145 protein-coding genes and 26 pseudogenes are annotated in these 196,102 nt (G+C 58.8%); 78 read left to right on the forward strand and 93 right to left on the reverse strand.

What is annotated here, in order from left to right; genetic code table 11:
* The 8 genes and pseudogenes from F758_RS43800 to F758_RS0113470 all read right to left on the reverse strand — a co-directional run.
* Window positions 1-582, reverse strand: a pseudogene (locus F758_RS43800) (glutamine--fructose-6-phosphate transaminase (isomerizing)); the annotation flags it as partial.
* Between the two features lie 1,320 nt (window positions 583-1,902).
* Window positions 1,903-2,757, reverse strand: a complete 855-nt coding sequence (locus tag F758_RS0113435) for an alpha/beta fold hydrolase (protein ID WP_245286488.1) — start codon at window positions 2,755-2,757, stop codon at window positions 1,903-1,905.
* Window positions 2,758-2,796: 39 nt separating this feature from the next.
* A complete protein-coding gene (locus tag F758_RS0113440; protein WP_024508356.1) occupies window positions 2,797-3,993 on the reverse strand; it encodes an MFS transporter in 1,197 nt (398 codons plus the stop codon).
* A gap of 99 nt (window positions 3,994-4,092) precedes the next feature.
* Window positions 4,093-5,349, reverse strand: a complete 1,257-nt coding sequence (locus F758_RS43805; protein WP_349542690.1) for a glycosyltransferase — start codon at window positions 5,347-5,349, stop codon at window positions 4,093-4,095.
* A 536-nt stretch (window positions 5,350-5,885) separates the two neighbouring features.
* On the reverse strand, window positions 5,886-11,438 hold the full coding sequence (locus F758_RS0113450; protein WP_024508357.1) for a trifunctional serine/threonine-protein kinase/ATP-binding protein/sensor histidine kinase: 5,553 nt from the start codon (window positions 11,436-11,438) through the stop codon (window positions 5,886-5,888).
* A gap of 761 nt (window positions 11,439-12,199) precedes the next feature.
* On the reverse strand, window positions 12,200-13,108 hold the full coding sequence (gene ku / locus F758_RS0113460) for a non-homologous end joining protein Ku (RefSeq protein ID WP_024508359.1): 909 nt from the start codon (window positions 13,106-13,108) through the stop codon (window positions 12,200-12,202).
* A gap of 672 nt (window positions 13,109-13,780) precedes the next feature.
* Window positions 13,781-14,287, reverse strand: coding sequence for a type II toxin-antitoxin system YhaV family toxin (locus F758_RS0113465; RefSeq protein WP_024508360.1), 507 nt, complete (start codon window positions 14,285-14,287; stop codon window positions 13,781-13,783).
* Window positions 14,284-14,625 carry a type II toxin-antitoxin system PrlF family antitoxin gene (locus F758_RS0113470; RefSeq protein ID WP_024508361.1) on the reverse strand — a complete coding sequence of 114 codons (342 nt, stop codon included), beginning with the start codon at window positions 14,623-14,625 and terminating at the stop codon, window positions 14,284-14,286. The genes F758_RS0113465 and F758_RS0113470 overlap by 4 nt, the downstream gene beginning before the upstream one ends.
* Before the next feature lie 220 nt (window positions 14,626-14,845).
* On the opposite strand from F758_RS0113470, the gene F758_RS0113475 reads away from it, so the two are divergent.
* Window positions 14,846-15,088: a hypothetical protein gene (locus tag F758_RS0113475; protein WP_024508362.1), complete on the forward strand. Its 243-nt coding sequence runs from the start codon at window positions 14,846-14,848 to the stop codon at window positions 15,086-15,088.
* 189 nt (window positions 15,089-15,277) lie between these two features.
* On the opposite strand, the pseudogene scpB (F758_RS43810) reads toward F758_RS0113475, so the two are convergent.
* The 6 genes and pseudogenes from scpB (F758_RS43810) to F758_RS0113510 form a co-directional block, all read right to left on the reverse strand.
* Window positions 15,278-15,648, reverse strand: a pseudogene (scpB, locus tag F758_RS43810) (SMC-Scp complex subunit ScpB); the annotation flags it as partial.
* Window positions 15,649-15,716: 68 nt separating this feature from the next.
* Window positions 15,717-17,330: an AAA family ATPase gene (locus F758_RS0113490; protein ID WP_084305327.1), complete on the reverse strand. Its 1,614-nt coding sequence runs from the start codon at window positions 17,328-17,330 to the stop codon at window positions 15,717-15,719.
* Between the two features lie 165 nt (window positions 17,331-17,495).
* Window positions 17,496-19,043: a site-specific integrase gene (locus F758_RS46455; protein WP_024508364.1), complete on the reverse strand. Its 1,548-nt coding sequence runs from the start codon at window positions 19,041-19,043 to the stop codon at window positions 17,496-17,498.
* Between the two features lie 393 nt (window positions 19,044-19,436).
* A pseudogene (gene scpB / locus F758_RS51800) lies at window positions 19,437-19,817 on the reverse strand (SMC-Scp complex subunit ScpB); the annotation flags it as partial.
* Window positions 19,818-20,487: 670 nt separating this feature from the next.
* The gene (locus F758_RS47625) at window positions 20,488-20,754 is read right to left on the reverse strand and encodes a DUF3551 domain-containing protein (protein WP_084305331.1); all 267 of its coding nucleotides are present in this window, start codon (window positions 20,752-20,754) and stop codon (window positions 20,488-20,490) included.
* 423 nt (window positions 20,755-21,177) lie between these two features.
* On the reverse strand, window positions 21,178-21,450 hold the full coding sequence (locus F758_RS0113510) for a hypothetical protein (protein ID WP_024508367.1): 273 nt from the start codon (window positions 21,448-21,450) through the stop codon (window positions 21,178-21,180).
* A gap of 730 nt (window positions 21,451-22,180) precedes the next feature.
* Here F758_RS0113510 and F758_RS0113520 point away from each other — a divergent pair.
* The 3 genes and pseudogenes from F758_RS0113520 (at window position 22,181) to F758_RS43830 (ending at window position 25,001) form a co-directional block, all read left to right on the forward strand.
* Window positions 22,181-22,924: a hypothetical protein gene (locus F758_RS0113520; RefSeq protein ID WP_157449993.1), complete on the forward strand. Its 744-nt coding sequence runs from the start codon at window positions 22,181-22,183 to the stop codon at window positions 22,922-22,924.
* A gap of 155 nt (window positions 22,925-23,079) precedes the next feature.
* A complete protein-coding gene (locus tag F758_RS47630; RefSeq protein WP_024508369.1) occupies window positions 23,080-23,439 on the forward strand; it encodes an integrase core domain-containing protein in 360 nt (119 codons plus the stop codon).
* Window positions 23,440-23,750: 311 nt separating this feature from the next.
* Window positions 23,751-25,001, forward strand: a pseudogene (locus F758_RS43830) (IS256 family transposase).
* Between the two features lie 301 nt (window positions 25,002-25,302).
* Here the strand turns inward: F758_RS43830 and F758_RS43835 are convergent.
* Window positions 25,303-26,052: pseudogene (locus tag F758_RS43835) on the reverse strand (IS256 family transposase); the annotation flags it as partial.
* Window positions 26,053-26,200: 148 nt separating this feature from the next.
* Window positions 26,201-26,354, reverse strand: a pseudogene (locus F758_RS47635) (cold-shock protein).
* A 645-nt stretch (window positions 26,355-26,999) separates the two neighbouring features.
* Between F758_RS47635 and F758_RS52775 the strand changes: the two are divergent.
* The 4 genes from F758_RS52775 to F758_RS0113570 are packed head-to-tail and all read left to right on the forward strand — an operon-like array spanning window position 27,000 to window position 30,046.
* Window positions 27,000-27,125 carry a hypothetical protein gene (locus F758_RS52775; protein WP_283805858.1) on the forward strand — a complete coding sequence of 42 codons (126 nt, stop codon included), beginning with the start codon at window positions 27,000-27,002 and terminating at the stop codon, window positions 27,123-27,125.
* Window positions 27,119-28,222, forward strand: coding sequence for a phosphoribosyltransferase domain-containing protein (locus F758_RS0113560; protein ID WP_024508373.1), 1,104 nt, complete (start codon window positions 27,119-27,121; stop codon window positions 28,220-28,222). Before F758_RS52775 ends, F758_RS0113560 begins: the two co-directional genes overlap by 7 nt.
* Window positions 28,219-28,968, forward strand: a complete 750-nt coding sequence (locus F758_RS0113565) for an HAD family hydrolase (protein WP_024508374.1) — start codon at window positions 28,219-28,221, stop codon at window positions 28,966-28,968. Before F758_RS0113560 ends, F758_RS0113565 begins: the two co-directional genes overlap by 4 nt.
* Window positions 28,958-30,046, forward strand: a complete 1,089-nt coding sequence (locus tag F758_RS0113570; RefSeq protein ID WP_024508375.1) for a cysteine protease StiP domain-containing protein — start codon at window positions 28,958-28,960, stop codon at window positions 30,044-30,046. Before F758_RS0113565 ends, F758_RS0113570 begins: the two co-directional genes overlap by 11 nt.
* Window positions 30,047-30,650: 604 nt before the next feature.
* On the opposite strand, the gene F758_RS0113580 is transcribed toward F758_RS0113570, so the two are convergent.
* The 6 genes from F758_RS0113580 to F758_RS43840 form a co-directional block, all read right to left on the reverse strand.
* Entirely contained in the window at window positions 30,651-30,929 is a 279-nt protein-coding gene (locus tag F758_RS0113580; protein WP_024508377.1) for a hypothetical protein, read from the reverse strand.
* Between the two features lie 464 nt (window positions 30,930-31,393).
* Window positions 31,394-32,086, reverse strand: coding sequence for an SMC-Scp complex subunit ScpB (gene scpB, locus F758_RS0113585; protein ID WP_024508378.1), 693 nt, complete (start codon window positions 32,084-32,086; stop codon window positions 31,394-31,396).
* Window position 32,087: 1 nt separating this feature from the next.
* Complete coding sequence (locus tag F758_RS0113590; RefSeq protein ID WP_245286489.1) at window positions 32,088-33,008, reverse strand: DUF1403 family protein; 921 nt, start codon at window positions 33,006-33,008, stop codon at window positions 32,088-32,090.
* Between the two features lie 458 nt (window positions 33,009-33,466).
* Window positions 33,467-33,994 carry a hypothetical protein gene (locus F758_RS0113595; protein ID WP_024508380.1) on the reverse strand — a complete coding sequence of 176 codons (528 nt, stop codon included), beginning with the start codon at window positions 33,992-33,994 and terminating at the stop codon, window positions 33,467-33,469.
* Window positions 33,991-34,269: a type II toxin-antitoxin system TacA family antitoxin gene (locus F758_RS0113600; RefSeq protein ID WP_024508381.1), complete on the reverse strand. Its 279-nt coding sequence runs from the start codon at window positions 34,267-34,269 to the stop codon at window positions 33,991-33,993. The genes F758_RS0113595 and F758_RS0113600 overlap by 4 nt, the downstream gene beginning before the upstream one ends.
* Window positions 34,270-34,565: 296 nt before the next feature.
* Complete coding sequence (locus F758_RS43840) at window positions 34,566-34,883, reverse strand: prevent-host-death protein (RefSeq protein WP_198026482.1); 318 nt, start codon at window positions 34,881-34,883, stop codon at window positions 34,566-34,568.
* Window positions 34,884-35,003: 120 nt separating this feature from the next.
* Here F758_RS43840 and F758_RS0113610 point away from each other — a divergent pair, with 120 nt between their 5' ends.
* The 10 genes and pseudogenes from F758_RS0113610 to F758_RS47645 form a co-directional block, all read left to right on the forward strand.
* Window positions 35,004-35,282 carry a type II toxin-antitoxin system Phd/YefM family antitoxin gene (locus tag F758_RS0113610; RefSeq protein ID WP_024508383.1) on the forward strand — a complete coding sequence of 93 codons (279 nt, stop codon included), beginning with the start codon at window positions 35,004-35,006 and terminating at the stop codon, window positions 35,280-35,282.
* Window positions 35,279-35,716 carry a type II toxin-antitoxin system VapC family toxin gene (locus F758_RS0113615; protein WP_024508384.1) on the forward strand — a complete coding sequence of 146 codons (438 nt, stop codon included), beginning with the start codon at window positions 35,279-35,281 and terminating at the stop codon, window positions 35,714-35,716. Before F758_RS0113610 ends, F758_RS0113615 begins: the two co-directional genes overlap by 4 nt.
* Before the next feature lie 143 nt (window positions 35,717-35,859).
* A complete protein-coding gene (locus F758_RS43845; protein ID WP_024508385.1) occupies window positions 35,860-36,162 on the forward strand; it encodes a DUF433 domain-containing protein in 303 nt (100 codons plus the stop codon).
* Window positions 36,163-36,182: 20 nt separating this feature from the next.
* Window positions 36,183-36,299 (forward strand): annotated as a pseudogene (locus F758_RS51805) (type II toxin-antitoxin system VapC family toxin); the annotation flags it as partial.
* Between the two features lie 120 nt (window positions 36,300-36,419).
* The gene (locus F758_RS0113630; protein WP_024508387.1) at window positions 36,420-36,674 is read left to right on the forward strand and encodes a type II toxin-antitoxin system VapB family antitoxin; all 255 of its coding nucleotides are present in this window, start codon (window positions 36,420-36,422) and stop codon (window positions 36,672-36,674) included.
* Window positions 36,674-37,060 carry a type II toxin-antitoxin system VapC family toxin gene (locus tag F758_RS0113635; RefSeq protein ID WP_024508388.1) on the forward strand — a complete coding sequence of 129 codons (387 nt, stop codon included), beginning with the start codon at window positions 36,674-36,676 and terminating at the stop codon, window positions 37,058-37,060. The genes F758_RS0113630 and F758_RS0113635 overlap by 1 nt, the downstream gene beginning before the upstream one ends.
* 9 nt (window positions 37,061-37,069) lie before the next feature.
* Window positions 37,070-38,131: a tyrosine-type recombinase/integrase gene (locus F758_RS0113640; RefSeq protein WP_084305335.1), complete on the forward strand. Its 1,062-nt coding sequence runs from the start codon at window positions 37,070-37,072 to the stop codon at window positions 38,129-38,131.
* Window positions 38,132-38,281: 150 nt separating this feature from the next.
* Window positions 38,282-38,548 (forward strand): type II toxin-antitoxin system VapB family antitoxin, encoded by a 267-nt coding sequence (locus F758_RS0113645; RefSeq protein WP_024508390.1) that lies wholly within the window; start codon window positions 38,282-38,284, stop codon window positions 38,546-38,548.
* Window positions 38,548-38,970 carry a type II toxin-antitoxin system VapC family toxin gene (locus F758_RS0113650; protein ID WP_024508391.1) on the forward strand — a complete coding sequence of 141 codons (423 nt, stop codon included), beginning with the start codon at window positions 38,548-38,550 and terminating at the stop codon, window positions 38,968-38,970. Before F758_RS0113645 ends, F758_RS0113650 begins: the two co-directional genes overlap by 1 nt.
* 97 nt (window positions 38,971-39,067) lie before the next feature.
* Window positions 39,068-39,637: pseudogene (locus tag F758_RS47645) on the forward strand (RHE_PE00001 family protein); the annotation flags it as partial.
* Between the two features lie 18 nt (window positions 39,638-39,655).
* On the opposite strand, the gene F758_RS0113660 reads toward F758_RS47645, so the two are convergent.
* Complete coding sequence (locus F758_RS0113660; protein ID WP_024508392.1) at window positions 39,656-40,273, reverse strand: hypothetical protein; 618 nt, start codon at window positions 40,271-40,273, stop codon at window positions 39,656-39,658.
* A gap of 79 nt (window positions 40,274-40,352) precedes the next feature.
* Window positions 40,353-41,222, reverse strand: a pseudogene (gene repC / locus F758_RS0113665) (plasmid replication protein RepC); the annotation flags it as partial.
* 260 nt (window positions 41,223-41,482) lie between these two features.
* Here repC and F758_RS0113670 point away from each other — a divergent pair.
* From F758_RS0113670 to F758_RS0113680, 3 genes are read left to right on the forward strand one after another with little or no spacing between them, the layout of a single operon-like run.
* Window positions 41,483-41,707, forward strand: a complete 225-nt coding sequence (locus tag F758_RS0113670; protein WP_024508394.1) for a hypothetical protein — start codon at window positions 41,483-41,485, stop codon at window positions 41,705-41,707.
* Entirely contained in the window at window positions 41,700-41,939 is a 240-nt protein-coding gene (locus F758_RS0113675; RefSeq protein ID WP_024508395.1) for a hypothetical protein, read from the forward strand. The genes F758_RS0113670 and F758_RS0113675 overlap by 8 nt, the downstream gene beginning before the upstream one ends.
* Window positions 41,936-42,139 carry a hypothetical protein gene (locus tag F758_RS0113680; RefSeq protein ID WP_024508396.1) on the forward strand — a complete coding sequence of 68 codons (204 nt, stop codon included), beginning with the start codon at window positions 41,936-41,938 and terminating at the stop codon, window positions 42,137-42,139. Before F758_RS0113675 ends, F758_RS0113680 begins: the two co-directional genes overlap by 4 nt.
* A gap of 105 nt (window positions 42,140-42,244) precedes the next feature.
* On the opposite strand, the pseudogene F758_RS53250 reads toward F758_RS0113680, so the two are convergent.
* Window positions 42,245-42,610 (reverse strand): annotated as a pseudogene (locus F758_RS53250) (pentapeptide repeat-containing protein); the annotation flags it as partial.
* A gap of 744 nt (window positions 42,611-43,354) precedes the next feature.
* Window positions 43,355-45,274: a C40 family peptidase gene (locus F758_RS50820; RefSeq protein ID WP_051386864.1), complete on the reverse strand. Its 1,920-nt coding sequence runs from the start codon at window positions 45,272-45,274 to the stop codon at window positions 43,355-43,357.
* A gap of 581 nt (window positions 45,275-45,855) precedes the next feature.
* Between F758_RS50820 and F758_RS0113690 the strand changes: the two genes are divergently transcribed.
* The gene (locus F758_RS0113690; RefSeq protein ID WP_157449994.1) at window positions 45,856-49,302 is read left to right on the forward strand and encodes a hypothetical protein; all 3,447 of its coding nucleotides are present in this window, start codon (window positions 45,856-45,858) and stop codon (window positions 49,300-49,302) included.
* 213 nt (window positions 49,303-49,515) lie between these two features.
* Here the strand turns inward: F758_RS0113690 and F758_RS47660 are convergent.
* Window positions 49,516-49,701 (reverse strand): annotated as a pseudogene (locus F758_RS47660) (transposase); the annotation flags it as partial.
* Window positions 49,702-49,935: 234 nt separating this feature from the next.
* Here F758_RS47660 and F758_RS46465 point away from each other — a divergent pair.
* On the forward strand, window positions 49,936-51,096 hold the full coding sequence (locus tag F758_RS46465) for a Fic family protein (RefSeq protein WP_502689150.1): 1,161 nt from the start codon (window positions 49,936-49,938) through the stop codon (window positions 51,094-51,096).
* 474 nt (window positions 51,097-51,570) lie between these two features.
* On the opposite strand, the gene F758_RS0113700 is transcribed toward F758_RS46465, so the two are convergent.
* The 8 genes from F758_RS0113700 to F758_RS43860 all read right to left on the reverse strand — a co-directional run bounded on the left by F758_RS0113700 (window position 51,571) and on the right by F758_RS43860 (window position 59,919).
* On the reverse strand, window positions 51,571-52,728 hold the full coding sequence (locus F758_RS0113700; RefSeq protein ID WP_349542720.1) for an acyl-CoA dehydrogenase family protein: 1,158 nt from the start codon (window positions 52,726-52,728) through the stop codon (window positions 51,571-51,573).
* A gap of 73 nt (window positions 52,729-52,801) precedes the next feature.
* Window positions 52,802-53,605: an ABC transporter ATP-binding protein gene (locus tag F758_RS0113705; RefSeq protein WP_035721922.1), complete on the reverse strand. Its 804-nt coding sequence runs from the start codon at window positions 53,603-53,605 to the stop codon at window positions 52,802-52,804.
* A 63-nt stretch (window positions 53,606-53,668) separates the two neighbouring features.
* Window positions 53,669-54,997, reverse strand: coding sequence for an ABC transporter substrate-binding protein (locus tag F758_RS0113710; RefSeq protein WP_024508401.1), 1,329 nt, complete (start codon window positions 54,995-54,997; stop codon window positions 53,669-53,671).
* A 28-nt stretch (window positions 54,998-55,025) separates the two neighbouring features.
* The gene (locus tag F758_RS0113715; RefSeq protein ID WP_502689151.1) at window positions 55,026-56,051 is read right to left on the reverse strand and encodes a branched-chain amino acid ABC transporter permease; all 1,026 of its coding nucleotides are present in this window, start codon (window positions 56,049-56,051) and stop codon (window positions 55,026-55,028) included.
* A 39-nt stretch (window positions 56,052-56,090) separates the two neighbouring features.
* Window positions 56,091-56,981 (reverse strand): branched-chain amino acid ABC transporter permease, encoded by an 891-nt coding sequence (locus F758_RS0113720; RefSeq protein ID WP_024508403.1) that lies wholly within the window; start codon window positions 56,979-56,981, stop codon window positions 56,091-56,093.
* Complete coding sequence (locus tag F758_RS0113725; protein ID WP_198026491.1) at window positions 56,981-57,886, reverse strand: ABC transporter ATP-binding protein; 906 nt, start codon at window positions 57,884-57,886, stop codon at window positions 56,981-56,983. The genes F758_RS0113720 and F758_RS0113725 overlap by 1 nt, the downstream gene beginning before the upstream one ends.
* Before the next feature lie 25 nt (window positions 57,887-57,911).
* Window positions 57,912-59,018 carry a dimethylsulfone monooxygenase SfnG gene (gene sfnG, locus F758_RS0113730; protein WP_024508405.1) on the reverse strand — a complete coding sequence of 369 codons (1,107 nt, stop codon included), beginning with the start codon at window positions 59,016-59,018 and terminating at the stop codon, window positions 57,912-57,914.
* 703 nt (window positions 59,019-59,721) lie between these two features.
* Entirely contained in the window at window positions 59,722-59,919 is a 198-nt protein-coding gene (locus tag F758_RS43860; RefSeq protein ID WP_245286496.1) for a conjugal transfer protein TraD, read from the reverse strand.
* Between the two features lie 657 nt (window positions 59,920-60,576).
* Here F758_RS43860 and F758_RS47670 point away from each other — a divergent pair.
* The gene (locus tag F758_RS47670) at window positions 60,577-60,744 is read left to right on the forward strand and encodes an Arm DNA-binding domain-containing protein (protein ID WP_198026483.1); all 168 of its coding nucleotides are present in this window, start codon (window positions 60,577-60,579) and stop codon (window positions 60,742-60,744) included.
* Window positions 60,745-61,100: 356 nt separating this feature from the next.
* On the opposite strand, the gene F758_RS0113755 is transcribed toward F758_RS47670, so the two are convergent.
* The 4 genes from F758_RS0113755 to F758_RS0113775 form a co-directional block, all read right to left on the reverse strand.
* The gene (locus F758_RS0113755; RefSeq protein ID WP_024508406.1) at window positions 61,101-61,979 is read right to left on the reverse strand and encodes a nucleotidyl transferase AbiEii/AbiGii toxin family protein; all 879 of its coding nucleotides are present in this window, start codon (window positions 61,977-61,979) and stop codon (window positions 61,101-61,103) included.
* Complete coding sequence (locus F758_RS0113760; RefSeq protein ID WP_024508407.1) at window positions 61,972-62,619, reverse strand: type IV toxin-antitoxin system AbiEi family antitoxin domain-containing protein; 648 nt, start codon at window positions 62,617-62,619, stop codon at window positions 61,972-61,974. Before F758_RS0113760 ends, F758_RS0113755 begins: the two co-directional genes overlap by 8 nt.
* 127 nt (window positions 62,620-62,746) lie before the next feature.
* On the reverse strand, window positions 62,747-63,487 hold the full coding sequence (locus F758_RS46470; RefSeq protein WP_024508408.1) for a hypothetical protein: 741 nt from the start codon (window positions 63,485-63,487) through the stop codon (window positions 62,747-62,749).
* 133 nt (window positions 63,488-63,620) lie between these two features.
* Window positions 63,621-63,914 (reverse strand): P-loop NTPase fold protein, encoded by a 294-nt coding sequence (locus F758_RS0113775; RefSeq protein ID WP_024508409.1) that lies wholly within the window; start codon window positions 63,912-63,914, stop codon window positions 63,621-63,623.
* Between the two features lie 800 nt (window positions 63,915-64,714).
* Here F758_RS0113775 and F758_RS0113780 point away from each other — a divergent pair.
* From F758_RS0113780 to F758_RS0113790, 4 genes are all read left to right on the forward strand, one after another.
* Window positions 64,715-65,311 carry a hypothetical protein gene (locus F758_RS0113780; RefSeq protein ID WP_024508410.1) on the forward strand — a complete coding sequence of 199 codons (597 nt, stop codon included), beginning with the start codon at window positions 64,715-64,717 and terminating at the stop codon, window positions 65,309-65,311.
* Window positions 65,312-65,373: 62 nt separating this feature from the next.
* Window positions 65,374-65,613 (forward strand): nucleotidyl transferase AbiEii/AbiGii toxin family protein, encoded by a 240-nt coding sequence (locus F758_RS51815; RefSeq protein ID WP_245286490.1) that lies wholly within the window; start codon window positions 65,374-65,376, stop codon window positions 65,611-65,613.
* The gene (locus F758_RS46475) at window positions 65,600-66,736 is read left to right on the forward strand and encodes a hypothetical protein (RefSeq protein WP_051386868.1); all 1,137 of its coding nucleotides are present in this window, start codon (window positions 65,600-65,602) and stop codon (window positions 66,734-66,736) included. Before F758_RS51815 ends, F758_RS46475 begins: the two co-directional genes overlap by 14 nt.
* 834 nt (window positions 66,737-67,570) lie before the next feature.
* Window positions 67,571-68,971: a sensor domain-containing diguanylate cyclase gene (locus tag F758_RS0113790; RefSeq protein WP_349542722.1), complete on the forward strand. Its 1,401-nt coding sequence runs from the start codon at window positions 67,571-67,573 to the stop codon at window positions 68,969-68,971.
* A gap of 183 nt (window positions 68,972-69,154) precedes the next feature.
* On the opposite strand, the gene F758_RS0113795 is transcribed toward F758_RS0113790, so the two are convergent.
* From F758_RS0113795 to F758_RS0113805, 3 genes are all read right to left on the reverse strand, one after another.
* A complete protein-coding gene (locus F758_RS0113795) occupies window positions 69,155-70,564 on the reverse strand; it encodes a DUF2130 domain-containing protein (protein WP_024508412.1) in 1,410 nt (469 codons plus the stop codon).
* Window positions 70,565-70,917: 353 nt separating this feature from the next.
* Window positions 70,918-71,352, reverse strand: coding sequence for a hypothetical protein (locus tag F758_RS0113800; protein ID WP_024508413.1), 435 nt, complete (start codon window positions 71,350-71,352; stop codon window positions 70,918-70,920).
* Between the two features lie 93 nt (window positions 71,353-71,445).
* Window positions 71,446-72,117, reverse strand: a complete 672-nt coding sequence (locus tag F758_RS0113805) for a helix-turn-helix domain-containing protein (RefSeq protein ID WP_024508414.1) — start codon at window positions 72,115-72,117, stop codon at window positions 71,446-71,448.
* 191 nt (window positions 72,118-72,308) lie between these two features.
* Between F758_RS0113805 and F758_RS0113810 the strand changes: the two genes are divergently transcribed.
* Both F758_RS0113810 and nolL read left to right on the forward strand, forming a co-directional pair.
* A complete protein-coding gene (locus F758_RS0113810) occupies window positions 72,309-73,463 on the forward strand; it encodes a Fic family protein (RefSeq protein WP_024508415.1) in 1,155 nt (384 codons plus the stop codon).
* Window positions 73,464-74,403: 940 nt separating this feature from the next.
* Window positions 74,404-75,507 carry a nodulation factor fucose acetyltransferase NolL gene (gene nolL / locus F758_RS0113815; RefSeq protein WP_024508416.1) on the forward strand — a complete coding sequence of 368 codons (1,104 nt, stop codon included), beginning with the start codon at window positions 74,404-74,406 and terminating at the stop codon, window positions 75,505-75,507.
* Here nolL and F758_RS43875 read toward each other — a convergent pair.
* A pseudogene (locus F758_RS43875) lies at window positions 75,484-76,140 on the reverse strand (transposase family protein); the annotation flags it as partial. The gene nolL and the pseudogene F758_RS43875 overlap by 24 nt on opposite strands.
* A 139-nt stretch (window positions 76,141-76,279) precedes the next feature.
* On the opposite strand from F758_RS43875, the gene F758_RS0113825 reads away from it, so the two are divergent.
* Entirely contained in the window at window positions 76,280-76,717 is a 438-nt protein-coding gene (locus F758_RS0113825) for a hypothetical protein (protein ID WP_024508418.1), read from the forward strand.
* On the opposite strand, the gene F758_RS51820 is transcribed toward F758_RS0113825, so the two are convergent.
* The 7 genes and pseudogenes from F758_RS51820 to F758_RS0113850 all read right to left on the reverse strand — a co-directional run bounded on the left by F758_RS51820 (window position 76,718) and on the right by F758_RS0113850 (window position 83,490).
* Entirely contained in the window at window positions 76,718-76,933 is a 216-nt protein-coding gene (locus F758_RS51820; protein WP_024508419.1) for a transposase domain-containing protein, read from the reverse strand.
* 20 nt (window positions 76,934-76,953) lie between these two features.
* Window positions 76,954-77,310: pseudogene (locus F758_RS51825) on the reverse strand (IS66 family transposase); the annotation flags it as partial.
* Window positions 77,289-77,378: pseudogene (locus tag F758_RS53255) on the reverse strand (hypothetical protein); the annotation flags it as partial. The pseudogenes F758_RS51825 and F758_RS53255, both read right to left, overlap by 22 nt.
* Window positions 77,379-77,524: 146 nt before the next feature.
* Window positions 77,525-78,262, reverse strand: a complete 738-nt coding sequence (locus tag F758_RS0113840) for a carbonic anhydrase (RefSeq protein WP_024508421.1) — start codon at window positions 78,260-78,262, stop codon at window positions 77,525-77,527.
* A 270-nt stretch (window positions 78,263-78,532) separates the two neighbouring features.
* On the reverse strand, window positions 78,533-79,195 hold the full coding sequence (locus tag F758_RS53260) for a sulfotransferase (protein WP_502689149.1): 663 nt from the start codon (window positions 79,193-79,195) through the stop codon (window positions 78,533-78,535).
* 353 nt (window positions 79,196-79,548) lie between these two features.
* Window positions 79,549-82,647: a multidrug efflux RND transporter permease subunit gene (locus tag F758_RS0113845; RefSeq protein ID WP_024508422.1), complete on the reverse strand. Its 3,099-nt coding sequence runs from the start codon at window positions 82,645-82,647 to the stop codon at window positions 79,549-79,551.
* A gap of 108 nt (window positions 82,648-82,755) precedes the next feature.
* Window positions 82,756-83,490, reverse strand: coding sequence for an FkbM family methyltransferase (locus tag F758_RS0113850; RefSeq protein ID WP_157449996.1), 735 nt, complete (start codon window positions 83,488-83,490; stop codon window positions 82,756-82,758).
* Between the two features lie 951 nt (window positions 83,491-84,441).
* Here F758_RS0113850 and F758_RS0113865 point away from each other — a divergent pair.
* The 5 genes from F758_RS0113865 (at window position 84,442) to F758_RS43885 (ending at window position 89,541) form a co-directional block, all read left to right on the forward strand.
* The gene (locus tag F758_RS0113865) at window positions 84,442-85,191 is read left to right on the forward strand and encodes a P-loop NTPase family protein (RefSeq protein ID WP_024508425.1); all 750 of its coding nucleotides are present in this window, start codon (window positions 84,442-84,444) and stop codon (window positions 85,189-85,191) included.
* Between the two features lie 63 nt (window positions 85,192-85,254).
* On the forward strand, window positions 85,255-85,926 hold the full coding sequence (locus F758_RS0113870; RefSeq protein WP_024508426.1) for a P-loop NTPase family protein: 672 nt from the start codon (window positions 85,255-85,257) through the stop codon (window positions 85,924-85,926).
* A 947-nt stretch (window positions 85,927-86,873) separates the two neighbouring features.
* Window positions 86,874-87,314, forward strand: coding sequence for a VirK family protein (locus F758_RS0113880; RefSeq protein ID WP_024508427.1), 441 nt, complete (start codon window positions 86,874-86,876; stop codon window positions 87,312-87,314).
* A 1,158-nt stretch (window positions 87,315-88,472) separates the two neighbouring features.
* Window positions 88,473-89,162, forward strand: a complete 690-nt coding sequence (locus F758_RS0113890; protein ID WP_024508428.1) for a response regulator — start codon at window positions 88,473-88,475, stop codon at window positions 89,160-89,162.
* 190 nt (window positions 89,163-89,352) lie between these two features.
* Entirely contained in the window at window positions 89,353-89,541 is a 189-nt protein-coding gene (locus F758_RS43885) for a hypothetical protein (RefSeq protein WP_035721927.1), read from the forward strand.
* A 915-nt stretch (window positions 89,542-90,456) separates the two neighbouring features.
* On the opposite strand, the gene F758_RS49540 is transcribed toward F758_RS43885, so the two are convergent.
* The 3 genes from F758_RS49540 to F758_RS0113910 all read right to left on the reverse strand — a co-directional run bounded on the left by F758_RS49540 (window position 90,457) and on the right by F758_RS0113910 (window position 92,163).
* Window positions 90,457-90,876, reverse strand: a complete 420-nt coding sequence (locus F758_RS49540; protein ID WP_157449997.1) for a DUF7694 domain-containing protein — start codon at window positions 90,874-90,876, stop codon at window positions 90,457-90,459.
* Window positions 90,873-91,049 (reverse strand): hypothetical protein, encoded by a 177-nt coding sequence (locus F758_RS49545; RefSeq protein ID WP_157449998.1) that lies wholly within the window; start codon window positions 91,047-91,049, stop codon window positions 90,873-90,875. The genes F758_RS49540 and F758_RS49545 overlap by 4 nt, the downstream gene beginning before the upstream one ends.
* 904 nt (window positions 91,050-91,953) lie before the next feature.
* On the reverse strand, window positions 91,954-92,163 hold the full coding sequence (locus tag F758_RS0113910) for a cold-shock protein (protein WP_024508430.1): 210 nt from the start codon (window positions 92,161-92,163) through the stop codon (window positions 91,954-91,956).
* Window positions 92,164-94,094: 1,931 nt separating this feature from the next.
* Between F758_RS0113910 and F758_RS0113920 the strand changes: the two genes are divergently transcribed.
* The 6 genes from F758_RS0113920 (at window position 94,095) to F758_RS0113950 (ending at window position 102,524) form a co-directional block, all read left to right on the forward strand.
* On the forward strand, window positions 94,095-95,363 hold the full coding sequence (locus F758_RS0113920) for a hypothetical protein (protein ID WP_157449999.1): 1,269 nt from the start codon (window positions 94,095-94,097) through the stop codon (window positions 95,361-95,363).
* Window positions 95,364-95,734: 371 nt separating this feature from the next.
* On the forward strand, window positions 95,735-96,007 hold the full coding sequence (locus F758_RS47695; RefSeq protein WP_502689152.1) for a transposase: 273 nt from the start codon (window positions 95,735-95,737) through the stop codon (window positions 96,005-96,007).
* Window positions 96,008-98,049: 2,042 nt separating this feature from the next.
* Window positions 98,050-98,733: a response regulator transcription factor gene (locus F758_RS0113935; RefSeq protein WP_024508434.1), complete on the forward strand. Its 684-nt coding sequence runs from the start codon at window positions 98,050-98,052 to the stop codon at window positions 98,731-98,733.
* A 90-nt stretch (window positions 98,734-98,823) separates the two neighbouring features.
* Window positions 98,824-99,210, forward strand: coding sequence for a response regulator transcription factor (locus F758_RS0113940; RefSeq protein ID WP_024508435.1), 387 nt, complete (start codon window positions 98,824-98,826; stop codon window positions 99,208-99,210).
* A gap of 807 nt (window positions 99,211-100,017) precedes the next feature.
* Window positions 100,018-101,043 (forward strand): cytochrome-c peroxidase, encoded by a 1,026-nt coding sequence (locus F758_RS0113945; protein ID WP_024508436.1) that lies wholly within the window; start codon window positions 100,018-100,020, stop codon window positions 101,041-101,043.
* A 416-nt stretch (window positions 101,044-101,459) separates the two neighbouring features.
* Window positions 101,460-102,524, forward strand: a complete 1,065-nt coding sequence (locus F758_RS0113950; RefSeq protein WP_024508437.1) for a hypothetical protein — start codon at window positions 101,460-101,462, stop codon at window positions 102,522-102,524.
* Window positions 102,525-102,529: 5 nt separating this feature from the next.
* On the opposite strand, the gene F758_RS43890 is transcribed toward F758_RS0113950, so the two are convergent.
* Window positions 102,530-102,898 carry a methylamine utilization protein gene (locus F758_RS43890; RefSeq protein ID WP_024508438.1) on the reverse strand — a complete coding sequence of 123 codons (369 nt, stop codon included), beginning with the start codon at window positions 102,896-102,898 and terminating at the stop codon, window positions 102,530-102,532.
* Window positions 102,899-103,122: 224 nt separating this feature from the next.
* On the opposite strand from F758_RS43890, the gene F758_RS0113960 reads away from it, so the two are divergent.
* Window positions 103,123-106,062, forward strand: a complete 2,940-nt coding sequence (locus tag F758_RS0113960) for an EAL domain-containing protein (protein ID WP_024508439.1) — start codon at window positions 103,123-103,125, stop codon at window positions 106,060-106,062.
* A gap of 34 nt (window positions 106,063-106,096) precedes the next feature.
* Here F758_RS0113960 and F758_RS51835 read toward each other — a convergent pair.
* From F758_RS51835 to F758_RS43895, 3 genes and pseudogenes are all read right to left on the reverse strand, one after another.
* A pseudogene (locus F758_RS51835) lies at window positions 106,097-106,225 on the reverse strand (8-amino-7-oxononanoate synthase); the annotation flags it as partial.
* Window positions 106,226-106,462: 237 nt separating this feature from the next.
* Window positions 106,463-106,705, reverse strand: a complete 243-nt coding sequence (locus F758_RS0113970) for a hypothetical protein (RefSeq protein ID WP_024508441.1) — start codon at window positions 106,703-106,705, stop codon at window positions 106,463-106,465.
* Between the two features lie 2 nt (window positions 106,706-106,707).
* Window positions 106,708-106,914: pseudogene (locus F758_RS43895) on the reverse strand (transposase domain-containing protein); the annotation flags it as partial.
* Here F758_RS43895 and F758_RS0113980 point away from each other — a divergent pair.
* A complete protein-coding gene (locus tag F758_RS0113980) occupies window positions 106,856-107,419 on the forward strand; it encodes a hypothetical protein (RefSeq protein WP_198026492.1) in 564 nt (187 codons plus the stop codon). The pseudogene F758_RS43895 and the gene F758_RS0113980 sit on opposite strands and share 59 nt — an antisense overlap.
* A gap of 329 nt (window positions 107,420-107,748) precedes the next feature.
* Here F758_RS0113980 and F758_RS0113985 read toward each other — a convergent pair whose 3' ends face one another.
* Window positions 107,749-109,722, reverse strand: coding sequence for an esterase/lipase family protein (locus tag F758_RS0113985; protein WP_084305355.1), 1,974 nt, complete (start codon window positions 109,720-109,722; stop codon window positions 107,749-107,751).
* Window positions 109,723-110,334: 612 nt separating this feature from the next.
* Between F758_RS0113985 and F758_RS0113990 the strand changes: the two genes are divergently transcribed.
* Window positions 110,335-111,531 carry a hypothetical protein gene (locus F758_RS0113990; RefSeq protein WP_157450001.1) on the forward strand — a complete coding sequence of 399 codons (1,197 nt, stop codon included), beginning with the start codon at window positions 110,335-110,337 and terminating at the stop codon, window positions 111,529-111,531.
* 647 nt (window positions 111,532-112,178) lie between these two features.
* Here the strand turns inward: F758_RS0113990 and F758_RS0113995 are convergent.
* Window positions 112,179-112,544, reverse strand: coding sequence for a hypothetical protein (locus F758_RS0113995; RefSeq protein WP_024508445.1), 366 nt, complete (start codon window positions 112,542-112,544; stop codon window positions 112,179-112,181).
* A 325-nt stretch (window positions 112,545-112,869) separates the two neighbouring features.
* Between F758_RS0113995 and F758_RS0114000 the strand changes: the two genes are divergently transcribed.
* Complete coding sequence (locus tag F758_RS0114000) at window positions 112,870-114,660, forward strand: alpha/beta fold hydrolase (RefSeq protein WP_024508446.1); 1,791 nt, start codon at window positions 112,870-112,872, stop codon at window positions 114,658-114,660.
* A gap of 79 nt (window positions 114,661-114,739) precedes the next feature.
* Here F758_RS0114000 and F758_RS0114005 read toward each other — a convergent pair whose 3' ends face one another.
* The 4 genes and pseudogenes from F758_RS0114005 to F758_RS43905 form a co-directional block, all read right to left on the reverse strand.
* Window positions 114,740-117,106: a KAP family P-loop NTPase fold protein gene (locus F758_RS0114005; RefSeq protein ID WP_024508447.1), complete on the reverse strand. Its 2,367-nt coding sequence runs from the start codon at window positions 117,104-117,106 to the stop codon at window positions 114,740-114,742.
* Window positions 117,107-117,124: 18 nt separating this feature from the next.
* Entirely contained in the window at window positions 117,125-117,955 is an 831-nt protein-coding gene (locus tag F758_RS0114010; protein ID WP_157450002.1) for a hypothetical protein, read from the reverse strand.
* A gap of 388 nt (window positions 117,956-118,343) precedes the next feature.
* Entirely contained in the window at window positions 118,344-118,658 is a 315-nt protein-coding gene (locus F758_RS50825; protein ID WP_024508450.1) for a site-specific integrase, read from the reverse strand.
* 1,335 nt (window positions 118,659-119,993) lie between these two features.
* Window positions 119,994-121,352: pseudogene (locus tag F758_RS43905) on the reverse strand (alpha,alpha-trehalose-phosphate synthase (UDP-forming)); the annotation flags it as partial.
* Window positions 121,353-121,911: 559 nt separating this feature from the next.
* Here F758_RS43905 and F758_RS0114040 point away from each other — a divergent pair.
* The 6 genes from F758_RS0114040 to F758_RS0114065 are packed head-to-tail and all read left to right on the forward strand — an operon-like array spanning window position 121,912 to window position 129,975.
* A complete protein-coding gene (locus tag F758_RS0114040; protein ID WP_084305357.1) occupies window positions 121,912-125,061 on the forward strand; it encodes a DUF2169 family type VI secretion system accessory protein in 3,150 nt (1,049 codons plus the stop codon).
* The gene (locus F758_RS46485) at window positions 125,051-126,127 is read left to right on the forward strand and encodes a pentapeptide repeat-containing protein (RefSeq protein WP_024508453.1); all 1,077 of its coding nucleotides are present in this window, start codon (window positions 125,051-125,053) and stop codon (window positions 126,125-126,127) included. The genes F758_RS0114040 and F758_RS46485 overlap by 11 nt, the downstream gene beginning before the upstream one ends.
* 4 nt (window positions 126,128-126,131) lie before the next feature.
* Entirely contained in the window at window positions 126,132-126,539 is a 408-nt protein-coding gene (locus tag F758_RS0114050; RefSeq protein WP_024508454.1) for a DUF4150 domain-containing protein, read from the forward strand.
* Window positions 126,540-126,572: 33 nt separating this feature from the next.
* Window positions 126,573-127,529 carry a hypothetical protein gene (locus F758_RS0114055; protein ID WP_157450004.1) on the forward strand — a complete coding sequence of 319 codons (957 nt, stop codon included), beginning with the start codon at window positions 126,573-126,575 and terminating at the stop codon, window positions 127,527-127,529.
* A gap of 17 nt (window positions 127,530-127,546) precedes the next feature.
* Window positions 127,547-128,203 carry a DUF3540 domain-containing protein gene (locus tag F758_RS0114060; protein ID WP_084305359.1) on the forward strand — a complete coding sequence of 219 codons (657 nt, stop codon included), beginning with the start codon at window positions 127,547-127,549 and terminating at the stop codon, window positions 128,201-128,203.
* Between the two features lie 5 nt (window positions 128,204-128,208).
* The gene (locus F758_RS0114065; protein WP_024508457.1) at window positions 128,209-129,975 is read left to right on the forward strand and encodes a tetratricopeptide repeat protein; all 1,767 of its coding nucleotides are present in this window, start codon (window positions 128,209-128,211) and stop codon (window positions 129,973-129,975) included.
* A 1,274-nt stretch (window positions 129,976-131,249) separates the two neighbouring features.
* Here F758_RS0114065 and F758_RS0114070 read toward each other — a convergent pair.
* From F758_RS0114070 to F758_RS0114080, 3 genes are all read right to left on the reverse strand, one after another.
* A complete protein-coding gene (locus tag F758_RS0114070) occupies window positions 131,250-131,762 on the reverse strand; it encodes an Hcp family type VI secretion system effector (RefSeq protein WP_063614909.1) in 513 nt (170 codons plus the stop codon).
* Between the two features lie 156 nt (window positions 131,763-131,918).
* On the reverse strand, window positions 131,919-132,161 hold the full coding sequence (locus tag F758_RS0114075) for a hypothetical protein (RefSeq protein WP_024508459.1): 243 nt from the start codon (window positions 132,159-132,161) through the stop codon (window positions 131,919-131,921).
* 152 nt (window positions 132,162-132,313) lie between these two features.
* Window positions 132,314-133,813 carry a type VI secretion system Vgr family protein gene (locus F758_RS0114080; RefSeq protein WP_024508460.1) on the reverse strand — a complete coding sequence of 500 codons (1,500 nt, stop codon included), beginning with the start codon at window positions 133,811-133,813 and terminating at the stop codon, window positions 132,314-132,316.
* 1,331 nt (window positions 133,814-135,144) lie between these two features.
* Here F758_RS0114080 and F758_RS0114090 point away from each other — a divergent pair.
* The gene (locus tag F758_RS0114090; RefSeq protein WP_024508461.1) at window positions 135,145-136,539 is read left to right on the forward strand and encodes a hypothetical protein; all 1,395 of its coding nucleotides are present in this window, start codon (window positions 135,145-135,147) and stop codon (window positions 136,537-136,539) included.
* Between the two features lie 895 nt (window positions 136,540-137,434).
* On the opposite strand, the gene F758_RS0114105 is transcribed toward F758_RS0114090, so the two are convergent.
* The 8 genes and pseudogenes from F758_RS0114105 to F758_RS53265 form a co-directional block, all read right to left on the reverse strand.
* Window positions 137,435-138,520 carry a hypothetical protein gene (locus F758_RS0114105; RefSeq protein WP_035721936.1) on the reverse strand — a complete coding sequence of 362 codons (1,086 nt, stop codon included), beginning with the start codon at window positions 138,518-138,520 and terminating at the stop codon, window positions 137,435-137,437.
* A 774-nt stretch (window positions 138,521-139,294) separates the two neighbouring features.
* The gene (locus F758_RS0114115) at window positions 139,295-140,164 is read right to left on the reverse strand and encodes a serine/threonine-protein kinase (protein WP_198026485.1); all 870 of its coding nucleotides are present in this window, start codon (window positions 140,162-140,164) and stop codon (window positions 139,295-139,297) included.
* Window positions 140,165-140,467: 303 nt separating this feature from the next.
* Window positions 140,468-143,986 (reverse strand): type VI secretion system membrane subunit TssM, encoded by a 3,519-nt coding sequence (gene tssM / locus F758_RS0114125; protein WP_024508466.1) that lies wholly within the window; start codon window positions 143,984-143,986, stop codon window positions 140,468-140,470.
* 55 nt (window positions 143,987-144,041) lie between these two features.
* Window positions 144,042-144,749 (reverse strand): type IVB secretion system protein IcmH/DotU, encoded by a 708-nt coding sequence (icmH, locus tag F758_RS0114130; protein WP_198026486.1) that lies wholly within the window; start codon window positions 144,747-144,749, stop codon window positions 144,042-144,044.
* Window positions 144,750-144,931: 182 nt separating this feature from the next.
* On the reverse strand, window positions 144,932-146,272 hold the full coding sequence (tssK, locus tag F758_RS0114135; RefSeq protein ID WP_024508468.1) for a type VI secretion system baseplate subunit TssK: 1,341 nt from the start codon (window positions 146,270-146,272) through the stop codon (window positions 144,932-144,934).
* 71 nt (window positions 146,273-146,343) lie between these two features.
* A complete protein-coding gene (tssJ, locus tag F758_RS43915; protein WP_084305367.1) occupies window positions 146,344-146,853 on the reverse strand; it encodes a type VI secretion system lipoprotein TssJ in 510 nt (169 codons plus the stop codon).
* A complete protein-coding gene (gene tagH / locus F758_RS51840) occupies window positions 146,853-147,794 on the reverse strand; it encodes a type VI secretion system-associated FHA domain protein TagH (RefSeq protein ID WP_245286493.1) in 942 nt (313 codons plus the stop codon). Before tagH ends, tssJ begins: the two co-directional genes overlap by 1 nt.
* Window positions 147,795-148,298: 504 nt before the next feature.
* A pseudogene (locus tag F758_RS53265) lies at window positions 148,299-148,574 on the reverse strand (FHA domain-containing protein); the annotation flags it as partial.
* 62 nt (window positions 148,575-148,636) lie between these two features.
* On the opposite strand from F758_RS53265, the gene F758_RS49555 reads away from it, so the two are divergent.
* Window positions 148,637-148,909 (forward strand): hypothetical protein, encoded by a 273-nt coding sequence (locus tag F758_RS49555; RefSeq protein WP_157450005.1) that lies wholly within the window; start codon window positions 148,637-148,639, stop codon window positions 148,907-148,909.
* Between the two features lie 1,745 nt (window positions 148,910-150,654).
* On the opposite strand, the gene F758_RS0114160 is transcribed toward F758_RS49555, so the two are convergent.
* The 7 genes from F758_RS0114160 to tssA form a co-directional block, all read right to left on the reverse strand.
* A complete protein-coding gene (locus tag F758_RS0114160) occupies window positions 150,655-151,161 on the reverse strand; it encodes a papain-like cysteine protease family protein (RefSeq protein ID WP_084305369.1) in 507 nt (168 codons plus the stop codon).
* A 439-nt stretch (window positions 151,162-151,600) separates the two neighbouring features.
* A complete protein-coding gene (tssG, locus tag F758_RS0114170) occupies window positions 151,601-152,587 on the reverse strand; it encodes a type VI secretion system baseplate subunit TssG (protein WP_024508473.1) in 987 nt (328 codons plus the stop codon).
* Window positions 152,551-154,299, reverse strand: coding sequence for a type VI secretion system baseplate subunit TssF (tssF, locus tag F758_RS0114175; RefSeq protein WP_024508474.1), 1,749 nt, complete (start codon window positions 154,297-154,299; stop codon window positions 152,551-152,553). The genes tssG and tssF overlap by 37 nt, the downstream gene beginning before the upstream one ends.
* Before the next feature lie 7 nt (window positions 154,300-154,306).
* On the reverse strand, window positions 154,307-154,702 hold the full coding sequence (gene tssE, locus F758_RS0114180) for a type VI secretion system baseplate subunit TssE (protein ID WP_024508475.1): 396 nt from the start codon (window positions 154,700-154,702) through the stop codon (window positions 154,307-154,309).
* Between the two features lie 13 nt (window positions 154,703-154,715).
* On the reverse strand, window positions 154,716-156,200 hold the full coding sequence (gene tssC / locus F758_RS0114185; protein WP_024508476.1) for a type VI secretion system contractile sheath large subunit: 1,485 nt from the start codon (window positions 156,198-156,200) through the stop codon (window positions 154,716-154,718).
* Window positions 156,201-156,236: 36 nt separating this feature from the next.
* The gene (gene tssB, locus F758_RS0114190; RefSeq protein WP_024508477.1) at window positions 156,237-156,728 is read right to left on the reverse strand and encodes a type VI secretion system contractile sheath small subunit; all 492 of its coding nucleotides are present in this window, start codon (window positions 156,726-156,728) and stop codon (window positions 156,237-156,239) included.
* A 37-nt stretch (window positions 156,729-156,765) separates the two neighbouring features.
* The gene (gene tssA / locus F758_RS0114195) at window positions 156,766-158,370 is read right to left on the reverse strand and encodes a type VI secretion system protein TssA (protein ID WP_024508478.1); all 1,605 of its coding nucleotides are present in this window, start codon (window positions 158,368-158,370) and stop codon (window positions 156,766-156,768) included.
* Between the two features lie 638 nt (window positions 158,371-159,008).
* On the opposite strand from tssA, the gene F758_RS47720 reads away from it, so the two are divergent.
* Together F758_RS47720 and F758_RS0114210 are read left to right on the forward strand one after the other, a co-directional pair.
* A protein-coding gene (locus F758_RS47720; RefSeq protein ID WP_157450006.1) for an IS630 family transposase occupies window positions 159,009-159,955 on the forward strand; the annotation gives its coding sequence in 2 pieces (ribosomal slippage) (window positions 159,009-159,345 and window positions 159,345-159,955; 948 coding nt in all).
* Between the two features lie 929 nt (window positions 159,956-160,884).
* Window positions 160,885-161,382 (forward strand): hypothetical protein, encoded by a 498-nt coding sequence (locus F758_RS0114210; RefSeq protein WP_157450007.1) that lies wholly within the window; start codon window positions 160,885-160,887, stop codon window positions 161,380-161,382.
* A 680-nt stretch (window positions 161,383-162,062) separates the two neighbouring features.
* Here F758_RS0114210 and F758_RS47725 read toward each other — a convergent pair.
* Window positions 162,063-163,136 (reverse strand): Ulp1 family isopeptidase, encoded by a 1,074-nt coding sequence (locus tag F758_RS47725; protein WP_198026488.1) that lies wholly within the window; start codon window positions 163,134-163,136, stop codon window positions 162,063-162,065.
* An 85-nt stretch (window positions 163,137-163,221) separates the two neighbouring features.
* Here F758_RS47725 and F758_RS50830 point away from each other — a divergent pair, with 85 nt between their 5' ends.
* Window positions 163,222-163,521, forward strand: a complete 300-nt coding sequence (locus F758_RS50830; RefSeq protein ID WP_198026489.1) for a hypothetical protein — start codon at window positions 163,222-163,224, stop codon at window positions 163,519-163,521.
* Window positions 163,522-163,670: 149 nt separating this feature from the next.
* Here F758_RS50830 and F758_RS53270 read toward each other — a convergent pair.
* A pseudogene (locus F758_RS53270) lies at window positions 163,671-163,901 on the reverse strand (SDR family NAD(P)-dependent oxidoreductase); the annotation flags it as partial.
* A 1,683-nt stretch (window positions 163,902-165,584) separates the two neighbouring features.
* On the opposite strand from F758_RS53270, the gene F758_RS0114240 reads away from it, so the two are divergent.
* Genes F758_RS0114240 through F758_RS0114255 form a run of 4 tightly spaced genes read left to right on the forward strand, consistent with a single transcriptional unit; the run spans window position 165,585 to window position 170,019 of the window.
* Window positions 165,585-166,385 (forward strand): hypothetical protein, encoded by an 801-nt coding sequence (locus F758_RS0114240; RefSeq protein ID WP_157450008.1) that lies wholly within the window; start codon window positions 165,585-165,587, stop codon window positions 166,383-166,385.
* Between the two features lie 49 nt (window positions 166,386-166,434).
* Window positions 166,435-167,904: an acetyl-CoA carboxylase biotin carboxylase subunit gene (locus tag F758_RS0114245; protein ID WP_024508486.1), complete on the forward strand. Its 1,470-nt coding sequence runs from the start codon at window positions 166,435-166,437 to the stop codon at window positions 167,902-167,904.
* Window positions 167,905-167,906: 2 nt separating this feature from the next.
* Window positions 167,907-168,410, forward strand: coding sequence for an acyl-CoA carboxylase biotin carboxyl carrier protein subunit (locus F758_RS46490; protein WP_024508487.1), 504 nt, complete (start codon window positions 167,907-167,909; stop codon window positions 168,408-168,410).
* Window position 168,411: 1 nt separating this feature from the next.
* Window positions 168,412-170,019 (forward strand): acyl-CoA carboxylase subunit beta, encoded by a 1,608-nt coding sequence (locus tag F758_RS0114255; RefSeq protein ID WP_024508488.1) that lies wholly within the window; start codon window positions 168,412-168,414, stop codon window positions 170,017-170,019.
* Window positions 170,020-171,765: 1,746 nt separating this feature from the next.
* Here the strand turns inward: F758_RS0114255 and F758_RS0114270 are convergent.
* Window positions 171,766-172,047 carry a hypothetical protein gene (locus tag F758_RS0114270; RefSeq protein ID WP_024508491.1) on the reverse strand — a complete coding sequence of 94 codons (282 nt, stop codon included), beginning with the start codon at window positions 172,045-172,047 and terminating at the stop codon, window positions 171,766-171,768.
* 668 nt (window positions 172,048-172,715) lie between these two features.
* On the opposite strand from F758_RS0114270, the gene trpD reads away from it, so the two are divergent.
* The 5 genes and pseudogenes from trpD to F758_RS53275 all read left to right on the forward strand — a co-directional run.
* The gene (trpD, locus tag F758_RS0114280) at window positions 172,716-173,741 is read left to right on the forward strand and encodes an anthranilate phosphoribosyltransferase (RefSeq protein ID WP_024508492.1); all 1,026 of its coding nucleotides are present in this window, start codon (window positions 172,716-172,718) and stop codon (window positions 173,739-173,741) included.
* A gap of 3 nt (window positions 173,742-173,744) precedes the next feature.
* Entirely contained in the window at window positions 173,745-174,590 is an 846-nt protein-coding gene (trpC, locus tag F758_RS0114285) for an indole-3-glycerol phosphate synthase TrpC (protein WP_024508493.1), read from the forward strand.
* 301 nt (window positions 174,591-174,891) lie between these two features.
* Window positions 174,892-175,134 carry a hypothetical protein gene (locus tag F758_RS43935; protein ID WP_024508494.1) on the forward strand — a complete coding sequence of 81 codons (243 nt, stop codon included), beginning with the start codon at window positions 174,892-174,894 and terminating at the stop codon, window positions 175,132-175,134.
* A 294-nt stretch (window positions 175,135-175,428) separates the two neighbouring features.
* On the forward strand, window positions 175,429-175,947 hold the full coding sequence (locus F758_RS0114295; protein ID WP_024508495.1) for a flavin reductase family protein: 519 nt from the start codon (window positions 175,429-175,431) through the stop codon (window positions 175,945-175,947).
* Between the two features lie 193 nt (window positions 175,948-176,140).
* Window positions 176,141-176,344, forward strand: a pseudogene (locus F758_RS53275) (IS91 family transposase); the annotation flags it as partial.
* A 343-nt stretch (window positions 176,345-176,687) separates the two neighbouring features.
* Here the strand turns inward: F758_RS53275 and F758_RS47745 are convergent.
* From F758_RS47745 to F758_RS47755, 3 genes and pseudogenes are all read right to left on the reverse strand, one after another.
* Window positions 176,688-176,971 (reverse strand): annotated as a pseudogene (locus tag F758_RS47745) (transposase); the annotation flags it as partial.
* Window positions 176,972-177,095: 124 nt separating this feature from the next.
* On the reverse strand, window positions 177,096-177,296 hold the full coding sequence (locus F758_RS47750) for a hypothetical protein (protein WP_084305377.1): 201 nt from the start codon (window positions 177,294-177,296) through the stop codon (window positions 177,096-177,098).
* Between the two features lie 532 nt (window positions 177,297-177,828).
* Window positions 177,829-177,930: pseudogene (locus F758_RS47755) on the reverse strand (SAM-dependent methyltransferase); the annotation flags it as partial.
* An 871-nt stretch (window positions 177,931-178,801) separates the two neighbouring features.
* Here F758_RS47755 and F758_RS49560 point away from each other — a divergent pair.
* The 4 genes and pseudogenes from F758_RS49560 to F758_RS47760 all read left to right on the forward strand — a co-directional run.
* Window positions 178,802-179,125 carry a hypothetical protein gene (locus F758_RS49560; protein WP_157450009.1) on the forward strand — a complete coding sequence of 108 codons (324 nt, stop codon included), beginning with the start codon at window positions 178,802-178,804 and terminating at the stop codon, window positions 179,123-179,125.
* The gene (locus F758_RS0114315; RefSeq protein ID WP_035721943.1) at window positions 179,118-180,656 is read left to right on the forward strand and encodes a class I adenylate-forming enzyme family protein; all 1,539 of its coding nucleotides are present in this window, start codon (window positions 179,118-179,120) and stop codon (window positions 180,654-180,656) included. Before F758_RS49560 ends, F758_RS0114315 begins: the two co-directional genes overlap by 8 nt.
* 150 nt (window positions 180,657-180,806) lie before the next feature.
* Complete coding sequence (locus F758_RS50835) at window positions 180,807-182,123, forward strand: preATP grasp domain-containing protein (protein ID WP_024508499.1); 1,317 nt, start codon at window positions 180,807-180,809, stop codon at window positions 182,121-182,123.
* 121 nt (window positions 182,124-182,244) lie between these two features.
* A pseudogene (locus F758_RS47760) lies at window positions 182,245-182,568 on the forward strand (transposase); the annotation flags it as partial.
* On the opposite strand, the pseudogene F758_RS47765 reads toward F758_RS47760, so the two are convergent.
* Window positions 182,565-182,990, reverse strand: a pseudogene (locus F758_RS47765) (transposase); the annotation flags it as partial. The pseudogenes F758_RS47760 and F758_RS47765 overlap by 4 nt on opposite strands.
* 351 nt (window positions 182,991-183,341) lie before the next feature.
* On the opposite strand from F758_RS47765, the gene F758_RS52780 reads away from it, so the two are divergent.
* From F758_RS52780 to F758_RS0114350, 4 genes are all read left to right on the forward strand, one after another.
* Window positions 183,342-183,473 (forward strand): hypothetical protein, encoded by a 132-nt coding sequence (locus tag F758_RS52780; RefSeq protein ID WP_283805859.1) that lies wholly within the window; start codon window positions 183,342-183,344, stop codon window positions 183,471-183,473.
* Between the two features lie 146 nt (window positions 183,474-183,619).
* Window positions 183,620-184,105 carry a lasso peptide biosynthesis B2 protein gene (locus F758_RS53280; RefSeq protein WP_502689153.1) on the forward strand — a complete coding sequence of 162 codons (486 nt, stop codon included), beginning with the start codon at window positions 183,620-183,622 and terminating at the stop codon, window positions 184,103-184,105.
* Window positions 184,102-185,760 (forward strand): asparagine synthase-related protein, encoded by a 1,659-nt coding sequence (locus tag F758_RS0114345; RefSeq protein WP_024508502.1) that lies wholly within the window; start codon window positions 184,102-184,104, stop codon window positions 185,758-185,760. The genes F758_RS53280 and F758_RS0114345 overlap by 4 nt, the downstream gene beginning before the upstream one ends.
* Window positions 185,747-187,444 (forward strand): ATP-binding cassette domain-containing protein, encoded by a 1,698-nt coding sequence (locus F758_RS0114350; protein WP_024508503.1) that lies wholly within the window; start codon window positions 185,747-185,749, stop codon window positions 187,442-187,444. The genes F758_RS0114345 and F758_RS0114350 overlap by 14 nt, the downstream gene beginning before the upstream one ends.
* On the opposite strand, the gene F758_RS47770 is transcribed toward F758_RS0114350, so the two are convergent.
* Complete coding sequence (locus F758_RS47770; protein WP_198026490.1) at window positions 187,353-188,048, reverse strand: GntR family transcriptional regulator; 696 nt, start codon at window positions 188,046-188,048, stop codon at window positions 187,353-187,355. The genes F758_RS0114350 and F758_RS47770 overlap by 92 nt on opposite strands.
* Before the next feature lie 1,083 nt (window positions 188,049-189,131).
* The gene (locus tag F758_RS46500; RefSeq protein WP_024508506.1) at window positions 189,132-189,494 is read right to left on the reverse strand and encodes an MATE family efflux transporter; all 363 of its coding nucleotides are present in this window, start codon (window positions 189,492-189,494) and stop codon (window positions 189,132-189,134) included.
* 498 nt (window positions 189,495-189,992) lie between these two features.
* Here F758_RS46500 and F758_RS0114370 point away from each other — a divergent pair, with 498 nt between their 5' ends.
* From F758_RS0114370 to F758_RS49570, 4 genes and pseudogenes are all read left to right on the forward strand, one after another.
* On the forward strand, window positions 189,993-190,199 hold the full coding sequence (locus tag F758_RS0114370; protein ID WP_157450010.1) for a hypothetical protein: 207 nt from the start codon (window positions 189,993-189,995) through the stop codon (window positions 190,197-190,199).
* A gap of 117 nt (window positions 190,200-190,316) precedes the next feature.
* Window positions 190,317-190,666, forward strand: a pseudogene (locus tag F758_RS47775) (transposase); the annotation flags it as partial.
* Between the two features lie 399 nt (window positions 190,667-191,065).
* Window positions 191,066-191,710: a hypothetical protein gene (locus tag F758_RS47100; RefSeq protein ID WP_063614907.1), complete on the forward strand. Its 645-nt coding sequence runs from the start codon at window positions 191,066-191,068 to the stop codon at window positions 191,708-191,710.
* 272 nt (window positions 191,711-191,982) lie between these two features.
* Window positions 191,983-192,540 carry a hypothetical protein gene (locus F758_RS49570; RefSeq protein ID WP_157450011.1) on the forward strand — a complete coding sequence of 186 codons (558 nt, stop codon included), beginning with the start codon at window positions 191,983-191,985 and terminating at the stop codon, window positions 192,538-192,540.
* 715 nt (window positions 192,541-193,255) lie between these two features.
* On the opposite strand, the gene F758_RS0114395 is transcribed toward F758_RS49570, so the two are convergent.
* The 3 genes and pseudogenes from F758_RS0114395 to nifH form a co-directional block, all read right to left on the reverse strand.
* Complete coding sequence (locus F758_RS0114395; RefSeq protein WP_245286495.1) at window positions 193,256-193,939, reverse strand: 2OG-Fe(II) oxygenase; 684 nt, start codon at window positions 193,937-193,939, stop codon at window positions 193,256-193,258.
* 10 nt (window positions 193,940-193,949) lie between these two features.
* Window positions 193,950-195,137: a GFA family protein gene (locus F758_RS47785; RefSeq protein ID WP_024508510.1), complete on the reverse strand. Its 1,188-nt coding sequence runs from the start codon at window positions 195,135-195,137 to the stop codon at window positions 193,950-193,952.
* Window positions 195,138-195,841: 704 nt separating this feature from the next.
* Window positions 195,842-196,102, reverse strand: a pseudogene (gene nifH, locus F758_RS43960) (nitrogenase reductase); the annotation flags it as partial.

A 196,102-nucleotide genomic window follows, 5' to 3' on the forward strand; every position in this document is an offset into this window, starting at 1 on the left:
GATCGCATCCGACCCCAGATACATCTCGCCCTCGCCATGTCCGATCGCGAGCGGCGACCCCTTGCGCGCGCCGATCATGAGATCGTTATGGCCTTTGAACAGGAACGCCAGCGCAAACGCGCCACGCAGACGCGGCAGCGATGCNTTNACCGCATCCTGGGGCGAATAGCCCTTGCTCAGATAGGATTCGACAAGATGCGCGACCACCTCGGTGTCGGTNTCGGAGGAGAACTCGGCGCCGTTCTGCTCCAGCTCGGTGCGCAGCTCGCGAAAATTCTCGATGATGCCGTTGTGCACGACCGCGACATTGTCGGTCGCATGTGGATGGGCGTTGCTCTCGGTCGGCTTGCCATGCGTGGCCCAGCGGGTATGGCCGATACCGGTATGGCCCGCCAGCGGCTCGGCGCGCAGCCGCTTCTCCAGATTCTTCAGCTTGCCCTCGGCGCGGCGGCGCTCGAGATGGTCACCTTCCAGCGTCGCGACGCCAGCGGAATCGTAGCCGCGATATTCAAGGTGCCTCAGTGAATCGATGAGCTGCTGCGCAACCGGACCACGCCCCAAAATACCCATAATCCCGCACATGCAGCTCAATGTCCTCCAGTTTCAAGAACAACCATTTTCAAAGTGCCAAGTCGTAGCGAACTTCACTCGTCGAATAGACGTCCAACAGCGCTCGCCGTTTCTGCAATCACCTCGCCCAGCCCCAGAGCAGCTCAGGCTAGCGCAAGCCAAACGACGCAGGAAGCAGCAGCAAGTCAGCTGACGGCTTGGCGGTGAGCCGAGCAGTTCGGGGCGCGCCCATAACAACTCCGTGTGAGCAGAAACAGGCTCAACCTGCAGTAAGGAAGATCGCAATCCTAGCTGCAATAGGGCTGCTGAGTGGGATATCTCTTGCGAATAGCCAGACCCCAGGGGTCGATCACATTCAATGCAGGTCGACGCATCACATCGTGTCCCGCGATTAACGACCCCGAACCTCATGATTGTCGGTCAGCTCGCCATTCCTCTCGCGCCGAGCGTCATTTTTCGTGCCCAGCTGTGTCTCAGAGATGGCTCACCACGGCGGCATCTCGCCTTGCAGTTTCGTCGCCAGCTAAGCCAAGATGAGCCGGTCGGATCATCGCCATTTCGTACCGCCACGTGTCACAATCTTCGACGTCGATCTCCCCTCTTCTCAGCCCGCGCGCTTGATGCCGTCTAACGATAGCTCCAAGAGCCGCTGGGCGCGAACCGAATTCATCCTGCCCATAAGTTTACAACCCGCCGCGTAGACAGCTCTACGCAATTCACTCTCCCACATCGAGAGACTTGGGAGAACTATACGAACGTTTGCAAAACTCGCCATTTCGCTCTCGATGGCCTTTCCAGCCTGTCTGTCAGCTCATCTACGCTCATACGAACCCTCCTCGTAACTCGCCCAAACTATCGGGCCCGCCTCCTGATCCGAACGAGGCGAGCGGACTGGTCGGACTGGCCCATGGGAGCCACCGTGTCCCGGACGCAAACACCATCTTTAGGGCGAAACGCGTCAGCACTCGACCGTCGAGTGGCATCTTGTCCTGGATGGGCCACCTGGTCCTCAGTGGTGGAATACGAGTTTGGAGCAGCCGGTCAAGCTCCGAGCGCATCCAGTCCCAAAGACCGGGGAGCGGACGGGGCAGCTGGTCGTTAACGACGCTAGCATATAGTCCGCCACATCTCTCTCCGGCTGATTCAACATCGACTTCCATTCTTCCGAGCATCGGCTGATGTCGCAGATCCTTCGCAAACGTTGTGGTCGCGGTGAACGAAGAAGGTAGAACGGCTGCTAGGCATCGGTGTACAACGACTGCTTCAGACGTTTAAAGACCAGCCATCGTCAGCAATGTTGATCTCGCACTTTGGGACACTCGCACTCGCACATCAGGATCTGTGGCGGTTGAGGCCGACGGCCAGGAACCGATCGAGCATGGCATTGACCTGATCAGCAACCTCAATCGTGTTGAAATGTCCCGCAAGCATTGTGTTCGCCACGACAAGCTGTGGGCAGATTTCCTGCAGCCGATCTAGACCGCGCGCCATCTTTACCAACGGCACGTCCGCGGAAATATAGGCCATCGGCAGTTTACAAGCTTCTGCAGCAGGAACGGGATCATAGTTCAGCGTCGCATTTCGTAGCATCGAATAGGCCACATGCTGTGGTGTTTTCTCGCACGGCGGAAGTACATAAGATTCAAAGATCCTTTTACGTCGATCAGGATCATCGAAATCGCAGCCGAGCTCCCATGCGCTGTTCCTTAGCACTGCCCGATAGGTCGGTCCGGCAACGCCCTCCAGCAGATTTTGAAGTTCGCGAGATTCTCGTAAACGTGGGGGTGGCATGATGATTGTATCGATCATCACCATTCCCGAAGCGAGGTTCGGATTGCGGCCGCAAAGTTCAAGTGCGATCCGCCCGCCCATGCTGTGGCCAATGACCACGGGCTTTTCCAGTTTCAGTTGAGCGCATTGCCACGCAACATCGTCCGCAAGTCCAGCCATCGTGTATTCCTGCTCTGGTGCATCGCTAGCGCCGTGACCGCGAAGGTTGACGGCCACGACACGGCGGCTTTGAGCGAAATAGGTAATCTGGGGCGCGAAGATGCCGTGGTCTCCCGTCCAGCCATTGATAAGCAGTAGCGGAGGAACATGCCCGCCAGCAGGCCCGGCCTCAACATGTGCCAAACGCACACCATCACGGCTCAACAGCACGGGCCGCAACTTGTCGTAAGAGATCACGGTTTGCCCTCCTGAGCTGGCTCTTGCTTTTGTCTGACTTCAAAGGTTCTTGGCTGACAGAACGATCCAGATGTAGGTGGCGTCCGCCAGCAGGCAAAAAGCGAGCATCACCACGGCCATTGAAAATGCCGAATGCCCGTCGAAAAGACCCGCGACCACCGCACTGGATAAAGCCGCGCTCATCATCTGCACAAAAGTTCTTGCGGCATTGATGGAGCCCATAATATCTGGCAGGGGCGCCAACGCTTCGTTGATAAGACATGGCGACATTAAGCCGAACGAGAATGCGACACCGATCATCACGAAGATCACAACGGCACCCGATTGACCTCCTGCGAGCGCCATAACGAGGAGACATGCCGCCAGCATGGTCGAGAGGATGAGGCCCAACGCAACCACCTTCGTTGGCGCCAGCTCTAAGCCGCCCAGGATTATGTTGACCCGAGTGCCAGCGATGACGGACAGGGCACTTGCTCCGAAGATCAGCCCATATTGATGCGGATGGAACCCCAAGCCGGTGATCAAGAGCAGAGATGAACCGGTGACGTAGGCAAATACAGCTCCGGCCGCTGCGGCATTGCAAAGGATGTTTCCAAGGCAGATGGGATGCCGCGAAAGACGGACATAGTTCCACAGGATCGCAGCAGGGCTTAGCCTTGCCTTTGGATCGATCCTCGCGCTCTCGGTAAAGCCGCACATCGCTGCGAGCAGCACCAATGCCCCTACGATTGGGAAGAGATGGATTGCCCGCCAGCTGCTGAATGCGAGAAGCGCCGCGCCGACCGTTGGTGCAAACATTGGAACAAGGTAGATCGCCAAGATCACGTTGGAGATCTTTGCTGCAGCGGCCGCCCCATCAAAGATGTCCCTGACAATTGCGACCGCAGCAACCGCGGTCGCGGAAGCACCGGCTCCCTGGAGTACGCGAAAGAACAGGAGCTGCCTTAGAGAAACAGAGAAGGCGCAACCGATGCTCGCAATGACCACAAGTACACAGCCAAAGACGACGATACACTTGCGGCCAAAGCGATCGGATATCGGCCCGTAAGCCAGAGGTGCTGCACCCAAGCTGACGAGATAGACGCTCATAATCAAACCCACTTCGGCTGAGGTCGCACCGAGATCCGCTCCTGTTGCCGACAGGCTTGGTAGGATCATGTCGGCTCCAAGCGTTGGCAACGAAGCCATCAGACCAAGTAGCAACGTGAAGGGGACCGAATTGGGCTCAATGCGCAAGGCAGTCTTCCCTTTTGTCGTCTAAGGCTTGCGCCATGTGCCAGATGCGACGTGTTTTGACCGCAACAGGACGGCGCATCTACCCAGCTAGCTGGGCCATCAGCGACTATCTCTTTGGCGTTTCGCGCCGGCGACAAGCTCCATCTCGTCCACAAGCCTGGAGCTGTCGATGTCGGCCTTGATAGCCTCGCCGAGGTTACGGGCTGCGGATTCGAATTGAGGTTCGACGATCAGCCTGTTTGCCGCTGCGGCGATCTCCTCTTCGGATGCGGTCGGAGGCAATCGAAGTCCGGCGCCCCTCGCCTCCACTCGCGCTGCGTTGGCAGACTGGTCTCGCCCCATTGGCAGAATGAGTTGCGGTAAATTATTTATCAGTGACCGCATGACAGTGCCGTGACCGCCTTGAGATATGACGAGCGAAACCTCCTTCATGACCAGGTCATGGGAAGCACCGCGCACCACGTGCACGTTGCCCGGAGCACGAAACTCGGCTGCGTGCAGGTTTGGACCTGTTGTAAACACGGCCTCGACATCAAGCGTCCCCACAGCGTCGATAACGCGCTGGAACAGAGCAAGCTGGCCCTGCGCACCTGTGCTGCAGGCGATCAGCACGCGGGGACGGTTGGCGGGTGCGGACCAGGGCCTTTGCCACGAATTGCAACAAGCCGGCGTATCGAGCAAAGGCCCGATATAGCGGAAATTGTCAGGCAGAGAGTCAGCTTCGAAGTCGAAAGCTTGAGTGGTCGCGAGCAGGACCCGATCGGCGCGGTCGAACAGATGCATAACATCCCCAAGGACCGCGAGCCCAAAATCGATGCGGGCCCGATTCAGGATCGGAAGAGAGGCATTCATCGCTCCGGCGAAAGCCGAACACGCGGCCTCGACTTCGGCGCGCTCCTCTTTCGTCTTTGGCAGGGCCAAGCCCGAAGTTGCCGGCGGCAGCCCAGGCAAAATCCGAAGGCTGACGTGAGGCGAAAGAAACGCGAAGGGCACGCCGGACGCTTCTGCCCCAACTGCCGCCCCAAAAAGAAGGTCGAGGCTAAGAACCGCGTCGGTTGGCCGGCGGCCAATCTCGTCCTGGATATCGGCAGCGTATGCAGAACAGGGCTCAAACACCACCCTGCGCATCCGCTCTTGCGGGTTCGAGATATCTGTCGGATCCGCGGCCATTTCTGTTGGTGCGCGGCGCCATGTCACGAACTCGAAGTCGGCGGCCTCGACCTCTGGACGCATCGCCGGATCAGCGATGACCCGCACCCGGTGACCGCGCCGGCGCAACCACCGCCCCGCCGTGAGCAAGGGGCTAAGATTTCCCAAGGTCCCCCAGGAGGCCAGAAGAAAAGAGTACGAGATCACAGCGATTCAGCTCCTTGGCAGCCGCACGTTAGAAACCTTCACAGGGCTCCGGCTGCTGTCATTATTGGGGAATGAAGATTGCCTGCGCGCCAGGATCAGCCAATCCAGCACGCCACATGCTCTACGAGGAGGCAATGCAGCGCGAAGGGTCCCACTGAATCGGTTTGAACTGCCGTAAGATGAGCTTGCCTTCATTCGGCAGATCTAGTCGACCTGGTCTGGCCAACCGCTTTCGTGTCGATCCTTGATGGCGCGCCGTGGCGCAGCCCCCTGGCAGGGCAAATCGATGAACCTCGCTCGACGAGCTTACTGGACACGAGTCTCTTGAAGCGAGCTCAATGCTCGTGTGGTGGCGCTCGAGTTCCAATGAATTATTGATCCCTGCAAGGCGACAAGGTTCTTCGAAGGCTACAACCTGACGCAACGTGAGATGCAAGGCGTTTTTGATGATCTCGCACGATCGCATTTCAGATTATCGCGAGCGCCACGCCTGAGGCACATGGTTGTGCGCGACGCCAGCCGAATCTTGGCCCGCCTCAATCGAAATCGTCTGACTCTATTGGCAACGTGAATGTAAAGACGGCGCCCCGCGGCTCATTTGCGCCCGCCCACATCTCACCTCCGTGCGCCTCGATGATCGAGCGGCAGATGGCTAGCCCCATGCCCATTCCATCGGGTTTGGTGGTGTAGAACGCCTCGAACAGGTGGTTCATATTTTTTCGATCAAGCCCGGGCCCCGTATCGCGCAAGCTGACTAGAACGCCGCTCTCTCCATTTGTATCCGTGCTGATCCGCAGCTCCCGCAAGCCGTCGTCCGTTCCGCGCATTGCCTCGACGGCATTGATGATCAGATTAAGGATCACTTGTTGGAGTTGCACTCGATCCGCTCGAATGAGCGGCAAGCGTTCGGCCAATTGGGTTTGTACCGAGACACTGCTCTTCACGACTTCCGCACGGGTCAGGGCTAGCACTTCAAGCACCAACTCGTTGATCGCCAGTTCCTGCTTTTGCGGATGGGCCTTCTTAATAAGCCCGCGGATCCGTCCGATGACGTCGCCCGCTCGTTCTCCATCGCTAATGATCCACTCGAACGTTTGTCGGATTTCCTCCAAATTCGGCGGTTGTGCATCAAGCCAGTTTAGCCCAGCCTCCGCGTTGCTGATAACTGCGGCGATCGGTTGGTTGACTTCATGTGCGATCGAAGCCGTCAGTTGCCCCATTGTGGTAACGCGATTGGCGTGTGCAAGCTCAATCAGAGTCTCGCGATAGCGCCGCTCGCTTTCACGGGCCTCAGCTTCCGCGCGCCTACGCTCGGTTAAGTCGAGCACGAAGCTAACACCTTGGTCCTGTCGCTCGTCGAACGCGGCCGAGCCGATTAGCACGGGCACTCGGCTGCCATCCTTGCGGACGTACTCCTTCTCAAAAGGTTGAACAGCTCCAGTCATTTGGATTTCCGCCTGCGCTTGCGCCGAGCGTTCACGCCATTCTGGCGGCGTAAGGTCCGTCCAGCGCAGTCGGCCGGCGACGAGATCGTCTCGGCTGTACCCGACCATCTTGAGGAAGGCATGATTTGCCTCAACAATCTCGCCCTTTGCACCGAAGATGAAGATTCCGACGATGTTAGCGTCTACGAGACGCCGTATCTTCGCCTCTCGTTCCTGGACTTCGCGGTATAAACGACCGTTCTCCAGGGCGATTGCCGCTTGCGAGGCAACCAGTTTCAGCACCGAAATCCGGCTTAGGGCGAATATGCCGGGAGCTAAATTGTTCTCGAGGTAGAGGATGCCGACGAGCTTTCCCTGGGTAATGAGAGGCAGGCACAAAATGGAACGTGCCCGATGGGCGCGTACATATGGATCATCCGCAAATGAAGACTGGGCAGAGGCATCTTCGAGAACAACGTTCTCGCGCGAGCGCATGACATAATGGAGCACTGCCTCCGGAAGCGCCGCCGCGGTTATGGGCTGCTTGTCCATCTGCACCAGGAGCGCTTTTCCCGAGATCCTAGCCTCCGCTTCTATAGCAGCCTGTCCGTTCCGCAGCACCATCAGCAGACCTCGCTCGGCACCAGCCTGTTCAATTGCGGTGCGCATCAGCGTGTCGATCAGCTTTCCAAGAACGATCTCGCCGGAGATCGCTTGCGACACTTTGATCACTGTCGCAAGGTCGAGATGCTCGACGGGCGCCCCGATCCTCGTTATGGTCAGGGCACGTGCCGCTCCTTCCTCACTGAGATCCGGATAGGTGTCATCGAGCTGCCGCACCTTGCCATCCGCCCCCCATCGCAGATAGCTAGAGCGCGCATCGCGCAGGTAGACGAAGGCGATCTTCTCGAAACCACTTGCAGCGTAAAAGCGCGCCGCCAGCTCGAAGGCGATCGCCTCGTGGTGAGGAAAATCGTTGACTGCCGCGGTCCGGATCGAGTGTTCGTAGAGGCGCATCGCCTCCGCGTCACGATGTTCGAGGCGCGCCATTTCGGCGCCGACCAAAGCGGCGCGGTGCTCAAAGTTCTGAGGACAATGCTCCGCCCACTGCTGCAGCTGCTTGTGATAGACTCTTACGACATGTTGATGTCGTTGCTGTTCCTCTGCCGTGACACTGTCGCAAAGGCAAGAGCGAGACAGCGCACCGTAAAAGTAGAGTTCTGCGGTCGCCTGTTCTGTCGGGATGGTCCATAGCCGCGGCTCCGCCTTCATGCAGGCCTCGATCGCGGCGGCATAATCACCGGCCAGAAAGCGCGCCTGGAGTTTGCGGATCCAATAGCTGACCTGACCGGACGCCAGTTCAGGCTGGCGCTCGAACGAACGCTCGGCCTCGAGCTCATTGAACTCCTCATCATCAAAAGACCCGAGTGAGCGCGTCAGGCCACGCATGCTGCGAACGAATCCCAGCTGAGCAGCTATCATCTGGGCCGCGAAGCGAAATTTCATACTCCGAACTGTCTTGAGATTTTTCTCCAGCTCGCTTTGCAGCTCTTTGAGAGGATCTCCCGCACTTATCATGTTTCCAGTTAGATGGATCAGGCTGTAGGCCTCAAAAATCGGATCGCCGATATGGACGGCAGCGTCGAAAGCTCGTCGTATCAGATCGCGACCAGCCCGCACGTGCTCGGTCCACAGTATGATGTTAGCTCCGACAGCCAGATAGACTGGAGCTTGAAAACGGGCTAGCCCACGACCGTCCACCAGATCGCAGGCGAGCCGGCCAAACCTGTACGCCGCCTGGTAGTCACCGAAGCGGCCGCCTAGGACTCTGCCAAGCCAAGCGTAATGCGCGCACGAGGCGTCGCAGTTGCCGTGCTCGAGGCTGATATTGACGGCTCGACATATGACGAGAGCTGATAGATGAGGATCTGTAAACACGGCTGGAGGCAGGATCCGTGTCAAAACCGCCAAGGTGGCAAGCCATCGTTGGTCCGTCATTAGGGGCAATCCAGCAAGATCTTCGATCTTCCGGGCGCCCAATTGGGACCAGATCCGCTGATATTCGGCCTGGGCATCCTCTTCCCTTGGATGGAGCGGCCAGTCAATTCCGACATCGCGGAGATAGTCGAGGCCAACCGCCACTGCACGCCCGGTCTGGCCGAGCGTTAGGTACAAATCGACGCGCAGGCATGCGATCGCTGCTTGTTCGACCGCGTTCAGAGCACGCCTGGACAGGACGGACAGGCGTTCCTCCGCAATGTTCAGCTCGCCCGTCAGGAATTCGCATTCGGCCCGGTTCAACTCCAGTGTCAAAGTGAGCTCGTTCTGGCTCTGCCAGGAGTCTTCCGGAAGCAGGATCGTGCCGGCAACCAGATATTTGAGCGCCGAGCTGTAGGCCGCCGACGCCTTCGCACGCTGGCCGGCGATCAGGTTGAGCTCAGCCAGCTGGACCCGCTCCTCACGGGAGGTGATTAACGCAAGACCCCGGTTGAGTTGATTGACGATATCGAAGATCGCCTGCTGACGGCTTTCCGCAGGGGTATGTGCGGCCAGTATCCGACCGATACGCAGATGCGTCGGAGCACGCAACTCTTCCGGAACCAACGAGTACGCGGCCTCTTGAATCCGGTCGTGAATGAAGCTGTAGGAGCCGCCGTGTCGCGCGATCAGCTCCTGTCGGACTGCCGGCCAGAGCATCGTGTGCATCTGCTCCTGCGAAGCCCCGAGCACAATTGAAAGAGCCGCTCCTTCCGCTATGTTCCCGAAACAGGCCAGCTGTTGCAGCGCGCTCTGAGTCCCGGTCGGGAGGCGAGTGAGTTTCCCGAGCATCAGGTCCACCACATTATCAGTGTACTCTTTTGCGACAATGCGATCGAGATCCCAGGACCACCTTCCCGCTTTGTGATCGAACGCCAGCAGTTTCTCCTCTGCCAATTCAGAAATGAATTGGAGGGCGAAGAACGGGTTGCCCGCCGTCTTCTGATGTACCAGCTCCGCGAGCGCCGCAACCGAGTCTGCCTTGCAGCGAAGCGCATCAGCGACCAGTTGGGTGACGTGCTCTGAGGTAAGCGGCGCCAGTGTGATCGCTTCTATTTCTCTGCCCGCTTTCCTGAGGGCGTCGAGTTTTCGTTGGAGCGGATGGCCTTCTTCTATCTCGCCGCTTCTGTACGCACCAATGAGCAGCAGGTGCAGATCCGACCGGCTCAGGAGGCTCTCAAGCAGGTCGAGCGTTGCCGCGTCACACCACTGCAAATCGTCGAGGAAGAGGACCAACGGATGCTGCGGCCGGGCGAATATGGCAACGAAGCGGGAAAACACCAGTTGGAAACGCATTTGCGCTTGCTGAGGCGGAAGCTCGGGAACGGCGGGTTGCTCGTCGATGATCAGCTTCAGCTCGGGGATCAAGTCCACCATAAGGCGCGCATTCGGGCCGAGCGCCTCCAGGAGTGTCCTGCGCCAAATTGCCAGCTCGTCGTCGCTCTTGCCGAGAAGAGGTCGGACAACGCTTTGAAACGCCTGGACTAGGGTTGAATACGGAACGTCGCGCTTTAACTGGTCAAATTTGCCCGCCCCGAACAGCCCGCGCGAGGGCGTGAGCACTTTGTGCAACTCTTGTACAAGTGAGGACTTGCCGATACCTGCGTAGCCAGCGACAAGCACCAGGCTCGGCGCGCCACTCTTCACGACGCGATCGAAAGAAGCGAGTAAGGCCTTGATCTCGCAGTCTCTGCCGTAGAGCTTCTCAGGGATCAGCAGTAGGTCCGGTGTGTCGTGTTCGCCCGGCTCAAACGGCTCGATACGCCCGTTGGTCTCCCATTCGATGAGACAGTGGCGCAGATCCTGTGCAGCGCCGGCCGCTGTCTGGTAGCGCTCCTCGGCGCTCTTGGCGAGCAACTTCATCACGATCTGAGAAACCGGCTTCGGGACGCTCTGCAACTTTTCGATAGGTGGTATTGGCTTTCTCGCGATATGGCAGTGTATCCACTCCACAGGATCTGAAGCGGTGAACGGCAGTGAGCCGGTGAGCATCTCGTAAAGCGTGACGCCAAGTGAGTAGAGGTCAGTGCGGCAATCGATTGACCGGTTCATACGTCCGGTCTGTTCGGGCGCCATGTAGGGAAGTGAACCAGCAACGAACTCGGGCGCCTCGGCGGTCTGCCTTTCCCGGGTAAGCCGCGAAGCAAGACCAAAACCGGTAAAGCGCACCTGCCCATCGGGGCAATCCACCAGGATATGAGTGGGCTTTAGGTCCTTGTGCACCAGCCCCCACCCGTGGACCTTAGCTAGGCTCGCGCTGATACCGACTGCAAGACGCAGGAACTCCTGGAGCTCAATCGGTGCGCCTATTAGCTCCACGAGCGGCTTACCGCCCGGGTCCTCCAAGATCAGATTGGTCCGGCCTGCGCGGCGGATTAGTTCCTTGGGGCGTGCCGCCCAGTTGGCGTCTAGCTCAACCCTGAGCTTATATTCATGGGCGAGGCGATCGAGCGTAGCGCGGGCCGGATGTTCCGAGGCCGGTCGGACGATGAGCACGCGCTGCGGGCTATCGTCAAGCTTGCGATGCCACGCGCGGCAGAAGACGCAATCACCGTCCTCCCACGAAAGGTCGAAGTCCTGATCTCCCTTTAGGGGCAAGACAGTTGGGTTGAGAGGATCCTGCGACATTCGACCGCCCGGTCGGTCAGACCAAATTTTGGCAGAAATCTGCGGCATATTGGGCGAAATAACAATTTCGACCCGGGTCACGTCAAGGCTACGGATGGTGGCCGAGGTTCGCAACACCCAATGAGCGCACGACCGAAAGGCCGGCGTGAGTTATGGCCGACCAGCGGTACCCACATGAGGCACCCACCTCGCGATCACGAAGCTTGCCTGCGATACAGAGTGGCATGAGCGGATCGGTGGAGGTGGAGCGATGGCAAATGCCATGCTTGATGCCAGGCATCAAGGTGATTGCTATCGTCGTGTCGAGGTGATTAACGATGCCGAGCTCATTGCAAGGGCTCGGGATGTGGTGGCGCGATCCAAGACGCTCCTTCAAGAGGACCCGCCGAAGACCTTCGCGGGGGAGCGCCATTATCCGGAGCCGTCCAAAGAAGGCCGCTTGTGTTCAAGGCAGTCCTTTCGCCTGCCGGCCCCTGAATGGTCCGCAGCTTTCCCGAGGAAAGCGGCCCCCGGGCAAGCGGGTTAACAAGAACCGATCGTAACGTAAGTCGGAGACGAGAGTTACGACGGCTGGGGCAACTCCGAGGAGCAGCACAACGAGCCCACACGTGCTCGAGGAGCTGAGGACCGCGATCGACTGGAGCATGGGCGGCGCAAAAGCGCCCTGACATCCCGATGAAGAGGATGACGACGAAGAGAAAGATCGTGAAAAAAATAGCCGCGACGACGAACCGCCGGTCATGCGCGAGCCGGACGAATGATTAGGCCGACTTCCGCTGCGGCTTCGCCGCCGCCTTCTTCGCTGCGGCTTCCTTCGGCTTCTTGCCTTCGATCGGCAGCAGCATCTCCTTCTGACCCGTCGCCTTCTTCGCTTTCTTCGGCGGCTTGGTCGCCCCCGCCTGGCCGAGGCTCGCACGCAGCGCGTCCATCAAGTTGACGACGTTACCGGCGACGGGCCGCTCCTTCTTCGCGATCGGCTGGCCGGCGCGCTTCTTGTTGATGAGGTCGATGAGCGCGGTCTCGTACTGGTCCTCGAACTTCTCGGGCTCGAAGTGGGCAGTCTTCTGGTTGACGATGTGCCTTGCGAGGTCGAGCATGTCCTTCGTCAGCTTCACATCCTGGATGTCGTCAAAATACTCCTGCTCGTCCCGGACCTCGTAGGGGTAGCGCAGCAGCGTGCCGACGAGACCCTTCTCCAGCGGCTCGAGCGCGATGATGTGCTCGCGGGTGGTCAGCACGACGCGGCCGATCGCGACCATGTTCATGCCGCGGATCGTTTCGCGGATGACGGCGAAGGCGTCGTGCCCGACCTTGCCGTCGGGGCGCAGGTAATATGGGCGGATCAGGTAGCGCGGGTCGATCTCGTCGCGCTTGACGAACTCGTCGATCTCGATGGTGCGGGTGGATTCGAGGGCGATGTTCTCGAGCTCGTCCTTGGTCATCTCCAGGTAGGTGTCCTTGTCGACCTCGAAGCCCTTGACGATGTCCTCGCTCTCGACCTCCTCGCCGGTCTCGGCATCGACGCGTTTGTAGCGGATGCGATGGCCCGTGTTCTTGTTGATCTGGTTGAAGGAGATCTTCTCGGCGTCGGAGGTGGCAGGATAGAGCGCCACCGGACAGGTGACCAGGGAGAGACGCAGAAAACCCTTCCAGTTGGCGCGTGGGGCCATACGCAAAATCCCGGACTGTGAATGGATTCAAGACAAAGATGTATTCATCGTTCCGACATTCCGCCCGCCCTGCCGTCGATTAACCCTTAACGAACCACCAAACGATACCGCAATCGGAGCTGGTCCAGGCTCGACGTTTGCAGCTCGTTCCGGATGAGATCGCGGTGGGCGATATGGGTCGCCAGCACAGTGGGGTAGGTCGCCAACAGCTCGATGGCCAGAGCGGTCGGATGTGAGTCACGTCAAGAACGGATTTATGGTGAGAGGTGCCATGACGTGGATCAGAAAGGAAGTTCTAGAGGGCATCCCGGAGTTGCCCAGACGCGTAGATTTTGATGATTGGAATAAAGAGCGAGGTCTAGTTAATCTTCTCTCAGACGAGAAGAATTCAAAGCCGTGGTTTCCCGCCGGACTTATAAAAGGACCAAGGGAGGCAGGCTGTGCGTTTTGGAGGTTGCTCCTTCCGGTAAAAGGCGTCAGCCAAGCAGTTTGGTTGGAGAAACCTAAGGTCCGCGTCAAGGTCTGCACGCAAGCGATTTAGATTCCGTTGTTGGTCGTGGGGGCGGTCGCGCGGTCTGCCCCGGGAGCTAGTTTTCTGCGGTACTCCTCCAGAAGCCACGACGCCGGTTAGTCCGCGGCTTGTCCAAATCCCCTCCCCCAATCCGAAGTTTGCTATTTTTTCGTTCCAGCAGCCTTCCGAAGACGGCGCTTCGCTTCGGTCGATCGAGCCGCTTCGGCAAGCTTCATCCAGTCGTCCGGAGGGTTGCCGCGCATCAACATCTTCCGAAACACAGCGTAGGCGTCGTTGGCACTCTCATAGGCGCGCAGCGTCGAGTCATCATTGACCCAGGCCAGGACGATGACCTTGGCGTCAGCTGATGGCTGATAGCGAAAAAACAGGCGAAACTGCTGCAGAAATTTCGCGCGGAACCAATGCTTGTATTCATTGCCGAGAGTGGCGCCCTGACGATAGACGTCGCGGGTCGGATCGCCGGGAATATCCTCGAACGCGACCTTCAGCACGGCCGCAAGGAGCTTTGCGGCGCGCTTCTTCTTGTATCCCTTCGGATCCTTTTTGCGCGCCCTCTCAACTGTCTCGATCATCGCTTCGAGCTGGTCGAGAAAGAGCGGATGCGCATAGATTGCCCAACCGTTGATTTCGATGGCGCCATCGCTCAAGTCTCGTCATCCGGAAGAGCTGCGTCGAGGTCGACCTTGACGCCCTTGACCAAGCCCTTGCCGCGCGCCACCAGCGACTTCGGCAGCGGCCGAATTCGTGCCGGCTCGTTAGCCATGTCACGTGCCAGGAATTCGAGGAACGTCCCGATCACAGGGTCGGCCTCGTCTTCACGCTCTGGCTTCTTCGCGATTACGACCGTTCCGTCAGCGAGGCCGCGGAACACGACCTGGTCACGCTTGCCGAGAGCCAGCATCTTTCGGATAGCGGCCGGCACAGTCGTCTGACCGCGCTCCGTGATCGTCGCGGGGATTTCGAGGATTTCAGCCGTCTTGGCCATGGCCGGCTCCTTGCATCGTCACACCATCCGATGTAATGCATTTGCATTGTAAGTCAAGTTCATGTCGGCTAGCACGGAGCTGGCCGAGAGCTGCGGAATTCTGCCCGTTTGGTGCGTTTTCCCCTGACGAACGAGCGGAGGGAACGCAGCATGGCGCTGGTCCGTGTGCTTGAAATTGAGAACTTTCGGGCGGCATATGCCGCCCGGTTCGCGAATTGAGATGTACGACTATCAAAGCCGCAAGCTCCAGGTCGCGACCAGGCGAACCATCAATGGCGACCAGACGACGGTCTACGAGGATCCGCCCGCAATCGTCTCAGGCGGCGGAACGACTACCGTCGTCATGCGCGGCCCTGGCCTTTATCGCGTGGAAGCCAGTTTTCGCCTCAACGCTTCGGTGACGGGCAACGCCAACGATACGAAACAGAAATCCGCAAGTTTGAGGGTTTCGACCACTCCCTAGACGAGTTTCACCGTTCATGCTCCGCCGCTTTTCGAAGCGCAGCGGTACGGCGGTTTGACTCACGCATACTGCGAATGCAAGCGGGTCGGCAGCAGATACCCTCCCCCTCTTTACCAACTCAAACGAATCAGGTCGTGCACAGAGCCACGAATCGTATGGCACCTTGGCGCCGCGAAACGACGTCCTGTTTCATTCGCTTCCGGTGCCGTCGTCATCCAGGCCGACGTCGGCGCCGTGTTCCGATTCGAGAACAGGAATGTCGCCGGCGAGCATCTTATTCTTGCTGAGGAGCCCCCCGTCCTCGAGCGCCTCCATATCCGTCAGGTCGCGCAACGTATTAAAACCGAAGTGCGACAGAAACTCGTTCGTCGTTACATAGGTATACGGCGCGCCGGGCTGGGGCGCGCGCGGCCCCTATGCAATGGATCCGAGACCCCAAGGTGGCCGATCAGGTCGCGACTGACCTCCTTGCCGAAGAACTGGGAGAGCTCGCCGTGGGTGATCGGCTGATAGTAGACGATGCACATCAGGAACAGGCTTTCCTGCTGCGAGAGCGGGCGTAGCTGCCGGAGAAGACCTCACCTGGAAGGCTCCGGCATCCGCCGACCTGGCAACTATGGGCGCCTGATCAAGCGGCCATAATGTCAGCGCCCAAGGTACCGAACAAACTTTGGACAAATGAAAGGCCTGCTGCATCATCCATTAACAATTGCCGAACCGCGCTTTCGTATTGCTTCCTACCTTGAAAGCCCAGAACTTCAGCGATGACCGTAAGCGCAGGTGTTTCACGAATGGGGTACCGTCTAATCAAAAAAGCAAGATCGTTCTTTTCGATTGCGGCTTCCAGTGTTACTCTTTCGGAAGCAACTATCGTAGGAATGTCGATCTCTACGGTGATTGGCTGCGCAGTTGCGATGTCCTTCCGACGCGGCAACTTCGTCATCAGCTCCGATCGTATCTTTGCCTCAACAATACGCTCACTCAGTCGTTGCGCGTGTGGACCGATTGATAGGAGCGCCCGTTTCTTAGCATCTTCGAGATTTGCGGCCGCATCTGCGCCGGTAATCTTAGACTGCCTTTCGCAAACCCGTTCTTGAAGATATGGGTGGTAGTAAATCGATTCAATTGAAACCGCCGGAACGGCGTAAATGCCCCTTTCTTTCAACTTCAGAATATCCATCGCGTCTCGATTGTCGCTGTCAACGATGCCGAAAGCTCGCAGCCAATGAAGCTCCGCAGCGTCCCGGATTCCTGCCACCGCATGTTCAACATCTCGACAGCTCTGCTTTGCGATGACCGAGGCACGGGGAAACAGCAAGCTGTAAATCGGCTTGTCCAAGCTATGCTCTTCCCCTTCGACAAATAGCAATGTACGGCGCGAACCCAAAATGTCCTTCTTCAGAGTGTCGTCAATTTCATCGGGGGTCACGACAAGATCGGCATCCCAAGCAGAGGCAGTTGACCCGGAGTAAACGCAAGATCGAAGCAACAACGTCCGAGAGCTTGGATTATCGATGGGCAGGAGAACGTCATGAGTGCAAATCACGAACGCGCAGTCTAGCCGCCTCTCGAACAGCAAGGTGAGTAACGGGGATATTATTGACCTGTGTAGATGTCGTTCCGGTTCATCGATCAGGAAGAGTGTGCCCGATTCGGCGTTAAGTACGTCAGCAGCAAGAAGCAGAGCATTGCGCTCGCCGTCTGACAATTCCGCAACGCTGTATCGCGGACCTCCATTTTTGCTCGCGAAAACCTGCTCGGATTTTTCGACCGATATTTCGATCGGCAGGGCCGAAAGTCTTAGAAGCTCGTTTATGATTTTGATCGGGGCATCTATCTTTGACAGCTTTTTTGCGAGATCTATGTTCCCTTCATCAACAGCGGACGCAATCTTCCTAGCTCGGACATTTTCTGCGTCCAACAGGTCATAAATTGCCAAATTAGGCCGCACGGCAGATAAGTGATCTCGCCACCGGGAGGACGGGTCCGTGTCCCAGCTCAAAACGTTGGTTTCGGTATCTCGTTTCTGCCGTGCAGAGATTTGTATGGCATTCGATTCGAACCAAGTCTGACGATGCGCAGAAATGCGTCGGCTCTTTTGCCGGTTGTTCGCATAAAACCGATGCATCAAGCTGGATTTGCCGGTCCCGTTTGCGCCCAAAACGAAGACAACCTCCCCAATCTGCATCTGAAATTCCAAAGGCGGGCCACCCACTCGCGTTACAGAAAAATTGAACGTCACTCCGAATCCCTTCCCTGCGCAATAGTTGCGATTGCAGCTAAAGCGAGTTTTATCCGTGAAGGCAACCGCTACTTGAGTATGGGGCCATTAATGTTCAACCAGTGCCGATCATCAGCCGAGTTGGTCACTATGCTATGAGTTGGTCACTATGCTATGAGTTGGTCACTATGCTATGCCCTCGAAGCGAACTCCATCAAAGCGTACCCTGCTGATTTCTTCTGCGAGCCGGAGAGTAGGATAACCACTGTCTCTGACCCCATCGGCGTCGCGTTTGCGACCGTAGCGAGCGCCCACGCTCTTGTTGGAGTGCCCTACCAAGTGATTGATGATTACCTCATCAAGGCCCGCAGCTCGGGCAAACCTCTTAAAGGTATGTCTAAATGAATGAAACTTCTTAATCGGATTATCAACGACATGCTGCACAAGATAGCCGTTGAACCACTCGCTCCACTTGTTGGCACGGCTTTTGAGCTTGCTTCGATCTTCAAAACCAGGCCAAAGACTTCCCGATGGTCCAACAAATTTACGGCGTCTCTGCACGAAGTCGATAAATCCCAGCTGGATCAGTTGAGGATGGACCGGAACGCGGCGAATAGAGGACACGGTCTTGATGCGCTTATCCCCTTCGCGGTCGAAGCGCAGAGTCCATAGACCCGTCTCGGCATCTTTGCCGATGTCATCCACGAGGAGCTGTATGACTTCGGTTCGCCGAGCGCCTTGAAACAGCGCCACCAACGGCGCCCATTTCGCAGTGTCGCCACGACCGCGCCGAGGCCGCTCACCGGCTGAGAAGATCCTGGTCGCGAGCAATCGGTTCAGCTCGTCCTTGCTGAACGGCTCATAGTAATCCTCATCTGCCGGATCAACGTCGAAGGCCACGTCAAACGGATTTCGCCATCCCGTGCCATCGAAATGACCATCCTGTTCTGCACGGGCTAGAACCGCCCCAAGCAGCGTCAGCGACTTGTTGATAGTCGTCGCAGATCGCGTCTCATAGGCGCTTAGATCGCGTTCTAGAAGTTGGTTAAGGGACAGCAGTCTCAGCTCTGCTGAAAGTCCTTTAGGTATCTTCGCTATGGCATCCCGGAACTCCCGTCCGTGCGCTTTGCCGATCTGGTGGACAGGCATGTCCCCATGCAACTCCACGAACCTACGAAGTGCAGCCTCCGCTTCAATCACGGTGTTCGGTGCAGGCTTCTTCGCACCTTTGACACCACCTCCTATGGACCAAGACTTGAACGCTTTCGAGATCGTCCAATCATCGTCGGATGCAACGCTCTGTGTTCCCGAACCCCTTTCAAGCGCATCCCGAAAAGCAGGGCGGCAGGGAAGAGATGAACGAGCGGCATCAGGCTTAATGGAACATTCAATCGTCAATTCGCCGAGCGACCGCAGCATCAGACCGTGGTCGAGCGGCAGCTCGGTTCGATCCGGGGCAGTGTCGCCATGGCGCAAGAAGGCTCTAGCTGCCTCGAAAAGTACTGCATGCCGCGCTGCTTGAATCCCGACGCGCTGCCTCGCCTCTCGCTCTACGGCGGTTCTTAGCGACAGCCAAATCGCCGTCTTGAGATGGCCGCGTCGGCTTGGGCTTTCGAGCTGCTTAACGATGTCGGGGACCGGTGATGGAAGAAACCGACCAGCAAGGTCGTCGGGTAGATCAATCTTGAACCAGTAGACACCGTTACGCCTGATCAGGTGAGAGACACGCGGCATTCCATCGCTTCCCGTAGCACGAAGACGTAGCAGACGAGGAAGCCGAACCGGAAAGTTCTTAGCGATATCGGGAGCTTAGGACAGCTTTGGCGCTCCCAAGGGGAATCGAACCCCTGTTTCAGCCTTGAGAGGCCATCTGCGTTTGGCACGATCAGCCCTGCGACCCGCTGAGGCGCTTCGCTTAGCTCCGCGCGGGTCATCTGCTGCAGCACGCCGGCGATAAGGCTATGAAGGTCATCGGCCATCAGGAGATCTAGGCGGCGAATCACTCCTCTTGGACACCCGGTGCTTTCTCGTTGCCAGCGAAAAGGGCTTCGGCGATGAAAGCAAGCCATTTGCTTGCCGACATCTGGCAAATGCGGCTAGCCTGTCTCTGTCCGATCTTGCTTCTTCGTCATCATCCTGGTCATCGTCATGTGCTGGCAAGGGATCCGGAAACTCCCCGGCCAGCATTTTGTCCTTGCTGAGTAGGCCCGCCTCCTCGAGCATTTCCATATCCGGAAGATCACGCAGCGTCTCCAGGCCGAAGTGCGACAGGAACGCCTTGGTCGTCACGTAGGTGTAGGGCGCACCGGGCTGGGGGCTGCGCGGCCCGGCAGCGATGAACTCGAGAGCGCGCAGCCGGGCGATGGTATCGCGGCTGACCTCCTTGCCGAAGAAGGATGACAATTCGCTGCGATTGATTGGCTGGTAGTAGGCGATGCAGGCGAGGATCAGAGCTTCGGTCTGCGACAACGTCGTGCCATGGTTACCTGCGCCGAGCGCAGCCCGGATCGGGATGCGCGCGTGCTGCTGCGTTGGGCCGAACGGTCGTATGGATTCTAGGAAGAGCGGCTGCGGCGGGAAGCCTCGGTGAACCTAACGCCACATTATCTGGGCTTGGAAAGAGCCTCGCGACCCATCTGTTTGAGGTAGTCAGGCCTCCTTTCACCTGCGCTGGCGACTTCCAGAATTTTCGAGGCGACAAGGGTGCGAGCACGGGTATCGTACCGCGGAAGGTTCTTGCAGACCTCGTCGAGAACCACCCGTAGGAGCGCAGTCGTGGGGCATCGAACATTTGGCGATCTCCCTCATTCTCTAGCAGGTAGCGAGATTTCGCGTCAGGAGTGTCACGCGACAAACTACCCAAAGTAGAACAGCCGATAGATCACCATGGAAGAAGAAGCTGACAGAGACGCGACAAGCAGATGTCTGTTTGACGCTCTCGCGTTGTTTTTCTTTTAATTGGAATTAAACGCCACGCCCAACGGCGCCTGACGCCGATGATCACTGCGTCCCAATCCTTGTTGCTTCGCGTCTCGATGCACCTGAGGAGATAGCGTCGCGATCGCACTCGCGGCGGTCCGATCAGGCAGAAGTCCAAAGTCTCTCAACCTTGCCCGGCAGGCCCATTGATGTGAGCAATACTCAGACAAATGTTTCAATCACGCTTGACGATCACACATCAGCGCAATTGTCCTCCCTGTCGTTGGAAGGCGTAGATCGGATTCATACCGCAATAGGCGTACGTGCCGGATGCAGTGGCCATGCACTGGTCATAGGTCGAGAACTGGCAATTGCCCGGATATCCCCAGGTACGTCCCTGCAGGCAATAAACGTCCTGCCGAGCCGGAGAGATGTACGGACGCCCCCGCGGTGCGGCGGTCGAAGGCGATCCAACCCCGACGAGGATGGGAAGTGCAAGCACACCGATAAACACAAGGTTGCGCATGAGACCTCTAGCCTCCGTTAAGTCATGCTGGAGGATAGAGGATCCGGATTTGATGTCTTGATCTTAATCAATGGCAAACAGGCGGTCGCCCTCCGTAGGCCGATCGTCTTCGAAAGAAGCTTGAGTGTGAGCCCTCCGGCTTCGGAACAGCATTCCTGCTCTCTGGAGGAAGAAACGCACCTTTCCAGCGTGATGAGCGCATCTGCGGCGGAAACACCGGCCGACGCAAGCAACAAATCGAGCTCCCGAACTCTCACGTCGCGGAAGGAGCCGGTTCGCGTCGGCCGTAAGTCTACGGTGAGCCTATCAATGACCGGAACGCGGAAAGTTCACAGCCCTCAGGTTTGCCATCGCGCGCGTAATGCTTCGGCTCCCCAACTTGAGGGCCCTGGCGGAGTTCATGAAAGGGTTCAACGAGCTGTTCTAGGATTTCGTGATCGGCCTGATCCGGCGCAGCAACGAATCGGCATATTCCTCGCGCTCGCGTATGAAGCGCTCTTGATGTGCTTTGAAGCTCTCGACTCGCTTCCTGATCTCATCGCGTTCGCTGCCGGCATGGTCGGGCACGCTGAGGCCACCCCGCTCGACCATTTCCTTCCGCTGAGGCCGCGGCAGCTCGATCTCGACCTCCAGAGATTTGGCGAACGCCATCGTTTCAGCGACGAGTGCATCGAGTTCGCTCTTCCAATCATGCATTGACGTGTCCCCCGCATAACTCTGACTCGTTAGACGAGCCAGTTCATCACAAGCCAGGCTGCGATCATGGCGCAGACGCCAATCGCGATATAGGGCAGCCCAACCCTCATTGCCGTCTCCTTGAAGGAGGCCCCCGACATTACCGCCGGCGGCCCTCCGGGTTCAAAATGTCCAGCGTGAATAAATGCAGTCCAGTCCCGGTGGCAGCAAGCCTAGACCCAAAACGCATCGTTTCCCAGTATTGCCGTCTAGAGAGCTTAACGCAGGTCGATACGGGCTTTCCCGGAATAAGGCACGCGGCGTCCGAGACGGCTCTTACAGCCACTCGGCGCCTCGTTCATCATTTGCTACAGCAGGTCACCGACCTGTTGACGTGTCATGCCGTTGAGTCAAGTCGCGTAAAGAGCCGGCTACCAGACCTTTTCATCGTTTTCGCTGCGCAAATCGCGCTTGGATGAATTTCCCGTTCAGATAGAATGGTTGGGGTTGAGCGTCATGGGGACCGCGCATGCCTGCGAGTTTGCGGGACAGGGTCGGCAGGTCTTTCCGAAGATTGAGACGACGGGCGGCTGGACGAACAGCGGCCATCGCAAACCGCTGTGCGCGCGGCACGTCACGTGCCCTAGGAGCAATCTCGACTGCATTTCAAGGATTTCTATCGTTCGCGGCTGACTTCGTAAGGTCAATCTACGATTGGCTGACAGCGGCCGCCTTATCGGTCGGCAGATTTGTGATGAAGCTTTTCCGGTATGCATTCGCCGGCCTCTTCCGGTATTGGCCCGGGATTATCGGCATCCTTTTTGCCGCAGGACTTTCCTATTTTTCCTGGCTGTATTGGCCGGCCGCTCACAAGCCGCATCACCACCATGTCCTGTTTCGACCGGTATCGCCCGACGTGGTGCATCGCGTATTTCCTCGCGACGCGACGAAAGACACGCGTAATGGGGACTACTATTACCTCGTGAATATCCTCTTTATTCCCCTTCAGACAGGGCTCCTCCTGCTCGCCGGTTTTGCGGGCTTTCGGACCCTGCGTCAGGGGCATCATTTCAAGCAGTATGATGTCGAGGCGGCCTGCATAAGGGACTATCTGGAGATCGAGCGGCAAATTAGTCAGGCCCGCACGGAGCAGGATTTCAACAGCGCGGTCCGATCCTACTGGGTGCTGATGCTTTATGAGTATTACTGGTGGCGGAAAAATCTGCTTTCACGCGAGCTATTCGCCAACTGGTGCCAATTTCGCGTTCAACGCTTCCGCACCAATGCGAACTACGCGTTACCGGGGACCGGCACCCCACCTTTCAGGACGTACCGCCAGGGATATGAGCATTTCCGGACGCAGAAGGTTTTTCCCAGTCCCTCCCGATTTGACGATTTGATGAAGGCACTGATGGATCGGGCGACCACCGGTGCCGAGGATCTCAACTGGAAGGACATCGAGCAATTCCGGCACGGGTTTGGGAAGGTGATTTGAGCAAACGGAGCTGCGTCGCACCACCGTCGAAAAGCTTGGTAATTGTTAAGCAGCGCGGTCAAAAGCGCAAAGCGCCTTGCCGTAATGAGAGGCAGGCCGTAGGCGGGCATCATTCGGTTTTGACGGCGAGTGCGCCTCGGTTACACGAAACGGCAATGATGAGAGATTGCTTCGGGCGGATGAGAGGCTGTCTGGGCACAACAGCGTCAAAAACAGCGACAGGCGCCCAAACCAATGCAGTCGCAGGATCGCTACAACAGCGCGCCGCAAGCAGCGAGCAATCAAGCCAATGGCGTCTGCGCTCAATCAAAGAGCTGCACGCGGGCCTCGCCGACTGGATCGCCTTTTATAACGAGGAGCGCCCGCACCAGGCACACGGCTATCGCACCCCGATGGCGGTCTGGCGCGCCGGCGCTACAGCAAAGGCTGTGGACATGGTGGACAACGCCGAAGAGGCGTTGCCCACATGCCCACAACCTCAACAACAGACGCAGACAGAGGCCCTGGCGGCCTGATATCAGAAAATCGGAGCGGCGAGACTTCCAACTAAGAAGGCGGCGTCAGTGGTCCTGCTCCCGGGGTCCACTTCACTGTTTCATTCATCGGTCTAATTGACGTTGTACTATCTTCGAAGCCACCAAGCGTATCGCCCACCCAAATGGTACAAGAAGTGCTCCTGGAATCTCTCGAACTACATGACGGGAGGTTCGAAATACTGAGCTATGGCGGAATCTGGGTGATGACGGTGTGAGGAAGGCGGCGTATCGAGGCGGGTGACGAGCCTGCCAGAACCTCTCGAGGAGAGCGATACGCCATGGCCTAGACTATCAATGTTCTTGCTTTCCGTCAGCCGTCCGCGGTTGATGATCCACTGACCGATATCGTTCGAGCCGGCGCGGGACCTCTTTGCCAAGGCGATCGAGATCGAGGTTGGCGCATTTCTGGCCAGCACGGCCAGTCTGACGCTGCCCGACGGTCGAGCGCGCCTGGTCCGACTTGGGCACGGTCCGGTGCGCGAGATTGCGACCGGCATCGGTCCGGTGGAGGTCGCTCGTCCCAAGGTCCGCGACCGCGGAGCGAGTGGGCCAGGCGACCGCCTCCGCTTCAGTTCGGCAATCTTGCCGCTATGGGCGCGGCGGACGAAGGGCCTGGATGCCTTGATCCCGGTCCTCTATTTGCGCGGCATCTCGACTGGCGACTTCTAGGAGGCGCTCGCGGCGCTGCTCGGCAAGGATGCGCCGAACCTGTCGCCTTCGGTGATCGCCGGCCTGGAGGCCGATTGGCAGGTCGAGTACGAACGCTGGCAGAGACGCGATCTGTCGGCGCGTCGCTATGTCTATATCTGGGCCGATGGCGTGTACCTGCAGGCCCGCATGGAAGATCACAGCGAATGCATGCTGGTGCTGATTGGTCCACGCCGGAAGGCAAGAAGGAGCTGATCGGCTTCCAGTCCGGCATGCGCGAGAGCGCGCAGAGCTGGCGCGAACTCCTGATCGACCTGCGGCAACGCGGGTTACGGATTGCCCCGCAACTCGCCATCGGCGACGGCGCCCTCGGTTCTGCAAGGCACTCGACGAGGCCTTTCCCGGCACGCGTCATCAACGATGCTGGTGCCATAAAGTGAGCAACGTACTCGACAAGGTCGCCAAATCCGTGCAGGGCCCCATGAAGAACGACCTGCGGAACATCTATCTGGCCCCACACCGGGCCGAAGCTGAAACCGCGATCGACGTCTTCGTCGAGAAATACCACGTCAAATACGAACGTGCGGTGGAGTGCCTGATCAAGGATCGCCACGCGCTGCTCGCCTTCTTCGACTTCCTGCTGAGCACTGGATCCACCTACGCAGCTCGAACCCGATCGAGAGCGCCTTCGCCACGGTGCGCCACCGAACGGTGCGGACCAAGGGATCGCTGTCGCAACAAACCGCGAAGCTGATGGTTTTCAAGCTCATCGACACCGCATCGAAGACCTGGCGGCAATTGAAGAGAAGAAACAGTTGCCGAAAGTCATCGCCGGTGTAAAGTTCACCGACGGAATCGAAGTCATTCCGAAAATTGAAAGCCACGCCGCCTGATCAGACCGAGCCACCCAAAATCAGCCATAGCTCCGAAATGAGCTATGCCGGAGTTTGGGTGACCGAGCTGGAGTTGCCCCCGTTAAAGCATGTGGTTTTTGACTCGAAAGCATCCGGCAAAGGCCGCGAGGTGCCTGTTTGAGCGCAACAGGTGCGCGAGCGCTCCGCTCCTGCTTGCAATGATGTGTGGACGCCGTGCTCTTGGTGATTGACGGCCGTTTGGCTTGGTGGCCTCGTTTCTTCCGAGGAGCGAGGGTATGTCGATCGAAGACCAGCTTCGGGAACGGCTGAAGAAGGTGGAGAACGCGAGCGCGCCGTCGGCGATGGCGAGCCGCGGCGGTACGTCGAGCCCGCGCCGCTTCAGGTCGAGCAGCAGATCGCGCCAGTCCTGCGCGCTCTCGCGGGCCCCCCATCGGTAAAGCCGACCAGTTCCTTGCGGCCTTCCGGCGTCGCGCCGATCAGCACCAGGATGCACTGCTTTTCGTCTTCGAGGCGTTCTTGGAGATGGATGGCATCGGCCCAGATGTAGACGTAGCGCTTGGCCGACAAATCGCGGCTGCCACGCTGTGTGTTCGTCGAGCCAACCGTCCTTCAGACGGCCGATGGCCGAGGCCGACAACCCGGCAGCATCCTTGCCGAGCAGCGCCGCCAGAGCCTCGGAGAAGTCGCCGGTGGAGATCCCCTTCAGGTAAAGGATCGGCAGCAGCATCTCGATCGATTTCGAGCGGCGCATGTAGGGCGGCAGGATCGACGGAGAGAACCGGATGCGGTCGGGGTCGGTAGCGCCCGCTTCGCGATCGCGTACACGCGGCTGGCGGACCGCGACCGGACCGATACCGGTCATCACCTCACGTTCCGGCAGGTGACTGTGGCGCACGACGCGCTGGTGGCCGTCCGCGGTCTTCAAATCGGCATGCTTGCCGAAAAAGTTCGCGACCTCGGCCTCGACCGCCTGGGCCAACAGAGCACGCGCCCCATTGCGCAAGATTTAGGTGAGTTTATCGTCGACGTTTCCTGGCTGAATCAGCTTGGTGATGTTATCTTTGGACACGGCATATCGCTCCTTCGGTGGAGAAGTGGAGGTGTCAAGCACCCCCATGATATGCCGCCTTTCCGATTTCCGCCGTCACCAACTTTCAGCGATAGCTCCCTGCTCGTCTTCGCAATTTTTGCCTGAGACCTATCACCGGCGGACGTGATCAGACCCGCAGGTTTTTAGCGCTACTCTTGCCACGCTTGGGGTCGACTTTGACTTCGTAAGAAATCTTTGGCGTTCTGCCAAACCAGAGAGTCCAGCGTGTTCTACGCGCTAATGTGGACAAAGATGTCGTTTCCGCCGTCATCTGGAGCGATAAATCCCTACCCCTTTTGGACATTGAACCACTTCACAGTACCTGTTGCCATACGATCACTTCCTTTGCCGCCGCACCCAGTCCATACGCTGGTGGGTAAGGGTGCCAGAAACATAGCAACCGGCGTGCCGGACCGAAATTGCTGATCCTACAGGGATGGCGAGCATCGGGTCGACGACAATGGACGCAAAGCTGACAACGCGTGCGACTGCCAACATTCTCGGGCTAGCTCAATCAGTTGGGATTACTCGAAGGCAGCACATGGCGGGTCGTAGGTTCTGGAACGGCATGATGCGAGCGCCGTGTGCTGCAGTTGAAAGTGCTCGACCCTATTGGCTCGCATATAGCCTCTTAGACTGGTCGCGCAGCAAGTTGATACCGGTGTCGTCGTATTCATCTGTGGCAGTGCCAGATCGATCACACAACGTCCGCAACTCGACGCCGAGCCTCTGGACCCGCACCGGCGAGGCACACCTTTCTATCTACTATTGAAGCATTCACTGCGCAAATTCTCGGGTGGCACACTCTTTGCTAGTTAGGTCCCAGATCCTTGCCGGGGAGAACGCGCATTAGTACCCGTTGCAAACCCTGCAATCGCCGTTGTGGGGATCGCGAGCTATCGATCAAGCACTGTGGAGCGTACTTGATGCTCAGCTTCCTCGATTCGTTTGGCATTGAGCCGCAGATGGCGCACAAAGCTCGGCTGCTTGGCCGCGCAGACGTGGTCCGCCAAGCCCGCGACATGATCGCTCGCGTCACCTGCGAATGTTGACCGCCGCCGACAAGACCCAGTCGATCCAGTTGGCTACGGGCCGGCTCGATATCGCCGTGGACAAGGCGGCCTGGCCGCTGGACAGCCTTTGCGCGTTTGCGGCGCGCGAAAATCCGCGGCGGGGGTTCCTGGTCGTATCCCGCGTCCTAGGGCGCTATTTGCCCGCCGCGCCGCAGCTGATGCGGCAGAGCGCCCGCGATCTCGCGGCGCGGCTTCCTGACGATCTGCCGGGGCCGGTGCTCGTCGTCGGCCTGGCCGAGACCGCCGTGTGCCTTGCCCAGACGGTGCACGAGGAATTTCGCCTCGCAACGGGCCGGGTCGACATCCACTTCCTGCATTCGACGCGACAGCAACTGGATCATCCGTTGCTGTGCCGCTTCGAAGAACCGCACAGCCATGCCTCCGCGCATCTGATCTACAGGCCGGCGCTTCCGGAGCCGCGATCACTGGTATTGGTCGACGACGAGATCTCGACAGGAACGACCCTTTGCAACCTCGCCCAGGCCCTCGCCACTGCTTGGCCGCGGATCGAAGCGATGTCGGTAGCGACGCTGACCGACTGGTCGGCCGGCAAGGCGTGGCAAGCACGCATGCCGCGTCCCACGCGCATCGCGGCGCTGCTGCGCGGACGCATGGAGTGGACGCAGGAGACGACGACGGTGCTCAACAGCGCGTTCGATACCGCTGCCGCTTCACTCGGGCGCATGGCGACGCATCGCAATTTCGGTCGGCTGGGACTCGACCGGCCCGTCGTGCCCGAACCCGATACCGCTGTGCCCGAGATCCTCGGCCCACTGCGGATCATCGGAACCGGCGAGTTCACCTATCCCCCCTTCCTGCTGGCGGAACGCCTCGCAGAAGAAGGGCATGATGTCGTCGTGCAGGCGACCAGCCGAAGCCCCGCACTCCCCGGTGCCGCGATGGTGACCAAGCTCCGCTTTGCCGACAATTATGGGACGGGCGTGCCCAATTACCTCTACAATGCCGACCGGGCCGATGGACGCGCGAACTGGATCGCGCATGAGACCGGCGCGGCGACAATCGACCCCGGGCTGATTGCCGCTCTCCGTGCCGAACTGATCGGCTGGACGGCATGACGCGTGCCATCACCCTGGTCGATCTGGACGACACACTGTTCCAGACGCTGCGCAAATGCCCGCCCGATTTGCCGGCCGACCGGTTGACGCCGCTGGGCTTCGCGCGCGACGGATCGCCACTGAGCTATGCGACCCCGCAGCAGATGCAGTTTCTGGAATGGCTGGCCGATACGACGCATCTCGTCCCCGTCACCGCCCGCAGCCTGGACGCATTGCGGCGGGCGCGCATTCCATTCCGCGCAGCGGTGTGCGCGCATGGCGGCGTCGTGCTGGATGACAGCGGTCAGGTCGACATGGACTGGGCTGCGACGATTGCCGACCGCGCCGCGCCCTTCGCGTCGCAGCTAGCTGGCCTGGCGGAGGCGATCAGGCGCAGGGCGCGCGACCGCGGCATCGCGGTCAACGCCCGTGTGCTGGTCGAGGACGCGCTGCCGCTCTACACCGTGGCCAAGCATGAAGATGCGGATGCCGCGGCACTTTTTGCGGTGGTCGACGCTGCCGTGCCGTCCTTGCCCAAGGGCTGGACGGACCACCGCAACGGCAACAACGTGGCGCTGACGCCACCCTATCTGGGCAAGGCCCATGCGGTGGCATATATCCTACCCGACCTCCGCGCACGCTTCCCTGATGCGCCGGTGATCGGCATCGGAGACAGCCGCACCGATGCGCCCTTCATGGGCCTTTGCGATTTCGCCATGATGCCCACCCGTTCGCAGCTGGCCGGCGGCATGTTCCATGCGGACTGAGGTCCCGTTCTCGGGCAGCTACGACCCGGCCGACGTCACCTTCCTGCTCAAGCCAGTGGTAATGGCCCCGACTTCCGTCGCCGAAAAGGAAGCGGCGATCCAGTCCGGCCGCCAGCACTATTCGGAGATAATCGCGCCGGAGAGGGTGCCGGACGACAGCTATCTATCCCTCTATCACGCCGCGCTTGCGCGGAACGGTGCCCGCCTGGCGCAGGATGTCGCCACCCTCGCTGCGCAGCTCGCCGCACGCAGGCCGGGGCGCGAGCTGGTAATCGTCTCGCTGGCGCGTGCTGGGACGCCGATCGGCGTCTTGCTCGCGCGGACCTTGCGGGCGCACGGACATCGCGCAGCCCATTATTCAATCAGCATTATCCGCGATCGGGGTGTCGACCGCGTCGCGCTCGCGCATATCGCCGGCCGGCACGATCCGCGAGACGCGGTGTTTGTCGATGGCTGGACCGGCAAGGGCGCGATTGCCGGCGAACTTCGCGCGGCCCTGGCCAATGCGCCATTAGGCTTCACACCGGACTTAGCCGTGATTGCTGACCCTGCAGGACAGGCAGACATCGCCGCGACGGCGGATGATTATCTGATCGCCTCGGGCTTGCTGAATGGCATCGTTTCGGGCCTGGTCAGTCGCTCGATCCTCAACGCCGCGTTGGTGGGGCCGGGCGATTTCCACGCCTGTGTCACCTACCCGCAATATGCCGGTGCTGATCTCTCACGTGCCTTCGTGGACACGATCGCGCCGTTGGCCGCTGCGGCGATACCGCAACCGGTAGATGGGCACGGCGCCCGCCGAGCGGCGCTGAAACAGGAATGCGAGGCGATGATGCGGCAGTTGCTGGCGGAAAGCGGAACGCATGACCGCAACCGGATCAAGCCCGGCATAGCCGAAGCGACGCGCGCCCTGCTGCGGCGGGCGCCGGAACGGCTGCTGGTTCGCGATTTCGAGGACGCCGATGTGGGGCACTTGCTCCATCTCGCCGCCGCGCATGCCATTCCGGTCGATACGCTGGGCGGGGAATCGCAGTATCGCGCGGTCGCAATTATCCGTAGCCTTGGCGACGATGCATGAGCCGGCTTTCCGCCCTCGCCCTTGGGGCCTCCTTGTATATGCCCTGCACCCGCGAGGATCTGGCCGATGCGTCGCTCGGGGGCTCACCTCTGAGCCCGCTGTTGGCGAATCTCTACTTTCGTCGGTTCCTGCTGGCTTGGCGCAAACACGGGCACCAAGACCAACTCGACGCGCATATCGTGAATTACGCGGGTGGGTGCGCCACGACGGCGCGAAGGAGGTGTGATGTAGAGCACCTTTGAGCAGCCTTGCTGCACAGAAGATGGGGGTTGGCCCCTCGAACTCGGGTTGCAGGACCAGGGTTCAAACCACCGGCTGCTGCTTCGGCCCAATGGTCGAGGTGGTGAGCGAGACCGGAAAAGGCAGAGCAAGACTCTGGCAGGTAAGGATCGAGGAGACGAGCGCAAGCGAACCACCGAAGAACTGTCGAAAGCGTAGGAAGGACGTCAAAACCAAGGGGTAGTCGTTATCTTGGGATTAGTCTGAGCGATACCTGTTTACGGCTCAGGCGTTAGGCGTGTTATTTGCTGTCGAACGGCGGTGCAGCCGCCACGAGCGGTTGGTCAATATCCTCTTCACTGCCGCCCACGCTCACACCGGGATTTCATCGCCTGCGCCTCGCAATCTCGTCAGAGACTGCGCTCGCAGCGCGTAAAAGCCGTTCATGCAGGGTCTCGAACATGTCGAGAATCTCGTGATTAGGTTCATTCCTGCCCTGTTCGATAGCCTCAGCGACGAGTTCGTCGAGGGCAGTTTTCTTCAACTGCTCTTCCCGGAAGAGGTGTTCATATAGTCCATCGATAGCAGGCTGCGGTTGGATGGAGCCGTCCCAGTCGCACCAGACCTCGAATGTCTGATGCCCCATAACGGCTTGCTCGACCATCTCCGCCTCCAGTTGGATCGTAGCCCACTCCTCGTCGTCCTTATCGACGAATCCGGGGCGGCTGATCGATCTCAGCCGTCACCTGGCCGCCGGTCAAGCCGTACGTTCTGGATGCTTTGCAAGGCGTACCCAGACCGTTCCCAGCTCCTATGCGCCTACGTCGTCACGCACTCGGTGAATGGACTGAAAGGTGATGCGCTCGACGTCGCGCATCTTGAGAGCACCGCAGCGGTCGAGGTCGAGGTCGGGTCATCGCCCCGGTCGTGAGCGTGGGCCGTCGCGAGCAGCGAGCAAGCGAACTCGTCCGCGCAACCAGCCAAGGACGCCTCCACGCCCGCGCAGGCGGCAGGGTCGTGGCGAACGCCTCCAGTGAACGTCGGATAGCCTTCCTTGGAGCGGCCGACCGAGCCGATGGAGCGCAATGAACGCAAGCTGGGCTGCGTCCCGGCATTTGGCAGATGCAGCTAGCCAGTCACTGTCCGATCTGCAGCTTCCTCGTCATCGTCGACATCATCGTCATCTGCGGGCAACGGGTCCGGAAACTCCCCGGCCAGCATTTTGTCCTTGCTGAGCAGGCCGGCATCCTCGAGCATCTCCATATCCGGAAGATCGCGCAGCGTCTCTAGGCCGAAGTGCGACAGGAATGCCTTGGTCGTCACGTAGGTGTAGGGCGCGCCCGGCTGCGGGCTACGCGGCCCGGCAGCGATGAACTTAAGTCCGCGCAGACGGGCGATGGTATCGCGGCTGACCTCCTTGCCGAAGAAGGATGACAATTCGCTGCGATTGATTGGCTGGTAATAGGCGATGCAGGCGAGGATCAGCGCTTCGGTCTGCGACAGCGCCTTGTCGTCGCCAGCAGCGCCGATCGCAGCCCGGATCGCCTCGGCGAAGTCTTTGCGGGTCCGGTGCTGCCAGCCGCCGGCGACGGAGACGAGCTCGTAAGGCCGACCGCTGAGCTCGTTGCGGATATCGTCGATGATCAGATCGAGGCTGCAGTCGCGGCCGACGACGCGCGCCAGCGTCTCGCGCGTCACCGGCTCGGGCGAGGCGAAGATCACCGCCTCCACGCGGCCCATCCATTCGCGCCAGCGCAGCTCCGGCGGCAGGTCGGCCAGCTCGGTGTCGAGATCGTGTTTCGGTCGCGCGCGCCGCCCCATGTCAGAGCCCGTAGAGCCGGAAGGTCGGCCGGCCGGTGAGCTCGCGCACTACGCCGAGCGAGACCAGCCGCTCGAACAGCCGTCGCGTGCTGCGGTCGCTCGCCGTCTTGCCGGCGCCGGCGGACTGGGCATCTTCCACCATCAGGATCGCCACCATCGTGTCGGCATCCTTGCCGCGCAACTTCGGCGCGACCGCCAGCAGGCGTGTCGCCCGCCGTGCGAGATCACTGTAGAGGTCGATCGCGGCCACGGCAGCCGTCGTGTAGGCCGCACAGAGTGCGCTCATGAAGATGGTCTCGCCCTCGAGGTGCTGCGGCGCTTTGCGCAGCGCGCCGCACGACAGATGGGCCGCGATCAGCGGCACCGGTGCCGGCCAACGGAGCTGGTGCGCGAGGACGGCGTCCGCCAGCCACAGCGGCACCGCCTCCTCATTCGGGAGCAGATGCCTACTCGCTGCGATGATCTCCGCGGCGGCGAGCACCGGCATGACGTGCTCCCGCTGCGTATGTCGGCCTGCAAGTTCGACGATCTGGTCCGGCAGCGAGTTGAGCGGATGGCCGAGTGTGGCAAGGGCAAAGATCCACTCCTCCACATCGCTGGAGGCCAGTTCGCCGAGCTTGCGCCAGGCGGCAAGAATGCGACCGCCCGGACCAGGGTCATCGCCGTCGCGGCGCAAGTACCAGTGGTCGCGCAGCACCGCTTCGTCGTCCGTCCGCCCGCCCTGGCGCGCGAGTGCGGCCGCGCAACTGAGGGCGAGACGCCGACGCCAAAGACTGCCGAGCGGGTGCTCGTCGCGGGCGATCGGATGCAGCGCCGCCAGCGCCGCGCCGGCATAAAACACCGCTTCGGCGACGATGTCGGGTGGTGCGCGACGACGCAGCCAGGCGGGCGCCGGGGCGAAGGTCGGCGGGGGTTCGGGCATGATTCGCGCGCGCGAGGGCATGGCGGAACCTAGCCATTCGCGGCGCTTATGACCACAAGATACGGCAGAAACCGCCGCGCTCGTCGGTGGATAACAACGACCGATAATGTTGCCTTATCGTTCGTTTTTGTCATTTATATAGAGAATGGCCATTTGCAGCGCCCAGAACCCGGAGAATCGCGCTCCGGAAGCCCTCGGCCAGCGCGGGTGTCGGATGAACGGAATTCGTGAGTGTCGGATGAACGGAATTCGTGAGATTCGGCGCGCCGGGCGGAAATCTCGCGCACAATTATGAGATTCCCCGCGCATAATTGTGAGACTGGCTGAATCGGAATTTATGAGACTGCCCGCGTTTCTGGCCCAGACGACCGAAAATCACGGCAATCGGGCTCCCGCCCGCCTCTCGGCATAGTTCGGGCAACGTTTCGTGGATGTCGGCACAGGGCGCCAGAGCCTGACTAGAGACGTCCGGCCGCCTGCAACGCATCGGCGAAGGTCGTAAGCGGCGCAACAAGTGTGAGCGGCTGATCGGTCAGCGGCTCGGCGCCAAAGCCGCGGTACCATTGTGCCGCCGGCTCGTTCTTGGCCTCGATGACCATCAGGACGCCGCCGATCTCCTCCGTCACCCGCAGGCAGCGCAAAGCGGCCGCCAGCAGGAGCTGGCCACCCAGCCCCTCGCCCGCAACCGTCTTGTCGACCGCGAGCCTCGCCAGCAGGAATCCGGGCACCTTGTGGCGCGCCAAGCCCTTGGTCATGACCGCCGGCACGACGTCGTGCGCGACAGACGCCGGCGCAAGGCTGTAGAAGCCCAGGACCCTGCTTGGCGTATCGTTGGCGATCGCGCAATATGTTTTGACCGCGTTCTGCTCATGCCCCTGGCGCGCATAGCGCAGCAGGAAGGTGTTCAGCGCGTCATCACCACAGTCGAAGGCTTTCCGATCATGGCTTTTGGCGATCGGCTCCTCGTGCCACGCGGGAAAGGTCACAGATCTTTGGGCAGACTGGCTGCAGCCGCGCGCAGCTTGGCATTCGCCTTGGGCGGATTGTCCAGGAGGTCGAGAACGCGCGCAAAATCGCGTTCCGACACCTTGATCACATCGGCTTCGGCAATGACGGCGTCCGCTTCACGCAGCGCCGACTGTGTCACGAAACTGGTCAGATCGGTATGGCGTAGCGCAGCCGCGCGCATCAGTCGGGCTTTCACCTCCGGCTTGATCCGCAGATTCATGCGGTTGGTGTCATCGACGGCAACGCGCGCCATGGCTCAAATCCGCTCCTTGTGCAGCCACAATATGTACACGATACAACAGAGCAGGTCAATGCCGTACACACACAATATGTACAGAGAGGACGCATGACTATGATCGGCGTCGAAAACGAGGATCTTCCCGGTCTCACCATTTCCGCTCCGATCGGCATGCCGTTTGACGCGTCAGAACGCAAATCTGGCGATCCATCAGAGCACGCGCGCCCCGTGGAAGGCCCCCTCCCCTCTCCGGACGCTCGCCTTGGCGGTCCGACCACGCCTGGGTGCTCAGGTTCAGGCCTCGGTCACCGTCAAGTGTCGTCGTAGAGTCCATCGCGAAATGCCTTACTGACCGGTCGTGCCCCAGCGTCGCGCCCGCGATGGCGCAGTTTGTTGACGAACCAAAGGCCGCGCTCGATCAGGGAAAGCCGAGGCCAGTCAAGTTCGGCATCGAGGTGCTCGTAGCCCGGCTCCATCTTGCTCGCCTCGATTGCAGCGCTGTCTTGATCGCTCAGCTCCGCAGTCCGAACGACCCGGCGATCGCGGCCGGCGGCTTGGTGGCCTTCGGTCGGCCCGGCCCCGCCATGCGGCGCCGGCTGCTCGCTGGTTTGCTTCGGGTCATCGTCCATCACATCGTCTCCCCTGCTCCCTTGATGATAGCGGGGCCGCGCTATTTCCGCATAAGCCCTCTTGAGAAACGGCGAAATCATGATTATAGTCATTATGGTCAAAATAGTCAAAAAGAGGCCATGACTGCCATCAAGAAATCATCCGGCCACGATACGGATAGTTGGACCATCGCCGACGCGAAGGCGCGCCTGTCCGAGGTGATCGAGCGAGCCCAAACTGATCCGCAAGTCATCACCCGGCACGGCAAGCCCAGCGCTGTCATCGTCTCGGCAGAAGAATGGGCGCGCAAGACCGAGCGGAAAGGTACCCTCGCCGAGTTCCTGCTCGCCTCACCGCTCCGGGGCGCCGAGCTCGAGCTCGATCGCGTCCGTGACCAGCCGCGCGACCTCGATCTGTGAATGTGCTGATCGATACCAATGTGCTGTCGGAGGTCCGGCGGCCGGCGCCGGACCCCAAGGTTCTGGCGTGGCTTGACGCGCTCGACGAGGATCGGGCCTACATAAGTGTCGCCTCGATCGCGGAGCTTCGGCGCGGCATTGCCCTGATGGACGACGGCCGCCGACGTGCGGCCCTCGCCGCCTGGCTTGCGGATGACCTGCCGGCCCGCTTCGCCGGCCGGATCCTGTCGATCGATCCCGCGATTGCAGAACGCTGGGGCGAGCTGATGGCGCAGGCCCGTAAACGCGGCGTTGCGCTTTCGGTGATGGACGGTTTTTTCGCGGCAACAGCCCTTGCCCACGAACTCGTGCTCGCCACCCGCAACACCAAGGATTTTGCGCCGCTCGGCATCCCGATGTTCAATCCTTGGGCTGATGCAAGCGAGCCAGAATGACCACCCCTGCTCGCCGGTCGCCGTGACGAATCGGTCGAAGCCGGATCGGCTCACCGGTCCAGTTTACCGCTTGCCGGACGGTAGCGAATGCCGATTTGGCGATGATTATGATAGGCTAGCGTTGCAATGCCGAGGTGAAAAGCATGAGCGACTTCAGGCGAATTACGCAAGATCGCGCCGTGATGGGCGGGAAACCCTGCATTCGTGGCCAGCGCGTCACCGTCGGCATGATCGTCGGCCAGATCGGCGCCGGCCGCAGCATTGATGCGCTGCTTGCCGACTATCCCGATCTGGCGCGCGAGGACGTGCTCGAGGCCTTGCGCTACGCCGCTTGGCGCGCCGAGGAGCGCGAGTTCGACTTGCTGGCCGGGCCAAGCTGGGATGACGAATTGGCCGAGGCAGTGACGCGACGCGCCAAGACCCCCAGCCGTGACGTGGCGTTCTGATGTTTCTCGTCGACACCAATCCCCGCGGAGACGTCAACGGGCTGATCGCCGCCACTGCCCTCGTCCACGATCACCTTCTTCTCGTGACCCGCAACGTCGCCAATCTCGAGGACACCAGCGCGTCGGTGATCGATCCATGTGGATCAGACCTGAAAAGTAGGAAACGGATATCCGGGTGCCCATTCGGAAGTCGTGCAATCGCACGGCAAAAGCGCTATATGGTAGAATATTGAAAAATAGGAACCAAGGAACTCCATATGGCGCTGAGCATCAAGGATCCCGAGACCGAACAGCTCGCGCGTACGCTGGCCGAGCGCACAGGCGAGTCCATTACCACCGCAACAAAGCGAGCACTGGAGGAGCGATTGCGGCGAACAAGTTCCAGCGCTCGCAAGGCCGCACTTTTGGAGGATTTGGAGGCGATCCAACGTCGCTGGAATGCCCTGCCCGTTCTCGATAGCCGCACCCCTGACGAGATCGTTGGCTACGACGAAAACGGCATCCCCCGCTGATGGTTATTGACGCATCTGCAATTGTCGCGATCGCCTTCAATGAACCGGAGGCCAAGAGCTTTCGGGAGCGCGTCGCGGATGATCCGGTTCGCCTCATCTCGGCCGCGACCGTCTTCGAAGCTTCAATGGTGATTGAGACGCGGCTAGGCGAAGCGGGGGGTGGGGATCTCGATCTCTGGCTGCACAAGGCGGACGTCGAGATCGTTCCCGTGACCGCAGAGCATGCCGATCACGCCCGCCGTGCCTGGCGGCGCTACGGGAAAGGTCGCCACCCGGCCGGACTGAATTTCGGCGACTGCTTTTCCTATGCCCTGGCCGCGCTCAGCGGTGAGCCCCTGCTGTTCAAGGGCAACGACTTCTCGCAGACCGACATCAAGGCAGCCTGACGATGAACAATTTCTCTCCCGGCAGCGAAAGCCTTCCCGTCACTTTGGAGGTCATGCGAGAGACGGGCCAAGCCCCCTCCCCTCCCCGCACACCTGGAACAGCTCGCCGATCGCGCGCGCAGCTATGTCGACGCGGCGAGCTCGGCCAACACGCGCCGCGCTTATGCCTCCGACTGGAAACACTTTTCCGGGTGGTGCCGGCGCCAGGGCCTCGAGGTGCTGCCGCCATCCCCGCAGACGGTCGGGCTTTACATCACCGCCTGCGCCTCGGGGGCCGCGACGGCCGATCACCAAGCGAATTCCGTCTCGACGATCGAGCGCCGACTCTCGGCCCTGACCTGGAATTATGCGCAGCGCGGGACGCCGCTCGACCGCACGGATCGGCATATCGCGACCGTGCTCGCCGGCATTCGCAACACCCATAGTGCCCCGCCCCGGCAGAAGGAAGCCGTCCTGCCGGAGGATGTCATTGCCATGCTCGAGACGCTTCATCGCGGCACGCTGCGGGGCTTAAGAGACCGCGCGATGCTGCTGCTCGGCTTTGCCGGTGGCTTGCGGCGCTCGGAGATCGTCGGCCTGGATTGTGGCCGCGACCAGACCGAAGACGGCCGTGGCTGGGTCGAGGTCCTCGACAAGGGCATGATTGTCACCCTGCGCGGCAAGACCGGCTGGCGCGAGATCGAGATCGGCCGCGGATCGTCCGATGCCACCTGCCCGATCGTCGCCCTGCAGACCTGGCTGAAGCTGGCCCGGATCGGCCATGGCCCGCTGTTTCGCCGCGTCACCGGCCAAGGAAAGGATGTCGGACCGGATCGTCTGGCCGACCAGCAGGTCGCTCGGCTGGTCAAACGCGCGGCGCTCGCTGCAGGGGTCCGTGGCGATCTGCCGGAAGGCGAACGGGAGGAGAAATTCGCCGGACATTCGCTGCGCGCCGGCCTCGCCTCCTCGGCCGAAGTCGATGAGCGCTACGTCCAGAAACAGCTCGGTCACGCCAGTGCGGAGCAAACCCGACGTTACCAGCGGCGGCGCGACCGCTTCCGGGTCAATCTCACCAAGGCCGCGGGCCTTTGACCGCCGAATACTGGCCGCGCTCGCACCACCGCGCACGTCCGCGCTCCTCCAGACGGATAGACCGGACCTGACTGGCGACATGCGTCGGGGCGGTCATCACCATGGATATTCCATAAGGGGATATGCTAGATATCCACAAGGAGATATCTCATGCCGCTTTTCATTCGTAACGATCAGGTCGACGACCTCGCCAGCCGGCTCCAGGCCATGACAGGCGCGCGGACCAAGACAGAAGCCGTGCGTCTCGCGCTCGAGCACGAGATCAAGCGCCAAACCGAAAGTATGCTGCCGAGCCAACGAATCGGCAATGCGCTGGCGATCGTCGCTGGCATTCGGGCCAACGCTGCCGAGCGCGGCCTCGCCGGCACGGACGATTTCGACATGAAGGCCTTCACCGACGAGATGTGGGGCGTCTGATGGTCCTCGATGCCTCGGCCATTGTCGCTATTCTCGGCGGCGAGCCGGATGGACCGGAGCTCGCCGGCCGCTTGAACGGCTCGAAAACGGGCTTCTTCGTCTCACCCCTGGTAGTGTTCGAGGCGTCCGCATTGCTTGCCGCGAAGCTCGCCCGCGAAACCGGCTTACCGCGCGACGCTGCCCTCCTCGCCAAGGCGGAAACCGCGGTGCGGGAATTCGTCACCTCGCTCGGCGCCCAGGAAATCTCCCTCTCACCGGATATTGGTCGCAAGGCCCTCGAAGCGGCGCAGATCTATAGCCGCCTGGTCGACCATTCCGCGCAGCTCAATTTCGGGGACTGCTTCGCGTATGCCTGCGCCAAGGCTTACCGAATCCCGCTCCTCTACAAGGGGAATGACTTCGCGCAGACCGATCTCCGATAGCTGTCAAGCGACGTCCGGATTTAACCCCGTAGCGACATGAAGAAGTGACCCCCTTGTGGTTTTGCTGAAGTGAAGCAAGGCGCTCGCGGAGCGCGACCCGCTGGTCTACGACGTCGACTGGGATGAGGCCTCGTGTCTCGATGAATGGCGTGCGATTATTGAGCAGGCTCGCACTCTCGCGCCGACGCTCGCTACAGCGATCGCGATCGAGGCGTGGGTTACCATCGAACCGTTGCAGCGCATGCCCTGGCTCGGCCGGTTGCTTGCGGCTTCGCTCTTACGCGAGCGCGGCAAGAGCCGTTCGCACCTGCCGTGCCTGCACGAGGGACTCAAGGCCATACCCCGAGAGCGCCGAAGGCCGCGCGACGCGTCTGGTCGTCTCGTTGTACAGCTCGAGGCGATCGCGGCAGCGGCCACAGCCGGTCTTAAAGATCATGACCGATGGTTGGCCGCCCGTTCCCTGCTCGCGCGAAAACTCGATGGTGTTCGTTCCACTTCCCGATTGCCGGCTCTGCTGGACTACGTCCTGAGTTGTCCCATCGTCTCGGCCAACATGATCGCGCGCGAGCTGAGCATCACGCCGCGGGCCGCCCAGGATCTTGTAGGTCGGCTTGGGCTACGTGAAGTGACCGGACGAGGGCGCTACCGGGCGTGGGGGATCCTTTGACGGCGCGCCCCTCTCCGCTCACGAATTCAGGTTCTGTCTCGGCGTAAACTCGGGCGAAGCGCGCACCTTGGTCATCACCTCGCCCATCGCCAATCGGAGCTCGTCCTGGGCGTCATTCAGTCCGACATTGCCGGTATAGGCCGCAAGTGCCGCCAATTTCAGCGCGGCTAACATAGCGGCTTCGCTGCCCAGCTCGCGCGAGACCTGCTTCGCCGGATGCTTCTCCAGCACGGAAAGAGTCGATTGGGTCATAGTTCGCCCAAGCTCGTCGATCAGATCCTCGAACGCAGCGAGCTCAAGATCATCTTCCGAGCGGCTCGGCCGCGGCATAGGCGGGGCGTTCCGGACGGCAAGCGTCACTTCGCCAACCACCTCGTCCACCAAGCCAACGATCTCGCCAGCGCGCGCGTCGAGCTCGTCCCATGGGATGCAGCGCGTCCCGAGGCCCTCCTGCGCGCGATGCTCCGCCAGGGTCCGTGCCGCGATCCGGGCATTGATCGTGAGACCTGAGCGATCATCGCCAAAGATCGTCATGATCCGCACCCGAGCCGGGCGGTCGCTGAGGCTGCGCAGCTCCTCGGCCCGATCGAGAGCCGCTGCGATCGCGCCGCCGACCGATGTCGTCTCTCCGGTCAAATCGCCCTCCCCGACCTCTGTCCGGAAACCGTAGCCGAGTCGTCTCCGGCGACGGAGTCATTCTTGGCGCCGTTTCGGGTCATTTCGGCCGCCGGGCCGCCGCCAGTGAGGCGCGCAATTCGGCGCTGGCTCCGTAGGAGCCGGTTTGCGGGGGCTTCCCCGGATCGAACCCGGCGGGACCACCCGCAGGCGCCGGGGTTGGCTTCGACCCGTCAAGCTTGGCACGCAGCAGGGCCATGATCATCGGCCAGGCGGAGAATTTCCCGTCCTTGGCGCGGTCGGTCAATCTGCGCAAATAGCCGCCGGCGCTGTTGATCTGATCCGCTTTCTGGTGGATCGCCGCCAGCGTGATCGCGGCTTGTTGGTCACCGAGCACCTCCCGGGCCTCACGCCAGGCGCTCGGGCTGATCCCGAGCATCGGCCGGGCAAGCTCCGCGGCGGCCAGCAAGTCCTTCCAGTGCCGGATTTCGCCGCCTTTGCTCAGCCAGCGCATGTTTGGGCAGGCATCCAGCACAATTCCCAAGGGGAGCTCACGCTTCGGCAAGCTCCGAAGGTTGTGGTTCGCCGCGGCGTTGCCGTCCGCTTCATCTTTCTTTGCTAGGCCACTTTCAGATTCAGATGAAAGGTCTGGGTTTGAATTCTGTATGTGGCAACCAGAATGGGACTCATTGGCGTCCGGATTCTGTGTTTTCGCAAACGTTTCCAACAGCTCACGGATCTCGCGCCAGAGCGTTTCCATCTCACCGCCAAGGCTTTCCAGGAGCTGCCGCGGCGCGGTCCGAGGAATCCGCCCGGCGATCTCCTGGTAGGCCAGCTGAAATCGCTTCCAATTTCCCGGCACGCCCTCATCAAGCCCGGCTTCGATCATCTTCACGATGTCCCGGCGCAGGATGGTGAGACGCTCTTTGGCAACGCGGTACGCCTCTTTCTCAGCCTGCACAGCTCCCGCTGCTACCTCTGTGTTTGTTGCGCTATCGTCCGGCTTCGGCCGAGGCCTCTGCCCTTCCGTCGTCAACCAAACCTTGTCAGATGACACGGTTTGGACCGCACGCCGAAATCCAGGGCGACATGCCGTTCGGCCTCGGCAAGCTGATGATGCACCACCTTGGGGTCCATGCGAGCGCATGGCTACGCCGAACTGGGCAGCTCACAAGTCGGTCCGCTCGGTCATGTCTTGACTCCCATGGAACGAAAAGAGAACATGCGACCATGTCCGCGCTGCCCGACAGCTCCCCTTCAACCGCCGCCGACCTAGAAGCTGCGGCCGACCGGGCCATTGCGGCCTGCGGCGGCGATGCCCGGGAGGCGGTCAAGGCACTGATCGTGGCCTGCCACTTTCTGGAGAAGCAGGTCGAGGAGCTTCGGGCTTCGGTATCGAGCGGCTACGCGCGCGGGCGGCTGGCGCCCGATCGAAAGGAAGACCGCAATGGCTGACGTCACCTACTACGTCGCCCTGCCCTTCGTGCCCAGCGATGACGGCATCGCTCCCGGCGAGGCTGTGGAATGCCCGAGCGCCAATGCCGCCGTCATGCGCGCGGAGGCGCTCTCCCGCCACGCCGGCGCGCTCGCCTTCAGCCGGACTGGCGATCCGTCGACGGGCGAGTTCGGCGATGCGAAGGTGATCCGGAAATTCGGCAACGTGCCGGACGATCTGAGCGAGCTGTGAAGCTGCACTGGGTTCAGAATGAAATCGCCCAGCTGCGCCGCGCCATTTGCGCGCAGGAGCGCGAGATCGCGACGCTGCAGCGCGCCGGGGTCTCGACGGCATCAGCCGAGTTGCTGCTCGCGCGCTTGCGAGCGAAGGTGGACGATCTCTGCCGGGAACGCGATGCGCTTCGCAGGTCTGCGCCCGCAGCATCGAAATAGCGGACCTGCATGTGCGCGTATGGCCCACTAAAATTCAGACCTCCATGTGCAGGAACGCGCGCTTCATTGGGGCGCTTCCGTTAATCCGGAACGCGGAAGTTGCTATCAATCGGCGGCAGTGGCCAAGTTCGCTGGAGCGACTTCTTCCCCACAGCCCCATCCGTTTTTTGACGATAGCAGATCACAGCGGTTCGGATTGGTCGGACAGAGCGGTACTCGGCTAGCAATCTGTCTAATGTCCGAATTGTTTCCCGCGTCGATATCTCGACGTGCGCCATGCTCGTCGAGCGTAACGCAGGCCTTAAGCAAATCTTTGGAATTGATCTTCGTCGTACTATCGAATTTCGCTCCCGACACGTCGGCTAAGAACAGGCAAGAATTCGAGAGATCCGCCCCTGAGAAGTTCACATCTGCGAGTTTTGTGGCCATGAGGCCGGCATGCTCAAAATGCGAGCGCGCGAGGTTAGCTGCGGAAAAATTTGAGCAGGCGAAATAGCCCTAGCTAAATGTTGCTCCCGGCGCGCTTAGTCCGCCCAAATCCATCGACATGAGTGGTAGGGATTTGAGGTTGGCACAATCACGGCCAAGGAGGTATTTAATTGGTGTGTTTAGCCACCAGACGTCGCAATCACGTGTAAGAGTTTCGATAGCTCCGATTTGGCCGACGTTGCCCCACTTCTTTTTTTCGGACCATTCAAGTGCTGAACGCAAAACACTGCTGGCGAGTATCGATGCGGTCTTGATAGGTGAAGTAATATCCTACGACTGCAACGACGACGGCTGCTATGCTGGTCTGCTTTAGGGTACGTTTGAGCGAACTTCTAAAATAGGTCCCCAAGGAATCAACGTGTTCTTGCCGGCGCCGTTCTCGCCGACGAGATCGTGGATCTGGCCGACAAAAAGCGCGAAATCGACGCGGCCAACGGTGGCGCATAACTGAACTCGTCATCGTTCCTCAGCCCTTCTTTGGTCGTGGGAGTTGCTCACCAATTTGGCTTTCTACGACCACGCCGCGGTTCAGCCGTGCAGCCAGGGCTAGAAACCTGCCAGTGAGACAGGAGCAGCCCTTTTGGGCGTCGCGGGCTTGGAAAGAAATGGCGTCCCCAAAACAGGTCAGCCGTGGCCCATGCGCTCGTCGCCCAGACGATGCCGGCCCAGGAATGCCATAGACATGGCTGGTTTAGGTTTACCCGATAGACGGGCACACTAAGCTCGTCATGGCTTTTTTCCGAATCCACTAATGATGCCGCCGAAGAGCTGAGCCGCCATGCCGGCTAGCGCGCCCCAACCGCCAGTTGCGCCGACTGCGCCAACGATCAAGGGGATCAGCGTGGAAAGCGTTCCAGCTGTAGTCGATAAGTCCGGTGGGAGATTGGCCGCGGCGCCCAAGTTGAAGGGCAAGCCGATTTTTCCGAGAGCTTGCAGAATGGTGACAATACCAAGCGCGCCTGCCGATAACTGGACACTAGGCCGCGACAGCACGGGGGTGTTGGGATCAGCTGGTGCATCGGCCTTCTTTTGTTCGGTGCCAGGCCATGGTTTGCCGGTCAGCTGCTGATAGAGCACCGGCACGAGCAACGAAATGAAATCGGCGGGCGCGTGGGAAGATTGCGGCTGGCCCTGCACTGCCGATGCCGGGACAGTATTTGATGTCGGCGCAACGAGCGGTTTACCGGTGGTCAGGAGTGCCAGGAGTTGGGTGAGGTCGAGCTGCTTGCCGCTGAGCGCCGATTGCAACAGCGCCGGCAGCAGCACTTCCAGGCCTTGGCCCGGTTTGGCGGGGTCGGCGGTCATCAGTTTCTCCTTCGAAAGCATGATGAGGATAAGAGTGAGCAATTGTTGCGCTTCGGGTGGCAGCGATGCGAGACTAGTTCCCCTTCCGGGCACTGGACCGACTGTTCCGGTGTTGCCGGCGACGAGCGAGACACTGAGCGCTTCCGCTGTTTCCGGACCTACAGCACCATCGACGACCAGGCCCTGGGCTTCCTGGAAGGCCAGCACCGCCGCCTGTGTGTTCGGCCCAAACTCCCCGTCCACCTGACCGGGATCAAATCCCTTCTCGGCCAATGATTCCTGGATCTGCGCAACCACGGTCTTGTCCATGTTCGGCGAATTGACCGCGTAGATCACAGCTGGCGGGCTGACCTTGATTGATGCCGCACCGGAATACGAGATGCCCGGGATCAGGATGCCGGCATCCCACACGCGACCGTGTACCGTATCGGCGACAACTCCATACCGCCGACCTTTCGCCTCCACGGTGCCGCCGTTGCCGTCACAAAGCGCGATGTGCCCCATCTTCCCGGCCGCCGGCGGATAGCGCAGCACAATCCCGCCAACCGTTCCCGCTGCCTCCTCAACCGAGACGCGCCTGCCAAACCGCTCGAGGTCTGTCTTCCACGCGCCGGTGTAAGCGTCGGCAGTTGCGGGCGGCGCGGTGTCATTGATGCATCCATAGAGCTTTTGGGCCTCTTGATAGACCAGCCACGAGACGAACTCAGCGCAATCCCACGGACCTTGCCAATTCGGATTGTCTTTAGGAACGAGTACGTTCGCATATGGCTCGCCGATGTGCTCGCGTGCGCGCTTTAGGAGGCCCGCGCCAGATGGACCTTTGTCGGCGGGCAGTACAATTTCGGGCTGGGGAGGCAGGGCATCAAGATATGCGTCGGCGCTTCCGGCCTTGAACATTTGATGCGCCTGCCGCCATTGCTCCTCTGTCAGATTGTTGCCCTTACCAGACTCCCGGTTGGCAATGGCCTTCAGCAGCGGAATCGCCTGTGCGGGATCATTGACCATGTCCTTCGTTAAGGTCGCGTTCGGGTCATAGCCGGGCACGCCGAAACCGTTCGCTCCGGTCCACTTAACTCCGGCCTCACCAATCCTCATGCCCACATAACCGCGCTGCAATAGGTCAAAGTTCGAAGCGGCTCCGTTCACCGGTGACGGAAAGCGCGCAATCTTGTGGCCGCCGCCGATAATGCCGTAACCGGTTTGCCCGAACCGCGCTGCGCGTGCGCTAGGATATTGGGCGCCCGGGTTGCAGTAGCGAAACGAAGCGACTTCGCTGCCGATCACATCGTCGCGGTGGTCCGCGGTTGAAGCGTCTGTGGATCTGCCGATTTGATTGACCATTGCCCCTTCCCTCCCACGGCAAATGTTCAATGGCTAATCCGCCGCGACACGATCTAAGCTCGCCTGCTCAAAGCCAGATGTTCCTCGCTCACGCGTCGAGACGGCGGTGGATGGCTTGCTATTTCTCCTGCAAAATCGGGCGCCGTAAGTTCGCAGTCGCCCGCAGAGCTTTCCGCGATCTCTCACTTTCTCACGCTTTGAGGAACAGAAGGACATGCGGAGTTCCCCGCGAGACAAAGCGCAACGGAATGCATGACAACAAACAATAGAAATGAGTCTTTTAAGTCTAGGATACGCCCTGCTCGCTTATAGGGATGTGAACTCGTTCACATGCCGAGATGAAGAGTCAAACGTTAGAAGACCGGCAATGCGTGTCAGGACGATCCGAGCGCCACCGTGCTCCCGTCTCTCGCGCAGCCGGATCGAGGAATTTGTGGGGTGGTTCATAGTCGATCAACCAACTTCGACCTAAAACCAAAGCGCAGTAGTGGGGTTCGAAAAAGGGCAGAGACCGTTGCTGCCTGATCAGAGAACATGACCTAGAGTTTAAGTTGTAAGACGTTTTGTTCAGGAGGTCCGACATGGATGATCCTGCAGTTTTTTCATTTTCAGATTGCCCCCGAATCTTGCTTGCTCTCACCAAAGACTGGCGCGCGGGGGACAATAGCCGGGAGACTTTGGCCCGGGTCCGAACGGCGCTGGCTAAATTGATATACGCCGTTAAGGGTCAGGGCTTTCCTGACCCCGCACCAGACCGTCTCGTACAGCAAAGCCACGAAATCTGGGAGGATTGCCTAGCCGCTTCCCGCGCGGCAAGAGACGAGCGCGAGAGGCCACTGCCGCCGGACGGCCGATATGCCGTGCTTTGGTGCCAAGACAAGGACGATGCGAGCAAACTCGCTCCCGACCCTCTCAATGGGCCTCATCAGGCCAAGCTGACATTTGGCCCCATCATTGACGCGGACAATCAGCCGAAGCTGCTTTTCATGTTCGAAGAGATCGGTGAAGGCACCAAGTTCACCGAGGGTCTTCGCCCGAGCCCCGAATTCTGGCCGAAGCCTCTAGCGCCTCGCGCTCCCGTTCCTCTGCTTGTCCGAATTTTGATCGGCTCTCCAGGTGGCGAGTGTAGAGGCAGCATAGCTGAGTTCCTCCAATACGCCCTGCACTACGACTCTCTGGCTTATCGTCTCGTCATCGCAGCGGCCATTTGGCTTGGTTTCAGCGTACCGAGTTGGTTCGGGTTTAGATGGTGGGTACTCTCACTCGTTGCGAATTTGGGCTTCGTCGCGATCGAGATCTACGCGTCGCTGATCGGCGTCAGATTTGTTGCCGACCGCGCTCGTGGCCAGTTCGGCCGAATCCTCGCGGCAATGTGGTTGCCGATCATAGTTATCGCGGTTGCCGCCTACTTGCTGTTCGCTAATGACCAGGGAAGCGAACTCGGTGTCGGCGTCATGGACGGAAACCTCAAGGCGGTCGTAAAGGCACTCTGTCTTTGGCCCATCCTTGTCTATTGGGCCCTTAACAACTGGTTATCCGCAAGGATTGGGCTCAGCAGGGCGTTTCCCGAACCTGAGAAGGATCAGGTGCTGCTCTTCTGGGGACCGCGAGTGGTCGGCGTCCTCGCACACTTTCTTGCAGCCTTGAGTCTTTCAGCTGCAGCTTTGAAGCAGCCTGATATAAAGGGACAGGTGGAAGTCGCGGTCGGCCCGCTGGCTATTCTGCTGACGACGGTTCTCGTCTGGTCTGCGGATTCCGGCTTTTGGTCTGAACGCAGCGATGAGGAGCAAAAGCGATTGGGCCGCGTACGGACCCGTTTTGTGGGAGCGGTAGAGCTGCTCGTCTTCGCCGTGCTCACCTATGCGTGGGCGACTGAAAAGGTGCCTTCGGGCTTTTTCTGGGGCACACTATCGATCGTCGCATCCGCCGTCTCGTTCCTCGTAGCGATGAGTCTGATGCGGAAAAAGGCTCCACTGGGCAAGGGAGCGGACCAGAAAGCTCGCCAAGACGACAATCAGGTAGAGGAGAACACGACCAGAAACTGGACCATCGCTCTCGGATTGATCATGCTCGCCGGCACGATCGCGATCTGGTTCCGCCCGATGAGCGTCGGACAGTTCTTCGGCTCTCTCAACGTCGCCTGTTTTGCGTTTGGATCCTTCCTCGCCCTCACCAGTTTGCTCGACCTGATGGCGACCCGTTTGGTGAGCTATGGTGGCAAACGCTTTGCATTTGGACCTCGCGCTGTCGGCGTTGTGTTTGTCTGCTTCCTAGTGATCCCCGCCTTCCTGGCATCGTGGAAGCAATCGTTTCACCGGGTGAGACTCTGTGAGACAAATGAATGCACCGCGGTACCATGGTTAGACAAAGACAAACGCTGGGTCGCCGTTGCAGCACCGGAGCAACGCCCCACCGTCTCGGAGGCCGCTCGTGCCTGGTACGCTCAGGCTGAGCGCGCTTACCATGAAATTCCTTCCGTAGGCCCCGACGAACCGGTTCCAATGCTGATTGTTGCAACGGCTGGAGGCGGCATCCGCGCTGCATACTGGACGGCGACAATCCTCGAGAGGCTTGAAAAGGACCTTTCTGCACTCCCTGGCCATGCCAACGAAAGCCTGATGCGTAACCTTCTCTTCGCCATCAGCGGCGTTTCCGGCGGCAGCGTGGGCGCTGCAGCATACGCTGCGGCCGTGCACGATCATGAGGTCTATGGCACGACGATAAAGCCCACCAATTATCTGAAGGAGGATTTCCTGGCACCGGGGCTCGCAAGCCTGATCTTCATCGACGGACCCTCCAATATGTTGCCTGACTTCGGCCAAATCGATCGTGGCAAGGCGCTTGAGCGCGGCTTCGAACTCGCAAGCCAAACCGAACACGACAATGAAGGTCTGGTTGCCCACAAATTCCTCAGCTTCTTTCCCGCTATCGGCGGTGGGGACAATGCGCTGTCGTCCTGGCGGCCTGCCCTGCTCCTCAATGCGACGCATCAGGAAACCGGCCGGCGTATGATCACCAGCCATATCAAGGTTGAACGCGACACCTTTATCGACAGCTATGACGCATTACAGGTTCTCAATTCCGACGTGCGGCTGAGCACCGCCGCTCACAACAGCGCCCGGTTCACCTATGTTTCGCCGGCTGGAAGTCTCATCAACGCGCAGAGCGCTACAGAATCGCAGCACAACAGGGGCTACGTCATTGATGGCGGCTATTTCGAGAATTATGGCGCCGAAACCGCACTCGAGCTCGCGCGCAAGGCAATCGAAGCGATCGATCCTGAATACGGGAAGCCGGGTCACAGGAACAAGATCAAGTTGATCGTCTTGCAAATTAGCAGCGATCCCACGCTGAAGGAAGATCGAACGCTTGTGCGGGCCCGGGTCAAGGAAGACGGATGCTTCGTCTCCACCGTCGGACCGTCCACGCCTGATTCCACTGCTGCCGAGCCGAATCGTTTTGGTCAGCTTAGGCATACTTTCGCAGGAATGTTCGCGAAGGATCCGACCTCAGGGGATGCGACTGCATCCAAGCCGACGGATCCAGCCAACTACCTTAAATTGATCGATCCCAAAGACGGGCACGCAAATGAGGGAGAAGGCTTCGTTTTTTCCTATGCAAACGAACTGAGCGCGCCTCTGGTCGGCATTATGTCAGTCCGGCAGGCCCACGGTACAATCGCGGCAGAGGAACTTGCCGCATCGATTTGCCAGGGAAAAAACAAGGTCGAACAGGCGATGCAAAATGCACTGAACCGGAGGACGGCCGGTGGCCCATCGGACGAGACCGGACCCACAGTAAGCAGCGGCAACTACGCTCCGCATTTCTCCCACATGGCAATGTGCGAGCAATCCCTGAATCCGCCGCTCGGCTGGGTTCTCTCCGATCGGACCCGCGCCAGATTTGAGGGCATTCTGGGAAATTGCGGCAACAAGGAAGAATTGTCTGATCTGGAGGAAGCACTCGGGCTGCCGGCTTCGACAGCATCCGGTCTGGCGGCCACTAGCGCGGAGAGCAAGGCGCGCTGACGCATTTCCGCTTATCGTTCGTACCGCTGCCCGGCGTGAACGCCGGGTACATCACCTGTGATCGTTTGCTAAGGGATCACCTGTGTCGACAACAGCAAAGAACATCGGAGTTGGCTGTCCATGGCCTCGAAATGAAGCATCTGGAGAATCGCTCTGGCGTGGCAATTTTAGTTTCTGTGAGGAACGATCAGCCGAAAGTCGTTCGCGTGAACGTCACTTTGCCGCCGCGCCCTTAATGGCAAGGTCTGCCCTTCCCGTCCTCGATGCCAAGCGCAGCGCGGTTGCTGTAACAGAAGTCAAATTCTGAGAGATAGCGGTGCAGGTGCTTCTCGCCGCAATGCCGGTAGACGCCTTTGATCCCGCGCTTGAAGACGAATAGTAGCCTTCGACCGTGTTGGTTTAGATCACGCGCTTGCCGTCATAGCGCACGTATTCGACGGAAACTCAGCGCGCATACGGAACCCTACCATGATCACTGCGAGATCGCGCCTTATTGTGGTATTCTTCAGAAAACCTAATTATAAATGGGATATCTCGCACCAGCTTTGGTTTTTCATGAGGCGCAGCGATCTCGGCCACACAATCCGGGAAACCCTGAAGCGGCTTCCGCCCCGATAAGATTCCCATTACGGGATCGTCCCCCCGCCTCCACCCGAAGACGGCGTATCGGTTGCCGGAGCGACGAAAGCCCTGGATGCAGCCCAAGCCGCGTTCGGAAAGGTCGATGCCATCGCCGCCCAGATGAAGGACCCCTACATCGCCAGCCGGATCCTGACCAGACGCGAGGCCGTCAGTTCGTCGTCAATCGAAGGGACCCAGAGCACTCTCGACGAACTGCTTTCCATCGAGGAAACGGGGAATGACGATGCCAGGGACATAGCGCGCCAAGTGCGCAACTATGCCCTCGCGCTGGACGGGTTCATTCCGGTGGCTGCCAAAGACGGGTACGGCGTCTTCACGATGGACCTGATCAAGGATCTCCACCGCGCGGTGATGAAAGACGATCCGGATTACCAAGACGTTCCCGGCGAACTGCGCAGGCGCGTCGTGTGGATCGGCGGAAAAGGAGACATCGCCTACTCCAGCCTGAACCCTCCGCCTCCTGTCGACGTCCCCGACTGTCTCGCCCAGACCGTCGATTATCTCCGGAATGAGGGGATGCAGCAGGTGACTCAAGGCTTCATCACGCGCATGGCAATCGCGCACACTCATTTCGAGGCAGTTCATCCTTTCCGTGATGGCAACGGCCGTGTCGGTCGTCTCCTTCTTCCCCTCATGATGGCGGCCGAGAAGCACGTTCCTTTGTACCTTTCGCCTTACATCGAGAGCAAAAAGGGCACGTACTATGATTCACTCAAGGATGCTCAGCAACGTCTCGATTGGCAGCCCATCATCACCTTTATGGCCGACGCTGTCAGCGGCACGGTCGACGAACTCATTCGGACGCGCGAGGCGCTAACCAAATTATCCGAACTCTGGCGCGAGCGCCGCAAGTTCCGCAAGGGATCGGCGGCCATGCGCGCTCTCGACGAACTTCACAATTATCCGGTCGTGACAGCTAAGCGGCTCGGCGAACTTCTCCAGATCAGCCCCCCACAAGTCCATCAGGCCATCGCCCAACTGGAAGAGGCCGGCATTCTGGAAGAGCGAACCGGGTACGCGCGCAACCGCGTGTACGCTGCTTCCGAAGCGCTCAGCATCATCAACCGCCCTTACGGCGAAGAGCCTCTTCTTCCCGAACAAGCCGACCCGACGAGATATCGGCTGGCTCCAAGGCGCCGTGACCGGAGCTAAATGCCGGGGCCGGATGGTTGCGCCTGAGAAACGTCGACGTATTTCGTAGGCGCGCTTGATCCAGTGTGGTCCCGTCCGCCGGTGTCGATTTTTAGCTTCTCTCCCCGAAGTCCGCCCTTGCGATGGACACGTCGGCCCTCGATCGCGTCGCCCCCTCATGACGTCGGGAGCGTAGGGACAGATCAGACCAGTTGGCAGCTCGAACAGTTAGAGCCGGCCGAGATACAGGGTCCGATCCACACATTACATTGGTGAGCTGCTTTTACGCTCGGAAGCTACTGCCGGCGGTCCCCACGCGCGGGTCATGATATTCCGCCTCGGACGTAGATCGGGATATCATCGATGCAACGCAAGCTCGACTCCGCTTTCCCGGCGAGAGCGACTCTGTGCAACTGTTCCCCCAAGGCTGCATTGCAAAGCGACGGTGTTCTCCTGCTCTGGAAGTGCGGGGATCGCACCGCCGCCGAGCTGCACCTATTCCCCGCCCTCGTAGAACAGCTCGAGCGGCAGCCCCACCAGCGACTTCCCGATCCAGTCCCGCGCGATCACGTTGGACGGGCCCATGGCGATGGCGGCGCGGGCGTCACGGAACGAGCGTTCGATCGGCCCGCGCCGATAGCCGTAACCGCCGGTCACGGTCAGCGCCGCTGCCGCCACCTTGTTGGCGACTTCGGCGGCATGCACCTTGAACTCCGTCAGCGGAATCAGGATCTCGCTCTGGGGCTTGCCGGCGCGCCACAGCTCATCCAACCTGGCGGCGAGCTCCTTGCGCCACGGACGCAAGGTTTCAACCAGCACCTTTGCAGCGCCGAGCTCCTGGCGAATCGCCTGATAATCCGACAGGCTCTTGTTCTTGTCCTTATGAACGAATCTCGACGTGTGCGCCACCGCCGCATTGAGCGCGCCACGTGCCACACCTTCCCACACCGCACCGAGACCGATCAGGTAAACCGGTGAGACGCCATCATAGATGATCTCCTTGCCCTGCCCTTCGGCGCCGAGCCGGTCGCGCCTTGGAACCTTGACATCCGTGTAGCGGATCGGCCCGGAGTGATTGCCGCGCACACCGAGCGCGTCCCAAGGTCCCGCTTCAATTCCGGCCGCCTTGCCGTCGACAATGAAGAAGGAGATGTCGGTCTGGTCCTTGGCGCCGGGAGAGCGCGTCTGCACCAGATAAAAGTCGGCCTGACCCGAACTCGTCGTGAAGGATTTCTCGGCGTTGACGACATAGTTCTCACCGTCACGCGACGCTTCCGAGAAGTTGTACCACCAATGTCCGCCCGAGGCCCGCTCGCTGGTCGAATAAGTCCCGAGCAGGGTGCGGCCCTTCGCCTTTAGCCAACGCTCCTTCTGATCGTCATTGCCGAACAGGTTGATGGTCTGCGCGGCACCGACATGCATGACGTAAATAAGGCCCATCGACGCATCATGCTGACCGATCCGGTAGGCCGCCTCCGCGAAGTCGCCATGGCCCAATCCGAGCCCGCCGAAACGCGGCTCGTTGAGAACGCCGGTCCATCCGGCCGCCGCCAGGGCCTGGAAATTGTCTCTCGGAAACCGCCCTTCGAGGTCGTTACGCTCGGCATTTAGCTTGACCGTCGATTCAATTGCGTGGTCGAGACTGGAATAGATGTCGTCCTGTGCGGCACGTGCGAGATTGGTTTTGCTCACGGTATCCTCCTCTGAGTCCTTCGAAAAATATTGTTCAAGTGTCGCCATTGGCCGGTGACGGACCGCGCAACGCGGCCAAGTGTGCCGCGCTCTCCCCGGGACTGCCGAGATAGAGCGCCCTGATCTCTGCACGCCCGCGCAGATCCGCCGCGTCGCCTGACAGCGCCGTCACCCCAGCTTCGAGCACGGCAGCCCGATTGGCGTAGCGCAGCGCCACCGTCGAGTTCTGCTCGGCGACCAGGATCGACAATCCTTCCTCGACATTGAGCCGCTTTAGGGTGCGGAAGATCTTCTCGACCACGAGCGGCGCAAGTCCCATCGACGGTTCGTCCAGCACCAGGAGCCGTGGGCGCGACATCAATGCGCGACCGATCGCGGTCATCTGCTGTTCGCCGCCCGATGTGAGGCCCGAGGCAGACCGCCGGCGCTCCTTCAGGCGCGGAAATAAAGTGTAGACCCGTTCAAGTCCTCTGGTGATCGCGCGGCGCGACAAGCCGCCTCCGATGCCGCCGGCGACGAGGTTCTCCTCCACGCTAAGCGCGCGAAAGCAGTGGCGGCCCTCCAGCACCGGGACGAGACCCAGACGCACCAGCTCAGCCGGCGCAAGCGCGGCGGTATCGCGCCCATCGAACACGATACGTCCGCGGCTGAGCTGCGCACGCTCAGCATGCAGCAGATTTGAGATCGCCTTGAGCGTGGTCGATTTGCCGGCGCCATTGGCGCCGAGCAGGGCCACGACCTCGCCGCGGCCGACCGTGAGCGAGATGTCGGACAGTGCGCGAACGGCGTGGTTGTAGGTCGCAGCCAGGCCTTCGAGAATGAGAAGATGATCGCCCATGACGATGCTCCGGATGTAGTGGACCGGGAGCCGGCGCGCCGGCTCCCGGTCGCGTCGGGTCCGCTACTGGCTGAGTGCAGTGTCGTCGGAGGTGCGGACCTTGATGTTGTGCTCGGCCGCGTATGCCGCGGCCGACTTCTCGATGATCGGACGCAGGAAGGCCCAGTCCGGCGCGATCCAGTCCGACACCGCCTTCCACTTGGTGCCATCCCACTGCTGGAAGGTCACGCGACCATCGCCCTCGTGATTGTCCCAGGTCACGTTGATGGAATGGAACAGCCCCTTGGCGCCGAGGGCCTGGACCCGTGTCGGATCGAGCTGCAGATGCTCGAAGCCCCAACGCACCTCGTCGCCCGTCAGCGTGCGCTTACCGAACTTCTGCTGTGCGATCCGGATGGCCTCGACATTAAGAATGCCGTTGACGATGCCGAGGTTGTGATAGACGCTGCCGATCCGCTTCTTGTCATCGAGATTGCCCTTGCCCGCGCCGTAGACGGTCTTGATGATCTCCTGCAGCACAGGAAATTCGGCGCCCGAGGCCTGGGTCGTGATCGCGACATAGCCCTTGGCAGCCTCGCCCGCGGGAATGACGTCCTCTTCCGAATTCGACCACACATTGCCGATGATGTGATCGATCGGGAAACCGACCTTCTGCGCGGTCTTCAGCGCCACCGGATTCATCACGCCCCAGCCGCGCAAGACGACGTAGTCGGGCTTGGCACGGCGGATCGACAGCCACTGCGACTGCTGCTCATTGCCTGGATGCGGCACCTCGATCTGCTCGAGGGAAAAGCCGTATTTGTCGGCGAGCAGCTTGTAAATCGGAATGGTCTCCTTGCCGTAGGGCGAACCGTGATAGAGCACGACGATCTTCTTGCCCTTGAGCTTGTCGGCACCGCCCTCGCGCGAGGCGATGTAGTTCACGATGCCGGACGTCTCGCTGTAGGGGTTGAGCAGCAGCGGAAACACGTAGGGAAACACGCGGCCGTCGGTCGAATCGGTCCGCCCGTGATTGATGGTGATCAGCGGCACCTTGTCCTTGGTGATGCGATCGATCATCGCGTAAGCAATTCCGACCGAAAGCGGATTCCAGGCCGCGACGCCCGGATGGTTTTTCAGCCGCTCATAGACCTCGAGGCCGCGCTCGACCTCGTACTGCGTCTCACCTTCCTCCCAAGTCAGCTTGACGCCATTGACGCCGCCGTCGCGGATATTGATCAGGTTGAGATAGTCGATGAAGCCGCCGAAGAAGCCAGTGCCGCCAGCCGCGTACGGACCGACCCGATAGCTCTGCAGCGGAAAGAACTGCTCGTCGGCATGAACCGGCAGCGCAGCGCCGAAGGCGATGGCCGCTGCGAGTGCAGCAGTTCGAAGGGATTTAGATATAAGCATAGGGCATTTCCTTTCATTCAGGAGACATTTAGGGCTGGGTCGGATTGCGCAGTGGACGGGACAATCGATGACGGATCCTGTCTGCGAGGCGATCGACGAGCGAAATCAAGCCGCGTGGCTCAGCGATCAAAATGCCGGCGATCAGGGCGCCGATGACGATGCGCTGACTCATCTCCAGCACGCCGGAATCGAACACGTCGCCGAGCAGCGCGGCGCCGAGCCGCGAAAGCAGAAGCGGCAACACGACCATGAATGCAGCGCCGAGAAATGCGCCGCGGATCGAGGCCGGGCCGCCGATGATGATTATGAACAGAATCTCGAAGGAGCGGTCGAGGTTGAAGCCTGCGGGCTCCACGGTGCGCAGATAGGCGAAGGCCCACAGGACGCCGGCGATACCGATCAGAAACGACGAGACGCCGAACGCCAGCAGCTTCGTGCGCAACAGCGGCACGCCGATCACCTTGGCCGCGATCTCATGGTCACGCAGTGCGATGAAGTTCCGCCCGACCTGCGAGCGGAGCAAGCGGGCCGCGAGCAGCGTCGCCACAACGACGACCGTCAAGGAGACCACGTAGCGCCCGACGGCGCTTGAGAACGTCAGGCCAGAGAGAGTGAGCGCCGGCGCGTCGATCACACCGGATGGATTGTTGTTCGAGAACCAGCCGAACTTGGTCAGCGCCCATTGCACAAAGAACTGCGCCGCCAGCGTCGAGACCGCGAGATAGAAGCCGCGCAGCCGCAGGCTGGGCAGACCGAAGACGATCCCCACCGCGGCGGCGACCAGGCCCGCGGCTACGATGCTGGCGAGCAGCGGCAGTTCCTGCAATCTCACATTGCAATTGAAAGCAGCGTAAGCGCCAACCGCGAGAAAAGCGGACGACCCAAGCGAAACCAGCCCGGCATAGCCGGTGAGCAGATTGAGCCCCAACGCAGCGAGCGCAAGGGCGAGAAATGGCGTCAGCAGCGCGTCGAGCACGTAATCGCTGCCGACGAATGGAACGAGTCCGTAGGCGGCGATCAGCATGGCCACGAGGCCGACACGGCCTGGCGTGATCCCGCGCGAAACAGCGGAACGAGCGAGTGTCGTCACTGGTCAGACTCTTTCCACCAGTTTGTGGCCAAACAGCCCCGAGGGACGCAGCAGGAGGAAAGTCAGCGCCACCACATACGCGGCCCACGCCTCGATGCCGCCACCGAACAATGGGCCGACATAAATCTCGGCCAGCTTCTCGATCGCCCCAATCAAGAGGCCCCCGACGATGGCGCCTGCCACCGAGTCGAAGCCGCCGAGCATCAGCACCGGCAGCGCCTTGAGCACGACCAGCGAAAGCGAGTACTGCACGCCGAGACGCGCGCCCCACAGCAGGCCCGCGACCAGCGCGACGGTGCCCGCCGCAGTCCACACTGCGGCCCACACGCGCGACAGCCGCAGCCCCACCGCCAGCGCGGCGAACTGATCATCGGCGACCGCGCGGAACGCAAGCCCAGTTCGGGTGTGGCGAAAGAACAGCGCAAAGCCCGCGACCAGCGCGCCCGCGGTTGCGGCGGCGAACAGGTCGAACTGGCTGATCAAGACGCCGCCGACCTCGAACGGAACATCATCGATGCCGAGATCGAGGCCATGGACCTGGGTGCCCCACAAAAGTTGGGCCACACCCTCGATCACATAGGAGAGGCCGAGGGTCGCCATGAACAGCGTCATCGGCGACTGGTTGACCAGCGGCCGCAGCACCACGCGCTCGACTGCAACACCAAGCGCCACCATGACCACCAGCGTGGCCCCGATGGCGAACCAGAACGGCACGCCGCGCTCGACCAAGCTCACGAAGGTGAGCGCCGCAAACAACAGCATCGCGCCCTGCGCGAAGTTCAGGACGCCGGAGGTCTTGTAGATCAGCACGAAGCCGATCGCGACCAGCGAGTACATCACGCCGGACAACAATCCGCCGACGAGAACCTCGACGAAGAACTGGAACTCGAACATCAGATCACGAGCTCCGTCTCGCCCTCATGGGCCACGCCGAGATAGGCATCGATCACGGCCTGGTCGGACCGCACCTCGGCAGGCACGCCGTCGGCAATCTTGCGGCCGTAGTCGAGAACCGCGACGCGATCGGATAGGCCCATCACGATGCCGATGTCGTGCTCGATAAGGACGATGGTGGTGCCATAGGCATCGCGCGCATTGCGCACATGCGTTGCCAATTCCTGCTTCTCGCCGACCGTCACGCCGGCGAACGGCTCGTCTAGCAGCAACAACTGCGGCCGCGCGACCAGGGCTCTTGCGAGCTCGACACGTTTCTGGATTCCGTAGGGCAGCCCGCCCGCGAGCTGATGCTTTACCGCATCGAGGTGAAGGAACGCGATCGCCTCCTCAGCGGCGGCGCACGCTTCGATCTCCTCGCGACGTGCCAGCGGCGTCGACAGGATTTGTCGCACGAAGCCGCTCCGCCGGCGAGCGACGAGGCCCATCACCACGTTGTCAAGCACCCGCAGGCCCTTGAAAAGCGCGAGGTTCTGGAATGTACGCGCCACGCCGAGTGCTGCGAGGCGCACGGCCGGCACATGCGTGAAGCGTTCGCTGCCGAGCCGCACCATGCCCTGATCAGGACGGTAAAGCCCGCTCACCACGTTGAGCAGCGAGCTCTTTCCCGCACCGTTGGGACCGATGATGGCGCGGATTTCCCCTTTCGCGACACTGAGATCGATGCGCTCGAGCGCCGTCACCCCGCCAAAGCTCAGCGAGATACCCTGCAGTGCCAGCACCGGCACGCCAGTGTCGGCGACGCGCGCCGAGTCCGCAGCAGCAGGCGCGCCTCCCGCCTGCCGCGCCGCCTCGGTGGCACGCGCACGCGTCGCGATGAGGGCTTCATTGCCCGCAGTCGCCATCACCCTCATCGGCTGCCCCTCCCGCCTATTCCGCCGCCTGAGCACGTGGCGCGCTGCGGGCTTCGAGCTCGCGGACCAACGGGATCACGTGCTTTCCGAAATAGTCGACCTCTTCCTGGAAATGCAGGAAGCCGAGCAGGATCAGGTCGGCGCCGGCGTGCTTGAGCTCAATGATGCGCTCGGCGACCTGCTGCGGCGTGCCGATCAGGTTCGAGCGGAAGCCGTCATTGTATTGGACGAGGTCCTGGAAGGTGGACTTGGCCCAGTTGCCCTCGCGCTCGGGGCTGGCATTGCCGGCGTTTTGGACCTCGTGATGGAAGCCGCCCACCGCTTCCGGGATGGCCTTGTCCAGGATCTCCTGCAGCACATCCTTGGCTTCATTTTCGGTTTGCCTGACGATGCCGAATGCATTGATGCCGATCTTGGTTCGCCAGCTCTTGCCGAAGGTCTTTTCCTTGACTCTGATGTCTTCGACCTGCGCCCTCAAACCGTCCGGCGTGTTGCCGTTGGTGAAGTACCAGTCGGACACCCGCGCCGCCATGTCGCGCGCGGCGCGCGAGGAGCCGCCCTGAAAAATCTCCGGCTGAGGATCGAGCGGCTTGGGCTTGAGCGAATAGCCGCGAAATCGATAGAAGTCGCCATTTAGGGTGAAGCTCTCCTGACTCCATATCCCTCTGAGCGCATTGATGAACTCTTCCGAGCGGCGATAGCGCTCGTCATGATCGAGCCACGGCTCGCCGATGGCGTGGAATTCGCCGCGGAACCAGCCCGAGACGATATTGACGGCCACGCGGCCATTGGTCAGTTGGCTGATCGTGGCAATCTGCTTGGCAGCCAGAGCCGGATTCCACGGCCCCGGAAGGATCGCAGCGATCACATTGAGCCTTTCGGTCGCCGCAAGAAGCGCATGCGAGAAGCTGACAGATTCGTGCTGCTTGTCGGCGCCGTAACCCGCGGTGAAACGGATCTGGCTCAGGGCGTATTCGAACCCTGCGTTCTCCGCGATCTGGGCGAGCTTGCGGTTGTAGTCGATGTCCCAGCCCGTGCGCTGCTCGATCGAGGAAATAACCAAGCCGCCGGATACATTCGGGACCCAGTACGCGAATTTAATGGGATCATTGGTCGTGGTCATGCTATCTCCTCACGTGAATCAGGTTGCGATAAAACCCGCGGACGGATTGAAGCAGGCAGCACAGTGAGTTCGCCCTGCTTGAGGCGAGCGAGCGCGCTCCTGCAACGGTCCGGACGCTAGGCTATGAGTTGTAGATTTCTATGAGTTGCAGAGGTCTTGGCGATCTCTAGTGCCAGTGCAATGACGTAGGATCGATGTCGTCAACAGAGTGCCGCATGGCCCCCCCGACGCAAGGTTCTGTGCGTGCCGGCGCTTCCGGCCTCGTCGACGAGATCATCGCAAATCATCAGCGCTCCCCTCTCTCAAGCACTATTGATCGATGGCCAATAGTCTCAGAGAAACAGCGCACGCGCGAGTCAAAGACAAACTCTTTTTCGTCGCGTCGAGAAAACTCGTTTTTCTTGATTCACGGCTGATGGCTTGTTTGTTGCCGCGCAGCTAAAACGTCTCATTCGCGACAGCCTTTGCGAAAGCCGTCGAGCTCCGTTAGTCATCTCTTCTACGGAATCGCTCCTGCAAGACGTTACCTTCTTGCGCCGTCAAGAATCTTTCCTTCGTCCATCACTGCGCTGGACCTGTATGACGCAAAGGGCTTCCCCTTACATCAATTTGCCTCGCCAACTACGGGCTGGTTGGCGTGTTGAAACCAAGCTGACATCCGACTCGCTTTTGTCGTGCATCAACGGCGAACTGCTGAAACAGTTCAATCTGTCCCCTTATGTGTTACCGGGTCCGCCTCGAGCGCCTGCTTTTCCCTTGCGGCCCATAGCACTCGCGCGCGTTCGTCTTGATGGCTTTTGAGCTTGTCGGCCATCCAGAGCAACGCGCCGAGAATGGTGGCCCGGTCGTCGCTGGTCAGGTTCACGATACCGGCTTTAACGACGAGGCCGCCGATTTCGATGAGGTGCCGCGTGCGCTCGCGACGCTCGACCTGTCATGTGCGCATCTCATGTCGCGCCCTTGCGGCCTGATGCCGGTTGCGCTCCGCTCGGTTACGCAGGAGGACCGTCGTGTTGCGATCAGTTGGCGGTGCATTTCGCCCTGCCCGGCTTTGAAAGAACGCGGCCCTACGCCTGGCCCATGCCTCCATCTTTCCGGTCTCTTTTGTCTCGCCAGTACGATCAGCGCGCCGGCCAGTTCATTGGCATTATGCCTAAGTGCTTGATCGCAAAGTCATGTGGTCCCCGCGACGGGTGGATTGCGGTCAATCCGATCCAGACGCGGTGGTAAGTCGACAACCGCGAGACGTTCGCGCGTCCATAAGCAGGCTGCATCTGACTTCACCGCTACTAAAGCGGTACTGGGCAGCGGGAGCTCCCAGCCTTAAAGGCCGCTCATAACGGTCTGGTTGCAGGTTCGAGTCCTGCCGGGCCCACCACATCGTTAGTCCGTCAGTGTTCGCAACGATGCGTCCTCATCCGCTGAAACGATCCTTTTCCCAATTTTTCCAATGGTCTGCGGCGTTCAACGTTCGTCGACGTTCGTATGCAATTTGCGAACATCCCGCCGTTTTGTTGGCATAGTTGGTATCTTATCGAGGCCGAAGCGAGATACCAACATGCAGCTCACGGATACGAAGTGCCGGAATGCCAAGGGCCAAATCAAGCCACGCAAGCTGTCCGACGGCGGTGGCTTGCACCTCTTAATCAATCCTGACGGAGCCAAATACTGGCGCTTGGCCTATCGGTGGCATGGCAAACAACCCACCCTTGCCATCGGCGTCTAGCCTTGACCCGCGCTTCTTGAATCTCAAAGTCATCGTCTTTCGACATAAATATTACCTACGCAAAGATATCCTTGGCGATGGCATCCATTGATTCACGATGGTCGTCCGACTTGAAGAGGTGCCCGTAGCGATCCATCGTGACTTGGAGGCTGCTGTGACCGGCGAAGGTCGGCCTTCGGCTTGAGGCCGCCTCGATCCAGCACGAAATTGCGAAGTGACGAAGCGCATGCGGAGATGAGTCCAAATTTTATCGTTGCCTCACGCTCATAGTTGATGAGTGTGAGAATATCCTGATTGCGCATGCATTCAGCCAACAGCGCCTTTTCCTCGGCGGTGAGGTCGTGGGCTTCGCCATGTTATCGCCTCTTCGCCGCGGCCGCGTGCGGCATCAAGAACACTTCAAGCGCCTTGACAACGTCAGCCAGTGATCCCGGATCAACGGCGACATCCTGGACGAAGGCCTTCCATTGTTGTTGCTTGGTTGGATCGTCCGCAAACGCCGCCGTTAGCCCATCAGGTGTCGCCGCCGGTATCTCAGTTTTCCGACGGGCGAAGGTCGTTGCGATGGCCCTTGCCAGCGCATCTTTGTTGAATTCGTGAGACCGCGCCAAGGTCCAGATGTCATAGAAATCCTTCATGCGGCCGTTGGCGCGACCCAGATCGACCATGGCCTGGAATTTTTCTGCAATCACCGTCTCGTAAGGATAGGCACGCAGGTTCGGCGAGGGCTGATCCAGCAGAACGGGCATCTCGATATCGACGGGTTCCGGCTCGACCGCATCGCCAAAAGCGATATCGATGATGATCCTCGGCTTCGCGCCGGCAATCTCAGCCGTCGTCTTGAGACGCATGCCGCCATATTCAGTTTGCTCACGGATCGCCTCGATGGCGAGCCCATCGACATCAAAGACAACGCCATCGTCAATCTTTACGCCGCAAATTTCACGAAACGTCGCGAGCATGGCCGCCGGCGACGGATCACCATGTCCGAGCAGATCAAGGTCACGGGTGGGACGGTGAGGATCTTCCATCCAGCTGGTAATCAACATCGCGCCCTTGAGGATAAAGCGATCGCGATATTTGCTCGTGCTGAGGCGATAAAGCAGGCGTTCGAGCGCGTAGCGGGTCAGAAGCAAATCGAGCGGCTGCCTGCGTTGCTTCGACAGGTTGAGCAGCCGGGCGCGTACAGATGCTGCGACGTTGACGATGGGTTTACGCTTGACCGGTTTAGGCATCCACTGTCAGCGCCTCCAGGCGGGGCTGGACAACTTTCTCCCAGATTCCGGCCTCAACCGCGAACTGGGCGATTTCAGCCGGCGTCGCCTTGCGTTTGCGAAGCGCTTCCTTCATGCCAAGCATGGCTTCGTTTAGGCTGATTTGCGAGCCGTACCAGATCTTGTGGCGCTGGGCATGCCTGAACATATCAACGATGGTCTTGGCCGGTGTGTAGATACGAACCTCGACCCGCTCAATGATATGGGTCTTGATTCCGGTATCGAAGACTTTCGGCCCGAAGCGAACGATCTCGATCTTTGGTTGCTCGATCTTTGGCCGCCACTCGCGCGGTCGAATGGCCATCCAGACAGCAGGAGGGATACGGTCCGTCAGTTCATGAAACGCGAGGGCGGAGCTGAGGCAGACGATACCGTTCGGAACAAGCTTGGCGGCCTCGGCCAGCGTGTGATTGGCATCAAGCGGCGCGTCAGCCAGTTGATAGAGGCCGCGAGCAAGCTGAACAACAGTACCCTTCTGCTCCATGCGGGAGATGGTCGCGGCCGTGATGTCATGGTTGAGGAATTCGGAAAGCCGAACCATGCCGCGATCCTTAAGCAGATCGAGCGCGCGGTCTTCCTGACGTGTTGAGGTGGCTGCCATGGCTCACAATATGATACAAAACATCACCGATGTCAACAAGCTAGCAAGGTTTTATATCATCATAAGGCATTGATTTTACTTTAGAATATGAAGGAATGCTTGGCCGAGCGCTTCTGAGGCGGCCTCGTCAATCAGGTAGTTGGTCGCGGAGTTGCTCCAAAGTCGCAAACCGAACGCCGAATTCTGTCGCAAGCCAAGTTCTATTCGCCGTATCGAAAATGGAGAGTCCGGCTGAGCGAGCTCGATCGTCAGTACATAAAATATCATTCCGATAAGCAATGTGGGCTGCGACCAGCTCTCCGTCCGCCCACTCAGCACAGGCTTTCAAAAACACCTTTTCAGTGGAAGTCGTTCCGCGCGCGGCGTTCCAGCCGCCTGCTGCATCAAATGCAGCCTTGCCAACGCCCCGAGACTCAATACGGGCCGCCAGATCGATTTGGCGCTGCTCGCGCTCGTTGTCCTTGGTTTCTGCGAACAGCGTGGGGTCGCGGATTTCCGCAGGACTTGGCAATCCCAGCCAGGCCGCACCTCTCAAAAGCCGAATGCCCGCAGCAAGCGCGCTTTTGAGTTTCTTGGATTGGACCTCAGGCAGGCCAGGGTGGCGCTTATCGTCAGGGCCGATCGACATGAAATGAACGTGGGGCTGGCCATGCCGCATGACGATGGAAAACGGAAACTGCACGTCCATCGCCGGCCCTGCGAAATAGGACGCCCGCTCGCTCTTGCGGATCGCTTCAATTCGGAAGCCAGACTCGCAAATGAACCCGGCTATTCGCCCATTCGCAATGGCCGATCGAACAGACGCCCAATCCCGATCGTCCGGATCAAAAATCTTTTCCCATGCATTACTATCAAAGGTTACTCGCACAATCCAAAATCTCCGACAGACCTGCGCGAAAAATGGACATTCCAGGGCCGTGTCGCAGACTCGAATGCCAATTGCATCAGGAAATCAGCCGCCATGAAATGGAGAAAATTCGACCCCTTGCCCCCACGCATGATCATCCCAGCGAAACCAACGAAATAGCTGCCTCGCCGCGAAACCACCAGCAGGCGAAGTTCACGACCGCGATTTCGTCAGCGGCAACGGCATCCTTCAAGTGATGCTGGGTGAGATTGACAGCACTGCTCTTTCCCGAGCCCCAAGGGCCATTGAGCGCGATCACCGTCCCTTCGGGTGCTTTGATCTTGTGAATGGAGGCGGCGAGCGCTTGCGCGAACGGATCGATGCCGAACCGGTCTTCGGCAGGTTCCTTGATAGGCGCGTCGTTCGGCGACTGATTGAAGTCGGACATGTTTGCTACCAGCCAATAAATAAGCGCCCGCAAGGGCGCTCGATGGGCGCTCAGTCGGGATCTACCTCATGCGACTCAAGCTGCATTATAGGCCGCCCGGGGCAGCACATTTCCAGCCTCATCGAGCCGACAAACCGGCCATTTCACATCCTCAGCTCCTCGGTCTTTTGTGCCGTTTTGTGCCATTTTTGTGCCGTGGATTTTTTGAGAACGGTTTGGGATCCGCACCGGAATGGCGTTAACCGGTTGTAATAACGGCTTCCCTTCGTACCCAGTGAGAACGAGTCGTAACGTATGAAAAAGCCCGCCAATGGCGGGGCTCGTCAAAATTTGGTTGCGGAGAGACGCAACCACCGATACGGACATTCGGTTCAAGTGGCGATTTGACAGCTGGCGCCCTCCGTTCCGAACGCAGTGTGTATTTTCTAAGCTATCGGTTTTTCTGCAATCGAGAGTCGTTCCATCTCGTTCTGTTCACGGCCGTTTGGGCCATTTCGTTGCGATATCGTTGCGGCGTTCTCGATTGATTCAATGGAGAGGTAGCCGATATCAACGCCCGGCGATCAGACCGCATCGAGCAGGATTTCCTCGAATTAGCGCCCAAAACAGGTCCTCTTACCGAGCCCGTTCGGAGACGCCGTTCCGCCGAGGCGAGATTGTTTCTCAGCCCAGCCGAACCATAGTCATCTACCCATACAGACCAATAAACGTCAGCTTGCTCAATAAGATACAGTGTAAATTGCATGATTTTTCAATGGACTATCCTACAAACGGGCCGTTTCGAGCCTATACTGCAAGGCATGAGCAAACTCGACGAACTCAAAAAGCACCTAAAGCCCGGCCAGGCCTATCGACGCGCCGATCTGGCGCGCTGGTCGACGTCTGTCGATCGCCACATCAAGCAGTTGGTTGAGCAGGGTGTCCTGAAGAAACTCTCAGGTGGACTTTACGCCTTTCCGAAGGAGACGGCATTCGGCCTGGCTCCCGCGGCTGACAAGGATGTCGTGAGCGCGTTTCTGAAGGATGACCGGTTTCTCCTGGCCTCGCCGAATGCCTACAACAGTCTCGGAGTCGGCACGACACAGCTCTATGACAAGACCGTTGTCTACAATCACAAGCGCCACGGCGAGTTTTATCTGGGCGGCCGCAGGTTTGCCTTTCGCGTGAAGCCGCATTTTCCCAAATCGCTGATGAAGGAATTTTTGCTTGTCGATCTCGTCAATAACCTCGATCAGCTCGCCGAGGCGAAGGATGAAGTTCTGAAGCGGGTCATGGAACGCGCGGTCGTGTCCGACAGTCCCCGTTTGCGCCGCCTCGTGCGCACCTATGGAAATGAGCGGACCAAAAAGTTCTTTGAGCGCGCGCTGAGACCGGGTGAACTGCAGCATGCCGCATAACTTCCTGCACAATCATCCGGACTTCCCGGATCTGATCCGGATTATGGCGGAAGAGAAGGGCATTGATCCCGCCCTGGTCGAAAAGGACTATTGGATCATGCATTGCCTCTACGGGGTTTCAGCAGCTCGGCTACACATTCCAACTGAAGGGCGGCACGTCGCTTTCGAAAGGCCACAAGATCATCCATCGATTTTCGGAGGACATCGATATCCTGATCGAACCTCCACCCGACCGCGACGTGAGGACCGGCAAAGAACCAGAACAGTCCGGCGCAAATCAAAACGCGAATGGATTTCTATGACTGGCTCGCCAAGTCGATCAAAATCGACGGCATTTCGAGCGTCGAGCGCGATACGGCGTTCGACGATATGCCGAACTATCGTGGTGCCGGCATCAGGCTCAGCTACGACAGCGTGACCGAGAAAGGCCTCAGAGAGGGCGTGCTGCTTGAGGTCGGCTTCGACACCGTCGCTTCCAACACGCCGAAAGACATCAGCTCCTGGGTCTACGATTACGCCGCTGGCAACGTTTATGTATTCAACCACGGAAACGCGATACTTGGCAGCAGCCTTGAACCCGGCGATCTCCTCAGGCTGATATGTGGTCGTCTTATGAATGACGACCCGGTCCGGCATCACACCCGCGCGTTCTCCATATTGGGCGAGAACATCGCTCAAGAGACTCTCGGCCTGTGCCGTGTTCAGATAAGGCTGCCTTTCCCGACGCTGGTCGTGCTCGATGTTTGCGCCTTTGAAGACGAATGGTTGAACGTCGGTCGAATATGCTTGGGCGACACTTGCATAGACCAGATGACCACTTCTTTTCTTCATGTGATGGAAAGAAATGCCGACGAAACAGACGTTCCGCGGAAGATCGGTCGGGCGCCAAGGTATTCCGCGCATTTTGTAATAAATCGAAGTCGCTATGTTTCAGGCACGTGTCGCGAAACTTTGACCTTTGTCATCCGGGCGATCGATCGTGTCTCGCCGAAGAAACTGTATGGGGACGGCTTCGTCATGCATCATGGTGCGCGCCTTGATCGCGCGATAGAAGGTGCGGAAAAGCAAGTCGTCGGCCATCGTGTAGAGCGCTTCAGCCGCCTTCAGTTCATCCGGCGAAGGCTGAAAGAGCGCGAGTTGGTCGCCTTCCTCTTCTGTTCGCAGGATTTCAAGCGCGTGGCGCTCTTCAGGCGTAAGCCCCGGGTTAGATACCCGCAAATCACCAAGCTCTGGCTTCACGCAAACTATGATGCAGTCTGGGCTGTCATCTCCGAACAGGCTGCTTATTCGACCGTCGAATATTTCAACGAGCTCGTCGAAGGATTTGCCCGTCAGCGCATCCTTCAAGGTACTATGAATATTCGTATCTACCGCGCGGACAAAGCGCTCCCCCACGGCAAACTCGCAGTTCAGGGCGCCTTCTAGTCCAGGCCAATCACGAAATCTATTCGAATTGCCTTCAAACGCCGGCATGAATTGATTGAGCCGACTTAACCACGCCTTTGAAGCTTCGATGTCTTCGGCGAGTCCAACCGAGCCGAATGCTGCGCAACCCGCGGTCATCTACTGGACCATGGGCTCCAAAGCCGCGCCGCGGATCGACGTCGCGAGCGGCGTTCGCAAATTCCAGTTCCGGTTCAGGCAGTACGTCGATCTTCAATGGAAGAGCCATCGACTAAACCTCCTTCCTGAACGTCAATTGTTACAAAACCTCCGTCGAGGAGTAGGTCATCGACATGTCGATGGCCAATATTTATTGTCTGCGATCCCTGCGAAAGAAAGCGAGCCCAGAACGTGAGATCGCTTTCAACATTCGCGTTGCGGTCAAACTTGATCCTGCGGGTTACCTTGCTCGTGCGCATATATCCGGGCCGGCCGAAGGCTGGCTGCCACAACCCGATCGCACCGACGAGGGTTATTGCGCTGAAGCTCCGGGCTGCTCCGGCTTCCGCACTCGGTGTCGGCGTGCGGGTTCGAACAATTGGCTTCGCGGACTGAGTTGCGCCAATTGTAGGCGCGTTTCCACACTCTGGTTAACGAACTCTTGTTGCAAAGCTCGGCATTGCAGGCCCCTCGCCTCGCCTTTCTCAAGAGATTGATCATACAACGAAACGACGCGGGGCGTCTGGGAATATTGGGGCTAAGCTAATGAACGGGCTTTTTTTGAAGCCTAGAACCGTACCAACCAAGCGGCTGCTGGCGCTTGGCATCGGTCTCATTTTGAGTTTTTCCGCCATCTACGCTTCCATTCTCTGGGAGATGGCCAATAAGGATTACCTGACGGCCGAGCAGGCCGCCACCAATCTCGTCGCCACCATCACGAGCGAGATCGAACGCAACATCGAGCTCTACAACCTCTCCCTGCAGGCGGTCGTTGACGGGGTCAAGCTGCCGGAGATCGATACGATCCGGCCCGAGTTACGCCAAGTTGTCCTGTTCGACCGCGCGGCAACCGCCAAGGATCTGGGCTCGATCCTGGTGCTGGATGCGGCGGGCAACCTCACCCTAGATTCAAGGACGCTCACGCCGCGAAAAGCGAATTTCGCCGACCATGATTTCTTCCGGGTACACCAGGCGCGGCGAGATGTCGGCCTTTTCATCAGCGCACCATGGGTCACCGGTGAGGGCGAATATTTGATCAGCCTGAGCCGGCGCATCGAGAATGCGGACGGCTCCTTTGGCGGGGTCGTCGCTGGTAGCATGCGCCTCAGCTACTTTCATGACCTGTTCCGAAAACTGAAGTTCGGTCCGGAAGATTCGATGACGTTGTTTAATACCGAAGGCATGATTCTGATGCGGGCGCCGTTCGACGTCGATCAGATCGGGCAGAGCATCAGCCGGTCCCAGGTGTTCAGATACTTCCCGCAGCAGCAGTCAGGCTCATATACAACGACGTCGATTCTCGACCATGTCAAGCGGCTGTTCGTTTTTCGGCAGATCGGCAGTCATCCGCTGCTCCTCGCCGAAGGGCTTTCGCTAGACGGTATATACGCGGACTGGTGGCGGGAAGTGTGGTCGATCAGCCTTGTAGTCGCGGCACTCTTCGTTTTCATGATCGTGCTGACGATCTACCTCATCGCCGCGCTGAAGCGGCGTGCGGCCGTGGAAAATCAACTCGCCGTGCTTGCAAATACGGACGGATTGACCGGCCTCTGCAATCGACGACGTTTTGACGAGGCGCTCGAGGCCGAATGGCGACGGTCGCAACGATCGGGAACGCCAATCGCGTTGTTGATGATCGACGCCGATCATTTCAAAGCCTACAACGACCAACATGGTCATCAGGCCGGCGATGCCGCCTTGACGGCGATCGCAGGCTGCATCGCAGGAGCAACGAACCGGGCCTCAGACCTTGCCGCTCGCTATGGCGGAGAGGAATTCGCCGTGTTGGTGCCTGGCGTGAATGCCGAGGGGGCGTTTGAACTCGCTGAGAAGATTCGCGGCCGTCTTGCGGCCCTGCGTAGGACGCAGCGCGAGCGTCAGGAGGTCTGTCCGACCATCAGCATCGGCCTCGCATGTCTAATTCCGCGATCCGGAGATGGTCCAGGCGACTTGGTGCGCGAAGCGGACGAGGCGCTATACTCCGCGAAACGCGACGGACGCGACCGGGCAGTTATGGCGTCCTCATCGAGCAAACAACGGAGGAAAGTCGCGGCATAGTGAAGGGAACGATTGCATCGATTGCGGCCTGCTCGCGCCAGTTAGGTCCCTCGAAACCGAGATTATCTCAAGCCAAGGGACAGCCGCATCTAGGTCCTAAAGGCAATTTAGGTAGCGCAACGCAGGAAGGACGAGAAATCCGGCGGTTTATGTCCGGCAACAGGAGGGAGTGGCGAGGCCGGCTCACTCCGCCGCTTCAGCGGGCGGGCTCTTAAGCTCCGAAAATTTCGCTGCCATCGTCGGATTGCCCCGGGTCAGCTTCTTGATGGTCACGTCCTGCGCCTTGTCGTTCGCGAGGCGCAGGTTGCGATCCGCACCGATCAACGCATCCTTGGTCTTCTGCAGATGATCGATGGACTTGTCGATCTCGGCAATCGCCGTCTGGTAGTGCCTGGAGGCCAGATCATAGTTCTTCGAGAACGCCGTCTTGAAAGTCTCAAGCTGATTCTCAAACTGGGTGATGTCGATATTCTGCGCCTTCACGAGCGCCAGCTCGGTCTTGTACTTAAGCGAATTGGTCGCCGCATTCCGCAGAAGCGTAATCATCGGTAGGAAGAACTGCGGCCGGATGACATACATTTTCGGGTAGCGGTGGAAGACGTCGACAATGCCGGCGTTATAGAGTTCGTTGTCCGGCTCAAGCAATGAGACCAGGATGGCGTACTCGCAGCCCTTCTCGGTCCGGTCCCGGTCAAGCTCCTTGAGGAAGTCCTCGTTTTTGCTCTTCGTTGCGGTTTTGTCGCTTTCGTTCTTCATCTCGAACATGATAGAGATAATCTCGGTACCGGCCTCGTCCGAGTCGCGGAAGATGTAATCGCCCTTGCTGCCGGTCCGCGCGTCGTTGTCTTTCTCGAAATACGCCCGCGGAAAGGCCATCGACCGCACCCGGTTGAACTCGGTCTCACAGTGCTGTTCGAGGGTCTCGCCGACCATCTTGGTCGACAGGCGAGCCTTCATGTCCTTCAGGCGCTCGATCGCGTCGTCGCGATCCTTGATCTGCGTTTCGTACTTGTCCTTCAGCGACTGCTCGGAGAGCTGCTTTTCAAGCTGCACCTGCTTGATACCGTTCTTCAGCTCATCGCGCTCCTTCTCGATGATGCCGACCGCTTCGGTGACCGCGAGCTTCTTCTGAAGCTCAGCAGCCTCAAGCTTGGCCTTCAAGTCTTGAATTTCCTTTTCCTTGGCAGCAGTGATTTTGTGCTGCTCGGTGACCAGGAGCGCTTCAGCAAGCTCCGAGGCTGCTTGCTTTTCGCGCTCCGACTCGGCCAGCGCGTTCGCGAGCCTGTCACGCTCCTTCTCCACGGTACTGAGCGCTTCACTGACGGCAAGCTTCTGAGCGACCTCACTCCCCTCAAGCTTGGACTTCAACTCCAGGATCTCGGCGTCCTTGGCGGCCGCAGCCTTCTGCAGATCGTTGCTCACCTGGGCCTTGGCCAATTCAACAGCGCTCTGCTTATCACGCTCGGCTAGTTCCAGCCGTTCGTGGAGTTGCTGTGCGAAATCGGCGTCACGGACCTGCTTCAGGATATCCGCGTAACCGGACTCGTCGACTTTGAAGGCCTTGTCACAGTGGGGACAGATGATCTCGTGCATGGTTCCTGTCCGGATCGGGGCGGCTGCTGTTGTCATTCAAAAAGGGGCTGGCTCCCTTAGAATCGGGCCAGCCGCAGCGAGAACAAAGAACAAGCAACTTTGAAGGGTCAAGCCGGAAGCCGCGGTTTTGCGCATTTTGCTTTGGCAATCCCCCGCTTTCCGAGGCGCCGGCCACGTCGCTCGGACGGCTTGTTGAGTTGAGGGAAAGCTGCCGAGCAGCGAGTCAGAGCTGGGCATCGCTCGCACGACGGGACGTTCGACGATTCGACCGGCGAAGGCTTGATCAGAGAAAGCCCGCGCTGCGGACCTATTCACCCGACACGACCGGCCGAGATCAATGCGCAACCAGGCGACTATCGCCAGCTCATTTGTTCTGCGAGACGGCCTAGGCTCTTGATCGCCAGCTCGTAATAGTGGGCCGATTTATCCGCAAATCCTGCCTTGAGGATCGCGGCATTGGTTTCGGGAGCGGCCCACCCCTCGAATATCTGTCGCCTGGTTTGTCCGTCCCAACCTGCGCGCCCCCTTGGACTCCAGACGAAGTCGCGACCGCCTGTTTTGCTGAGCCTGGTCTGCAACTCTTCGAGCGAAGTTGTCAGCGTTAGGCGCGCCAGCGCCGCCAACATCTCGAATCCTTCAAACAGCTTGGTGAACTCGGTACCCACGAAAATGAAATCCGTGCACCATCCAGGCAGTATGTCATGAAGGTGGTCGCTCAGAGGCGTTTTTCGCTTCTCAAGGCCCTCCAGGACCTTCCAGGCATCGTTGTCCCCGCCCTCCAGGAGCACAACGATCGTTCTGGATCACGGAGTGCTGCCTGCGCGTCACCTGTATGTTGCGCTAACAAGAGCATCCAACAGCCTCCTTGTAATGTCGTCACGCTAAGTAGCGTTGCGGCGACGTCGGACAAAGTAGGTGTCCACCACCTTCCCAGCACTTAGACTTAGCCTCTGAGAAGCGCCTACCCGCCGGCGCACCACCTTCCGCTTTTCGAGAATGAACTCAGTAAGCGGGCCTTCATCGTCGGCAATTTCAAGCCCTTCGTCGAAGTCCTCATGCCTGGTAAAATAGGCCAACGCGGCCTCGGGGCTCAGTTCGCCGGGCAACGACCATTCGTCCTTTAGTGCCGGATCGAAGAGTGGTGTCGTGCGCCGCAGGCTGTACCAATGCACCCGGTCCGAGCCATCATTGGCGGGCTGCCGGGTCAGTATCTCCAAGGCCTCGGTAAGGCTCTTCCGGGACGCGGCGAGAGGCTCAATGTCGGTGTCATTCTGATCGGTCTCCCCGGTGCAGGTGGTTTCGCCGCTGGTCATTTTCCCCGAATGCAGCATGGCCAACTGTTGGTCGATTTGCTTGATGCTATCGAGATAGCCCATCGCGGTTTCTAGGATAACGATCACAGGGCCTGGGATTTCGCGTTCACCGGCTTCCCATCTGCGCACGGTACGCCCATCTTCAACCCGAACGGTTCTGGCTAAGGCGTCTGCGCTCAGCCCAAGTGCGGCACGCGCGTCCTTCAAAGCTTCCGGCGTTCTAACGAGGGTCACCACCATACTCCTCCTAGGGCCATTGGTCCTAGCGTATATAGGGCCAATGGCCCCAGGAGCCAAGGGTTCCAAGTATGTTTTTGCCACTTAAAAGCGGCAATAAAAGCGGCAAAGAAAGGGGCGTCGACCCTATATAGCTGTTGATATTGTTGTATATTTTAGCGGCAAAGAAAGCGGCAAAAATGGACGTATCAGCTATGGAACCCCTCCTGCCAGAGGACCGGCAGGAACTCGAAGATCTGGCAACCGATCTGGTCGCGAAGGCCAACACGTTGGCCGGACGGATACACCCAGTCATGCGGGCTTCGGTGGGCGACCTCGTGCGTTCGATGAACTGCTATTACTCCAACCTTATCGAAGGCCACAACACGCTGCCTATCGACATTGATCGGGCGCTTAAGGACGACTTGGCTAAGGAGCCTGAGCGCCGCAATCTGCAATTAGAAGCGCGCGCCCACATTGAAGTGCAGCGTATGATTGACCGCTGTGAAGCTCCTTCACCTGCGTTGTCCGTCGATTTCATTGTCTGGACGCACAAAAACTTCTGCGAACGCTTGCCGGAAGAGCTGCTGGTCGTTGACCACCCGACGACCAAAGAGAAGATCAAAATCGTCCCCGGTGAACTTCGTAACGATCACGTCAAGGTAGGACTCCATATTCCGCCCCCACCGGAGGATCTTCCCGCGTTCTTGAAGCGGTTTGCTGATGGCTACTCCTCGAAACACCTTTCGAGATTGCGCAAGATTATTGGCATAGCCGCATCCCACCATCGCCTCGCCTGGATTCACCCCTTTCTGGACGGCAACGGTCGCGTAACGCGGTTGTTCTCTCATGCGCTCTTACGGGAATTGGATGTCGGCTCCGAGCTTTGGGCCGTTTCGCGGGGACTTGCGCGACGCGTCGCCGATTACAAAGCCAACTTGCAAGCGGCAGACGAACCGCGTCGCGGCGACCTTGATGGTCGGGGTAACCTCACGATGGCGGGCCTTATCGATTTCTGCAAATTCTTCCTGGCAACATGTGTCGACCAAGTCGACTTCATGGCGGGGCTCCTGGAGCCAGAAGAACTGCTCAGGCGCATGGAGATTTGGACCGAAGAGGAAACCCGCGCAAAACGGCTTCCAAAGGGTTCTTGGCCTTTATTGCGTGAAGCGGTGATGGCCGGTGAGTACGCGAGAGGGAGCGCTCCTGCCCTCACGGGATACGAAGAACGCCAGGCGCGAACGGTCCTCAACACCCTCATTGAAAAGGGCTACTTGGTTTCACCTACAACGCGCTCGCCGGTGAAGCTGGGTTTCCCGGCAACCGTAGTCGAACGGTGGTTTCCTAGACTGTATCAGCCGGCCGGCTGATTTCGCGGCGAATCGTGTCGGCTCGCAAGCGCGTGATCCCTCTTGGCGGAAGAACCACTTGCACAACCAGCCGGCCGCGATCACCAGTTGGCGCGGTCCCCTGTGGATCGCGCCGGCGCGGGCTCGTAACTCCGGTCGGGCTACGCCCTCCCCGCGTCACGAGCCCGGCGAAGCTATCTCATCCTGATTGACGCTCCACTGTCACCCTGATTGCCGCGCGGCAGACGCCGCCGCTCCGTGGGCGGAGCCGTGCCTTTGCAAACTGAACGTTCAGGCCTTCATACCGGATTTGCCGCCAGAGGAAGTCATCGTAGTGCGATACAAACACATCTTCCGCTCGCTACATCCTGCAGATGGTGCGCTAGATCTGATAAATGGGGTGCGGCTAAATCGGTAAACCCTCGTATAGTACACGGACTGCTCACCTCCATATAATTGAAGACCTCCGCTCTCCAGCTATTGGAAGCATAGAGTTTGTATGGCGATTGGCTTCGTGATGATCGAACCGACGGATTGCCATTGATCAAAAGCCGCAGCAGCGAAGTTCTGTTCCGTAACAGGTGGTTGGTAGCTACATACGGGTCTGCAAATGGGCTATCCTGGATCGGACCTTGCCTGAGCTGCTCCGGCATGACGCGGCATCTAATGAAGCTGGCCTCTGAACCAAATTGTCATGGCATGTGGTGTCTTCCTGGTCGCCAGCACGGTCGACGGTATCCTGGTTGCCCCAGCGAACCGATATTGCCGACCCGAAGCGCCAGTTTCAACGCCGTGCTCACACGAAGTCCGTTAGCGATGTCTTTGGCGCTGGCTCCGGGCTCTGAATTGGCCAGCATTTTCAAAATGCTGCACTCGATGAATGCCGGTCCCGGACAGTACCGGCAGAAACAGCCCGCCAGCGTAAGACGCATACCGAAGTCGTAGTAATGGTGCTGCCGAGATGCTCGACACATTCGTAACTGGCAAGACAATGCCAGCGGTGAACGATCGCGATCTAGCCTTGGACTTCGCCAAAGGAGTTCTGATCATTTTGGTGATTGTCGGTCACCTGATCCAGTATATCATTTATGGGGGAGATGGCTTCTGGGATTCGGCATCCTTCAAATGGATCTACATGTTTCACATGCCTCTTTTTATGGCGATAAGCGGATATCTTTCCAGCCGAGCGCTGTTGGGAAAGTCGTTCACGCAAGCCCTCCGTGATCGCGCGATGCAGCTCCTGGCGCCGATGCTGTTCTGGTGCTCTCTCCTTCAGGCAGCAAAGTTGGCCATGTTTCCTCGCCCGCCGGACGCACCAGACACCGTTTTGCTGGTTTTGAACGATTTCTCCGGCACATACTGGTTCATCTGGGCTGCGTTCGCTTCCTTTCTTTTCGTCAAGCTCGTTTGGGCCTTCAATCCATCTTCGCCATGGCCCCTGTTCGTCTCAGTGTTGCTTGTCGCATTTGCACCTGTGACTATCTCCGTATTCCCTCTCATAAAGTACACTTACCCCTTCTTCTGTCTGGGCTTCTCATTTGCGCAATCGAGAGAACGGTGGACGAGCATCGTGCGGTCCCATAGGCCGCTCTTGATGATGTCAACGTCCATAGCGGCTGCCCTGTGCTTTATGGCGTGGCGCAAAGACACTTATATCTACAACAATCTCGCCTTGATCCATGATCTGCAATCGGCAAAAAACGTACTTTTGATGTTTATTGGGTCGGCCGCGGCCTCAGGCATGATGATCGCGATCCTGCTTCGCACCTCGAGAATCGGCAGCTCGAACAGGGTAGTCCGCTTTATCGCCACCGAAGTGGGGCAGAGCACGCTCGTGCTGTACCTGGTGCAGAGTACGGTTTTCCGTCTGATGGATTCCCTGCCGTACGGAGAACTTTCGGATCTCACAACGAGGTTAGCTGCGGCTGGAAGTCTCGGGACAGCGATTATTGTAGTCGCGCTAATGATTCGTTGGACCGTACGCGACATTCCCTACCTGTCTCAGCTCATGCTTGGAATGCCCCCCCTCTCGCGTCCTTTGTCAGCCCAGCCTACTCATAAGTAGTCCTCCGTGAAGAACGCGAACCAGCGCTGATTCAAGCGATCTTTTGAGCCGGGACAGTTTCGGCGAAGGCCCGGATGATGGCATCAGGAGTTCTGGGAACCATCGCAGGAGCAGGCCGAAGTTGGAGCCGGCCACGGCGAGGACCGGAGTTGACGCGGTCGCCGCCGCGGCCTTGGAGATAGTTGCGGTCCATGCGGTGCTCGGCCTTGACGGGTTCGACGGCCGCACGAGGCTTCATCTCGCGCCGGATAGAAGCCGTGACGCGACGGACCTGGGCCGAGATCCAGACCCTGAACCGGTGCGCGTCGTTATGGCCGCGGTACCCCTTTGTCGAGATGGATGCGGCGAGCCTCAACGCCGGTGAGCTTCTCCATGTCGGCGACCACGGGGCCGAGCGTGTGCCCGTCGAAGGGATTGCCGTGCAGCGCCTTGGCATGGAGCACGAACTGTCCGCCCTTCGGGACGTCGCGGGGGTTGCGATACTGACCTTGCAGCCGAACTCGTAAGGCGCGCGGGTTTCCCCTTGCCGATGCACTCGACCTCCGGCGCATGTAACGCATAGACAGCGGGGCCGCGTTGATGCTGATCCTGGGTGCGTACCCGCTGCGCCAGATCAAGCAGCGGGCCGAAGCGAGCGTGAGCGTCAAGAGAGGCTCACCGGTGCCGGGCCTGACTCGCGCGGAATGCTCTGGATAGCGCGGTCGGGATGATTGACGCCGCCGGCGCGCGGTGATGGGGTGATCCCGGTTCGGAGCGGGCAACGGGGATCAGGATGACCAGCGAATCGCAGCTGCGCGAGAAGCTTCGGAAGATCGAAGCGTTGTTCGTGGGCGCCGGAACTGCTGGTGAGCGCCTGGCGGCGGAAGCCGCGCTGCGGCGGGTGCGTGCCCGGGTCGAGGAACTCGCTCGCCACGATCCAGCGATCGAGCAGCAATTCTCACTTCCCGACCAGTGGTCTCGGCACCTTTTTCTGGCGCTTTGCCGTCGATACGGCCTGCGGCCGTTTCGTTATCACCGCCAGCGACGCAATACGGTGATGGTCCGCGCGTCGCGGGGCTTCGTCGACAAGATCCTGTTGCCGGAGTTCACCGAACTGGAAAGGGCGCTGCAAGTCTATCTGCACGAGGTGACGCTGCGCGTGATCCGCGAGGAGATCTATGAGGACACCAGCGATGCGCAGGAAGTTCCAGATGCTCTGCCGTCGAACTGATCAGGCGGCGAGCTTTGCCTCCGAACCATCGCGCTCGGCCTTCCAATTCCACGGTAGCAGCATGTGCAGCTGATTGATCTTGGTGCGTCCAGAGACGATGTGCTCGAGAACGTCGGTCAGATAGTGCCGTGGGTCGATATCTTGCAGCTTTGCCGAGTTGATGAGCGACGCGAGAATGGCCCATGTCTCGGCGCCGCCTTCGCTGCCCGCGAACAAATCGTTCTTCTTTCCAAGCCCTATCGGCTTGATGCTGCGCTCGACCGAATGCGTCCATCATCGATGAAGCGCGTCAGGCCATCCCAATGGTTAAGGGTGTAGCGGATGGCTTTACCCAGACCGAACTTCTTCGAGACTTCCAGCAGCCGCGCCTCGAGCCAGGGTTTGAAGTCCTCGATCAGCCGTCTGGTGTCGGATTGCCGCACCGCAGCTCGCTGCGTCGCCGGCAAACCGCGAATGCGATCCTCAATGGCGTAGAACATCGCGATCCGCTGCAGCGTTTCCGCGGCGATCGGCGATTTTCGTCGCGACCTGAATTGTCCCAGAACTTCCGCCGCGCATGCGCGAGGCAGAACGCCAGTTGTACCGGACGGCCGCCGTTCTTGATCAGCCCCTTGTAGGCGGCGTAAGCCGTCGACCTGCAGGATGCCGTCGACCAGCGCACTGATCGTATGGCTGCCCATACGTACAGTTCTCAACCATCAAACCAGCCGGTCGCAAGGCGTCTTTCCTCGGAAGCTTACAGCAATATTTGAGCCCCACGTCCGCGAAGGAACGGATCTTTGCGCTGGTAGCCCTCTGTCGTTGGGGTCAGCTCAGCAGATCGACCTCACCGGTGTCGAGCCGATACAACCCCCCAACGACCTTCAGTTTCTTTTGCTCAGCTGCCGCGTTCAAAAACGGGCTCGCTGATCTGAGCTTTCTGACATTATCGGCCACATTTTGCTTGATCGCGTTGGCGAGCGCGTCCCCGGTTTCCTGGGAAGACGCCTTTACCGCCGGAGCAAGTGCGGCGACGAGGGATGGAATATGCCCCGGCGGAGGCTTGTCGTCTTTCAACGAATTGATCGTGGCCTCGACAGCGCCGCAACGGTCGTGGCCGAGTACCAGGATCAGCGGAGTGTTTAGCGCCTCCACCGCATATTCCATGCTGGCGATCATTTCATCATCGGCGAAATTCCCTGCGACCCGGCAGACGAACAGGTCGCCGAGTCCGCTGTCGAAGATATATTCGGGCGCAACACGCGAATCGGCGCAACTCAGGATCGCGGCGTATGGATTTTGCGCACCGACCAAAGCTTTGCGCTCTGGCCTGAGATCGTCGCATCGCGATATACCACGGACATACCGCGCATTACCTTCCACTAGTCGCTTCAGCGAAGCGTCCGGCGAGAGCACGTTATCCGGCTTAGGCAACGCTTTTGCCTCCCTCGCGTCAGCAATCCTGTCGCCAAGCAGCGTGCCCACTGCCGAAGCAGCGAAGAGCATCAGGGAACGGCGGGACAGCGCGATCGAGTTAAGGCAGATTGGGAGGCAATCTTCGCACATGGTTTTCCTTTTGGCGCGCGCCTTTGCGCCTTGTACAAGTGATAGATGCGCTCGCCCTTGTGGTTCACTCCGCGCTTATCATGCGCTCGGGCTGGCGGCGGGTCTGATACGGAGACAGCTCCGCGCAATAGCCTTGGAGCGGTGATGATTTGCAGCAAAGTAGCGGCACGCCTACACCCTGACGCTGCGTGAGATTCAAGCGATTTCTTGCGGCGTGCCGAAATGCGCGCGAGGCGGGTTGGGTGCCCCGGGGAAAGCCCTCGGGAACGGCTAATGAAGCATCGAAAGTCTCGCCGAGTGGCGACGTCTCCTCAGCCCTGTCGGATGCCAGCGCGGCTTGCTCCAAGTCCGGACTGAGCGGTCATCGAGCGCTTTTCGTTCTAAGATTTCTCGATCCCAGAAGCCACTGGACCGCAGATAATCCGCATGCTCCATGGTTGCCGACGCTAATTGCTCGGGATCGTAGCCCAGTGCGCGATCAAGCGCCGAACTTCCTGCTCGGTGTGCGCGACCAGATGCTCGTAATGTACCACTAGCGTATCGTGGCGACCGCGCTGAGCGGCAAGCGTAGGCAGGCCAAGAACGAGATCGGCAAGCGAAGGAGGCGATGGCCGGCGATGGCAGACCGAGTGCAACATCTGCGAGACAAGATACGATGGCTGATGGGCAGCTCGCCGAGCTGAGTGGGATGCCCCATTTAGCCTTCACCGAAGCGGCTATGGCATACGGATTGCGAAATAAAGCGATTCGTTGCGCTTCGGGATATAGACACTCCAGAAAATCCAGCACCATCCAATAGCGTGGCGTCTTATCTATGAAGGTACGTTTTCCGGTTGCCGCCAGATACTGCCCGTAGGCAGCATCGGTCAAGGCTCGGGCTACGATGCGGCGATCTATTCGACCAAGGAATTCCGACGTCGCGGCCCGAATCAACGATGCCCCGCAGGGTGGCGGTCATCTACCCTGCCGAACGCCTCAAGTGCCAACATTAGCCAGGGTTCGGGCGGGGCCAAAAATATCTCGGTGGTGCTGTAGCAAATGGGCCAGCACGGTCGTGCCTGATCGGGGAAGGTCTAGAAGAAAGCAGCCCCGTGGCGAATGGCTACGATCCAATGTCATGAGCCCATGCCCTTATTTCGGACGGCTGTCGGAAGCTTCTCATCCTGTTTGAGCATGCGGCCGTTGCTGGGGGCCGAGACCGCCTCATTATGGTCGCATGGCACGCGGCGAGCAGCGCCTTTTGCCAAACGTGCAGCGATGTAATGAAGCTGGATTCGTCATCGTGCTTACCGGTCGGCCAAGTGGGCTTCCCCGACGAGCTCGAACTCGGCAATTTTGTTGGACGGTTCGCAGGTGAGCTCGGCGCGGTGGTCGGAGGCGATCGCCACATAGACTGCCGGCAGCACGAAAAGCGTGAACAGCGTGCCGATCGATAGGCCCGCGACCACGACGACCCCGATCGAGAAGCGGCTGGCCGCACCTGCGCCCGTTGCGGTGAGAAGCGGCAATAGGCCCGTCACCATCGCTGCCGTTGTCATCAGGATCGGGCGTAGCCGGACGCGCGCTGCGATCTCGACCGCGGAGCGGCGGTCGAGCCCCTCCTTGAGCTGGAGCTCATTAGCGAACTCGACCATGAGGATTCCGTGCTTGCTGATCAGGCCGACCAGGGTGAGCAGCCCCACCTGGGTGTAGATATTCATGGTCGCCACGCCGAAGAACAGCGGGACCAAAGCGCCAACGATCGCCATCGGTACGCTGATCATGATGACCAGCGGATCGCGCAGGCTTTCAAACTGAGCTGCCAGCACGAGGAAGATGATGATCAATGCGAACGCAAACGTAACGACGAGTTGGTTGCCCTCCTGAACGTATTGCCGTGCGTCGGCAAGATAATCGTGGCTGAACCCTGCGGGTAGCTTCTTCGCCTCCCCCTCGAGGAAGTCGACCGCCTGCCCGATCGTTACCCCGGGCATCGGTACGGCCGAGAAGATCGCCGAGTTGAGCTGGTTGTAGTGGGTGAGCGCGTTTGGGTCAGTCCCCGTCTGTATCGAAACCACGGTCGATAACGGCAGCCGCGCGCCGCTTGCGGCTGTCACGTAATAGCCGCCCAGCGATTCTGGTGTGAGGCGCTTATCCCGAGGGACCTGCGGGATTACCTCGTACGAGCGGCCTTCGAGGTTGAAGCGATTGATGTAGTTGCCGCCGAGCAGCGTTGCGAGCGCAGCACCGATGTTCTGCATGGTGATGCCAAGGTCGTTGGCCTTAGAGCGATCCACCTTCATGCGCACCACCGGTTGGTTGAATTCGAGATCAGAGTCGCTGACTATGAAGAGGCCGCTATTGCGGGCGGCGTCCTTCAATTCGGCCATTTGCTCATAGACCGTCTTGTAATCCAGAGTCGAGTTGATCGCCATCTGGACCGGCAAGCCATCCGAGCCGCCCGGCAGCGGCGGGAGGCTAAAGGCAAATGCGTTGATGCCCTCGATCTTGGAAAGCTCGGCCTGCACCAACGGCTTAAGCGCGATGGAGGAGCGCTTGCGCTCATCCCAGGGCTTGAGCAGCATGCCGGCGATCCCGCTCTGCGAACCGCTGATGCCGTTCAGCACAAAGCGAAGGTCAGCCTCGGGGAACTTCTGGAACGACCTGTCGAGCTTGTCGCCATAGAAATCGAGGTAGTCGATATTGGCGTATTTCGGCGCCTTGGTCATCGCGAATATGATGCCCTGGTCTTCCTCGGGAGCGAGCTCTCTGGAGGTGTGCATATAGAGGAAGCCGACGAGACCTAGCATAGTCAGCGCGAACAGGCCGGTTATCGGGCGATAGTCGAGCGAGCGATCGAGCTTGCGGCCGTACCAGCTCGTCATGGCGCCGAACACCCGATTCACGAGTTTTGCAAACCGCCCCTCCTCGGCGCTCTTGAGGAACACCGCGCACATCATCGGCGACAACGTCAACGCGACCACACCCGACACAATCACCGAACCTGCGAGGGTGAAGGCGAACTCCCGGAACAGCGAGCCGGTCAGGCCGCCGAGGAAACCGATTGGCGCGTAGACGGCAGCCAGTGTGATGGTCATGGAGATGACCGGGCCGACGATCTCACGCGCTCCTTTGAGCGCGGCCTGTACGGAAGGCGCGCCCTCTTCGAGGTGACGGTGGATATTCTCCACCACGACGATGGCGTCGTCGACCACAAGTCCGATCGCAAGCACCATCGCGAGCAACGTGAGCAGGTTGAACGAGAAGCCCAGCACCAGCATCATGCTGCAGACGCCGACCAGTGACAGGGGGATGGTGACGATGGGGATAACAACCGATCGCAGGGAAGCTAGAAACAGGAAGATCACCATCACGACGATGACCACAGCTTCACCGAGCGTCTTCTCGACCTCGTCGATGGAGGACTGGATGAACTTGGTGGAATCGTAGGCCACCTTCATCTTCAGCGAGGGCGGCAGGTTCCGCTCGATCTCGGGGAGCAGTGCGCGCACGCCCCTGACGATGTTGAGCGGGTTGCCCTGGGGCGTTGGCTGCACGCCGATGAAAATCGCGTGCTCGCCGTTTAGAGCGACGCTGGCCTCGTTCGTTTGCGCGGCGAGCTCGACGGTTGCGATGTCCTCCATGCGCACGAACCCGCCGTCCTTAGCTTTGACGATCATGCGCTTGAAATCATCAACGCTTTTCAGATCAGTGTTAACTGTGACATTAGAGAGGATAAGATAGCCTTTAGCCTGACCGGCCGCGGCCTGGAAATTGTTGGCTGCTACTGCAGCTGAAACATCGGCCGGAGATACGCCCTGCCCTGCCATCTTCATCGGATCGAGCCACAGCCGCATCGCAAAGGTCTGTCCGCCCAGGATGTCGGCCGAGGCGACGCCGTCCACCGTCGAGAGAACAGGCTGCACGACTCGCGAGAGGTAGTCTGAGATGGCACTTCCGCTCAGTTCCTCGCTGGAGAAACCGAGATACATGACAGCTGTCGCCTGCCCTGTGGATTTGGTGATGACCGGATCGTTGGACTCTTTCGGGATCAGGTATTTGACCGAGTTGACCTTGGCGAGCACTTCTGTGAGCGCCTCGTTGGGGTCAAAATTGAGCTTGATATGGACCTGGATCGTCGACGTCCCGAGCACCGATGAAGACGTGATGTAATCTACACCTTCAGCCGAGGCAACCGCCTGCTCAATGGGGGTCGTGATGAAACCCTGGATCATGTCCGCGGAGGCGCCAGGATATGAGGTGGTGATGTTGACCAGCGTATTCGACAGTTTGGGATACTGCCGGATCGGCAGGACGCTGGCCGCGCGAAGGCCGATCAGCAGGATGAGCAGGCTGACCACCACCGACAAGACCGGACGCTTTATAAATAGATCGGTAAACGCCATGGACAGGATCGCATTCAAGACACTTGCGCTAGCAACTCAGGCCAGTGCCCGACTCATCAATGCACGAGCATTGCGCCAAATAGCCCGAGGGACGCAGAAACGGTGGTTTTAAAGCTTCGTATTTCTCAGCAAGACATCGCCTTCTATCTCTCGAGGATACTGGGCGACCAGTTCGAATGAAGGCAGAAGCTTAAGGATGGCTCGAAGCGATAGCTGCCCTTCGTAGAGCTCTTTATCGCTGTATTCCGTGTAGACGAAGCGCGTCTTGTTCAGGGTCTCGCTGGCGCCCGCGATGACATCTGCCTCAGCTCCCTGCACATCCATCCAGATCAAATCGATCTTGTCCAACTTGGCTTTGTTGTACCAGTCATCCAGTCTTTGGGTTTCCACTGAGATCGGCTGATCGAATCGAACCCAAGCATATTCGGAAAGGTGGTTCTTTGGCCGCCGTATTGACCCAGAGAGAGCCCAACCCTCTGCTTCTCCATCAGCATCGCTTGGATGAAAATCGATTCGACCATTTCGGTCACTGATTGCAATCTCGAAAAGAGTCACCTTCTCAAGGGATGGATCGATATTCTTCTTGAACCGAGCAATCGCACGGGGGTCTGGCTCAAAGCAGTACACCTCAGCTCTTGGGCAAAGCCGAAGAAAACGGAGCGTATCAACTCCGTCGTAGCAGCCGATGTCTAGGATCACGGGATCTGGTTTGTCCAGGAAGGACGCGATCTGCCGATGGACTTCTAACGGAGACGTTGGATTGAAATCACGCTCCAAAGCTTCCGAAGAAGGCGGCTGTACACCGTCCGGCGGGCTTTCAGTGGGAGACTGCGGCATTTTCATTGAACTCCGTCCTCAACATCTCAATTACAAGGACTCCCCCAAACCAGTCTCCGGAGAGCTCAGAGTCCGCACCGGCCCACCGGTCGCCTCGTTGGTCCAGCTTCGGGCCACTTAAGACGAGCTCAAAGGTCGGCTCAACTCTACGCAGGTAAGCGGCCGACATAGAAAGGGTTAAAAGAGCTATACAAACGTTTGTCGGCAGCTGAGGCCTGGCTGATCTGCGGCGCCAAGCCGGCCTGATGCAGCTTGCGCGGGGCTAGTGAACGTTGTCGCCCGGACAATGATAAGCCTCGGCTGATACTCCGTCTGTACACCTTTCTCCGAAACGGGACTCAAATCATCTGCTGTGCCCTGCGATTTGACGTCGGCCTTTGTATCCGCCGTCGCAGCATCGGTACAATCGATAGTTTCGATGCACAACATCCACACGATGGATAGATCCAGGACGGCAGTTGAACGCTTTGGAACTCCTCACCTCTTCCCCTTGCCTCCATCGAATGCTCAGCCACGATTTGGAACATTTAGGCGGTGGCGGGTGATGCCGCGTTCAGGACCACTGCTCAGCAAAAAGGAGTGACATCGCAGTTCAGGGCCAAGCGTCCCGGGCGTCTTCTCTGGTCGACGGCGTCAAAGCGGCACCGTTGCCAAGGCGAAAGCTGACGCACTGTTAGCTTCGTGGATTGGCCCTTCCGCTGCGCCTTGAGCCGCCAGCGATCGCAATGATGAGCGCTGCGCTTCGGACTTTCACCGTGCGGAAGATCGAGAGAATCTATCGTAAAGGCGCGATTGCGTCATTTCGTAATGCGCGCTGATCTAGATCGCACACAAATTGGGTTGGTAACTCCTCAACTATTTCATCACCTCTTTTTTCCGCCATGTTCGCGACCAAAGCAGAGACTTGCCGCTCGCGTGCTCCGCGATCGGCGCTAACGCGTTCTCAAGGGAATTCTAATGGCAAAGCCGGTTGTGATTGTGGTGGGTGCGGATAAGGGTGGGGTCGGTAAAACGACCGTATGTCGGACGCTTCTCGACTACTTCAGTATCCATAGCGTGCAGACGCGCGCATTCGACACGGAATCGCCCCGGGGTACGCTCAAGCGCTTCCACCCCGATATCACTGAGATCGTCGACATGACGACGACGGCGGACCAGATGAAGATCTTTGACACTTTAAACTCGGGCCTATCGGTCACCGTGATCGATGTTCGCGCGGGCTTGCTTTCTCCGGCCCTGACATCGCTGCGCGACATCGGCTTCTTGGACGCGGTGAGGACCGGACAGATCACCTTCGCCCTGTTCCATATCCTCGGCTCGTCTATCGCCTCGCTGGATGAGATCGCCGAGACGGAAAACTTCATGAATGGCGGAAAATACTTCCTGGTGAAGAACTTTATCAATGACACCCAGTTCTTCCAATGGGACCACTCGACCTACAACTCCTATTTCCATCGCATCAAGGACGCGACCGATCTGACCATTCCGAAGCTCGACGAGATGGCCTATGAGCAGGTTGAGGTCGCTTCCGTTCCGTTCCTCAGGTTCATCGCCAATAAGGATCCGCGTGACGATGCCGCAAACTATTCCTTCGTGCTGCGCGGCTATGTGCGGCATTGGCTCGCAAACGTCTGGAGCGAGTATGACCGTATCAACCTCAAGGACCTGGCGGGGGCTACATCCGTGAGCCGCAGCGGCGAGAAATGACTCTCGTTTCCGATTTTGCGCGGCTGGATTACGCACGAGAACTGCTCTGATGCACCGCCGGTAATGTTAGCGACGCCCGTCTATATCATCTGCTCTCCAAGCCCGCAGGTCGGCAAGACCCTGGTGGCAAGGCTTTTGAGCGAATTCTTGCTGCTGAAGAACGGCACGGTGCTCTCCTTCGATATCAATTTGAAGGAGCCGTCACTGCTCGATTATCTCCCAGACATCACCGAGACTGCGGACGTGACGGACACCTACGGGAAGATGCAGTTGATGGACCGCCTTATCCTCAATGATCGGGTAACCAAGGTCATTGATCTCGGCTTCCATGCCTTCGATGAATTCTTCAAGATGTGCGAGGAGATCGGCTTCATCAAAGAGGCGGCGCGCCGCCGTATTGCACCGGCGATGCTATTTTTCGCCGGCACCGACCGTTTCTCATTGCGTAGCTATGAGATGCTGCGGCGGCAGGTTCCGCCCGCGGCGCTGATCACCATCCATAACGAATTCGTGGTGCGCGGCGAATTACCTGATTGCATTCACCGCGCGGCACTATTCCGCTTGCCCGTGCTCCCGGTCTTTCTAAAAACCTATATCGATAGGCTCACTTTTTCCTTCACAAGCTATCTGCGCGGCGAGAAGGATCCATCCAGTGAGTTGTATCAATGGATCGGACGAAACTACGGCATCTTGCGTGATCTCGATTCGAAGCTAACGCTGGGACGCTCGGGTTGAACAACTCTAGCTTTGGGAACGTTGAGTTCGACCGCGACCTATAATCAATCGACAGTGACACAGGGCCCTGTCGGTCAGGTGAGCTAGTCCCTTCTTTTGCCAACCGCAAAGGTATTGGAGCGGATTGGTGCGCGACCACAGCCCGCGGTTCTTGCTGCCCTTGGCCCTGGTCGCGTCCTACGCCTCGGATGGCGAGCCATATCGCGCGCTGTTGAACAGATCATCTCGCAGAGCGGACTGCGCCTGTTCTTGTGTCTAACTTTGAGGGAGAGCCTCGGGGATGTCTACGTTATGGCGCGTGCGGCTGAACGTATTGTCCTCCCGCGACGGCATCCGCATCGAACCCGATGTCGGCGCGCCGGATCGGGGCACCCGCCTGTCCAGGACGCGCATCACGTGAAGTCGCTTCTGCAGAGCTTTCGCTGGATGGACTGAGTTGCAACTCGCCCAAACGCCCTCAAAGATCGGCCGTTGCTGATAATACGCCCGCGCGAATCCTTCCACATCGAATCGAACAGGTTGAAATTGCTGTTGGCCCGTTCCATCGATCCTCGCAGATCTACACAGTAGCAAACTTCGAATCCGACGCAAGATAGAGTGAACGCGTGCAAAAGCCGTAGGCTGAAAGTCCGCCTATGGACCTCGACAAAGCTGTCGCGAGCACGTCTCCAATCATCACCAGTCCCGTCACCCTGCCCGTGCGTTAAGCGGCATCGACATCCAGCACTCTCTGATAAAGAAGTTAGCTGTTCAGAACCAGACGAGCGCTCGAAAAAGCCGATGAGCAGATCGCGGCCACTTTAATTTCAGTTGAACCGCTCGCAGCGTCAGATTGTAATTATCCTAAAGCTAACGCCCCCTGATGTACTAAAGCGGCCGAGCTCTTTGGCAATACGACAGCGGTCACGTTGGCGGATGTGCAGCCTTTGTTTCTAGGAGAAGAGAATATGCAGATTAGGGGCAGACACCTGCCGATCGTGTTGTCCTTGCTTTTGGCTCTGGGCATAACCGCGATCGCGAAAGCCGATGAGCCCTCGCCGAAATACCTGGAGGTGCTCAGTGCTCTGCAGGCCGGAAAGAATGTGAAGCTGATACTCGACTTGAGCCGCTGCACGACGATCGATGGCGCCAAGCCAGGGCCGGCAACGCAAGGCGGCCTCGTTATCAGTGCCTTCAGGGTGACCGCCCAAAACGGCATCAGCTTCGCTAATGCGCATCAAACGATCGACAGCTCGGGACACGCCGTCACGGAATACATTCGCCACAGTCTCAGCCGCGAGGGCAAGCTCACGGTGCGCGCCTCGAAGCTCGCGGTCGGGGCGGCTGACGTTGTGAACCAGGGTGAATTCGTCTGCGAACTGCCGGAGGGGGCAAAGTTCGTCTGGTGATCCAAAACACGAACACGCACCGCTCCGCTGCCGTTCAGCAACGACGTCCGATCCTAGAGATCATCTCGCCGTCTCTGGGGAGCTAGAACACGGTATGCGCAATCGTAAGGGCGGCCAGCTTGTTTCTGGCCGTCTTTCCTAGGCTGATACGCCAGAGCGAAGACGCTTTCGAGCGGCTGGAACAGTTCGGACGAGCCCGCACCCGTTCAAGTGCTTGAGCCAAGTATTATTGTTTTGATGTTCACATAGCCGACAGTTTAACCGACGGCACTAGGTCGATAGACTGGATAGATTTTGACGGTCAAGCAAAGCCACGCCTGCTCCGAGCTTGAGCGAGGCATCGGCCTTTCGATTGCCGGGACAGTCGATCTGGCGCGTGCGCATCGAATCGCGCGTACGATTTCCTGATATAGATCCTACTCAAGAGCAAATGTCTTAGATCGCTCTGTCCCTGTTCTGATACGATCGCAGATGGCCTCTTGGGTGGGAACTTCTGCACGAGAGTAGATTTCTGATCTCCGGAGCAAGTGAATAGTGCTTTCCAGATAAGCTACCGAGTGTTTAGTAGCATTACAACGCTCGCCGGAGCGGCCGCCCAGTATTCGTTAATATTTTCACGGAACGAGCTACGAAAGCGGTTGAATCGCACGTAGCGTTAGATTGTAGGGTTCCAGACAAAGGTCGCGATATAATTCAGCAGACGACCTCATCCCGACAATTAGCAAGAACTGCGAATGTCTCAAACCCGCCAGGTGGGGCCGTATAGCTCCGCTGCACAGCTCAAGCTGTCCCTTCAAACGCCCGCTCTCAACCTCGGCGATGCGCTGGACAAGATACCAACCTCGTCCAATCGTATTGGCAAGTTCCCAAGCACTTCGAGAGGCGTGTGCGCTATCCTTGCATCATTGCCACCTGACGGAACAGAGCGCTCGATCGAAGTTCGAGACCAGGGTTTGGCCAACCGCCGCTCCCATATTAAGTGGGTCCACATGGCTGCGGGCGTGCTGCACGGCACGGGCAGCTCTGGATGTAGGCATCGCCGGTGCCCACTCTCTGCTCCCTGGCCGCTCGGTGCATTGTATGCAGCACCCTACTCCGCCGCGCGAAGAGCGTGATTTGCGCAGTCATTCCGACATGACTTGAAAAGAGGCGACCACAATGCGAGCGCTACTCGTCGACCACGAAGCCGACCTTGCCCGTGCTCTGCAGGCCGCGCTTTCGAATCGCGGTTTCGCGGTTGATGTCACACGCACGCTGGACGAGGCGACGGCGGCTCTTGATTGCGCGAGCTACGATATCCTTCTTCTCGAATTGGCCTTACCGGACGGAGACGGTTTAGACTGGCTGAAGCGCTTAAGGCGCGATGGCCGTTCCATCCCCGCTATGATGATGAGCCGTCTCAACGACCTCAGTCGGCGGATCGCCATCTTCAATGGCGGAGCCGACGATTTCCTGCCCAAGCCCATATCAATTGATGAAATCATTGCCAGGATGCGAGCCATCCTACGGCGGTCAACACACATGACCGCACCGATTGTCACATTTGGGAATTTAAAATTCGATCCGATCGCCCGGCAAGTGTCGGTGGATGGCCGGCCCCTGAGGATTGCGCGTCGTGAAGTGTGCATTCTTGAGCGTCTGCTGAGCCGCGCAGGCCGCACCGTACCACGCGCGTGTCTTGAAGACAGCCTTTACGCCTTTGACAACGAAGTTTCGAGGAATGCGCTTGAAGTCGGAATTTACCGATTGCGCGGTCACTTAACCCAATCGGGCGCGACATTGCGGATCAAAACCGCGCGCGGCATTGGCTACGTACTGGAATTAGCCAGTGCGGCGTCCGCCGCCTAACGAACTAACCCGAAAGTAAAGACGAAGTTGAAAATCCCTCTTAGCAGTAGAAGCAACCGCGACCGTCGCTCTGCAGGCGACGGTGCCAGTCTGAATGCTCATTTTACTTCAGTTTTCCACCTGCTGTGCATCGTTCTTTTGGCAACACGGGAGGTTAGAGCTGGCGCACGTGCCACACCGGAGAGCATCAATGGGACAAACCGAGTTGGTCAGTATCGTGACGCCCTACATTGTGCGGCCAGCATTCAGCGCAAGCCAGATCTTCTTCGATGATCCAAACAGGCTGCTGGAAGCCGTGAGCCGTCTGACCAACCTCCACGAACCCGGGCGCACCCCGCCAATTGCTTGGCCGGATGGAGCATTCCACTTCGGAATTTAGGATAGACGTGGAGGGCGTCCCAGTTGACGACGGCATTGGACAGGGCGCACCTTGATAGTCGCGACGGCAGCCAAATTCAAACGATCGGCTTCTCAACAAGTTTCAAGAAGGCGCTCGTGCAGCCGCACGTAAAGAAAATAGCCCCGCGGGCGGGGGCCTTCCCGCGGGGCTTTGCGTCAACGCAAGAGAGGATACTCTAACGTCGGCGCGGCCGGCCGAAACTCGAGTAAACGGCCGGAAGGTTAATCGTGGCCTCACGAGGTCCAGATCGTCTCGGAAATAAGCAGCATCGGCGCAACTCAAACAGCCTGGCTCATGTTTCGGCTCGCTCTCTTTGGAAACTGCCAGCGCTCGTTCAGCAGAATTGCCACCCGGGGTCTTGCTAGTGCTCTAGATGCGCCTGCTGCGCTATGGCTTAGCTGATCTTATCGGGTGACCGGGCTTGTTCGTGCGCCGGTTTGTCCCAACAATTTCCAGGCATGACGACGTTGTTTAATTTTGACTTGAAAGGTCTTGTGCCAGCGCAACTGCTGACGTGCACTGACACGATCCGGTTGGTTACGTAAAGCACAAGCAATACGCCGACTGTGAGGCTCACGACTATAAGCGCGGTCATCAGTAGGCAGGCCACACAGCACAACGCGGCTACATCAAGCGGCGATCGCAACCAGAACGGTGCCCAATCCAGATGCAGCCTATCCTCCATATGGCCAGACATATTCGTTTGAAGTGTGATCATTGGCTACTAAATACCGACGGCTGGACGCCTTAATGAACAAAGCTGACGGCAATCTGACGAACTCTCTCCGAGAGCCTCTCCTCTGGAGAAAAATGAGCGCGTTACGAAGAGCTCCGGTGGCTGCCGCAACATAATTTGGGTGCATGCTCCGAGGGGCACTTTCACGAACATGGCTTTCACCACAACAATTTCATCCGTGCTGATAACGATGCAGCTTCAGATGGCTCAAGTCCGACAACCCCTACGAAGCGCGTTGGCGGCATTGGAATAACTTGACGTGTCGGCTTCCAGAGATGCAGGCAGTATCGGCTGTTATTCACGTATTGCGAATGCGGCGGATGCAGTTGCATCACGCACTCCTCTTCATCCCAAAAAAGGTCTTTGACGAAGCACATCTCTTCCCAGTTCGGACAACGTCGCTGGGTCGAGACCGAGACATGCTCCCACCCTGGCCGGACAATTCCGACGATCTTGAGTTTGCAGCCACAAGGACCATCAACGAAGAAGAGGCCGCAAGGACCTGATCCCGGCTGGCTGGCGAACTGGCCATATCGTACCCGGCTGACTTCCAGCCTTTCTGGAATCTGCGCTCTCACGTGTCCTCCTTTGTCTCGCGGCTCGCTTTGAAATCGACGTAGATCACATTGTCCTGCGCCTCCTTCATTGATTCCAGCCAGCGCTGCTGCGCAACGTCCCAGTGCCATGCTCGACTCTCCGTCAGCCGCTGAACTTCGAATAAGCCGCCGAGTAAGCCGTAAATGTAGATCATCTCTCTTCTCCGCTGCCAAAGAGGCCAAGCACGTCCAATGGGGCGCTTCTGCTCTACTTAACGGATACGGCACAACCGCCAGCAGCCCGGATTCTGCTCGCCATCTTTTCGCGCTCGGTTGAATAGCCCGACTGCAAGGCGAGATCTCCTAAGCAGCCCGTCGCATGCTCCTCATCGGCCGCAAGCTGCGGATCATGCACAGGCTTCGAGTTGCCTGTGTTTCGACCGAACCCCACCCATCGCCAGAAAGACAAGTCGACCCTTAGGGGCCATTCCGCCACCGCCGCGGCAAATGGCTGCTCATCGCCATTGTCTAGCAAATATGTCAAGCAGCACTTATCCAGCCGGGCTCTGCCTGGTATCCATTTCCTCAATGCATGCAATCGCAGCCATCGATAGCAGTCGCATCCAACATCTCTGTCTCGCGCCCCACGTTACGCGAAGCAGCTTGCAGAATGGGCCCGCGAGCGTTGCCCAAAGGCGCGATTGGGCCGCCCTATTTCTGCACGTCAATGTAGCACTTGTTTAGCCCTCAAACCTGCCGCTCCTCGGCGAGGCTGAAACAGCGTGAATGGGACATCTGTATGGCCACGCGGACCCGGTCGTGTATTGAGGCTGTGAATAGAAATGCATTTACCGCAGCATTGCTCAGGGAGCATGTTGGAGATGGCTTGGACGTGCAAATCGCACTTTCCATCCGCCATCATTGCGGTGCCTAGGTCTTCAATGCCGCCTACTCAGCTAGCCAGCTGGGACCTTGCTGAGTGGCGGCCTATCACAATTTGCCATTGAGCTCCGTCGAGAGCGCACTCGGAGATCCTTCGCCAGGCGTCGAGCGCTCCCTCAAATGCTCAAAGGCGACTCTCACGAACGTGGCGGCAGCCGCTGGCTACTGCAACGCGCCTTAGACATCGATGCGCAAGTTTTCAGCTGAGACTCTGCCACTGCGACCAGTGAACAGTTCGTAGCTAACCCTGGCTCCATCTGGCAGGCCAGTTAGACCCGCCTTCTCCACGGCAGAGATGTGCACGAACACATCCTCGCCGCCCTCATCGGGCCTAATGAACCCGTAGCCTTTCGTTCTGTTAAACCATTTCACAGTTCCGACCGCCAATTCAGTAGCTCCTCTAAAAAAACGAATGACGCGGCGATTACGATTCTTCAGGAGCCCGGGCTCTAACCCGGCAGCAAGGGTCCGCACTGAAATCTCATCGCGACATCGATCTGCGACCACTACTAACGTCTAGTCGCCGGCTTGGCTAGAGGAGAGGCCACCTGACTCTTTTCTCCTCTGTGCTCGTACATGTCGTGTTAAGTTGAAGACGGTGATGTGGGGAAGCCGACACCGACAGCTCGCCACTTCAAGCAGGGGCGCACCAAACAGTTCTTTTCTCCGTTAGACCGGCGTCCGCAGGACGATCGCCCTGCGGCACGCAGATTGCTGAGATGATAATGTTCCAGCCAAGGAGCGGAAATGTTGTCAGCGCCGACATCACGCAAGGTGCGCCATTATTGTTCTGTTTCGTCGCTGACGCACGGCTCTGCGCCCCGACGTTGCTATCATCACGCGCACCGATCAATGCAAGTGGGTATTTGCAGGTACCCGTCAACGCAATGATGCGGCATCTCGATGCTGGTCCCCAGGAATCCAAGACTGATGGCCAAGCCGCCGAGCCTTAGGCGCCGTGGACAAGCAGCCCGGTCAATGTTGGACGGATTTTGTAAAGAAACTGGAGGCGCCCTCTCTCGTCGAGCAGCACAAGGTAAGATGCTGCAGACCGTGAGGCTGGCAGTGCGGAGATCAGCTGGCGATCAGGTCCGGCCGGCTCCGCGAGAGTGTTCTCCGGCAGGGTGGTGGCCGTTCGCCCGGCTTGGCGACGTTCAACAAGCGAATTCTTGGCCCTGACCAAACTATCGAAGCGAGATACCGATGACGCACTGGCGCGAACGAGAGCCAACCGTGATTGACGGCCATAGAGCTGCTCGCTTGTCCCATCCCGGTCCGTCGCAAGCGCGGCCAAGCCGGACTTTCTGCCTAATTGGGATCATCGTTGTTAACGGGCTGCTCTGGGCCGCCATCTGCTGGCTCATTGCGGCCTTCTCATGAGGAGCACGACGGCCATTCCCAGCTGAATGTGCAGGATCAGCAGTTCCACTCACTCCACGCAACCATACTTCGCATTAAGATGACCATGGAAATGCTAACGCTATCCGGCCTCGGGATCATTTTTTTTGAAGACCGCGCCCCGCCGGCTCAGCTTCGGTGACGCGATGCTAAACGTCCCCCGCTGGTGAATGGGCCGGGGGCCGAACGCATGATCCGCAAAAAATAGAGGCGGCCGTCAAAGCCGGTACAAGGTTGATGTCTGGAGCTTCGGGAGATGAGCTAGTTCGTCGGTATCGACGGCAATGCGAAGCGGCAAACCAGGTCGAGTTTCCGTCCCATAAAGCGAACAGGGGCCGACGAAAGTAAACCGCAGCCTGTGCTTAAACGTCGCACGAAGAAGCAGACTGCGCCCGAGTGCCGTTGCAAGGGCGGCGGCACGAACGGTGCCACAGTCACAAGCGGGTGGAAAGCGGCTCGCGCGAGTGATCTAGATCAAGACGACGCTGAACTGGCCGACTATGTCGCTAGCGTGCCGAGCGGCCTTCCCGCTACTGAGGTCCGGTCTCCTAGGACCCAGGCGGGCAGAAGCTGCCCGCTTGTTTCGTGCTTTTCTGATGTGCGACCTCTTCATTCCGCTTGTCCCCGATCGGCCGAGAGAGAGAGCACCGCCCCGGAGTGCGGATGGTCGCGCCGGGGCACACAAGCTGGGCTCACGCACTGACCGGAGTACGATTCGAAATAATTCAGCGTATTACCGCGCCAAAGCGGAGGATCGTCGCGCCGGGCAGCAGCGATTAAGCGGCACGTGAGGAACGAGTTTTGGCGAGCGCTCGCTCGTACGACGAACCGGGCGCGCCGAGTTACGTCGCCTTCTCTGCGGATAGACGATCGGCTAATGTCTCACCGTGTCAGGCGATCTGTGAACGCACGAGGCTAACATGGACCCGAACAAGTTGTCCGATGCATTGTGGTTATTCGGTTTATACGATCCAAATGATCAATCGACCTACCAGTTCCATTTATACCATCCAGATACGATGGACGCGGTTGCGGAGGTTTTAAGACGTCAGCAAGTAGTGCAACCGGAGCCAGCGGTGCAACCGGAGCCAACGGTTCAGCCGGAGCCAGCGGTGCAAGCGCTGCAACCGGTGCAAGCGGAGGGGGAGGCGCAGCGCCGGCATATCAATATGCTACAGGCACGCCATCGTAACGCCTCTCGCGCGGACCTGGTCCTCATCGAGAACATGCTTGACGCAGCCCGTGTAAACAGGCGCCTGAGCTTAGTTACCCTCGAAGGTCACGCTCAGGGTCTTCGCAGATTGGCGGATCATCTCGGGTCTCTGGGAATGACGTTGGAAAGACTCGATGACGCGGCCTTACTCGAACACGTCCCGAACCGCTCGGATGAGAAAATGATGAAGGGGTTGAATACCCTTCGTCAGTATCGCCAGGGCCGCTGGGACCCTCCCCCGCGTCGACATCATCATCCCTCTGAAGCAGATTACCGTCTCATCGACGATGCGTGTCGTGCCAGCGGGCTAGGTGCAGTAAATTATAACTGCGCGCTTCGCAGGTTTTCGGAAAAGCTCACACGCCGCGGCGAGGCACTTGCCATGCTTGGCCACGAGCAGCTGATGGAGCGTGCCGAATCGTTAGGCCTTCTACCTAACCGTCAGCTCATGGGCGCGTTGAGGATGCTTGAGCGGTACCGCAGCAACATTGCAACGGGCGCTTCCGGAGCGGACAGCTCTCGGCAGGCCGGAGATCAGGCTAGCGCGTCGGATGAACCCGTGCCGTTGCCTCGTTCGACGGAGTTTCGGCGGGGCATGGACCTCGTCGGCCAATTACCAGCGAGCAGTTGGAACACACCGAGCGCTCCGCAGGGGCCGCCGGCCTATTTGCCAGAGCAAAGTGTCAGTCAGTCGAGCGGGCTATCTTGGGATCAAAACTTCGGGGCATCGAGCCTCGGCCCGGCATCCCACCCGGCGTTCACGCCTACGGTGCCAAACCTAGCAATGTACGTCCCCGGCTGGCAGCACGGCGACCAGGCGGCGCCGCCGAGCCTCATCAATGGAATGTCTTTGTATCACGTGCTGCCGACCGCGTTTCAGCCGGAGACACATTTCATGATCGACCACGTGAATTACACGGCCATGTTCGGGCCAACAGGCAAGCCAAACGACATCTTTGTCCGCCGAAGAACCTGAACAGGCTGTTCGCGAACGTGTTTACGAAAAAAGGCCCATGGGTAATGCAGGTGGTACAACAGTCTTCTTGGCGTGTGTTCCCGTCTGCGCTGGCCACCGATCCTTCCTCGGTGGCCAGGATTTTGGAGATCTATTGGACCACGAGCGGATCGTCCGGTCCCCGGCGTCTTACGGGTCTTCGCGGTTAAATTTGTATATCTCAAGCGGGCGTTTGAGCGGCAAACTAATGAACTCACAGATGGCCATCCACGACCTCGCAGCGATGCTGCGCCCAATGCTTGTGGCGCGAGCCGTGCTGCGTGAACAGTATGGCGTCCTACACAACATGGTACTTGAAAGAGTACGCCGCAAGCCGACATACCGGCGGGCTCATGACGATACCCGGCTCAGGTCCACTGACGGCAATCACTTTTCTATCAACCCTTAATGACGGGGACCGCTTTCAATGCTCCCGCGACGTTGGCGCGCATCTCGGCCTCACGTCACGCAAATACGCATCTGGGGAGACCGACCGGAACGGCGCTATTTCGAGGCGCGGCGATGTGATGCTCAGGACCATCCTTTATCAGGCCGCGCTTGCACTTCTAACCCGCACCCAGCGTTGGTCTGCATTGAAAGGCTGGGGTGTAAAGGTGGCCAAGTGACGCGGTCCTCTGCGCAGGCGTCCAGAGTCATCTATCCATCTCTCAGGCTGCGAAGCAACAGAAAGGCCCGACGCTTCTCCAGAACGGAGTTGCGTCGGGCCACAACCTGACAAGGTTGGAGCATCGACCAGGCGCAGGGATGAGGGGGGAGGAGGCCCTCGTCAATGCTCAACATGAGCCGTGCAAGTCGTGTGCCGCTTTGAGCGAGGGCGGTTCAAGTACCGCCGCACCGAGAGCACGCCTCCATATGGTAGCGGCGCGCTGAGCGCGTTTTTGTTCTCAGAGCTCACGCACCTCTCCGCCCTCGACAAAAATATTCCAGGTCTATGCTTTTTCATTCGGCTACTGAGAAGCGCATATGCAAGCAAACGAACGCGTCTGCCCACATCGCGATGCCACTCAAGCCGCTATTGCGCTCCTCAGCTTACAGGCACGGCGGTGTCGCACTTCTCACAGAGTGAATGAGACTGTACACTTGCGTTGGCGATCGGACAAACCGGGGCGCCGAGTTGGCGTTATGGGCGGGGCGGAGCTTCGACTGTTTTTACGCTCAAACCGCACAAAGAAGCCCGACGCACCCGGCCGGGTGCAAGGTGCGTCGGGCCGGTGGGCCTTGTCGAGGCTCAGACGTCAAGGACCCAGTCGCCCTTCTGCAAAAGATGTGCCGTAAGAAGTTCGGTCATAGTGTCCGGCCTGTCTTCTGCGCCCGCACCGTCTGTTTCCGGCGCGCGGACGCCATCCGCCCTGCGACGTGGCGGGGCTGGAATGAGAACGGATTCACCGACAACGAAGCAAAGCTGCGGACAGGTGCTGAGGCCCTTGTGGAGAAACGGCGGAGCCTCAAGATCTGTAATCGGCGTGTGCGTCCCCCTCACTTTGCAGCCTCTGCCACTCCTCTGCACGCCGGGCTAGGCTCTCATACTCACGAGCGACCTTGAGGAGCCTGTCTCTGTTTTTTCCATCGGCGAGAGCATTGGCTTTATCTCTCGTTGCATCCGCACGCGCTCGCCAGTGCTTGGGATCGTAGAATAGAATTTTCGGGTTCATGCAAACGAGCATGCAATCTGAAGATCAAGGAAATGCGACGCCCGACCTACGTAGCATTACGTAGGTCGCCGTCCCCCAACTTGATTGGCCTGCAATCGCCAATATGTCGCCCTCTCGACTGTAGGGCTGATAACGGAGTTAATTGCAGCCGATGGCGAAAGCGCTCACCAGCGGGCAAGCCTCTGCCACATTCCAACCAGCGATCGCGAGGATCGCTCTTCACCGCCCGAGAGCCATGGGCCGCCAAAATCATTTGTCTGACATCGAGCATTAAGAGGCGCTCGTGGTCCGCTCTCTGGCTTATTCAGCAAAGAGCAGACGGAGGACGCGCACCTAGGAGAGCTGTAGGCCCTGCGGGTCAACAGATAAAGCTCGCCTGTGCGATGCAATTAAGGGAGCAGGCTCACTTCTCCCCCAGCGTATGGAACAGGATTGATCGCTCCCGAGAGGAGCCTACCCGACCGCCTGCCCGCAGATTAGCATAATTGAATTGCCTAGTCGACAATTGCACGATATTTGAACACGTGTATGCAGTGATTCTGAAGTGCCCGCGAAAGCCAGCAGATCCGATGGATTTGAAGCGTTGCGTGGATTTGGAAAACCTGGGTCCCGTAGGGCTGATTCAGACGCCTTGGGAGTGGGTCGAGCTCGGGCTTTCTTCCTACTGTTGTCATCTGCGCATGGAGGACGAGCTTCGCTCGTCTGGACGATTGCGTTCATGTCAGACGAAGACGAGTCAGGTGTAAGCGAGGCCACCAATTTCGTTGTCAAGCGAACCAGATGCGTGCACGGAATACTAAACTTGGTCTTCCAGACCCGCGTGAAACTGAGCCGGGCCGTCGCGGCTACGCCGGAAACGGTTTTCAATTTGACCGAACATGGGCATCTCCCGTTTGGCGAAGCACCAGCGCCCGCACACTTATTTCCACCTGCCGCTCGCAAGAGGCTCCGCAGCGCGGCGCAGCAAGTCCGGTCCCTTTTTATAAAGAATCCAAATGGTGAAACGACGCTCTGACTCGCCTCAACTCGGAAAGGCCGACGAGCCGGATGGGAAGCCGACGGTTTTCGTTGTGGAGGACGACATCTCTATGCGTCGCTCGCTCACGAACCTTTTTCGGTCGATCGGCCTCAACGTACTTGCGTTTGAGTCCGCTCAGGAGATGCTCCAGAACAAACTCCCGCAGGTTACCAGCTGTCTTGTCCTTGACATCAGGCTGCCTGGGCAGAGTGGCCTGGAGCTTCAGAATGAGCTGTCCAAGCAGAACATCCATATTCCGATCATTTTCATCACGGCACATGGCGACATTCCGATGACCGTCAAGGCCATGAAGCGTGGCGCGGTTGATTTCCTGACCAAACCGTTTCGCGAGCAGGACCTGCTTGATGCGGTAGTCGCCGCGATCGAACGGGACCGCAAGAGACGAGAGGCCGAGAAAACCGCTGCGAGCTTGCAGTCCTTGTTCGACAGGCTGACCGTACGCGAGCAGGAGGTTTTGAAACTCGTTGCTGCAGGGCTCATGAACAAACAAATAGCCGCGGAGCTGAAACTCGCCGAAATTACCGTCAAGATCTATCGCGGACAGATGATGAAGAAAATGGGCGCCCGGTCAGTGGCTGATTTGATCAGAATGGCTGAAAGGCTTGGCATTAGCGCCAACCGCGACGGTCAGCAAACCTAAGTATGATTTTACAATCTGCACGCCAAGGCTCACCTTAGGTCCAGGTGGCTATGCTACGGCAGGCGCCTTCCCCTGAGTTATGAGGTCGTCTTGTCCGCCTCGTTTAGCATATCTATCGTCGATGACGATGAGTTGGTCCGTACAGCAACGAACAATCTTCTGAAGTCGCGTGGGTACATCGTAAAGACATTCGCATCCGCTGACGAGTTCTTACGATCGCCCCAGCTCGAGGAAACCTCGTGCGTGATCGCGGACGTGCAGATGCCGGTCATGAATGGCCTGGAGCTGTTGACACATACACGCGCACGGGGTTGCGACGCGCCATTCATTTTTATCACTTCTTTTCCAGACGAGCGGGTTCGCGCCCGCGCGCTGAGCGCGGGAGCCACTTGCCTTCTGCCCAAACCCTTCTCCGGCCGCAAATTGATCAAGTGTGTCGACCTCGCGCTGCGGACGGATCGTCGGCCGGGCGCGTGAGACGAATTCTGCGCGCAACTCGGCCCGCATTTTCTTCAGGGCAGGACCGCCATGGAGCCAGCCTTAAAGTGAGGACAATGGGCCGCCTAGAAGAGGACAACAAGATAACGCGGCAACAACGGTCGGCCAATGCTCGACCAATTAGATAGGCGCTGGCGCGCGGACTGTGTCCTGAAGCTGTTCGAAAATTGGCTAACTCGCTTCCATGGCTCAGCCAGAAAACAGTGCTTTCAGCCTGCGCAAACATCTGCAGCATTGATATATCGCGAATCGCGGCCGACCGATCACTCGTTGGATCGGATATGCCTATAGCGACGCGGAGATCGATGCGTTGCTGACGGCGGCGCCGGCTCTGCCGCCAGAGGACGGGCTGCGTCGTTGGACCTATCATACCCTGTTCGGGCTGATGCGGTGACGGGTATACGTATATCGCGCTGTGCCTCAGCACGTGCGGTGACACGCTCTTGGCCTTCAAAGACGGGCAACTCTTGTGAGCGGCCCGAACATGCTTTTCCAGCAGCGACTGGACGCTGTCGGCACTGAGCCGGCCCGTCTCCGTGATCGTTTCTACACTTTCGTTCGTAACGTACGAATCCGTTTCATCTGCTTCCATTGACAAGGCGAACGAATGGCTGGTTTCTGCCTCAAGCTCGAGGCATTCCCGACCACCTGCGAACGACGAAACGATGAGACGCGCAACGCCATGCCGAACAGACTTCGAGCGCCACTCCAGGAGCCGGCTCATTAAGCCTTCATTCTGAATTGTGGTATGTATCTAGTGAATCAGCATCTCCTCCGAGAGCTCCTATGAGATATCGGGTCAACCTGACACTGCTCGCGGTCTTCCTACCGCTGGGGGTGGCGTTCACCTTGGCCAAGGAGGATAGCGCGAGCGATCGCACGCTCATCCAAGCCAGCTATCGACGGCCAGCCGCTATTCCCTTTCCGGGCAGCAATCCCTACTCCAAGGCCAAATCAGCGCTCGGAAAAATGCTCTTCTTCGATCCGCTGCTGTCGGGATCAAAAACGCGATCATGCGCGACATGCCACAATCCATCGCTCTCATGGGGGGACGGCCTTTCGCACGCAATCGGCGAGAACCCTAAAGGTCTGCCGCTTCGCGCACCGACGCTCCTCGATGTGGCGTTCACCGAGCCGCTCGGGTGGGATGGAAAGTTCAGGACTCTCGAGTCCGTCGCCTTTGGCCCCCTGACGAATCCGGCCAATATGAATATAAGTGAGCTGGAATTGACGGCACGTCTCTCGGCCATTCCCGCTTATGTAGATGCATTCGCTCATGCTTTTGGGGACGGCGGAATAACACGAGTCAGGATCGAAGCAGCGCTCGCGACCTTTGAACGGACCATCGTCGCGGGCGAGTCACCATTCGACCGGTGGATTATGGGAGACGAAACCGCCATCAGCGCGGCGGCACAGCGCGGCTTCGACATTTTCAACGGCAAGGCACATTGCTCTGCCTGTCACAGCGGACCATCCTTCACGGACGGATCATTTCAGGATATCGGCATTGGGAAGGACGACGATATCGGACGCGGACGATTGTTTCCGAAATCAGAAAAACTGCGGTACGCGTTCAAGACGCCCACGTTACGCGATGTCGCGCGCCGCGCGCCTTATATGCACAATGGATCGGTCGCGACCCTGGAAGACGTCATAGAACTGTACGACAAAGGCGGGATCGATCGTCCAAGCCGGTCGCCGTTGATAAAACCGCTTTTGCTGACCGCGGGCGAGAAGAGCGACCTTATCTCCTTTCTTCAAACGCTCACCGCGTCCACAGCAGCTACGGATGTGCCGATATTGCCGCGGTGAGGGTCTGACCCGATTGCAGCCTGCAACCTGATCAGCACAGGTGCGGCAAAGCTGATCCCAGCAAGCCGAAACCGAGGATAAGAAGTGCGCCGGCGCAGGTCTCCAAGGCATCAGTACGTAACGTACGCAACTTTGGTCCGCGCGTAAGTGCCGAGCCCAATGCGACAGTTACAGCACCTAGAACTCCGAGCATCGCCTTCGTCCCCATCCGATTTGTCTGTCCTTCATTACGACAGACGGAATTGAGACCCCGTTGCGCAATTCGCTAAAATTGAGAGGACTGCAACAACTGCCGCATGAACCACGTTGCGGCCACGCGCCGTTAACTACAAAACAACCGGCAGTTGGTGGCACCTCGAGGAAGCTTAAAATTTAAGATAAGTTTAACAACTCGTTAATGGGTGGGTATTGTTGGAATGTTTAATCATTGGGGGCGGGATGTCATTTCATCATCCGCTAGACCGTGCTTTGTTGCCTTCAAATACGTCGCGGCGCTTGCCTTTAGCGTCCTGGGGACGCAGGCGGCCAGCGCCCATGTGAAGTGGTTTTGTGCTTACGATATCGCGGGCCAGCCTCGAGGACTCGAGAATGTCCTATGTTCGGATTTCGAGTTGCTTCTCGGCACTGCCTTGCTTTGGTTCTTTGCGGCTTGCATAGCAGAGCGCACCGTCGTGGGCGAAGCAATGATCCGTGCCCTCGACCGCGTAACCAACGGACTGCGGTTGCGCACCGAGGAAATGATCCGCGCCGTCTGCGGCTTTTTCATCATCTCGATTTGGGCTGCGGGCGGAATCCTGCTCACGCCTGAATTGAAAACGACGTCACCTCTTGTGGGACTTGTGCAGCTTGCGATCGCGGCGGGCCTGTTGTCGCGACCTACGCTGCCTCTCTCCGCGGCGGGCATCGTGATTTTGTTCGGGATTGGCGCGCAGCAGTACGGCGCCTTCCATCTTGCCGACTATCCAATCTTTCTGGGCTTAGCCGCCTACCTCACTCTCGTCGGGCTGCAGAAGGATTTATTCGGCCTTTCACCGCTCGACATTGCGCGATACGCGACCGCGGTGACGTTGATGTGGGCCTCGGTCGAAAAGTGGGCCTATCCGCAATGGAGCTTCCCGCTCCTTATCGAGCATCCCGGCCTCGCCCTTGGGTTTGACAGCGAGTTCTATATGCGCGCCGCAGGCATGGTCGAATTCACCCTCGCCTTTGCCTTGATCTGGACGCCGCTTGTCCGGCGCTGCGCGGCGGCGGTGCTCATGGGGATGTTCATCAGCGCCTGTTTCGAATTCGGGAAGCTCGACACGATCGGACACTCGATGATCATCGCGCTCTTGTTGGCGATCATCTGCGATAATCCACCCGCTGAGCGCGACCATCGTCTGCCTTGGCTCGCGCCAGTGGGCCTGTCTGCGGCGCTGACAGCCACGCTCCTTGCTTATTATGTCGGCCACGCCGCACTTTTCGACACATCGATTCTCTAAGCCCGCTACCTGGTCACGTGCACGCGTAGCTTCATCTTCGGATGAATGCCGCACAAGACCGTGAACTCGCCAACAACGGGAAAGACGACGTCGAAGTTGCTGCCGGGCTGTTGATCGCCGGAGTCAAAACTGAACGCGTCGGAGCTCAAATACGCATGATGCAAGAGCTCACCGTCATCGTTGGAAAACCGCACCGTCTCACCCCGCCTGATCGCAATCTCACCCGGCTTGAATTCGCGATCCCTTTGCGAAATCAGATATGGGCCCGCGCCTAACGCTGCTCCCGTGAGCACGCCCGCCAAAATCGCTGCTGCCACTGGGGCAGCAGCTGCTTTGCCAACGCGCAAAGAACGCAACAGCAGCAATGATTGCATTTATGACCTCGTTGGAAATTCCAAATCGCAGACTGGGCATCACGCCTCGACAAGTGGTGCGCGAAGGCATGACGGCTTGAATTACGTGGCCCGAGCATTATCGCAAGTTCCATCTTAACGATTTCAGTATCGGTTTTGGGCATTATGCAGGCGATTGAGCTAACCCATCCTTGGGCGGGTGCCAGGCATCGTTTGCAAGACATATTCAAGCGGAAAACGTGGACATGCGCCTTCTCGTCAATTGCCTTGTCAGTCTGAACAGGACGGCCCTTGCGACGTTTCGAGGCGTGAGCGGCCGCTTTTCACGCTATGTCCTGACTCAACGTACGATACGTACACAAATTCTGATCTTCTGTCTTGCGATGAGCGCGATTGCGGCGGCTCTCGGAGCCTATGCGACGCTCGGAATTCGCCACGCGGGGCTATTGGTTGCCAGAACTTTCGATGAATCGCTGATGTCGATCAACTATGCACGCGCGGCCGGCGCGGATTTTGCCGCCATGCGCGTGGCGTCATCGCGACGGCTCATGACAAGAGACCCGGTCGCGCGCGCTAGTCTCGACAACGAAATCGAGAGGTGGGCGAAAACGCTCTCGGAAGATCTGGCGATAGCGGCCGAGCGATCCCAATCCGTACGATCTGCAAAAGCAGCGGCCAACGTTCAACAAGCAGCGAACGCCTGGATGGCGCTTCAGCGTCGTGCGCCCGAAGCGCTCGCGGAAGCAACTTCGTACGAAACGAACACTTCGAATTCATCGACCGGCAACGTTGGTCGGTATTCCGAAATCGTGAACCAGCAGATCGAGTTGCTGGTCAACTATACGGCGGGCGATGGCTTTCTATTCCGCCAGCAGGCGCTCGCCACGATCAAGCGGGACGTGCAGCTCAACCTGACAGGCCTGACAGTCGCCCTTCTGCTGTCTGGCCTTTTCTCGTGGTTATTGGCGCGGCGTATTATTGGTCCTGTCGCGATCGCATCGGAAGCGGCAAGGAGTATCGCTAATGGTGATTTGAACACAAACATTCCGGAGGGCGGCAGCGATGAACTCGGCACTCTCCTCGCCGCGATGGGAACAATGCGTGACAACATCAAGACGATGGTTGAGCGCGAGATCGCGCAACGGCAGTCCGCGCAGGCGCGGCTTTCCGATGCGTTCGAACACTCCCGTGAAGGCGTCGTTCTGCTGGATGCCGACGGTCAAATCGCCCTGGCTAACTCGCGCGCCAGTGAGTTCATCCGCGCTTACCCGCAGCTCTTGCATTCGCCTTCCTCGTCCGAGGCCGCGCGCGCGAGCTCATTGGCCGGAATAACGAACCGGATCTCCGGTGGTGACAGCGAGGGATGCGCAAGCGAAGCCCGGCTTCCAGACGGGCGCTGGTTGCGTGTCAGCCGAAGCCCGACGCAGGAAGGTGGCGGGGTCGTCGTCTGCAGCGACATTAGCGCGTCAAAGCGGCAGGAAGCTGAATTGCATGCGACGAATCTGAAGCTCGATGCGGCGCTCACACATATGTCGCAGGGACTTTGCCTTTTCGACAGCGAGGCGCGGCTGCAGGTGGTGAACCGCCGCTTCTGCGAGATCTTCAATATTTCGCCCGAACTTGTTCAACCTGGCATGTCTTTCGATGCCGTTCTCAGTCTCAGCGTTGCCGCCGGGAACCACGGCAATCAGGCCGTAGCCGATTTACTGGCGGAGCGCGCAAGGCTTTTGGGCGACAAGGGCACCGGCAACTATTTGCAGCACCTCAGCGACGGACGCATTATCGCCGTTGCTCAACGTCCGACATCCGACGGCGGCTGGCTTATCACCAGCGAAGATGTGACCGAACAACAGAAAGCTCAATCTCAAATCGCGTTCATGGCTCGGCATGATGCTCTCACCAGGCTACCAAATCGATTACTGTTGGCTGAGCGGATTGAACAGGCAATCGCGCAGGCTGGCCGGGGCGCTGGTTTTGCGCTCTTCTGCCTCGATCTCGACGGCTTCAAGCAGGTCAACGACACCTTAGGCCACCCGATCGGCGATGAGCTCCTCTGCGCGGTCGCCGACCGATTAACTGCCTGCGTCCGAGAGGTCGATATGGTTGCTCGCCTGGGTGGCGACGAATTTTCGATCATACAATCTGACGTCGACAACGCGGAAGGAGCCGAGCAACTCGCTCGCCGCATCGTGGAATGTGTGGGGGCACCCTATGAATTAAGCGGGCATCGCGTGGTCGTTGGGTGCAGCATTGGAATTTCGATTGCGCCGGGCGACGGCACGAGCGGTGAGAAGCTTCTGAAGAACGCGGACGTCGCGTTGTACCGGGCGAAGACGGATGGCAAGGGAACCTGGCGGCTTTTTGAGCCCGCGATGGACGAGTACTTGCAAAAGCGCCGCACCCTCGAGCTCGACCTTCGGCAGGCTATGAACAACGGCGAATTCGCGCTGTACTATCAGCCGCTCTATGATTTGCGTCTAGACCGCATCTGCGGCTTCGAGGCTTTGTTGCGCTGGCACCACCCGAACAGAGGCTTCGTGCCGCCCGACCAGTTCATCCCGATCGCCGAGGAAATCGGTCTCATCAATCCCCTCGGAAAATGGGTTCTTGCTCGCGCGTGCGAGCAGGCCGCAACCTGGCCGGACGAGATCAAGCTTGCGGTCAATGTGTCCGGGGCTCAGTTTCGTGAGCCGGACTTTGTCAACACCATCGAACATGCCATTGCTGCATCACAACTGCCCGCGCATCGGCTCGAACTCGAGATTACCGAATCTGTCCTCCTGTCGAACAGCGCGGAGACGCTTGCTATTCTGCATAAGCTGAAGCAGCAGGGGCTGCGTATAGCGTTGGACGATTTTGGCACCGGCTATTCCTCGCTAAGCTATCTACGCAGCTTTCCATTTGACAAGCTCAAGATCGATCGGTCGTTCGTCCGCGACGCGACGGCAAGCAGTGGATCGAAGTTGATCATCCGGAGCGTGATCAGCCTCGGCAAGAACCTTGGCATGACGACGACAGCGGAGGGCGTCGAGACCATTGAACAGTTCAACCAACTGGGCGCGGAGGGCTGCAATGAGGCGCAAGGCTTCTTGATCAGCCGCCCAGTCCCCGCCACTGAGGTGCCAGGAGTGCTCTTGGCGTTGAGAAATGGGCTCAAGAGAGATGACTTGGCAATTGCCGAGTAGCAAGGAACCTGAAAACCGGTATTGCTGCCAACCAAATCGCATTTTCGACTGACTGGTCGTTATGGGCGCTTATCCGAAATTCGGACCGGCTCGCGCGTGCGCCTTCATGAATACTCGCGTGCACGAGGAAGTCGAGGCGAAGCAAATCACCCCGTTGCGGCAGACCATGATCGCCGCCCTGCCCGTCGGCACTGACGACCACACGGTCATCAATCTTTGTCCGAATTCCTCGAAGAGGGTATCACTGCAGCAACCATCTCGCGCATGCGAGGTTTCGCCGAGGTTCCGCAAGTATTCTACCGCGGCCGCGATCGCTCGGATGACGAAATCGCCGAAAACGAAGTGTCTCACCGATCTCTCCTTTTGTTGTATCCATCCGAGCTAATCCGCGGACAATGGATTACGGATTCCACCGCTTGAGGAGTTCGGGGTCTTCCTTGTGTATCCTGATGAGCTCCATCAGGTTTTCGATGCCGAAGTCGGTGAACGCCATGACGCCGTCTTCACCTATGCCGTAAACCCAGATGATGCCGTCCTCGGTTTCCATTCCGTTTGCAACATCCCAGAGCCAGTCTTCGTCCTCTCCGAGGTCCTTGGCGACGCGATCGATGGTGAAGACGGCATGAACTTTGTTGACGTGCATGGCTACGCCGCCTGGGTGGAGGGTGGCGACGCAGGAGGCGTCCAGTTCCAGGGCAACAACTCGTCCAGGCGGCTCTGTGGGATGTCGGCGATGCGCGCAAGAACGTCGGCAAGCCAGGCTTTCGGGTCGATGTCGTTGAGACGCGCCGTCATGATGAGCGTGTCCATCACGGCAGCCCGCTCCGCGCCACGATCAGAACCGGCGAACATCTACGTCAATGGACTGCATGGCGCTGCAGAGGGATTTATCTGCGGTGTGCGTATCTCCGATTTGACGGACAGACTTGGGATGATACTTCAGTCGACTGACGATCTGTATAATGCGATTGCTCAAGAATTGCTCGACGAGAGCCGCGACTTCAACGCGACAAAAGCCGTTAATGCGCGCCATGTCCGTTCTGCCGAGGAACAAGCCAAGGTGGAAGAAAGTATGTCGCGCCAAGATGAGCTGGACGATCTACGCTCGGAGCTTCGACGACTTCAATCCGAAGGCCGACTTACAGGCCTGATCACGATCCAGGACTGTCAGCACTGCGATAACAAAAGCCACCAACTCCGCGACCGCTTGTGTTATCGCGATGTTCAATACTTCAATGTCGACAATGAGCTTCTGATCGCTTTGCTCAAGTTTCGCCGGCGATACTTTGAGAACGACAGCTTCCTGCCGGCCCCCTTTAGGCAAAAGAACTTGAAAGAGGCGACAAAAAACATCTAAGAGTTGGCCGGCTACAAACTTGTACTACGAGGAGGTTGGCCTGTTGCGAACTAGCTGACATCAATCGTGGCGAAGCGGCGTGCGCTATGTGCTTAAATTGAACGCGTCGGCGTTGATCGCGCGATTAGTCGTAGGGGCCAATACGGCTCGTCAGAAACCTGAGACCCCAGATTGAGCGCCGCGAGACCGTAGGGCTCAGCGTCTCAAGATCTTGCAGACGTCCAAATCTCGTTGATACCGCGACTGCCCCATCTTCCGAAAAACGCCACTAACGCATTTGTTGCAGCGCGCCGCGCCCCGCGAGCAAGCACGGAACAACAAACAAGGGCTTAGCGTGCACCCGACATACCCGGAAGATTCGTTATCTCCAGCTCCGAAGGAATATCCAAGTTGAGCGCTTTCTTGCTGCCGTTTTCAATCGCCACCTCTTTAAGTTGATTGGCTGCCGCCTCCTTTCCGAGCCGCGCCGAGGCGATGGCAGCCGTGAGTGCCGCCTTTGACTTCAGGTCTTTCATTTCATTCCCAAGCTTCGGGTTCGAAGCGACTACCGCGTCCGCATCATCGAGCGCTCGCTTCGATAACTCGAACGACTGGGAGAAGGATTGGCTGCCAAGATTGATATGCGCGGCGTTGTTGAGAGCCCAGGCCCGTTGCCTGTCGGTTACATCAGAAAGATTGGCGTAAACCAGCATCAGGTTGGCGCGCTTGCTAGGATCCTGGTTCCTGTCGGCGGCGAAACGCAAGATGTCGTCTTTCGGCGATAGCCCCAACTGACTGACAACGAGGTCGGCGACCTTGCGGATTGCCGTGGTATCCTGCGCCGACAGTTGAGGCAATGAAGGCGGTAGGTAGCGAAGCTGACCGAACAGATTGGCTACTGCCTCGATACCCCCCTCATGTTCGCCAGCTTTCTCGGCGATGTCCGCGTATATTTCGTTATGGAGCTGATCCAGGAAGAGTGAAAACTCCTTGGCTCCCATCTGGCCCGCGTGAGGCGCGCTATCGGTAAGTTGTCCAGCTTGCAGATGATAGATGTCAGCGGCAATCCATCTGGGAACCGTTCCGTCTCCAGGGCAAGGAGGATCATCGACGTCTTTGCCTTTGTAATCTGGCGGCTTGAACAGGATCTTGCAGACGGTGCTCTGATCAAACCCGTAGAAGTGCACCACGCGGCCCTCGAAGGCCTTGTCCACGTCATAGTTTGCTACATCGCAGAGGAATTTCTTTGCTTGGCCGAGCAGGGATGGCAACTCGTTTGCGATGAAGTCGTCGCGCTGCTGGTCGGTTAGCTGCACCGGCCAACCCAGCAATTTCCACTGCTTCGCATCGAAGAGATCGATGTTCCATTTGAGATCCTGCTCCGTGCGGAAGTCGAGATCAGTCTCCCACCCGGGTCTCTCGAGACAATCTTTCGTCGTATTGACGATGGGAAGCAACTGATAGGCGCTCGGATATCGAATGCCATAGATATTGAGATTGTACGAAACCGTATTCATGTCGATCTTCTTCATCAACGCCTGCCAAATCGAACTGTCGTTGGCCGGATCGACATAGAGGGTTTGTCCCTGCGAGAAGGACAACACGGCCTTGGGGGCGCCGTAGTTCGGCGTAGCCGCAAACACGATCTTTCGGATCGGCATCCAGCTCGAAAATTTGGTCGTATCCCCGGCGCAATGATCGCTGTCGTAGCTATGCTCAAGCCAATATTTCAGGATCAGGCCACCCATGCTGTGGGCAAGGAATATGATGGGCCGGTTCTTCACGACGTTGCGGACATCTTCCCTGCAGAGCCAGCGCGAAAAATCCCGCGCGCTGAGTACATTTGACTGCCGCCAGTCATAGGGAAACCGCAGCACGCTCTCGGGTGACCAAATTTTCTGCAGCTCCACATAGGCCTTCCCGTAGACATCCATATTTATCCCGAGGGGCCCGTAGAATTTGTCCAAAACCTGCGCCGTGACGGTCTCTCCCTCAGTGTACTTGAAGGCGGGATTATCCGCGCGAAGGTCCCCGATTGTAAGCGTCCCCCAGAAAGGAACGTCCTGGCCGCCTATATTCCTGGATAGCCGGGAGCCTAGAATGCCCGGGATAAAGATGAATCTAGGGGCGGTCTTATCGAGGGCTGAGTTCAAGATGGCCTGTTGTGCTGGCGGCAGCGAGCTAATCGCACGCTGACGTTTGGACGCCAATGGAGCGTTGACCTGGAGCACTGGCGTCCGGGCTGATGCACAAGTCGCGGCAAGGAAGATCAATAGGAACGACAGCACCCCGAGTACACGTCCGAACTGGGTGTAATCACTCATCGCTCTGCCCCATGAACTAGCTGCGCGGCAATCACGGATGGGCCGAAAAACGATCGACTAGGGATACCGCTCTCGTCTAGGCTGCGGCTCCCTGTTCCTACACCAGAAACGAACCTGCCGTAAGTCTCGGGCGGAAAGAAAGATGATAGCTTCGGAGGCTTCCGTTCCCAATGCATCGGGAGATTCTCGAAAGTGCTTTCCGGGCGCTGGAAACCTAGTCTGGTACGCATAGGACAGGCCAGTATTCCGGTAGTTGCCCACGCCCCTTGATGGCGCCTGCGATGCCCGCCGGCGAAACCAAATGCCCCGGGCGAAGCATTCCTTATGCCTTGCGCGAAGGATCGTCGCCCGTATGGGCCTAGGCGCAGACTTGGTGAGCGCAGCTCATAGAGCCAGGGCGGCTTTCGGCGAGCGCGGTCGAAATCGCTACGAAGCCATTCCAGCGCTTTACATCGAGCGTCTACAATTCGTCTTCCAGCGTCTACACGCAACGGTAGCGGATGCTTCCTGCGCGACACCATCGAACATCACGACGGGTTGATGCAATTGAACCTCGTGCAATGGATTTATACCACCTCTCGAGTGCCGGGAACTTGCATGCAGGAGAGTGTGATGCCCGAAACTGATATTACGGCTTTGCCGTCGCGCCCGCTGCCCCATTTCGATTTTGATTATTTCAGGTGGGTGCAATCGGCGTTGGACCCGCAAAAGTGGAGTCTTTCAGAGGCAGCTTCACCATCCGGACTTACCGAATTTGACGTGCCCCGAGCCGTGATTCAGCCGGTGCTGGGGGCGTTGCGCCAGACCAATACCCTCGCTGACGCGCTGTTCTACGATGTAGGGCTATTGGGACTGCGTCTTTTAACCCGCGGCATTACGGTCACGACAACAGACGACCCGCTTTCAGCGTCCGCGCATGATAGTCTGGCTGCCGCACAAGCCGCGGCCAAATTCATCAACCTGGGTGCGCTCACCAATCCGGAAGGTGCAATTCTGGTGATTGACGCTCACCACGCTCCCTTCGTGCAGGCATACGACAGTGTCGCCAGGTTTTTGGAAAGCGGCTTGTCGTTCGAGCCGAGCCGGGGCGGAAAGTCGAGAGAGGTCAGGATCATCGGCGTGACCGGCGTCGGCAGTTCGGCGCTCGGCTCTGCCGCCTTCGCCTGGAATATCTCGGAGTCGCTTCACCAGCCGGTGGCGGCGATTGTGCCGGGCTACGGACTTGCGGATATCATCCCGCAGGCGCTCGGCGGCTGGTTTGGTTTTGGCGTGCATGACTTCGTACGGCGCGTATCCGGACAATTTCTTGCAACTACGTTGCCGCAATTGGCCAAAATCGGGCGACATTTGTCTTCCACCGCAGTTGGCGATGAGGCCTTCCGCAGCGGCAGCCCCGAAAGCGATATCCTCCATGATATCCTGCAACACGCGGACCGGATTGAGCGTCTCTATGGCCATAGCAAGGGCGCCCTCTGCATTCAGAATGCCGTCCGCAGCCTACCGCCGGAGCGCACGCAAGAACTGCACATCACCACCTTCGGCTGCGTGATCCAGGAGGAGACGGACGCTGACTACAACCAGATCATGGGCAATATTGACGGCCTTGGCCAGCTCAATTCATGGGGCAACTGGCCGGAGCAATGGATCAGGAGCTGGCACAGCACCAATTCGATGTTGCCATTGACCATGCCGGTCGCGGAATTGGTGAAGAAGGACGTACGAGCGGAGGACCCCGTCAGGATAAGCTCCACCCAACTTCAGAACGCACTGATGGCTGCGCTTGCAGAGCTTCAGCCCAAACGACCGTAAGCACGTTATGCGTGAGAGTTGATCTCCAGCTTGTCTTATTCCCGGTTACGACCATCGGCCTGGCGCCTTTCAATCAGATAAGCGATAGCGCCTGTTAGTTAGAGCCGGCGTCGGGTCCAGCCCGGGAATCGCCTGCGGACAGAGCAGTGTGAACCGCGCGGTAGCAGTGGCGCTGTTGCAGGACCGGGGCCCCCGCATTCGAGCTTGCCGGTCGCAAGATCGGTCCAGTTGGGAGCCGGCCCGCCATAGTCAGTACCCATTATGGAAAACCTGTATTCACCGCCACTGCTCGGGCGACCCGATCAGATTGAAGCCGCAAGGCCGAGACGGACTCCGGCTCGGTTTACGAAAGCCCAGTCCGCACTGGTGGACGCGCAAAGGTACGACAGTTTTATTGAAGCCTGACTTCGAGTGTCGTCGGCAACGAGCCAATTGTCGTGCTCAATGCGACCAGTTGAGACAGCATTGAAAAGACCTGCTTGGTCGTGTCGCCCGCGTCGGAGGGGACGCATTAGAGGTCAGCGTTCAAGTGCGTGCTGGCAAAACACGATACCGTCGGCGCCCGCGTGACGGCGAGTATCTCGAAGTCCCGGGCATCGCCAGACCCTATGCTGCGATCAGGCCAATAAAGGCTTGCGGGGCTCGTTTCATAGGCACGAAGGATATGTCCGAAATAGGAAAACGCGGAAAATGGCGTGCATGATGATGGTGAAGGTCTGGCCGACAGACTGGCGGTTGCGATTCTTGAAAATCACGGTCAGGTTTTGCTCGTTTACGGTCGTCCCCTTCTTCTGCAGCGCAGCCGCGCCACAGCGATCGGGAAGATTCTGAACAATGCCGACCAGATCTCGCCGTGCAAACGCCGGATCGAAACAGAACTGCGCCTGTGAGATCGTCTTGGCCGGCGGGTCTTTCCCGGCCGCTTTCGCCTGCTTTACGGCTTCGGCCGTGTAGGCTGGATTCGGGACCGACTTCAGCTGAATATTCAGACCCCAATCCATGGCGCCTTGCATGTAGAACTGAAAGATGTGGCATTCACATGCCTCGTGCTCTCGGGCCAGATTTCCGGCGCGTAGGGGCTGCAGTTCAAGAATCCCGCGGGTCCGTAAAATTGTCCAGCGTCAGGACATGCCGCCGCGTTCGGCTCGCCGCCCAGGGAGCTGCGGCCAGTCCCCCGAGCCTGCCGGTACTGGAGCCATACGTAGCCTAGGCAGGCCGAAGCAACGGTCCCCCGTATCTTTAAGCAACCCTGTGCCATGGGGCCTAGCCACGAGCGACGGATCGGAATTATTGTGGTTAGCGCCAACAAATTCTCAGTTCGAAGTTTGGAAGGACACTATGCGTTCTGATACCTCGCAACTGGCCGGGCGTCGAATTCTCGTGGCCGGTGACCATTTCACTCGCTTCACCATAGAATCCATGCTTGAAGATCTTGAATGCACAGTAATCGGCTCTAACGATGATCCAAATGATATGTCGAGCGCTATCAAGGATGCCACACTGGATTTAGCAGTGCTTGTTCTTAGCGATCGAAACCCAGAGAAAGAAGTTCTTACTACCGCAGAGCAAATGGTTCGTCGCGGCATCCCGACGCTGGTGTATCACACATGTAGCCCCTACTCTCGGCCATCCGTTCCTGAGTTGGCGAGCCTTCCGATCATAGAGTCTCATTTCACTATTCAAGAGCTCCATGACGTGATCTTGCGAGCGATATCAAAGAAGACAACTCCGCGAAAGGCAGATTTGCCTCGAACTGGTTTCGTCACGACAGAGGGGGACCGAAGGTTCGATCTTTCGATCTACAAACTCCAATTTGACCAAGACGGCGAAGACCGCATTTTTCGTCTCGGCTTATCGTCCAATTCGTCAATACATGAGGTGCTTAGATGGGCAAAAGAAAATGAACTTCAGGTGCTCGTTTTCCCGCTGACGCTACCCAACTTTATTGCGCTCCAGATAGGTGAGCATGCGAGACGGCCTGATGCCTCCCTCAAAACGGTTCTCGTTTCGGGATCATCATTGCTGAAAGAGCTCAACGGCTTTGCATTGTTTCATTCAACAGCGTCACCCGCTGAGTTTGAGCGAGATACGATTGATGGGGCTATGTCAAACAACTCTTTTTTGACAGCAAACGCTGTCCTGGATTGCGTGGAGGATATCCTCAAGAACGACCCCTCGTTCGCGAAGCTCACGAATTCACACCACAGAACAAAAACCATCGAAAAATGGAGCATAAGCGATTACGTCGATGCGGTGCGCAATCCCGGTCGAGTGTACAAGGAACTCAACATATCTCATACGAAAAGCGATGAGCTCATTAACGCCCTTCTCGGCCACATAAAGTACGATATAGAGGTCTTGCGACCGTATTTTTCGCCAGAGGATTTCCTGAAGCTTACAGAGGAGACCAAGCGCCGACGTCTCGCAAACAAGCCGCCCGCCGCCGAGAGCAATTTGAAAGATCTGATTTTCTTCATTCATGGATTGGGAGGAAAATCAAAAACGACGTGGGAGCGTTTCCCCGAACTCCTCCTAAACGATCCAGCGATTGCGAAGCGCTTCGAGATAGATTTCTATTCTTATCCTACATCACTCGTCAGATTGCCTTTCGGTTCTCGGATGCCAAAACTCCAAGAGCTCGCGAGCGGCTTAGATACAGAAATTCGGCATTCAAAGAAATCGCCCTACCGTAAGGTCTATCTCGTTGGCCACAGTCTAGGCGGTCTCATTGCACGACAGTATTTGGTAAATGAGATTAAGGACAATAAGCCGCTTCGAGTGGCCGGTCTGGCGTTATTCTCTGTCCCGAACAACGGTGCGGCGCTGGCATCGTTAGGAGAGCAATTGTCCTGGAATCACAACCATCTGAAACAGCTTTGCAAGGAGGCCGATGTACTTGAGATCTTGAACGAGGACTGGGTGCGGTTCAGGGTACAAAAACGGGTCCGAACCAAATATGTGGTGGGAACGCAGGACGCGATCGTTGACCGATTGAGCGCAATTGCCTTTTGGGGCAATCCGGACATTGAAACTATCACCGGTAAGGGGCACATCGACATCGTAAAGCCAGCACCTGGCGATGATCTGGCCGTTAGGATACTAAGCAGCTTCCTTCTAAGTGCCGAATAATGTCAGAAATGATTTCGCCGGCCGGCTTTTCGGAGCTTCTCGAAAACAGGAATTTTCGGAGAGACGAGGAAGGGCGTGTCTACGAATCTGTCTCATCGACAAATCTGACCTCGGTGCTGTCCTCTCCAGTTTCCTGCACATCGGCCTCGTCTGACGCTGCTGTTTTCGCCCTCGCAGCCTCAGAAGCGGCGGCCGCCTTTAAGAAGCGCTCCCGCGCCTCAAATTCAGGGGTTCCAGGCATGGGTGCGAACTTCTTAACCGCCTCCGTGAAGACAGGAAGATCGATCAGGGGCTCGATTGCGTTCCATTGGAAGGTGAGAACCTTGCTCGTCACGTAATCGCCAAGGGCGTGCGACTGCCCCTCGAAGAGAAAGGCAATCAGCAGTTTCCCGAGCGATTCCGGATTCGTCGCGACGCAAGCCACCCAAGCCCGAGGGCCCTCAGCTCCCTCGAACTCACGCCATCGATAGAGAAAGTTGACCAAGTGCTTATTGCTGAGCATGTCCTCGGGATCTCGCGCCAAAGCCGCTCGAAATTTCTCGACCCAGACTTTTTTCGCCTCGGCTAGGTCGGCGGCGAACATCAAATCGGTCTCACCTTTCTCCTTCCGATCCATATCCAGGCCGATCAGCGTCGCCGGCACCGCCAACGAATCGGAGCTTCTCAGAGCCTTGAGGAAGGCCGCGCCGCGTTTTGCGGCATCGTCCTCGCTTCTCAAATACCAAGAAGCGGTGCGCCATGCGTTGATGAACGGCATTTTTCCGAACCCCATTTGATCGGGAAGGGTCTCGGAGATGTCGAAAAGTGCCGGCAGAAAAGTCTCAGCGGAATCTGGCGGCAATTTTCGAGCAACGGCGGCCTCATCGAGCCGCTCCAATAACTCCGGAAGGAGGTTTCTTTTCTCAAAATCTGCAAAGGATTGACTAAGACGCTCACGGTCAGCGGATTGTTCGAGAAAATCCATAAATTCCGAGTCCGATATTTGTCCGTCCGGCAGCCGGAGCGAAAAATACCGATCGAAATATCGCGGTGAGCATATGCGACGCTCGGACGACCAACCCTCCTCCCAATCGCTCCCATACCAAGAGCCTCCAAAAGCCCAACCCACGATCGGAAAGAGCTGTGAAACGACATACTGGACTGCTTCCTTGTATTCCGGTCTGGCTGCCGCGATGGTTGCCTTGATCCGCTCCTTATCGGCCTCTCTTCTTTCGCGCGTCGTACTCGTAATGAGGGCCCGGCTTCGGCTGATGGCAGCGTAGACGTCTGGCTCGAACAGGCGAAGCACTTCAAGCGCCGCCGTGTCGATGATATTCGTCTCAAGTACGCGCTTGCCGCTGTGGAGCAAAAACTGCACTTCAACTCCACCGATGAAACGTTTCGCATCGCGCAGATTTTTGAAAAAGTGCCGGAGTCCACCGACCCAGATATTGCCCCAACGCTTTTGATCGAACTTTCCATCGCTGGGTAGCGGCTGAGTAATTTTCTCCAACTCAGCAAGCACGATCCTGCCGATGCGCTCACCCTCAACTACTGGAACATCGAAGGCCGCCTGCACGATCTTTTCGAGATACTGCCTGCCGTCCTCGCCCCCGCCGAACGCACTCTCCAGAACATTACGTTGGTAGAGAAGTAAATAGGTCAATCCCGGGAAGTTAGCGTTTGCCTTGACGTGCCTGATGACAGTCCGGATCTGCTCGTCTTCCAACCGATCCATATCGTCGATAACCACGAGAATATTTCGTGGCATTTCTTTCAGTCGCTGCTCCAGGTCAAAGCGAGCAACGTCCAGTGGTCGATCGTCCTCCCGATCTCTCCCCAAAAATCCAATGATCCTGCTGAGGATCAGAACAGCACCGGCGATGACAAGTATAGCCGTTGCGAGCATTTTTGCCGACGGTTCGAGCCAAACGACACTACCGGCAATGAAAAACCCGATGCCGCTAAGCCATGCCGCGGCGCTCGAGGCTCGCGCACCTGCGTTCTTCAACCCACCCGAGAGAGTTTCCAGGGTCTTGGCGTACCGACGAAACTCATGCGCTCGTCGGCGAGCAAAAGCAGATTGTTCAGCGTCGCCGAGCGCCACCGCAATTTCGCGGAAGAATGCACGAGTGATGGCGTCGTCGGTCCCCCATTGCCAGGGATTGAACGTTACGACTTGCATCTTGGTCGAACCTGGGGGCGTAAGCGCCTCGACGACAAGATTCTTGATAGACGTCTTCCCCGAACCCCACTCCCCGCGGAGTGCGACCACCAGGCTTTCGCTACCGCGGTGACGATACAGAACGCGCGCGAGAGCCCGTGCGAAGTCACCCCTACCGAGAAGGTCCTCTGATGCGCTGGTGATCGGAGCATCCGCGGAGAAAGCGCCCTCTCGAAGCGACTGAACCTCAGTGCACCACCAGTTTCGCCAAGCCGTCTTGAGACCTTCGATTAGCCGCATCATTTCTCAAGAGATTCCATATCAGAGGCGGACATTCTTGCGAACCGCAGGGACAAGTGCCTGGTCAATTCTGTCCCACCCTTGGCATGCAATGTTGGTGTCGTCGATCTGCCATGACGCAATTCCGCAAAGCACGGTCGCGACGATTCGAGACTCCTTCTCATCTCCAGCGAAATAGACGCGCCATAGCCCGCCACCACTCATGCCTCCAAAAGACCTAGGTAGCTCGTGAAGATTATAGGGCATGGCTTTCACCGTGAGGAGACCGTTCTCCTGAGCACAAATATGCCCGGTGTGAAGGGCACCGCGCATGGGACTGATGAACTCCCGTCCCTCAATAAACGGCTTATCCGAGAACTCCGCGATCAGCCCGAGCATAGCATCAACATGCTTTCCCTCAGCCAGTGTCATGGCTTCCATCTTGGCCCGATTCTTCTCGATGTTGAGAAAGACACCTTGGGCTTCGATCGAGGACGCAACCTCGGCCGAAAGGGCCGTGAAGGCGAGGTCCAGAACCTCCTTGCTCTCCGAGAACGCGTCGCTGCTTTGCACGATTATGGTTTGTGCGTCAGCGAGCCTAAGCACTCGTTTTTGTTGCCCTACAGCAACAAACCGGATCAACCCAATTTCGGTGAGTTTCTCATAAGCCTCGGCAACATGACCGCAGGTCAAGATTCCGCGGCGGCCTTCTATTGACACCAAGACCCCAGATCCCAGAACTTTGCTACCCCTCCCTGGTTCTCGAATAACCAGACCTACCGCAAAATTCGAGATGTGGGAGAGGATTGCATCGGAAATATCGTGTGGCATGCTTGAAGTCGTGCTCAGATTGATTTCGCGAATAACCTTCATCGAGGCCCCCATCCCACGGTCCAAAGCTTAGCGGCCCGCTAGGTAACGCGAATGAGAATGATCGTCGAGTCGAGTTCATGGCCTGAAGCAACACTAGAACAGAATGGGAAAGACTGGTAGTCGAGGGCGTTTCCCAATGATTGCAGGAACATCATCGACTGCCTCGTTGTACGCTGGTTTCCACAACCAGACCGCAACGCATGCAAACCGAGCGACCAGACCAACTTACAATGATCGAGCGCATAGAACGCGCACTGGTGCTGCTCGCCTACTTCATCGAGCGGGATGGTGATTTCTGGCTCCCCATGTACGAGAGGTTCGAAATCGAGCTTCGGGAATTGAAGGCCAGGGAAGATACCAAGGCACGCGCTCGGCGTCGGCTGTTGGCCTACAGCGAAGCAGGCGCCTTGAAGGCAATCCGCTGAAGATACTTGAGCTTCAATTCAAGCGACGGGCCCTTCCCGTACTTCGGCTTGTAGGTCTTATGGCCCATGAGACTGTCGATGGGACTATCGGGAGCTTCAGCCGCAATCAGCCGGTCCTTGAAGCCATGCCGCAGCGAGTAAACCGTGTGTTGCTTAGTCGGCCGCGGTCCATTCTCTTGAAGATACTTGTTCAACGCCGCGGAAAGGTTGGAAGACTTGTGACGATAGCGCGGGAAACCCTGCGGCCGCTTTTTCATCGCGGCGAGCGCGGCACCCACCAGCGGTATCTCTCGCTGCGAGTCGACCGTCTTGGCGGCGCCCCTCCGGCAAGATCTTCACGTGAGGTATTGGTCCCTTCAGAACGATCGCATCTTCCTGCAGCTTCACGACCTCTGAAGGCCGCAGCCCGTGTCGGCCACCACGTACAAGACCAGTCGAGCATCCTCGTTCAAGCCATCCAGGGCGCCTCTTCGCAAGCAGGCGCTTCTGGATGAAATCTGGGGACCCGTGGCCGTTCGACCTCGCCCTTCAGCCGGAGTCGCTTGAAAATGTCAGGCAGATTGAGCCGCCGCCGAACGCTGACCTCCTTCAGCATCCGGTTGAGCTGACCAATATCCTTATTGGCCGTCTTGGGCCCCATTGTCGGCGATATCGGCCGCGTCGACGTGGATGACAAGCTCTTTCTGACCGACCGCAAGGCCTCATGATCCTCTCTGGCGACGTCAACATCTATACTCAAGAGATCGAGAACGTTCTGGTGGTTCACCCTTCCGTCGCAGACGTGGCCATCATCGGCATTCCCGATCGGAGGACACGGATAGAATGGGGCAACCGGACGCCATTCTGGTTTAGAGTTGCACGTGCATGGTTGCAGATGCTTCAAAAAGGCAGCATCATCGCCCTTGGCAACGGTGCCGGCCCAACTCGTGCAGCGGCACTAGAAGGTTCGGCGCCTGTCCTGCTAACATCGAACGACGTGTCGCTACTCCTGTTTGAACGTGCCGTCATGGGCGGGATCTCTGTTCTGGATACCCCAAGTCTCATATTGCATCGGGGCCTTCGAGAAGCTGATAGGTCACAACAATTCTGCGCGCCAAAGCCATTGCTATGGCGCCTAACCAGGCGGCCACGCCAAGGGCTGCGCCTTTCATGCGAGAGAGCAAAGTAAGACTCGGCCAGGCACAGCTACGGGCAGCTATTGCGGAGCGGCTGGGCCTAGCGACGCGCGTTCAGCCGCCCTTGAGCCGAGGTATAAGCATAACGTTGACGCCCTGCGGATTATTGGGGGTCACCTCCCCTCTCCCTGCAACCAACTGCGCCATGTAGGGATGACCGTGGATGTAAAAACTAGCCGTGGGCAGGAACGGTCTCGGAAAGGCGTCTACTCTGTTCAGCACGCCGAGCAGGATGTCCGGGGCCGGCTGCGGACCGTGGTTCCAGCCCGAGCCTAGGATATGCGTGAAATCATCATCTAATCTCCGAGCCGGCCCATCGAGCGCTGGACATGACAATTGGTGCGGCGGGTCCAAATGGCTCGCACCTCCGGCTAGTTTCCTCTCACCCCTTCCTTTCGAACCGCTAGGCTCCCCCATATCTCGCGGACTGAACCGCCCTGCGACTTTTTCAGTCCGAATTTTCTCCAACTCCCCAATGAAGTGCGCCGACCATTTCTGGATAGGATACGCTCGAAGCTTTGTTATCATGGTTCGCCAGCACGAGCGGCGTTCTTTGCGCGACATCGACAAAGCGGTTGAAATCTTGCCTGCTATGTCATTGATGTCGTAGGGATCAACGAGCAGCGCCGTGTCGAGCTCCTTGGCCGCGCCGGCAAATTTCGACAAAACCAACACGCCGGGATTGCAACCATCTTGCGCGGCGACATATTCTTTCGCAACGAGATTCATCCCGTCACGCAACGGTGTTACCACGCCGACACGTGCGGCGCGGTAGAGACCCGCGAGGACGGCCTGACTCTGAGGCTTCGTTTCGTGACGAATCGGTCTCCAGCCTTCTGTACCATGGCGAGCGTTGACATCGTCGACAAGAGCCGCGACATGCTTCTCGTATTCGCTGTAGCTCTTGATGCTGGATCGCGAGGAGGTGGCGATTTGCAAGAGCGAGATGCTGCGCGGGTCATCGTTCAAAACCTGATTGATGGCCCGAACGCGATTGTCGAGACCCTTGGTGTAGTCGAGCCGGTCGACGCCGACGGCAAGCTTCTCACGATCGAGACCTTCCAATAGCGAGGAGACATCGGCATTCGAACCCGCCTCTGCAGCATATTGTTCAAATTTGTTTGTATCTATGCCGATCGGAAACACTTGGCATCTTGTTACGCTACCACGGCGTGAACTCACGATACCATCTTCGCTCGGCGTGAGCTCGAGATCAGCGCGAACACAGGCAAGGAAGTTCTGCCGGTCCTCGTCTGTCTGAAAGCCTAGCAAATCATACGCAAGCATCAATTCGGTCAGTTCGCGATGATACGGCACCAGCTGCATGTCGGGCGCTGGCCATGGCGTGTGCAGGAAGAAGCCGATCGGCAAGTCGACACCCCGATCACGCAGCTCAGCGCCGAGCGTGAGGAAATGATAATCATGCACCCAGAACGCGTCCCGGTCCCTATACTCGAGCAGCGCGTTCGCCATGAGGGCGTTGATTTCACGGTAGCTGTTATAATCGCCTTCCGAGGAGGAGATCCGCCCTGTCAGCGAATGTAATGCCGGCCATAGTCCCGAATTGGAAAAGCCCTCATAATAGCGCCGATAATGGTCAGGAGGCAGATCCACCCTCACGAGCTTGCCTCCGCCGAGCGCAGTGACAGGCGGCTCATTTTCCAAGGGGCGCGACGGCCCCACCCAAATTGCTCCGGATTGTTGCACCACGGGAACCAGCGCCGCTTCAAGCCCGCCCGTCTTGGGTTCATTGACGTCGCTGCCGGCAACACGGTTCGACACGATGACGAGATTCACAAGTCATCCCTTCCCGTCTAATCCGCCGTTTACCCGGCATTCGATCAATTTGGTAAACCTGATCCGCCCAAGATTTGCGGCCTCGACACCTGATCGGCCCCGACAACTTCACGCGCGCTTCGTCGGCTGTTACCAACACGGCGTGCCGGCCCGAATGACCCTTGCCCGGCAGGCGCTCGCTGACCCGCAAGACAAATGTCGTCATTCCGGCGCCCAGTGTGCCAACAGCTTGGTCTCGTTGGGGAAGCTTTCCCAAAGACCAACGCACTGATTTTCTGCAGACAAACGGCTTGTACTTTTCGGCGACAGCCGCACCGCCGACGCGGTGTATCCGCCGCTCGACCGGCCTCCTGGCCCATGAAGATGCCGCAGGACCAAGTCGCGACCGTCTCGACGATCAAACCGTTGCCGTGCGGAGCGGCCTTTTACGCAGCGCTGAAGCGAATTGCTGCCCACCTAACTTGGTATGTGACACAAAGACGCGTTCGGATGGTGGGACCGAAAGTCCGTCATGCTCGAGAAATATTGGTAAAACACCACAATCGTCTCGGCAGGTTTCATGCCCGTTCTTGTAAAGCCCCGCACACTGGGTCTGTTGACCAAATGCGAGCGTCGTCCTCCAGGGGCCAGCCTCATCATTTCGGTTTTCGCGATGTTCGATCTCGCTAACCCGGGCGCCGACCGTCTGCACGGCGAGCAGGAGCTTTGGACTATGGCCGCGAAGGAGCTTCCGCCGGGCACCCCTCTCGACATCGGCATGCCCAAGCCGCAAGCCGAGGTGCTCATCGGCGGACATGCGGCGGCGCCTCAGGGACGGCCGACCGAGCGCATGGTGCTGGGCTTGGCGCTCGGACCGATCCGGAAGCACCTTCTGGTGACCGGCGACCGTTATTGGCAGATGACCGCCTCCGGCTGGCGACCGACGGCCGCGCAATCGTTCCAGCAAATGCCGCTAACGCGGCACCGCGCGTTTGGCGGACCTGGCTACGCTGCGAACCGGGTCGGCTCGGGGCACGAGGCTCTCCGCCGCAGCATGGCCGGCGAACTGGTGGCCCTGCCCAACATCGAAAGCCCCGAGCATGCGATTGAGTTTATCGACACAAGCGCACCGCCTGCAGCCTTCGGACCAATGGCGCTCGATGCTAAGGAGCGCCTACAATACGCCGGGACCTATGACGCCGGGTGGCTGCAATCGGTTGCCCCAGCTCTGGCGACCGATGCCGATCCGCGGCTTTTTCTGTTCGCTCCGCCAGACCAGCGCATGAGCGACTTCATCTGCGGCGGAGAGCCCTACGCGCTGCAGAACTTCTCCGCCGCGCATCCATTGATCGAAGGCCGCCTGCCGAGCTTTCGCGTGCGCTGTTTCGTCGGCTGGAGCGATGCGACGCGTGGCGTCACGGAACTGCAGACGCGCATCGATACTTTGTGGCTGTTCGCGGGAGCCCGCCGCGGCGTCATGATCTACCGCACCGCGATCGCGGTGCGGGAATTGGACGGCGGCGACGTTAGCGACATTATGGTCGCTTACGAGCAACAAGGCGAGCCCGCGCGGCCGTTCGATCATTATCTGAATGTCCGGCAGCTGCGGCTCGACCCGGCGAGCGCCGCACGCTATGCCTTTTCGGAACATCAACTCACCCCTGAGCTTTCGGCCGCCGAACGCGAACGCCGCGCAACGCAGCGGCGCCAACTGGCCGAACAGCGGGCAGCGCGGCGGCTGGCCGCCATGCGCCGGGCGTTCGATCAGCAACTCACGCAAATTGACCTTCCGCCTTCGCTGCGCCCCGCGATCGAGATACCATCCATCGAACCCTCGGGTATTCCGGAACTATTGCCTGAAGAACTTGAGAGTGGCGAAATCGATTTGGCCGAGATTCTCGAGGCCTTGGAGAAGGTACAGGAGAAGGCCGAATCTGACGTGGACAAGCTCACAGCTCAATGCGAACCGGTCCGCGTAGCCTATGAAACGATTGCCGACGGAAACGCCGCATCGAACGATATCGACGCCTTGCTCGCCGCGATCGGCAACATGGACGCAGCGCAATCGATAGACGCGAGCCTAGCGGAAGATCTGCCGCTGCCGGTGGATCTTGATCCCGCGCTCATAGGCGATATCGAAGACAAGCTCGCGCGCGCTAGGAACTGGCGCGACAACCTCATCGGGGCGGTGCAGCAGCCGCTCGAGGAGCAAAAGCAGCTCGAGCTTGCACACGCTCGTTTCTTTAACCTGGCGGCTGGACGGCCGCTCGAGCCGATACGCAACGCCATATCGGACGAAGCCTTTTCCCTTCCCGATATCCCGAGGCCGGTACTGCTGCGGGAAGAAGCGCGCAGCGCCGCGCCCGAGGCGCAACCGCGCCTGACGATTGACGAGATACTGGCGCAGATCGAGAGCGCCGGTACACCGCGTGACACCGCAGCACGTGCGCGGACCGGCTTCGCCGATGCTGAAGCGGCGCTTAGAAAGGCTCTTCCTGCGTTAACCGCCGGTGAGCGTTCGCCATTCGAGGCCCTGAGTGCAAGCCATGAAACGCCAATCGCGAATGGGCCAGAAACAGCGATCGCGGCGGCGAAAACGGAGTCTACGAAAGCATTGACTGTCCTGCGGGCCGAGATCGACGAAGCGGAAGGTCAGTTGGCAGCTGGCATGGCCGCCGCACGGCTTGCCTCACCCAAGCCGCTCAGGCCTGAAATGATGCTGGCACCAGCTGTCGCACGCGCGCTGGGGGATCTCGTAGAAGAGGAGTTCCGGCGCGGCGGCACGGTTGCTGGTCGGGATCTCGCCGGCGCCGACCTCTCCGGGCGACGGTTCGCGAACGCGGACTTCTCCGGGGCCTTCCTTGAACGCGCGAAGCTAAACGGGACCAACCTGGCCGGTGCGAAACTGCTGAAAGCCACGCTGACCGGCGCAACGCTCATCAACGCTGATTTAAGCGCGACCGATCTCACCGAAGCCAATCTCGGTGAAGCCGACTGCCGCGGAACGCGTTTCGCATGCAGCCAACTTGTGCGGATCAATCTTCTCGGCGCGCGCATGGTGGGCGCATGCTTCGACCAAGCGAGGCTTGGCGAGCTCCAGGTTTTGCGGGTACCGATGATCGGGGCAACCCTCCGCTCTGCGCAAGTAAGTCAATGCTCCTTCATTAAATCCGCCCTCGATAACACGGATTGGGGGGACGCCGTCCTCGAGCGCGGACAATTCATGGATTTATCGCTGTCTGGTGCAAGCTTTGCTGGCGCGCGACTTGAGCAAACCTGCTTTCTTAAGGTGACAGCGCCCCAGCTCGATCTGTCGAGCTCGCAATTTGACGAAGTCAGCTTCATCGGCGACATCGATCTGCGCGACGCCCGGTTCGGCCGCAGCAGCGCCGAGGCGCTCTCATTTCAGACGGCCGACCTCAGCGGCGCCGACTTCAGCATGGCTCGACTGAACGGTGTCTATTTCGGCAAGTCGACGCTGGCGCGCGCCACCTTCCGAATGACCTCTCTAAAACGCTCGGTCTTCAGTGGCAACGATCTGCGCGGCAGCGATTTCTATGCCGCCAACCTCCTCGAGGCGCATCTTAACAAGGCCGACCTGGCCGGCGCCAGCCTGCGCCATGCAAATCTCTACGGTGCCGACCTGATGGATGCTTCCTTGGTCGCGACCGATTTGAGCAACGCCAATATCGACCGCTCCGCCCTAATGATCACGCGCCATGTCAATTGATCTCTTATTGCAGTCGATCGACCATCAGTACCCCGTACGCGACGCTAACCTCGATGGCGAGGTGCTATCTGGACTGCGCCTGAACGACGGCGTTGTGTTGAGTTCTTCTTTCCGCGGCTCCCAGTTCACGCGTGCCCGCCTCACCGGCATGACGTTTCAGGACTGCGATTTGAGCGGCGCTTCCTTCGCCGATGCTTACCTTCAAAAATGCATATTTGTCCATTGCCGCGCTGGCCGATCCGACTGGCGGCGGGCGCGCTTCACCCAGTCGACTTTCATGACCTCAGATTTCAGCCATGGCGACTTCAGCGAGACGCAGCTCAGCCAGACGACAGCGATGCGCTGCGTGCTGGCCCAGACGATCCTGAGTAGGGCCACCCTATCTCAAAGCGCTCTGATGGATTGTGACCTCACCAATGTCGTGCTCGACTACGCCACGCTGACGAACGCCAGTATAACGCAGGCCGATTTGCGTAGTGCACAGGTCACGGGACTGCGTTGCGACACGATACATTTTTCGGAATGCGATCTGTCGGAGCGGGACCTCTCCGGACTTTTCCTTGCACGAGCAAACTTGAGCGGCGCCAAGCTGAACCGCACAAACCTGTCCGGAGCGGACCTCTCCGGTACGGTGTTGACTGGCGCGAGCCTCGTAGGCGCCGACCTCTCCAGCGCGACGGCTCCGAACGCACTGTTTGCCAGGGCTAACCTGCAAGCCGCCACGCTGCGCAATGCCAATTTGAGGCAATGCATCTTCGTAGAGGCGTGCCTCGATGGCTGCGATCTTTCTGGCACAACATTGGCGAACGCCGTTTTCACACGTGCATCGGCCAAGTCCAGCTTGTTTGCCGGCGCCGACATGTCCTATGCGCTGATGCACCACGTCAAGGTTGATGGCAGCGATTTTTCCGGCTCGCGATTTCTGCGCACTGACTTTCACTGCGCGTCGACCGCAGGCAGTTTGTTCGTGGCCCAGCGTGGGAGTGCCCTGCATACGATTCCGGAACGCGCCGTCGCTGAACTTTACGATGCAAGTCGCGTGATCCCTCTCAATGGAGTGAGCTAAAGAAATGAGTTTTGTCAATTCAAGTGGCCCGATGTCGGCGGAGGATCAAGCGTTTCCCGACGTCTGCAACACGCCATCCGGCCCCGCCATTGTGCCTTGCCCCTATCCAAATATCGCTATGAACACGACGGCCATTCCCACGCAGTCCCGCTGCCTGATCATGTGTATGCCTGCACACAACATGACGACCGAGCGCGCGACATCGATGGGCGATAGCGCAGGTGTTGCCCTCGGCGTCATCTCTGGCCTTGTCATGGGTCCGGGCCGCGCCAAAGCGGGATCGGACAATTTGTCAATCGGCGGGTCACCGGCAACTAAAATGGGGATGCCGACTAAGCAAAATGGTGCCAACCCGAACGCGTTCGGACTTTCGATATCGCCCTCTCAAACCCGCTTGATGGCGCAACGCTAATGTGCCGACAGTCCTAGGATTAGGGAGTCTACTATGCCAAATGCCTACACGCGACTGGTCGTTCCAGAAACACCGGTTTCGCCCATGACGAAATCAACCTATCTGCGCCTCGGTTCTTATTCGGACGAAGAAGCAAAGATTGTAACCGGACTAACGACGACTGTCGACGATGGCCCGGCTGGAACCAGTCCGTATGAAAGCGACAACGCCGGCATGCTTGCCTTCACGAATAAGGACTTCCAGGCTAACGTCGAAGGCGCCGCATTGATGAAAATCGGTGGCGGTCAGACCACCGAGGTCACGAACGGCAACTCCCAACATAAGGTCTTGAAAGGTACTTGTGAGATCTCTGCCGAGAAGGGCATATCAATCACTGCTGGCGCTAACGGGACGCCCGCTGACATCACGCTCACGGCCTCGAATCGCGTCAAGTTGATCAACAAAGGCAACAAGTCGGAAACCACCACTGGTCACGTCGAAAAGAAGACGATAGGCAACACCAAGGAGTTCTTCCAAGGCACCAAATTCACCTGCATGAGGGGCGCAGCTACCACGCTGACGATGGCCCGGAACGTAAGCATGTTCCTTGGAGACGCATTCACTTTCAAGATCTCAAGGGAATGTTCATTCAATCTGAGCGACATGAATTCTATCACGATCGGCAATAAGCTCGACATTGTCCAAGGAATCGACATTAAGCAAGTCATCGGCCAATCTGCCAAGTGTGTTTTTGGACCCGACTTCAAGTCGGCCGATAGCAATACCAAAATTCTCAGGACGAGCGATTTCAAGCTCGCACCCGTTGACGATTTGAAGGTGGTCGGCCGCGACGGCAAGGTCTGCAAGACCAGCGTATCCGTCTCAGACAACGAATTGAGAACGGGAACGTTGAACACCGAACAGTACGCCCTTGTCAAACGAATAGCGGAGCTCATGTCCAGTACCGGCAAGGACGAAGTCATACAAAAGAAGTCGATAAATTTCATGTAGCCGGCTGGAGAGATAGAATGACAATGCCGTTCCGCGCCACAAACAGTGATTTCATGGCGCTGGCCGAGCGATTGCTTGAACCTGGACACCACCGCGCCCGTGTCGTGTCAGTCAGCGAACATGGCACGGCGGTGGAGGTCGAAGTCGCTGGCGCTCGCCAAACGGCGACTGTGGCTGTGGGCTGCCTGGTTCGTCCTATTCCACAGGACGTGGTGCTGCTGTTCAGTGAGGCGGAACGAGCGTTCGTCGTGACCGTGCTGGAGCGGATGGCTTCCAGTTCGGGCATGGTCGGCCTGCCCGGCGGTCGCAACATGTCTATCGAGGGCGAGGCCATCACAATCGCCGCGCACCACCGCATATCGTTGCGCGCCGATAGCATCGATCTACAGGCTAAGCTGTTTGCCGTGCTCGCGAACACAAGCACCTGGATCGGCAAGCTCTACACTTTGATCGCGGATCGGGTCCGATGCTCGGCGCGTAGCCAGGAAACGAGCGCCGATTCGCTTACGGTAAAGGCGACGGAGCGCATCGCGGTCATCGAGCGGATTGACTCATTGCAGACCGAAACCCAGGCCATTAGGGTCACCGGTATCGCGTCCGAGATGGCCCACAGCAAAGTCATCGCGGTGAGCGAGGACCTCCGCCTCGACGGCAAACGCGTCACGATTGCATAACGCGCATGCCGATCACCCGCATGCCCGGCCCGACCCGACAAGATCGGCTTAGAACGGCGCAGGAGTTTATTGCAGCCGGCCGCCTCGAGGAAGCGGAGGCGCTGTTGGAGCAGGTCGTCGCCACAGGCGATCCCGATACGCTCAATGCAAAGGCCACATTAGCGCTCGCACGGGAACGCACTGAGTTGGCGTTCGAGCTGCTGGCGGAGGCGGCGACCGGCCATCCCGCTCACGCCGGGCTTGCTACTAACCTCGGGATCGCCCATGAGATGCTTGGCAGGTTTGACGAAGCGGTTATTTGCCTCAAACGCGCAGCGGCGCTCGCCCCGCGCAATCAGGAGATAAAGCTCGCGCTGGCTCATGCCCTGGACAGCCGCGGCGACGTTGCCGAAGCCCGCGCGATTACAGAGGCAGTTGTCCAGGACGAGCCAGGCAATGCGCGCGCCCTCCTTCAGCTCGGCACCATCGACCTCGGTTTGCGCGATTACTTGTCGGCCGAGATCGCCCTGCTTCGTGCCTTGGAACTTGTTCCGAACGATCCCGATACGCTGCGCAATTTGTCGGTGCTCTTGCTTGAACGCGGCTGCTTCGAGGAGGCGCTCCAGGTTGCGGAACACGCGCATCTGCGCGCGCCGCTCGACATGGCCGGGCTCTCGCATTTGGCTTATTGCCGTGCCGCGATGGGACTTTGGGCGGAAGCGGAAGCAACCTGCAGGAGATTGCTCGCCTATGCACCGATCCATCTTGGTGCGCGCGAAATCCTGGCCCGCGTCATGATTGCCAACGGCCAGGAAGAACGGGGAATTGCGGAGCTCACAAAGTTCGTACGCGCGCGCAACTCGCACCCTTCCGCTGCGCTTCTTCTGGCCAGCATTTTGCAGTTCGTCGGCCGGTTTGATGAAGCGCTAAGGCTTGCCAGCCACGTCGCGCACACACGACCTGACGACGAAGCGCCAAAGTCTCTTGTCACCGCACTTGAACTGACCCTCGGTCGCTTCCCGAGGTCCGAGCCGGCCGCCTTGGCTGCTGTGACGCGAGTAGTCGTGCCACCGACGACGGGCGCCCTCGAATTCGTTGCACTCGTTCGTCTCTTGCGGCGGCTGGCGAGCCAGCAAGATGTGTATGTAGTCGCGGAGCCACGCTATCAGGCTCTTCTTGCGAATCTAGCCGAGCAGGTCATTCTCGACGAGCCGAGGCCCGGGCTATCAGCTGCGCCGCTGCAATCGCTATTGCGCGTTCTGTCGACCGACTCTACGATCATCGCCGATGGCATTCCCTATCTGCGTCCCGAGCCCGAGCTGTTCGCCAAATGGCGCGATGCCCTAGCCGCCTTCCCAAGGCCTTTGGTGGGCATCGTGTGGGAGGGCGGCGCTCTCGGCCTGTCGATGGAGCAGATCTCCACCGTGGTTCCTCACCCGCTGACGCCGGTGAGTTTGATGACCGACGCGCGACGGCATGACATGAAGCGATGGAGCCGCCCGATCGATGCTGGTGTGCACATAGAGTGCCTGGCGGAATTGATCGCAGCAATCGCCAATCTCGATGCGGTGGTGGGGCCCGACAGCTTGGCCATCCATGTCGCCGGAGCCCTTGGCGTTCCCGGCGTCGTCTTCGTGCCGCGCGGTTATCCCTGGTATTGGGCCCAGGCCGACGGCAAGCCACTGTGGTATCCTTCATTCGGGGTCATCGTGCAGGAACGGTTCGGCCAATGGTCCGGCGCGATCGACGAAGGTCGGCGCCGCCTCGAGACCCTGCTGCGCACAAACGATTGACTGAGCGGCGTTCACACAGCATCACGGCAAGCCCAAGTCGCTGATTGTTGTCTTTGACAAGATGGCCCTTCATGTAGCTCAGGTTCAGAAGTAGAGAAGCGTGCGCCGGCATGGAATCGACCAGGCGCGCAACGTGCACGTAAGTCGCCGCCCGGTAGTCAATCATCGTTACGAACAGGTTGATACCGCAGGTACGGATTGGATTGAGGGACCCTTCATTGAGACGCCGGGTGTCAGGGTCGGCGGCGTGATACCACGTGTAATACTCCCCGCCTTGGCCTGAGCCAACCCGAGCCGTTTGTTACCGGTGAAGCCTTTCTTCCCCTCGTGCGTGACGCGGGCGAAAGGAAGAAGTCGTTTGCGACCTCATCATAGGCGTAGCCCGCGTCCGCAAGACACGATCCGTATTTCACTGTGCGCGCAAAGTTTGGCCAGCCTCCCCTCCCGCCTCCAATATTCGTTCCCTTCCCGACCTACCGCGATGCACGGCTCCCCTAGCTGGCGTTAGCGCGGCTGGGCGCAGAGCCCGAGGAAGCGAATGCCCTCTCCATGGAGCGCGGTCATCGCACTCGCAGCCTCAACCTGTCCCCTGACGATTTGCCAAACCTGGGAGCGAAGCGCAGCAAGTGAATGGGCTACTTGGTGAATGAGCGCACTTAGGGGGCCGCCAACGATCGGCCAAACCCGGGAACGTAGAGGAGCAAGGAAATTTGTTGGAGCGCGGTCATCGCAATTAAGGCCTCAGGGCGTCCATGAACGATCGGCCGGTTGAGTCTCAAACGGCGCGAAGGATGGTTGTTCCATCTCTTTTTCCCAGTACCCCTGTTTGGCTACATGCGCTCGATATTTCGACCGAACACGACCGACTTGGTGTACCGCGAGATCGTCCAGCCACCAAATGAATCGGTGTATCTTTGCCGCGTGTCTACGTTGTGAGTCGGACAATTCGTCCGAGACGCAAGCATATGAGCACGGCTTGCTGAAACCACCCAGTCTCGCCGCACCCATCAGCAAGGTAGCGAATGCTCCAGGTTTGTTCCAACATTCTGTTGAGCAAAGCTGGACCAGCTACCTACACTTTCCCAGTGTCTACCCACTGCCATGAAGCAGATCCGGCACGGCTATCTTCGAGTCCAGCGGGTGCGTTCGAATCTGCGCATTATATCCGCCAGTGCCCGTTCGGTGCCTGCGACCAAGTCCGTCCTTGGCTTGGCAATGGAGCATAGCGCTTCGTTGGCGCCGTAAAACGGCGATGGCGCGAACGGGCGGCGTTGTCACCATTTATCCTCGCCGCTGGTGCTTCCGGGAACATGCTCCCATTTCACTTCCTTGTAGGTGAACGACCAGTCTTCCATGTTTTGAAAGAAGTTGTTCTGCGGATTGATTGTCAGCGGCACATAAGCCTTGCCCTCGATTAGCGTCGCGTTCTTCCAGCTTATCTTGAAGAAATTCTGCGGCTGCGGCATGCCCCCAGGGTCGGTGCGATAGAACTCGCAGACCACCTCTTCGAGCACCTCGTTAGTCGCCAGCGCCTGCCATAGCAGCGGCGACGCACGATCGAAGAACTTGGTGAAGAGTACCGGCTGGTGGTTGCGAGCGCCCGTGGCTACACCGCTCGTCACATCGCGTGGAACGATGATGCCGCTGGTGAAGGCAACAACAGTGATCTTCCCTTGCTTATCCGAATCACCCTTGGCGACCTGCCCGATGCTGAGCGGCTTTGAGGCATCCTTGGAGATGTCGCCCTGCTTCTTCCCCTTGATTGTGACGTAGGCTTCAAGTGACACTTTCGTCTCCCAGACCCTGAGATACGCCGGCACACACCGGCACGATGGATATCGCAACATCCATGCCAAGAGCCGCGGGCGTGTGATACCTAATTTTGCGAGCCTTCCCCATCTGACGGCAACAGCACTGCGCCGTTTGTGCAGGCACCGACTCCATCAAGCAACGACGTCGTTGCGATCACGACAGCGATCTGTCACGGGTGTAACGGGACCGACCACCTCCAATCGACACTCGACCTCGAGAAACGCACGCGTGGCAACATCGAGGACGGCCTGCCCCGTCACCTGGTACCCCTTGCAGTTATCGACAACGGCGTTGCCCAGCAGCGTGTAGATGAACACCGTGCAAGGACCGCGCTGTTCCTGCTCGAGATAGTGCGCGGATAATTTGAGGCGCAACTCTCGTCCGTCACGAAGTCGTTGTGAGCGAATGTCATCAGCCGATGCCGGTGCTATGTTGATCGATGCCGTTGGCAAGATGGTTGCCCGTGCCGCATTAACGACCGCTTCCAATAGCGGATCGATCTCGTGAGTCGCTGGGCGCCACACTGTCAGGAGGGGGTATGAGGTGACGCAGGTCCGTCGTATATCATGATGGAGGCGCCAGATTGCGACGTAAGGCGATTGGACATGTGCGTGTCCGAGGTCACTCCTCCCTTCATCTCCGGATTGTGAACCGCCCCAACCACGACCGGCCGGTCAATATCACCGTTGATGTAGCCGACCAGAACTTCCGTTCCGGGGACCAACGGACAATGAAAGCCGGTTTGATTCGGACCTGCATAAGGTTCTAGCTTGCGCACATAGTCGCTGCGCGACCCCTCGGCTGGTTCATCGGCGAACATAAGCTGCAGCTTGTAGCGGCCCTGGTCGTCAATCTCGGCCCGCCCGTTCCAGGCTTCTCCATCGACTGTGGCGGTGTGGAGGCCGACGCCTGGCGGCACAGGCGTCATCGCAACCGGTCGATAAGGCACGTCCGAGCGGATGCAATGGACCATGTTTTGGTAGGCTCGCCCATTTTGCGCGAATGCGCGGAATCCGGCCGGCCCCGGGCGATAGGCCGAGTGATCCGCAGCAATGACGAGATATTCACCGTTGAAGCGGGGATGGCCCTCCAGTCCGAAAATGACGCCAGCGCGCAGCTCGGGTGCGTCGCTGTGGGCGATATACATTGTCTGCCCGGCGCAGATCTGTTCGGCACGGATCCGGGCCAGCGCTGTCGCTTCTGCGTCGTTCGCAAAATGCCCGCCGAAACGCGAGGCTTTGCCCAAGAAACCGCTACCTTGCCCGACCTGCTTATCGCCGAACACGAGGGTAGGAACCGTTTCGTTATAATCGCGAAGCTCGATCGTCTTTGTGGAGAGAACCCGGCGCTGCCGGAACGACAGAACAGCGCTTTCGTCGACGCCTCGCGCTGACTTGCGCTCGTGCTGGCGCGCATACAGAATTGTCGACTTGGTGCCGAACTTGACGTTGGGGAAGGCCAGATTCTTGTCACCGAAGACGACGGTTTCACCGTCGTCTTCTTGCTTGAAGAAATAGAAAATTCCATTCCGTTCGCAAAGGCGAGAAATGAACGCCAGATCACTTTCATTGTACTGCACAACATAATTTTGCTTGGCATAGCGATCAAGGTTGTATTCGGCGGGAATGCTGATGCTCGCTTTGCTTAACTGCTGCTTAATGATGTCATCGACGCCCATCGGTTGACCAGGGCCATAAATGCGGCTCGCGATCGAGAGCTCGGCGACCGCAAAGCGCGGCCGCAGGACGAACTGGAGCACCCGCAGATCAGTTACCGTTGGATCCAGTTCCTCGACTTGGGCGCAGAGGCCCGAGGCATTCCATCGCCCGCATGCGGTTTTGACAGACAGCTTGGCGCGCTCGCCTATCAAAGAGCCGGTATCGACGTCGCTCGACGTCGTGGCGTAGATCACGCAACTGAACGGCAAGGAAATGCACTCTGTGCCCTCGAACCCTTGGACGTCGAGCTCAATGTTGGGCTTGCTGTGAATGTCCAGGTCAATACTGAGATTGGAGTCGTTGGTCATCGGTACACCAGGTCACATTGTGGCAGCGCTAACAACGCTTGTCACAGTTGCGCGGAGCGAGAGTCGATCCCGGGTCCGAAGCACTCAATAGAACGATACCTCACATTCAAGGCACACGGGTTGAAGAGAAAAAAGGAGAGCATCGCTGGTCTAGCGCTCCTGCCTGTACTCGGCCTGCCAGTGTGGCAGCTGCAGCTCAATAGCAACAGCCGTGCCAATGGCGTCTCCTCATTTGAGCTACTGATTAGGTTTTGAAGAACCGAGGTTTGCCAATTAAATGTTCTCAGCCTGACACGGACGGGCGCGACTGTCAGGTTCTGGACGAGAGGTAAGCTGGTCGAACCTGACATAATGTCTCATCATTACATCGCATGATTTGTCGCTCGACAAGGCAAACTTTATAGCTGGCGTGTAGAGCGACGGTCTAAGATGATCAGCAGTTGACATGCACGCGAGGCTACCAAAGAGAGTCCTTCGAGGGCTGATGGCGAGCCTGTTTGGTGAGCCACAACATTGAAGATGGTACTTCGATTCTAAGACGGGTGGACAAACAGACATGTCGATTAATGAACAGAAAGTGTTTGTGACTGAACAGACAGTCCAGATTGGTCTGTTTCAGTTTCTGGCATCGCGATCTATCCTAGCCTGAGCACCTCAGAAAAGAAGCGACGCGCCTTGTGCTTCTAAGAGGCGGCCGCGTTCCACCACTTCAGGCTAGACGTGGCACTGAAGATTGTGACCGCTTGGATGCGGATGCCTGCGGTTATGAAATCGTCGAGAAGGATCATGACGCCAGCGCCGCACCGTCGCAGCCGAAAGATGACGAGCGCCAGGCGAGCCTGACCCTTGAGCACTAATCGCCTTCGAGCAGAACTGTCTTCGCGCACTCACAGCCGAGATAACCTCGGAGCTATCGAGGGTGCGGACGTTACGACGAGAAGGACAGAAATGAGTTCGGGTCGGTGTGCAGGCAAGGAAAGGGATCCGAGGAGCAGAGCGTGAGCCGCAGAAGAGCCGGCGGCTTGAGCTTCTCGTCGACCGGGATTATACGGCCGCCGATCGACTCGCTATTGCTTGGGTGGAGCTGCCATCTTGAGCGAACGCGAGAACGAGTGTCGAGAAGTGCAGATGATCGACGTCGTCAGATATGGCGCTGCCAAATGACGGAGTGTGGGCTGTTGGCAGATTGATCCGAACAAGCTGGAACCGCGGCTGCTTTTCAATTTGAAAACATCGGACAAGACGGCCCAACCGAACTCACGGGATGTGCGCGCTTCGGATCGAGCGAACATGCCTTGCCGCGGCAGTTGTAGCTTTTACCGGAGGCGCGCATGAGTGATAGCAGCGTCGGCTCTAACGAGGGGACCGACCGTTATGCGGTGGATAGGCGGCTTTATAAGGACTTCTGGGACTGGCTTGCTGCGAAGCTCCCGGACCGCCGCTCCCGCGGCGCCTACATCGCCGCAAATGATATGCGCGATTTTCTCGAGTGGATCCGCGAGACGAACAGACCCCCACTGGCCGACCGGATTGCGCGGCCGTCGTTAGACACCGACGTGCAAGCCTATGCAGCCGACTATATAGGACGTGATGTACCGGCGATTAGCGGGTTTCGTAACCGTCTGCTGAATTTGCGAGATATGCTTCGGGATTTCCGCCATGCCGAGTTCGAGAATTGGGCCACTGAGAGGCATGTGATGCTTCAGGCCTTTAATGAGTCCAGGCCGTCATCGGGCAGCCGCAATGATTCCGTGCCGTCATCGGGCAGCCGCCGTAGCAGCAGCGGCTCCCATGAGGGACCCGGCCCCCATGACGAGGATTGGCCGCTCCATCAGCACTTTTGGAAATGGCTTACTGATGAGCTCCCGAACCGCCGCTTCCGCGGTGCCGACTATGCCGCAGGCGATATCTACGATTTGCTCGAGTGGATCCACGAGACCAATAGACCCCCAATGGTCAACCGGATTGCGCTGCCGTCGTTCGATACCGACGTGCAAGCATATGCAGACGCCTGTATAGGGCGCGATGCACCGGCGATTGGCGGGTTTCGTAACCGTCTGCTGAATTTGCGAGATATGCTTCGGGATTTCCACCATGCCGAGTTCGAGAACTGGGCCCGTGCGAGCGGTGCGATGTTTCAGGACTTCGAAAACGTCGGGCCATCGTCATCACCACTGGCGCCCAGAACGCCGTCGGATCGCCCGACCATTGCAGTCGGCGCAGCGGCTGGGCAGGCACACCGTGACTTCGGAGCTTATGTCCTCCCCAGTTGGAGCGGCGGCCTTGCCCCGGACCCATTGATCGCGGAATTGCGAGAAAGCGGCCTCCTGCCGGCGGTATTGCGACCGCAAAGTGTGCTTATCAACGGCGCGCGCTATGCCGCCGTATTGTGGCCCGGGCGGGTGCCCGGGACCCCAAACAATCCGGAAGGCAAGAACTTTATTCTCACCCCTGGATACCAGGAGCTAGGGCTGCAGCTCCACCCGGGAGTTGAGCGGATGAATGAAATCGAGCCATTGCCCGATATCGGAGAGAGTGTCGGCCGTGACTGGGTCCACGGCCCGCGCGTGGCCGACGACTTCCTGATCAGCATACTGCGGGAGTTCAGACTTCTGCCGACCCCGGAGGTCCCAATGACACGTTTCTACATCCACCGTGAGCCGTACACGGCCGAATCGGGACCAGACGGCCGGATCCTTGTCATCCATCGGCTCCAAGCACCCTAAAGAACGCGTTTGGGCTGCAAACCGCATTCGACTGGAGCAGATGGAGGCGGAGTCACCATCATCTGCTACAGCGTAATGAGACTAATTGGATAACCTGCAAAATGGTTGGCGATACCTTGGAATAAGTCGCACGGCCTTGCCGATTGTTGCGCAGTGCCGGATCGATTGCTTCGCGCCGCAGCTCATGACGCGAGGCAGCCTGAAAGATCATGGTGTCCAGTGATCGAGAAACTCTTAGCGGTTACTCTACGCCTCGCGAGCAATGTTTCCCGCGAGGGCATCTCCGTTCTGATCCAGGTCGTAGAACTCGGCGATGATGGAGAAGAGGCGAGCCCCGCGGCTCATTCATCGGCGCCACTACGTGCGGCATAGCCTGTGCCACGTCCGCATCGATGCCCGCTCCCTGCATTCTATAACCCAGGAACGGCTCGCTGCGGCGCCGCACTGATCCGTGATCGACATCCTCTCTCGGCTGGAAGCCCCGCCCACGCGCCCGGTCGGCTCGGCGGCGGACAGCTGCGCAGTGAACAATTGGCTGATCAGCAGCACAGAGATCACGTTAAACATCGCCCACGCTCCGTATCTGGGATTCCAATCCCAACAAGGCTCTTCGCCTAAATGAGCGCAATCCGCTTGCTCGCTACAGTGCTTTGGAGAGCACGCTTTGCGAGCGGCTTGCTCCGAATTGCGGCTAGCCTGATCCAGAAAGAAACCACGATCCACGTCGGTAACATTGTCGCTGAGGCTATTTTCTACCCAATCGTCCATGTCAGCCGACACTGGTGCGCCGATGTTATTCCGTCCGCTTTCCCTGACGCGCGTCGCCGAATTGAATTGGACCAGAGCACGCCCAGATCTGCTAGCTACTCAGCTCCTAGATCCGCAAGGACGGGATTCAACCTCCCTTAAGTCGAGGGATCAGAATAATATTCACGCCTAGCGGATTATTCGGGCTTACTTCCCTGAGCCCTCTCCCCAACAGCGCTGTATAGGGTTGACCGCGGATGTAGAAGTTTGTCATCGGATGGAGCGGTGTCGGCAAACTCCTTCTTCTGTTGAGTGCACCGATCAGGATGTCTGGGGCGGGTTGCGGCCCATGGTCCCAGCCAAGGTCGATGACATGTCCGAAATCCTCCCGCGCCACAGCGTCGCGCGTTATGGGCGACATGGCGTCATTAGAATCCGAGCCACCGCCGCGCAATCCTGGAGACGACGGTGGGGATTCCGATGGCGGCGTTTCCCCGAAGAGCTGGGTGAAGAGCGGCGCTAGCGAGCTGTGCTGGTAAGAACTTTCTCCAGCCGCCGACGGTGCCCCATCTACTTCAAGCTGCTGTTCCAGGTCCAGGGCGAACTCCTCCAGGTCCCTCGCGTGCTCCTGAAGCATCCTGACCCCAGAGTCCACGCTGAGCCGAGGCTTACTCTTATAGAACGCCGTGATGTCTTCTTTCAGCGAGACGTCGTTGAGGCGACCGGCTATAGCCCTTCTGCTTGTCCTTTTGAGCCATCCGCTAAACCGGTTAAGAGACTTAACTGCTTGGTTGACTCTTTTCCGAGTTCCGACGAAGAGCCAAGGCTTTTCGGCGTCAATGTTCGCCCTGGCTGCCTCGGCCGCCGCGTCGATGAGCGCAGCGTCTTCGGGATAGGGACCCCGCCGAGCGGGCCGGCACGGTGCTCGATCGCGGGGCCCAAGCACGCCAGCGTGCCTTCGAAGCATCCTCAAGGCGACGAAGTGGGAGCGCGTGCCGTGAATACGTCTGAACGTCGCAAGATCTTCCTCAACGGTGTTGTCACCGAGGCGGCCGGCTATCGGGTTTTTATGCGCTCTTCGAAGCCAGTCGCTAAGCTTGCGAACAATATAAGTTGCCTTGTACACTTGTGACACGGTGTTGAGTCGCTCCCAAGGATGCCCCGCCGCAATAGCGGCTTTGGCCGCCTCGGCCGCCGCGTTGATCAGCACAACGTCTTCGGGATGAGGAATCACCGCGTTTCGCCGGTGCGGTGCCTGATTGCTCGAACCGGGCTGGCCACCAGGGACTGACACGTTGATTCCCCGACTAACTGCATCGCGTTCTATGCGAACGGCGGGAGTTACGAGATCTGGCGATTCAGCGAGCGTCCCGAGCGGGGCAGAACTGGCAGTTCGGCTACATTCGCCAGGGCCGAAACCCATTTCATTTCGAGATCCGGTCGCGCCATCCGTGCTGTCGTTCCGAAATTGAGAAGCGTGCGAATTCCCTCCAGGGCCTGACATATCGATCTCCGAGGTGATTGAGAGTGGGTATGCCTCTCATCAGCAAAGGCTGTGCCGACGCGTCCACCGATCAAGTTGTAAATGCCTGACTTGGATATTCGAGCGGCGTCCGAAAGCGATCGTCCCACTTTGGGGTACGATCGAGACCGAATATCAAGGTGCCGGTTTTGCTCCCAAGTGATTGTTGCCGCATTGGCGAGGTTGGCGCTGCATCGCCCGCCCAACCTTCGTCTTGATTCACAGCTTACGCGATCGACTCGGGCGATAAACCCACTCCGGGCAAAACTCCGGCGCACAGAAGCTGTCCACTGGCACGGCCCGTCCGCTCCGCAGCATCGAAAGTCATGTCCCGGTTGACGCTTTGCGCCCGCAAGTGGACGTCTGGCCGCGAGGAGAGTTGACGTCCATGTTGGTTTTCGGCGCAAGCCAGAGAACCGCGGTCATAGCAGCGTCCAAGGCCACAAATAAGTGGCGCTTAGTCTCGCTTTACGACAGCGTCATGCGCTAGCCGCACGATCGATAGAACGAGCGCGGGCGGGCAAGACGCTGGACGAACTCACCGACGGTATCGATACGGTCGCGGCGGTTGAGGGCAAGGCCCGACGCGAGCACCCGCCATTGCGCTCGCGAAATAGTCGGCGGCGGCGGCGGTGTGAGATTTGCGTTGAGTGCCTCGTTAGCTGGCCGCTGCGCATGCGGGTGGTTGCCGGTCAGGGTCAGATAGGCGACCACCGCGAGAGAATAGACGTCGTCGCTTTCTGCCCGTGGCTCACCCATCAGCATCTGCGGGGACGCATAAGCCGGCGTCAATAGTTCAATGTCGTCGAGCAGAGCGGTGGCGCTGTCGCGTTGCGGCGGAACGTCGAGCATGAGGGCTGTCCCAAAGTCCACAATTTTGATCTCGCCAGTCGAAGTCATGAAGATGTTTCCCGGTTTGAGGTCACCATGGACGATCCCTAGACTGTGCATGTGGACGAGACCCTGCCCGGCGGCGCGGACGATCTGAAAGGACACGGAGGGCGACAGCGGCCGTCCCTGACGATCGGCCAGGACCTGCGCCAGCGAGCGGCCCTTTAAGAACTCCATGACCAGGTAGTGGTACTTGCCGTCGTCGTCGGAATCGTAGATCCGCACCAAGTTCGGGTGTACGCAGTCGCGCAAAAGACGCGCCTCGCAGTGCAACAACTGCAATAATTTCTGGCGCATCTTCGCATGTGGTTGGATGACCTTCACTGCGACTTCTGGACTTTGTTCACGCGCCCACAGGCCGATCCGATCGATCGCACGATAGACGGTGCTGGTGCCGCCCTCGCTAATGACCTCTGCCAGATCGAAACGGCCGCCGAGCACGTATCCCAGGGGGGCGGTACTCACAATGCAGCCTCGACCAAGCATTCGGCGATCGCACTCGAATCGTAGGTCAGCCTTTGGGCAAGAGCGCAAGACAGCACCCTGCCCGTCGGAATGTAGAGCGTCAATGATCCGTTGAGTTCTTGATACGGGATTGCCGTCACGATCTGGCTGCTGCCTACCTGGAACGTGTCGCGTAGCTTACTCGTCGCCACCAGGGGACGGCGTACCAGCGTTGCGGGCGAACCGACCGCTCGTCCCAAGGTGCCGGCAGCGGCATGTGCCCGCCTCCTCCCGAAAAAGCTAAGAACTCTCACGGCGCTCCTTTCATAGGTGATCCGGACATCGGAACGAACGAAGGACACCCAAGCTGAAGGGATTGCTTACACTTTCCGCCCGCAGTTCATAGGTCACGTCGGGCCGATCAGGTCGACCGATCGTGATCGTGAAACGGTCGGGAGCGCCACGCGAGGTGGGCCGCGAGGCATCGATGAGACGGAACAGAGCCCAAGGGCCCGAGCGCTCAATCCTCTCCTCGGTTCCGTCCAGGGAAGCAAGGGCGACGGAAGCCGTGCTTGCATCGGTTCGACTCGGCCATTCAAGGTCATAGGCACGGGGTGCCTCGTGACGATAGACGATCTCCTTGCCATCCATGAAAAAAGTCGCGCGCAGAAATTTAGAGGCGAGATAGACCGGCTTGATGCTGAACTTCACGGCCGGAGCGGAGCCCGAGCCGCCGAAAAAGGACCTGCGAATCTCTCGCGCGCGCTGAAATTGAGACAGGGCAGCCGCATGGATCGGCGCTGCCGCACCGTCGATGGTTGCCAGCCCAAGACCGGTTCTGCCCTCGATGACGAATGGCGACAGGTACTTCTGAAAAAAATCATCGAGGATGCCGCCGGGGCGAAAGAGATCGCTGAAGTCCTTTAAAGTTACGTCTTCGGTCGCGGCGGCAAACAATGGATAACGCTGGTAGACGCCAGCTTGGCAGATCGGCGCCACTTCCTGCGTCCACACGGCATTGACATGACCGTGTGCCTGTCGAAGCAAGACGCTCCACGTCGAGAGCGCGATGTCGTTCATGATGGTACGGACCAGTTCGGGTCGTAGCGCCGAGTCAGCGCGCAAAGTGCCGAAGGCATCGTTGCTCGGATCCTTGACGCGCCGCTGAAAGAGCTGAAATGCGGCCTTGCCGGGATCGGGCGCGGTCGCGATATTGGCCATCGCTGCATACAGGCGGCCGAAAAGATCGCGGATGCGATCCATGCTGGCCACCTGTCCCGAGGCTCCGCCTATGCCCAGTTGCACCAGAGGTCGGAAGGCTTCGGTGATCCGTGTTCCAGGCCAGGGGGCGTCGCCGAATGCCGCCGAGAACACGGCGGCCGTTGTCTCACCCGCCTTGGCCGCGGTCTGCTCTCCGGGCGGCGGCAGGTTCGTATTGTCGCGTACGAGGGAAATGATCTGCTGCAGTGTGCTTTCCGGGCCGGCCAGCCCACGCAGGATCACCGAGGCGCGCTGCATATCGTCGAACTTGATGACGCGGAGGCTGCTCAGCGCGTTTGTCCAAACGCGAATGTAATCGGCAACATAGCGATCGATGACCTTGCGCATGACCTGTTGCGTATCCGCGGCGTCGAAGGAGCTGCCGGCCAGGCCCCAGTCGCCGCTTTGCTCGTCTTGGACGATGAGTGGAAGGTGCGGCAGCAGGAAATCGATCAAACCATCCCGTGTGAAGATGGCCGGGATGATCGCAGTACCACCCGAAGAAGCTAGTTCCTGCTGGCCAATTGTGGGGAAAGCAGCCTGAGGCTTTGTCTCCAGCTGGCCGGCTCCCAGCAGACTGACCAGGTCGATTGGCCGGAGCCGCGGGTTCTGAGTGCCTTCGCGCAAAAGTCGGGCGTAGACCTGCTCGACGAGCGGACGTTCCATCAGCCGCAAGCGCACCGCTACCACGAATTGCCGGTCGCTCGTGATGGGTTTCGGCAGCAACTCGATAAGTCGTGAAAAATGCTCCTGCAGTTCGCCAGCTGATGTCGTCTCGAGCGCAAACGCAACGGCCACTTCACTGCGCATAGCCTGTTCGACTTTGCCGCGATCGAAATGCCTCGGATCGCTCAGCATCAAATAGGTGCGGAACATTTCCTTGCCCTGGTCCAGCAGAGTATCGTTGCCAGATCTCAATAGCGCATCAATCCGAACGGCAAGCCTTCCAGCAAAAACCGGCAGCAGGCGGTCGACCAGAATCTCGTCATAGGTTTGTTGCGCAGCTGGCGCGAGCACCGGGGTCGCTGAAATCCCGAACTCACCGAGCCATGCAACCCAAGTGTTCTCGCCAGCTGCGAGACGCAGCTGGCGCGCGGCATTGAGGGTTGGCAGGAGCTTTACCAAATCCAGCGGCTCGCGTGCTTCCTTGAGGCGCGCTTGCATTGTCTGTGCGGCCATTCTGGTTTCAACGATACGTGCTTCGCTGCGAGCGAATGCGTGGTACCACTGATTCAGCGCGGCTAGCGCCAGCATGACTGCCGCCAGATAGCCACCACAGTGCACCACTGCGAGCTTGCGTTCGAGTTTGAGATTGCGGCCGACCAGCCCCTGCTCAGCGAAGATCACATCGGTCAGCAACCTCTTGATGAAGAATGCCTTTCCCGGCCCGATGGACGACGTGGGCGGGTTTGCGTGCAGACCGAAATTCCTTCTGATCGCACCGCTCATCCTCTCGATCGGCACTCCTTCCTGGGCAGCGCTTGTCAAGTAGACCCCGCGCAGCATCGGTCGCACTTCGAAGCGGCTCGGCCGGAAGACCTCGCTAACGAAACCGGCGGCCGCGGTCCGGATGCTCCACAATTCTTTCGGGAACATATACATTATTGCACGACGATTAGGATTGCGTTCGTCATGCATGCGAAACGCCAAGTTGCCCTCGAGCCCCTCGGCGAGTTGCTGAATCTCAAGGGTTACGGCGTCGTCGATGTGATCGCCCGGCCCCTCGAGAGGAAAGGTCTTGCCCCACACCTGGGCACGACCTTCATGGTCCAGATCGTCGAAATACTCGGTGAAGCCACGTACCAGGTCGCATTTGGTTACCAGAACATAGACCGGAATACGCATGCCAAATGTCTTGACCAGCTCCTGTATCCGCGAACGAATCGACTGGACGAGCCTGCGCCGGTTATCATCGCTCGATAAGAGATCGCACACGCTGATTGCGACCAAGATCCCGTTGATCGGTCGCCGGCGCCGGTGCATGGTAAGAAGATTGAGAAAGGCGTGCCAGGCCGCACGATCGACCTCGACATCCGTATCCTGTGTCGTGTAGCGGCTTGCCGTGTCGATAACGACTGCTTCTTCAGTAAACCACCAGTCGCAGTTTCGCGTGCCACCGACCCCCGCCACCGGATCGACACCGAGCCGTTCGGCCAGCGGAAACTCGAGGCCCGAGTTGCGCAGGATCGTTGTTTTGCCGGCGCCAGATGACCCAATGATGATGTACCAGGGCAATTCGAACAGGTAGCTTGGTCCGCGCTTGCCGGCGAACACCGTATCGCGCAGGACCTTCAGCGCGTCCTCGAAGCGTCCACGGATGAGATCGACCTCCTCCTGCCCGCGATTTTTGGAGGTCGTGACGAGGCCCTCGCTCTCCATCAATGACTTGATAACACGTCGGTTAGCACGGCGCGCCAGCCAGTAGCGGACAAGGATGCTCACGAGGACTGTCATGGAGACGCAGCCGATTGTCGCGGCGCGAACAGTCATCGAAACCAACGGATGTTGACCGAACAGGTCAAAGTCGGGACCGCCGAACCAGATCAACGCGTCGACCAGCAACAGGGTGAGCAACGTGATCATACCTCGCGCCGAAAAGAGGGCCGCGAATCGAGCACCAAACACCTGCCCCTCCCTTCTAGCGTGGCCCAGACTGGCCGATCACGACGAGCAGCTGCTCGACGGGCGAGAGTTCGTCCGATAGGCGCCAATGGAAGACAGCGTAAGCGGTCAGCATGATAACGGCAGCGGCGGTGAAGATGATCCATAGCGGCACGTAATGACGCACTCGCGTACGTACTTTGGCGCCGCGCCAATGTATCGATAGTTCGGCCCGTGATGCGCTCGTATAATCGCGCAACAGACGCTGAACGTCGTAACGCAGGTCTTCCAGCTGCTCGCGGCCACCTTCGACCACGCGGTACTTGCCCTCGAACCCCAGCAATAGGCAGATGTTGATGAGCTTGAGCAAGGCGAGATGTTTGGCCGGCTTTGCCTTCACGCGCTCGAGTATCTGGAAGACCTTCTCGCCGCCCCAGGTCTCGTTATGGAACTGATTGAGCAGGCTATTGTCACTCCAGGCGCTCTCACTGCCCCAGTGCGTGGTCATGACCGCCTCGTCCAGCAACGCGCATATCACGTAACGGGCGGCGCTTACATCGTCACCGCCCGCTTGGTGTTTTCCGGCACGCTCCTGGAAGTGCCGGATTTGCTCCACAATCCCGCGACGCAGCGCGCCGATATCGGCATTGTTGACGACGCGAAGCTGCGCGACGAGCAAAAGGAGCGGTGTCGCGGCCGCCACCAACGCATCCTCCACTGCCTTTGGCTCGAACAGACTTTGCACGACGATCTCGGCATGGTTCGCTGCCCACACCTCGTCGGATTCAGATACAGGCGACCGCAGAGCGCCCCTCGGGAAGGCGAGCTTCGGCGGAACGCAAGCGGAGGATTGCCCGACTTGAGAGTTACGGCTCGGACCGATTGGCCTGCGTCCGATGACTGTCGGTTCATCCATGTGTTGGCCAGTCACGTACGTTGCCTACGGATGGCCCAGAACTCGAGATGGAGATCCGAGTAGTCACCGCTCACGTGGAAAGCAAAGGCCGCGGAGCGCGGCAGGATACGCCACAGCTCCACCGACTGGTCCAGCTCGAAATAGACGGCATTCTGGATGTAGGGCAACTCGCGCGGTGCCACCGCGAGCGCGTGAATCGGAACACCAGGAAGCTGAAGATTGACGAGATCGCGAATCTGCTCGACGGAGCCTACTTTCATCTGCGCCGGAAGCTGGTTGCGCAACGTCTCAGACGGCACGCTTGCCACAGCGACCAGAACGAACCGAGAGTCCTGGAACAAGGTGCGGTCGGTGATCAGGCCGATCAAAATGCCGTAGCCTCGGTCCTGCAACGGGAGCGATATTGCGGCGCTCTCGATCACAACAGACAGCAGCTTACGCAGGATATCACCCAACGGCGTAAAGCAGCTTTCGAGATCCTCATGCCGGTAGTGAGGCATCTCTTGCGGTTTGCGGCGATCGCCAACGAAGCTCGACAACTGCCCGGTAAGGCTTAGCAATGCGCGGAAGAGGGCTTCAGGGTGATGCCCACGTGTTGCTGCGAAGTGGTCGAGCACGGCTTCTGCGCCGTTCACGATCGACAATGTGAAGAGATCAATTAGTCCGGCTCCGTCTGCCGTCGCGCGCGAGGGATCCGCGCGCGCAGCAAGCGCCTCCGCGCGTGTCCGCAGCAGTGATCTGGCCTCGTTCAACAGCGCGATCAGCGGCTTGGCTGCATAGATGTCGATGGCAGGCGGAACGTAGGTGTCGGATAACGTAATCGCGCGAGCCGGATCGATCTCACTGATGCGGGCAATAGGCAGAGCGATCAGATCAGCCTGCTCCTCGCCCTCGAAGATGAGATGTGTCGTTAGCGATGCAACCCTGATATCGACCGGAGCCTTTTCCGGCGAGGTCGCATTGCGGACCTGCAAGATCTCCTGATCGTGGCGGCGCGGTAGTGCATCGCCGGAACAGATGTCGCTGCCGGTCCGTCGGCGCGTGCCCACCGCGATCTTGACCAGCAGATTTTTCGCAGCCGACGGAGGGATTCGTCCGGTCGGAAGGCGGACATGCTCCGGCGCATGAAGGGCCGTGCCGTCGGGCATAATGGCTTCAAGCTCGGTAAGTGCGACTTGGCCAAGCGCCAGGAGATTGCGATCAACGGCAATTTTTCGAATGCCCCAGCCGTAGCCGACCAGACCAGAAACGCGGTTCTCGACCAGTTGCTCGATCCAGCGGTCGTGTTGCTGAAAGTGCTGCGGCCGCACCAACATGCCTTCGGACCAGATCGGTTTGCTTGTCGCAGACACTATTAGGCGCCTCTTCCCTGACCTTCCAAAAGATGCATCTGCCCGGCGCCGCCACGATCACGACGGACTAGTCAGAAGATTTTCCACCAAGTTCGGCTTGCTTCCTGCTCAATGCTCACAGCCTCAGCAGCCAATCTTACCCAGATTGTGTTGTCACGATTTGGGTTGATTTCGGCAGTTGAGCGCCACTGGGCATCGTTACCCGAGCGGAAGCCTGCGATCACGCCGACATTTCGGGTCTCGATCGGCGTATCGCGCTCGAACTCGACCTTGCTGCCAGGCGTCAGCTCGACCTCGCGCTTGGCCACCAGATCCGGCCCAAGCCGTTTGGCGTCATCGTCGAACAGCTCGAAAAACTGCGCCTGGGTGAAGGTGGTCGTCAACTTCAGTTCATAAATGCGGACCACGATCGGCGACGGCTCGCCGTGCGCGTTTGGATTGACGAGTTCATCGGCCTCGATCACGAACTTGATCGGCGTCGTCTTAGAGGTCTTATCAGTCGAACAACCGGTGCCTGCAGCGGCCATGAGCAACGCACCGCTAACGACGGACAACCGATGGACTGTGTTCGGCGGCGCCATTACGCCGTTTTCCCTTCATTTCGGTCGGATTTTGACCGTTGCGTTTCGTAGCTTCGGGCAAACTCTTCTGCGATATAGGAGCGAGCGGTTCGGTCAATGTCACCGACCATCGATGCGTGCAGTTCCACAAATCTGTCCCACAACTTGGCCTTATTAATGCGAGCGCCGAAAAACCCGCCATTTGCAGCGTCGCTCTCGATACGCTGGGGGCTCATGTGCGTTAGCACATTGCTGACCGCACCTCTCATTGCCGCAATCGCCGCGACCTCATGGGCCTTGATGTCGTCGAAGCCTGCGCGCACCGACCGCGAGAGCAACAGGAACCCGCGATCCTTTGCGAGCACCTCCCGCAGGGCATGACTGCTGCTGGCGAACTGTACTGCGTTGTCGTTCACAGCGCGTGTCTGCGACGGCCCGATCTGGCACTCATTCTTCAGCACGGCCCACGCCGCCAGTATCGAATGTAGGCCGTTCGTCATCTCGGCGATCGCACGGCCGAGTTCCGCAAAGAACTCGCGACGCTGTGCTGGTGGCACAAGGTTCGGATTGAACCCGAGCGCATTCCAGAACGCCTGCAGTTCGGCGTCGGATGGAGGGTCCGCGGGCAACCGCGGAGCACCGCTCGTTGTTGTGGTCCTCACCTGGGGTGCGCCAACCGCTCGCTGCGCAGCTGTTTCCTTCAGGCTCAGCAGCAGGCGATCGAGCTCTCGCTCATCGGGCGGCGGCGACCTTGAACCAGAATCTCGCAATTTCCCGAGGTGATCCGTCGGGGCAGAGGCGATCGGCCTAGGCGCGACCCGGAGCGCTTCGTTCGGCTCGTCGAGGCGCGCTTCTGTTTGCTGCGATGACACCGATGGCATGTGGCGCGATGCCGGTCTCGGCAACAGATCGCCGAGATCGAGATCCTCAGGGATGATTGGCGCAGGATGGCCATCCGACATTACACTCCTGCCATTGCAAGGTGCGGAGGGCAGCGCTCGGGATGGCTCGACAAATGGCGCGTCGACCGACGACAACGGAATTGATCGGATATTTCCCGATTGCGCGTGCGAGGACGGCCTCTCGGTCGTGGCAACGCTCGACGGTCGCCGGTGAAGATCCGCCAGTATCGGATCCGCAGCCTCGATGTCGTTGCTGAGCGCATTGTCTCCCGGCAAGGATGGCGGATGAGGTGCCGGCGGCTCCCATTGTGCCGCCGAATAGAAGATCCGGCGCGGTTCGGTCACCATTGAGGGATCGGGAGGAAGGTGCGCATCGCTTCGCAACGCTCCGACAGTCGGAACAGCTGCAGTTGCGAACTCTTGGTTGACTGTAGGAGACGAGATCGCCGGCTCTGTGCGGCCGAGGCGCACCGTTTTCGACCCCGTCAAGCCGAGCCGTTGACGTTCCTCGACAGGATCGTGCTCGATCATCACCGAGATGATGTAATTCGCCAAATATAGCGTATCGCCATCGGCTAGCGGCGCGGTATTGCCGCGTCCCAGCGGGGCGTCCACCGTGTTGATGTAGACGCCATTTGTGCTCGTATCGGTGATCGTGAAACCGACGCCATTGAATGCGATCACCGCATGTTGTCCCGACAGCGTATTGGTCGGATCTGGAAGCCGCCAGTTGCAGCCGCGCCCGCGACCGACAGAGCCGCCTTCCGCTCCAAACGCCTGTCTTGCGTTACGGCCCAAGGGCTCGGCGTTCTCTCCCAGGACTCCGAGTGTGACATGCATCCCGCACCTTTAGGCTTGCTCGCCGGCACAAGTGGTCATGCGGGTGTCCCATTGGAATTGCCGTGGCGGCAGCATTGTTTCCTACTAAGCAGCATTGTTGTTGGGTCGATCGATTGTCTTATACGCCGGTTGCGCAGGGCGAAAAGGTAAGGTCTCTTCGTGCGCTCAGCTGCATCGAAGGCCGCGCGGGCTTTCTCTCTCAGAAACAAGGCATGCCAACTCAAGCAAAGGAGCGCATCGGTCGGCTCACGCATCTACGTGCACTCCGCCAATTAATGTTGCCAGATTTCGGTAGCAACGGTCGTGCCAATGGCATCTCCAAGCTAACCAACTGATTGGACATAACAATATGTGGCGCGGCGAATGACGCAGGTGTTCTCAAACCGACAGAGGCCGTGCAGTCGTCAGACACCGGACAAGGTAAACCCTCAGACGACCTTTTTGGCTACACCCGGCCAGTGTCGTCTAGCTATCATTGACAAAATGGACAGCGGCAGCTCGTCGAGCCAACATAGCGACGACTTGGGGCCGAAAGATGCTCACGGGTCGTCGCTTGCGGCAGGCCGTGGGGCGTCACCTTGCAATTCACGCCCGGTGCGTCCGCCACAAGGGGCGGCCAATAGTTCAGGATGCCTTGCAGGGATATCACGACCTGCTGCCAGCTAAGTTCGTACCGCGGCCTCCTGAAAACCCCTCGCGTTGGCTGTGCGGGTCAACCACTTATCCCATACTGATGCTGAAGCTGGATGAGCCAACGTGCCGCTTGAGCCAGGACGAATACATGATGAGCCTCTCGGCAAGGAGCTTGTCGAGTTGGCTCAGGAGTTGGCTCGTTGTTTATCCATGATTGATATAATGACACATTTTCAAAACCGAGTTTGAGATCATCATTATCATTTACGGAGAAGACCGCCCTCCAGCGCCGCGAACAGGCGAGCGAGCCGCGGCTTCGCCGTGAGGTTAGCTACCGTTTCGATGGCACCCACAAATATCTTGTCTGTTTTGTCTACTTTCATGGCAATCGGGCGCGGTCAGCTCGCTGATCCGGAATCGTTCGAGAATGCCGCTCGCTCAATTTCGTGACTTCGTTTGATGTTGATTAGGAGAATTCATTATCGCGGTCGCACTTTGGGATTCGCCCTCCGTTCTGTTGTAAGAATTCACGCGGGTTGTTTGAGGGGCCGCTCCGGTATATCGATCATGCTTTCGGCACCTGCGCGGGAAGTTGTGTCGGAGCCCTGCCGAAATTGTATTTCCTTTGGGAGATCCTGTTCGACGGTTCTCTGCGCGCATTGGCATAGCTCCGCGTGCAGCCTTGCATTGAAGAACCGATAGAAGTCAGCGGTATCATTTATCACGTTGGCGTTGCCGTGTGGCGCCGGCTTCCATTCGACGCACGGAAGCAATCTACTCGAATAGATTTCCACCGCATCCTTGTACTAGCCGGCCCGCAGTGCTTGCGTCCCGAAAACGAGGGGGCAGAAGTCCGCTATCACCGGCAAGTTATTGCGGGCGCGACGCCGCGCCGAATCTTGCCAGGAGCTCGCATATTTGAGATCGATATCGGCGCATCGACATAGGAGACCTTCTTTGCCGCGGGCAGATTGGTTTTTCGCTTCAACAGCCATCCATAGAGAAAGCCGATGCGGTGCGCGTTTAGAGCCCCGGTCGGCTTCTGCTTCACGAGCTCCGCAATCTCACCCTCTTTCATGGCGAGGAAAAGCCGCTTTAGGACGGCAAGGTCTAGGCGTCGCGGACTGCACGAGCTCGCGATATAGGCGGCGGCGCCGAACGCACAGCAGTTGCTGCGGACGACTGGAATGACCGCCCGCGCAAGCGTTGGGCGAGGCCTTCGCTGTCTCGCCAGGCATCATGACCAATCAACCAAACCATCGCACGTCACAGCAATCGGCTTGCCGGACTATCGCATGCGAGAAAGGGAGGCAAAAGCAGCGCGCTTTGACGCCATGTCCGGTCAACCACTCGAGCCCACGGCGGCGGCTTCCGGACTAGATGCCGCCAATCGGACACGAAGCAGGAGTGAGGTGTGTTCGCTCGGGCGTTGGCAGGGGAACGGTGTTCACAGCCAATCGCGATTCTTGACGAAAAGATCGTAGAACAAACGATTATGGAAGTAGATCACTCTAGGCGCTGGGTAATACGGATCATTGTAATGCAACATGTCTTCTACCAGACCAGTCAACACTATCATATGCCCGACGGCTAGTATTTCGGAGCATAACGGCCGACGCAGCATAGCCAAAATTGGCCCTCGTGCGATCAACGTCTCTGCAATAAAATCGCGCGTAAATCCGTCTTCTGGCTGTTCGAGCCGCTCTAATCCTTCGGTGCGCGCCAACCAGTCAAGCTGGTCATAGTGGATGCCTACGTCGGCCCGCCAAACGGAAGGCAGACCCAGCCGAGGCCCCGGGCGAAAGTAGTAGGACAGCATACAAACGCAAGCATACCAACAACCGTTATTCCCACGCGGTTGTATATCTCCGGCATAGTTTCGTCCCATGTTCAATTGGCCGTCATAGCCATGTTGTTGCCAGACAAGCGGAACCTCCAGCACTACGTTTGGCATTCTACAGCTCCCCCAAATTTACCAGCGAGCCAGGCAAACAGCGTGCCGAACGGCTTTAGCGCCAGCCGCCGGTAGCCATGCCTACTCACAAGACTTGGCGTGAACGAGATGGCTCTCAAGGCCCGGCGGGCGCGCACCGGCTCGTGGCTGGGATCGATGCGTAACACGATCTCCGCGACCTCGCGTCAGTCCGCGCTCTCTGCATCCGCATCCAAGAGGCGCATGCAGGTGACGGCGTGCTTGGGATCGTCAGGGTCGGCTCGGTGCGGTAGCATAGCAGTCTCCCCCGTCATGGAAGCCATTGGAGCGCAGCCGGTCCCTATGGCAATCTCTAACCGGGTTGACCGCGGCTCCCGCCCCTGATCCATGACGCGCCATGATGGTCCAGTTTCCCGTCATCGCGAGTGATCTTCACCATTTGCGAATAGCTCGAAATCGATCACAATAGAACAAGGCTTCCGGTTCCCTTGGGCGGGTCGATCCATGTCGTCCAGCCTAATTTTCCTTCGCCCAAAGTCCATTCCGGCGTGTGCCCGAGGTCTAGTTCTAGCTGGAGATCCCATGCCAAAGGCTCGCGCAGAATAAAGCTAATGAGACGGCAAAGGATGGTGTTGCTCTCGCAACCGGGTAGCAGCGATCGAAACTGCAGCTGGTTGAGCGGGCCGAGGCAAAGCCGGAATTTGCCCACGACATCAGGCATGGTTTCGCCAGCGAGGGTATCAACGCCGAGTTCAAGACCAGGCCGGCCAAGACGCCACTGCGCCTCCTCTGGAATGTCGATCTCGCGCCAGATGAATTCCTCCACCCGGGCCGGAACGTTGAGATGACTGGAAATCAAGCCAGCCACGAGCTTGGCCGACCGGCTGCACAAGGCAAGGACGCCGGCATGCGGCAGCAGCCGTGCCCGCCATTCCCGTTGTTTGGCTGTGTCTTCCCCGGGCATGAGCGCAAAGAGTGCACCGATCAGCACCGAGATCGCGTCGGTTGCGCCCTCCTCGAACCGCAAATGGTGACGGTAGTACCGCCCGATCCGCAGCAGCAGGCTGATCAGACGGTGATTGAAAAAATCAAAAAAATCGCCAACTGATCCCATGCCGTCCGCGTGCATGACCCATTCGGTGTAGAAGGGCGGCAGCGGCGATGAGGGACCATGCAACCCGAGGAAGTTGACATCTACCTCCATGCGCTCGCCGGCGGCCCTGACCTGTCTGACGTCCGCGATCTCTTCGGCAGGAAAGCCAAGCGTCGGCGCCGCGCGAAAGCGCACCGCCTCCCGCGCGGGATCGTCGGTGGACCCGATCGGGGGAGCGTCGCTGAAGCGCCGCTCGAGAAGCGCGGCGAGCGAGAAGAATCCGCAAGCGGAAAGCTCATCGCGTTCGCCGAGTGCGGTCAGAGCGGCGTGATTGATCCGCTTCTCGCTGGCCATATGTAGCGTGCGTTGCTTTCCGTGCCGCGGACCGAAAACCGGTGCAGCATGTTGATGCCGGCGAACGTTGCGAAGAATGCGTCAAGTACCGACCCGAACAGGAACAATTCGCCCTCACCACCGATTTTGCTGTCGATCACGGCCAATTCGATATTTCGCATGCGGATCGGGGCGCCCCGCACCACGTGATCCGTATCGGTGGTCACAAACTGGTCGAGGCCTTCGAGCAACAATTCCAGGCGGCGACGCGCCTGCACGTCATAGACTGCACGGAAGTCGTAGCTGGCGAGAACGGTCCGCAACGTACCGATGTCGGCCATGGCGCCGTAGTTGCGCGCCAGATTGGCCGTCAGCCGCCGCAACAAACCATCACTAACCGGTGGCGGCACTTCTGCAACCACTGCCGTGATGTTGGAAAAGGTGACCGAGCGAGGCGTGTCAGAGGTCGGCAGGTCCACGCTACCGATAGGCAACCGGTCGGCGATGGGTCCGTTGGAGCAGGTCAATTGCAGCGATGCGACGTCGATCGGCGGATGCTGGCCGATGTCGAGCCGGTCGACGAAGCTCACATAGTGATCGACGCCCCGGCCGACCACCGCCGGCCGGATACGCTCGCGAAAGTAACGGCGGTTGCGCTCGGCGCCGGGCAGATCGTGGCGCAACAGATCGAACTGCTCGAACTCGATTCGTTCTGGACGGCCTTGCACATAGCCGGTCACACCATCGACGGATCGGATTGAGAAGTTCGGCCCTCCCGAGGCAAGCACACGGTATTCGGTCTTCGTCCGATTCAGCCGAATTGGCGAGGCCTCATGGCTGAAGACGTTGATTGCTGGCGTGCAGTTCAAGCAAATCTGGCCCTTGCCGACGCGCAACTGGGCGGGGAACGGCCGCCGAAACTCAAGGCTGAGCCTGCACTGGGTCTCCGTGTGGGCTGCGAGCGGCTCGAGACCAGACAGTTCGACGTAGAGAAATTTCGACGGGTAGCTCACATACTCCTGAATGAGCCGGAATCCTGAGAAGGCGTTGCGCGGCCATGGCAAAACCGCTTCGTCATCGCAAAAGCCGACCGGCGCAAGCTGTGCTGGGCCGATGGCGGCGACCTGTCGATCCGCCAGCGTAACGGTTCCCTGCGAGACGTGGCGGCAAAGCCAGGCCAACAGGCAGCGCCCCACTTGCGGCTCGCGCTCGGTCGAGAAGAAGAGGCGAAGCCGACCATTCTTGAGGCATGACAGGTTTTGCTGGCCGGTTGCTTTGATACCCAGCGTTAGCCGGGCCGAACTCATCCGGTTCTCGAGCTGAACGTCGTTGATCTCCAGCGGCAGCACGTCAATCGCGTAGCAGGTGACAAACGTGCAGTTCGTTCCCTCGATCGGCTGCGAGCGGACGCTCGTGCCGGCCGGCACGTTCAGGCTCGCGGCGCTCGCCGATGACTTCAAGGCAAATGCCAGAGTCGTAATGGGCGGCAGAGCTTGAAGATATTGCGGCCATACCATCCGCAATAAACTATGGACGAATTCGGGAAATTCGTCGTCCAGCTTTTGGCGCAGCCGCGCGACAAGGAAGGCGAAGCCTTCGAGCAACCGCTCGACGTCGGGATCAGTGGCATCCCGGCCAAGAAAGGGCGCAAGCTTCGGATTGGCTAGAGCGAAGTCGATGCCGAGCTCGCGCAGATAGGACAGCTCGTCCTCGTAATAGGGATTAAGAGCCACCGCCGCCTCAGCCCTTCACCCGAACGTGCTTCTCGACGATGGTATCAAAGGAGATAGGCTCGATTTGGTCGTTGTAATCGAGCGTAGCGTTGACCTGAAAACTCAGCTGCAGCGGGTTGTCGGGATCGGCATGAAAGCGGATCGAAACATTCTTCAGGCGCGGCTCAAACACCTCAATCTGCTTCTTGAGCGAATGGGCGAGCGCGCGCACCGCCTCGGCTCCCTGCCCGACCGCCTCGTTAAGGTCGGGCATCCCGAAATCCGGCCGTGTTTCGCAGCAGCCCTGCCGCGAGTTCAGAACCCGACGTAAGTTTTCCAGGACGCTTGCCCGGAGACGGTCGAACGCCCCCTGATTCGTTGCCGTCCCGTCCTCCAAGCGCTCCATAAGGCTGCGGTCGAACATCGCCTACCCACCTCTATTTCTTGTCGAGCTTACCCTTGAGCGTCAAAGCAAAATCAGCGCCCATGTACTTTAAGTGTGGAACGACGGCGATACCGACGCGATACCAACCCGGTTCACCTTCGACGTCCTCGACGATGATCTCGGCCTTTCGCAAAGGCCGCCGCGAGCGTACCTCTGCCGACGGATTCTCCTGGTCGGCGACATACTGACGAATCCAGTTGTTCAGCTCGTCTTGCAACTCTTCCCTGCTCTTCCACGAGCCGATGTTCTCGCGCTGCAGTACCTTGATGTAGTGCGCGAACCGGTTGATAATGAACATGTAAGGCAGCTGGCTGCCGAGCTTATAGTTGAGTTCGGCCGTCTTGCCTTCTTGGGTGTTACCGAAATACTTCGGCTTCTGCACAGAATTTGCCGAGAAGAAAGCGGCATTGTCAGAACCCTTGCGCATGGTCAGCGCGATGAATCCCTGCTCGGCGAGTTCGAACTCGCGCCGATCCGAGATGAGAACCTCGGTCGGCACCTTGGTCTGCAATTGCCCCATCGCCTCATAGGTATGCAGATTGAGGTCCTCAACCGCCCCGCCCGATTGCGGGCCGATAATGTTCGGGCACCAGCGATATTTGGCAAAGCTCTCGGTTAAGCGCGTCGCGAAGGCAAAAGCGGCGTTGCCCCACAGGTAATTGTCGGTTTCACCATGTAAGGTCTCCTCGTAATTAAACGCCTTCACCGGAACCGTGTCTGGACCATAGGGTAAGCGCAGCAGGAAGCGCGGTAACGTCAGGCCGAAATAGCGAGCGTCCTCGCTTTCGCGGAACGAGTTCCACTTGGCATATTTTGGTCCCTCGAACACCGATTGCAGGTCCTTCAGACCCGCGATCTCCTCATGATGTTCGAGGCCGAACATTTCCGGGGCAGCAGAGGCAATGACTGGTGCATGCGACATGGCGGCCACCGCGCTCATATACCGCATGAGCTTAACGTCTTGGCTGCCGCTACCAAACTCGTAAGCCGATATCATGGCGGCGACAGGCTGGCCGCCGAACTGGCCGTACTCTGCCGTGTAGACGTGCTTGTACAGGCCGGACTTGACTATCTCGGGGCTGTCCTCGAAGTCGGTGAGCAGTTCATCCTTGCTGACGCTGAGGATTTCCACCTTAATGTTCTGACGGAAATCGGTGCGGTCGACCATGAACTTCAGTCCGCGCCAGGCCGACTCGAGCCGTTGGAACTCGTCCGTGTGCAGCACATGGTCGAGCTGGGCCGAGATTTTGCGATCGATCTCGGCGATCATCTGATCGATGAGCGCGTTGTTGACCTGTTCGTCGGCACGGTTCGGTTTGATGAGCTCGGCGAGGAAAGCTGCGACGCCCCGCCGGGCGAGGTCGTAGCCCTCGTCGCGCGGGGTGATCCTGGTTTCGGCGAGGACTTGATCAACCAGCGAAAGGTCAGTGGCCGTGGTGGCGACTTCGGCCGGCTGCTGCGCGCATGTATCGGTCATACCGCCCTCGCTCCTCAACACAGCTCGCTGATCTGCTCATTCGCTCTTGCTGGTGAGCTCGCTCAAGAGTCGCGGCCGCGCCCCGTGGTCTTCAAGCAGAGTCTGAATGGCTTTACGGAAACTCGGCACATTGCCGAGTGGGCTCTTCAGGGCGATCAGGGCCGCACGCAATTCGATCAAGGCGCGCAGTTCGGGGATTTGCTCTGCGACACGCTCGGGTTCAAAATCCTTCAGGCTCTCAAACTTCAGGGACACGGACAGCTTGTCGGCCGCAGACTGATCGTCGAGCCTATTCTCAGCGGCGATATTAAGAGTCAGTTCCTGGCTTTTGACAACCTCATTGAAATTGTCTTTATCGATATTGACGAGCTCGCGCTCCTCAATCGGGCGGTCATCGGCCCGGCCGGTGAAGTCGCCCAAAACCAACAATTTGAGCGGCAGCTCGACATCCTCCTTGAGGTTGCCCGTTGCCGGCTTGAAGCGAATATTGATGCGCTCCTTTGGAGCGACCGAGCTTTCCTGTGCCATATCAGCTCCGTTAGGACTTTGTTCCTGACAACATCAGCTAGCGACCGAGTTGGCTCGCGCGTGCAATATCGATGCCTGCGACCCGTGTTCGGATTTGCTCGAGCGCGGCGCGACGGCGCGGCTCGTCAAACATTTGCTGCGAGTCGGAATGGATTATCGCACGAAAGCGCAATTCGGCGACGTCGAGCGCGAGCACAGGCTCCCAGCTTTCGAGGTTGCGCTCGGCGATCACCTCCTCCATATGCTCCAGCAGCGGGATGGCGGTTGTGACGAAGCCGGTTTCGACGCAGAAACGTGCTTGCGCAAGCTGGCCCACGAACCGCGCTCTTTCCCCAGTCGCGCCATTCAGCGCACGAGACAGCTTCTCGAGTGCGGCCTGCGGCTGCCCGCCGCCGACGAGCCTGTGTGCCTCGACAAGCGCTTCGTCGACAGGATCACGGCCCGGCGACACGTCCGCACCACCCACGGCGGCCCAGGCACGCGTGTCCTCATCCGCGAACGGCCCGCCGTCGTTGAACTGAAATTCCAAGATCCGCGGATAGCGTGTGACCAGCAGAGCTACGCTTGCGCGCACCGCCGCGACCGCCGGCTCAAAGAGCGGCCCCATTTTCTCCAGCGCTTGGGCAGCATGGCGGTGAGCGTCGACCCAGAATGGTGCCGTCCAGACGAACTCTTCGGCCAAATTCACGACATCGGCGTGCTGACCGGCCGCTATCTTGGCTTCTAACGCTGCGATATTATCCGCAGGCGGAAATATCGTCGTGCGGCCAGCCGTATCAGGTGGCAGGGCGTCAAAGCGCATCCAGGAGCCGACGCGATTGAGCAGATAGACCTTCGGGTCTGTGAGCGACGTGACGCGCCGGACGGCCGCAGCTTGCCGCAGCATATCAGGCAAGCGGTCGATAAAGCCGGCCCAGTTGCCATCGGCGCCCGCGGGTAATGCTGAATCCGGTGCAGCCGGTTGAGTCTCGCCAACCGGCAGAGTGGATACGGCGGGCCCGGCAGCAGCCTCATCTGCACCTTGCGCCGGCTCAGCCACACGTTCCGTAGCCACGGCGATTGCGCGCTTGGCTTCTTCGTAGTGCGGTTGCAGCGTCGTCAATAACTCGCCCAAAGAGGCTTGCTCATTGACCAACTTGTCGCGCAGCTGGCGATCGAGATCGTCCAGCGCCTCATAGGCAGCGAGCACGGCCGGATACTCGGTTTCGATAGGTGCATTCTCGCCCACCTCCGGTCCAACGCGACCAACGAGCCAATCGATCGCACCGACCCGCGCCCGTTCCCGTTTGATCGGCGGAAAGAGCCCGTCCCAATGCGCGTCCACCATGCCGCGCAGAACGCCTAAACCGACGGCAAGGCCCTGGTATCCTGTGCTCCGAAACAGACCATAGGTGGCCCAACAGGCGACCAGAATGTCTTTCGACTGGTTCGCCAGGATATGGAGCGACAGCGTACTGACTTTGCTCCAATCAACAGCAGCTGGTCCGTTGGCGTCCATGCGCCGCACCTCGGCTTCGAGCCGTTCGAATTCGGCCGTAGCACGGACATTCATGCCGGCGGGCGCGGGACCCGACACAGGCGCAGCACCGCAGCGCGCACGTGCATCGATGTCGTCTCGAGCCGCCACCCAATGGTCAATCATTGTGACAAGACCATACGCGACCGCGCATTGCGCCGGATCGCGGTATTCGGACAGTCAAACATCGTACCCGCTGCATACAATAAGCCCGCAGACGACACTCTTGTAAGCCGCCACTGTCCCCTCTTTCCGCAAGCGCTGCTTGATTACGTTCCTGTTTCACCTCTCGTTCAAACCTTGTGCCAGTTGCAATGACTTGATTTGCAAAAGCGATTTTCTCAATCGGAGGCGTCACGGTCCCGACAGGATGTTGCAAACCCGACATCAGAAGCCTTGGCCATGGCTCTTAGGTCGGCTCAGTCATCAGCCCTAAGGAGACTAGGGCTTAGGAAACCGGGCCGCGCGCTCGCCTCGCGAAACTTCGGAAGAAGAAGATGAGACGAAGACTTTTAACTCGGTACGTCGATGGATCGTTGGAACATCTGATGTCGTACGCGACTTTAAGCGCACTTCCGACTTGAGACGCAGCCAGTATTGGATGATGGCTCAAGTGAGTTCTCGCGTAGCTCGGAGCAACTGATGAACGATGGTGAGCCTGGACCGTCAACTAGAGCATCCGCCTAGCTGAGTGAATCGAAAGGGATTCCCAAATCAGCTCGGAACTGATTCAAACTACCTGCCGGAGGTGGGGGCCGGCAGGCATGTCAAAAGTTCTTTCGCTGGATCTTCGCATTCGGGTTCTGACTGCTGTGAAGGCGGGCGCATCGCATCGCGAGGCAGGCGAGCGCTTTGGGGTGAGCGCGGCAAGTGTGAGTCGCTGGCGAACCCGCGAACGCCAGCAAGGGGATGCGCGGCCGAAGGCCCTTGGCGGCGATCGCCGGTCCGGCCGGATCGAGGCGCACAAGGAGACAATCCTTGCGCTGCTGAAGGAAACACCGGATGCCGCGATTGCGGAGCTGCGCCGGAGTCTGGCCCAAAAAGGGCTGGTCTTCGGCGAAGGCACGGTCCGTCGCTTCCTGGCTCGGCACGGCATCACGCGCAAAAAAAGACTGCACACGCGAGCGAACAAGACCGGCCGGACGTCATGAAGCGACGGCAGGATTGGCGCGACGGCCAGCCTGCTCTCGATCCCGCGCGCTTGGTCTTCATCGACGAGACTTGGGCGTCGACCAACATGGCCCGCCGCTACGGCCGCTGTCCGCGCGGAGAGCGTCTGAAAGTCGGGGTTCCTCACGGCCACTGGAAAACCACGACCTTTGTTGCAGGCATTACCTCCACCGGCATCATCGCCCCTTGGGTCCTCGATGGACCGATTAACCGCGACGCCTTCGAAGTCTACGTCGACAAGATTCTCATCCCTGAACTTAAGCCAGGCTCCATTGTCATCATGGACAACCTGTCCAGCCACAAGGGGCCAAAGGTGCGCCAGATGATCGAAGCTGCAGGGGCAAGCCTGCTCTACCTGCCGCCCTACAGTCCCGACTTCAATCCGATTGAGAACGCCTTCTCCAAGCTCAAAGCGCTCCTGCGTCAGGCCGCAGAGCGAACCGTCGAGGGCCTCTGGAGCGCCATCGGCCGCATCATTGACTGCTTCACGCCGACCGAATGTCGCAACTACTTCAGTGCCGCAGGATACGCTGCAACATGATCGGCGAATGCTCTAGCTCCCAATCCGGAGTTGATGGCAGTGACGGCGCGGAGGAGCCCGTTCTTGAATCGGGCTCTTCCGACATCGAGGCTCACCGAGCGAGCAGTTGTGCCCCGGAGCAGATGCGCTCTGAACCGCGGGATTTGAGGGCGTCTTCATTTGGCGTGGATCGTGGTGCGCCAAGCCGCGAAGGACATGAGGCCCGTTCCGGCTATGAGCCCCGGGCGGATCATCGATCACCGCCCAGGCCGTCCGTGCTCAACCCAGATGTCAGATCTGGCGCTGACAGCGAACAGAATGTCCGCGAACTTTCAACTGCACTGGTGAGAACCGCAGCTACCCGCCGCAGGCCCCGATGCAGCACCATCCCGACGACAAGAAACGCCTCAATGACGTCCTCAATGACTTTGTGTCTGCGACTGCGGGCGAGCCCGCCGCGGGTCGACTCAGGCGGCGCTCCGCAACGTCCATTGCGACCACTATTCGCCGCTTTTCTTCCTGGCTCTACGATGAAAACAAACCGGGCATCATCGGTCGGCCTCATGACCGCTCGCTGGACGAAGATGCCAAGCTTTACAGTTTGCAACCTCAGGGCCAGACAAATCATCAATGCGCTGGCTCATCTCGTCCTGTTGAGCGGCAGAGGGACGGAAAAAAGATTTTGGTAGCTGGCTGCCTATCCCGGAGATGCGGCTCTCATCCAAAACGCAGTCAAGGCGGCCAGAGCGGACATTACGAGAGGAACTCGATGGCGCGGTTTCCAGACGCCGCGCGATGTCAGCACAATCGGTCGCGCGCTTCGCGCCTTTAGTGTGTGGCTCCAGAGGCATGCTAAAGGCGCGATAGCGGGCCGCCTCACCGACCAGTCGCTGCGGGACGATGTTAAGAGGTACAGCCGCGCCAGAAATATCCACTCGGTGGGCTTCGGGTTGAAGCTGCTTCGGAAGTACACCTCGCTACGGCAGTCCTCAGCCATCAGCGACAACTTAGATCTGTTGGAACTGCTGGAGCGGGAGATGGAAGTCGACGGGCCACCGTCGGCCGCGGCGCACGTCGCCTCGCAGCACACATTGCTGCGGGCATTTCCCGCGACAACCATCAACGACAACGATTTTGATCTGCTGGAGTTGCCGGAGCGCGAGATGGAGGTCGAAGGGCCACCGGCAGCCGCAGGCGAAGGCACCTCGCAGGGCACCTCGCTGCAGGCATCTCCCGCGACGGCAGCCATCAACGATGACGGCTTAGAGCTACGGAAGCAACTGGCGCTACTGGAGAGGGAGATGGAGGCCGATGGGCTATCGTCACTCTCCTGGGAAGGCGATCCGCGGCTGATCTTGTTCCTGAACTCGCTCGAACGAGTGCTCGCCGTGCCGGAGGCGCCTTGGACCTACCACGGTCAGCTCTGCCGTACCCCAATGGCAATCTGAATTTTGATACGGCCTTACGCGACGAAGTGCGTAACGATGCCTTCGACAGGTTTCGTGGGAGTTGGGCCAGCCGCAACAGTCATCTTGTCCGGCAGCTACAATACCTGCTCGGGCGCCGGCGTATGATTTCGGACATGTCGTCGGGTTGGGCTTCAATCATGGCTCTCAACCCGCCCCCGACGTCCTGGTTGGCGGACGGAATAGAAGAGGTATGCCACCGCAGTCATTCCAGCAGCCGACAAATTTGATTATTCATGGTCAGCCCTATGTGGCCTGTTGGGGCCAGGGATGAGGGAAGTGCCCCCAACAATCCCGTTCAGCGTGAATATTGTTCTGAAGCCCCGGTTTCAAGGAGGCTAAAGTTCGCGGCCAGGGCTGGGCCGCTTCTTCCACACGACTACCCGCGGACACGTTGGATCCACATTCCGCACTATATTCTTCATGGGCCAGCGGCAGGCACGGTGCTGATCCGCAGCTCGGCGGCGCTGAGGTTCTCTTTTAAGCCCGTCGCTCGGTATCAAAGCGTCCGATTGGCTGGTCGATCACCGCCCGCTAGCCCACGATCCGTTGCAGGGCAGGGTCGTGAGCGAGCCAATTCACGTCGTTCACACGTCCTCGTACCCGGCCAAGGTTCTGGTGCCGGCAAGAGACGCCCAGCCAGTTCCACTAGCCCGAGCGCATCAGCGAGTTCGGCGTCGCAAATGCGCAGGACCGCTCAGTCGATCCTGGAGGGCCCGCCGATTGGCGATGAGCTTGTCGAGGTGAAGCGGCGGCCGCTGCCCTTCAGCCAATCGATTGGCCAGCGCCCGTGTGCCGTCCACCACAAACACGCCGCAATCATGCATGTTTGGCTGCCGGGTCATTTTTGCGGTCTCAAGGCGAGCGCCCAGCTTGACTGCGAGCTGTCTTGCCACCTCCCTCTGAGAATCACGCGGTAAGGAGTCGTAGTGGTAGGCAACGATCCCTTCCGGATCGCGGCGATCAACGAGCAGCAGCGTCCAATGTCTACCGCTGTTAAGGACGACACCGGCGTTGCTTACTGGCACGAAGAGGAAGTCGGCAGTATCGTCACCATGGCCGTTGATCTCCCGCAAGATTTCCTCCTCGACGTTCGCCTCATTGGTCAAGCGCAGCAGATGAGCTTGCGCGGGCTGCACGAACCGGATGCGGGCGGCCAGATCCGGATATTCCCTCCGCAATTCCCGCTCCAGAAGTGTGTAATCCGCCGTGATATGCTCGTCACCCAGGCACTCCGTGTGACCCAGCGCCAGCGGAGGCTGCACCGGGATGGCCGATCCGGAAGCGTGTTCATCCGCCTGATCCAGACGGCCGGACGAGTTTTCATGACGACTCCCTCGGAGCTTGCCAAGCCCTGACTTGAAACACGACCACAGTCCACAGCCTTTGGCACCCTTCGTCCGCATCGTAGACACCGCAGCCCGGCTCGATGACGATGTTTCTTCCCCATGTCCCGGAAAGCTTTCGATGTCCGCCAGGACCGGCTGGTGAGATTCGAGCCCATGCCCGGGGATCAGCGTGACGCTAAGCCCTCCCGGATTGTTTGGAGTTGGCTCCCTTGCTTCGTTACCCAGCTTCGTCGTGTAAGGCCGACCATGGATGTAAAAATGCGCCCGCGACTGGAACGGTGTCGCCGGCAGTAGACCTTTTCTGTTGAGTGAGCCGATCAGGGCATCGGGCGCTGACTGACAACTGTGGTCCCATCCCAAAGCGACGATGTGTGTAAAGTCTTCCACAGGTGGACAGCCCTCCACCGGCACGCCGGCCGGCATGTCAACCGCGGGGTGTGCCAACTGGGCTGGTGGAACGGAGTGGCTGGAAGTGGCGATGCTAGACCCAGGTGGCGCCAGTCGCCCAACTTGGGCGAAACTCAATGATGGCTCAGCACTTGCGAACCGTGACGGCGACATTTGGCTGCATCCTCCCAAAGGTCTATTGGTCGCACTGAAGGTGGCGGCGCAGTCTCAGCGGCAATTAACTTCGAACATTTCGGCCTTGGAGCGCTGGATCGGAGAGCAGACCTTCCCGAGCACTAACATCGCCACTCACCTCGATCAACTGACGGCCTCCTGGTCGGGGAAGCTCCTCGAATTCATTGAAGAGAACTCGATTGGCGCATAGCACACAAGTGTGCCTTTCAATTTCCGCAAAATAAGTGTGCAGCTTTTTTGGTGACAGAAACATGTCACCTCGCAAACGGCCGCCGCGAACTCCTCCCCTTTCACAAATGCTGCGCAGTCAGGTCTGCTCCAGCAACCAACTCGCCTTTCCTACGGAAGCACGCGTGACCGCCGCCATCCCCCGAGCGCGCTGGTTTCGAAGGTCTCTGGGCGGCTGGTGTCTCCGGCTGCGTTGATCAGAACATCGATCCTGCCGAAAGCCGCATCGGCCGCAGAAATACCTTTTGCTACGTTAAAATGATCAGCAAGGTCGGCCGACACAAACACGGTTCGATACCCCTGGGACGTAATCTCCGTTGCAACGTTTGCGCCGCGATCTTTCTTACTCCCGTAATAAGCAGACCCGTGGCGCCGCGGCCAGCCAGAAGGCTGGCTATTTCAGTGCCTACCCCCTGTGTGCCACCTGTGACAACGGCGATCTCTCCCGCAAACGGAGGCCCATCAGCACCCATCTGCGTTGCCTCTTGATGGGCTCCGCCACCCGCCGAAGCTCGTGCTAGAGCGCGATCGATCCCAAGCTGCTCACCGCGGCCGAGCCCCTGCAGTATGACGGATATCTGCCCCGCGAAGAGACCAATGCAACTATCGTGGCCTTGTCGAAAGCGAAACATCGATCAAGCAGGTCCTACGCACGAGTGGTCAGGCGTGATCAGTGACGACGGATCCTCATAATAAGTCCAATGAAAGAACGAAAGGGCTTGCGCGAGAGACGAGGCATCGCCTGGGCGCCAACCGATCCGGAGATCCGCGACATCGAATATTAACAGAGAGAGGCACTGGAGGGCTTGAAACGCACGCAGCGTCAGATTGTACGGTTCGAAGGCAGTCGCGGCGATCTTCGGTCACGCAAATGCCTACGGTTGGGTAATCAGAATGCAAACCTAAGCTTAGCCAGCTTACTCCGCGCTCCAGACGCAGTGCTCGGGACCTGCAACAATCCAAAGGCAGCCTGAAGGACGGATTGAACGAAATGACCCAAGCAGCCGAAACGAACGCACGCATGCAAAAGCGAAGGCAGGATAGAGTTGAACGCAATCGTTGCCAAACAGCAGCTCACGACAGGGAGGCCGATCGCGCGTCGAACCACTCTAACGCAAGAAATGAGGAGCCGAAGGACGGCTCGAAGCGCCTGTCGAGGCGTTCTGACGTTCGAGCGCAAGAGTGGCGCACCGCGCGTAATCTGGGTCATTGTCCGCGGTCGGACGATATATGTAACAACGTCGCCACGTCCTATCTCGATGTCCATTCAGTGCTCGGTCAGGCTGCTGGGCAATGAGTCACCTCTCCCTAGACATGGCAAGGACTGATCGGGCCCCGGGCTGACGAAAGCCAAGCCTCGTGGCGTTCACAGGCGGCTGCAGCATGCATCCTCTCCCGTCCTTCGGGCTGCCGCTATGACATCGGCTGCGCGAGCAGCGATGACCGAAGCACCGTGCGCAGGCGGTGAAGAGCACTGATGCGGATCATGGGGGCGACTCATTTCGACCTGTTACCGCTGGACAGGTCACGTTGCGCATCGCGCAGGAAGAGCAATACCGGGACAACGTACTGACTAGATGAGGACATCGTGGATCGCAAACAACGGACGTATGGGCTTTGGTTCTTAGGAGAGCTGCGCTTTCCAACAGCGATCGCTATTGTTGCTCTAGCGACCACAGGCTTGTGCGACGAACCTGCGGCTGCACTAGATCGGCCGCCGACGGCACAGGAGCAGGAGGCGTGCAAGGCAGACGTATTTCGGCTTTGCAGAAGCGTTATACCAGATGTCGCTGCCATCACTTCTTGCCTTAAAATCAACTTCGGGAGCTTGAGTGAGCCGTGCCGCAAGGTCATGTCGGTTAGGGTCTCCGGCACGCGAGGCTCGAAATGAGCTACCGCCCACAAGCAGGGCTCGTGGATCGCCCTCGGTCTGGGACTATGCTCCAGGCCGGGGCGGAACCATGTCATGTCGCCAGCTTTGATGCCGTCCTAAATGCTGCTGATCGGGCGCGTTGCGCTCACGACGTGCGTGGTTTTTCGGTTGCAGTTGTGAGGTTTGCCGGCCAGCTGGGTATTGCCGACCGGGAAAGATTCCTGCGCAGGAGCGCCACCACTTTCCAAAGCGAGTTTGTGCCACGCTTTAAGGAGAATATCCGCACCGGGCGATCATGGGCGTATGCCACAATCTGTAACCAGCTCAGCCAGGAGAGCGGAGGTAAGGCAGGTCAGGCGGCTTGCAAGAGCTTGGGGGCTCAGCTGTCGCGGCTTGATACCGCGCTGGTGAAGCAGATCGAGTTCAGAGCACTTGCGCTGTTTGTGGCAGCTTTCGGAAGGCATCCCCGAGCGGTTGAATGCCATGAAGGCGCAATCAGAATCGCCGAATTTCTGGAAGAAGAATGCGAATCAATCCAACAGCTAACCAGCCAAGATTTATCGTTGCTGGTTGATGGCTTCAGCAAATGGCCGGACGCGCTGATCATTCGCCAAGCTACGGCTAGAATTGCCGAGGAACTCCTTCGAACCCGCCGCGCCGATCGGCTCTCCAGCTTTACTTACCACCAGCTGACATCCCTGGTGGACGGCCTCAGGAAATGGCGGGAGGAGCCTGCTTGCCGCCGGGCCGCCGCCGCGATCGCGTATGAGGTCAGTCGTCGCAGGCATCGTCTCGCTGTCTTCACTCGGCAGCGATGGGCCAACCTGGTGAACGGTTCGGGAAAGTGGCCGGAAAAGGCAGATCGTCGCCAGCCCGCGGCAATGGTTGTTACTGAGCGTCCTCTCAGCGCGGACCACCCTCCTCTGCCGGGTGCGCGAGCCCTCCCGTCATAGCGAAAAGCGATGGCCGGACTTATGGATCATCTCAAAAACGCGCGAGCCAATGGTCACATTACCGTTTGATACCGTTCTGATCGCCAATCGCGGCGAGATCGCAGTGCGCATCATCAAGACGCTGCGCAGGCTCGGGCTGCGTTCTGCGATTCTCTACCACGATATCGATGTGCGAACGCTGGCCGTCTCGATGGCTGACACCGCGGTTGCCATTCGCGGTCACACGCCCCTCGCGGCATACCTGGATATTGAGCAGATCATCGCCGCAGCCCGCACGGCGAACGCGGGCGCGATCCATCCTGGGTATGGATTTCTATCGGAGAATGCAGAATTCGCGAGGGCCGTGACCCAGGCGGGATTTGCGTTCATCGGTCCCGCGCCGGAGACTATCGAACTTATGGGCGACAAGATCCGAGCTCGCAACTTCGTCCGGCGACACGGTTTTCCGGTCGCACCTTCGGCGATCGAAGAAGATGAACCAGAGACGTTTCTTCGCAGAGCCCGGGCCATAGGAGCGCCCTTGCTGGTGAAGCCATCAGCAGGAGGTGGCGGCAAAGGCATGCAAATCGTGCGCGAGCTGGGGTGCCTCCAGGGAGCGATAGCGCAGGCACGAAGCGAGGCACAGCGATACTTCGGTGACGACCGCCTCTATGCCGAACGATACGTCGAAAGACCACGTCACATCGAAGTGCAGGTGTTAGGTGACTCGTTCGGAAACGTGGTCCACCTCTTCGAGCGGGAGTGCTCGGTGCAGCGCCGCTTCCAGAAGATCATTGAGGAGACGCCCTCGCCGGCGCTGGACGAGAGGCTGAGGCAGCAGATCTGTGAAACTGCCGCTGCTATCGCCCGGGCCGTGAATTATCGGAGCGCAGGCACAGTCGAGTTCATCTTGGGTCAAGGAGAGTTCTATTTCTTGGAGATGAATACGCGCCTGCAGGTCGAGCACCCTGTGACCGAAATGACCACTGGGCTCGATTTGGTTGCCGAACAGATCTATGCCGCCGCAGGCCGCGCACTTCGATTTTCACAAGCCGACATTATCCCAAAAGGACACGCAATCGAGGCTAGACTGTACGCGGAGGCCCCGGAACGCGGATACGCACCAACTACCGGCAAAATACACGTTCTCGAGTACCCGGGCGGCGACGGCGTACGCATCGACTCTGGAATTTCGCGCGGCCAACAGATCACGACAACCTTCGATCCCATGCTCGCTAAGATCATCGTGCATTCAACTACCCGCATGGAGGCTGCGTCTAAGGCCGAACGCGTTCTGCGTGAGCTAGTGCTCCTTGGCTGCGAGACAAATGCGGATTTCCTCGCGCGTATCCTCGCGGACGAGACATTTCTGAGCCGCGATATTCATGCGGGATATCTCGAGGAGAATCCTCACGTCCTCTCGGGCGGGTCCGATTTGTCTCCCTTTCTCGCTGCGGCCGCTCTTCTGACAAAACCCGTCCGCGACTCTGCAAACGCTGTGCCTGAGCTTCACGCCTCTCTCGGTGGCTGGAGAAATTGACCGTGAAGCACTCTTTCGAGGTTGACGGCATCGATTATGAGTTGTGGCTTTCGCCCTGCCCGCAAGGCTATCTGCTTCGGCTGGGGGACGAGGTTGTTGGCCCGGTCGCATTCTCGGACTGCGGCAGTGGTTCCGGCCTTCTTAGCATTGCGAACGAAAGAAGGCAGGTCAGGTTCTTCATTGATGGCGACACGATTCACCTGCATATCGGCGGCAGGACGCGCATTTTGCGCTACCGTGATCCGTTGCGAGCGCTTGCCTGTGCGAATGACGAGCCAGGCCATCTGATGGCCCTCGCTCCAATGCCGGGCGTCGTAATCGCGACCAGAGTCTCACCTGGCCAATCCGTTTCCGCTGGGACAGAGCTGATCATAATCGAGAGCATGAAATTGCAGACAGTCATCCGCTCTCCAAAGGACGCGCAGGTCGCCCTTATTCACTTCAAAGAAGGCGAGAGCTTCGAGCGAGACGCCGTGCTGGTGACCCTCTCGGAAGAGGTACGCTGAAATGCAGCGAATCACCTCTTCGGCGGATGTGAACGCGCAAGACTTTCAGCTCAACGAAATCCACAACAGGCAGCTTGCGGCCGAACTAAAGCAGCGGCAATGTACCACGCGGTTTAGCCGGCCAGAACGGGACCTGGACCGCCTGCGACAGCAAAATAAGCTGTTTGTTCGTGACCGGATCGAGTCATTGCTCGATCCCGACACTCCGTTCCTGGAGCTTTCAACACTGGCCGCTAACAAGGCCTACCAAGGCGAAGTCCCTGGGGCAGCGCAGGTGGTTGGGATCGGGATCGTGGCCGGCCGCGAAGTGATCATTCACGCCGATGATGCGAGCGTGAAAGGCGGCGCATGGTATCCGCTTTCCATCAAGAAGATCGTGCGAGCTTTGGACATAGCAATCGAGAACCGCCTACCGGTGGTTCATCTCTGTGATTGTGCCGGGGGCTTTTTGCCTCTGCAGGCGGAGTTCTTCGCAGATCGCTATCACGCCGGTCGAATCCTGCGCAATCAATCAATTCTTTCCAGGATGGGCGTGCCACAAGTCGCCATCGCAATGGGTCATTGCAGCGCCGGAGGAGCCTACGTTCCAGCGCTGAGCGACTACAGCATCATGGTCGACGGTCCGGGAGCAATCTTTCTCGGCGGACCTCCGGTCGTGAAGGCTGCCACTGGCGAGATCGTGTCGGCCGAAGAGCTCGGCGGCGCTTCAATGCATACCAGCGTGTCGGGCACGAGTGACTATCTGGCAAGCTCTGAGATGCATGCGATTGCAATAGCCCGCGACATCGTCGCACGCCTTCATCGCCCGGCGAAAACCTTGATCGATCAAGCCCCGCCTGAACCGCCTGCCTACGATGCCTCCGAGCTGTATGGCCTTATTCCGAGGGACCCTCGGGTGCAGTTCGAAATGCGGGAGATCATCGCGCGTCTTGTCGATGGCAGTCGATTTCACGAATACCAGCAGCGGTATGGCGATTCTCTGGTGTGCGGTTTCGCTCGGCTGCATGGATATCAAATCGGAATTCTTGCCAACAATGGTGTGCTGGTTAACGACAGTGCACTCAAAGGCAGTCACTTCATCCAGCTATGTGACAGAAACCGAACGCCTCTGCTCTTCCTCCAGAACACGACCGGCTTCATGGTGGGCCGAGAATATGAGCGGCGTGGCCTCACGAAGGATGGAGCCAAGTTGATCATGGCCGTTTCTGGGGCATCGGTGCCGAAGTTCACCGTCATTTGCAACGCATCTCACGGTGCGGGGACTTACGCGATGGCTGGACGAGCGTTCGATCCCCGTTTTGTTTTTACCTGGCCACAATCGCAGATCTCGGCGATGGGCGCTGAGCAAGCCGCCGGCGTGCTCACCCATGTCAAGGCGAGACAACTGGCCCGCGAGGGTGGCCGCCTGTCAGAGCGCGAGTTGGCCGCCATTCGAGAGCCGATTCTCCAGGAGTATCGGGAGAGATCGAGCGCGTACTACGCGACGTCCGAAATCTGGGACGACGGCATTCTTGATCCGGTCGATACCAGAACCGCGCTGGCAATTGCTTTAAGTGCCTCCCTCAACGCTCCCATCGAGGCACCACAGTATGGCGTCTTCAGGATGTAACAGGCTGATCGACAACGGGGCGCGGTTGAGGGGCAGAGCCGAATGCGATCCTATTGTTCAACAGCGAGCGCTTCGCTGATGAAACCGTGGAGGACCGCCTCGGATCAGTCAGGGCGATGCTTAATGCAGGCTTTGTCTCCCGGTATCAATCCCCGCCCAATGCCCGCCTTGTTCTGCGAAGCACTTGACGGCTGGCTGCCGACGTCCCTCGGCAAGAGCGTTTTCTTATCGGGGTCAAAGGGCGGTGAGGGTTAATGGTCACACTCAGGCTCACACTGCAGGTCGTTCTGGATGCTTTGTCAGCCTATACCGGCAATCGTGGCGGGGCGCCCAACCTGCGCTCTTGAGGCGCATCAGCTCTTTTCCGCCGACGCCCTCTGCAAGCAATTTCCCGCATCCCAAACATGGGTGACCGCGCGAAGTCGACGCGTCGACCCACGTTGAACTAAGGAAGGACCTCACTCTTGGAACACTCCAACAAAAAGCTGCCGATCGACCAACCTTGGACTAACCGCTGTCCGATAGATAACCGACAATGGAGCGCCGGCGAGCACGGGTACGCTCCCCAAGCCGGTTCTGAGATCATGCCCAGCCTTCGAGGTGCCTTTAGCGGCCCGTCGATCATTTCCGTCAGGCTAGCTCTGCGCGCATTGGTGTTGATCAACTTTGTGGCCGTCCTCGCAGTTTTAGCGTCTCTAACGCATGTCGCAGCCAAAGCTAAGCTCGATCTAAGCCTGATGAGCTCGGTGGCATTGGCAACATTCTATTTCGGATGGGGCGCTGCTATGGCTTTGCTCGCAATCATCGCTCGCGCTGCAGCTGAGCTAGAGGCCTCGAGGGCCAGGACGCCCGCGCCATCATCAACTGTGGAAGAAAGGAACTGCACGTGCAGGGCACACTCCACACCTGTCTTGCAGCTGTGCGCGCTCGTTTCCGGCTTGGCCTCTGTGGTGCTGTTCGCTTGCGGAATACTCGAGACTAACTCCAGCGTTGGAGAACTCTTCCAGAGGTGAACTCGCTACAGAACCCTTCCTTGTAATCTGTAACAACCCTCGCAGTGGAAATCCGCCCGTGCTTTGCCCCAAATGTCACGCTAACAACTGGTGCGAGGTCGCATGTCACGATCCCTGGAGCGGCCGATCGGTGATGGGCTGCAATGTGTGCGGCGAATATACGCTGCCCGAGCCTTTCGAGCGCGAGAAAGCGCACGCGGTCATCGTCGACACGATTGCGCCAAGCCTTGGACGCGATTCGGAGAGGCCGGAAACACTAGCAAGCAAAATCCTGGATGCGCTCGAGAATGCAGGATTGACCATTGAACGACGCTGAAGATGCCACGACATGGCCCCCTCCCATCTGCGAACACTCGACGTCCGGGCCGCGCTGCGTAACAGAGGCATGCCCCCTATCGAGCTGCCGGATAAGGGCCCATTGGCTATTGGGGGGCTCCCTTATCGCCAATAGCGTCACCCCTCCGGGTTTTGGCGGATCGGATCTTGGCATGGCCGTGATGCGATCGGTTCGCCTGCCTTGCTGGAGCGCATGAAAAGTTGGGCCTCCGACTCGCCTGTCGCAGCAGAAGCGAAAGCTCGCATTTTGGTTGGGCATCCATCAGGGCTGCTTAGAGAACGTAGGCGCCGTTACATCAGGCGCGCCCGGGCTTACAATTGGAGGCTTTTCTAGAGGAGGCAAGTTGGTCGTCCTGCCGTCTGCGCGGTCGGCGGTCGTACTCTAGGTTGTGCGTCGTCAAGATGAAGCCATTTTCGCAACAACGAGGCCGCCCGCGACGACTCTCTTTTGGTAATGGCTGTTGTGGACCGAGACATGCTCCTGAAATGACGCGACCCGCGCGATCGCTCGCCACAGCTCGTGGCGCCCTTCTGGCTCGCCTTTTACTTGATTGAGGCTAGAACCAGGTTGCACTGGGGCCGCTTTGCCCCGATCGCCACATCCATCCAAGAGAATTAAGCATTTTTGGACCATAAGCAGCACCAGAGTTGCAGTGACCAGCAAAATCGCGGCGAACATGATCAGGCACTCCCGGTTCGGTCGATGGAAAGCAGCCGCTCTGCGGCGGTTCGTTGCTCCTGATCAGAGCAATTTGTGTGCCGCGCCGGACAGCCGACGGCGTCCGTTGTGATGGGCATTGAAAACCGACTCCGGCGCTCGCACCCCGGCTTAATATGTCAGGAACGGCTCGGAGCAATGTGAGCTTTCCGACCTTTGCGTCATTAGCTGAGCACTTGCAGCTCAGCTCATCGCGCAAATAGGCGCGCAGCCGCGGCAGTCCTGCTCCAATGGGGTGCCGATCGCCTCATCGCGGCCATCGCAATCGCGGCTTGGTGCATAGAGGCTCGGCTTGACTCACAACACATCATTCGGACGGACCGCGCCTTGTGTCGCAGTCGTCGCACTCGGTCTGCCTGCGTTCTGTTGGCACTGATGTTGCGTCTAAGAGGGTCGGCATGAACATCTTTGATCGGTTTCGGGGGGATCTTGTGCGGGCCTGCAATGATCGATCTCACGATAAGCCTCAAATCGCTTGATTCTTACGTTGCGTCAGGTTGTAGGCTTTGAAACAGGCCAGCGCATTTTCGAGCGACGAACGGCTGCCAGTTCCCGCAGCGTGTCCAGGATGATCGTCGAAGAACAATCCTCGTTACCGCAAGCAACACTGTCCAACGCGAAGCCGCGCCATGAACGATCTCAAACCAATCATTGGTAAAGTCGGATCCGGCGCCAAGTTGACCCGCGAGGAGGCAGCATCCATTTTCGCAAGCATGATGTCGGGTGACGCCACGCCCGCGCAGATCGGCGGGCTCCTTATGGCGCTGCGCGTGCGCGGCGAGACAGTGGAGGAAATCACAGGCGCAGCTTCCGCGATGCGCAGGCGGATGCTGCGCGTCAATGTTCCAACCGATGCCATCGATATCGCCGGAACCGGCGGTGACGCTTCCGGCTCGGTCAACGTGTCAACCTGCGCCGCTTTTATCGTGGCCGGCGCCGGGGTGCCGGTCGCGAAACACGGCAATCGCGCGGTATCCTCGCGTTCAGGAGCCGCCGACGTCTTGAGCTTGCTCGGTGTGAAGATCGACATCACGCCTGAAGCCGTCGCTCGCTGCGTGTGCGAGGCTGGTATCGGGTTTATGTTCGCGCCGGCCCATCATCCGGCCATGCAGAACGTCCAGCCGATACGGATTGAGCTTTCGACCCGCACGATTTTCAATCTGCTGGGGCCGTTGTGCAATCCGGCCGGTGTCAAGCGGCAGATCGTTGGGGTCTTTTCGCGTGAGTGGCTCCTCCCGCTGGCGCAGGTGTTGCAGAATCTTGGGGCCCATTCGGCCTGGGTGGTGCACGGCTCGGACGGACTCGATGAGATCACCCTCACCGGACCGACTTTTGTTGCAGCACTTGAGGGGAATCAAATTCGAACCTTCGAGGTAGTTCCGGAGGAAGTTGGCCTGGCGCGTTGCAGCAGCCAGGCGCTCAAGGGCGGCGACGCCCAAGCCAACGCCGTCGCGCTCCGAAACGTACTTGAAGGCATGCGAAACCCGTACCGCGACGTGGCTGTTCTAAACGCTGCTGCGGCATTGGTCGTAGGCGGTCGTGTCATGACACTAAGGGAGGCCGTAACCATCGCGCAAGAATCGCTAGATAGTGGCGCCGCGGCTTTGCGCTTGAAGCAGCTTATCGCGGTTTCCAATGCTTCGCTGCCGGGCTAGCCGATGTCCAATATTTTGGCAAGAATCGAAGCCTACAAGCGCGAGGAGATCGCCGCGGCGAAGCGCAAGGTCCCGCTCGCAGAGATCGAGTTTCTGGCAAGGCGTGCCGCGCGTCCGCGCGGTTTCATCAACTCGATTCGCAGGAAGCACGCCGCAGGCGAGTACGCCCTGATCGCCGAAATAAAGAAGGCCTCGCCGTCGAAGGGTCTCATTCGCGCTGACATTGATCCGCCCTCCCTCGCCAAGGCCTATGAATCAGGTGGCGCTGCCTGCCTTTCAGTCTTGACGGACACGCCATCTTTCCTGGGACATCTCGACAATATGGTCATGGCGCGCGCGGCCATCAATTTGCCGGTGCTACGCAAGGACTTCATATTCGATATTTATCAAGTGGCCGAAGCTCGCGCGCATGGTGCCGACTGCATCCTGATTATCATGGCCGCCGTCGATGACGGAGCTGCCCGAGAGATCGAAGCGGCGGCACTTGAGCACGGCATGGACGTGCTGATTGAAGTCCACGACCACTTGGAACTTGCTCGCGCCTTTACTTTCCGCTCACCAATGATCGGAATAAACAACCGCAACCTCCGCGATTTCAAGACGACTCTCGCCGTCAGCGAAGAGCTGGCGCCGCTAGTCCCGAAGGATCGTCTGATCGTCAGTGAAAGCGGCATTTTCAGTCCCGCCGATCTGATGCGGCTCTCGCAAGTTGGGATTTCCACCTTCCTGGTGGGTGAAAGCCTTATGTGCCAGGCCGATGTGACGGCGGCAACGCAAGCGCTCGTCTCCCGCGGGACAACTGTTGAGACCGTACTCAGTGATCGACCGCAGCGACGATCGGGCGAGTGATTTCGTTCCGAACACTGCACTCCAGAGCGCATTGATTGGCGACAGTTGGATGTGCGATCCCAGAAAGGCACTATCGAAGGCGCGCATCAATGACACCGGAGCTCCGTCAGACGAGAGATGCCTCGAGCGCTGCAATCACGACGGCACAACATTCGCCGAGAAGTTGCCGGGCCGCTCGCGCCCGAGCTGGTATCTACTGAGGCGGCGCCGCTCACATCGGTACGACGCTGGTCACAGAGAAGGTCGACATGACGGGTGGTGCGGCGCATTGGGCCTCGCGCAACTACGAAGGAGAGAGTCCATGATGTCTTGGCATATGATGAGCGTCCTCGGATCCATTGCAACGGTCGAGCGCATGATTCAGAAATTTCGGGAACTGATCGATACAGATGATTCGATCGCGCCTGACGTTCGAGATTCGTTGCACGCGACGCTCGACAGGCGTGCTTCCTTCGCGAAAGAGCGCCTGCTCGAGTGGTCTCGAACAGAACACGCCGAGCGCAAGATGCCCATCTTACATGATGGTATAGCTTGCAGCGAATGATCTTACCCGCGGAGAGGTGAAGAGCTCGCGAAGGCCGACGATGAATGGCTCCCGTACGGGGGCGACCGGCACGATATGCAAGGAAGAGAGTCGACGTGAAGTCGCGCCAAATCCAATATAGCCGATGGCGAGCGTTCCTGTCCGCTCTTTTGACCAGCTCGCCTTTCGCGAGTGCTCAGTTTGTCTCGGCATGGAAGCCGGATCGGCACGAGCCGAGCACGAGAACCGACACGGCCCTCCGAGCGACATTCCGCCTGACTTAGATATCGCAAGACGCCAGTTCGGGAGGTGGTTATGAGCTGCGGGCCGGCTTCAAAGACGCACGATATGCCATCCATTGAGGCGAGCGAATTCCGTCAAGCGATGGGAAATCTGGCGAGCGGTGTTGCCATTGTGGCCACCGGGACCGCCGAGGAACGGCGCGGTTTAACGGTCAGCTCTGTCACGTCCATATGTATGGAACCGCCCTGCTTACTCGTCGGGATCAATGCCGCGTCCCAGACTCACGACGCGATACTGGCGAATGGCGTTTTTGGGGTGAGCATTCTAAGTGGGGATCAAGCGGACCTCGCGCAGCGTTTCGCGGGCCAGTACGGCGTGAGGGGCATCGAGCGTTTCAATGTAGGCCGGTGGGATCAGGGGATCCTTGACGTACCGATTTTGCAAACCGCGGTCTGCACTCTCGAATGCGTTTTGCACCGCCACGAAATCGTCGGCAGTCATGGCATCTTTGTCGGCCGGATCGTCGCGACACGCTCGGATGGAGGCGATCCACTCATCAACTTGCGAGGCAAGCTTCGAAAGCTGCGCTAAGGCTTTGGTGCAGGCTCTCTCGTGCAGAAATTTCGGCCCGATAATGCTGATTTACAAATAGATCGAAATGAATTCTGCAGAGCGGCCCCCTGACGACATCCACCCGGTCAATTGTCGGTGAATCGCAGATGCGAGCAGCAAGAACTCCGCAAGACGATCCAGCAAGGGAATTCGAGCAGTAGTTGAATAATTCGCCTGCCGCGCTGCCAAACTCGCACCCATCCGAGCAGCCCTCGAAGCACCAGAGCCGCTTCCAGCCGCCGAACCCGTCGACTATCGCGAGCGCTACGCCATCCTCACTGGTCACCGCCTCGACTTGCGCCCCATCTGCGGTGGCCGCATGGTCGAGATTGGCCCTGTGCCGCGCTCGCAAACACCTCGCTGCAACACATCATGACGAACCACCTCAACCTATTCACTCCCGCTGCACGTATCGCTCTGCCGGCGCTCTCCGCCGGACCAATTAAGCACGCTCACAAGCCCCAACGAACAGACCATAGTCGGCTCTCTGTGGTTGCACTATCGACGATGGCCTCCTTCGCTACCGACATCAGCGACAATCTGCGGCCACGCTCGCCCGCGGGCCCAACATCGCGTCAACCGCGCCCGCCGGCGCCTAGATCGACCGTCATAGGGTCCGGGCCCACAAGACGCGGCTTCGTTCAATCCGGCTTCAAATAGGTCCCGCGCTCGACTTGCGGCGAGATCTGTGACTCGGGGCCAATTTGAACCCTCTGCGTTCCGACGAACCAGCGGAACAGCAGGTCATATTCCAGCCGCTCCATCAGAAGCCGCTCCGAGCCGATCGAATAAAACGCCTGCAACAGCATCGACCGCAGCAGCTTCTCCGGCGGGATCGACGGCCGTCCCATCGGCGAATAGAGCGCGGCAAACCCGTGCTCCAGCCCGACAGCACTTCGCTCACGATCGTCCGGACCGCTCGCAGCGGATGATCGCGGCGCACCCGCGCCTCCAGGTCGACGTAGCTGAACAGTTCGCCCGTTCGATTCTCGCCGCCGCGCACGGACCACCTCCGATCTCGTCGGAGTCAATGAATCACGGTCCACGATCGGCGGCGAGCACCTTTTTCAACAGCCTGCTCTAGGCCAGTTAGCTAGGACTCTATCGTCATTTTTTGCTTAGTTTGTTTACCGTTGGCACGACGGATCGGTTAAGCAAAAGAAGAGATCGCAGATACCATCCAACGGGTCCTCCTCGCATTCAGGATATGACGTATCGGCTACCCGCACCTTAGTGTCGATCGGTTGCGCGGCAACCTTAGCGACGAAAGTCGGCGCAGGCGCTGCAAGTACGACGGCGCTCGCAGCTACAAACAGCAATTTTTTCATTCGAGAGTGCCCTCCTTAGATCGGCCCCAGCCATCAACAGGCTTACATAACCGACCCCGCAAGTGTAAAATGCATTCTCTTGATTGGATCTATCTACAGAATGGATACGTTTGGACATCTCGGCAGGCTTGATCTTAGTCGTCCCTGAAGAATGCAGATCGCCTGAGAGATAGGCAGGAAAGCCGGGTGTGGGGCCGCGGTTTCTTGCGTTTTGGGATTTTTTTCGAGCAATTCGTGATTCCCTGACGGCGAGTCATCGGCATTGGAAGGCGATGAGCAAACCGCGGGATGACCGCCAGAAAGACCTGTTGCTTCCGGCGCTTGATCACATTTTCGACATAGGCTGCCCGGTGGGCTGTTTGGCCGGGCGCAGGACAAACGGTCAAGGCAATCCTCGAGAACCCCTTCAGGCCGGCATGTATACTGACGCCCGCAATAGGTCCGAGGTAGGCCTGCGACGTCAAACGCTCCCGCGGTTTTGACCCGCGAATGGAAGATTGAAGACGCTTCGAACCTATGAAATCAGAGTTCTTCACGGACGACCAAGCCGTCCGAGCATTTGCGCGTAGCGCTCCTGCTCGAACGAATTACCGTTTAGACGCCACGGATCATCGACACTCAGTTCCCGCTCAAGCGACTGATGTCTAGGCTCACTTGCTAGTTCAACGGTTAACCTGCACGAATTTGCAAAGGGAGCCGCTCTGGATTTGGTTGCTCACAGGTGGAGGTCGCAAATAGGCTTGAATCGGACGTAGCGTCAAATTGTACGATCTCCAGGTACGAACCTGCCAGGGGATTGGTATGTCTCAACGTGTCAGGATTAGACGGGTCGGGTCCCAAAGGCCCGTTGACGAGGTGATTATGCGCCGGCGCGCCGTCCCGGCCGTGCGGCTACCAAGCGGCTATCGATGCGTCGTCGACCGCGAAGAAGCGCGGTACGTCTGTCGCAAGCCCGGTCCTGCTAAAGCAGCTGAAACTAGAAACGCCGCTCCCACCTTTCGGCACAGCGCTGCCGTTTTGCACCTTCGACAACTAGCCTTCCCCTCGACCGGACCACGACGTGCAAACAACTCGGCACAGGTTCTCGTTCTGCCAGCGTTGGGCGCCGAGCGCGGCAGATCGCCATCCTGGCCTAAGGGGCGCAAATTCGCGCTTTCGCCGAGCTTTGCATGCACATGGCACCCAGCATGAGCGGCGCGGTATCGCAACCTATCGTCTCGCATCTGGGCCGAGCAAATGCGAAGAAACCCGATGGCTCCAAGAAGGTCTTGCTCGTCGAACACACTGAGGGCCAGTGCCGAGCTATTGTGGGCTTCAAAGATGGAGATCCTACAGCCGCCTATATGTGTGGCGAACCTGTATTGAGAAGGCCGCGAAAGGACTCGTCATGGTGCGCTTATCACCATGGTCAGATGCACGTTTCGCACTGGTCAGACGGTCGCAGCTCTTCTCAGCCAAAGGCAAGCACCTGAACAATAGTGAGTTGGCACTGGATCGCTCCGACCATGCCTCATGTGCGGACATTAGCAAATCCCGCAGCTCTCCTCCAACTGGAGCGGCCGTCCGGCGGCTACGACAGAGACGAAGTCATCGCCGCTTTCGCCGAACAACCGACAGCAACAGACGCCGATCCGACGCTCATTCTGCGCATGGGTCACGCTGACTCCGAGGCGCCAAGCCTGCATGTGCTCGACAACCACGGCTCCGACCATGGAGCACGCAATGATGTCGGAATGAACGCCTTTCCCAAGATCTGTGGCGAGCTCTGCCTTGGCCGCGAGGGGAGCGGAATTTTTCGTAGGCCAATGAAACGAACTCTTGATGCTTGATCTCTGCACGCTAATTGAGCGCCACGCTGCGTTCTTCCCCGACAAACCCGCAATTTGTTTCGAAGGTGAGACTTTAAGCTACGCCGCGTTCAACCATCGGATCGAGCGGGTTGCACGCGCCCTGAAGAGCGAGCTCGACATTGAGCGAGGCGATCGCATCGCGATCCTCAGCCTGAACCGGCCTGACTATCTGGTTCTGCTGTATGCCTGTGCGCGGCTCGGTGCAATGCTCGTACCCATGAACTGGCGTCTTGCCGTCAGCGAGCAGCTGTTCATTCTTTCCGACGCTGCTGTCAAGGTTCTCGTCCTCGAGAGCGCGTTCGAAGCACTCCTTCCCGCCCTAGCACAGTACCTGCCCAGCACCAACGTGATCGGGTTCGATTTCGAGCCGATGGGTGGCAACACTTGGGAGTGCCTGCTGCATCGTGGACAGGACGAAAATCGCAATCCGCACACGGATCTGTCATGTCCGCTTCTGATCGTCTACACCTCCGGCACTACGGGTAGGCCGAAAGGTGCGGTGCTGCGGCAGGAGGCCCTGCTATGGAATGGCCTAATGAGCCAGCACATGCACGGGCTCACCTCCGCCGATCACGTGTTGACAGTGCTGCCGCTATTTCACGTCGGCGGTCTTAACATCCAGACCACGCCAGCACTACATCAAGGTGCGACCGTTACGCTTCACTCGCGGTTTACGCCCGAGGCGACACTTGCTGCGTTCGAGCGGGACAGGCCAACGCTCAGCGTGCTGGTGCCTGCCACAATCCAAGCGCTTACCGAGCATCCCGGCTGGAACAAGGCAGATGTATCCGCCTTACGGGCAATTTCTACTGGCTCAGCGATGGTGCCGCAGCATCTCGTCGAACGTTTTGTTGAGCGGGGCGTAGCCGTACTGCAGGTGTATGGCTCCACGGAGACCTGCCCTATTGCCATTCATACGACGCTCGGCGGCGATCCGCCCCGTGAAGGTTCGACCGGCCTACCTGGGCTTTTTTGCGAAGCGACAATTATCGATGACCTTGGGAACGAGCTGCCACCAGGTATTCCAGGCGAGATTATCGTGCGCGGGCCTCAGGTTTTTGCGGAATATTGGGGTAATCAACAGGTAACCGAAGAGGCGTTGCGGAACGGCTGGTATCACACGGGGGACATTGGCCGGCGCGATGCCGATGGATATTTTTGGATCGAAGATCGGAAGAAGAATCTGATCATTTCCGGGGGAGAAAATATCTATCCGGCGGAAGTCGAACGGGTGCTCAAAGCGCACCCAGATGTCCTGGAATGCGCCGTCGTCGGTCGACCCGACCCCCGCTGGGGTGAAGTGCCAGTGGCCTATGTGATCCGGCGCTCGGGGTCTGCGCTTGATGCCGAGCGGCTGACGACTCACCTCCAGCTTCAGCTTGCCCGGTTCAAGACGCCCCGCCAAATCATTTTCACGAACAACTTGCCGAGAACGGCACTGGGCAAAATTCAGCACTACATGCTCAAAGAAACCGACGCGTCGAGCCAACAAGGCGACACCCCTAAATAGTGAGCATTGGCGGTGACCGCACATGCTTCATCCTGCGTCGGCGATCTCTCCTCTCGGAGTCACGGAGCTGGCTCAACATCCTTGTCGGGCAGACCGCGATTTTGGGATGGTGCTCCCGTCGTTTGCGATCGGAGAACTCGGAGCCGGTTAATGCCGCGAATCTTGATCATGAATGCCGGCACTCCTCAGATGTCCGGTAGCGATCTGACCTCAGTGCAAGTTTCACTCGCGGCCAAGTCGGCTTGGCGCTCCGCTTGGTTTGCACGACAGGGCGACGTGATAGTCTCTCCGGTCGCAATCCCGGTGGACCTGCTCCACTATATCGGCGCGACGCTCAAATTCGATCCGTCGAGCGTTTTGGTCCTTGTGCCAGAAAGTGCCAGGACAAGCACAGTCCTTAGTGACTTCATCCTGGAAGCCGATTCAATCGTAGAGCAAATCAGCCGCCACATTGGACAGAAGACGGATTGGTCAACTTGCCCGTGTTACTTTACCGAGGGGGCCGCGCGGCTGGCGAGGATACTTGGCGTAAGCCTGGCAGGATCCGATTTCGCTCTCCAGCGGGGCCCTGATTTATTGAACCGCAAGAGCCATTTCCGCCAATTGGCGGCAAGCGCTGCACTTCCAATGCCAAGTGGATGGGTGGCAACAACATCCGACGAGCTATTCAGGGCGGTCAACTCCCTTAGAGTTGAGACCGGCTCTGTGATCGTAAAGCTCGACAACGGCGCCGGAGGAGTTGGAAACGTTGTAATAACCGGGATGGAGACCGGCCCGGTGCCTGGGGCAAGAGAAACTCGGAAAATCGATTGGTCGTCCTTTGATCCTGAGGCACTCTGGTCCGAAATGACGACAGCGTCATGCAGAACGGTTGTCGTCGAGGCGTATCACCCGGCCAGTTCGATGTTCTATCTCGAATTCGAAATCGAGGAGAAAGGTTCAATCGCATACATCAACAGTGGAAACATACGTCTGCGTCGAAGCGAGGATCGATCGGAACGGGCCCTCGTCTGGACGGGACTCGAGCTTCCGGCCGACCTCACGATCACTGACTACTCTAATGCCTACGGGCATGCTTACCGGTTTGTCGAGCTTGCACGCGCGTTGGGTTACCGAGGATTGATTAATATCGATGCGATCTTCACGCCCGACGGGCAGCTGTTGTTTAATGAGGCGAATGGCCGCTGGGGCGGTGGATCTGTGTTGCACAGCATCGCAGTCCGCCTACTCGGGCCGCACTACGCCCATTCCCACGTGATTTCATCTGTACGGGATGTGCGATTAAGCTCCCTCCGATCAGCACTTGACTGTTTGGCCAAGGAAGGTTTGTTATTCGATAATCCACATGGTGAAGGGGTGATCCCCCTTGCCGTCGATCAAGACGCCGGCACAGTCGAGTGCGCTATAATCGCCAGAGACCGGCTGACGAACCGCAGGTTGGAAGACCAACTGTTGCGGATACGGTGAGTGGATCGGTGTTAGGCCGCGACTAGGCTCAGGACCTCTTTTTTTGATCGATGGCTGATTCAAGGTCTCCGGATTCGGAGGCTTTGATGAGTGATTTGTTTAGCGCTCGCCGTGTTTTCCCTTGGCGCATGGCCTGCCGAGATCGATGACCGCCGCGTTGTCAGTGCATCGCCTATCTCATTCGCAACGGTCTGCAGTGGAAGGATGCACCGAAGGGTTACGGTCCGCACAAGACGCTCTACAATCGCTCGATCCGCTGGAGCCGGCTCGGCGTGTTCGACCGGATTTTCGCCACCCTAGTGGCGGAAGGAACGGTGCCAGAGCGTATCACGATCGATTCCACGCATTTGAAGGCGCACCGAACGACCCCGAGCCTCCTAAAAAAAGCGGCTCTTTCCCGCTGCATCGGCCGCACGAAGGCGGGTTGAATTCCAAGCTCCATGCGAGATCGCGCAATCGGCCACGCATAGCCGTGTCTGGAGGGCGGCTGGAGCTATGGCGGATCATCTTCCGTTCAGCGCTGATGATCGAGCTGGCGCGCCGTTCCGACAGTCTCATGATGGCCTGCAGATACGCGACAGCCGCGCGCTTGGCGGCGGGTTCTACCATTTTTTGAAAGCAGCTCGCGAAGGTGGCCGCATCGAGCACCTGCTGCGCCAGGAGCCTCTTCCGCTTCGCGTTCTCCTCTTCCAGCGCCTTCAGCCGCTTGGCCTCAGAGACGTCCATGCCGCCGAATTTGGCCCTCCAAGTGTAGATTGTCGCTTCGGATATCCCGTGCTTGCGAGCCAGGTCGGCTGTCTTTGCCCCAGCCTCATGCTCCTTCAACACAGCGATAATCTGCTTCTCTATCCGGTCTGCTTCTGTCAATCCCCTCAGAACACGCGCCGCGGGTACCTTGCTTCTGTTCGTGGTCGGCAATGCCACCACATGATGGGATTCGACTGGCGATGAAACCCTCCGTTCGAACCAACCTGGAAGGCTCAGGGTACGCATGACCATAGGTGACTGAATCACCCGTTCATCGTCCCTTCAGCCGCTGGCCGGAAACGTGCCACGTGATCGCCTCGTCGCCCAAATCCCGCATCGTCCGCAATCTACGCAGCGTCAAACTATTTTTTGAGTCGGTCGACATCATATTCAAAAAATAAAAGCCCTATTTTATTTCACGATGTTAGGTTCCCCGCGCTGGCGATATGCCGGTCACCCTGGAGAACGTCGATGAATACAACCGCTATCAATGACACGGTGCTGGACCTCGGGGACGCCACCGAGCTCACGGAAGGCCTTGGGGGCGCGTCCCGCGCCGAGCCCGCGACGGGCGATTATTATTTGGAGGGTGATTGCGATTGACGTGGAGCGTCTTGATGGGATGGGCTTCGGCCCATCCCATCATTTGACGACGGGGTGGGCAAGGGACTGCTGCTGTGAGCGACGTATTTCAAGCGTGGTCCAATGGGCGTTGGATCAGTCTCGACCTAAACTCCAATCGCTACAGCATGAGTACCACATCTGTAGCTTGTCCGCACGAGAGTGAACGGCTGATCAAGACGAAGGCAAAGTTGCGCGATTGCCTGAGTTCACCGCCTGCCTTTCTCCCACCCCTCCATCTAGTATGGCACTACGCTCGCGCGGCTCATGCTGCTCGCACGATCCGCAGCCAGACCATCGCTCGCCAACTGGAGTTTCTACGTGCCTCACTTCACGGCACCGCACCCGTGTCCGTGGGAGTCGAAAGAATCCATTACTACGCCAGCGTATTCCAACATCTGCGCAATCTTCGGTTTCGCCGCCCGCCCTGTCTTGAGGATTCCGTTGCGGGGTATCTGTTTTTCTACCCCTACATCGCATCGCTTGAGCTCCTCGTGGGTGTGAAGCAGCCACCGTTCAGAGCCCACGCCTGGCTGCAATCTGGCGATCTAATTTTGAACGACACGAAGGGTGCTGTGGATGAGTACAGCGTCATCTTGAGATTCGAGAAATGAGACTCAATGCCGATGGGCTCTTGGATTCAGCCAACGCGCTTGCATCGATCGTTGTAGACGGCCGGGTGGAAATCACAGTTCTCAACGATATTGTTGATGCCGAGACCGGCCAGCCGACTGAATTGGAACCAACACACTTCAAAGGCAAGTCTCTGCCAGAGATTCTGGCTCTCCTGCAGGAGCGGTACGCTGGCGATGCGGCTTTCATTGTTCGCGCGCCAGGCGGCATCGCGATCGTGCGCCCCCTTTTCTCCGAGATCTCCATCTTCTACCAGGTCAGAAATGATGTGATTGAGTGCTGGGCAGGGCTGAAGTTGCCAGATGCCATTTTGGCGCAACGCCAAGCCTTCAACTTTGGCTATTTGACTGGCGTGATGTGCAACGCGTCCTGGCTGACCCCGGAAACAGGGTTGTGTGGGATTTTCGAGCTACTGAGTGGCGCGGCGCTCATCGTCTCAAGGGGGACCTTTCGGCAAGTCGATTTTCTGGCGAACGCCGTGGCCAGTCTCAAGACGTCGGCGGTGTCTTTCGAGGAAGCCGCGGCCAGCTTTCGCCAATTGATCTCGGCGAGCGTCGCTCACAAAACGCGCCGCTATAACGGTGCTTTCAGCATTGAATGTTCCGGGGGGCTTGATTCGTCGGTAGTGGCATTGGCTGCGGCCGACCTCCATCGAGATAGGCCCCTCTCCCTTCTGAACAGCTACTCAGAGACGGATGTCAACGGCGACGAACGTTTCTTTTTTGCCGCGCTAGCCGAGCGGGTGCGCGGCGTCCCAACCTATGTCGAAACGAATGCTCGCTCCTCGATGACCCACCTGTCGTCAGAATTGCTGGCTCCAACGCCGCGACCTTGTAAGCTAGCGGCCACGATCGCCACAACGGCTCAACTTCACGAGGCTGCGCAGGCTGCAGGATCGCGCCTGGTGCTCACAGGAGATGGAGGCGATCAACTATTTCTCAGAATGCGCCGCTTGACCATGGCCAGAGAGCTGCTTGCCGAAACCCGATCGCCACGAGAGGCATTGCGCGAGCTTGCCGGCCTTGCGATCCAGGCCCGGGCGTCTGTCTGGCGTGTTCTTCGCGACGTGATCACTGGCCAGAGCAGCCGGGACTTACGCCGGCATATGTTCGGTGATCTTCGATTTCCGCAGTCGCCTCTCGCGTCAGTGGGGCCGGACGTCCGTGCAGAGCTAGTACCAGGAGCCTGGTCCCTACGCCACCTACCGACGACGCGACTGTTTCAGTTCTTCGGCATGCGTAATCCGGAGCTCAATCGTATCGCATTACGAGGCATTTCGGTAGAAGAACGAAAGGCTTTTGTGTTCTGGCCGCTGATCAAGGCGGGTCTCCGCACGGCTCGCCGACATCACCACTCTAATGGAATTGATCGTGCACTTGAGCGCGAGGCGTTCCGGCACGAATTGCCGGACGTGATCTATTATAGGGTTGGCAAAGGTGCCGGTCGCGACATGCTAGTGCGGTACGAATATGGTGCCTTGGTGTCACGTGTCGAGCGCAGTGCATTGTATCGGCACGGCTTGATCTCCCGCGATCTCCTCCGCTCTGCTATCGACAATTTGTCTTACGACTCAGCGTCTGCACTCGTTCGCGTCTGCGCTGTTGCCGATTGGATGGACGTTCATGAAATCGGGTAAGCCGCTCTTGCCCCCGCTCCAATGGGACATCATCAAGACGAGCCTACAATCTTCCCGCCTTCTTGTCGCGGCCTTCCTGCTCACGACAATTGCGGCGTCCGGCTGCACGGTGGCCGGGCCGCTTCTGTTCTCACGCGCCGTCGCCCGGCTGGCCAGCGCGCCACCGCTTTATACGCTCAGCTTGTTGTTGCTGTTTGCCGTCACGGCCGCACTTGCTCGGTGCTTGCAGGACGTCAAGGTGGTTCTGTCGAACCGGCTGGAACAGGACGTTCGTAATCTCTCCAGCAAGAAGATCATGGCAGCTCTGGTGAGCGCCGAGGGATCGCTGTTTACTCAAAACAATCCGAGCAAGATTTCGGCAATGGTGGAGAGTTGGCACCAGTCCAATAAGATCTACATCCAGCTCTATTTGATGGTGCTGATGGGCGGGGTCGCCGATATTGCGTTCTCGTTCCTTGCCGTCGGCGGAGCAGCGAATTGGTCTGTGGCGCTGTTCGTCCTGGCCTACGGCGCCGTCCTCGTACTGATAACGTTGAAGAGCAATAGGGCCACCAAGGTGTATCAGGCCAAGGCGCAGGCCTCAACTAACGACGGCTCGAACCTATTAGGAAATGCAATCGAAAACATCGTTTCAATTAGGGTGTTCCGCGCCCAAGCCTGGATAGCTGAGTTGTATGATCGCCAGACCGACGCCACGCGCCGAGCCTGGCTCGCGTTCTATGGCATCCGGTTGCGCTATGGCGCTTTGCAAGCCACCCTCTTGTTCGTTCAGTATGCCTCGATCTTGGGGCTTTTGCTGTGGCTCTATGAGCGGCCAGGCCAGATAGGAGGGCTCGTCATGGTGAGCATGATCCTAGTTCAACTGAACCGGCCCTTCGAGCTTATTGGCATGTCAATGCGGGACATCATCGTTGCGCGTGGGATGGCCGAGCCGCTGCAGGCGTTGCTTGATGCACATGCCCCACCGGTGCGACCCACTACACTCGGGCGTACCATGCCGATATCCGGCCCACTCACCGTTTCAATCAGCCTGCTTTCGTTTGGTTATGAGCGAGCCGCCTCGCCGCTGCTCTCTGGGATAACGGGCGAGTTCAAGCCCGGCGTCATCAACTTCATCATCGGGCCGTCGGGCGCTGGCAAATCGACGCTTATGCAACTTTTGCTAAAAATGCATCAAGGCTACAGCGGCCTGGTGCGCATTGGCTCCTTGGACCTGGCCACGATCGATCCGGAAGATTACTTGGCGCACGTGGGTTACGTGCCCCAAGAGTCCATGATGATGAATCTGAGTATCCGCGAAAACGTTCTGCTGGGCCGCCCGTTTTCCGATGCGGACGTGTTCTACGCGCTAGAACGCGTCCATCTGGTTGATAAGGTGACTTCCTTGCGGGACGGTTTGGACTACCGCGTCGGCGAGCGGGGCCAATTGCTAAGTGGCGGCGAGAGGCAGCGCATTGCGATCGCCCGTGCACTCATCGCAAGGCCTCGGCTGTTACTCCTGGACGAAGCCAGTTCCGGGCTGGACGAGCAGACCGAGCGCGGAATCTTCGACCAACTTCGGCAACTTGCGTCGGACACGACGATCGTAGCCATCACGCACCGCCGGGGCGTGATAAGTCCACATGACTACGTGCTAGATTTGTCGCGGTCGGCATCCGCGAGAGCCTCGCCTGTGCTCGCATAACTTCCGCGACCCGGCGTCTGAAAAAGCCCTGGATGGCACGGGCTGCGGCCTTGTGCTGCCCTTCGAGTATCAACGCACTAATGCTCTGGCTTTCGACAAGCAAATCGCTGTAGTACGTACGCGTTCCCATTGCGCGTGAAAGGTAGACATAAACGACGTCCGCGATGTGATCCGCAACGTGGCGATGCTGTTTGACCAGCAACGCGCGCCGATAGCACTCGCCTACTTTCAAGAAGAGTTTGGCGGGCTCCTCATTGCTTGCGTAAATTGGCTCGATTTCACCGCCGAAGCTTGCCGCCACTTCATCGATCAGCTTTGCCTTCGTGAAATCGCTGATGCTGTCGAGATACATTTGCGACAGCATCTTGCAGAACAGGATGGCTTGGTGTGGGTCGATCGGCCTGGCGTTAAACCCCTTGTGGTCGATATTTTGCACCACATCGCGCTCAGTCAGCCGTATCAAAGCCTCTCGTACCGGCGAAATGCCGACGCGAAGCTCATCGGCAATATCGGCAGGCTTCAAGGCCGTGCCGGGTAGCCAATGGCCGAGTAACAGACGCTCGCGCAAGGCCCGGAATACTGGATGCTCCGTCTCAAAAGCCATGATTACTGGCCCGTTTGACCGTCCTGACTGAGTTGGCCAAGGCCGCCTCACCTTTTCGCACAGCTCTGCTCCACACTTCTCACGGGTATCACCATCGCGGCCTACCCCACCAGCCATTTCGCCGCCGCGCGGACCGCGCGCATGGCTTCGAGGCGGATTTGCAAGGTCCCGCTGGATGCAGATCGCCAGACCGATCCCGAGCGCTCACGCCGCTTCTTCGGGTTACGGGTCCAACAGAGCTCCACCGTTCCAAGTACCGGGACAGGTTCGCACAACGACGTCGGACTGTAGCAGCGGACGGCTCGACGGCGAGTGCCGCCGCTCAAGAGTGCTACTATAGCTGCATGGCTCTTGCGCATTGTCATTTTCTTGGAGGCAACCGCTCCCCGGCTGTCTAGGCGGAATGCTCTTCGTTCCGATGATGTCCGTTGCCAGGTCAACCCGCGACGTCGATCGCTCCTGAGGCAGGGTGCGGAAGCGCTCGTCAGAGCTAGTGAACTGGTGAAACATCACCAACAGCGCGATCGTTCCGATGCCCAGCTCAGCGATTGCTTGATTGGGCAACAATCCGTTGAAACCCGATATGGCCGGGAATAACAGTACCGCCGGTATGGCGAGATAGCCGCGCCTTGCCAAGGACACAACCGCACTGAGGCGCGCTCTCCTGAAGGACTGAGCCATCGCCGTCACGGCACTCTGAACGTCCAAAAGGCCAAAAACGTGATAAGGCGATGCAGGTCGAGACGGCAATTTCCGTGACCTTTTCGCTATCGCCGAACAACCTGACCAAGGGCCGGGCAAAGCCACAACGGCGGCAGAATAGGCAATGGAGAGAGCGACAGTCATGGAGAGCACTAACTTCGCGGCCTTCAATACGCGAGCAAAGCCGCGTGCGCCCCAACCGAACCCCAGGACACCTTCTGTACAGAAACCGGTGATTGGCAGCGCGCCAAGTCAGCACTCCGACCGCCGCGATGGACTAGTCGTCGAAAGGCGCAGCAGCTCGGTACAAGAGCATCTGGTCATGGTCACCGGTGCCCCTATGAACGCCATCTGTCTGATGCGATCTGCTCGCAACGCGATCTAAGATAGCCTGGCGAGGACTATCCCGCGACGCTTCGCAAAATATGCGATGTAGGGATTCATAGCAGCGATCTGGGATACTAGCGCTGCGAGGGCTGCGCCCTGTACGCCGAGGTCCAGTAAGATTATGAATACGGGATCGCGCAAAGCGTTCAGCATGATGACGATACTCATCGTCCACATGCTGAATCGTGTGTTGCCCTCGGCTCTGACGACGAAGCCGTTGACGATGCTTACAAGCATCAGGGTGTACCCGAACAAAAGCGTCGCCGCGTACACGAGCCTCACGGGTATGATGGTTGGAGTTGCCCCGACCGCTACGAAGACCCCTCGCAGGTTTGGGAGCAGAGCGAGCGTAAACATGATACCGATCGGAGCGATCAATCGCTGTGATCGCCTCGATCGGTTGGCGTTGTACAAACTGATTTTTGCCGGATCGACTTTTCCTAGGCATACGCTCCCGCCATTCATCCCCTTCTGCGGTCCTTAGATCAGAGGCTTGTTATCTCCGCATCCAACGCAATTGCTCTGCGGCAGTGAAGCACCCCGTGTGAGCTGAACCCCACCAACTCTCAGCAACAGACGTGCCAGCTTTGGCAAAGCGATAAGTCATGCGCTTTGCGCCGGCCGGGCGGGAGGTGTTGTGTTTTAGCGTCAGGCCCCGAACATAGATCGTCTTCAAGCGAACGCGGTCATGTCAGGTAACTGCCGATCGATGGTGGCTGGATAGCGCGATGAGACTGGGCAACGCTCCTAGCCCTTTATGCGGGCGGGTGTACGATTCGGTATGACGAATCGCCAGTTCAAGATGGGTGTGAGCCGGGATCAGGTAGGCCTTTTTCGGCGCCGGTGGAAGATTATGTGGATCGAGAGAATCCGGTTCGCGCCATCGAGGCTTTGACGCAGCTCTGGACCTTAAGCGGCTTGGCTTCGTTCATGCCGGGTCGGGGCGGAAAAGAAGTGGAGCTTGCCCCCATGCTTGACTGCCGCCTGCGGTTTCCCAGTTTGAACTGCGAAAAGCCGATGAAGGCGGCCGTCACCAAGGAGGGTGTCAGGAACGATGTGTAAGTAGGTTTCTGTGAGTTTACCTTTAAGGAGATTCACATGACCGATTCGACGATAAGCTCAGAACGGCTTGAGCAGCTGCTTGCCAATTAGGAGAAGCCCGAGGACCTGACCAGAGAGAACGGGCTATTCAAACAGCTGAAGAAGCCCTTGATCGAACGCGCGCTTGGCGCCGAGCTGACCTCGCTCTGGGCTATGAGAAGGGCGACCCGGCCGGTTGCGGCACGGGCAACAGCCGCAACGGGGTGAGCTCGAAGACGATCCCCACCGATGATGGCGAGATCGAGATCGCGGTGCCGCGCGAGCGCGCCGGCAGCTTCGAGCCGCAGCTGATCGCCAAATGGCAGACGCATTTTACCGGCTTCGACGACAAGATTCTGAGCCTCTAAGCCCGCGGCATGACGGTTCGGGAGATCCAGGGCCACCTGGCCGAACTGTATAGTACGGAGGTCGCGCCCGACCTGATCAGCCAAGGCGGTGGAGAGGCTGCACCGCAGCCTTGCGCAAGATCATCAAAACGCGCGGCAGCTTCCCCAACGATGATGCGGCGCTGAAGCTGCTTTATCTCGCGATCAAGAATGGCGGCCTGCGCTGGCGGCGCGCCGTCGAATGGACCGCCCGCGATAAGCCAGTTTGCCATCCAGTTCGGCGTGCGTTTTCCAGGAACAACGCGACGACAAACTGCATCACGGCAGCGTTGATGATCGCTTGGTCCGCACCGAGCGGTCAAGTCCCGCGCCTGCGACGCGCCGCTGCGCCGCTTCGGGACTTGACCGCTCGGTGCGGCCAAGCCAATTTGCCGCCATGCCGCCGATGCCTCGTTTTTGATCCTCCGAGACAAATTCACCCGTCACAGAAATGCTCGCCTGATGCTCGAACTCCTGCCGTCCGCCTCGGCGCTGATCGCAGACCGCGGCTACAACTCCAAATGGTTCGGTGCCGCTCTGAAGGCCAAAGGCATAAAAGCCTCCATCCCGCCGACCAGAAACCGGAAGTCGCCGCTCGCCTACGAAGGCCTCTATCGTTCCGTCGCAAGATCGAAGACCTATTCGCCAAACTCAAGAATTGGGCGATGCATCGCCCCCCCCCGCTACGGCCGATGTGCTCACACGTTCTTCTCGGCGGTCTGCATCGCTGCCGCCGTCGCCTCCTATCTCAATCAGTCAGTCCTGAGCCTAGACGTGCTTACAGCGCAGTGCTCAACCGGGCTTGAAATCGTACGTCGCGTCAGGTTTTGCGCTGCTAACAACAGCCACCAGCGTCAGAATTCGATGATCGACAGTGAACATCGCGAAATCTCAAGTCTTAAAGCTCGCTCCGCAGGACTTCCCTATGCGCTCCTTGGGAGGCCTTGGCACTCGGCATGGTCTAAGCCCGACATGGGTTGCGCCGAATCCATCGCGCAGGCCGGTGGCGAGATGAGGCCTCATGCCGGCTCAACCAACGGGCACGCGTCGTCTGACAATCAGGAGTTTGCGGACCTATCCGGCGCGCCAGGTCAGGACTTTCTCTGATCGGTCGGTGGGCGGGGCACGCGCTGCGCAACGTCTCTTGCTGACACGGCCTCAATCATCTGGATGATGCACTGACGGACGGCAGGATTTCGGAGCGCGCGAAACGCTCTCAAGAGACGAAAAGTCTCGGCAACCTCGTCAGAACGGCTCTTAATCGACAAGGGGCCCTCACATTTACGGCCAAAGTTGATGACAGTCTGATCCTGTTTATACAGTAGCTTGCGCCGCTTTGATGCACAACATGATGCCGACGGAAAATTGATGTCGGTGTCTTGGCCAACCGGGTGCGCGACAATAACGAACATCTCATCGAATGGCCGCTCTCTTGCAAGAGCGTCGATCGTATGAACGAAATTAATGCGTTCTGGTTTGTAGGATGTATGGATTTGCGCCGACTAGCAGTGTCACGGCCAGATATGGAGGCCGACAAAAGCGTCTTGAAACGCATGCCGGCGTGCGTGCGGATTCTATACTATTTCGGGAACGAACGGCACGATGAGAACGATTGGCCACCGAATACCCCTTGCGGCCGTCCACTTATGGGAAGCTTCCCGGAAGGCGTACCGATCACTGCGTTTGATCGTGCGATGATCACCCCGATCCAGGCCCGCCACGTGGTCACGATCATCGCGGCAGAGGCACAAGCGGTGGCCACGATTTGCTTCAACGTCCTTGGCTTAACCCTCTTTGGATCATCGCAGCCTTTTATTTGGCGGACGATCGGTGCGGCCCGGCCACTCCTTCGGTGCTCGCCCGCCACGACTTGGTCGGCATCATGCTACCGACAACGCCGCCGTGCAACCGCCGGGACAGCAGCAAGCGGAATTTGAGCAGCACTTGGGAGACGCGCGACAGGTTGGCCCCATATATCCCCCACAGGGACCTTTATGATGTCACTAAGGAAGACGATCACCTCATCCAAGCGGCATCTGGCGCTGCCCTCAAGCGAGGGCCACCGCCGAGTGCGACCACCATCGAAATTTATGATCGTCGACTTCGCAAATTGGTGAGGCGCTGAAGCACTCTGGCCAATCAATTGCCGGGCTCGATGAGGATACTTTGCTGGACTGCGCCAAGAAGCTTCTGCCAAAAGATAAGATCATTGTCCCTGCGTTATCAATGATCAACCCGCCCCGTCCGCTTTCGTCCAGGCGCACGCCGCATTCGATGCAGGGAGGAGCTCTCAGAAGGGGACGTTCGGCAAGTGGTGGATCATCTGGATGACGAATCCATCCTCCGTCCAGTCTCCGGTCCTTCGAAGGAGCTCGTCGATCCTGGAGAACCAAAGGCGGCGTCCGTCTCGCCACCATGAATCATGTGCAGGTCGGGCTTGTCGCACTCTGAACAATACGCGTTCCAACGCTGGAGCACTCGCCGCCGACTGGCCAGAGATTTCTGGAGGCGCGCTCACGCGAGCTAGCCAACGGCGTAGATTGCCCCTCAACCGCTTGCCCGCCGACCGACTTGCGCGCCCTACCCCCAAACCAAAAGAACGGATGCAATCCGGCTCATCATCTGGTGATGTGATCCGTTCCGGCAACTGGCTCAAGCGTCAACGTTGGGTTTTTCAATGCTTCTGCGGTTTGTGCCAGCGTGCGCTGAATGAAAGTAGACGAGTGTTCGGCGCTCTCCGCGCCGGACCGGCCTTACCTCGTGAGCGTACTTACAGCTGGTGATAACGACGCTGCCAAAGCTCGGCCGAAACACCTGCGTTTCACGCGGCCGCGGATACACGACGAACTCTCCGCCTTCGAAATCTCTCGCAAGTTGAACGATCACGGAATACGCGAAGTCAGGGTCGCTCGCAGCATCTAAATGAAGACCAATGAAGGAGCCCGGAACCATTCGATGCATTTGACATCGTCGAATGACGTACTGCGAAGACGCTCCAAAGATCTTCTTAAGCGCCGCGGGCCTGGCTGCCCCTTCAAGGAGCTCGATGATCTGGGCTGACGCTACCCCATTCACGTCACTGGGATGGCAGCCGGGATAATTTGCTCGAATTCGTTTCACGAAGACGCTGTGGGAATCATTGGCATCCCCCTTTCGGACCTCTTCTTCAGGAATGTCGCGTTGCAGCTGATCGATCCTGGCCAACTCGTCTTGGGTAAAGAGCGTCCCGGGGGGAATCACGACCGTGCCCGTATCCCTCAATTCTGCCTGGTATCCTAAAAGTGCGTCTTTCGAAACCACATCATGTTCATGACTCATCTTGAGCGCCTTTCGCATTCATTCGACTTCAGGCGGGCCAATCCGCTCCGGTTGCGGCGATCGCCTGCTCCCAATTCTCACCGTCGAAGTCATCTATTTTTACGGCTTCGATTGTCCTTCTATCCAGGCAGTGAACGTTCACGCTAAATCCCGATGGATTTGAGCGGGGTCGATAAAACGGTTTTACGCCGCACACCCGACAAAACGTGTGACGAGCGATGTTTTTGTTGAACTGATAAGTTGTCAATAAGTGTTCGCCGCATTCGATTCTGAGTTTGTCCTCGGGAACGAGCAAGTGCAGGAATCCCGACATTCGGCAGATCGAACAATTGCACCTTACTGCGTGAATTTCGGCCGGCGCCCGGACGTAAAACCTGACGGAGCCGCAGTGACAGCGACCATTGTGTTCAAGCTCCTCCCGACCACCTGCATCGAGCGAACCAAGTCGGACCAGAGTTTGACACCACTCCCGATTTACCAGGTACGCGCGGCCGAACTCATCCAAGAACCTCGCCACGCTGTCGGCAGGGACCAGTTTGCTGATCAACCCGCTCGTCATCTCTCCATGATATTTCTCGGCCGGATCCTGGCCACCGACATGGACACGAAAGTACTCAAGATCGTCAGCCGGAACATCGAAGGCCTTCACCAGGGTCGCCCACAGTTGCTGGATCATTTCGTCCGCATGCAGCTCAAACGCAACCATGTAGGCGCAACGCACCAAAGGATCTTTCGCCGACAGCCCCTCGTATAGGATCCTCAGGTAACGGCGCGTCGTGGTGCCATAGTTGGGATGAATGTCTCGGCCAAGTAGCCGCGAGGCGTCGTTTCTCAACAGCTTTGAGTGAGAGTGCTCCGTGTCTAAAATACGGGACAGCGCGGCGTTCCCGCCCTGCAGAACCAGACTGTGCCCGCCCGTCTCGTCCCAGCATATGAAATTTGCCACCGCGCTGGTTAGCTCGACGTGCCTGGGAAGGTCTCGATTACGAGATATTGCATCGAATACGAGATCCTTTTGCGATCCCGCTTGCAGGTGCGGGAACGCTTGTGACATCGCGAGGTATTCGGGCAAGAGAAGAGCAAGCTGATCCTTGGACATCTCAGCGGCGAACGGATGGGGCCCAAACAGAGCGCGCGCATGGACAGCCAACTCCTGGGCAACTGTTTTTCGGGACGGCTGATATCGTTTAACGACAGAAGCATCGGGCAGTGGCATTCGAACTCCGGCTCCGCAGAGCAATCCAGTGCTGTCTGCGGATTAATATGAAACGAGCTATCTTGGGGGGCGCTCTATCTTCTGCTGATGTCATCGACCGCGCTCCTAAATGGGGCTCGTGGGTCGACCGATACAGATCCATCTGCATAGTTCGCCTCGTCTTAGCGCCAAGAGTTTGGTGCTAACGACATCGATGACGTCCTCGATCGGGTCAGCAGGGATGCGTCCGCTCAGCACTGGATAACTGAACGAATTGATCTGAAGCCGTCATCATGACGTGGTCGCAGCGCAAATGCGGCCGCCGAGACGTTTACGATAGTCGGAACGAGACTCGGCAACGTTCTCTTTCTCTTCGCGCTCAAAGCCCATTTCTGTCGCCGGAATGAATGGCAGCCCCCGTTAACAGCGGACTTAGGTCCCTTTAAAGCCGTCGGTTTGACATCGACTCCGAGCACCGCTGAGAGCCGACGGCAAGGATAAGAAAAGTGTGGAGGCAGGCAGGTCCGCACTGGAATTGCACCGGCAGGTATGGGCGAGGGCCAGTCAGGACATACCCCTCACCTCACCCGCTCTGGAGTCTCTAGCGGAGCTGTTGTGCTCTGAACCTGCCTTTCTGAGGTCCACCGCGTCATTATGCGTCAACGCTGCGGGGGGAAACGGCCTGTCTGTGGCATTGGCAGGCCATCCTCCGCGCGTTCGTGCGATCAGGCAGCGAGTTCGGCGGCCGTCTTGCCGATGATGGTCTCGTCAACCGGCTTCATGATGCCGTGCTCCATCAGCATGTCTTCGAGCTCGTCCATGGAGATGGGGGTNGGGATGACGCCCTTGCCGCCATTGTTGTGGACCTTGGTCGCNAGATTGCGATAGTGGTCGGCCTGCTTGGAATCCGGCGCGTATTCCAGTACGGTCATCCGACGCAGCTCCGCATGCTGCACAACGTTGTCGCGCGGCACAAAATAGATCAA

The sequence above is a fragment of the Bradyrhizobium sp. ARR65 genome (assembly GCF_000472385.1).
Classification (GTDB): Bacteria; Pseudomonadota; Alphaproteobacteria; order Rhizobiales; family Xanthobacteraceae; genus Bradyrhizobium.

Bases quoted from the DNA above. Each gene is read 5' to 3' on its own strand.
- F758_RS0113450 (WP_024508357.1), bottom strand. From the start codon at position 11,438: ATGTCGCAGGATCCTCTCAACCCAACTGTCTTGCCCCTAAAGGGAGAT.
- ku (WP_024508359.1), bottom strand. From the start codon at position 13,108: ATGGCCCCACGCGCCAACTGGAAGGGTTTTCTGCGTCTCTCCCTGGTC.
- F758_RS0113470 (WP_024508361.1), bottom strand. From the start codon at position 14,625: ATGGCCAAGACGGCTGAAATCCTCGAAATCCCCGCGACGATCACGGAG.
- F758_RS0113475 (WP_024508362.1), top strand. From the start codon at position 14,846: ATGTACGACTATCAAAGCCGCAAGCTCCAGGTCGCGACCAGGCGAACC.
- F758_RS46455 (WP_024508364.1), bottom strand. From the start codon at position 19,043: ATGCCGCGTGTCTCTCACCTGATCAGGCGTAACGGTGTCTACTGGTTC.
- F758_RS47625 (WP_084305331.1), bottom strand. From the start codon at position 20,754: ATGCGCAACCTTGTGTTTATCGGTGTGCTTGCACTTCCCATCCTCGTC.
- F758_RS0113510 (WP_024508367.1), bottom strand. From the start codon at position 21,450: ATGCATGATTGGAAGAGCGAACTCGATGCACTCGTCGCTGAAACGATG.
- F758_RS47630 (WP_024508369.1), top strand. From the start codon at position 23,080: ATGATGAGAGATTGCTTCGGGCGGATGAGAGGCTGTCTGGGCACAACA.
- F758_RS52775 (WP_283805858.1), top strand. From the start codon at position 27,000: ATGCTCAGCTTCCTCGATTCGTTTGGCATTGAGCCGCAGATGGCGCAC.
- F758_RS0113560 (WP_024508373.1), top strand. From the start codon at position 27,119: ATGTTGACCGCCGCCGACAAGACCCAGTCGATCCAGTTGGCTACGGGC.
- F758_RS0113565 (WP_024508374.1), top strand. From the start codon at position 28,219: ATGACGCGTGCCATCACCCTGGTCGATCTGGACGACACACTGTTCCAG.
- F758_RS0113570 (WP_024508375.1), top strand. From the start codon at position 28,958: ATGCGGACTGAGGTCCCGTTCTCGGGCAGCTACGACCCGGCCGACGTC.
- F758_RS0113580 (WP_024508377.1), bottom strand. From the start codon at position 30,929: ATGGTCGAGCAAGCCGTTATGGGGCATCAGACATTCGAGGTCTGGTGC.
- scpB (WP_024508378.1), bottom strand. From the start codon at position 32,086: ATGGGGCGGCGCGCGCGACCGAAACACGATCTCGACACCGAGCTGGCC.
- F758_RS0113590 (WP_245286489.1), bottom strand. From the start codon at position 33,008: ATGCCCGAACCCCCGCCGACCTTCGCCCCGGCGCCCGCCTGGCTGCGT.
- F758_RS0113600 (WP_024508381.1), bottom strand. From the start codon at position 34,269: ATGGCGCGCGTTGCCGTCGATGACACCAACCGCATGAATCTGCGGATC.
- F758_RS43840 (WP_198026482.1), bottom strand. From the start codon at position 34,883: ATGGACGATGACCCGAAGCAAACCAGCGAGCAGCCGGCGCCGCATGGC.
- F758_RS0113610 (WP_024508383.1), top strand. From the start codon at position 35,004: ATGACTGCCATCAAGAAATCATCCGGCCACGATACGGATAGTTGGACC.
- F758_RS43845 (WP_024508385.1), top strand. From the start codon at position 35,860: ATGAGCGACTTCAGGCGAATTACGCAAGATCGCGCCGTGATGGGCGGG.
- F758_RS0113630 (WP_024508387.1), top strand. From the start codon at position 36,420: ATGGCGCTGAGCATCAAGGATCCCGAGACCGAACAGCTCGCGCGTACG.
- F758_RS0113635 (WP_024508388.1), top strand. From the start codon at position 36,674: ATGGTTATTGACGCATCTGCAATTGTCGCGATCGCCTTCAATGAACCG.
- F758_RS0113645 (WP_024508390.1), top strand. From the start codon at position 38,282: ATGCCGCTTTTCATTCGTAACGATCAGGTCGACGACCTCGCCAGCCGG.
- F758_RS0113650 (WP_024508391.1), top strand. From the start codon at position 38,548: ATGGTCCTCGATGCCTCGGCCATTGTCGCTATTCTCGGCGGCGAGCCG.
- F758_RS0113670 (WP_024508394.1), top strand. From the start codon at position 41,483: ATGTCCGCGCTGCCCGACAGCTCCCCTTCAACCGCCGCCGACCTAGAA.
- F758_RS0113675 (WP_024508395.1), top strand. From the start codon at position 41,700: ATGGCTGACGTCACCTACTACGTCGCCCTGCCCTTCGTGCCCAGCGAT.
- F758_RS50820 (WP_051386864.1), bottom strand. From the start codon at position 45,274: ATGGTCAATCAAATCGGCAGATCCACAGACGCTTCAACCGCGGACCAC.
- F758_RS0113690 (WP_157449994.1), top strand. From the start codon at position 45,856: ATGGATGATCCTGCAGTTTTTTCATTTTCAGATTGCCCCCGAATCTTG.
- F758_RS0113705 (WP_035721922.1), bottom strand. From the start codon at position 53,605: ATGGGCGATCATCTTCTCATTCTCGAAGGCCTGGCTGCGACCTACAAC.
- F758_RS0113710 (WP_024508401.1), bottom strand. From the start codon at position 54,997: ATGCTTATATCTAAATCCCTTCGAACTGCTGCACTCGCAGCGGCCATC.
- F758_RS0113720 (WP_024508403.1), bottom strand. From the start codon at position 56,981: ATGTTCGAGTTCCAGTTCTTCGTCGAGGTTCTCGTCGGCGGATTGTTG.
- F758_RS0113725 (WP_198026491.1), bottom strand. From the start codon at position 57,886: ATGGCGACTGCGGGCAATGAAGCCCTCATCGCGACGCGTGCGCGTGCC.
- sfnG (WP_024508405.1), bottom strand. From the start codon at position 59,018: ATGACCACGACCAATGATCCCATTAAATTCGCGTACTGGGTCCCGAAT.
- F758_RS47670 (WP_198026483.1), top strand. From the start codon at position 60,577: ATGCAGCTCACGGATACGAAGTGCCGGAATGCCAAGGGCCAAATCAAG.
- F758_RS0113755 (WP_024508406.1), bottom strand. From the start codon at position 61,979: ATGCCTAAACCGGTCAAGCGTAAACCCATCGTCAACGTCGCAGCATCT.
- F758_RS0113760 (WP_024508407.1), bottom strand. From the start codon at position 62,619: ATGGCAGCCACCTCAACACGTCAGGAAGACCGCGCGCTCGATCTGCTT.
- F758_RS0113775 (WP_024508409.1), bottom strand. From the start codon at position 63,914: ATGTCCGACTTCAATCAGTCGCCGAACGACGCGCCTATCAAGGAACCT.
- F758_RS0113780 (WP_024508410.1), top strand. From the start codon at position 64,715: ATGAGCAAACTCGACGAACTCAAAAAGCACCTAAAGCCCGGCCAGGCC.
- F758_RS46475 (WP_051386868.1), top strand. From the start codon at position 65,600: ATGGATTTCTATGACTGGCTCGCCAAGTCGATCAAAATCGACGGCATT.
- F758_RS0113790 (WP_349542722.1), top strand. From the start codon at position 67,571: ATGGCCAATAAGGATTACCTGACGGCCGAGCAGGCCGCCACCAATCTC.
- F758_RS0113795 (WP_024508412.1), bottom strand. From the start codon at position 70,564: ATGCACGAGATCATCTGTCCCCACTGTGACAAGGCCTTCAAAGTCGAC.
- F758_RS0113805 (WP_024508414.1), bottom strand. From the start codon at position 72,117: ATGGTGGTGACCCTCGTTAGAACGCCGGAAGCTTTGAAGGACGCGCGT.
- F758_RS0113810 (WP_024508415.1), top strand. From the start codon at position 72,309: ATGGAACCCCTCCTGCCAGAGGACCGGCAGGAACTCGAAGATCTGGCA.
- nolL (WP_024508416.1), top strand. From the start codon at position 74,404: ATGCTCGACACATTCGTAACTGGCAAGACAATGCCAGCGGTGAACGAT.
- F758_RS0113825 (WP_024508418.1), top strand. From the start codon at position 76,280: ATGACCAGCGAATCGCAGCTGCGCGAGAAGCTTCGGAAGATCGAAGCG.
- F758_RS0113840 (WP_024508421.1), bottom strand. From the start codon at position 78,262: ATGTGCGAAGATTGCCTCCCAATCTGCCTTAACTCGATCGCGCTGTCC.
- F758_RS0113845 (WP_024508422.1), bottom strand. From the start codon at position 82,647: ATGGCGTTTACCGATCTATTTATAAAGCGTCCGGTCTTGTCGGTGGTG.
- F758_RS0113850 (WP_157449996.1), bottom strand. From the start codon at position 83,490: ATGAAAATGCCGCAGTCTCCCACTGAAAGCCCGCCGGACGGTGTACAG.
- F758_RS0113865 (WP_024508425.1), top strand. From the start codon at position 84,442: ATGGCAAAGCCGGTTGTGATTGTGGTGGGTGCGGATAAGGGTGGGGTC.
- F758_RS0113870 (WP_024508426.1), top strand. From the start codon at position 85,255: ATGTTAGCGACGCCCGTCTATATCATCTGCTCTCCAAGCCCGCAGGTC.
- F758_RS0113880 (WP_024508427.1), top strand. From the start codon at position 86,874: ATGCAGATTAGGGGCAGACACCTGCCGATCGTGTTGTCCTTGCTTTTG.
- F758_RS0113890 (WP_024508428.1), top strand. From the start codon at position 88,473: ATGCGAGCGCTACTCGTCGACCACGAAGCCGACCTTGCCCGTGCTCTG.
- F758_RS43885 (WP_035721927.1), top strand. From the start codon at position 89,353: ATGGGACAAACCGAGTTGGTCAGTATCGTGACGCCCTACATTGTGCGG.
- F758_RS49545 (WP_157449998.1), bottom strand. From the start codon at position 91,049: ATGATCTACATTTACGGCTTACTCGGCGGCTTATTCGAAGTTCAGCGG.
- F758_RS0113920 (WP_157449999.1), top strand. From the start codon at position 94,095: ATGGACCCGAACAAGTTGTCCGATGCATTGTGGTTATTCGGTTTATAC.
- F758_RS47695 (WP_502689152.1), top strand. From the start codon at position 95,735: ATGACGATACCCGGCTCAGGTCCACTGACGGCAATCACTTTTCTATCA.
- F758_RS0113935 (WP_024508434.1), top strand. From the start codon at position 98,050: ATGGTGAAACGACGCTCTGACTCGCCTCAACTCGGAAAGGCCGACGAG.
- F758_RS0113945 (WP_024508436.1), top strand. From the start codon at position 100,018: ATGAGATATCGGGTCAACCTGACACTGCTCGCGGTCTTCCTACCGCTG.
- F758_RS0113950 (WP_024508437.1), top strand. From the start codon at position 101,460: ATGTTTAATCATTGGGGGCGGGATGTCATTTCATCATCCGCTAGACCG.
- F758_RS43890 (WP_024508438.1), bottom strand. From the start codon at position 102,898: ATGCAATCATTGCTGCTGTTGCGTTCTTTGCGCGTTGGCAAAGCAGCT.
- F758_RS0113960 (WP_024508439.1), top strand. From the start codon at position 103,123: ATGCGCCTTCTCGTCAATTGCCTTGTCAGTCTGAACAGGACGGCCCTT.
- F758_RS0113970 (WP_024508441.1), bottom strand. From the start codon at position 106,705: ATGCACGTCAACAAAGTTCATGCCGTCTTCACCATCGATCGCGTCGCC.
- F758_RS0113980 (WP_198026492.1), top strand. From the start codon at position 106,856: ATGATGAGCGTGTCCATCACGGCAGCCCGCTCCGCGCCACGATCAGAA.
- F758_RS0113985 (WP_084305355.1), bottom strand. From the start codon at position 109,722: ATGAGTGATTACACCCAGTTCGGACGTGTACTCGGGGTGCTGTCGTTC.
- F758_RS0113990 (WP_157450001.1), top strand. From the start codon at position 110,335: ATGCCCGAAACTGATATTACGGCTTTGCCGTCGCGCCCGCTGCCCCAT.
- F758_RS0113995 (WP_024508445.1), bottom strand. From the start codon at position 112,544: ATGCAAGGCGCCATGGATTGGGGTCTGAATATTCAGCTGAAGTCGGTC.
- F758_RS0114000 (WP_024508446.1), top strand. From the start codon at position 112,870: ATGCGTTCTGATACCTCGCAACTGGCCGGGCGTCGAATTCTCGTGGCC.
- F758_RS0114005 (WP_024508447.1), bottom strand. From the start codon at position 117,106: ATGATGCGGCTAATCGAAGGTCTCAAGACGGCTTGGCGAAACTGGTGG.
- F758_RS0114010 (WP_157450002.1), bottom strand. From the start codon at position 117,955: ATGAAGGTTATTCGCGAAATCAATCTGAGCACGACTTCAAGCATGCCA.
- F758_RS0114040 (WP_084305357.1), top strand. From the start codon at position 121,912: ATGCCCGTTCTTGTAAAGCCCCGCACACTGGGTCTGTTGACCAAATGC.
- F758_RS46485 (WP_024508453.1), top strand. From the start codon at position 125,051: ATGTCAATTGATCTCTTATTGCAGTCGATCGACCATCAGTACCCCGTA.
- F758_RS0114050 (WP_024508454.1), top strand. From the start codon at position 126,132: ATGAGTTTTGTCAATTCAAGTGGCCCGATGTCGGCGGAGGATCAAGCG.
- F758_RS0114055 (WP_157450004.1), top strand. From the start codon at position 126,573: ATGCCAAATGCCTACACGCGACTGGTCGTTCCAGAAACACCGGTTTCG.
- F758_RS0114060 (WP_084305359.1), top strand. From the start codon at position 127,547: ATGACAATGCCGTTCCGCGCCACAAACAGTGATTTCATGGCGCTGGCC.
- F758_RS0114065 (WP_024508457.1), top strand. From the start codon at position 128,209: ATGCCGATCACCCGCATGCCCGGCCCGACCCGACAAGATCGGCTTAGA.
- F758_RS0114080 (WP_024508460.1), bottom strand. From the start codon at position 133,813: ATGACCAACGACTCCAATCTCAGTATTGACCTGGACATTCACAGCAAG.
- F758_RS0114090 (WP_024508461.1), top strand. From the start codon at position 135,145: ATGAGTGATAGCAGCGTCGGCTCTAACGAGGGGACCGACCGTTATGCG.
- tssM (WP_024508466.1), bottom strand. From the start codon at position 143,986: ATGATCACGTTGCTCACCCTGTTGCTGGTCGACGCGTTGATCTGGTTC.
- tssJ (WP_084305367.1), bottom strand. From the start codon at position 146,853: ATGGCGCCGCCGAACACAGTCCATCGGTTGTCCGTCGTTAGCGGTGCG.
- tagH (WP_245286493.1), bottom strand. From the start codon at position 147,794: ATGTCGGATGGCCATCCTGCGCCAATCATCCCTGAGGATCTCGATCTC.
- F758_RS0114160 (WP_084305369.1), bottom strand. From the start codon at position 151,161: ATGCCAAACGTAGTGCTGGAGGTTCCGCTTGTCTGGCAACAACATGGC.
- tssG (WP_024508473.1), bottom strand. From the start codon at position 152,587: ATGGCCAGCGAGAAGCGGATCAATCACGCCGCTCTGACCGCACTCGGC.
- tssE (WP_024508475.1), bottom strand. From the start codon at position 154,702: ATGTTCGACCGCAGCCTTATGGAGCGCTTGGAGGACGGGACGGCAACG.
- tssC (WP_024508476.1), bottom strand. From the start codon at position 156,200: ATGACCGATACATGCGCGCAGCAGCCGGCCGAAGTCGCCACCACGGCC.
- tssB (WP_024508477.1), bottom strand. From the start codon at position 156,728: ATGGCACAGGAAAGCTCGGTCGCTCCAAAGGAGCGCATCAATATTCGC.
- tssA (WP_024508478.1), bottom strand. From the start codon at position 158,370: ATGATTGACCATTGGGTGGCGGCTCGAGACGACATCGATGCACGTGCG.
- F758_RS0114245 (WP_024508486.1), top strand. From the start codon at position 166,435: ATGGTCACATTACCGTTTGATACCGTTCTGATCGCCAATCGCGGCGAG.
- F758_RS0114255 (WP_024508488.1), top strand. From the start codon at position 168,412: ATGCAGCGAATCACCTCTTCGGCGGATGTGAACGCGCAAGACTTTCAG.
- F758_RS0114270 (WP_024508491.1), bottom strand. From the start codon at position 172,047: ATGTTCGCCGCGATTTTGCTGGTCACTGCAACTCTGGTGCTGCTTATG.
- trpD (WP_024508492.1), top strand. From the start codon at position 172,716: ATGAACGATCTCAAACCAATCATTGGTAAAGTCGGATCCGGCGCCAAG.
- trpC (WP_024508493.1), top strand. From the start codon at position 173,745: ATGTCCAATATTTTGGCAAGAATCGAAGCCTACAAGCGCGAGGAGATC.
- F758_RS43935 (WP_024508494.1), top strand. From the start codon at position 174,892: ATGATGTCTTGGCATATGATGAGCGTCCTCGGATCCATTGCAACGGTC.
- F758_RS0114295 (WP_024508495.1), top strand. From the start codon at position 175,429: ATGAGCTGCGGGCCGGCTTCAAAGACGCACGATATGCCATCCATTGAG.
- F758_RS47750 (WP_084305377.1), bottom strand. From the start codon at position 177,296: ATGAAAAAATTGCTGTTTGTAGCTGCGAGCGCCGTCGTACTTGCAGCG.
- F758_RS49560 (WP_157450009.1), top strand. From the start codon at position 178,802: ATGCCTCATGTGCGGACATTAGCAAATCCCGCAGCTCTCCTCCAACTG.
- F758_RS0114315 (WP_035721943.1), top strand. From the start codon at position 179,118: ATGCTTGATCTCTGCACGCTAATTGAGCGCCACGCTGCGTTCTTCCCC.
- F758_RS50835 (WP_024508499.1), top strand. From the start codon at position 180,807: ATGCCGCGAATCTTGATCATGAATGCCGGCACTCCTCAGATGTCCGGT.
- F758_RS52780 (WP_283805859.1), top strand. From the start codon at position 183,342: ATGAATACAACCGCTATCAATGACACGGTGCTGGACCTCGGGGACGCC.
- F758_RS53280 (WP_502689153.1), top strand. From the start codon at position 183,620: ATGAGTACCACATCTGTAGCTTGTCCGCACGAGAGTGAACGGCTGATC.
- F758_RS0114345 (WP_024508502.1), top strand. From the start codon at position 184,102: ATGAGACTCAATGCCGATGGGCTCTTGGATTCAGCCAACGCGCTTGCA.
- F758_RS0114350 (WP_024508503.1), top strand. From the start codon at position 185,747: ATGAAATCGGGTAAGCCGCTCTTGCCCCCGCTCCAATGGGACATCATC.
- F758_RS47770 (WP_198026490.1), bottom strand. From the start codon at position 188,048: ATGGCTTTTGAGACGGAGCATCCAGTATTCCGGGCCTTGCGCGAGCGT.
- F758_RS46500 (WP_024508506.1), bottom strand. From the start codon at position 189,494: ATGTTTACGCTCGCTCTGCTCCCAAACCTGCGAGGGGTCTTCGTAGCG.
- F758_RS47100 (WP_063614907.1), top strand. From the start codon at position 191,066: ATGCTCGAACTCCTGCCGTCCGCCTCGGCGCTGATCGCAGACCGCGGC.
- F758_RS0114395 (WP_245286495.1), bottom strand. From the start codon at position 193,939: ATGCGAAAGGCGCTCAAGATGAGTCATGAACATGATGTGGTTTCGAAA.
- F758_RS47785 (WP_024508510.1), bottom strand. From the start codon at position 195,137: ATGCCACTGCCCGATGCTTCTGTCGTTAAACGATATCAGCCGTCCCGA.